Annotated in this window: 202 protein-coding genes, 2 tRNA genes, 3 rRNA genes and 8 pseudogenes (1 of these 215 only partly in view); 87 read left to right on the top strand and 128 right to left on the bottom strand. The window is 66.0% G+C overall.

Going from position 1 to position 230,025, the window contains the following annotated elements; genetic code table 11:
* Window positions 1-169: 169 nt before the first annotated feature.
* A complete protein-coding gene (locus B7P44_RS19630) occupies window positions 170-1,321 on the top strand; it encodes a porin (RefSeq protein ID WP_084907440.1) in 1,152 nt (383 codons plus the stop codon).
* A 165-nt stretch (window positions 1,322-1,486) separates the two neighbouring features.
* Here B7P44_RS19630 and B7P44_RS19625 read toward each other — a convergent pair whose 3' ends face one another.
* Together B7P44_RS19625 and B7P44_RS19620 are read right to left on the bottom strand one after the other, a co-directional pair.
* Entirely contained in the window at window positions 1,487-1,927 is a 441-nt protein-coding gene (locus tag B7P44_RS19625) for a GNAT family N-acetyltransferase (protein ID WP_084907438.1), read from the bottom strand.
* 69 nt (window positions 1,928-1,996) lie between these two features.
* Window positions 1,997-2,524: an Lrp/AsnC family transcriptional regulator gene (locus tag B7P44_RS19620; RefSeq protein ID WP_084907436.1), complete on the bottom strand. Its 528-nt coding sequence runs from the start codon at window positions 2,522-2,524 to the stop codon at window positions 1,997-1,999.
* 151 nt (window positions 2,525-2,675) lie between these two features.
* Here B7P44_RS19620 and mdeB point away from each other — a divergent pair, with 151 nt between their 5' ends.
* Window positions 2,676-5,402: an alpha-ketoglutarate dehydrogenase gene (gene mdeB / locus B7P44_RS19615; RefSeq protein WP_084907434.1), complete on the top strand. Its 2,727-nt coding sequence runs from the start codon at window positions 2,676-2,678 to the stop codon at window positions 5,400-5,402.
* Window positions 5,403-5,426: 24 nt separating this feature from the next.
* Here mdeB and B7P44_RS19610 read toward each other — a convergent pair whose 3' ends face one another.
* Together B7P44_RS19610 and B7P44_RS19605 are read right to left on the bottom strand one after the other, a co-directional pair.
* On the bottom strand, window positions 5,427-6,146 hold the full coding sequence (locus B7P44_RS19610; protein ID WP_084907432.1) for a haloacid dehalogenase type II: 720 nt from the start codon (window positions 6,144-6,146) through the stop codon (window positions 5,427-5,429).
* A gap of 168 nt (window positions 6,147-6,314) precedes the next feature.
* The gene (locus B7P44_RS19605; protein ID WP_084907430.1) at window positions 6,315-6,815 is read right to left on the bottom strand and encodes an Lrp/AsnC family transcriptional regulator; all 501 of its coding nucleotides are present in this window, start codon (window positions 6,813-6,815) and stop codon (window positions 6,315-6,317) included.
* 186 nt (window positions 6,816-7,001) lie between these two features.
* Here B7P44_RS19605 and B7P44_RS19600 point away from each other — a divergent pair, with 186 nt between their 5' ends.
* Window positions 7,002-8,018 (top strand): 1-aminocyclopropane-1-carboxylate deaminase, encoded by a 1,017-nt coding sequence (locus tag B7P44_RS19600; RefSeq protein ID WP_084907429.1) that lies wholly within the window; start codon window positions 7,002-7,004, stop codon window positions 8,016-8,018.
* 397 nt (window positions 8,019-8,415) lie between these two features.
* On the opposite strand, the gene B7P44_RS19595 is transcribed toward B7P44_RS19600, so the two are convergent.
* From B7P44_RS19595 to B7P44_RS37365, 7 genes and pseudogenes are all read right to left on the bottom strand, one after another.
* Window positions 8,416-8,628 (bottom strand): hypothetical protein, encoded by a 213-nt coding sequence (locus tag B7P44_RS19595; RefSeq protein WP_084907427.1) that lies wholly within the window; start codon window positions 8,626-8,628, stop codon window positions 8,416-8,418.
* A 137-nt stretch (window positions 8,629-8,765) separates the two neighbouring features.
* On the bottom strand, window positions 8,766-8,891 hold the full coding sequence (locus B7P44_RS37740; RefSeq protein WP_265341358.1) for a hypothetical protein: 126 nt from the start codon (window positions 8,889-8,891) through the stop codon (window positions 8,766-8,768).
* 64 nt (window positions 8,892-8,955) lie between these two features.
* Entirely contained in the window at window positions 8,956-9,630 is a 675-nt protein-coding gene (locus tag B7P44_RS19590) for a response regulator (RefSeq protein WP_084907425.1), read from the bottom strand.
* A 461-nt stretch (window positions 9,631-10,091) separates the two neighbouring features.
* Window positions 10,092-10,379 carry a hypothetical protein gene (locus B7P44_RS19585; RefSeq protein ID WP_133117850.1) on the bottom strand — a complete coding sequence of 96 codons (288 nt, stop codon included), beginning with the start codon at window positions 10,377-10,379 and terminating at the stop codon, window positions 10,092-10,094.
* Window positions 10,369-13,431, bottom strand: a complete 3,063-nt coding sequence (locus tag B7P44_RS19580; RefSeq protein WP_084909915.1) for an ATP-binding protein — start codon at window positions 13,429-13,431, stop codon at window positions 10,369-10,371. Before B7P44_RS19580 ends, B7P44_RS19585 begins: the two co-directional genes overlap by 11 nt.
* A gap of 392 nt (window positions 13,432-13,823) precedes the next feature.
* Window positions 13,824-14,012 (bottom strand): annotated as a pseudogene (locus tag B7P44_RS19575) (hypothetical protein); the annotation flags it as partial.
* Window positions 14,004-14,189 (bottom strand): annotated as a pseudogene (locus B7P44_RS37365) (sel1 repeat family protein); the annotation flags it as partial. The pseudogenes B7P44_RS19575 and B7P44_RS37365, both read right to left, overlap by 9 nt.
* 315 nt (window positions 14,190-14,504) lie before the next feature.
* Between B7P44_RS37365 and B7P44_RS19570 the strand changes: the two are divergent.
* From B7P44_RS19570 to B7P44_RS19550, 5 genes are all read left to right on the top strand, one after another.
* Window positions 14,505-15,380 (top strand): response regulator, encoded by an 876-nt coding sequence (locus B7P44_RS19570; protein WP_084907420.1) that lies wholly within the window; start codon window positions 14,505-14,507, stop codon window positions 15,378-15,380.
* Window positions 15,381-15,425: 45 nt separating this feature from the next.
* Window positions 15,426-15,926: a putative pterin-binding protein gene (locus B7P44_RS19565; RefSeq protein ID WP_084907417.1), complete on the top strand. Its 501-nt coding sequence runs from the start codon at window positions 15,426-15,428 to the stop codon at window positions 15,924-15,926.
* Window positions 15,923-17,731 carry a hybrid sensor histidine kinase/response regulator AtsR gene (gene atsR, locus B7P44_RS19560; RefSeq protein WP_084907415.1) on the top strand — a complete coding sequence of 603 codons (1,809 nt, stop codon included), beginning with the start codon at window positions 15,923-15,925 and terminating at the stop codon, window positions 17,729-17,731. Before B7P44_RS19565 ends, atsR begins: the two co-directional genes overlap by 4 nt.
* Before the next feature lie 126 nt (window positions 17,732-17,857).
* Complete coding sequence (locus B7P44_RS19555) at window positions 17,858-18,559, top strand: flavin reductase family protein (protein ID WP_084907413.1); 702 nt, start codon at window positions 17,858-17,860, stop codon at window positions 18,557-18,559.
* A gap of 45 nt (window positions 18,560-18,604) precedes the next feature.
* The gene (locus B7P44_RS19550) at window positions 18,605-18,937 is read left to right on the top strand and encodes a DUF2322 family protein (protein WP_084907411.1); all 333 of its coding nucleotides are present in this window, start codon (window positions 18,605-18,607) and stop codon (window positions 18,935-18,937) included.
* Window positions 18,938-19,013: 76 nt separating this feature from the next.
* Here the strand turns inward: B7P44_RS19550 and B7P44_RS19545 are convergent, their stop codons facing one another.
* The 4 genes from B7P44_RS19545 to B7P44_RS19530 all read right to left on the bottom strand — a co-directional run bounded on the left by B7P44_RS19545 (window position 19,014) and on the right by B7P44_RS19530 (window position 23,220).
* A complete protein-coding gene (locus B7P44_RS19545; RefSeq protein WP_084907408.1) occupies window positions 19,014-19,523 on the bottom strand; it encodes a P-loop NTPase family protein in 510 nt (169 codons plus the stop codon).
* A 76-nt stretch (window positions 19,524-19,599) separates the two neighbouring features.
* Window positions 19,600-20,577 (bottom strand): PDR/VanB family oxidoreductase, encoded by a 978-nt coding sequence (locus B7P44_RS19540; RefSeq protein WP_084907406.1) that lies wholly within the window; start codon window positions 20,575-20,577, stop codon window positions 19,600-19,602.
* A gap of 22 nt (window positions 20,578-20,599) precedes the next feature.
* Window positions 20,600-21,997, bottom strand: a complete 1,398-nt coding sequence (locus B7P44_RS19535) for an SLC13 family permease (RefSeq protein WP_084907404.1) — start codon at window positions 21,995-21,997, stop codon at window positions 20,600-20,602.
* Window positions 21,994-23,220, bottom strand: coding sequence for an aromatic ring-hydroxylating dioxygenase subunit alpha (locus B7P44_RS19530; RefSeq protein ID WP_084907402.1), 1,227 nt, complete (start codon window positions 23,218-23,220; stop codon window positions 21,994-21,996). Before B7P44_RS19530 ends, B7P44_RS19535 begins: the two co-directional genes overlap by 4 nt.
* Before the next feature lie 274 nt (window positions 23,221-23,494).
* Here B7P44_RS19530 and B7P44_RS19525 point away from each other — a divergent pair, with 274 nt between their 5' ends.
* Complete coding sequence (locus tag B7P44_RS19525) at window positions 23,495-24,055, top strand: SLOG cluster 4 domain-containing protein (protein WP_084907401.1); 561 nt, start codon at window positions 23,495-23,497, stop codon at window positions 24,053-24,055.
* A gap of 26 nt (window positions 24,056-24,081) precedes the next feature.
* On the opposite strand, the gene B7P44_RS19520 is transcribed toward B7P44_RS19525, so the two are convergent.
* The 6 genes from B7P44_RS19520 to B7P44_RS19495 form a co-directional block, all read right to left on the bottom strand.
* The gene (locus B7P44_RS19520; protein ID WP_084909914.1) at window positions 24,082-25,413 is read right to left on the bottom strand and encodes a hydantoinase/carbamoylase family amidase; all 1,332 of its coding nucleotides are present in this window, start codon (window positions 25,411-25,413) and stop codon (window positions 24,082-24,084) included.
* Complete coding sequence (locus B7P44_RS19515) at window positions 25,410-26,390, bottom strand: dihydroorotate dehydrogenase (protein WP_084907399.1); 981 nt, start codon at window positions 26,388-26,390, stop codon at window positions 25,410-25,412. The genes B7P44_RS19520 and B7P44_RS19515 overlap by 4 nt, the downstream gene beginning before the upstream one ends.
* A complete protein-coding gene (locus tag B7P44_RS19510) occupies window positions 26,383-27,243 on the bottom strand; it encodes a dihydroorotate dehydrogenase electron transfer subunit (RefSeq protein ID WP_084907397.1) in 861 nt (286 codons plus the stop codon). The genes B7P44_RS19515 and B7P44_RS19510 overlap by 8 nt, the downstream gene beginning before the upstream one ends.
* A gap of 39 nt (window positions 27,244-27,282) precedes the next feature.
* The gene (locus B7P44_RS19505; RefSeq protein WP_084907395.1) at window positions 27,283-28,530 is read right to left on the bottom strand and encodes an MFS transporter; all 1,248 of its coding nucleotides are present in this window, start codon (window positions 28,528-28,530) and stop codon (window positions 27,283-27,285) included.
* A gap of 110 nt (window positions 28,531-28,640) precedes the next feature.
* On the bottom strand, window positions 28,641-28,964 hold the full coding sequence (locus B7P44_RS19500) for a hypothetical protein (protein WP_084907393.1): 324 nt from the start codon (window positions 28,962-28,964) through the stop codon (window positions 28,641-28,643).
* Window positions 28,965-29,091: 127 nt separating this feature from the next.
* Window positions 29,092-30,165, bottom strand: coding sequence for a porin (locus B7P44_RS19495; protein WP_084907391.1), 1,074 nt, complete (start codon window positions 30,163-30,165; stop codon window positions 29,092-29,094).
* Between the two features lie 308 nt (window positions 30,166-30,473).
* On the opposite strand from B7P44_RS19495, the gene B7P44_RS19490 reads away from it, so the two are divergent.
* Window positions 30,474-31,388, top strand: a complete 915-nt coding sequence (locus B7P44_RS19490) for a helix-turn-helix domain-containing protein (RefSeq protein ID WP_084907389.1) — start codon at window positions 30,474-30,476, stop codon at window positions 31,386-31,388.
* A gap of 87 nt (window positions 31,389-31,475) precedes the next feature.
* Complete coding sequence (locus B7P44_RS19485; protein ID WP_084907387.1) at window positions 31,476-32,108, top strand: LysE family translocator; 633 nt, start codon at window positions 31,476-31,478, stop codon at window positions 32,106-32,108.
* Between the two features lie 36 nt (window positions 32,109-32,144).
* On the opposite strand, the gene B7P44_RS19480 is transcribed toward B7P44_RS19485, so the two are convergent.
* Entirely contained in the window at window positions 32,145-32,714 is a 570-nt protein-coding gene (locus tag B7P44_RS19480; RefSeq protein ID WP_084907385.1) for a hypothetical protein, read from the bottom strand.
* 104 nt (window positions 32,715-32,818) lie between these two features.
* Complete coding sequence (locus B7P44_RS19475) at window positions 32,819-33,277, bottom strand: Lrp/AsnC family transcriptional regulator (RefSeq protein ID WP_009691375.1); 459 nt, start codon at window positions 33,275-33,277, stop codon at window positions 32,819-32,821.
* Between the two features lie 125 nt (window positions 33,278-33,402).
* On the opposite strand from B7P44_RS19475, the gene B7P44_RS19470 reads away from it, so the two are divergent.
* Window positions 33,403-34,140, top strand: a complete 738-nt coding sequence (locus tag B7P44_RS19470) for an AzlC family ABC transporter permease (RefSeq protein WP_084907383.1) — start codon at window positions 33,403-33,405, stop codon at window positions 34,138-34,140.
* Complete coding sequence (locus tag B7P44_RS19465) at window positions 34,130-34,432, top strand: AzlD family protein (RefSeq protein ID WP_407924029.1); 303 nt, start codon at window positions 34,130-34,132, stop codon at window positions 34,430-34,432. The genes B7P44_RS19470 and B7P44_RS19465 overlap by 11 nt, the downstream gene beginning before the upstream one ends.
* 42 nt (window positions 34,433-34,474) lie before the next feature.
* Here the strand turns inward: B7P44_RS19465 and B7P44_RS19460 are convergent, their stop codons facing one another.
* From B7P44_RS19460 to B7P44_RS19435, 7 genes and pseudogenes are all read right to left on the bottom strand, one after another.
* The gene (locus B7P44_RS19460; protein WP_193834293.1) at window positions 34,475-35,218 is read right to left on the bottom strand and encodes an SDR family NAD(P)-dependent oxidoreductase; all 744 of its coding nucleotides are present in this window, start codon (window positions 35,216-35,218) and stop codon (window positions 34,475-34,477) included.
* Between the two features lie 40 nt (window positions 35,219-35,258).
* Window positions 35,259-35,732: a cupin domain-containing protein gene (locus B7P44_RS19455; RefSeq protein ID WP_084907379.1), complete on the bottom strand. Its 474-nt coding sequence runs from the start codon at window positions 35,730-35,732 to the stop codon at window positions 35,259-35,261.
* 64 nt (window positions 35,733-35,796) lie between these two features.
* A complete protein-coding gene (locus B7P44_RS19450) occupies window positions 35,797-36,417 on the bottom strand; it encodes a LysE family translocator (protein WP_084907378.1) in 621 nt (206 codons plus the stop codon).
* Between the two features lie 148 nt (window positions 36,418-36,565).
* Window positions 36,566-37,120 (bottom strand): hypothetical protein, encoded by a 555-nt coding sequence (locus B7P44_RS36475; RefSeq protein WP_133117849.1) that lies wholly within the window; start codon window positions 37,118-37,120, stop codon window positions 36,566-36,568.
* Window positions 37,121-37,446: 326 nt separating this feature from the next.
* On the bottom strand, window positions 37,447-38,799 hold the full coding sequence (locus tag B7P44_RS19445) for a pyridoxal phosphate-dependent decarboxylase family protein (RefSeq protein WP_084907376.1): 1,353 nt from the start codon (window positions 38,797-38,799) through the stop codon (window positions 37,447-37,449).
* Window positions 38,800-38,809: 10 nt separating this feature from the next.
* A complete protein-coding gene (locus tag B7P44_RS19440) occupies window positions 38,810-39,109 on the bottom strand; it encodes an ArsR/SmtB family transcription factor (protein ID WP_084907373.1) in 300 nt (99 codons plus the stop codon).
* Between the two features lie 99 nt (window positions 39,110-39,208).
* Window positions 39,209-39,493: pseudogene (locus B7P44_RS19435) on the bottom strand (class I SAM-dependent methyltransferase); the annotation flags it as partial.
* A gap of 163 nt (window positions 39,494-39,656) precedes the next feature.
* On the opposite strand from B7P44_RS19435, the gene B7P44_RS19430 reads away from it, so the two are divergent.
* Window positions 39,657-40,079 carry an NUDIX hydrolase gene (locus B7P44_RS19430; RefSeq protein WP_084907371.1) on the top strand — a complete coding sequence of 141 codons (423 nt, stop codon included), beginning with the start codon at window positions 39,657-39,659 and terminating at the stop codon, window positions 40,077-40,079.
* Between the two features lie 175 nt (window positions 40,080-40,254).
* Here the strand turns inward: B7P44_RS19430 and B7P44_RS19425 are convergent, their stop codons facing one another.
* The 5 genes from B7P44_RS19425 to B7P44_RS19405 form a co-directional block, all read right to left on the bottom strand.
* Window positions 40,255-41,556 carry a cytochrome c gene (locus B7P44_RS19425; RefSeq protein WP_231716784.1) on the bottom strand — a complete coding sequence of 434 codons (1,302 nt, stop codon included), beginning with the start codon at window positions 41,554-41,556 and terminating at the stop codon, window positions 40,255-40,257.
* Between the two features lie 24 nt (window positions 41,557-41,580).
* Complete coding sequence (locus B7P44_RS19420; protein ID WP_084907367.1) at window positions 41,581-43,890, bottom strand: xanthine dehydrogenase family protein molybdopterin-binding subunit; 2,310 nt, start codon at window positions 43,888-43,890, stop codon at window positions 41,581-41,583.
* Complete coding sequence (locus B7P44_RS19415) at window positions 43,887-44,369, bottom strand: (2Fe-2S)-binding protein (RefSeq protein WP_088511565.1); 483 nt, start codon at window positions 44,367-44,369, stop codon at window positions 43,887-43,889. The genes B7P44_RS19420 and B7P44_RS19415 overlap by 4 nt, the downstream gene beginning before the upstream one ends.
* Window positions 44,370-44,855: 486 nt before the next feature.
* Window positions 44,856-46,331 (bottom strand): MocR-like pyridoxine biosynthesis transcription factor PdxR, encoded by a 1,476-nt coding sequence (pdxR, locus tag B7P44_RS19410; protein ID WP_084907365.1) that lies wholly within the window; start codon window positions 46,329-46,331, stop codon window positions 44,856-44,858.
* A gap of 147 nt (window positions 46,332-46,478) precedes the next feature.
* Complete coding sequence (locus tag B7P44_RS19405; RefSeq protein WP_084909911.1) at window positions 46,479-47,531, bottom strand: RNA-guided endonuclease InsQ/TnpB family protein; 1,053 nt, start codon at window positions 47,529-47,531, stop codon at window positions 46,479-46,481.
* 89 nt (window positions 47,532-47,620) lie between these two features.
* On the opposite strand from B7P44_RS19405, the gene B7P44_RS19400 reads away from it, so the two are divergent.
* Window positions 47,621-48,097, top strand: coding sequence for a GNAT family N-acetyltransferase (locus tag B7P44_RS19400; protein WP_084907363.1), 477 nt, complete (start codon window positions 47,621-47,623; stop codon window positions 48,095-48,097).
* Window positions 48,098-48,121: 24 nt separating this feature from the next.
* On the opposite strand, the gene B7P44_RS19395 is transcribed toward B7P44_RS19400, so the two are convergent.
* From B7P44_RS19395 to B7P44_RS19390, 3 genes are all read right to left on the bottom strand, one after another.
* On the bottom strand, window positions 48,122-49,255 hold the full coding sequence (locus B7P44_RS19395) for a branched-chain amino acid ABC transporter substrate-binding protein (protein WP_084907361.1): 1,134 nt from the start codon (window positions 49,253-49,255) through the stop codon (window positions 48,122-48,124).
* Between the two features lie 67 nt (window positions 49,256-49,322).
* Window positions 49,323-49,451 (bottom strand): hypothetical protein, encoded by a 129-nt coding sequence (locus tag B7P44_RS37735; RefSeq protein ID WP_265341357.1) that lies wholly within the window; start codon window positions 49,449-49,451, stop codon window positions 49,323-49,325.
* A gap of 64 nt (window positions 49,452-49,515) precedes the next feature.
* Window positions 49,516-50,568 (bottom strand): histone deacetylase family protein, encoded by a 1,053-nt coding sequence (locus B7P44_RS19390; RefSeq protein ID WP_084907359.1) that lies wholly within the window; start codon window positions 50,566-50,568, stop codon window positions 49,516-49,518.
* Window positions 50,569-50,686: 118 nt separating this feature from the next.
* On the opposite strand from B7P44_RS19390, the gene B7P44_RS19385 reads away from it, so the two are divergent.
* From B7P44_RS19385 to dbpA, 5 genes are all read left to right on the top strand, one after another.
* A complete protein-coding gene (locus B7P44_RS19385; protein ID WP_084907357.1) occupies window positions 50,687-51,175 on the top strand; it encodes an Lrp/AsnC family transcriptional regulator in 489 nt (162 codons plus the stop codon).
* Window positions 51,176-51,222: 47 nt separating this feature from the next.
* Window positions 51,223-51,492, top strand: coding sequence for a hypothetical protein (locus B7P44_RS19380; protein ID WP_084907356.1), 270 nt, complete (start codon window positions 51,223-51,225; stop codon window positions 51,490-51,492).
* 507 nt (window positions 51,493-51,999) lie between these two features.
* Window positions 52,000-53,622, top strand: coding sequence for a malate dehydrogenase (quinone) (gene mqo / locus B7P44_RS19375; protein WP_231716783.1), 1,623 nt, complete (start codon window positions 52,000-52,002; stop codon window positions 53,620-53,622).
* A gap of 307 nt (window positions 53,623-53,929) precedes the next feature.
* Window positions 53,930-54,127, top strand: a complete 198-nt coding sequence (locus B7P44_RS19370) for a hypothetical protein (protein WP_010089753.1) — start codon at window positions 53,930-53,932, stop codon at window positions 54,125-54,127.
* 1 nt (window position 54,128) lies between these two features.
* Window positions 54,129-55,523 carry an ATP-dependent RNA helicase DbpA gene (gene dbpA / locus B7P44_RS19365; protein ID WP_084907352.1) on the top strand — a complete coding sequence of 465 codons (1,395 nt, stop codon included), beginning with the start codon at window positions 54,129-54,131 and terminating at the stop codon, window positions 55,521-55,523.
* Window positions 55,524-55,539: 16 nt separating this feature from the next.
* On the opposite strand, the gene B7P44_RS19360 is transcribed toward dbpA, so the two are convergent.
* Window positions 55,540-56,364: a phosphate/phosphite/phosphonate ABC transporter substrate-binding protein gene (locus B7P44_RS19360; RefSeq protein WP_084907350.1), complete on the bottom strand. Its 825-nt coding sequence runs from the start codon at window positions 56,362-56,364 to the stop codon at window positions 55,540-55,542.
* 97 nt (window positions 56,365-56,461) lie between these two features.
* Here B7P44_RS19360 and B7P44_RS19355 point away from each other — a divergent pair, with 97 nt between their 5' ends.
* The gene (locus tag B7P44_RS19355; protein ID WP_084907348.1) at window positions 56,462-57,484 is read left to right on the top strand and encodes a fatty acid desaturase; all 1,023 of its coding nucleotides are present in this window, start codon (window positions 56,462-56,464) and stop codon (window positions 57,482-57,484) included.
* A gap of 10 nt (window positions 57,485-57,494) precedes the next feature.
* Here B7P44_RS19355 and B7P44_RS19350 read toward each other — a convergent pair whose 3' ends face one another.
* Window positions 57,495-58,379, bottom strand: a complete 885-nt coding sequence (locus B7P44_RS19350; RefSeq protein WP_084907346.1) for an NmrA family NAD(P)-binding protein — start codon at window positions 58,377-58,379, stop codon at window positions 57,495-57,497.
* Between the two features lie 186 nt (window positions 58,380-58,565).
* On the opposite strand from B7P44_RS19350, the gene B7P44_RS19345 reads away from it, so the two are divergent.
* A complete protein-coding gene (locus B7P44_RS19345; protein WP_084907343.1) occupies window positions 58,566-59,774 on the top strand; it encodes an MFS transporter in 1,209 nt (402 codons plus the stop codon).
* A 63-nt stretch (window positions 59,775-59,837) separates the two neighbouring features.
* Window positions 59,838-60,203: a cupin domain-containing protein gene (locus tag B7P44_RS19340; RefSeq protein WP_205128721.1), complete on the top strand. Its 366-nt coding sequence runs from the start codon at window positions 59,838-59,840 to the stop codon at window positions 60,201-60,203.
* A gap of 9 nt (window positions 60,204-60,212) precedes the next feature.
* Here the strand turns inward: B7P44_RS19340 and B7P44_RS19335 are convergent, their stop codons facing one another.
* The gene (locus B7P44_RS19335; RefSeq protein ID WP_084907341.1) at window positions 60,213-61,100 is read right to left on the bottom strand and encodes a LysR substrate-binding domain-containing protein; all 888 of its coding nucleotides are present in this window, start codon (window positions 61,098-61,100) and stop codon (window positions 60,213-60,215) included.
* Window positions 61,101-61,197: 97 nt separating this feature from the next.
* Between B7P44_RS19335 and B7P44_RS19330 the strand changes: the two genes are divergently transcribed.
* A complete protein-coding gene (locus tag B7P44_RS19330; protein WP_084907339.1) occupies window positions 61,198-62,409 on the top strand; it encodes an MFS transporter in 1,212 nt (403 codons plus the stop codon).
* A 16-nt stretch (window positions 62,410-62,425) separates the two neighbouring features.
* Here B7P44_RS19330 and B7P44_RS19325 read toward each other — a convergent pair whose 3' ends face one another.
* From B7P44_RS19325 to B7P44_RS19315, 3 genes are all read right to left on the bottom strand, one after another.
* Window positions 62,426-63,355 (bottom strand): AraC family transcriptional regulator, encoded by a 930-nt coding sequence (locus B7P44_RS19325; protein WP_084907337.1) that lies wholly within the window; start codon window positions 63,353-63,355, stop codon window positions 62,426-62,428.
* A 100-nt stretch (window positions 63,356-63,455) separates the two neighbouring features.
* The gene (locus B7P44_RS36465; RefSeq protein WP_157721081.1) at window positions 63,456-63,791 is read right to left on the bottom strand and encodes a hypothetical protein; all 336 of its coding nucleotides are present in this window, start codon (window positions 63,789-63,791) and stop codon (window positions 63,456-63,458) included.
* Window positions 63,760-64,791: a GlxA family transcriptional regulator gene (locus B7P44_RS19315; RefSeq protein ID WP_084907333.1), complete on the bottom strand. Its 1,032-nt coding sequence runs from the start codon at window positions 64,789-64,791 to the stop codon at window positions 63,760-63,762. The genes B7P44_RS36465 and B7P44_RS19315 overlap by 32 nt, the downstream gene beginning before the upstream one ends.
* A 102-nt stretch (window positions 64,792-64,893) precedes the next feature.
* Between B7P44_RS19315 and B7P44_RS19310 the strand changes: the two genes are divergently transcribed.
* Window positions 64,894-65,418: a tautomerase family protein gene (locus tag B7P44_RS19310; RefSeq protein ID WP_084907331.1), complete on the top strand. Its 525-nt coding sequence runs from the start codon at window positions 64,894-64,896 to the stop codon at window positions 65,416-65,418.
* Between the two features lie 68 nt (window positions 65,419-65,486).
* Here B7P44_RS19310 and B7P44_RS19305 read toward each other — a convergent pair whose 3' ends face one another.
* On the bottom strand, window positions 65,487-65,963 hold the full coding sequence (locus B7P44_RS19305; protein ID WP_084907330.1) for a MerR family transcriptional regulator: 477 nt from the start codon (window positions 65,961-65,963) through the stop codon (window positions 65,487-65,489).
* 68 nt (window positions 65,964-66,031) lie between these two features.
* Between B7P44_RS19305 and B7P44_RS19300 the strand changes: the two genes are divergently transcribed.
* On the top strand, window positions 66,032-67,267 hold the full coding sequence (locus B7P44_RS19300; RefSeq protein ID WP_084907328.1) for an NADH:flavin oxidoreductase/NADH oxidase family protein: 1,236 nt from the start codon (window positions 66,032-66,034) through the stop codon (window positions 67,265-67,267).
* A 12-nt stretch (window positions 67,268-67,279) separates the two neighbouring features.
* On the opposite strand, the gene B7P44_RS19295 is transcribed toward B7P44_RS19300, so the two are convergent.
* From B7P44_RS19295 to B7P44_RS19285, 3 genes are all read right to left on the bottom strand, one after another.
* Entirely contained in the window at window positions 67,280-68,203 is a 924-nt protein-coding gene (locus B7P44_RS19295; protein WP_084907326.1) for a LysR family transcriptional regulator, read from the bottom strand.
* 46 nt (window positions 68,204-68,249) lie between these two features.
* A complete protein-coding gene (locus B7P44_RS19290; protein ID WP_084907324.1) occupies window positions 68,250-69,509 on the bottom strand; it encodes an MFS transporter in 1,260 nt (419 codons plus the stop codon).
* Window positions 69,510-69,616: 107 nt separating this feature from the next.
* Window positions 69,617-70,570: a LysR family transcriptional regulator gene (locus tag B7P44_RS19285; protein ID WP_084907322.1), complete on the bottom strand. Its 954-nt coding sequence runs from the start codon at window positions 70,568-70,570 to the stop codon at window positions 69,617-69,619.
* Between the two features lie 100 nt (window positions 70,571-70,670).
* On the opposite strand from B7P44_RS19285, the gene B7P44_RS19280 reads away from it, so the two are divergent.
* Window positions 70,671-72,029 carry an NAD(P)/FAD-dependent oxidoreductase gene (locus B7P44_RS19280; RefSeq protein WP_088511499.1) on the top strand — a complete coding sequence of 453 codons (1,359 nt, stop codon included), beginning with the start codon at window positions 70,671-70,673 and terminating at the stop codon, window positions 72,027-72,029.
* A 280-nt stretch (window positions 72,030-72,309) separates the two neighbouring features.
* Window positions 72,310-72,744: an HAD family hydrolase gene (locus B7P44_RS19275; RefSeq protein WP_084907320.1), complete on the top strand. Its 435-nt coding sequence runs from the start codon at window positions 72,310-72,312 to the stop codon at window positions 72,742-72,744.
* Window positions 72,745-72,769: 25 nt separating this feature from the next.
* Here B7P44_RS19275 and B7P44_RS19270 read toward each other — a convergent pair whose 3' ends face one another.
* Window positions 72,770-73,768 (bottom strand): NAD(P)H-quinone oxidoreductase, encoded by a 999-nt coding sequence (locus B7P44_RS19270; protein ID WP_084909908.1) that lies wholly within the window; start codon window positions 73,766-73,768, stop codon window positions 72,770-72,772.
* Window positions 73,769-73,956: 188 nt separating this feature from the next.
* Between B7P44_RS19270 and B7P44_RS19265 the strand changes: the two genes are divergently transcribed.
* Window positions 73,957-74,823, top strand: coding sequence for a LysR family transcriptional regulator (locus tag B7P44_RS19265; RefSeq protein ID WP_084909907.1), 867 nt, complete (start codon window positions 73,957-73,959; stop codon window positions 74,821-74,823).
* A gap of 27 nt (window positions 74,824-74,850) precedes the next feature.
* Here the strand turns inward: B7P44_RS19265 and B7P44_RS19260 are convergent, their stop codons facing one another.
* Window positions 74,851-75,234: a DUF4377 domain-containing protein gene (locus tag B7P44_RS19260; protein WP_084907318.1), complete on the bottom strand. Its 384-nt coding sequence runs from the start codon at window positions 75,232-75,234 to the stop codon at window positions 74,851-74,853.
* A 166-nt stretch (window positions 75,235-75,400) separates the two neighbouring features.
* Here B7P44_RS19260 and B7P44_RS19255 point away from each other — a divergent pair, with 166 nt between their 5' ends.
* The gene (locus B7P44_RS19255) at window positions 75,401-76,114 is read left to right on the top strand and encodes a hypothetical protein (RefSeq protein ID WP_133117848.1); all 714 of its coding nucleotides are present in this window, start codon (window positions 75,401-75,403) and stop codon (window positions 76,112-76,114) included.
* A gap of 60 nt (window positions 76,115-76,174) precedes the next feature.
* On the top strand, window positions 76,175-76,723 hold the full coding sequence (locus tag B7P44_RS36460; protein ID WP_133117847.1) for a hypothetical protein: 549 nt from the start codon (window positions 76,175-76,177) through the stop codon (window positions 76,721-76,723).
* A gap of 97 nt (window positions 76,724-76,820) precedes the next feature.
* Here the strand turns inward: B7P44_RS36460 and B7P44_RS19245 are convergent, their stop codons facing one another.
* Complete coding sequence (locus tag B7P44_RS19245; protein ID WP_084907312.1) at window positions 76,821-78,206, bottom strand: NCS2 family permease; 1,386 nt, start codon at window positions 78,204-78,206, stop codon at window positions 76,821-76,823.
* A 394-nt stretch (window positions 78,207-78,600) separates the two neighbouring features.
* Here B7P44_RS19245 and B7P44_RS19240 point away from each other — a divergent pair, with 394 nt between their 5' ends.
* Window positions 78,601-80,982 (top strand): DNA polymerase II, encoded by a 2,382-nt coding sequence (locus B7P44_RS19240; RefSeq protein ID WP_084907309.1) that lies wholly within the window; start codon window positions 78,601-78,603, stop codon window positions 80,980-80,982.
* 86 nt (window positions 80,983-81,068) lie between these two features.
* On the opposite strand, the pseudogene B7P44_RS19235 reads toward B7P44_RS19240, so the two are convergent.
* The 11 genes and pseudogenes from B7P44_RS19235 to B7P44_RS19205 all read right to left on the bottom strand — a co-directional run.
* Window positions 81,069-81,935: pseudogene (locus B7P44_RS19235) on the bottom strand (IS3 family transposase); the annotation flags it as partial.
* 199 nt (window positions 81,936-82,134) lie between these two features.
* Window positions 82,135-82,440: a hypothetical protein gene (locus B7P44_RS36455; RefSeq protein WP_133117845.1), complete on the bottom strand. Its 306-nt coding sequence runs from the start codon at window positions 82,438-82,440 to the stop codon at window positions 82,135-82,137.
* A gap of 304 nt (window positions 82,441-82,744) precedes the next feature.
* Window positions 82,745-83,698, bottom strand: coding sequence for an RHS repeat-associated core domain-containing protein (locus tag B7P44_RS19230; RefSeq protein ID WP_231716781.1), 954 nt, complete (start codon window positions 83,696-83,698; stop codon window positions 82,745-82,747).
* A 69-nt stretch (window positions 83,699-83,767) separates the two neighbouring features.
* Window positions 83,768-84,199 (bottom strand): hypothetical protein, encoded by a 432-nt coding sequence (locus B7P44_RS36450; protein ID WP_133117844.1) that lies wholly within the window; start codon window positions 84,197-84,199, stop codon window positions 83,768-83,770.
* A gap of 304 nt (window positions 84,200-84,503) precedes the next feature.
* Window positions 84,504-84,647: pseudogene (locus B7P44_RS37955) on the bottom strand (RHS repeat-associated core domain-containing protein); the annotation flags it as partial.
* Between the two features lie 251 nt (window positions 84,648-84,898).
* Window positions 84,899-85,297: a hypothetical protein gene (locus B7P44_RS36440; protein WP_133117843.1), complete on the bottom strand. Its 399-nt coding sequence runs from the start codon at window positions 85,295-85,297 to the stop codon at window positions 84,899-84,901.
* A complete protein-coding gene (locus B7P44_RS37355) occupies window positions 85,297-89,022 on the bottom strand; it encodes an RHS repeat-associated core domain-containing protein (RefSeq protein ID WP_407924041.1) in 3,726 nt (1,241 codons plus the stop codon). The genes B7P44_RS36440 and B7P44_RS37355 overlap by 1 nt, the downstream gene beginning before the upstream one ends.
* Entirely contained in the window at window positions 88,916-90,178 is a 1,263-nt protein-coding gene (locus B7P44_RS37535; protein ID WP_167389811.1) for a DUF6531 domain-containing protein, read from the bottom strand. Before B7P44_RS37535 ends, B7P44_RS37355 begins: the two co-directional genes overlap by 107 nt.
* Window positions 90,179-90,620: 442 nt before the next feature.
* Window positions 90,621-91,157 (bottom strand): hypothetical protein, encoded by a 537-nt coding sequence (locus tag B7P44_RS19215; RefSeq protein WP_084907305.1) that lies wholly within the window; start codon window positions 91,155-91,157, stop codon window positions 90,621-90,623.
* Between the two features lie 205 nt (window positions 91,158-91,362).
* Window positions 91,363-92,043, bottom strand: a complete 681-nt coding sequence (locus tag B7P44_RS19210) for an NrsF family protein (protein ID WP_084907303.1) — start codon at window positions 92,041-92,043, stop codon at window positions 91,363-91,365.
* The gene (locus B7P44_RS19205; RefSeq protein WP_084907301.1) at window positions 92,040-92,696 is read right to left on the bottom strand and encodes a sigma-70 family RNA polymerase sigma factor; all 657 of its coding nucleotides are present in this window, start codon (window positions 92,694-92,696) and stop codon (window positions 92,040-92,042) included. The genes B7P44_RS19210 and B7P44_RS19205 overlap by 4 nt, the downstream gene beginning before the upstream one ends.
* Before the next feature lie 125 nt (window positions 92,697-92,821).
* On the opposite strand from B7P44_RS19205, the gene B7P44_RS19200 reads away from it, so the two are divergent.
* Genes B7P44_RS19200 through B7P44_RS19180 form a run of 5 tightly spaced genes read left to right on the top strand, consistent with a single transcriptional unit; the run spans window position 92,822 to window position 95,583 of the window.
* Window positions 92,822-93,142, top strand: a complete 321-nt coding sequence (locus tag B7P44_RS19200) for a BufA1 family periplasmic bufferin-type metallophore (protein WP_084907299.1) — start codon at window positions 92,822-92,824, stop codon at window positions 93,140-93,142.
* Between the two features lie 14 nt (window positions 93,143-93,156).
* On the top strand, window positions 93,157-94,047 hold the full coding sequence (gene bufB / locus B7P44_RS19195) for an MNIO family bufferin maturase (protein WP_084907297.1): 891 nt from the start codon (window positions 93,157-93,159) through the stop codon (window positions 94,045-94,047).
* Window positions 94,019-94,828, top strand: coding sequence for an HvfC/BufC N-terminal domain-containing protein (locus tag B7P44_RS19190; protein ID WP_084907295.1), 810 nt, complete (start codon window positions 94,019-94,021; stop codon window positions 94,826-94,828). Before bufB ends, B7P44_RS19190 begins: the two co-directional genes overlap by 29 nt.
* The gene (locus tag B7P44_RS19185; RefSeq protein ID WP_084907293.1) at window positions 94,825-95,322 is read left to right on the top strand and encodes a DoxX family protein; all 498 of its coding nucleotides are present in this window, start codon (window positions 94,825-94,827) and stop codon (window positions 95,320-95,322) included. The genes B7P44_RS19190 and B7P44_RS19185 overlap by 4 nt, the downstream gene beginning before the upstream one ends.
* A 39-nt stretch (window positions 95,323-95,361) precedes the next feature.
* Window positions 95,362-95,583: a GDCCVxC domain-containing (seleno)protein gene (locus B7P44_RS19180; protein WP_084907291.1), complete on the top strand. Its 222-nt coding sequence runs from the start codon at window positions 95,362-95,364 to the stop codon at window positions 95,581-95,583.
* 58 nt (window positions 95,584-95,641) lie between these two features.
* Here B7P44_RS19180 and B7P44_RS19175 read toward each other — a convergent pair whose 3' ends face one another.
* The 4 genes from B7P44_RS19175 to B7P44_RS19160 form a co-directional block, all read right to left on the bottom strand.
* Complete coding sequence (locus B7P44_RS19175; RefSeq protein WP_084907289.1) at window positions 95,642-97,093, bottom strand: MFS transporter; 1,452 nt, start codon at window positions 97,091-97,093, stop codon at window positions 95,642-95,644.
* An 83-nt stretch (window positions 97,094-97,176) separates the two neighbouring features.
* Complete coding sequence (locus tag B7P44_RS19170; protein WP_084907287.1) at window positions 97,177-98,196, bottom strand: cyclase family protein; 1,020 nt, start codon at window positions 98,194-98,196, stop codon at window positions 97,177-97,179.
* Between the two features lie 70 nt (window positions 98,197-98,266).
* Window positions 98,267-99,547 carry a CaiB/BaiF CoA transferase family protein gene (locus B7P44_RS19165; RefSeq protein WP_084907285.1) on the bottom strand — a complete coding sequence of 427 codons (1,281 nt, stop codon included), beginning with the start codon at window positions 99,545-99,547 and terminating at the stop codon, window positions 98,267-98,269.
* A gap of 50 nt (window positions 99,548-99,597) precedes the next feature.
* Entirely contained in the window at window positions 99,598-100,362 is a 765-nt protein-coding gene (locus B7P44_RS19160) for an IclR family transcriptional regulator (RefSeq protein WP_084907283.1), read from the bottom strand.
* 233 nt (window positions 100,363-100,595) lie between these two features.
* Between B7P44_RS19160 and B7P44_RS19155 the strand changes: the two genes are divergently transcribed.
* The 3 genes from B7P44_RS19155 (at window position 100,596) to B7P44_RS19145 (ending at window position 104,269) form a co-directional block, all read left to right on the top strand.
* On the top strand, window positions 100,596-101,498 hold the full coding sequence (locus B7P44_RS19155; protein ID WP_084907281.1) for an HpcH/HpaI aldolase/citrate lyase family protein: 903 nt from the start codon (window positions 100,596-100,598) through the stop codon (window positions 101,496-101,498).
* 174 nt (window positions 101,499-101,672) lie between these two features.
* On the top strand, window positions 101,673-102,755 hold the full coding sequence (locus B7P44_RS19150) for a porin (protein ID WP_084907279.1): 1,083 nt from the start codon (window positions 101,673-101,675) through the stop codon (window positions 102,753-102,755).
* Window positions 102,756-102,799: 44 nt separating this feature from the next.
* A complete protein-coding gene (locus B7P44_RS19145; RefSeq protein WP_084907277.1) occupies window positions 102,800-104,269 on the top strand; it encodes an MmgE/PrpD family protein in 1,470 nt (489 codons plus the stop codon).
* A 4-nt stretch (window positions 104,270-104,273) separates the two neighbouring features.
* Here the strand turns inward: B7P44_RS19145 and B7P44_RS19140 are convergent, their stop codons facing one another.
* From B7P44_RS19140 to B7P44_RS19095, 10 genes are all read right to left on the bottom strand, one after another.
* Window positions 104,274-105,203: a LysR family transcriptional regulator gene (locus B7P44_RS19140; RefSeq protein ID WP_084909904.1), complete on the bottom strand. Its 930-nt coding sequence runs from the start codon at window positions 105,201-105,203 to the stop codon at window positions 104,274-104,276.
* A 288-nt stretch (window positions 105,204-105,491) separates the two neighbouring features.
* The gene (locus B7P44_RS19135; protein WP_084907275.1) at window positions 105,492-106,511 is read right to left on the bottom strand and encodes a cyclase family protein; all 1,020 of its coding nucleotides are present in this window, start codon (window positions 106,509-106,511) and stop codon (window positions 105,492-105,494) included.
* The gene (locus tag B7P44_RS19130) at window positions 106,508-107,992 is read right to left on the bottom strand and encodes an MmgE/PrpD family protein (RefSeq protein ID WP_084907273.1); all 1,485 of its coding nucleotides are present in this window, start codon (window positions 107,990-107,992) and stop codon (window positions 106,508-106,510) included. Before B7P44_RS19130 ends, B7P44_RS19135 begins: the two co-directional genes overlap by 4 nt.
* Window positions 107,989-108,861: an HpcH/HpaI aldolase/citrate lyase family protein gene (locus tag B7P44_RS19125; protein ID WP_084907271.1), complete on the bottom strand. Its 873-nt coding sequence runs from the start codon at window positions 108,859-108,861 to the stop codon at window positions 107,989-107,991. The genes B7P44_RS19130 and B7P44_RS19125 overlap by 4 nt, the downstream gene beginning before the upstream one ends.
* Window positions 108,858-110,108, bottom strand: coding sequence for a CaiB/BaiF CoA transferase family protein (locus B7P44_RS19120; protein WP_084907269.1), 1,251 nt, complete (start codon window positions 110,106-110,108; stop codon window positions 108,858-108,860). Before B7P44_RS19120 ends, B7P44_RS19125 begins: the two co-directional genes overlap by 4 nt.
* Window positions 110,109-110,198: 90 nt before the next feature.
* Window positions 110,199-111,362: a quinone oxidoreductase family protein gene (locus tag B7P44_RS19115; protein WP_167389810.1), complete on the bottom strand. Its 1,164-nt coding sequence runs from the start codon at window positions 111,360-111,362 to the stop codon at window positions 110,199-110,201.
* Window positions 111,363-111,420: 58 nt separating this feature from the next.
* On the bottom strand, window positions 111,421-112,008 hold the full coding sequence (locus B7P44_RS19110; protein WP_084907265.1) for a hydrolase: 588 nt from the start codon (window positions 112,006-112,008) through the stop codon (window positions 111,421-111,423).
* A 9-nt stretch (window positions 112,009-112,017) separates the two neighbouring features.
* Window positions 112,018-113,508 carry an MFS transporter gene (locus tag B7P44_RS19105; protein ID WP_084907263.1) on the bottom strand — a complete coding sequence of 497 codons (1,491 nt, stop codon included), beginning with the start codon at window positions 113,506-113,508 and terminating at the stop codon, window positions 112,018-112,020.
* Window positions 113,509-114,045: 537 nt separating this feature from the next.
* Entirely contained in the window at window positions 114,046-115,266 is a 1,221-nt protein-coding gene (gene thrS / locus B7P44_RS19100) for a threonine--tRNA ligase (protein WP_084907261.1), read from the bottom strand.
* 228 nt (window positions 115,267-115,494) lie between these two features.
* On the bottom strand, window positions 115,495-116,175 hold the full coding sequence (locus B7P44_RS19095; RefSeq protein WP_084907259.1) for a hypothetical protein: 681 nt from the start codon (window positions 116,173-116,175) through the stop codon (window positions 115,495-115,497).
* Window positions 116,176-116,555: 380 nt separating this feature from the next.
* Here B7P44_RS19095 and B7P44_RS19090 point away from each other — a divergent pair, with 380 nt between their 5' ends.
* The 5 genes from B7P44_RS19090 (at window position 116,556) to B7P44_RS19070 (ending at window position 120,530) form a co-directional block, all read left to right on the top strand.
* On the top strand, window positions 116,556-117,245 hold the full coding sequence (locus B7P44_RS19090) for a response regulator (RefSeq protein ID WP_084907257.1): 690 nt from the start codon (window positions 116,556-116,558) through the stop codon (window positions 117,243-117,245).
* Window positions 117,242-118,315, top strand: a complete 1,074-nt coding sequence (locus B7P44_RS19085; RefSeq protein WP_088511497.1) for an ATP-binding protein — start codon at window positions 117,242-117,244, stop codon at window positions 118,313-118,315. Before B7P44_RS19090 ends, B7P44_RS19085 begins: the two co-directional genes overlap by 4 nt.
* A gap of 92 nt (window positions 118,316-118,407) precedes the next feature.
* Window positions 118,408-119,670 carry a lipoprotein-releasing ABC transporter permease subunit gene (locus B7P44_RS19080; RefSeq protein WP_084907255.1) on the top strand — a complete coding sequence of 421 codons (1,263 nt, stop codon included), beginning with the start codon at window positions 118,408-118,410 and terminating at the stop codon, window positions 119,668-119,670.
* Window positions 119,671-119,763: 93 nt separating this feature from the next.
* The gene (locus tag B7P44_RS19075) at window positions 119,764-120,090 is read left to right on the top strand and encodes a thioredoxin family protein (RefSeq protein ID WP_084907253.1); all 327 of its coding nucleotides are present in this window, start codon (window positions 119,764-119,766) and stop codon (window positions 120,088-120,090) included.
* A 20-nt stretch (window positions 120,091-120,110) separates the two neighbouring features.
* Window positions 120,111-120,530, top strand: coding sequence for a secondary thiamine-phosphate synthase enzyme YjbQ (locus tag B7P44_RS19070; protein WP_084907251.1), 420 nt, complete (start codon window positions 120,111-120,113; stop codon window positions 120,528-120,530).
* Window positions 120,531-120,692: 162 nt separating this feature from the next.
* Here the strand turns inward: B7P44_RS19070 and B7P44_RS19065 are convergent, their stop codons facing one another.
* The 4 genes from B7P44_RS19065 to B7P44_RS19055 form a co-directional block, all read right to left on the bottom strand.
* Complete coding sequence (locus tag B7P44_RS19065) at window positions 120,693-121,049, bottom strand: hypothetical protein (protein ID WP_133117842.1); 357 nt, start codon at window positions 121,047-121,049, stop codon at window positions 120,693-120,695.
* 194 nt (window positions 121,050-121,243) lie between these two features.
* Complete coding sequence (locus tag B7P44_RS19060; protein ID WP_084907247.1) at window positions 121,244-122,425, bottom strand: hypothetical protein; 1,182 nt, start codon at window positions 122,423-122,425, stop codon at window positions 121,244-121,246.
* A gap of 157 nt (window positions 122,426-122,582) precedes the next feature.
* Complete coding sequence (locus B7P44_RS36435) at window positions 122,583-123,212, bottom strand: hypothetical protein (RefSeq protein WP_133117841.1); 630 nt, start codon at window positions 123,210-123,212, stop codon at window positions 122,583-122,585.
* A gap of 17 nt (window positions 123,213-123,229) precedes the next feature.
* A complete protein-coding gene (locus B7P44_RS19055; protein ID WP_084907245.1) occupies window positions 123,230-124,270 on the bottom strand; it encodes a hypothetical protein in 1,041 nt (346 codons plus the stop codon).
* 811 nt (window positions 124,271-125,081) lie between these two features.
* Here B7P44_RS19055 and trpS point away from each other — a divergent pair.
* The gene (gene trpS / locus B7P44_RS19050) at window positions 125,082-126,098 is read left to right on the top strand and encodes a tryptophan--tRNA ligase (protein ID WP_084909902.1); all 1,017 of its coding nucleotides are present in this window, start codon (window positions 125,082-125,084) and stop codon (window positions 126,096-126,098) included.
* A gap of 66 nt (window positions 126,099-126,164) precedes the next feature.
* Here the strand turns inward: trpS and B7P44_RS19045 are convergent, their stop codons facing one another.
* From B7P44_RS19045 to B7P44_RS19025, 5 genes are all read right to left on the bottom strand, one after another.
* Window positions 126,165-127,196, bottom strand: coding sequence for an AraC family transcriptional regulator (locus tag B7P44_RS19045; RefSeq protein ID WP_084907243.1), 1,032 nt, complete (start codon window positions 127,194-127,196; stop codon window positions 126,165-126,167).
* 90 nt (window positions 127,197-127,286) lie between these two features.
* Window positions 127,287-128,483 (bottom strand): porin, encoded by a 1,197-nt coding sequence (locus B7P44_RS19040; protein ID WP_084907241.1) that lies wholly within the window; start codon window positions 128,481-128,483, stop codon window positions 127,287-127,289.
* 131 nt (window positions 128,484-128,614) lie between these two features.
* The gene (locus B7P44_RS19035) at window positions 128,615-129,811 is read right to left on the bottom strand and encodes an MFS transporter (RefSeq protein ID WP_084907239.1); all 1,197 of its coding nucleotides are present in this window, start codon (window positions 129,809-129,811) and stop codon (window positions 128,615-128,617) included.
* A complete protein-coding gene (locus B7P44_RS19030) occupies window positions 129,808-131,148 on the bottom strand; it encodes a D-arabinono-1,4-lactone oxidase (RefSeq protein ID WP_084907237.1) in 1,341 nt (446 codons plus the stop codon). Before B7P44_RS19030 ends, B7P44_RS19035 begins: the two co-directional genes overlap by 4 nt.
* A 71-nt stretch (window positions 131,149-131,219) precedes the next feature.
* Entirely contained in the window at window positions 131,220-132,446 is a 1,227-nt protein-coding gene (locus B7P44_RS19025; protein WP_084907235.1) for an amino acid deaminase/aldolase, read from the bottom strand.
* Between the two features lie 428 nt (window positions 132,447-132,874).
* Here B7P44_RS19025 and plcR point away from each other — a divergent pair, with 428 nt between their 5' ends.
* Complete coding sequence (plcR, locus tag B7P44_RS19020; RefSeq protein WP_084909901.1) at window positions 132,875-133,588, top strand: phospholipase C accessory protein PlcR; 714 nt, start codon at window positions 132,875-132,877, stop codon at window positions 133,586-133,588.
* Between the two features lie 66 nt (window positions 133,589-133,654).
* Window positions 133,655-135,031 (top strand): pectin acetylesterase-family hydrolase, encoded by a 1,377-nt coding sequence (locus tag B7P44_RS19015; RefSeq protein ID WP_084907233.1) that lies wholly within the window; start codon window positions 133,655-133,657, stop codon window positions 135,029-135,031.
* 60 nt (window positions 135,032-135,091) lie between these two features.
* Here B7P44_RS19015 and B7P44_RS19010 read toward each other — a convergent pair whose 3' ends face one another.
* Together B7P44_RS19010 and B7P44_RS19005 are read right to left on the bottom strand one after the other, a co-directional pair.
* Window positions 135,092-135,586 carry a hypothetical protein gene (locus tag B7P44_RS19010; RefSeq protein WP_084909900.1) on the bottom strand — a complete coding sequence of 165 codons (495 nt, stop codon included), beginning with the start codon at window positions 135,584-135,586 and terminating at the stop codon, window positions 135,092-135,094.
* A gap of 20 nt (window positions 135,587-135,606) precedes the next feature.
* Complete coding sequence (locus tag B7P44_RS19005; protein WP_084907231.1) at window positions 135,607-136,344, bottom strand: NAD(P)H-dependent oxidoreductase; 738 nt, start codon at window positions 136,342-136,344, stop codon at window positions 135,607-135,609.
* Window positions 136,345-136,493: 149 nt separating this feature from the next.
* Between B7P44_RS19005 and B7P44_RS19000 the strand changes: the two genes are divergently transcribed.
* The 4 genes from B7P44_RS19000 to B7P44_RS18985 all read left to right on the top strand — a co-directional run bounded on the left by B7P44_RS19000 (window position 136,494) and on the right by B7P44_RS18985 (window position 141,714).
* Window positions 136,494-136,964, top strand: a complete 471-nt coding sequence (locus tag B7P44_RS19000; protein WP_084907229.1) for an RrF2 family transcriptional regulator — start codon at window positions 136,494-136,496, stop codon at window positions 136,962-136,964.
* 338 nt (window positions 136,965-137,302) lie between these two features.
* Window positions 137,303-137,923: a TetR/AcrR family transcriptional regulator gene (locus B7P44_RS18995; protein ID WP_162296923.1), complete on the top strand. Its 621-nt coding sequence runs from the start codon at window positions 137,303-137,305 to the stop codon at window positions 137,921-137,923.
* Window positions 137,924-137,991: 68 nt separating this feature from the next.
* Window positions 137,992-139,362 carry a flavin monoamine oxidase family protein gene (locus B7P44_RS18990; protein ID WP_084907225.1) on the top strand — a complete coding sequence of 457 codons (1,371 nt, stop codon included), beginning with the start codon at window positions 137,992-137,994 and terminating at the stop codon, window positions 139,360-139,362.
* Between the two features lie 189 nt (window positions 139,363-139,551).
* Entirely contained in the window at window positions 139,552-141,714 is a 2,163-nt protein-coding gene (locus B7P44_RS18985; protein WP_084907223.1) for a glycoside hydrolase family 15 protein, read from the top strand.
* 29 nt (window positions 141,715-141,743) lie between these two features.
* On the opposite strand, the gene B7P44_RS18980 is transcribed toward B7P44_RS18985, so the two are convergent.
* A complete protein-coding gene (locus tag B7P44_RS18980) occupies window positions 141,744-142,931 on the bottom strand; it encodes an adenylate/guanylate cyclase domain-containing protein (RefSeq protein WP_084909899.1) in 1,188 nt (395 codons plus the stop codon).
* A 16-nt stretch (window positions 142,932-142,947) separates the two neighbouring features.
* Complete coding sequence (locus B7P44_RS18975; protein ID WP_084909898.1) at window positions 142,948-144,540, bottom strand: PAS domain-containing hybrid sensor histidine kinase/response regulator; 1,593 nt, start codon at window positions 144,538-144,540, stop codon at window positions 142,948-142,950.
* A 944-nt stretch (window positions 144,541-145,484) separates the two neighbouring features.
* On the opposite strand from B7P44_RS18975, the gene B7P44_RS18970 reads away from it, so the two are divergent.
* Window positions 145,485-147,185 (top strand): M4 family metallopeptidase, encoded by a 1,701-nt coding sequence (locus B7P44_RS18970; RefSeq protein ID WP_084907221.1) that lies wholly within the window; start codon window positions 145,485-145,487, stop codon window positions 147,183-147,185.
* A gap of 108 nt (window positions 147,186-147,293) precedes the next feature.
* Here the strand turns inward: B7P44_RS18970 and B7P44_RS18965 are convergent, their stop codons facing one another.
* Window positions 147,294-148,547, bottom strand: coding sequence for a PucR family transcriptional regulator (locus B7P44_RS18965; RefSeq protein ID WP_084907219.1), 1,254 nt, complete (start codon window positions 148,545-148,547; stop codon window positions 147,294-147,296).
* 423 nt (window positions 148,548-148,970) lie between these two features.
* On the opposite strand from B7P44_RS18965, the gene B7P44_RS18960 reads away from it, so the two are divergent.
* Window positions 148,971-149,444 carry a MarR family winged helix-turn-helix transcriptional regulator gene (locus B7P44_RS18960; protein ID WP_084907216.1) on the top strand — a complete coding sequence of 158 codons (474 nt, stop codon included), beginning with the start codon at window positions 148,971-148,973 and terminating at the stop codon, window positions 149,442-149,444.
* A 157-nt stretch (window positions 149,445-149,601) separates the two neighbouring features.
* On the opposite strand, the gene B7P44_RS18955 is transcribed toward B7P44_RS18960, so the two are convergent.
* The 12 genes from B7P44_RS18955 to B7P44_RS18900 all read right to left on the bottom strand — a co-directional run bounded on the left by B7P44_RS18955 (window position 149,602) and on the right by B7P44_RS18900 (window position 162,341).
* Window positions 149,602-150,696 (bottom strand): IS5-like element ISButh5 family transposase, encoded by a 1,095-nt coding sequence (locus tag B7P44_RS18955; RefSeq protein ID WP_084907214.1) that lies wholly within the window; start codon window positions 150,694-150,696, stop codon window positions 149,602-149,604.
* 130 nt (window positions 150,697-150,826) lie between these two features.
* Complete coding sequence (locus B7P44_RS18950; RefSeq protein WP_084909897.1) at window positions 150,827-151,750, bottom strand: LysR family transcriptional regulator; 924 nt, start codon at window positions 151,748-151,750, stop codon at window positions 150,827-150,829.
* A gap of 119 nt (window positions 151,751-151,869) precedes the next feature.
* Window positions 151,870-152,571, bottom strand: coding sequence for a PqiC family protein (locus B7P44_RS18945; protein ID WP_407924040.1), 702 nt, complete (start codon window positions 152,569-152,571; stop codon window positions 151,870-151,872).
* Between the two features lie 8 nt (window positions 152,572-152,579).
* Window positions 152,580-154,202: a PqiB family protein gene (locus B7P44_RS18940; protein ID WP_084907210.1), complete on the bottom strand. Its 1,623-nt coding sequence runs from the start codon at window positions 154,200-154,202 to the stop codon at window positions 152,580-152,582.
* The gene (locus tag B7P44_RS18935) at window positions 154,195-154,824 is read right to left on the bottom strand and encodes a paraquat-inducible protein A (protein ID WP_084900765.1); all 630 of its coding nucleotides are present in this window, start codon (window positions 154,822-154,824) and stop codon (window positions 154,195-154,197) included. The genes B7P44_RS18940 and B7P44_RS18935 overlap by 8 nt, the downstream gene beginning before the upstream one ends.
* A complete protein-coding gene (locus B7P44_RS18930) occupies window positions 154,821-155,525 on the bottom strand; it encodes a paraquat-inducible protein A (RefSeq protein ID WP_407924027.1) in 705 nt (234 codons plus the stop codon). Before B7P44_RS18930 ends, B7P44_RS18935 begins: the two co-directional genes overlap by 4 nt.
* Window positions 155,526-155,531: 6 nt before the next feature.
* Window positions 155,532-155,936: a MarR family winged helix-turn-helix transcriptional regulator gene (locus B7P44_RS18925; RefSeq protein ID WP_231716779.1), complete on the bottom strand. Its 405-nt coding sequence runs from the start codon at window positions 155,934-155,936 to the stop codon at window positions 155,532-155,534.
* A 74-nt stretch (window positions 155,937-156,010) separates the two neighbouring features.
* Complete coding sequence (locus tag B7P44_RS18920; RefSeq protein ID WP_084907204.1) at window positions 156,011-157,495, bottom strand: MdtP family multidrug efflux transporter outer membrane subunit; 1,485 nt, start codon at window positions 157,493-157,495, stop codon at window positions 156,011-156,013.
* On the bottom strand, window positions 157,492-159,597 hold the full coding sequence (locus B7P44_RS18915) for an FUSC family protein (protein ID WP_084907202.1): 2,106 nt from the start codon (window positions 159,595-159,597) through the stop codon (window positions 157,492-157,494). The genes B7P44_RS18920 and B7P44_RS18915 overlap by 4 nt, the downstream gene beginning before the upstream one ends.
* Before the next feature lie 7 nt (window positions 159,598-159,604).
* The gene (gene mdtN / locus B7P44_RS18910) at window positions 159,605-160,660 is read right to left on the bottom strand and encodes a multidrug transporter subunit MdtN (RefSeq protein WP_084907200.1); all 1,056 of its coding nucleotides are present in this window, start codon (window positions 160,658-160,660) and stop codon (window positions 159,605-159,607) included.
* Between the two features lie 15 nt (window positions 160,661-160,675).
* The gene (locus B7P44_RS18905; protein ID WP_084909896.1) at window positions 160,676-160,945 is read right to left on the bottom strand and encodes a YtcA family lipoprotein; all 270 of its coding nucleotides are present in this window, start codon (window positions 160,943-160,945) and stop codon (window positions 160,676-160,678) included.
* A 313-nt stretch (window positions 160,946-161,258) separates the two neighbouring features.
* The gene (locus B7P44_RS18900; protein ID WP_084907198.1) at window positions 161,259-162,341 is read right to left on the bottom strand and encodes a porin; all 1,083 of its coding nucleotides are present in this window, start codon (window positions 162,339-162,341) and stop codon (window positions 161,259-161,261) included.
* 433 nt (window positions 162,342-162,774) lie between these two features.
* Between B7P44_RS18900 and B7P44_RS18895 the strand changes: the two genes are divergently transcribed.
* The 9 genes from B7P44_RS18895 to B7P44_RS18855 all read left to right on the top strand — a co-directional run bounded on the left by B7P44_RS18895 (window position 162,775) and on the right by B7P44_RS18855 (window position 174,072).
* A complete protein-coding gene (locus B7P44_RS18895) occupies window positions 162,775-163,980 on the top strand; it encodes an IS110-like element ISBma3 family transposase (RefSeq protein WP_133118027.1) in 1,206 nt (401 codons plus the stop codon).
* Window positions 163,981-164,074: 94 nt separating this feature from the next.
* Window positions 164,075-166,885, top strand: a complete 2,811-nt coding sequence (locus B7P44_RS18890) for a winged helix-turn-helix domain-containing protein (RefSeq protein WP_084907196.1) — start codon at window positions 164,075-164,077, stop codon at window positions 166,883-166,885.
* Window positions 166,886-166,912: 27 nt separating this feature from the next.
* Window positions 166,913-168,154, top strand: a complete 1,242-nt coding sequence (locus B7P44_RS18885; RefSeq protein ID WP_084907194.1) for a PucR family transcriptional regulator — start codon at window positions 166,913-166,915, stop codon at window positions 168,152-168,154.
* A gap of 282 nt (window positions 168,155-168,436) precedes the next feature.
* Window positions 168,437-168,799, top strand: coding sequence for a DUF3331 domain-containing protein (locus B7P44_RS18880; protein WP_231716778.1), 363 nt, complete (start codon window positions 168,437-168,439; stop codon window positions 168,797-168,799).
* Between the two features lie 111 nt (window positions 168,800-168,910).
* On the top strand, window positions 168,911-169,714 hold the full coding sequence (locus B7P44_RS18875) for an enoyl-CoA hydratase/isomerase family protein (protein ID WP_084907192.1): 804 nt from the start codon (window positions 168,911-168,913) through the stop codon (window positions 169,712-169,714).
* Window positions 169,715-169,804: 90 nt separating this feature from the next.
* On the top strand, window positions 169,805-171,037 hold the full coding sequence (locus tag B7P44_RS18870; protein ID WP_084907190.1) for a CaiB/BaiF CoA transferase family protein: 1,233 nt from the start codon (window positions 169,805-169,807) through the stop codon (window positions 171,035-171,037).
* 86 nt (window positions 171,038-171,123) lie between these two features.
* Window positions 171,124-171,879: an acetoacetate decarboxylase gene (locus B7P44_RS18865; protein WP_084907188.1), complete on the top strand. Its 756-nt coding sequence runs from the start codon at window positions 171,124-171,126 to the stop codon at window positions 171,877-171,879.
* A 23-nt stretch (window positions 171,880-171,902) separates the two neighbouring features.
* On the top strand, window positions 171,903-173,108 hold the full coding sequence (locus B7P44_RS18860) for an acyl-CoA dehydrogenase family protein (protein ID WP_084907186.1): 1,206 nt from the start codon (window positions 171,903-171,905) through the stop codon (window positions 173,106-173,108).
* 28 nt (window positions 173,109-173,136) lie between these two features.
* Window positions 173,137-174,072 (top strand): 3-hydroxyacyl-CoA dehydrogenase NAD-binding domain-containing protein, encoded by a 936-nt coding sequence (locus tag B7P44_RS18855; protein ID WP_084909894.1) that lies wholly within the window; start codon window positions 173,137-173,139, stop codon window positions 174,070-174,072.
* 86 nt (window positions 174,073-174,158) lie between these two features.
* Here B7P44_RS18855 and rrf read toward each other — a convergent pair.
* From rrf to B7P44_RS18815, 7 genes are all read right to left on the bottom strand, one after another.
* Window positions 174,159-174,271, bottom strand: a 5S ribosomal RNA gene (gene rrf, locus B7P44_RS18850).
* A gap of 116 nt (window positions 174,272-174,387) precedes the next feature.
* Window positions 174,388-177,269 (bottom strand): 23S ribosomal RNA (locus B7P44_RS18845).
* Window positions 177,270-177,606: 337 nt separating this feature from the next.
* Window positions 177,607-177,682: transfer RNA gene (locus B7P44_RS18840), tRNA-Ala, on the bottom strand.
* 37 nt (window positions 177,683-177,719) lie between these two features.
* A tRNA-Ile gene (locus tag B7P44_RS18835) sits at window positions 177,720-177,796 on the bottom strand.
* 63 nt (window positions 177,797-177,859) lie between these two features.
* Window positions 177,860-179,392 (bottom strand): 16S ribosomal RNA (locus B7P44_RS18830).
* The 16S, 23S and 5S rRNA genes sit together here with 2 tRNA genes alongside, the layout of an rRNA operon.
* Before the next feature lie 577 nt (window positions 179,393-179,969).
* Window positions 179,970-182,852, bottom strand: coding sequence for a bifunctional YncE family protein/alkaline phosphatase family protein (locus B7P44_RS18820; RefSeq protein WP_084907184.1), 2,883 nt, complete (start codon window positions 182,850-182,852; stop codon window positions 179,970-179,972).
* Between the two features lie 241 nt (window positions 182,853-183,093).
* Window positions 183,094-184,314 carry an alpha-hydroxy acid oxidase gene (locus B7P44_RS18815; RefSeq protein WP_084909893.1) on the bottom strand — a complete coding sequence of 407 codons (1,221 nt, stop codon included), beginning with the start codon at window positions 184,312-184,314 and terminating at the stop codon, window positions 183,094-183,096.
* 100 nt (window positions 184,315-184,414) lie between these two features.
* On the opposite strand from B7P44_RS18815, the gene B7P44_RS18810 reads away from it, so the two are divergent.
* On the top strand, window positions 184,415-185,302 hold the full coding sequence (locus tag B7P44_RS18810) for a LysR family transcriptional regulator (RefSeq protein ID WP_084907182.1): 888 nt from the start codon (window positions 184,415-184,417) through the stop codon (window positions 185,300-185,302).
* Window positions 185,303-185,344: 42 nt separating this feature from the next.
* Here B7P44_RS18810 and B7P44_RS18805 read toward each other — a convergent pair whose 3' ends face one another.
* From B7P44_RS18805 to B7P44_RS18795, 3 genes are all read right to left on the bottom strand, one after another.
* A complete protein-coding gene (locus B7P44_RS18805; RefSeq protein WP_084907180.1) occupies window positions 185,345-186,664 on the bottom strand; it encodes an MFS transporter in 1,320 nt (439 codons plus the stop codon).
* 309 nt (window positions 186,665-186,973) lie between these two features.
* Complete coding sequence (locus B7P44_RS18800) at window positions 186,974-191,596, bottom strand: two-partner secretion domain-containing protein (protein WP_162296948.1); 4,623 nt, start codon at window positions 191,594-191,596, stop codon at window positions 186,974-186,976.
* A 156-nt stretch (window positions 191,597-191,752) separates the two neighbouring features.
* A complete protein-coding gene (locus B7P44_RS18795; RefSeq protein WP_162296949.1) occupies window positions 191,753-193,243 on the bottom strand; it encodes a ShlB/FhaC/HecB family hemolysin secretion/activation protein in 1,491 nt (496 codons plus the stop codon).
* Between the two features lie 224 nt (window positions 193,244-193,467).
* On the opposite strand from B7P44_RS18795, the gene B7P44_RS18790 reads away from it, so the two are divergent.
* Entirely contained in the window at window positions 193,468-193,653 is a 186-nt protein-coding gene (locus tag B7P44_RS18790; RefSeq protein WP_084907174.1) for a hypothetical protein, read from the top strand.
* Window positions 193,654-194,207: 554 nt separating this feature from the next.
* Here the strand turns inward: B7P44_RS18790 and B7P44_RS18785 are convergent.
* The 5 genes from B7P44_RS18785 to B7P44_RS18765 all read right to left on the bottom strand — a co-directional run bounded on the left by B7P44_RS18785 (window position 194,208) and on the right by B7P44_RS18765 (window position 201,927).
* Window positions 194,208-194,522 carry an acyl carrier protein gene (locus B7P44_RS18785; RefSeq protein WP_157915384.1) on the bottom strand — a complete coding sequence of 105 codons (315 nt, stop codon included), beginning with the start codon at window positions 194,520-194,522 and terminating at the stop codon, window positions 194,208-194,210.
* Window positions 194,523-194,542: 20 nt separating this feature from the next.
* On the bottom strand, window positions 194,543-196,261 hold the full coding sequence (locus B7P44_RS18780) for a PhpK family radical SAM P-methyltransferase (RefSeq protein ID WP_084907170.1): 1,719 nt from the start codon (window positions 196,259-196,261) through the stop codon (window positions 194,543-194,545).
* A gap of 21 nt (window positions 196,262-196,282) precedes the next feature.
* On the bottom strand, window positions 196,283-199,540 hold the full coding sequence (locus B7P44_RS18775) for a non-ribosomal peptide synthetase (RefSeq protein WP_162296950.1): 3,258 nt from the start codon (window positions 199,538-199,540) through the stop codon (window positions 196,283-196,285).
* A 41-nt stretch (window positions 199,541-199,581) separates the two neighbouring features.
* A complete protein-coding gene (locus B7P44_RS18770) occupies window positions 199,582-201,219 on the bottom strand; it encodes an amino acid adenylation domain-containing protein (protein ID WP_157721080.1) in 1,638 nt (545 codons plus the stop codon).
* Window positions 201,220-201,459: 240 nt separating this feature from the next.
* Window positions 201,460-201,927 carry a DUF2087 domain-containing protein gene (locus B7P44_RS18765; protein ID WP_084907164.1) on the bottom strand — a complete coding sequence of 156 codons (468 nt, stop codon included), beginning with the start codon at window positions 201,925-201,927 and terminating at the stop codon, window positions 201,460-201,462.
* A gap of 455 nt (window positions 201,928-202,382) precedes the next feature.
* Between B7P44_RS18765 and B7P44_RS36425 the strand changes: the two genes are divergently transcribed.
* From B7P44_RS36425 to B7P44_RS18720, 10 genes and pseudogenes are all read left to right on the top strand, one after another.
* Entirely contained in the window at window positions 202,383-202,811 is a 429-nt protein-coding gene (locus tag B7P44_RS36425) for a hypothetical protein (protein WP_133118028.1), read from the top strand.
* Window positions 202,812-202,837: 26 nt separating this feature from the next.
* The gene (locus B7P44_RS18760) at window positions 202,838-203,035 is read left to right on the top strand and encodes an MbtH family protein (protein ID WP_088511495.1); all 198 of its coding nucleotides are present in this window, start codon (window positions 202,838-202,840) and stop codon (window positions 203,033-203,035) included.
* A gap of 193 nt (window positions 203,036-203,228) precedes the next feature.
* Window positions 203,229-204,464, top strand: a complete 1,236-nt coding sequence (locus tag B7P44_RS18755; protein ID WP_157721079.1) for an MFS transporter — start codon at window positions 203,229-203,231, stop codon at window positions 204,462-204,464.
* Window positions 204,410-209,098 (top strand): non-ribosomal peptide synthetase, encoded by a 4,689-nt coding sequence (locus tag B7P44_RS18750; protein ID WP_133118029.1) that lies wholly within the window; start codon window positions 204,410-204,412, stop codon window positions 209,096-209,098. The genes B7P44_RS18755 and B7P44_RS18750 overlap by 55 nt, the downstream gene beginning before the upstream one ends.
* Before the next feature lie 25 nt (window positions 209,099-209,123).
* Window positions 209,124-209,876: a hypothetical protein gene (locus tag B7P44_RS18745; RefSeq protein WP_157721078.1), complete on the top strand. Its 753-nt coding sequence runs from the start codon at window positions 209,124-209,126 to the stop codon at window positions 209,874-209,876.
* Window positions 209,877-209,954: 78 nt separating this feature from the next.
* Entirely contained in the window at window positions 209,955-210,719 is a 765-nt protein-coding gene (locus B7P44_RS18740) for a HalD/BesD family halogenase (protein ID WP_133118030.1), read from the top strand.
* A gap of 54 nt (window positions 210,720-210,773) precedes the next feature.
* Window positions 210,774-213,854 carry a non-ribosomal peptide synthetase gene (locus B7P44_RS18735; RefSeq protein WP_084907153.1) on the top strand — a complete coding sequence of 1,027 codons (3,081 nt, stop codon included), beginning with the start codon at window positions 210,774-210,776 and terminating at the stop codon, window positions 213,852-213,854.
* 212 nt (window positions 213,855-214,066) lie between these two features.
* Window positions 214,067-214,524 (top strand): annotated as a pseudogene (locus B7P44_RS37530) (DUF2384 domain-containing protein).
* A gap of 732 nt (window positions 214,525-215,256) precedes the next feature.
* Window positions 215,257-215,412 carry a hypothetical protein gene (locus B7P44_RS37160; RefSeq protein ID WP_205128720.1) on the top strand — a complete coding sequence of 52 codons (156 nt, stop codon included), beginning with the start codon at window positions 215,257-215,259 and terminating at the stop codon, window positions 215,410-215,412.
* 129 nt (window positions 215,413-215,541) lie between these two features.
* The gene (locus B7P44_RS18720) at window positions 215,542-215,790 is read left to right on the top strand and encodes a hypothetical protein (RefSeq protein ID WP_231716776.1); all 249 of its coding nucleotides are present in this window, start codon (window positions 215,542-215,544) and stop codon (window positions 215,788-215,790) included.
* 33 nt (window positions 215,791-215,823) lie between these two features.
* Here B7P44_RS18720 and B7P44_RS36420 read toward each other — a convergent pair whose 3' ends face one another.
* The 4 genes from B7P44_RS36420 to B7P44_RS18705 all read right to left on the bottom strand — a co-directional run bounded on the left by B7P44_RS36420 (window position 215,824) and on the right by B7P44_RS18705 (window position 217,865).
* Window positions 215,824-216,060 carry a hypothetical protein gene (locus tag B7P44_RS36420; RefSeq protein ID WP_133118031.1) on the bottom strand — a complete coding sequence of 79 codons (237 nt, stop codon included), beginning with the start codon at window positions 216,058-216,060 and terminating at the stop codon, window positions 215,824-215,826.
* Window positions 216,060-216,344, bottom strand: coding sequence for a hypothetical protein (locus B7P44_RS18715; protein ID WP_084907147.1), 285 nt, complete (start codon window positions 216,342-216,344; stop codon window positions 216,060-216,062). The genes B7P44_RS36420 and B7P44_RS18715 overlap by 1 nt, the downstream gene beginning before the upstream one ends.
* Before the next feature lie 482 nt (window positions 216,345-216,826).
* Window positions 216,827-217,093 carry a translation initiation factor IF-1 gene (infA, locus tag B7P44_RS18710; RefSeq protein ID WP_084907145.1) on the bottom strand — a complete coding sequence of 89 codons (267 nt, stop codon included), beginning with the start codon at window positions 217,091-217,093 and terminating at the stop codon, window positions 216,827-216,829.
* Between the two features lie 568 nt (window positions 217,094-217,661).
* Window positions 217,662-217,865 carry a cold-shock protein gene (locus tag B7P44_RS18705; protein ID WP_084907143.1) on the bottom strand — a complete coding sequence of 68 codons (204 nt, stop codon included), beginning with the start codon at window positions 217,863-217,865 and terminating at the stop codon, window positions 217,662-217,664.
* A gap of 722 nt (window positions 217,866-218,587) precedes the next feature.
* On the opposite strand from B7P44_RS18705, the gene B7P44_RS18700 reads away from it, so the two are divergent.
* From B7P44_RS18700 to rpsU, 3 genes are all read left to right on the top strand, one after another.
* Window positions 218,588-218,827: a hypothetical protein gene (locus tag B7P44_RS18700; protein ID WP_084907141.1), complete on the top strand. Its 240-nt coding sequence runs from the start codon at window positions 218,588-218,590 to the stop codon at window positions 218,825-218,827.
* Between the two features lie 69 nt (window positions 218,828-218,896).
* Complete coding sequence (locus B7P44_RS18695; protein ID WP_084907139.1) at window positions 218,897-219,136, top strand: hypothetical protein; 240 nt, start codon at window positions 218,897-218,899, stop codon at window positions 219,134-219,136.
* A 295-nt stretch (window positions 219,137-219,431) separates the two neighbouring features.
* A complete protein-coding gene (gene rpsU, locus B7P44_RS18690) occupies window positions 219,432-219,644 on the top strand; it encodes a 30S ribosomal protein S21 (protein WP_084907137.1) in 213 nt (70 codons plus the stop codon).
* A 441-nt stretch (window positions 219,645-220,085) separates the two neighbouring features.
* Here the strand turns inward: rpsU and B7P44_RS18685 are convergent, their stop codons facing one another.
* Both B7P44_RS18685 and B7P44_RS18680 read right to left on the bottom strand, forming a co-directional pair.
* The gene (locus B7P44_RS18685) at window positions 220,086-220,346 is read right to left on the bottom strand and encodes a transcriptional regulator (RefSeq protein WP_084909892.1); all 261 of its coding nucleotides are present in this window, start codon (window positions 220,344-220,346) and stop codon (window positions 220,086-220,088) included.
* A 163-nt stretch (window positions 220,347-220,509) separates the two neighbouring features.
* Entirely contained in the window at window positions 220,510-220,827 is a 318-nt protein-coding gene (locus B7P44_RS18680; RefSeq protein WP_084907135.1) for a hypothetical protein, read from the bottom strand.
* Window positions 220,828-221,383: 556 nt separating this feature from the next.
* Here B7P44_RS18680 and B7P44_RS18670 point away from each other — a divergent pair.
* The 8 genes and pseudogenes from B7P44_RS18670 to B7P44_RS18635 all read left to right on the top strand — a co-directional run bounded on the left by B7P44_RS18670 (window position 221,384) and on the right by B7P44_RS18635 (window position 224,252).
* The gene (locus B7P44_RS18670; RefSeq protein ID WP_084909891.1) at window positions 221,384-221,581 is read left to right on the top strand and encodes a hypothetical protein; all 198 of its coding nucleotides are present in this window, start codon (window positions 221,384-221,386) and stop codon (window positions 221,579-221,581) included.
* A 159-nt stretch (window positions 221,582-221,740) separates the two neighbouring features.
* Window positions 221,741-221,917, top strand: coding sequence for a hypothetical protein (locus tag B7P44_RS37520; protein ID WP_231716775.1), 177 nt, complete (start codon window positions 221,741-221,743; stop codon window positions 221,915-221,917).
* Window positions 221,914-222,192 (top strand): hypothetical protein, encoded by a 279-nt coding sequence (locus tag B7P44_RS18660; RefSeq protein ID WP_084907131.1) that lies wholly within the window; start codon window positions 221,914-221,916, stop codon window positions 222,190-222,192. The genes B7P44_RS37520 and B7P44_RS18660 overlap by 4 nt, the downstream gene beginning before the upstream one ends.
* Before the next feature lie 345 nt (window positions 222,193-222,537).
* Entirely contained in the window at window positions 222,538-222,825 is a 288-nt protein-coding gene (locus tag B7P44_RS18655) for a hypothetical protein (protein WP_084909890.1), read from the top strand.
* A 208-nt stretch (window positions 222,826-223,033) separates the two neighbouring features.
* Entirely contained in the window at window positions 223,034-223,318 is a 285-nt protein-coding gene (locus B7P44_RS18650; RefSeq protein WP_084907129.1) for a hypothetical protein, read from the top strand.
* Window positions 223,319-223,483: 165 nt separating this feature from the next.
* Window positions 223,484-223,721, top strand: a pseudogene (locus B7P44_RS18645) (transposase); the annotation flags it as partial.
* Window positions 223,722-223,836: 115 nt separating this feature from the next.
* Window positions 223,837-223,923 (top strand): annotated as a pseudogene (locus B7P44_RS36415) (Crp/Fnr family transcriptional regulator); the annotation flags it as partial.
* Between the two features lie 149 nt (window positions 223,924-224,072).
* Complete coding sequence (locus B7P44_RS18635) at window positions 224,073-224,252, top strand: hypothetical protein (protein ID WP_084907124.1); 180 nt, start codon at window positions 224,073-224,075, stop codon at window positions 224,250-224,252.
* Window positions 224,253-224,348: 96 nt separating this feature from the next.
* On the opposite strand, the gene B7P44_RS18630 is transcribed toward B7P44_RS18635, so the two are convergent.
* On the bottom strand, window positions 224,349-225,530 hold the full coding sequence (locus B7P44_RS18630; RefSeq protein ID WP_084907122.1) for a DesA family fatty acid desaturase: 1,182 nt from the start codon (window positions 225,528-225,530) through the stop codon (window positions 224,349-224,351).
* Window positions 225,531-225,638: 108 nt separating this feature from the next.
* Window positions 225,639-226,511: a slipin family protein gene (locus tag B7P44_RS18625; RefSeq protein WP_084909889.1), complete on the bottom strand. Its 873-nt coding sequence runs from the start codon at window positions 226,509-226,511 to the stop codon at window positions 225,639-225,641.
* 380 nt (window positions 226,512-226,891) lie between these two features.
* Between B7P44_RS18625 and B7P44_RS18620 the strand changes: the two genes are divergently transcribed.
* A complete protein-coding gene (locus B7P44_RS18620) occupies window positions 226,892-227,314 on the top strand; it encodes a type II toxin-antitoxin system HicB family antitoxin (RefSeq protein WP_084907120.1) in 423 nt (140 codons plus the stop codon).
* 195 nt (window positions 227,315-227,509) lie between these two features.
* Here B7P44_RS18620 and B7P44_RS18615 read toward each other — a convergent pair whose 3' ends face one another.
* The 3 genes from B7P44_RS18615 to B7P44_RS18600 form a co-directional block, all read right to left on the bottom strand.
* Window positions 227,510-227,719 (bottom strand): hypothetical protein, encoded by a 210-nt coding sequence (locus tag B7P44_RS18615; protein ID WP_231716774.1) that lies wholly within the window; start codon window positions 227,717-227,719, stop codon window positions 227,510-227,512.
* 241 nt (window positions 227,720-227,960) lie between these two features.
* Window positions 227,961-228,680, bottom strand: coding sequence for a Crp/Fnr family transcriptional regulator (locus tag B7P44_RS18610; protein WP_084907118.1), 720 nt, complete (start codon window positions 228,678-228,680; stop codon window positions 227,961-227,963).
* A gap of 568 nt (window positions 228,681-229,248) precedes the next feature.
* Window positions 229,249-230,025, bottom strand: the end of a protein-coding gene (locus tag B7P44_RS18600; RefSeq protein WP_084907116.1) for a SagB/ThcOx family dehydrogenase. Its footprint extends 825 nt past the window's final position; only the last 777 of its 1,602 coding nucleotides appear in the window; the start codon falls outside the window, past its right edge — the gene reads right to left on this strand; it ends in the stop codon at window positions 229,249-229,251.

Genomic DNA, 230,025 nt, shown 5'->3' with positions numbered 1-230,025 from the left:
TTACTCGCTTTGGGTTCCGCATCCGGTTGGCAAGAATGCGGGCAGTCATCGGAGAAGACGCGATCGCACGCCGCGCGCGGTGGCCCTGCATCGCCCCGGATGATGGGGCGCGCCTCTCGGGGCGCGTTCACGACTACCGACACAAGCTGGAAACCCCGGAGATCTCTCAATGAAAACGAAACTGACGGCGCTCACCGTGACGGCCGCCTTCGCGTCGCCCGTGTTCGCCCAAAGCAGCGTCACGCTATACGGCGTGATCGACGAGGGCCTCAACTACACGAACAACGTCGGCGCCGGCCACGTCTACGAGATGGCCAGCGGCTATGCGCAGGGCAGCCGCTGGGGCCTGAAGGGGAACGAGGATCTGGGCGGCGGCCTGAAGGCGCTGTTCCAGCTCGAGAACGGCTTCGACGTCAACACCGGCCGCCTGAACCAGGGCGGCCGGATGTTCGGCCGCCAGGCCTACGTCGGCCTGAGCCACGCCCGGTACGGCACGCTGACGCTCGGCCGGCAATACGACTCCGTCGTCGACTATCTCGCGCCGACGACGGCGAACGGCAACTGGGGCGGCTACCTGCTCGCGCATCCGTTCGACAACGACAACACCGACAACTCGTTCCGGCTCGACAACACGGTGAAGTACGCGAGCCCGAACTTCAACGGCTTCCAGTTCGGCGGCGCATACAGCTTCAGCAACGGCACGAACTTCGCGGACAACCGCGCGTACAGCTTCGGCGCGCAATACCAGAACGGCGGCCTGCTCGTCGGCGCGGCCTACCTGCAGGCGAACAATCCGGGCAACGGCTCGGCCGGCGCGATCACCGCGAACGACGCGAGCTACATCGCGGCGCGCATGCGCGTGTTCGGCGCGGGCGTCAACTACACGTTCGGGCCCGCGACCGTCGGCTTCGCGTACACGAATTCAAACTACAAGAACCCGACCGGCAACGGCTATCTCGGCACGCCGGGCGCGATCATCGCGCCGGGCACGACGGTCAGCGCGATCAAGTACCAGAACTTCGAGGTGAACGGCGCGTATCAGATCACGCCGGCGTTCATGGTCGGCGCGCAGTACGTGCTGTCGATCGAGAAATACGATTCGTCGGCCCGCAACGCGAAACCGAAGATCCATTCGGTCGGGCTGATGGCCGACTACAACCTGTCCAAGCGCACCGACGTCTATCTGCAGGCGGCGTATCAGCACATCGCCGGCGACAAGACGAACTCGATCCTCGACCAGGCGTTCATCCCCGGCACCGACGCGCCGTCGTCGACCGCGAACCAGGTCGCCGTGCGCCTCGCGCTGCGCCACAAGTTCTGAATCGGCAGGCGCTCCCGACTTCACGCGGCACCCGCGTCACGCTTGCGTGCCGGGGTGTCTTTGCCCGCCCGCGTGCGACAGCACGCGTCGGCGGGCTTTTTCCTTGACGAGCGCCCGGCACCGCGCATTCCGCCGGCCGCGCGCCGTCCTGCGTGTTTCGCGCATTCAGGCCGCCGAGCGCATCCGGATGTTCGCGAACGGCAAGCCGTCGTCGTCTTCGTCGCGCCGCGAGACTTCCTCGAAACCGAGCCGTTCATAGAACGCGCGGGCGCCGGGGTTGTCCGCATACACCTCCAGATCGAGCGCGCCCTTGAGCGTCAGCGCATGCGCGACCAGCGCGCGGCCGATGCCGCGGCCGTGCATCGCCGGGGCCACGAACAGGCCGCCGATCGACGTGTCGAGCAAGCCGATGAAGCCGGCCGGCGCGCCGCCGCACCACGCGACCCAGGTTTCCGCGTCGGGCAGATAGACGTTCTCGACGAGCGCCTGCTGCTCCCGCAGGCGCGCCTCGCCGAGGAACGGATGCGCGTGCATCGACGCGTCGAACCAGATGGCCGACAGCCGGTGCAGGTCGGATGGTGTGTAGGCGCGAATCAGGATTTCCATGTTTTCGTGATGTTTGATCGGTGTCTTGATCGGTGTCGAACCAGTGAAACGGACGATGCTCCGACGCGCTCAACTCCAGTCCGACGCCGCCTCGTCCGGATCGACGAGCGTCAGCCCCGCCGCCGGCAGCGGCAGCGCGGTCTTGTAGCGCACCTGCTTGAGCGCGAAGCTCGAGCGGATGTTCGACACGCCCGGAATCGTCGTCAGCCGCTCGATGATGAAGCGCTCGAGCGTGCGCATGTCGGGCATCACGACGCGCAGCAGGTAATCCGCATCGCCCGACATCAGGTAGCACTCCATCACCTCGGGCCGCTGCGAGATCGCCTCCTCGAAGCGTTGCAGCGCATCCTCGACCTGCTTCTCGAGGCTCACCTGGATGAACACGTTGATCCGCAGGCCGAGCGGCTCGGGGTCGAGCAGCGTCACCTGCTGCTTGAACAGGCCGAGCTTCTCCAGCGCGCGCACGCGGTTGAAGCACGGCGTCGCCGACAGGTTGACGGCGCGGGCCAGCTCCGCGTTCGTGATCCGCGCGTTCTGCTGGAGCTGGTTCAGGATGCCGATGTCGATGCGGTCGAGCCGCCGGGGATTCGCGCTCATGGTGGAAATATTCCGGATTCGTGGAGACACACGGAATATTTACACTATCGCGCTGCAAATTCCCAATGATTTCAGACGCCTATTTTGCAGGCCGGCGGGTAGCATGACTTCATTGATGCGCGCCCCGGAACCGGCGCGCGGGAGACCTGCGATGACGGATTTATCGAGCGGTATCGAGCAGACGAAACGCGCCGGCGGCACGCCCGCCGGCGTCGACACCGATCCCGAGGAAACCGCCGAGTGGCTCGACGCGCTCGACGCGGTGGTCTTCCACGTCGGCAAGGACCGCGCGCAGTTCCTGCTCGACCGGCTCGCCGGATACGCGCGGGAACGCGGGCTCGCGTCGGTGCGCACGCCCGTCACGCGCTACCTGAACACGATCCCGGCGCACGAAGAGCCGCGCTATCCGGGCGACCTCGCGCTCGAGGAGCGGCTGTCCGCCGCGCTGCGCTGGAACGCGCTCGCGATGGTCGTGCGCGCGAACCGCGCGTACGGCGAGCTCGGTGGCCACATCGCCAGCTATGCGTCGGCGTCCGACCTGTTCGAAGTCGGCTTCAACCATTTCTTCCGCGCGGCCGCGCCGGACGGCGGCGCCGGCGCGGGCGGCGACCTCGTCTATTTCCAGCCGCATTCGTCGCCGGGCGTCTATGCGCGCGCGTATCTCGAAGGGTTTCTCGCCGAGGATCATCTGAAGCACTACCGCCGCGAAATCGCCGGGCCGGGGCTGTGCTCGTATCCGCACCCGTGGCTGATGCCGGATTTCTGGCAGTTCCCGACCGGCTCGATGGGCATCGGCCCGATCAACGCGATCTACCAGGCGCGCTTCATGCGCTACCTGCAGCACCGCGGCCTGACGAACACCGACGGCCGCACGGTCTGGGGCTTCTTCGGCGACGGCGAGATGGACGAGCCCGAATCGCTCGGCGCGCTGTCGCTCGCCGCGCGCGAAGGGCTCGACAACCTCGTGTTCGTGATCAACTGCAACCTGCAGCGGCTCGACGGCCCGGTGCGCGGCAACGGCCGCGTGATCGACGAGCTCGAGGCGCTGTTCGCGGGCGCGGGCTGGAACGTGATCAAGGTGCTGTGGGGCTCCGACTGGGATCCGCTGTTCGCGCGCGACCACGCGGGCGCGCTCGCCCGCGCGTTCGCGGAAACGGTCGACGGCCAGTTCCAGACCTTCTCCGCGAACGACGGCGCGTACAACCGCGCGCGCTTCTTCAGCCGGAACCCGGCGCTCGCCGCGCTGGCCGAGCGGCTCACCGACGCGGAGATCGACCGCCTGCGCCGCGGCGGCCACGACGCGCGCAAGCTGCACGCCGCGTACGCGCGCGCGCTCGCGCATCGCGGCCAGCCGACCGTGATCCTCGCGAAGACGATGAAGGGCTTCGGGATGGGCGCGGCCGGCCAGGGCCGGATGACGACCCACCAGCAGAAGAAGCTCGACGTCGACGACCTGAAGGCGTTCCGCGACCGTTTCCGGCTGCCGCTGTCGGACGACGACGTCGAACGGCTCACGTTTTACAAACCCGCGGAAGACAGCCCGGAGATGCGCTACCTGCATGCACGCCGGGCTGCCCTGGGAGGCTATCTGCCCAGAAGGCGGAGAGCGGCATCGGCGGGGCTGACCGTCCCGCCGATGCCGGCCTGGGGTGCGTTCGCGCTGGACGCGGGCGGCCGCGAGATGTCGACGACGATGGCGCTCGTGCGCATCCTCGCCGCGCTGCTGAAGGATCGCGGCATCGGCTCGCGCGTCGTGCCGATCGTCGCCGACGAGGCGCGCACGTTCGGCATGGCCAACCTGTTCCGACAGGTCGGCATCTATTCGCCGCTCGGGCAGCGCTACGAGCCGGAGGATCTCGGCTCGATGCTCTACTACCGCGAGGACACGCGCGGGCAGATCCTCGAGGAAGGCATTTCGGAAGCCGGCGCGATCTCGTCGTGGATCGCCGCCGCGACGTCGTACAGCGTGCACGACCTGCCGATGCTGCCGTTCTACCTCTATTACTCGATGTTCGGCTTCCAGCGCATCGGCGACCTGATCTGGGCGGCGGCCGACCAGCGCTCGCGCGGCTTCCTGGTCGGCGCGACGTCGGGCCGCACGACGCTCGGCGGCGAAGGCCTGCAGCACCAGGACGGCAGCAGCCATCTCGCGGCGTCGGCGATTCCGAACTGCCGCGCGTACGATCCGGCGTTCGCGTACGAAGTCGCGACGATCGTCGACGAGGGCATGCGCGAGATGGTCGAACGGCAGCGCGACGTGTTCTATTACGTGACGGTGACCAACGAGAACTACGCGCAGCCGTCCGCGCCCGACGGCGATCCGCATGCGCTGCGCGAAGGGATTCTCAAGGGGATCCATCCGCTGTCGCCGGCGTCGCTGGACACCGCGCGCGTGCAGCTGCTCGGCGCGGGCGCGATTCTCGGCGAGGCGCTCGCCGCGCAGCGGATGCTGAAGGAAGACTGGGGCATCGACGCGGCCGTGTGGAGCGTGACGAGCTTCAGCGAATTGCAGCGCGACGGGATGGAAGCCGAACGCATTGCGCGGCTCGGCGGCACGGACGCGACGCCGTATGTCGCGGCGGCGCTCGGCGCATCGCGCGGGCCCGTGATCGCCGCGACCGACTACGTGCGCGCGGTGCCCGAGCTGATCCGGGCCTACGTGCCGCGCCGCTACGTCACGCTCGGCACCGACGGCTTCGGCCGCAGCGACACGCGCGAAGCATTGCGCGCGTTCTTCGAGGTCGATCGCGCGAACATCGCGATCGCCGCGTTGAAGGCGCTGGCGGATGACGGCGAAGTCGCCGTCGACGTGGTGCGCGCCGCGCGCGATCGCTACCGGAAGACGGCCCGCACCGACGACGCGCCGTGGCGGCGCTAGCGCCGTTCGCGCGCCCCGCCCTGCTCAACAGCCGAGCTGCGCGGCGAGATCGATGAAGTCGTGCGCGTTGATGTCGAAGCGGTCGTCGAAGGCCGTATCGACGTCGCCGCCCGGACCGAATTCGAGCGGCCGCGCGACGAACGCGGTTTTCATGCCGAGCGCGGCGGCGGCGATCAGGTCGTACTTGTGGCACGCGACCATCATCGCGTCGCCCGCCGCCACGCCGAGATAGCGCAATGCCATCCGGTAGGTGCGCGGGTCGGGCTTGAACGTCCCCGCCATCTCCGCCGCGAAGATCGCATCCCACGGCAGAGCGCCGTGCTTCGAGATGTTGACGACCGCGCTCACGTCGGCATTCGACAGCGTCGCCAGCTTGAACCTGCGCTTGAGCCGCTGCAGCCCTTCGACCGTGTCCGGCCACGGCGCGATCGTCTGCCACGCGAAATTGAGCGTCTCGCGCTCGTCGTCGGTGAAGAACGTCAGGCCCCACGCGTCGATCACCTCGTCGAGCGCGCGCCGGTAGATGCGGTCGACCGGCGACCACGGCCGCTCGCCCGCGAGGATCGCGTCGAGCGCGGGCCGGTACTTGCGCCGCCAGTCGTCGACGAAGCGCCCCCAATCGATGTCGCGCGCACGCGCGCCGGCGATCTCGCGAGCGGCCGCGCCGACCGTCGTGCGGAAATCCGTGGCCGTGCCTTGTACGTCGAAGATGAGTGCCTGAATGGCATGCATTGCAGTCTGCATCGGCGTCTCCGTCTGGATGCGGCCGCGCGGCGGTCCCGCGCACTGCGCCGCAACGAACGTCGAGCATAGCGCGCCGCCATGGGCGCGTCACGCCGCGCGCGTAGTGCGACCGTTCGGTACGGGTGCTCAGGCACCGCGCCAGACGCGCGAACGCCCGGCGACGGCGCGCTACACCGGCAACACGTGCGTCGACAGGATCTCCTTCAGCACCATGAAGCTGCGCACCTGCCGCACGCCCGGCAGATACAGCAACTGCTCCGCATGCAGCCGGTTGAAGCTCTCGCTGTCGCGCGTGCGCACCAGCATGAAGTAGTCGAACTCGCCGGTCACGACGTGGCATTCGACGCACCCCGACACCTTCTGCGCGGCCTTCTCGAACGCGGCGAACGCTTCCGGCGTCGAGCGGTCGAGCACGAAGCCGATCACGACCAGCATCCCCGCGCCGAGCGCCTTCGGCTCCAGCAGCGCGACGATCCCGCGGATCAACCCCATCTCCTTGAGCCGCTCGACGCGCCGCAGGCACGCCGGCGCGCTCAGCTTCACCTTTGCGGCGAGGCTCACGTTCGAGATCGACGCGTCCTGCTGAAGCTGCCGGAGGATCGCGCGGTCGATGCGATCGAGCACGGGCGCGGCGCCGGGCGCCGCCGCCGCTTTGCTGCCTAATTTCATTGCGTCTGTCTCCCTGTTCACGAACTCGAATTGCTTGTTCGACGATGAATTCATCATCAACTTAGGCCGACGTCATTTATTTCGCAAGCTCATTTCCCGCCCGGATGCCTATCATTTTTGCATCGGGACGCGGCATGCGCCGACGAACCGATTCCCGCACACGAGCCGCCTTCCCGGAGACATTCGATGAACCTGCAACGCTTCCCCCGTCACCCGCTGACCTTCGGCCCGACGCCGATCCAGCCGCTCGCGCGCCTGAGCGCGCACCTCGGCGGCAAGGTCGAGCTGTACGCGAAGCGCGAGGACTGCAACAGCGGCCTCGCGTTCGGCGGCAACAAGACCCGCAAGCTCGAATACCTGGTGCCGGACGCGCTCGCGCAGGGCTGCGACACGCTCGTGTCGATCGGCGGCATCCAGTCGAACCAGACGCGCCAGGTCGCGGCCGTCGCCGCGCATCTCGGGATGAAGTGCGTGCTCGTGCAGGAGAACTGGGTCAACTATTACGACGCCGTCTACGACCGCGTCGGCAACATCCAGATGTCGCGAATCATGGGCGCGGACGTGCGGCTCGTGCCGGACGGCTTCGACATCGGCATCCGCCCGAGCTGGGAAGACGCGCTGGAGAGCGTGCGGCGCGCGGGCGGCAAGCCCTACCCGATTCCGGCCGGCTGCTCGGAACATCCGCTCGGCGGGCTCGGCTTCGTCGGCTTCGCGGAGGAAGTCCGCGCGCAGGAAGCGCAGCTCGGCTTCAAGTTCGACTACATCGTCGTGTGCTCGGTGACGGGCAGCACGCAGGCCGGGATGGTCGTCGGCTTCGCGGCCGACGGACGCGCGGACCGCGTGATCGGCATCGATGCGTCCGCGACGCCGGAAAAGACGCATGCGCAGATCACGCGGATCGCGCGTCATACCGCCGAACTGGTGGACCTCGGGCGCGCCATCACGGAACAGGACGTGATCCTCGATACGCGCTACGGCGGCCCCGAGTACGGCTTGCCGAGCGAAGGCACGCTCGACGCGATCCGGCTGTGCGCGCGGCTCGAAGGCGTGCTGACCGACCCCGTCTACGAAGGCAAGTCGATGCACGGGATGATCGACAAGGTGCGGCTCGGCGAATTCGAACCGGGTTCGAAGGTGCTGTATGCGCACCTCGGCGGCGTGCCGGCGTTGAGCGCGTACAGCTTCATCTTTCGCGACGGCTGATGCTTGGGGTTCGTTCACGCTGACGCGAGATGCGGCGCGCGCGACCGCACGCATCGTATCTCGCGGCGATTCGACGCATCACGAATTCAGCGCCGTCTCGCTACAGACAGCGGCGCCACAGCATTCGGCGTGTATTGACCAATCAGATTGACTTTAATACACGTCCAAATTAAATCACCTCCCCGCTTATCGAAAATAACTACGGGTCGAGTCGATCCCACGCGTCGCCTCCGAATCACACACGCATCTGTCGATCTTTGACGGTATTTAAAAGATGCAATCCGCGCGGCGCGGGTAATCGGCCGAACAGGCAGGCAGCGTCCCATTCTCTCGCCATTGGCGACGAACCACGCGACCGACCGGCCGTCCGCGTCGTATAGCCGTCGTGCGTACCGCATCACATGACGTCCGACCGTGCACGGATCCATGTCACGAGCGACGGCCGCATCACCGCGAGATACGGGTCCTGCAGGCCGATCAGGTATCCGCCGGGCAGTTCCTGCTTGACCGGCGGCTGGATGGGCGTCCCCTTTGCATCGAGCAGACCGGGAACCCGCGCCAGATAACGGGAATACGAATCGGCTCGATGGTCCGGGCTGATGTCGGCCACCGCGAAAAGCGGCTCCCGGCCATCGTCGTAACGCCAGCTCGGCGCGCCATGCCCATCCGCAAATCGGCGAGCCCCTCCGGCGACACCTGCTGACCTCGGTCCCGGAGTCGCTCCATCCTGCTTCCGTAGTCGTCCAGCTAGAGCGTCGGCAGTTGCAGCCCGCCGTAGAACTGCGCCTCGCGCTGCAGAAACGCCGATCGCGCCTGCGAGAAGTAGTCCTGGACGTCGAGCCGCGCGACGAGTCTTTTCAGATTTGCGGGCATGTCGTGTCGTTGTCGTCGATCCCGTTCCGGGATGCATCGTTATCGGCCGGCCGTCGCGCCCGCGCTACGCCTTCGCCCGCTGCGCATCGTCGCCGTTCGCGTCCGGCAGCTTCCCTTCGTCGGCATAGCGGATCAGGTCCGCATCGCGGATGATGCCGAGCTTCTTCATCGCGCTCGACTTCTGCGAACTGATCGTCTGCTTGCTGCGATGGAGTTGGGCGGCGATCTCGCCGACCGTATAGCCGGCGCAATAGAGCCGGACCACCTCGATCTCGCGCGTGGTGAGCGGGCGCGTGGACGGCGACACTTCGCCGCCTTCCAGCAATTGCTTGATGAACGGCGACAGATAATTTGCGCCGACATAAGCGGCATGGACGGCGCCGACCAGATGCGAAATCGCGTCCGACTTGCTCAGGATGCAGCCGACGCCCTGTTTCCGGATCGCATGCAGCACGCTCGGATTGTCGATCATCGTGATCGTCACGAGGTGAAGCGCCGGATAGCGCCGCTGCAGAAACGACAGCAGCGACAGTCCGTCACCGTACTTGCCGCCCGGCATCACGTAATCCAGGACGAGCACGTCGCATGACTGCTCGTCGAGCACGGCCACCAGCTCCGTGGAATTCGGGACGGTGCCGATCAGCCGAATCGTGCTGCTTTCGGCGAGTGCCTGCGACATCCCGAGCGCGGACGAGGGATGATCGTCCGCCACCATCACTCGCACAATGAATTCATCCATGTTTCTGTTCTCCCCGATACGTCCGGCTTCACGGTCATGCTCCGAATCGCCGGACATCGACCGCATTTCGTTTCCCCGCCGACCAATTGCGCTCGGCAAGCCGAATAAAGCGTCGCATTATTTTAAGATAAGTGGCGAAAAAGACGTTTCTCGAATAGGGCCGCAGCAGCATTGCCTGCGCGTTCCGGTGCTTGCCATCAAACGCCGGGACTCGCAATGCGACGGCGCAACGCGCTGCGGGCCGGTCGTTCTCCGCCCGTGCCCGGGAAGCGCGACGGCCACGAACCGTCCTCGACGGCGGCCCGACTGCGTAACGGACGCGCGCCTGTGCGCGGTGCCGCGCGCCGAGTACGTTCGATGCGCCGGGATACCGACAGGCCGGACGCTCGCACGAACCGCTTCACCCCGTCGCGCGACGGGCCGTGCCAACCGGCTAACGTTTGATCGCGTGCTCTTCCGGATCACTCATCCCGGTCATCCGCCGCCTGTTGCCACTCGATGATGGCGCGCCGTTTCTGCGATGGCGACATGATCAGGAATTCGTTCATTCTCGTCAGAAAATCCCTCCTGGATTTCTCCGGTAGTGTTGCAAATCCGAGCAGTAGTCCGAACACCCTCTTCATGTAGCGCACGGCCTTCCCCTTTCCAGTCCTGTCAATCCAGTGCCGCACACCCAACGATGCGGCACGCCTGCCTGCCCTGTCTGGCACATTGATGTTTTCCCGTTCCCGATCGCCGTTACCGGCCATGCAATTCCGGCGCTTCCGTCGCGCACGGCACGTCCTGCATGCCGCCCCTTTCGTCCGGAGCGGCCATCCCCCGACGACGCGCGGCGCGCGCGAGCACGCCGCGCAGGTGAGCGAGCGTGACGGGCATCGTCAGGATCCGCTCGACGCCCGCGTCCGCATAGCGGCGCGCATCGTCCGGCGTCAGATGCGACGCGACGACCACCATGTCGCAATGCAGTGCGCGCGCATGCACGGCCTCGGCCAGCGCGCCGCCCGTCATGTCGGGAAGATCGGCGCCGAACAGCAGCACGTCCCAGGAGGTGTTCGCCAGCATGTCGAGCGCCACGCCGCCGAGCCGCGCCGTGCCGATCGCGCACCCCAGCACGTCGAGCTGCTCGCGCAGGATGGAACCGCCGAGCGACGCTTCGCCGACCACCAGCGCGCGCAACGCGCGGCCGCCTCGAGCGTCGCGCGGCCGTGCGGCGACACCGGCCGGCAGGAGCGGCGGCGCGCCGGTCGCGGCCGCCGCCAGCCGCATGGCCGCCCGCAGGCCGTTCAGCGAATAGCTCGACACGCGTATCGTCCTGCCGGCGACGTAGGGCTCGCGCGGTCCGTCCGGCGTGGCAAGCACGATCGGCGTCGCGCCGCGCAGGCTGTCGAGCTCCGCACGGGACCAGGCGTCGGAGTCGCCATACAGCACGACCGCGTGCGCGCGCGCCAGGCATCCGGCTGCGATCCCGCTCGGGCTGCGCAGCGCAACGACATCGAATCCCCACGCATCGAGATGCGGCAGCGCGAATTTCCGCCACGCGTCGTCGGCCGACACGAGGATCAGCGCGCGGCCGTCGAACGCGTCGCGCGGGCGATCCACGGCAATCTCCGCGCCCAGCGGCAGGCGCACGGTGAAGCAGCTGCCGGCGCCGGGCGTGCTCGCGACCGAGATCGAGCCGCCCATCGCGGCGACGAGCCGGTCGCACAGCGCAAGCCCGAGCCCCGAGCCGCCATAACGCCGCGTGATGGTCGCATCGACCTGCGAAAACGCCTTGAACAGCTTCTCCCGCTGCGCATCGTCAATCCCGATGCCCGTGTCCTCGATCTCGATCGCGAGTTCGGCCACGCCATGCCCGTTCCGGCCGGCCGACACCCGCGCGGTGACGCGCCCGTCGCTCGTGAACTTGATCGCGTTGCTCAGCAGGTTGCCGATCACCTGGGCCAGCCGGGTCGGATCGCCGCGCATGCGCTGCGCGCCGCTCGCGTCGATTTCCGCGAACAGCGGCAGCCCTTTCGCCTTGGCGACCGACGCGAAGGCGGCGAGCGTGCGTTCGACCACCGCGATCACGTCGAACTCGATCGACTCCACCGACATCGCGCCGGCCTCGATCTTCGAGAAGTCCAGTATGTCGCTGACGATCGCCAGCAAGCCTTCGGCCGACGTGCGCAGCGTCTGCACGCGGCCGTGCTGCGACGCGTCGAGCGCCGTGCGTTCGAGAAGTTCGAGATTGCCGAGGATCACGTTGAGCGGCGTGCGGATCTCGTGACTCATCGCCGCGAGGAACGACGACTTGGCCGCATTCGCCGAGTCCGCCGCCCGCACCGTCTCCTCCAGTTTCTGCACGAGCTGCCGCTTCGCCGTCACATCGACCGCCGCCGCGATCAGCACATCCTCGCCCTGGTACCGCGCGCCGCGCGCGATGACGTCCAGATGCAGCCACGCGTCGTCCGGCCCCTCCAGCGGCAGCACGGCCTGCATCGTCCCGTCGGGTGCGCCGCACGCGAGGAAGGCTTCGTACTGCGCGACGACCTGCGCGGACAGCGTCTGCCCCGCCCCGCCGCATCGCGCGATCATGTCCGTCAGCGCGCCGCTGGCGAGCATCAGCCTTCCGTCCGACCGGGAAATCAGGCCAAGGCCGATCGGCGCCATCTCGATCACGTTGCGGCACAGGCTCTCGCTGTCGAACACGCGCTGCGACCGCGCGTAGAGCGGCACGAGCGCGCGCCGGTAGAACCGCACGAGCAGCAGCCACATCACGGCGATCGCGACGAGCGTCGCGGCGGCCAGCGTGCCGGCCTGCACGGCGATGCCGGCCGCGATGTCGGCCCACGACAGCGCATAGGCGATCGTCCAGCCGGTCGACCCGAGCGCGCTGCGAAACACGACGAAGCCGTCGCGAAAGACCCGTTCGCCGTCCGCCTTGCCCGTTTGCGCGATGTCGAGCTGCAGCAGGCGTTCGGCCAGGCCGGGAACCGGCACGGCGGAGGGATCCATCGTGACGAGCCGGTGGTCCGCGGTCGTGATGAAGAACACGCCGTCCGGCGCACGCTCGGGCAGCCACGACAGCAGGTAGTCGGGTGCATATTCGGTCACGAGCACCGCGAACGGCTGACCGTCCGCGCGGGCCTCGGCGGCGATGCGGATGCGGGACTGCCCGGTTACCGGATTGACGTAAGGCGGCAGCCAGTGGACGCGCGGACGACCATCCGGCGATGCCGGCCGCGAATGCGGAAACTCGACCCGCAATGCCGCCATGACGCGGGCGCGCGCCTGCGGCGTGGCCAGCGCGGGGTTGTCGCGCGCGAGATGCGGGACGATGCCGAACAGGCCGGTGCGCATGCTGTAGTGATAGCCCTCCAGCAAGCGCCCGCGATTGATCGAACTGGCGGCGCAGATGCGCGACAGCAGGAAGGACAGCGCGAGATAGCGCGACACCTCCGCGCGCTGCCGCGTCTGCCCGGGCACGCCCACCACGAGCGACGGGTACGGCGTGATCGCGAGCTGCTGGTCGTTGCCGAAGAACCCGTTCACGACCTGGCCGGGCGCCGGCCCGAGCTCACGCCAGATCAGCTGCGTATTGGCGACGCCGTTGCGGAACGACGTCTCGCTCTCCTGGATCTGGTCGAGCGTTTCGTCGAGGCCGTTGACGAAATTGCGCCGCTCTCCCTCCAGATAGCCGTAGACGATCGATGCCATCCCGAGCCCGCAGGCGATCAGGATCAGGATCGTCACGACGATTCCGCCGCCGAACACCGAAATGCTCTGGTAGCGGCGAATGGACTGGAGCGTGCTGTAGGACATGGCACGGAGCGTCGGCGCGTCGACCACGGGAACGGAGCGGATTTCCGGCGCGGACGCGCGTCAAGGTTGGGACGCGTGGAGTGAAAGTGCTTCGATCATGCCAAACGGTGCGGCAAAAATCAGGTACGCCTGAACCATTTAGTACAAGTCCAATTGTTTCTTATGAGCTTTTTGAACTTGAACGAAAACTTGAACGAAATTTGGCCGCGCAATGGCGCGATTGCGCCCGGCCGATCAGGCTCGTATGGAAGCCGCAAGCGAGCGCCGCGGGAGAGAGGGATGAGCGAACGCGTGCCATACGCGCCCGCAATATATCGAGATAAAGACGGGGACCGTTCGCACGGGCGGTCGATGCCGCCCGTGCGAACGGACACGCAGGCCGGACGGCCGCGTCAGTTGACCTGCAGCTGGCCACCGCGGCCGAGGCCGCCCTTCACGTCCTGCGCCTTGTAGTTGCGCAGCGCGACGACCATCTTGTTGTACGCGTCGATGAACGCGACCACGGTCGCCTTGCCTTCCGGCATCGTCGAGAAGCCGGAGAGGCCGCCGCCCACGCCGCCGCCGAAGCCGGCCAGCGCGGCGATGCGCGGGTCCTCCCGATCGTCATCGCTCTCCTTTTTTTGGTAGGAGACCTGATCTTAAGGTCGATCGGAACATCCGCTTTCGTCGCAGATGCGCACCATGTTGTCGGCGGACGGGTTCAGCGCGCAGGCGGCCCGCAGCATCAGCAGCCCCGATGCGAGCAAACGGCGATACATTTTTACAGTCCTCAGGTCTTATTGGCGCCGCAATTCGAGCCATCACACCCCGTGGGCTCATACCCGGTCGGGCGCGCGGCGCGGTGGACATCCACCAGCGCCGGCGCTCGGCCCAAGGCTCTCTCAGGTTCCCTTCTTTGACTCGTTCGTCACGTTTTGTCGCGCTCTCCAAACATGACGCGACAAACAATAGTGACGTGGTGAGCAATAATAATGGAGAAAAATGGCATGTCAAGCCGATTCTTATTTTGAAGTTTGCATAGCGCGTCAGCTTTGCTATGCTTCGACGCGCAAACCACCGGAGACCATATCGAGATGACCAACAGCGAGCAGGCCAACGCCGACCTCATCACCGCCACCAAGGTGCGCGACCTCCTGACCCGCAACGGCATCCCGCCGCGCAGCCACAACACGACGATCGCGAACGTGCTCGGCCTCAGCTTTTCCGTCGTCACCCGCAAGATGAAAGGCCTGATCCCGTGGAACCTGTCGCAGTTGCGGGACATCGCGACGCACTTCGGCGTGCCGCCCGCGATCCTGCTCGACGACAAGGGCGCCCATGCGGGCGCCGCCCCCGAGATGCTCGACGCGACGCTCGTCATCGAAGCGCGGCGCTTCCGGTGCCGGGCCGCGATCTCGACGAAGGCGAGCAGCCAGGCCGAATCGGATTTCGTCGCGTTCCAGTCGCAAGGCGAATGGATCGTCATCGAACGTCAGCACGCGCATGAAGGCCGCACCTATCCCGTCGACGTGATCGAGCTTCGCTCGACCCAGCAGCAGGCGTACGCGGCGCGGATCGCCGTGGTCGACGATTCGCCGGACGTGGCCGAGACGGTATGCGAATACTTCATCGAAAAAGGCGTAAACGCGATCCCCTACTACGATGGCGCTTCATTCCGGAAAGCGCTGGAAGTCGAGGATTTCGACGGCTACATCCTCGACTGGATGCTCGGCGACCAGACCGCCGCCGATCTCGTGCGCAGCATCCGTTCGAGCGAAAATGGCGACGCGCCGATCTTCCTGCTGACGGGCAAGATCTCCACCGGCGAGGCGAGCGAGGACGAGATCGCGCGCGTGGTGTCGCACTTCAACGCGCGCTGCGAGGAGAAGCCGGTCCGCCTGCCGATCCTGTTCGCCGAGGTGGCGCGCGAGCTGAAGATCGTCCAGCCGTTCAACGCGCCCGCGGGTTGAACCCGGTCGAGCCCACCGCACATCGACAACAAGCGAGAGGAAACCATGCGCATTCCGAGAATCTGGTTGCAAGGCCTGCTGCTGGCCTGCCTGCTGGGCGCCGCCGCCGCGTCCTGGGCCGCGCCGTTCAAGTTCACCGTCGACGGCAACATCACGAAGTCGAATCAGCCGGGGAAAGTCGCGTACGTCTTTTCCGAACAGGCGCTGATGGCGCTGCCGCAGCACTCGATCACGACCTCGACGAGCTGGACGCCGGTGGCGACCTTCAGCGGCCCGCGCCTCGCCGACGTGCTGAAGATCGTCGGCGCGAAGGGCACGCAGCTCGAAATTCGCTGCATCGACGAATACACGTTCACGATCCCCGCGTCCGACGCCGACAAGTACGGCGTGATCCTCGCCCGCAAGATGAACGGCAAGGTGCTCGACAACGCCAGCTACGGGCCGCTGTGGATCATGTATCCGCGCGACCAGTTCGCGGATGAACTGAAGACGCCGCTCGGGGAAGCGAAGTTCGCGTGGCAGGTCATCGGCCTCACCGTGAAATGACCGCTAGGCGATGGAAGAAGCGCAAGATCATCGTCGTCCTCGGCTCCCTGTGGATCCTGGGCTTCGCCGCATGGGCGTTCCTGCTGCATGACCTGCTCGCGACGTCGGTCAACGAAGGCGTGCTCGAGGGCCCGCGCGAAGGGGTGTTCTGGACCGCCGCGCAATACCGGAACGCGTACAGCCGGTTCGACCGGCAGCTGATCCTCTACGCGACGCGCCAGGACGACGACTTCGACCGCGTCGAGACGCAGCTCGATGCGCTGTCGGCGTCGTTCGGCTTCCTGCAGCGGCCGTCCGAAGTGTCCGAGTACTGGCTGCGCATCCCGAAGGCGCGCGACGACATCGCGACGCTCGGTGAATTCATGGCCCGCCTGCAGCGCGAGGTGCCGGCGCTGCGCGACGCGCGCGGCGCGGCGCGGCGCATGGCGGCCGACGTCGACGCGTACTGGCCGAAAGTCAACGCCCTCGCCAACTACTTCCGCGCGATCGAGATGGCGCAGCGGGACTTCACGTTCCACCAGCTGAAGGAGAAGCAGCAGGCGATCCTGATCCTCGGCGTCATCCTGGGCGTCATCCTCGGCGCGCTATTCCTGCTGCTGTTCTACACGGTGCGCACGCGCGACGACCTGCTCGAGCGGCAGCAGGCCGCGCTCGTCGCGGAGAAGCAGGCGTCGGACCGCGCGTTCGAGATGGTCGAGGCGAAGAACGCGTTCCTCGGCATGGTCAGCCACGAGCTGCGCACGCCGCTGCAGGCGATCTGCGGGTCGATCGAGATCCTGCTCGCGCGGCCGCAGTCCGACGCGAACCTGAAGACGATCCGGCGGCTGCAGAACTCCGCGTCGTCGCTCGAAGCGCTGGTGAGGGACCTCACCGACTACATCAAGCTGCGCTCCACCCGGCGCCGCGCCGAACCGGAAATCGTCGGCATCGCGCCGCTCCTGGCCGACGCGCTGGAGCCGTTTCGCGAGCGGATCTCGGCCAAGCGCATCCACGCGTCGCATCGCGTCGATCCGCCCGGCCTGGCCGTGCGCTCGGATCGCCAGCTGCTGCAGCAGGTGCTGTCCAACCTGATCGAGAACTCGGTCAAGTACACGAACGGCGGCACGATCGACGTGAGCGCGACGCTGCTCGACGCGCCCGCCGGCCCGAAGCTGAAGATCGCCGTGCGCGACACCGGCGCCGGCATCGCGAAGCCGCATCTGTCGAAGATCTTCGAGCCGTTCTACCGCGCGAACGACGCGGCGGGCCTGCACGTGGACGGCATCGGCCTGGGCCTCGCCGTCGTGCGCCAGATCGTGACGACGCTGCGCGGGCACATCGACGTGCACAGCGTCGTCGGGGAAGGCAGCGAATTCGTCGTGACGCTGCCGGTCGAAGTGCCCGACAGCGGCGAGGCGGCAGGCGACGCGCCGGCGTCGCCGCACGCGACGACCCGGCGCGACCGCCGCGCGCTCGTCGTCGACGACAACGACAACGCGCGCGAAACGCTCGGCTCGATGCTGGCGGCGCTGGGCATCCACGCGGACCTGTGCGGCACCGGCAGCGAAGGCGTCGCGCGTTTCGCCGAGCGCCGCTACGACATCGTGCTGCTGGATCTCGAGCTGCCCGACCTGAACGGCGTCGAGGTCGCGAAGCGGATCCTCGCCGCGTCGCCGGCGGACGGCACGCGGCGCGCGGCGATCCTGGGCGTCAGCGCGTACGAATCGGCCGCGCTGGAGGCGCACAAGGCCGTCTTCGACGCGTTCCTGCCGAAGCCCGTGCACCTGGGCGAACTCGGCGCGCTGGTGGAGCAGCTGGTCGGGTAGCGGGTTTTCGTGCGGATGGCGGGCTTGCAGACGCTCGCCGCCGAATGACATCACAAGAAGCGGAGCGTCGACCGGCGGCGAACGGATCAGCATGAAGCCTGATCCCGTCACCCGAAGGCCCCGACCATGAACGCTCCGCATCGCATCTGCGAACCGAACATCCTCTACTTCGGCACGCCCGTCGTGCTGATCGGCACGCGCAACGACGACGGCACGGCCAACCTCGCGCCGATGTCGTCCGCCTTCTGGCTCGGCTGGCGCGGCGTGCTCGGCCTCGCGGCCAGTTCCCGGACCACGCAGAACCTGATCCGCACCGGCGAGTGCGTGCTGAACCTGCCGTCGGCGGCGCAGGCGGATGCGGTGGACCGCATCGCGCGCACGACGGGCGCCAGCCCGGTGCCGGCGTCCAAGCAGGCGCGCGGCTACGTGTACGAGCCCGACAAGTTCGGGCGGGCCGGGCTCACCGAAGCGGCGTCCGACACGGTGGCGGCGCCGCGCGCGCTCGAATGTCCGGTGCACCTGGAAGCCGTCGTGGCGGCCCGGCACGGTGTCGCCGAGGATTCCCCGGAAGGGCGCGGGCGCATCTGCGTGTTCGAGGTGCGGATTCAGCGCGTGCATGTGCATCCGGACCTGCTGATGGACGGCGATCCGGACCGCATCGATCCCGACAAGTGGTCGCCGCTGATCATGAGCTTCCAGAAGTTCTACGGGCTCGCGCCGCGGCAGGTTCGCGCGTCGCGGCTCGCGGAGATTCCCGAGCGCCTGTATCGCAGCCCGGACGTTGACCGCGCGCGAACGGCCGCCGACTCGCCGCAGCCGATCGGATAAGATACGGCCCGCGATGCCCTTTACCGAACCGACGGAGCGTTTCCAGTGATTCAACCGACCAGCGTATTCAAGGACAACCTCGCGCAACTGCCGTCCATCGACGGCATCGAGCGCATCGACCTCGTCGACGGCCACGGCGACGTGGTCGCGACCATCGAGAACAAGCCGGGCAAGCAGGGCTCGCTCGCGGTGTACCACTACCTGCAGCAGACGTTCGGCGCGCTGGACGCGAAGGCGGCCGAGCACGGCCTCGCGGTGTTCGCCGAACATACGGCCGATGCGCGCAACCGTCCGGGCGCGCATCCGAACGTCGACCACCTGCTCGCGATCGCGGCCGGCGGCGAGCCGCTGCGCATCGACGTCGTCGCGCGGGCCTGAGCGCGCGGGCGCGGCGGCATTTCCCACCCGCTTCGCCCGCTCGCCGGGATTGCCGCCATCGCCGCTGACCGGGCCATCACGCCTGTCGGGAATCGGCCAATGACGCAGCGAACGCCGTGACTTCGTCACGGCTCGACAGACACAAGCGATCGCGCCGGAACTCGTCGAAGATCCGCTCGTGCGCGGCGTACGCACTCGAGCCCTGACGGCTCCGATACGTCGCGGCCCATTGCAGCAGCGCCGCCAGCGACGCTTCGCTGCCGCCGCGCCGAATCCCGCGCTGCCGGATCGCGGCGACGCAATCGGCCGGCTCTACGCGCAACCAGACGAGCGCCGTCGCATCCGCGAGTATCCCTTCGACCAGCCAGCCGTAGATGCCTTCGATCACCCAGCGGTCACGCCCGGCCGCGCGCTTGACCAGGCGCATCGCGTCGTCGCGGTCCCGCGGCTGGTCGAAACCGCCGGGCAGCCAGTGAATCAGGTCGAGATCCACGAGCGTCGCCGCGTGCGACCGGGCGATGCGTTGCGCCAGCCAGCTCTTTCCCGAGCCGGAATTGCCGATGACGATCGTTCTGGTGAGATCCATGGGACGCTGGGCCGGAGGCGGACAGGAACGTCAGTCTAACCGGATGGCTAGGCCGGGCCGCCGCCCCCATGGCAACTCACAGATCCAGCACCAGCCGTTCGCCGCGGCATCGCGACACGCACGGCATCATGCAATCGTTGCGGGCCTTGTCCGCCGCGCTCAGGAACGCGTCCCGATGATCGGGCGTGCCGCCGAGCACGGTCGTCCGGCATGCGCCGCACACGCCCGCCTCGCACGACGTGGCGACCTCGATGCCGTGGTCGTACAGCACATCGGTGATCGACTGCTGCGGCGGCACGCGCAGCGTGCGCCGCGAGCGCGCGAGCTCGATCTCGAACCCGGCGGTCTCGCCCGCGCCGACCGTCTGGTCGGCGGCCGGCGCGGAAAAATGCTCGTGATGGAGCCGCGCGTCGCCGAGCGCCGGGCGCGCGATCGCATCGACGGCCGCCATGAACGGCGCCGGCCCGCAGAAATACAGATGCGAACGTGCATCCATCGCGCCGACGATCGCCGCGATCGCGTCGCCGGTCGCATCGGGCGTCAGCCCCGTGTGCACCGTCGCGACGTTCGCGAGCTGCGACGCGAGCGTCGCCCCGTACGCGGCCGCGTCGGCCGAACGCACGAAGTAGTGGAACGCGAGCGGCCGCCCCGCGCGCAACAGGCTGTGCGCCATCGCGAGCAACGGCGTCACGCCGATCCCGGCGGCGAGCAGCACCGCCGGGCTGTCGTCCGGCGCGAGCGGGAAGTAATTCAGCGGCGCGCCGATCCGCAGCACGTCGCCGACCCGGATCGCGTCGTGCACGTGCGCGGAGCCGCCGCGCGACGCCGGCTCGCGCTTGATCGCGATCTCGTACACGCCGTGCTCGATCGGGTCGTTGCACAGCGAGTACTTGCGCGTGAGCCCGTCGCGCAGATGCAGGTCGATATGCGCGCCGGCCTCGAACGCCGGCAGCGCGAGACCCGGCGCGTCGCTGACGAGCCGCAGCGAAATCACGTCGCACGCGACGCGCTCGCGCGCGATCACGCGCGCGGCAATCAGATCGTTGTCGATCATTGGAATCCCCGTTCAGGAAAACTCACAGCAGCCCGATCAGCCGCCACCACAACGCATTGACCGGAATCACGAACACCACGCCCAGCAGCGCCGTCGCGACGCAATATCGGAGCGCCGCGCGCCGGTCCAGCTGCGCGAGCGCGTTGCCGAACACGATCGGCGGCGACTGGTACGGCAGGACCGTGGTCGCATAGCCCATCACCTGCGCGAGCAGGCCCGCCTTCAGATGCAGCCCCTGCGCGAGCAAGCGCGACACGATCGGCACGTACAGCGCCGGTTCCGCGTTCGATGTGACCGCGAAACAGACGACGATCGACAGCGCGGTCAGCGCGAAGTACGCGAGCATCGGGCTGTCGCGCAGCGCGTCGAGCGCGAGCGTGTCCGGCACGCGCATGTCGAGATGGTTGACGAGCGCGGTCAGCCCGATGATCGCCGCGATGAACCACAGCAGGTCCATCTTCAGCGTCGCGGTGAAGCGCTCGAGCTGCGCGGGCGGCGACGTGGCGAAGTAGACGAGCGTGAAGCCGAGCCCGACCCAGCCGGGCGCGATGTGATGCACGGCGTCGGTGAACCACAGCGCGAGCGTGATCGCGAGCAGCACGATCGCGTGCCATTCGCGGCGGCCGAGCGCGACGCGCGCCGCCGGAATCTCGACTTCGCCGACCGTATCCGCGAACAGCCAGTAGGACGCGAGCACCAGCACCGCGCCGCGCACGACCACGCCGGCCGGAAAGAACAGCAGCAGATACTCGGAGAAGCGCAGGTGCAGCCCGTGCGACTGCTCGAGAATCCCCGCCATGATCACGTTCGGCAGGTTCGCGGGCAGCACCGCGGCGGCCAGTTCGTACGAGCCGACGATCACGAGCAGCAGGATGCCGCGCCGCCCGTTCGCGTGCGCGCCGAGCTTCACGACGTCGCAGTAGCCGAGCGCGATCGGGATCAGGATCGCGATCCGCCCGAACGTCGACGGCATCACGAGCGACAGCAGGAAGCTCAGGATCGCGAACGCGAGCAGCGCCTTCAGGTACGAGCCGCCGATCCGGCGCGCGAGCGCGATGCCGATCCGTTCGCTCAGGCCGCTCTCCTTCAGCGCGAAGCCGATCGCCGCGCCGCTGAACACGAGCCAGAACGCGCTGGACCCGAAGCCCGAGAAGATCTCGGCGGTCGGCACCGACGTGCAGGTCGCCGCGAGGAAGAAGAACAGCAGCGACACCCAGAGGCTCGCGACCGCGCCCGTCGCCCACAGCACGATGCAGGTGAACACGATCGCGACGATCCGCGCGTCGCCGGCCGACAGCGCGCCGCGCGCGCCGAGCGCGGCGACGGTCGCGAGCCCCGCCGCGAGCAGCGCGGCCGTGACGCGGCCGCCCGTCAGCATGCCGGCCGCGCGGCCCGGCCCGCCGATCGCACCGCCGCTCAAGCGCGCATCACCGGCGAGTTCGCCGGGATCTCGTATTCGACGTGCGACTCGTCGAAGATGTCGCCGAATTCACGCTGCTGGCGGAACGTCGGGTCCGGCGCGCAGCTCATCGGCAGATAGCCGCCCATCCATTCGCGCAGGTCGGTCACGTCCGGCGCGCCGCCGTACACGTTCGCGACCGGCCGCTCGCCGCGCGCGACCGCGTCGATCTGCTCCTGCAGCATCTGGCGGAACATCACGATCCCGCGATCGGACGCGCCGAGGTTCTCGCGCGAACGATCGAAGATCGGGCCCTGCGTCTCCACCGCCATCGCATCCTGGCTCATGAACGTGTCCATCAGGTAGCGGCCCGATGCGTCGGTGCGCGCCGGCTGCCGGACGATCTTCGGCGCCGCGTCCGCTTGCGGCTGCGCGCCGTCGGCGTTCGGCGTGAACGACACCCAGACGATCCGCGTCGTCGTATCGTCGACCGGCACGCGCCAGTGCATCTCGGTCATGATGCGGAGCATGTTCGGGAACACCATCAGGTTGCCCCAGCCGCGGCCCTCGCCTTCGTATTCCCAGCTCTTCACGATCCCCCAGTCGAAGCGCTGGAAGCCGAACCGCTTGAACGGCTTGCCGAACCCGGACGCGTCGCGCATGCCGAGATGCTCGAAGTATTTCGAATGCGTGTAGTACGTGTGCGTGACGTCGACCGCGTTTTCCTGCACCTGGAACCAGTTGCACGCGAGGTCGTCCTGCACCTCGAAATGGCGGACGCCGTCGTTGCGCACGAGGATGTCCCAGTTCGGGAACGCGGGCTTCTGTTCCGCCGGCCCCATGTACGCGAAGATCAGCCCGCCGCATTCGTGCGTCGCATAGCTGTCGATCAGCTTCTTGCACATGCGGCTCGCCTTCGCCGATTCGAACGGCCGCTCCACGCATTCGCCGGCCGCGTTGTACTGCCAGCCGTGATACGCGCAGCGGATCGTCTCCTCCTCGACGAAGCCGTACAGCAGCGACGCGCCGCGATGCGGGCAGCGCTCCTGCACGAGCAGCACGCCGCCGTTGCCGGTGCGCGCGAGCACCAGGTCCTCGCCGAGGATCCGCACGCGTTTCGTCTGGCCGGCTTCAGCCAGCTCCGACGAATAACCGACCGGATGCCAGTAGCGGCGCAGCAACTCGCCGCACGGCGTGCCCGGCCCCACGCGGGTCAGCAGTTCGTTGGTGGCGTGGTCAAGCATGAATACACCTCTCTCTCAGGTTGTAGCGGGCTGTAGCGCCCCGGAGACGTCTGCGTACCGGCGAACCCTCGAGCCGCGATACGTCCGTCGATAAATCTATTTTTTTAGACTAAATAAAGTGAAGGAAAAATGCAAGGCGGGAAAATCCACAATTTTCACGCCTTCGTCGGTGCCTCATTACCGGAAATCGGCCGATGTGTATAATTAAAAAGACGGACGGCACGCACGATCGCTGGGATCGGCGCGCCTCGCGTCGGCCAACCAGGAGGACAAGATGGCGATCATTGGCGTGATGGGCTCGGGCAAGAACGAATGGCCGGAGTTGGCGACGCCGCTCGGAACGTGGATCGCCGCGCAAGGATTCGACCTGCTGACCGGCGCCGGCCGCGGCGTGATGCTGTCGGTCGCGCGCGCGTACGCGAGCACGCCGGGGCGTCGCGGCCGCTCGATCGGCATCGTGCCGAGCGAAACGCATCCGCTGTTCGGTTTCGTGCCGATCGCCGGCTATCCGAATCCGTTCATCGACCTGTCCATCGTCACGCCGCTGCCGCGCAAGGAAGCCGACGCGCCTGACGACGCGTTGAGCCGCAACTACGTGAACGTGCTGACGAGCGACGTCGTCGTCGCGCTGCCGGGGAGCAAGGGCACGCTCGACGAGATCCGCCTCGCGACGCGCTTCGCGAAACCGCTGATCTGCGTGGGCCCCGCGGGCGCGTTCGACGGCGTCGCGGCCGGCACGCGCATCGTGTCGGCGCTCGACGACGTCTACGCGTTCGTGCTCGCGCAGGTGAGCCGCGCGGAGGGAGACGCAGGCGCGAACGTCCCGCCTGCGTGAGCGGCAGCACGTCGCCGTAGCGCCGCTCACAGCCGCTCGATCGTGTCGGCGAGCACGCGCACGCCCAGCATGAAATCGTCGATCGCCATCGCCTCGTGCGGGTTGTGCGACCCGTGCTCGTTGCGCACGAACAGCATCCCGCTCGGCACGCCCGCGTTCGCGAACAGCGCCGCGTCGTGGCCCGCGCCGCTCGGCAGCGTCGCGAACGGCACGTCGAGCCGCGCGCACGCGTCGGCGAGCGCGGTGCGCAGGGCGGCGTCCATGCGCGCCGGCGCGCTCGCCAGCCGCCGATCGAAATCGAACCGCACGCCGCGCTCGCGCGCGATCGAATTGCATTCGGCGAGCAACAGCTCATGGAAGACGTCGAGCGTCTCCGTGCTCTCGCTGCGCGCCTCGAAGCTGAAATGCACCTGGCCGGGAATCCGCGAAATCGAATGCTCGTCCTGGTCGGTCGACACGATGCCGGTCGTCACGACGAGATCGATGTCGCGTTCGAGCAGCCGGCGCCAGTGCTCGTCGAGCCGCGTGATCAGCTCGGCGACGGCGAAGATCGCGTCGTGCCGCAGGTTGCGCGGCACCGCGCCGGAGTGGCCGGCCTCGCCGATGCAGCTGATGGAGTTGTGCCGCACATTGCCGCGAATGCCGGACACGACCGCGACCGGCAGCCCGCGCGCGACCATCACGGGCCCCTGTTCGATGTGGAGCTCCAGGTATGCATGGGCGCGCCGCACGTCGAACAGCGGCTTGCCCGCTCGCACCGCGTCGACGTCGACGCCCGCCGCCGCCATGCAGTCGGCGAGCGACTGGCCGGTGCTGCGATGCTTCATCGCGAGATCGTCCGGCTTCAGCCGGCCGAACAGCGCGCTCGATCCCATATAGGCCTTGCCGAACCACGCGCTCTCTTCGCCGCGCAGCGCGATCACGTTCAGCGGGCGTGGCGACGCCCGGCCGGCGCGCCGTTGCGCGACGAGGCACAGCAGCCCCGCGACGATGCCCGCGAGCCCATCGTAGTTGCCGCCGTGCGGCACCGAGTCGAGATGCGAGCCGACCCAGATCGCGCTCGCCTGCGGATCCGCGTCGGGCAGGCTGAAGACCAGGTTGGCCGCGCGGTCGGTGCGCACCGCGATGCCCTCGCGTTCCGCGTGCGCCGCGAGCCGCTGCGCGGCCGCCGTTTCGCTCGCGCCGTAGCTCTCGCGCGTGACGCCCGCGCCGTCGGCCGACAGCGTGCGGATCTCGTCGAACCACTGCTCGGCGAGCGCCGTCAGTTCGGCAAGCGGCAGCGCCGCCGGGTCGGGCGTCGCGAACCCACGAGCGTCGCCGTCCGCCGGCGCGCCCGGCCAGTCTGCATGCCCGTTCATTGCGTCTCCGCCAGCGTGCCGCCCGCGCGCGCCGGCGCCGCGCAAAAGCGCCGCCAGCGCTCGCCCAGGTCCGCGTCGAGCCTGACCTGCCCGGTCAGCGACGCGATCGCGCCGATGCCCTCGTCCGCGCAAAACTGCGCGAGCCCGTCGATGATCGTGCGCATCACGCCCGGATCGCGGAACGACGCGGTGCCCACCTGCACCGCGCTCGCGCCGGCGAGCAGAAACTCGACGGCGTCGGCGGCACTGCGGATCCCGCCGCAGCCGATCACCGGAATCGACACGGCGCGGTAGCACTGGTGGACGAGCCGCAGCGCGATCGGCTTGATCGACGGCCCGGACAGGCCGCCCATCACGTTGCCGAGCGACGGCCGGCGCGTGCGCACGTCGATCGACATGCCGAGCACCGTGTTGCCCATCACGACCGCATCGGCGCCCGCGTCCTCGGCCGCTTTCGCGATCGTCGCGATGTTGCCCGCGTTCGGCGTCAGCTTCACCCACAGCGGATGCCCGGTGCGCCGACGGATCGCGTCGACGACCTGCCGGGTCGTGCCCGCGTCCATCCCGAACGCCATGCCGTCCGCCTCGAGATTCGGGCATGAGATGTTCGCCTCGATCGCCGCGACGTCCGGCCGCGACAGCGCCGCGCACGCGCTCGCGAACGCGTCCGCCGTATCGGCGGACACCGACGCGACGACCGGCGTGCCGTAACCGGTGTACGCGGGCAGCACGTGTTCAAGGTAATCGTCGATTCCGCGGCTCGGAATGCCGATCGAATTCAGCATGCCGTCGCCCGCGTCGGCGACGCGCGGCGTCGGGTTGCCCGGGCGGCTGACGGGCGACACGCTCTTGATCACGAGCGCGCCGAGCCCGCTCAGGTCGAGCGCGTCGCGATACTCGATCGCGAAACAGCCGGAGGCCGGCATCACGGGATTGCGCAGGCGCAGTTCGCCCACGCGTACGGTCAGGTCAGCCAAACTCCACCTCCGCCACCACGTCGCGAATCGCGAACACCGGGCCCTCGCGGCACACGCGCCGGAATGCGCGGGTTTCGCCGTCGTCGAACATCCGCACGCACGACAGGCACACGCCCATCCCGCACGCCATCCGCTGCTCGAGCGCGACCTCGCCGCGCATCGACGGATGGTCGGCAAGCACGCGCTGCAGCAGCGCGAGCAGCCGTTGCGAGCCGCACGTGTAGACCGCGTCCGGCCGATCGCGCGCGATCACGTCGCGCAGCAGCGCGTCCACGTTCGCGACCGCCGACGTGCCGTCGCTGTCGAACACCGCATGCACGTCGGCCGGCGCGCCGCGCAGGAATTCCGCGGTCATCAGGTCGTCCGGCGTGCGCGCCGACATCACGACCGTCAGCGCAATGCCCGCCCGTGCCGCCCGCTGCACGAGCGGCGCCATCGTCGCGAGACCGACGCCGCGCGCGACGAGCAGCAGCCGCCGCGCGCCGGGGTCGAGCGTGAACGGGGTCCCGAGCGGCCCGACGATCGGCAGCCGGTCGCCCGCGCCGAGCTGCGCGAGCGCGCGCGTGCCTTCGCCGGTCACGTTGTACAGGAACTCGATTTCGCCGGCGTCGGGGCCGACACCGTACACGCTCATCGGGCGCGGCAGGAACGGGCGGTACAGATCGCCGACGGGGCAGACCAGCTGATAGAACTGGCCGGCCTGCGTGACGCGCGCGAGCGGCGCGTCGGCTCGCACGCGCAGGTAGCGATAGCGCCGGTTCACCGCCCGGTGCTCGACCACGTCGCACGTGTGCGTGGCGACGCCGGCCGCCCACGGCTGCGCGCAGTCGCGCGCCGCATCGATCACGTCCATCGTTTTCTCCTCGTTGCGGTTGGCCGGACGGCGCGCGCGTCAGTCGAGCGCGCGGTCCTTCAGTTCCGGAATCAGCGTGACCGTGACGATCATGTCGAGCATGTACAGCGCGGCCAGCATCGCGATCGCGATCTGGAACGAGTAGCGCGCGGCAAGCGCGCCGACGACGAGCGGCCCGAGGCCGCCGATCGCGCGGCCGACGTTCCACAGCACGTTCTGCGCGGTCGCGCGGACCGCGGTCGGGTACGCCTCGGACATCAGCGTGCCGTAGCCGCCGACCATGCCGTTCACGAACATGCCCATCAGCGCGCCGCCCCACAGCATCGTGGCCGGGTCCGTCAGCTGCGAATACGCGAACACCATCGCCACCGAGCCGACCTGGTACAGCAGGAACGTCGGCTTGCGGCCGATCCGGTCGGCCAGGTGCCCGAACACCCAGACGCCGGCCATCATCCCGAGCACGGTCACCGCGGTCCACAGCCCGGATTTCGTCAGCGAGAAGCCGAGCTGCTTCGACAGGAACGTCGGCATCCAGATCATGATCCCGTAGTAGCCGAAGTTCTGGACCGCGCACAGCACGACGATGCCGATGCTCGTGCGGGTCGTGCGCGCATCGGCGAACAGCAGGCGGAAGCGCGCGCCCGTGCGCGCCGGCTGCTTGCTGCGGACGAACACTTCCGGCTCGTGCAGCTTGTTGCGCAGCACCCAGGCGACGATCGCGGGCAGCACGCCGATCGCGAACATGCCGCGCCAGCCGACGCTCTGCAGCAGCAGCGGCGTCAGCAGCGACGCCGCGAGCACGCCGCTCTGCCAGCCGAGCGCCACGTACGACGACACGCGCGCACGCTTGCTGGCCGGCCACGCTTCGGCCGCGAGCGCCATGCCGATGCCGAATTCGCCGCCGAGGCCGATGCCGGCGATGGTCCGGTATGCGAGCAGGTCCCAGAAGCCCTGCGCGAACGCGCACAGCCCGGTGAACACCGCGAACAGCAGGATCGTCCAGGTCAGCACGCGCACGCGGCCGTAGCGATCGCTGAGCGCGCCGAAGATCACGCCGCCCGCGACCGCGCCGACGAGCGTCCACGTGACGAGCGCCCCCGCCTGCTGCGCGCCGAGCTGCAGCGACGCCGAAATCGCCGGCAGCATGAAGCCGAGGATCAGCAGGTCGAAGCCGTCCATCGCATAGCCGATGGCCGAGCCGGCCAGCACTTTCCACGCGTAGCGCGACACCCGCTCGGGCGGTTCGCCGGCGGGCGCGGCCGCGGCGGATCGAAGGTTCGCTTCCATGATTGTCCGTATCGTGAGGAGGGGGATATCGATGCCGGCGATCCGCATCGCGGCCGTCTGTCGTTTTTTTTAGACAAGCGGCCCGGGCGGATCGGCGCCGGCGCCGTGCTTCAGACGACCAGTTCCTTCGACACCTGCGCGGCGAAACCGTTGAGCGCCGCGAGCAGCGCGTCGTCCGAGCGCAGGCTCGCGTCGCTCAGCCGCCGCGCATGCTCGCGCAGCCCGGCGAGAAACGCCTGCACCGTCTCCGTGCAGACCGCCACGCCCTCCTGCCGCTCGGCGAACGTCGCGGCCGCCTGCGCGAGCAGCACCAGCGCAGCCGATTCGCGCCCGTGCGGCGCCGCCGCGTCCCGGCAGCGCGTGGCGAACCGGTGAATGTCGGAAAAGCCGACGATGTCCTGTGCCAGCCACTGCGTGGCGTCCAAAAGGTTCATGCTCTCCTCCTCGTCTAAATATTTAGACTACTCGCATCAAAAATGGAATGCAAGCGTCCGATGTATCGGGGTATACCGGGAAACTGCGCGGGAAACCGCGCGCGAAGCCTCGCATTGCGCGCCTTCGTCAGAAACGCGTGCGCAGGCCCGCGCCGTACGTGATGCCGGTCGACAGCCCGCCGACGTGATCGACCTTGATCGCCGAATAGAGGTCGGTGCGCTTCGACAGCGGATAGTCGTAGCCGAGCGCGCCGGTGCTGCGATGCTCGCCGTCGGCGAGCGACCTGCTCGAATGCGTGTACGCATAGCTTGCCAGCAGCGCGCCGGTGCCAATCGGCACGCTGACGCCCGCCTGCACCGTATCGCCGTGGAAATTGCCGCGCTGCGCGCGGCTCGCGACGTTCATGTACTGCGCGAACAGCTTCACGACCCGCCAGTCGTACGACGCGCCGACCTGCACCGTGCGCTGGCTCGACAGGCCGGGTGCCGCGGCGAGCGCGCCGCCGAGATCGCCGGGCGTCGCGCTGAAATTCACGTACTGGAAGACCGCGGCGGCCGCGAACGCCCCCCGCGCGTAGTTCGCGTTGACGCTCCATTTCTTCGCGCCGTTGCGGCCGGCCGTATTGCCGAGCGCATACAGCAGCCCCGCATTGAATCCGCCGAACGTCGGGCTCGTATAGGCGAGCGCGTTGTTCCACGCCGAATCGCCGACCACGCCCTCGGCGCCCACGCCTTTGAACGTGTGGAAGATCATCGGCGAGAACGTGTACGAATTGAACAGCGGATTGAACTGGATCGTCGCGAGATACAGCGGCGTCGTGATGCGGCCGGCGCGAAGCTGGCCGAACCGCGTCTGCAGTCCTATGTACGCGTTGCGCGAAAACGGGCTGTCGCCGCCGTAGCGGCCGTATGCGCCGCTTTGCGGCTGGAAGTAGCTCTCGAGCACGAAGACGGCCTTGTTGCCGTTGCCGAGATCCTCGGTGCCGCCGATACCCCAGAACGACGTCGTCATCCCGCCGCCCGACTGCACGACCGCCGTGCGGCCGCCGGGAGCTTTCATCGCGCCGACGAAAGCGTCGGCGACGCCGTACAGCGTCACGCTCGACTGCGCGTGCGCGAGCGGCGCGACGCACAGCGCGCTTGCCGCGCCGGCCATCAGGAATCCTGCCCGGTATCGGGTCAGCGGGGTCCGTGGGGTCATGTTTTCTCCTCCCGGCGCAATGGGCCGGTACGTGGGAATGGTTGGAAAGTGCGATGTCGCCATCGCCGACAGCGTCTGCGCCTTCGCCGACTGTCCAAATATTTAGACGATGCGCACCCGCGTGGACACGAGCCGGTTGCCGGTCGCTGCCGCGCACAAGACGACCGCAAGCCGCGGGTGTGCGTGCATCCGCCGTCGTCTACGTTAAAATACCCGATACAAAAAAATAGACAAACATCGGTCGTCGCGGCGCCTTCGCGCAACACGGTGTCTGTCGATTTTTTTCACCTGCCACCCAGGGGTACCCCATGTCCACAGCCGGATCCCGAAAAACGCGCCTGCGTGGCGCGCGCTTCGACTTCAACAGCATTGGCGAGCGCTTGCGTGCGTACCGGATGGCCGCCGAGTTGCGCAGCGAGGATGTCGCCGAGCGCCTGAACATCTCGCGCGCGGCGGTCTATAAGCTCGAACGCGGCGAGATCGTGAAGATCGATACGCTCGAGCGGCTCGCCGCGCTGTTCGGCGTGTCGCTCGCGAACCTGATGGGCGTCGAGGTCGAGTATCACGATTCGGCGATCAGCTACTTCGAGCGCATGCGCCAGCTCGAAAGCCGCTCGCAGCGGATCGTCGCGCATTTCGATCCGTTCTCGTTCCTGCTGACGTCCGACGATTACGAAGGCTGGCTGCGCCAGATGCTCGAGGAAAGCATCCCGCCGTCGCTGACCGATGCCGCGTGGCGGCAGACGCAGTCGAAAGTGATGGCGATCCTCGCGGACCGGAAAGCCGCGTTCCGGCGCGCCCCGCTGAACGTGACGAGCCTGATCGGGCTGCGCCAGATCGAGCAGTTCCTGCACCACGGCCTGGTCGGCCGCCTCGGGCTGCCGCCCGGCGTGCAGCTCGAGCGGAAGCTCGCCGCGCGCCGCGAGGTGATGCGGATCGTCGGAATGCTCGAGGACGATGCCAAGGGCGTGCGGATCGGGATCGTCAGCGACAACCTGCCGAACGAGACCTTCCAGATCTTCGAGGACGACGACAGCGCGCATATCGCGGTGTCGCCGTTCCGGCTCGGCGAGCTGCCGAACATCCGCACCGGCATCGCGACGATCACCACGTCAGCCGACGCCGTCGCGATGTACCGGAAGATGATCGACCGGCTGTGGACGGATTCCACGAAAGGGGCCGACGGGGCCAAGCTGCTCGTCGACCTGCTCGACCGCGTGTAGCGCCACGTCGATCGCGCGGTTGACCGGCATCGCGCGCGTTCCTACACTGTTCTTCCTTTTGCGCCGAACCGGTACAAAGGAACGCCCATGATCGACTTCTCCACGCTCGCGCTGTTCTCCGGCGCGTGTCTCGCGCTGACCGCCACGCCCGGCCCCGACATGCTGCTGATCGCGTCGCGCAGCGTCAGCCAGGGCCGGCGCGCCGGGTTCGCGACGCTGGCGGGCATCCAGGCCGGCACCTACTGCCACGCGCTGGCCGCCGCGCTCGGCCTGTCGCAGTTGTTCCTGGCCGTGCCGATCGCGTACGACGCCGTGCGCTTCGCCGGCGCCGCGTACCTGCTCTATCTCGCGTGGAAGACGTTCCGCTCGGACGCGACGTCGCTGACGCCGGACGCGTCGGCCCCGCGCCGCCCCACCACGACGATCTTTCGCCAGGGCCTGACGACGAACCTCCTCAACCCGAAGATGGCGCTGTTCGTGCTGGCGCTGTTCCCGCAATTCATCCGGCCGGAGAACGGCACGATCGCCGTGCAGATTCTCGTGCTCGCGACCGTGCTCAACCTGATCGGCCTCGTGGTCAACGGCGCGGTCATCGTGTCCGCGAGCCGGCTGAGCCGCCGGATCGGCGCGCGCCGGCGTCCGTCGAAGCTGCCGCAGTACCTGCTCGGCACCGTGTTCGTCGGGCTCGCCGCGCGGCTCGCGGCCGCCGGGCGGAGCTGACCCGCGCGTCGCATCCACGTCGCGCCGGCCGCCAATTCATCGGTTCGCGCCCAGCGAAACGCGCAGCGCCTCCATCAGCCGCGTGTAGTGCGCGCGCACTTCGGCGCCGTCCACGACGTTCGCGATCGCGAACCGCCCGTACCACGCCGGGTTCCACGCGTACGCGCCATGCTTCGTGCGATCGCCGTTCGGCGCCTCGATGAGCGAACGGATTCGCGCATCCTGGCCCGCGCCCGTGTGCGTCTCGAACAGCGCATGGATGTACGTGTGGTACGCGTCGTACACGTCGTCGCCGAACAGGTAGCGGTAGATATGGAACGTGCGGTCCAGCTCGCGCTTGGCCCGGATCACGTCGTCCGGCGAAATGTCCTTCCAGTGGCCGACCCACGTGTAGAAGCACAGCAGCTGGTTGAGCAGCGGCGCGACCGCGTCGTAGAGCGCGAGCCGTTTCTCGATCAGCTTCTGGTTGGTCCACTGCACGAGTTCCAGCCGCTTGAGCCGGCGCGCGACGAGCCAACCGAGGCAGGCCACCGACAGCGGCGTCAGCACGCCGAGCACGAGCTTGACGATTTCCAGCGAATTCCACGGATTGTTGAGTGGCGGCATGAAGGGCTCGACAAGAAGTAGCGCATCTGTCCCGACGCATGACCTGGCGCGCGGCGAAGCGGCTTGGCCCGCCAGTTTATCCGGCGATTGTCACCGGTGCGGCGCTACGTCGGCAGCGCCGACGTGAGCTTGACCTTCTGCATCGGAATGTCGGTCTTCACGCTCAGCACGCCCGGAATGCGCGTCAGGTATTCCATCTGGAAACGCCGGTAGTCGTCGATGTCGGCCGCGACGACGCGCAGCAGGAAATCGCAGTCGCCCGCCATCAGATGGCACTCGACGACTTCCGGCATCTGCTGGACGGCGTCGGCGAAGCGGTTCACGGATTCCGCGTCCTGCCCCTTCAGCCACACGCGCGTGAAGATCGTCAGCCCCTTGCCGACCTTCGCGGGGTTCAGCACGGCCACGTATTTCTCGATCACGCCCGCTTCCTCGAGCAGCCGCACGCGCCGCAGGCACGGCGACGGCGAGAGCCCGACCTCGTGCGCGAGCTCCACGTTCTGCATGCGGCCGTCGCGCTGGAGCGCGCTCAGAATCCGCCGGTCGATGGCATCAAGCTTCATTTGGCATCCGATTCCAAAAAATCCGCGTATCGCGCGTTCGATGCCAAATTCTCCGAAAGAACTGGCCACAACGCAACCCGATTCGAGTCAAAAAAGCAGACAATCCGTCTCCCGAAGGAGGTGTGATGAGCAGTAGTGTTTCAACGTCGACCGGGCTGCGCCAGCAGTCCGCGTTCTTGCTGGAGATGGGCCGCGGCCTGCGTGCGTCGCTGCCCATGATGCTGGGTTTCGTTCCGTTTGCGCTGGTGCTGGGCGCGCAGGCCGCCCAGAAGGGCCTGAGCCTGCTCGAAGTGCCGATGCTGACCGGCCTCAATTTCGGCGGCGGCTCCGAATTCGCGGCAATCCGGCTGTGGACCTCGCCGCCGCACATCGCGCTGATCGTCGCGATGTCGTTCCTGGTGAACTCGCGGCACATCCTGATGGGCGCCGCGTTCGCGCCGTACATCCGGCGCCTGCCGCGCAGGCGCGCGTTCGCGGCGCTGTTCTTCATGTGCGACGAGAGCTGGGCGATGTCGCTCGCCGACGCGCGGCACCGCTCGGCCGACCACATCAGCGTCCCGTATTACGCGGGCGTGGCCGCCGGCCTCTACATGACATGGCTGTCGATGACGACGCTCGGCGCCGCGCTCGGGCCGACGATCGGCGACGTCGAGCGGTACGGCTTCGACATGGCGTTCACGGCGGTTTTCCTGGTGCTGCTCAGGGGCATGTGGAAAGGCGTGCGCGCGAGCCGGCCGTGGTTCGTCAGCCTCGTCGTCGCGGCCGTCACGCACCTGGCCGTCCCGGGCGCGTGGTACGTCGCGGCCGGCGCGTGCGCAGGGCTGATCGCTGCCGTGCTGTGGGAGCCGCGCGATGCTGCCTGATTTCCACACCGTCGCGACCATCGTGCTGATGGCGTCGACGACATACCTGTCGCGCATCCTCGGCTACGTATTGCTGCGCAACCGCACGCTCAGCCCGCGCATGACGGCGGTCATGGAGAACGTGCCCGGCTGCGTGCTGATCTCGGTGATCGCGCCGGCCTTCGTGTCGAGCCGGCCCGCGGACCTGCTCGCGCTGGCCGTCACGCTGCTGGCCGCGACCCGCCTGTCGATCCTGCCGACCGTGACGATCGGCATCGTGTCGGCCGGCGTGCTGCGGCATTTGCTCGGCTAGGCGGACGCGGCGCGCCGCCCGGCATCTTGCGGCCTTCAATCCCTACGTCAGGTTCAACCCGCCGTCGAGCAGCACGATTTCGCCGGTGACATAGTCCGATGCGGCCAGCATCGCGACCGTCTGCGCGACGTCGTCCGGCTGCGCCGCGCGGCGCATCGGCGCGTGCTCGCGCCAGCGCTGCCGCGCATCCGTCCAGCCGGCGGTCAGCGGCGTGTCGACGAGGCCCGGCGCGACCGCATTGACGCGAATGTCCGGCGCCAGCGACAGCGCGAGCAGGCGCGTCATGTGGTTGAGCGCCGCCTTCGTCGCCGCATACGGAATCGACGCGCCCTTCGGCCGCACGCCCGCATGCGAGCTGACGTTCACGACGCAACCGGGCCGGCCGCGCGACGCGGCTTCGCGCAGCGCCGCCTGCGCTTCGGCGACCAGCCGGAACGGCGCGATCACGTTGACTTCATGCAGTTCCTGCCAGATCGCCGGCGTGGCCGCGGCAAGGTCGTCGTGCGGAATCACGCGGCTGATCCCCGCGTTGTTGACCAGCAGGTCGAGCCTGCCCCACACGGCGAGCGCGTCGCGGACCAGCCGCACCCGCTCGGCGTCGTCGGCCAGATCGGCCTGCACGTACGCCGCCGCGCCCAGCGCGCGCGCCATCGCCAGCCCCGTTTCGACGGAGCGTCGCGAATGCAGGATCACCGCGTAGCCGTCCGCCGACAGCCGCCGCGCGATCGCTGCGCCGATGCCCGACGTCGAGCCGGTAACGAGCGCGACAGGCCGCGCGTCGTTCATGGCCGTGACCGGATCGCGAATGTCGTAGACAACCTCGGCGTCATGCCTGTTCCTCGTCATCGGGCAGATCGATCATCGCCTCGCGCTTCCCGGCCCAGAACATGCGCTTGCCGCTTCTCGGGTAATCGCACACGTCGTGCTCGAGTCGCTGCCCGCAGACGAAAATCACCAGCGGCTCGTCACCGGTGTTCACCAGCGTATGCGCGTCGCCGCCGCGTGCGAAGCCGAGGAAATCGCCCGCGCCGACCACGTGGTCCTGCTCGCCGATCGTCGCCGTCCCGCTCCCGGACAGCACGTAGACGAATTCATCTTCGTACCAGTGCCGGTGATATTCGGCGGACGCGTGTCCGGGCATCAGCGTGATCAGGTGCACGCCGAGCTGCGTGAGCCCGGTCAGGTCGCCGATCGATTTCCGCAGGCGCACCGCGTTGCCGTTCAGCGAATGGACCGCGCGCTCCGGCTCCATGTTCGCGATATCGGCGGCTTTCAGCAGTTCACGGGGTTGTGTGGACATGGTTGTTCTCGCAACGAGGCCTGCAACGTTTCGGGGGGAGGGGGCGGCAGATGCCGACAACGCATCAGCGCATGAACTGCCGGATGCCGAGCGCGACGATCAGCGCGCCGCAGACGCGGTCGACCCAGCGTTTCGCGCGTCGATACATGGACGCGATCGCGTCATGCGACAGCACGAGCGCGACGAATCCGTACCAGCAGGCGGCGGTGACGCCGACGGTCGCCAGCATCGCGAAGAACGTCGCGGAAGACACATGGGCCGGCGCGGCCGACGAGAACACCGCCGCATAGAAAGCGATCGATTTGGGATTCGCCAGGTTGGTCGCGACGCCGTGCAGGAACGCCGGACGCAGCCCGGCGGACCCGCCCGCCGCGCCCGCGCGGGGCTGCCCGGGCGCGCCCGACGCCGCGATGAGCCGCAGCCCGAACCAGACGAGATAGGCGGCGCCGGCGATGCGCACGAGCGTCGCGAGCCACGGAAACACCGCGAATACGAAGCCGATGCCGAGGATCGCGCAGCCCGCCCAGAACAGGTTGACCATCACGATGCCCGCGACGAGCGCGAGCGACTCGGCGCGCGCGCCGGACGCGGCGCGATGCGCGACCGCGACGAAGTTCGGGCCGGGTATCACGACGCCGGCGACATAGACGGAAAACACCGCCGCAACGGCGGACGAGTCGATCATGCGGGACCTTCGGGCAAGGAGGAACGGATTGTGACGGTTCAGCGTGCCCGCTATTTTGCGATATTTCGGAACGATCCGCTGGCCCGGATGCTTCCGCGCCATTCCGTCGCTTGCCGAAGGTCGGTTGCCATTTGTTGCCGTTTATGAATCAAAGCGGCGGAGCAATCGTCAGCGTGGTGCCTCCGCTTACACTTGTGATGCCGCTGCCTGCGCATGCAGTGAGAAAATCAGGCTGGCTCAGGGACGTGAGCGTGCTGACGCCAACGGCGGATTGACCCTTGAATAATCCCGCGGAAATGTTACCCGTTTGCGTAATGACGAAATTCCCGTTGATTGCGCTGCTCGTGGCGGTATAGCTGAACGTACTGGACTGCCCGTTCGACCAGCGGATGATTTTTGTCGCGGGTCCTCCGCCGAGCAACATCTGACACGATAAATCGGCAACACCTTGAGCGCTCTCGGTGGCCGAGTTGATTCCGGAGACACCCACCACGAGGCACGGCGACAGGCTTGCCGTGTCCGTCACGACAAGGTTCCGCTGGGTATTGGTCAATGCCGGATTGAATGACAACGTCTCGCTTCCGGTACAAATGACGGTTTGCGCGCCTGCCTGTTCGGAAAAACCGGTCAAGGCAACCAGCAGGAATACCGATGCGAACAGTGTTTTGATTGACGAGCGGCCACAATTTTTTAGCGTCTTCATCACCACCTCCTGACTTTCTTTAAATACTCCGTTAGCGCAGTGAAATATGAGTCATTCGCGCGTAAACGAGACTAGCAGCGGGTCGGAGGCGGGCAAATAATTTATTGTTATGACGATTTTAATTGACACCAGTTCCGATAGATATTCATTAACCCCACGAAAATATAATCCATAGAATTAAACCGGGATATCAACTATTGCGAATTGCGCGAGGCTTTGATTAATAACGAGACTGTGCGTATTGGCGAAACTCCGAAGGCCGGCGTCGGCCGATCCGCAATGCGGCGGACGGACGTTCGCGCCCGCCCGCCATGCACCCGCCCGACTTACGCCGCGTGACGCTTGTACAGCCCGGCGAGCAAGTCGACGAGCCGGTCGACGTGTGCTTCCTCAGTGCGCCACGACGACACGCTGATCCGGAACGCCGGCCGCCCCTGCCACACGGTCGGGCCGAACCACACGTCGCCCGAAGCCTGCGCGGCCTCGCGGATCGCGACGGTCTGCGCGTCCGACTCGGCGCGCACCAGCACCTGGTTGAGCACGACGCGGTTCAGCACGTCGTAGCCGGCCGCTCGCAGGCCCGTCGCAACGCGCGACGCCAGCGCGCAATGCCGGTCGATCATCGCGGCCACGCCGTCGCGGCCGAGCGAGCGTAACGCGGCCCAGATCGGGATGCCGCGCGCCCGTCGCGAGAACTCGAGGTTGAGGTTCATCTGCGCGTCCCGTTCGGCGCTCGAATACGCGGCGGCGGCGTTCATCGCAACGGCGAGCGCGTCGGCGTCCCGGCAGATCACCATCGCGCCGTCGTACGGCGTGTTGAGCCACTTGTGACCGTCGGTCGTCCAACTGTCCGCGCCGTCGATGCCGTCGGTCAGCGCCGCCTTCGACGACGCGCGCGCCCACAGGCCGAACGCGCCGTCGACGTGCACCCATGCGCCCGCCGCCTTCGCGCGCGGAATCAGCGCGGCGAACGGGTCGAATTCGCCGGTGTTCACTTCGCCGGCCTGCATGCAGAAGATCGTCAGGTCGTCGAGCGGCGGCAGGCGATCGGGGTCGATGCGCCCGTGCGCGTCCACCGGCGCGACGACGATGCGCTTCATCCCGAAGCCGAGCACCCGCAGCGCCTTCTTGACCGTGATGTGCGCGAGCGCCGAAATCACCACCTTGACCTCGGGCGCGCCGATCAGGCCGTCGCCTTCGAAGTCCCACCCCTTGCGCGCGAGCAGCGCGCGCCGCGCGGCGGCGATCGCGACGAGCGTGCACGCGGTCGCGCTGGTGCCGAAGCCGACCGCGCTGTCGCGCGGCAGATCGAGCGCGTCGACGACCCAGCGCGCCGCCTGCCGTTCGATCGTCGCGGCCACCGGCGAATTGTCGAACGACGACGCGCACTGGTCCCACGCGAGCATCAGGCGCTCGGCCGCCGAGGCGGCCGGCAGCGCGGCGCCGATCACGAAGCCGAAATAGTTCGGGCCGTTCGACACGACGGTCGCGGGCGAACCGGCGCCGTCGAGCAGCCGGAGCACGTCGTCGGCCGGCTTGCCGTGTTCCGGCAGCGGCTCGTCGAAGGCGGCCAGATTGGCCAGCGCGGCGGCATCCGGAAACACGCGGCGCGTGTCCACCGACGCCAGATAGGCGTGCGCGCGTCGATCCGCGTCCGCCTGCAGGTCAAGTTCATCCATGTGGGTTCTCTCAGAGTTGCGACAGATCGCGGCTCAGCCGCTTCAGCTCGGCGTCGATCCGCTTGTAATAGGTGAATTTTCCGAGCCGGGTCGCACGCACCAGGCCGGCATCCGCGAGGATCTGCATGTGGCGGGTGGTCGTCGCCGGCGCGATGCCGAGCTTCTCGGTGATAAACGTGCAGCACACGCCGACCTTTTCAATGTCGGCGTGCACCTGCGGCGGGAAATGCCTGCTCGGGTTCTTCAGCCAGCGCATGACGGCGAGCCGGCTTTCATTGGCAAGGGCGCTGATGCGGGTCACGTCGTCCACGGATGCTCGATCGGTTGCGTTGAACGTTTTGAATATTAGCTAAATGACGAAACGTATGCAATCGACGATGGGCGAAGTGACATGTGCATCCGGCAGGCGCTAGCCCAGCGGCCCCGCCTTGATCCACAGGAACAGCGGCACGCGCGACCACTGCTTCAACGTGTCCGTATCCGCACGATCCGGCAGCGGCTCGCGCAGCGACACGATCGCCAGCCCCGCCGCTTCCATCGCGTCCATGTACGCGTGCAGCGGCAGCGACCAGCCGGCGAAACGCATCGACAGTCCGTCGCGCGATTCCACGCCGTCGAAATGCTCGCGGCCGAGGTAGCTGCCGTCGACGACAAACGGCGCATCGGCTTGCGGGCCGGCGAAACGGCCGCGATCGTGCGGATCATCGAGTTGCGCATCGTAAACCGTGCGCCGGGCGGCGATTCTTTCTTTTCGGTAACGGATCCGGCGCCGTCATTTCGCCACCACGCGACGCCAAGCCATGTCATGATTGCCGCTGTCGTCCATCGCAGTCCGCATCAATCGCCCCGCAGCAATCATGAGTTTCCGCCCCGACGCCGCCGCCATCATCCGGGAACGCGCGACCATCGTGTGCCGGCAAGGCACGCGCATCCTGCTCGTCGCGCGCAGGCCGTCCCGCTGGTCGTTGCCGGGCGGCATGGTCAAGCGCCGCGAATCGCCACAGGCGGCCGCGCATCGCGAATTGTGGGAGGAAACGGGACTGGCAGACCTGCCGGTTGCCTACGCGTTCCAGTTCGGCGGACTGGCGAAGCTGCACCACGTGTTCGTCACCGACGTCGCGCCCGACGTCATGCCCCGGGCGCGCAACGAGATCGCGCATTGCAGCTGGTTCGAGCCGTCCGCCGTCTCGTTGCTGCCGACGAGCGTGTCGACGCAGACCATCGTCGAACTGGTGAGCAGCCACTCGTTCGCGCGTCTGGCGCACGTCGCGGCCTTCTGACCGCCCCGTCGGCACGTCACGCGCGACGCCCGCCGCGGCGTCGCGAACCTCGATCACATCGAACCCGCACCGTCCGTGCGCGCGATGTCACGCGCGCATCACGTTTCCGTCACGATTTCGTCACGCGATGCGAGCCGGCCCGACCGCCGGCGGCGCCCGTTGCGCCGCGCGGCCGTCATCGCACCGGGCGCGTCGCTGCCCGCACCGCGCCGACCACCTGCTCGAGCCCCGGCCATGCCGGACGTCCGGCGAGATCCGTGCGCAGGTAGTTCAGCAAGTCGGCGATCTGCCGGTCGTTCAGGTTGTGACGAAACGCCGGCATGTAGCCGAGCTCGCCCGCGGCCGGCTTGCCGATGCCGTCCAGCACGATCCGGATCGCATTGTCGGGTCGCGCATCGTGCAGGTTGCTGTTGAGCGCGAGCGACGGCCGCACCCCGTACAGCGTCGGTCCGCCCGCCTGCGCATGACATGCCATGCACGCGCCCGCGAACAAGCGCGCGCCCGGTGCAGCAGCCGTCTCGATCGCGACGCGGGACGGTTCCGGGCGAACCGTCGGCGCGGATTCGCCCGCGTGCGGCGGGAGCGAGACCAGGTAAGCCGCCATCGCACGCAGATCCGCGTCGGACTGCGTCGACAACCCCTCCGCAACCACCGGCGCCATCGGGCCGGCTGCAACGCCGTGACGCGCAGTGAAGCCGTGACGCATGAATTCGGCCAGCTCGCCGGCGGTCCACGGCGTCGGCGCGCGCGACGCGCCCGTCAGCGCGGGCGCGATCCAGCCTTCGGCCTCGCCGCCGCCGAGATGACGCGCGCCGCCGAGTTCCGCATAAGCGAGGTTGCGCGGCGAATGGCATGCGCCGCAGTGCCCGAGGCCCTCGACCAGGTAGCGGCCGCGGTTCCATTCCGCGCCGGCCGTGGCGTCGTCCGGCACCGGTCCCGTCCGCAGGAACAGCAGGTTCCATCCCGCGATGCCCGGCCGGATGTTGAACGGGAACGCCAGCCGGGTGGGCGGCGGCGCATTGCGCACCGGCGGCTGCGTCATCAGGTACGCATACAGCGCGCGCAGATCGTCGTCGGTGATGCGGGTGAACGCCGTGTACGGAAACGCCGGATACAGGTAGCGGCCGGTGCGGTCGACGCCGTGGCGCATCGCGCGCCGGAACGCGTCGAACGACCACGCGCCGATGCCGGTGTCGCGATCGGGCGTGATGTTGGTGCTGTAGATCGTCCCGAACGGGCTCTGCATCGGCAGCCCGCCCGCATTGCGCGGGCCGTCCGCGCGCGTGTGGCACACCGCGCAATCGCCGAGCGCCGCAAGTGTCGCGCCGCGCGCGACCTGCGCGGCGTCGAAGCTGCCCGCATCGACGCGGTCGACGGGCGGGATTGCCGGTTGCCATGCGAGCGCCAGCGCAACGCCGGCAAGCGCGGCCACGCCCAGCGCGCTCCAGCCGGCGATTTTCTTCCAGTTCTTCATCATCGAGTCTCGTCGTGGTCCGGCGGGTCAGGCCGCCGGCGCGCCGGCATGGGCTTCGCGCAGCGCGCGCAGCACGCGCGCCGGCGTGAACGGCACCTCGCGCAGGCGCACGCCGGTCGCGTCGAACACCGCGTTCGCGATCGCGGCGGCGCTCGGCACCGACGCCGATTCGCCCGCGCCCATCGGCGGCGCATTGGGATGGTCGAGCAGCAGCGCGTCGATCTCGGGCAATTCGTCGAAGCGCAGGATCGGATAGGCGCCCCATTCGAGCGACGTCGTGCCCGCGCCGTCGAACGACACGGCCTCCTTCAGCACGCGGCTGACCGACTGGATCACGTTGCCGTGCACCTGATGCCGCACGCCGTCCGGATTGATCATCTGCCCGCAGTCGTGCGCGACGGTCACCTTCTTCACGCGGATCAGGCCGGTCGAGCGATCGACGTCGACGTCGCACACCCACGCCGCCCACGCGGCGCCGAAGCCGGGAAACTTGCTGTGGAAGTAGCGCGCGTAGGCGACGCCGCGGCCGCTCGCCACGCGCTGCCCGGATGGCGCGGCCACGCGGTGCGCGGAACCGTCGACCCATCCCGCGCGCGCCTTCAGCGCCGCCAGCAGCGCGATCGCGCGCGGGTCCTTCAGGTAGCGCAACCGGTAGGCGATCGGGTCCACGCCCGCGCGATACGCGGCCTCGTCGATCCAGCATTCGTGCGCGAACACGTTCGGCAACGCGGAAACGCCGCGCAGCCACGACGCGCGCACGAGCGGCGCGGCGTCCTCCGCGGTCACGCGCATCGCCGGATACGCGTACTGCGGAATCGCGGTGCGATCGCCCATCTGCGCGACGACCGGCTCGTTCGGCGCCACGCCCGTCAGCACGAGCGGCAGCGTCGTCGCGCCGTTGGACGGATAGCAGGTGCGCAGCTCGTACGCGGCGACACCGTGCGACGCGTCGAGCGCGCCGCGCACGCGGATCAGCTGCGCGGTGCCCTTCGGCTCCCAGCCCGCCTCCTGCTCCCGCATCAGCTGCACCCGCACCGGCCGGCCGACCGCGCGCGACAGCAGCGCGGCATCGGCACTCACGTCGTCCGCGCAATTGCGCCCGTAGCAGCCGGACGCCTCCATCCGGATCACGTTCACCTGCGCGGCGGGCCGCTCGAGCAGGCGCGCGAGGTCCTTGCGCAGTTCGTGCGGGTTCTGCGTGCCCGACCACACCTCGACACGCCCGGCGGCGACGTCGGCCACCGCGCACGACGGGCCGATCGACGCGTGCATCTGGAACGGCCATACGTAGTCCGCGTCGATCCGCTGCGCGCCGCCGGCCAGCGCCTGCTCGAAGCCGGCCGAGTCGCACAGCGGCCGCGGCTTCGAAGGATGCGCGGCGAGCACGTCGCGCAGCCGGTCCGGCGCGAGGTCCGGCAGCGCGTGCCATTCGCGCCATTGCACCTTCAGCGCGCGCATCGCGGCGATCGCCTGTTCCTCGCGCTGCGCGACCACCCCGACGAAATCGCGGATCACCACCACGGCGACGAGGCCGGGCAGATGCGCGACCGACGCCCGGTCGACCGACACCAGGCTGCGGCCGAGCGGCGCGCTGCTGTCCGCGCCCGGGTACGGCGGGCGGATCACCCGGCCGTGCAGCATGCCCGGCACGCGCACGTCGTGCACGTAGGTCGGCGCCCCGGTCGCCTTGGCCGGGATGTCGACACGCGGCACGCTCGCACCGACGTAGCGGCGACGCGCCGGTGCATCGGTTGCCGCGGCGTCGACCGCCGCGTCATCATGCGCGAGCGGCACGTGCAGGTCAGCGCCGCGCACCAGTTCACCGTAGCCGACGCGTTGTGCGGCGCGCCCGCGCGGGTATGCGCCGCCGTCGACCAGCCGGATCGCGTCGGCGGACACCGCGAAGCGCCGTGCGGCGCGCTGCGCGAGCAGCATGCGCACCTGCGCGGCCGCGCGGCGCAACGGCACCGAGGTCACCTGGATCGTCGCGCTCGCGATCGTCGGCCCCTGGTCCGGCGTGCGCGCGGTATCGCCGAGCACCATCGTCACGCGCCCGATCGGCACGCACAGCTCGTCGGCGACGATCTGCGCAAGCGCCGTGCGCACGCCGGTGCCGAGGTCGACGTGGCCGTTGAACGCGGTCACCGCGCCGTCGGCAGAGATCGCGATGAAGCTGTCGACGCGATCGGGCGCGGGCCCTGTCGCCACCGTCGCATCCGCAGTCGGTCGCGCGGCGTCGCTCGCCGACGCGCGCAGCGACACCGGCAGCGCGACGCTCACCATCAGCAGGCCGCCCGCCTGCAACAGGCGGCGGCGGGTTGCATCGAATCCGTTCATCGCGCGCGCTCCTTCAGCAATGCCTGCGCGCGCTCGGCGGCGGCCAGGATCTCGACGTGCGTGCCGCAGCGGCACAGGTTGTACGCGAGCTCACGCACGATGTCGTCGCGGCTCGCATCGGGATCGCGTTCGAACAGCGCGACGAGCGTCATGATCATCCCGTTCGCGCAGTAGCCGCACTGCATCGCCTGCCGGTCGACGAACGCCTGCTGGACCGGATGCCGCGCGCCATCGCGCGACAGCCCTTCGAGCGTCGTGACCGCCTTGCCGCGCACGCCGTCAACGGGAATCGTGCAGGAACGCGCGGCGACGCCGTCGATCAGCACCGTGCACGCGCCGCATTCGCCGAGGCCGCACCCGTACTTCGGGCCGTTCAGCGCAAGGTCGTTGCGCAGCACGTAGAGAAGCGGCGCCGCGCCGTCCGCGAGGTCGAGCTGCACCTCGCGGCCGTTGATTCGAATTTCGATGGACGATGACATCAGCACACCTGCATGGGGTTCTGTTCTGCTTCTGTTCAAGGAAAAGCCGGCCGCTCGGGCGGCGGAGCGGCGGACGCTTCGACTGCGGCCGTCAGGCGCGTGACCGTGCCGTTCGCCTGTCGGCAACGTGCGTGGTCCATGACAGCGGCGCCGGATTATTCCACGGCGCTGCCGCACGTCTCGGCGTGACCGGCCGGCTCGCCGCGCGTGGAACGCAATCGCTTATGGGATGCGCGTCGCGAACTGGCGTGATGACGGTCGAGTGCACCAAACGCGCCGGACGGCCCCGGCCGATCGTCGCAAACGCGCGCCGCGGCACGGCTGCAGGCGGCCTCCGGGGCGATCCCGCGATCGCCTGCAACGTTCCGCGTACACCCCTGCCCGCCGGCCCGGCCAACGTGCCGGACGACGCGGCGCCGCGCCGGATCACCCGACCAGAAAGGTTATAGATCGTTACGACGCCGGGCGCGAGCGCGGCCGGTATCGTCAACCCGCCGCCGCGAGCGCGATCATGTCGCCGATCCGCCGCGCGAGCCGGTCCATCTGCGCGGCCGGCACGCCGCCGTACCCGAGCACGAGGCCGTTGTAGCCCTGCTCCGTTCCCGGCAGGCAGAACGACGACAGCGGACGCAGGATCAGCCCGTGCCGCTGCGCGACGCGGCTGAGCGCGACATCCGCCACCGGCACGTCGAGCCGCGCGGACAGGTGCATGCCGCCGGCCCCGCCCGACACCGTCAACTGCGCGCGCAAGTGCCGCTCGAGCGCCTCCTGCAGCGCGGCGCGCCGCTCGTCGTACAGCCTGCGCATGCGCCGCAGGTGGCGCGTGAAGTGCCCGGCCTCGATGAAGTTCGCCAGCGCCCGCTGCTCGACCGCGCGCCCGTGCAGCATCAGCGCGCCGGCCGTCTCGCGCAGCGCGCGCGCGAGCGCCGGCGGCGCGACCAGGAAGCCGATCCGCAGCGCCGGAAACATCACCTTGCTGAAGGTGCCGAGATAGACGACCGGCGCGTCGTCGGCGAGGCCCTGCACCGCGGCGAGCGGCGCGCCGTGATGCCGGAACTCGCTGTCGTAGTCGTCCTCGACGATCCACGCGCCGGCCGCACGCGCCTGCTCGACGAGCGCGAGCCGCCGCTCGAGGCTCATCACCGAGCCGAGCGGATACTGGTGCGACGGCGTGATGTAGATCAGCTTCGGCGGGCGATCGCGCCAGTCCTCCGCGCGCGGCGCCAGCCCGTCGGCGTCGACGCCGATCGGCGCGACGCGCAGGTCCGCCGCCAGGAACGCATTGCGCGCGCCGTGGTAGCCGGGGTTCTCGATCCATGCGGTGTCGCCGGCGTCGGCCAGCGCGCGGGCGCACAGGTCCAGCCCGTTCTGCGTGCCGTCCGTGACGACGATCTGATCCGCGTCGCAGCGCACCCCGCGCGATACGCGCAGGTAGCCGGCGATCGCGTCGCGCAGCGTCGCGTCGCCCGCCGCGGACTGGTAGCCGAGCTGCACGGGCCCGGCCTCGCGCCAGGCACGCTCGATGCAGCGCCGCCATTGCGCGAGCGGGAATTCGTCGAGCGCGGGCGTGCCGGGCACGAACGGCAGCGATTCGTCGATGCCGTCGGCCGCGCGCGCGACGTGCGCGACGCGCCGCGACAACAGCACGGCATCGCCGCACGCGCCGGCCGTGTCGACCGGCGCACGACGCAGCCCCATGCGCGCGACCACCGTGCCCTGTCGCGTGCCGATCACGAAGCCTTCCGCGGCCAGCCGTTCATACGCGTACAGCACGGAATTGCGGGCGATGCCGAGTTCGTCCGCCAGCGTTCGCGACGGCGCGAGGCGCGCGCCTTCCGCGATCCTGCCGTCGAGAATCGCGGTGCGCAGGCACGCGTACAGCCGATGCTGCTGCGACATTCGCGCGGGGCCGGGCCGCCCGCCTTCGCGTTCGAACATCGACAGCAAGACGCCGTAGTCCATCGTGGCTCCAGGAATGGTGTTAGACATGGGTCTATACATGGTGCCACGAATTTTCTATCGTAAACGCCTGCGCCGTTTCCGGTCACGCCGGCGAAGGCGACATTTTCACGCTAACGAGAGGTCGATACACTTGACGTCCTCCGCCGCCTAAAGGCGGCGGATTCCCACCACTGGCGATGCACGTCCGCATCGGAGAATGTTCAACGCAGCGTTGGTATCTCGATCATGCACGACACCACAGCCACTGCAGGTCCACTCTCTTATTCGCAGTCCCGCGATACCTTTCGGCCGCGTCGTGCTGTCTTTCGACCCGCACGCCGAACAGGACTGGGTCGAACCGCTTTCGTCCACTTCCTCGAACGTCGCTCCGTGCGCCATCGCCTTGTAACGGAGCTTGTCCCGGAAGGACGACCAGGCTGCGTCGTAGACGCTCTTCGCCATCCTGGTTCTGGCGAGTTTCACGGCCGACACGTTGCCGACCGCGATGTAATCGAAGCGCCGCACCAGATCGAGCGCGAGCTTGTGCTGGAAATCGGCGCGGGCGTTGGCCACCTTGGCGTGCAGCTTCGCGATATGCCGCTTGTGCTTGCGCGCCCGCTGCGCCGTCGCCAGCTTGTCGGCCGCACGCCGGCCGAACCGGTCATGGGGAACCTTCTCGCCGGTCGAAAGTGTGGCGAAGTCTTTCAGGCCGAGATCGATGCCGACGCCGGAACGGATCGGGCGCGCCGGAACATCGGGCCTCTCGATCACGATGTTCAGGAACCAGTTGCCGCGCGCATCCTGCGCGAAGTTGGTGCCGTCCTTGATCTTGCCGTCGGGAAGCGGTCGGCTGTTGAACACCCGGAAGGTGTGGCCGGCAAAGCGAAACGCGTCGCCCTCGCGTTTCAGGTCACGGCCCTTCAACGGCACCCAGCCGAGCGACTTCCTGCCGCGATAGCGCAAGTACGGGCGGCGGTGCTGGCTGCGCGATTTCGCGTACTGCTCGCACGTTGCGTTGACAGTGCCGGAGTGGATGCCGAGTTCCTTGCTGCTGCCAGTCGTCAGCACGTTCAGGTCGAAACCCGTCGGCCACTTTTTGCCCCACTTGAGCGCATGCTTCTGCGTGTCATTGCAGAAGTTCCACACGTAGTTCACCGCTCGGCTCTGCTTGTTAAGGAGTCCGTTGAGCGACTTCACGCGGTAGCGGTAGACAAGGATCATGCCGACCATCCTAACCGGTGGAAGAAGCTGCCTGTCAAGAGCACACCTTTCCTCCCGGCCATACATGGCGGGGTTTCTCGGAGCAACAGATGAACACTACCGATACGAGCCTGACCGTACGCCCCGTCCGGGAGGACGACTACGACCGCTGGCTGCCCCTGTGGGATGGCTACAACCGCTTCTATGGCCGCTTCGGCGAAACGGCGCTGCCGGTCGAAGTCACGAAGCTCACGTGGTCCCGCTTCTTCGACGGCTACGAGCCCGTGCATGCGCTGGTCGCGGAACGCGACGGCGCGCTCGTCGGGCTCGTGCATTTCCTGTATCACCGCAGCACGACGCTGATCGGCCCGACCTGCTACCTGCAGGACCTGTTCACGGTCGACCGCGAGCGCGGCAAGGGCGTCGGGCGCGCGCTGGTCGAGGCCGTGTATGCGGCCGCGAGCAGCGCGCGGGCGGAACGCGTCTACTGGCAGACGCATGAGACGAACCACACCGCGATGCGGCTCTACGACACCGTCGCGGAAAAGTCCGGCTTCGTGATCTACCGGAAGGTGATCGCCCGGTAGGCGGCGCGAAGCCGGCCTGTCGCGTCACATCCGGACGATGTCGAGCAGCACCTTCCTCCCGGCCTGGTACGAGTACACGGAGATCGCGCCATGCTTCAGGTCGCCTTGCGGCGTGAAGCTGGTCTCGCCGATCACGCCGCGATAGTCGGTGGCCGGCATCGCGGCCAGCACCTTCGCGGCCGACGTCGAGTTCGCGCGCTTCATCGCGTCGACGATGATGTACACGGCGTCGTACGAGAACGGCGCATAGACCTGCAGCGGCTGGTGGAAGCGCGCTTCGTAGCGCTTCGCGAACGCCGCGCCGCCCGGCATCTTCTCGAGCGCGATGCCGGCTTCGGAGCACACGACGTTGTCGGACGCGGCGCCCGCGAGCTTCGGCAGGTCCGTCGAGCAGACGCCGTCGCCGCCGAGGATCTTCGCGCGCAGGCCGAGCTGGCGCGCCTGCTTCGCGAGCGGGCCGCCCGTCGCGTCCATGCCGCCGTACATCACCGCGTCGGGATTCTCGCCCTTGATCTTCGTGAGGATCGCGCGGAAATCGATCGCCTTGTCGTTCGTCGCGTCGCGCGACACGACCTTCAGGCCGGCCGCCTTCGCCGCCTTCTCGAACTCGGTCGCAAGCCCCTGCCCGTAGGCGGTCGCATCGTCGATCACGGCGACGGTCCTGATGCCCATGCGCTTCGCCGCATAGGCGGCGAGCGCCGGCCCCTGCTGCGCGTCGGTCGCGACGACCCGGTACGTCGTCTTGAAGCCCTGCTGCGTGTACATCGGGTTGGTCGCCGCCTGCGAGATCTGCACGATGCCGCCGTCGCGGTACACGCGCGACGCCGGGATCGACGTGCCGGAGTTGTGATGGCCGACGACGCCCGCCACCTTGTCGTCGACGAGCCGCTGCGCGACCTGCGTCGCGGTGCGCGGATCGCCCGCGTCGTCCTGCGGATCGAGCTGCAGCGTCACCTTCTTGCCGTCGATCACGAGCCCTTTCGCGTTGATCTCCTCGACGGCCAGCCGCGCGCCGTTCTCGCTGTCCTTGCCGAGGTGCGCGATCGCGCCGGTCAGCGGCGCCACGTGGCCGATGCGCACGATGTCGTCCGCGTGCGCGGACAGCGCGCAGGTCAGCGCCGCTGCTGCGGCCAATGCCTTCTTGTGATGTCGAATCATGTCTGTCTCCGTTGTTGTTCGGTCCGACGCAAGGCGCCGGGACACGTTGTCGTCTCGTTGCGAATCGTCAATGCCGAAGGGCCGCGAGCATCGCGCGCTCCTCGCGGCCGAGCGCGACGCCGAACAGGTTCTTCGGATCGCGCGGCGTCGGAATGAGGTCGAGCTCGCGCGCCGCCGCGTTCGGATATCGCGTCATGCTTGTTGCTCCTTTGATTGCGGCAGCCTGCGGGGCCGCCGCCGAACCGGTCCGCGCGGCGCGCTCACGCGCGGCCTTCGAATCCCAGCAGCACGTTGACCGCGTTGACGCCGATCTCGTCGACCATGTAGCCGCCTTCCATCACGAACAGCGTCGGCAGGTTCAGGCGCGCAAGCATCTCGCCGATGCGCAGGTAGTCCTGCGTGCGCAGGCGGAAGTGGCTGATCGGGTCGTGCTCGAACGTGTCGACGCCGAGCGACACGACGAGCACGTCGGGCGCATGCGCCGCGATCGCCGTCGTCGCGCAACCGAGCGCTGCGTCGTAAGCGCTCCACTGCGTGCCCTTCGGCAGCGGCAGGTTCAGGTTGTAGCCCTCGCCGTCGCCCGTGCCGCGCTCGTCCGCATAGCCGGAGAAGTACGGGTACGACACCGACGGCTCGCCGTGGATCGACACGAACAGCACGTCCGACCGGTCGTAGAAGATGTCCTGCGTGCCGTTGCCGTGATGGAAGTCGACATCGAGCACCGCGACGCGCGACGCGCCGCGCGCGATGCAGTGCTGGGCCGCGATCGCCGCGTTGTTCAGGTAGCAGTAGCCGCCCATGTATTCGCGGCCCGCGTGGTGTCCGGGCGGGCGGCACAGCGCGAACGCCGCGCGCGCGCCGGGCGTTCCGAGCGTTCCGTTAGACAGCACGTCGGCGCCCGTCAGCGCCGAGTTCGCGGCGGCGCTCACCGCGCCCCACGTGCCGGCGTTGATCGGCGAGCCCGCGTCCATCGCATAGAAGCCGAGCTGGCCGTCGATGAACGCGGGCGGCGTCGCGGCAGCGGGCATCGCGCGCACCGGCCACACGAGCGGCAGCGCCTGGCAGGTCTTGCCGGTCGCACGCCATGCGTCCCAGGCGCCGGCGAGGAACTCGACGTAGCGGCGGCTGTGCGCGCCGGCGTAGCTCGCGCGGTCGAACGGCTTCGGCGCGATCACGTCGCCGAGGCCGCTGGCCCGGACTTGCGCGAGCACGGTCTCGGCGCGAAGCGGGTTCTCGAACGAATCGGTGATCGCGCCGTCCTTCAATTCGACGCCGCGATGCAGTTGATGATCGCTGCTGTAGATCGTGAGCATGATTGACCGTTGCGGTGAGGGGGTGAGCAACAGTTTATTGACGGCACACGGCAATAGCTTTGCTTTTCGCTTGCGCCTTTCGTACACTTTTGAGAAAACCGCCTACGGAATCTCGAAAATGAGCAAAAATCGCGCTTCAGCTGAACTGGACGGCGTCGACCGCGCGATGCTCCGTCTGCTGCAGGAGGACGGCGCGCTGTCGAACGCGACGCTCGGCGAACGGCTGTCGCTGAGCGTCACGCCGTGCTGGCGGCGGCGCAAGCGGCTCGAGGACGAAGGCGTGATCACCGGCTACCAGGCCAATCTCGACCGGCGCGCGCTCGGCATGAACGTGTTCGCGTTCGTTCACGTCACGTTCAACATGCACTCGGACAAGGATTCCGATCACTTCGAGAACGTGATGCGGCGTCACGACGAAGTGCTGTCGTGCCACAAGATCACGGGCGCGGCCGACTACATCCTGCAGGTCGTCGCGACGGATCTCGACGCGTATGCGGAATTCGTCGAACACGTGCTAAGGAAGCAGGCCGGCGTCTCGTCGATCCAGTCGAGCCTCGCGCTGCGCGAGGTGAAGTTCTCGTCGCGCGTGCCGGTGCCGGAGGAGTGAGCGTCGGCATCGCTACCCCCTATCTCCATTTCACGGAGCACTACCCCATGAAGCGTTTCATCCCGTCAGTCTCGCTGGCCGCTGCCACCGTGTTCGCATTGAGCGCATGCGCTGCACAACCGGCTCCGCCTGCGCAATCGTCCACGCCGATCGTCGGCGGCGACCGCGACGCGCACGGCTGCATCGGCTCGGCCGGCTATGCCTGGTGCGAACAGACCAAGCAGTGCGAGCGGCCGTGGGAGCTCGCGAAGCAGAAGGGCTTCGCGAATTCGGCGGAGGGGTTCGCGCAATTTTGCGGAGGTGGTTCGGGCAAGTAAGCGGCTTGCGCATCCGTACCTGAATGCGGCTGGAACATCGGCCGCGACGCCCTCCCCGTCACGTCGAATCCCCACCTGCCCGAGCCCCCGTTCCGGAAACCCGGACGCACGAAAAACCCCACAGAAACAAGGACATTTTCCGCGTGCGACACGGCAATCGAGTTCGGTTATATTACGCGCCCCTTGCCACCCCGCCCCCGGCGAAAGCGTCGCGTGCGGCCCTTTTCGAAGCAGCCTGAAACCCCAACCGCTCAGGCTTGCCGCAAGGGCCTTGGCGCATTGCGCGCCCACTCGATGCAGGTGATTGCGTGCCTGCCGCAAGTCGCTCCGAAGGTGCCCTTCGCGTCGGCTTCGCGTGCGCAAATGCAACGTCCGCCCGCGTCAATCCGGAATCCCGGATTTGCGATCCGGATATCCGGATGCGTGTGTCGCCCCGGCCGGACGGCGTGGCAAACCGGTGCATTCAAGTTGAAAAAGGGATCTGCTGTGATCAAAACGTTACGGGTAATGCTGTCAGGGCTCGCGCTGTGCGTAGCCGCGTCGTCCGCGCATGCGGCGGACACGAAGAAGGTCGACGTCCTGCTGGTGGGCGGCGGCATCATGAGCTCGACGCTCGGCGTCTGGCTGCACGAGCTGCAGCCGGACTGGTCGATGATGATGGTCGAGCGTCTCGACGGCGTCGCGCAGGAAAGTTCGAACGGCTGGAACAACGCAGGCACCGGCCACTCCGCGCTCGCCGAGCTCAACTACACGCCGGAAAAGGCGGACGGCAAGATCGACATCTCGAAGGCGATCCAGATCAACGAGTCGTTCCAGATCTCGCGCCAGTTCTGGGCATGGCAAGTGAAGCAGGGCGTGCTGAAGAACCCGCGCTCATTCATCAATTCGACGCCGCACATGAGCTTCGTGTGGGGCGACGACAACGTCCGCTACCTGAAGAAGCGCTACGAGGCGCTGCAGGCAAGCCCGCTGTTCCGCGGGATGCAGTACTCGGAAGACTACGACCAGATCAAGCAGTGGGTGCCGCTGATGATGGAAGGCCGCGACCGCAAGCAGAAGGTCGCCGCCACCTGGACGCCGATCGGCACCGACGTGAACTTCGGCGAGATCACCCGCCAGTTCGTCGGCTACCTGCAGCGCCAGCCGAACTTCTCGCTGTCGCTGTCGAGCGAAGTGCGCGAGATCAAGCGCAACGCCGACGGCACGTGGCACGTGTCGTGGGTCAAGCTGCGCTCGAACGAAGCGCCGCAGGACGTCGACGCGAAGTTCGTGTTCATCGGCGCGGGCGGCGGCGCGCTGCACCTGCTGCAGGCGTCGGGCATTCCGGAAGCGAAGGACTACGGCGCATTCCCGGTCGGCGGCTCGTTCCTCGTGACGGACAACCCGGAAGTCGTGAAGCAGCATCTCGCGAAGGCATACGGCAAGGCGTCGGTCGGCTCGCCGCCGATGTCGGTGCCGCACCTCGACACGCGGATCATCGACGGCAAGAAGATCATCCTGTTCGGACCGTTCGCGACGTTCTCGACCAAGTTCCTGAAGAACGGCTCGTACTTCGACCTGCTGACCAGCACCAACACGCATAACGTGATGCCGATGATGCGCGTCGGCGTCGACGAATTCCCGCTCGTCGAATACCTGGCCGGCCAGCTGATGCTGTCCGACGACGACCGCTTCAACGCGCTGAAGGAATACTTCCCGAACGCGAAGAAGGAAGACTGGCGCCTGTGGCAGGCCGGCCAGCGCGTGCAGATCATCAAGCGCGACCCGGTGAAGGGCGGCGTGCTGAAGCTCGGCACCGAGATCGTCAGCGCGCAGGACGGCAGCATCGCGGGCCTGCTCGGCGCATCGCCGGGCGCGTCGACCGCCGCGCCGATCATGCTGAGCCTGCTCGAGAAGGTGTTCAAGGACAAGGTCGCGACGCCCGCATGGCAGCAGAAGATCCGCCAGATCGTGCCGAGCTACGGCACGAAGCTGAACGGCAACCCGGCGAAGGTCGCTGAAGAGTGGGCCTACACGAGCGACGTGCTGCAGCTGTCGCCGCCGCCGAAGATCGACATGACCGCGCCGGCGCGCCCGACGCCGGACGCCCCGGCGCGGCCCGCGAAAGCCGCAAACGACATGGCGCTCTGATGCGCTGAGCGGCAACGCGTGATTCGAACGGCCATCCGCGAGGATGGCCGTTTTTACGTGCGCGGGCCGCGCCTTCTGCCGCCTCGCCTCGCGCGCGTTCGCGGCACGCGCCGTATCCGCTAGAATTGCGCCACGCGCGTTTCTGCGATCGCGCCCCCGATCCATCATCCACCCCGACGAACCATCACGCGAACGGCCGCACCGCGCCCCGCCCTTTCACGCGGGCGTCGCGCGCCACGACCGCGCAATACCGGCGCCCTCACCCGACACGCCGGGGCGCCCAACCGAATTCAGCTGGAGAATGACCGTGTTTACCTGCCGAAACCAGAGCTGCGGCACGCAGTGGGAAGAATCCGACGTCGTCATCAAGGACGAAGGCCAGGGGCTGCTGTTCCGCTGCCCGCTGTGCGGCGCACGCAACTATCTCGAGCGCTTCGAAGCCGAAGACGGCACCGTCGTCTACGAACAGATGGAAGGCCGCCCTTACCTCGGAGACCTGTCCTGACATGAGCCAACCGACCGCCACGCCGTTCAGCACGCTGCCGCTGACGCCCGCCACACTCGCCAATCTCACGCAGCTCGGCTATGCCGACATGACGCCGATCCAGGCCGCGAGCCTGCCGATCGCGCTCGCGGGCCACGACCTCATCGCGCAGGCGAAGACCGGCAGCGGCAAGACCGCCGCGTTCTCGCTCGCGCTGCTGGCGCGCCTCGACGCGCGCCGCTTCGACGTGCAGGCGATGGTGCTGTGCCCGACGCGCGAACTCGCCGACCAGGTCGCGCAGGAAGTGCGCCGCCTCGCGCGCGCCGAGGAAAACGTGAAGGTGCTGACGCTGTGCGGCGGCACGCCGATGCGTCCGCAGACGCAGAGCCTCGAACACGGCGCGCACATCGTCGTCGGCACGCCGGGGCGCATCATGGACCACCTCGACCGCGGCACCCTCTCGCTCGACGCGCTGAACACGCTCGTGCTCGACGAGGCGGACCGGATGCTCGACATGGGCTTCTTCGACGACATCGCGAAGGTCGCGCGGCAATGCCCGCCGACGCGCCAGACGCTGCTGTTCTCCGCCACGTACCCGGACGGCATCGCAAAGCTGAGCCAGCAGTTCCTGCGCAATCCGAAGGAAGTGAAGCTCGCGGAGCGGCACGACGACAGCAAGATCCGCCAGCGCTTCTACGAAGTGACCGAGGACGAGCGGCTGCATGCGGTCGGCCTGCTGCTGAACCACTATCGCCCGGTCAGCACGATCGCGTTCTGCAACACGAAGCAGCAATGCCGCGACCTGCTCGACGTGCTGCACGCGCAGGGTTTCCACGCGCTCGCGCTGCACGGCGAGCTCGAGCAGCGCGAACGCGACCAGGTGCTGATCCAGTTCGCGAACCGCAGCTGCTCGGTGCTCGTCGCGACCGACGTCGCCGCGCGCGGCCTCGACATCGCGCAGCTCGAAGCGGTGATCAACGTCGACGTGACGCCCGATCCCGAAGTGCACGTGCACCGCATCGGCCGCACGGGCCGCGCGGACCAGGACGGCTGGGCGCTGAGCCTCGCGAGCATGGACGAGATGGGCCGCGTCGGCGGCATCGAGCAGGCGCTGAAGCGCGAAGTCGAATGGCATCCGCTCGCCGAGCTGAAGGCCGACGCCAACGAACCGCTGCTGCCGCCGATGGAAACGCTGCAGATCCTCGGCGGCCGCAAGGACAAGATCCGTCCGGGCGACGTGCTGGGCGCGCTGACGGGCGACGCGGGCTACAGCGGCGCGCAGATCGGCAAGATCAACGTGACCGAGTTCTCGACGTACGTCGCGGTCGAGCGCGGCATCGCGCGCGATGCGCTGCGCAAGCTCAATGCCGGCAAGATCAAGGGCAAGCGGGTGAAAGTCCGGCTGATGGACGAGTGACGCCCGGCGCGCGGCTTCAACCCAGCGCCGGGTAGCCGAGCGCCGCGGCTTCGGCCGCGAACCGCTCGATCACGGCGTAGTCATCCGGAGCGAGCCGCGCGAACCCGCGCAACCGGAGCACGCGCGCGCGTTCGGCATCGGCCGCCACTGCGCGATCGAGCGCGTCGCGCAGCATCGCCGCCTGCGCTTCGCCGAGCGCGCGCGACGCGATCAGCGGCAGGCCCGGCGCCGGCGCGCTCATGCCGATCGCGCGCACGTCGCGCAGCAGGCCGGGCAGCGCGTCGCGCACGTAGGCGAACGTCACGCAATCGATCGCCGCGCAATCCGCTTCATCCTCACCCAGCGCGCGCAGCACGTTCAGATGCGAACCGAACCGTGCCGCCGACGCGAAGAAACGCCCGTCGCGCGCATGCGGCGCGACCGCATGCCGGAACGCGTTCATTCCGCTGTGCGAATCGTCGCCGTTATAGGCGGCACGCAGGCCGCGGCACGCGGCGAGCGTCGTCGCGCCGCCCGCATGCGCGCGCGCCGACACGACGAGCACGCTGCGATAGTCCGCGCCTTCACAGCCTTCCACATCGAATGCGGGCGTGGCGATCAGGCGCACCGCATCGCCGAGCCCGAGCATCCGGTACGGATACCCGCAGGTCTGCGACAGCAGCAGGTCGTCGCGGCGCCAGAAGGACAGCAGCTCGCCGAACGGTTCGTCGCGCAGCGTGACGCCAGCCGGCCCGCCCGCGTGCGCAAAGGCGTCGAGCGCATCACGCAGCAGCGCGCGCCACAGCACGGCGTGGCGCGGCGTCACGTTGTACATCGGCAGTCCGGCGATCCAGCGGCTCATGCGCGCATTCTACGCAGGATCGCGGGTCCGGGCGTCCGAGATAAGCAAATGCAAATTCATTGATTGGGCGGCCGGCTTCGCCTGATTAAAGTGAGGCATGGCCGAATACTTCGACGTCGATCACGCGCGCGCGATCGCGGCGCTCGACGCCCGCTTCACCGCGCGCACCGAGTGGCCGACCTGGTTGCTGATTGCCGTCATCTACGGCGGCTGGCTGGGCGTGCTGCTGCTCGTGCGCGCTGGCGCGTTGCCGCTCGCCGCCGCGACGCCGCCGCTGATCCTGCTGTGCGCGTGGCACCTGTCGCTGCAGCATGAACTGCTGCACGGCCATCCGACGCGCTCGGCGCGCGTGAACGCACTGCTCGGCTATCCGCCGCTGTCGGTCTGGTATCCGTACACGCTGTATCGCGACACGCATCTCGACCATCATCGCGACGAAGACCTCACCGTGCCCGGCGTCGACCCGGAAACGAACTACCTGTCGCCCCGGCAATGGACGGCGCTGCCGCGCTGGCGCCGCGCGCTATGGGTCGCGCGCAAGACCTTCGCCGGGCGGCTCGTCGTCGGTCCGCCGGCGAGCGTCGCCGCGATGTTCGCCGCATCGTTCGCCGCGTTCCGGCGCGGCGACCTGCGCTATCTGCCGATGTGGGCCGCGCACGTCGCGTGCGTCGTCGCGCTGCTCGCGTGGCTGCAACTCGCGATCGGCGTGCCGTGGTGGTATTACCTGCTCGCGGTCACGTGGCCCGCGCACGCGCTCGCGATGATCCGCTCGCTGTACGAGCATCGCGCCGCCCGCGATCCGAAAGCGCGCATCGCGATCAACGAGGCCGGCTTCGCGATGCGGCTCCTGTACCTGAACAACAACTACCACCTCGTGCATCACGACCTGCCGAAGCTGCCGTGGTACGACCTGCCGCGCGCGTACCGGATGCGGCGCGACGCGTATGCCGACAAGTGCGGCGGCTTCGTGATCCGCGGCGGCTACCGGGCATTGCTGACGCGCTACGCGTGGCGGCCGACCGATGCGCCGGTGCATCCGTTCCCGGCAGGCACGGCGTCGCTGTCTGGCGGCGGCGTGCGCGTCGCGGTCGTCGACGGGCATCTTCAGATCAGTACCTGACGAGCATCGCTCAGCGCGTCGCGCTTGCCACCAGCGCCGCGAGCGCATCGCCCGGCTCGGTCCCGCCGAAGCGCCGTTCGGTCGCGTCGTGCTCGACGTCGATCAGCCCGGCGTTGTGCACGTCGTAGAGATCGGTGATCAGGCGCGCATGACGCTCGCCGAGGCCCGCGCGCAGCAGCGTCGCGGTCCACGCGTCGCGCGGCAGCTCGCGCGCGACGATCGACCGGCCGGCCGCCTGGCCGAGCGCCTCCGCGATGTCGCACGCGCTGACGCGTCGCGGCCCTTCAACGCTGACGACGCGCGGCCCGCCGGCATCTGCGTCGTCGAGCAGCAACTCCGCCGCCACGACGCCGACGTCCGGCGCCGACACCGCCGGAAACGCCTTGTCGACCGGATGGTGCAGGCTCGGCAGGACGCCCGTCGCAAGCGCGGCCGGCATCACCCTCGCCCAGTTCTGCAGGTGCTCCGCGGAACGCAGCAGCGTCAGGCGCGTGGCGATCGGCTTCATCCGTTCCTCGAGGTCATGGAACAGGCTCGTGATGCCGGTGTCGATGTCCAGCTCCGCGCCGTAGTCCGACAGCGCCAGCAGCACCGGCGGCGGGTTCGCGGCGAGCGCCGCGGTCGCGACGTCGATCGTCCGGCGCATCGTCGTTGCGGGATCGGCGTCGGCGGTCGGCACCGGGCACAGCATCTGCACGCCGTGCGCGCCGTCGAGCGCCGCGGCAACCGACCGCTCGTCGGTCAGGTCGGCGAGCACGACGTCGCAGCCGATGCGCGCGAGCCGCTCGCGATGACGCGCGTCGCGCACGACCGCGCGCACGGGATGGCCTGCGTGGCGCAGCGCCGTGGCGGTGGCATGGCCGACGTTGCCTGATGCGCCGAAGATCACGAACACGATTCGCTCCTGTTGGGGGGATGTGCGCCGATTATCGGCACGCGCGGTCGCGCCGGCGCGCACGCACGGATGAAACGAGCACGGAAGGATGACGGCGTCGGCGCGCCGTTGAAAACCGCTCGCTGTTCATTTCCGTTGCATCCGTGATTAAATGATCCGCTTCCGACCCGCAGCACAAAAACAACGATGAGCGAACTGACAGACGGCCACTCTCTCGGCACACCGCACGCGGGCGACGCATCCAAGCGCCGCCGCTCGCTATGGGCCGCGTGCGGCGCGCACGCGGTGCACGACGGGCTGACCGACGTCATCTACGTGCTGCTGCCGATCTGGCAAGCGCAATTCGGCATCAACTACGCACAGGTCGGCCTGCTGCGCGGCGCCTATTCCGGCATGATGGCCGGCTTCCAGTTGCTCGCGAGCCGCGCCGCCGGCCGCTGGGGACGCAAGCGCCTGCTGGTCGGCGGCACCGCGCTCGCCGGCCTCGCGTACCTAGTCGCCGGCCAGGCCGGCGGGCTCGCGGCGCTGCTGATCGCGCTCGTGCTGGGCGGGCTCGGCGCGAGCACGCAGCACCCGCTCGCGTCGTCGATGGTCACCGAGGCGTACGAGCCCGGCGGCGGCGTCAAGGAAGCGCTGTCGCAATACAACTTCTCCGGCGACATCGGCAAGACGCTGATCCCCGGCCTGATCGGCCTGCTGCTGACGGTCGTGACGTGGCGCACCAGCGCGACGCTGATCGGCCTGCTCGGCATGGTGTCGGCGGTGCTGATGGCGTGGCTGATTCCGTCGCAGCACGCGGCGCGCGCCGCGCGCAAGCCAGCGCCCGGCGCGGCGGCAAGCGGCGGCTCGCCCGCCGGCCTGCGGGCGCTGCTCGCCACCGGCACCCTCGACAGCGCGGTGCGGATGGGGTTTCTCACGTTCCTGCCGTTCCTGCTGAAGAGCAAGGGCGCCGGCACCGCCGGCATCGGCCTCGCGCTGACGCTGCTGTTCGTCGGCGGCGCGTTCGGCAAGCTGTTCTGCGGTTATCTGGGCGCGCGCATCGGCATGATGAGGACGGTGTGGCTGACCGAGTCCGCGACGTCGTTGCTGATCCTGCTCGCGGTGTTCGCGCCGCTCGCCGCGATGATGGCGATGCTGCCGCTGCTCGGGCTTGCGCTGAACGGCACGTCGTCGGTGCTGTACGGCGCCGTGCCGGAACTGGCGGGCGCGGGCCGGCGCGACCAGGCGTTCGCGCTGTTCTATACCGGCACCATCGGCGGCGGCGCGCTGGCGCCCGTGGTGTTCGGGCGGTTGGGCGACATCGCCGGCGTTCCCGCCGCGCTGATCGCGCTGGCGGCGCTTCTGCTGCTGACGCTGCCGTTGTCGTGGTACGTGCAGAAGGGGCTCGAGCGCTGAATTGCGCGTCGTGCCGGGTGGTTTCAGCAGGGCAATCGAATCCGATTACGACTGGAGTGTCTGATGACCGAAGCAATCTCCGCTGTATCGCACGAGACCTCGGAACACTATGTCTGGGGGACCGTTTGCGACGGGTGGCACCTGCTGAAGCAATCCGACCTGAGCGTCATTCAGGAGCGCGTTCCGGCCGGCGCCGGCGAAGTGGCGCACTTTCATACCCATGCGCGGCAGTTCTTCTTCGTCCTCTCCGGGACGGCCACCCTCCAGTTCGACGGCCGCTCGGTGACGTTCGGCGCGGGGCAAGGCGTGCACGTGCCGCCCGGCGTCAAGCACCGGTTTGCCAATACGTCCACGGAAGAAGTCGTGTTCCTGGTCATTTCCTCGCCGCCGACGGCCGGCGATCGAACCAACCTCGACGCGCTGTCCTGACGCGGCTGTTCACGCGAGCGCTTTCGCCAGCGCGACGAACCGCTCGACGCAGGCCGAAGCAAACGGCTCGCGCCACAGGACGGTCTGTTCGAGCACCGGCGCGCCGGCCAGCGGCACGTAGGCGACGCCCGGGCGCTGCAATGCCGACGTGAAGCCTGGCACGATCGCGACGCCGCGCTCCGCGGCCACCAGCGACACCAGCGTCGTGATCTGCGAAGCGGTCGGGCCCATGCGCGGTGCAATGCCGGCCTGCTCGCACAGATCGTCCAGCGCCGCGTTCAACGCGGAACCGTATCCGGGCGGATACGTGACGAAGGGCTCCGCCGCGAGGTCGGCGAACGCGATCGTCGCGTTGCCCGCGTGCGCGCTCTGGGCGGGCACCGCGGCGACGAGCGGCTCGCGCGCGACGACGAGGGACCGGAGGCGCGCATCGGGCGCCGTCGCCGCGGACCAGCCGAACCCGATGTCCATCGCGCCGTCGGCGATCTGCTGGCGCTGGCCGGCGGTCGATACTTCCCGGAACGCCAGCTCCACGTCCGGCATGCCGCGGCCCGCATCGCGGACGAGTGTCGAAAATGCGTCGGACATCGGAATCGAACTCGCATAGCCGATCACGATGCGGCCGGCGATGCCCTGCGCCATCTTGCGCGCGGTCGCTTCCGCGTCGCCGACCGCCTGCATCACGCTGCGCGCCTGTTCGAGAAACAGCGCGCCTTCCGGCGTGAGACGGACCGCGCGCGTCGACCGCTCGAACAGCCGCACGCCGAGCTCGGCTTCGAGGGCGGCGATGTGGCGCGTCAACGGCGGCTGCGCGATGTGCAGGCGCAGCGCCGCGCGCCCGAAATGCAACTCGTCCGCGACGGTCACGAAATAGCGAAGGCGGCGCAGGTCGAGCATTCTTGTCTTTCCGGTATCAATGACGGTGAAAACTGTATTGGCGCGCGCGTGGCCCGATCGTCAGACTTCTCACGTGAACCAGACAGGGCGTCCATCCGTGAACCACCGCATCGTCCGAACCGCCTTCTTCCTGTGCGGATTCGCAGCCTTTCTCGATCTCTATGCAACGCAGGGCATCCTGCGCGAACTCGCCGCCGCGTTCGGCGTGAGCGCGGAGCGCGCGGGCCAGGGCGTCAGCGCGACCACGCTGGCCGTCGCCATTATCGCTCCGTTCGCCGGCGCGCTGGCCGCGCGCTTCGAGCGCCGCACCGTGATCGCCTGCGCCGCGACGGCGGTCGCGCTGCCGGTGGCGTGGTCCGCGCACGCGGCGAGCTTTCCGTCGTTTCTCGCCGCGCGGTTTGCCGCGGGCGTGCTGGTGCCGTTCATCTTCGCGATCTCGATCGCGGCCATCGGCGAGACCTTCGGCCGCGCCGAAGCGACGGAGGTCAGCGCGCTGTTCGTCGCCGGCACGACGCTCGGCGGCTTCGCGGGCCGCTTCGTCACCAACGTCTTCACGTCCGCATTCGGCTGGCGTCATGCGCTCGACATCGTCGCCGTGCTGTGTCTCGCGACCGGCGTCGCGATCCATGCGTGCCTGCCGGCGTCGCGCGGCGCGCGTCCGGACGATGCCGCCGGACCGTCGCGATGGCAGCTCGTCACGCGCGGGCCGCTGCTCGCGTCGTTCGCGATCGGCGCGTGCGTGCTCGCGTCGCAGGTCGCCACGTTCACGTTCGTCGGCCTGCGCCTCGCGCGTGCGCCGTTCGGTTTCGATACGGCCGCGATCGGCGCGATCTACGCGGTGTTTCTCGTCGCGGTCGTCGTCACGCCGCTCGCGGGACGCGTCGCCGCGCGTCGCGGGCCGCGCGATCCTGCACTCGCGGCCGCGGGGCTCGCGATCGTCGGCGCGATGCTGACGCTGTCGGCCCGCCTCCCGGTGATCCTGACCGGTCTCGTGCTCAGCTCGACCGCGGTGTTCGTCGAGCAGGCGGCGGCCAATGCGTTCATATCGCAGCGCGCGCCGGACGCGCGATCGACGGCGATCGGCCTCTACCTGTCCTTCTATTATTTCGGCGGCAGCCTCGGCTCGATCCTGCCGGTGCCCGGCTGGCATCGCTGGGGCTGGGCGGGCTGCGTCGCGTTCATCGCCGGCGCGCAGGCGATCGTCGCGGTGCTGGTATTTTTCGGCTGGCGGGCGACGTCCGCCGGCGGCGCGGCAAACCCGGCCGCCGGATTCACGGAGCGGACCGACGCAGGACAACAGGCCGGCTAGCGATCCGCGCGCGGATTCAGTACGGGGCGGATCGTTCGTCGCCGACGCTGCCGGCGACGCGCGACGCGACCTGCGCCGTCGCTGCCGCCGAGCGGGCGATCTCGCGCGGCGTCGCGCCGAGCAGGCGGTTCATCCAGTTCGCCATGTGGCTCTGGTGCGCGAATCCCGCTTCGAGCGCGACCTGGCTGATGCTGAGCCGGCCTTCGAGCAGCAGCGCCTTCGCGCGCTCGACGCGGCGCTGCACGACGTACTGATGCACGGGCATGCCGAGCGTCTCGCGAAACAGCACCTTGAAATGCGGCACGCTGATCGCCACCAGCGCGGCGAGTTCGGACAGCGTCAGCCGCCGCTCGAGGTTGCCCTCGATGTAGTCGATCACGCGCGCGGCGGCCGTCGGCGCGAGCGCGTGCCGCCTGCCGCGCAACGCCGGCGCGGCGTCGACGAGCCGCGCGACCAGCGCCGTGCACAGGCTTTCGGCGTAGAGCGGATCCGATGCGTCGTCCGCTTCCAGCTCGGCGGACAGCGCCCACGCGATGTGCTGCAGGCGCGGGTCGCGCACCTGCATGCGCCGGCGGATCTGCGCCTGCGACGGCTTGAGTTCGAGCTGGTCGAAGGTCGCGCGCACGAACGCGTCGCTGATCGAGATGCGCAGGATCCGGCAGTCGCCGTCGTCGGTCCACTGGCCGGGCAGCCCGGCCGGGATCACGTCGGCGTCGCCGTGCGCCTGGATGCGCGCGGACCGGCTCCCGTCGCACACGCAGTGCGCGCGCACCGGCGCGCCGACATGCACGCCGACCCGGTGATAGTCGGCCGCCGGAATCCGGTGGGTGCCCGCGCGAATGCCCAGCAGCGCCGCGCCGAAGCCTTGCCAGCCGCGTTCGGCGCTGGAACGCAGGATGACCGGCACGCCGGGGTCCGGGTGCGCGGCCGGAGTTGCATCGCTCATCGCATCGTCTCGTCAAGTCGCGAATCGAATGCGCATTGTGACGCCGATTCGGCCGGCGCGCTTGCCGCCGGCCGCGCGTCGTGCGACGACGCGAAAACGATCATCCGATTCTGTTCGCGCGATCCTTGCATGCGCGCGGGCGCGCGATCGGCTCGCTACGATCGGGGCATTCGACCCTTGCGGAGACCGTCATGCAATCCTGCTGTTCGCGGCGAACGGCGTTCGCCGGCCCGCTGCCGCCCGAGTCGCCGCGGAAAGAACCGCGAAACGGTTCCCGGGCCGTCCGCTCGGCATTCGCCGCAGCCGGCGCATTCGCGCTCGGCATCGTCGGGTGGCGATGGTTCGAGTCGTTGCTGAATTCGATCCCGGACAGCAACGACGACTTCGGGATCGGTTGAGGTGCGTTACCGCCTCGCCGGACGATCGACGGCATCATCCGCCGCGCCGGGTTCCAGCGATTGCGCGAACCGGCGCTGGTACTCGCGCGGCGACAGCCCCGTCTTGCGCTTGAACAGCTGCCGGAACGTGCTGAGATCGACATAGCCGACCTGCTCGCCGATCGCATCGAGGCTGACGTTGCCCGCCTCCAGCAAGCGCTTGGCGACCTCGACGCGCAGCGTCTGCAGATACCCCAGCGGCGCATCGCCCACCGCCTGCCGGAACCGCCGGTTGAGCGTCCGCTCGCTGACGGCCAGCTCGGCGGCGAGGTCGGCCAGCCGGAACCGTTGCCGCAGCGTCGCCTCCATCCGGCGCTGCGCCCGCGCGACGAGCGGGTCGGTATGCCCGTGGTCGTCGAGCAGCGTCGCGTACGACGCCTGCGATGCGCGATTGACGTCGATCAGCAGCAGCTTCGCGACGCGCGCCGCCAGCAGCGGATCGGCGAGCCGTTCGACGACGCGCAGCGCCAGGTTGAGATACGACGTCACCGCGCCGCTGCACACGATGCCGGCCTGCTCCGTCAGGACTTCATGCGCGCGCAGTTCGACCTTCGGGTAGCGCCGCAGGAAATCCGTCGCCCTCGCCCAGTGGGTCGTCGCAATCCGGCCGTCGAGCAGCCCGGCCTCGGCCAGCAGATAGCTGCCGGTGCAATAGGACGCGAGCAGCGCGCCGGCCTGATGCTGGCGGCGCAGCGCGGACGACAGCGCGCGCACCTGGTCGGCGCGGGCGAGGAACGTGTCCATGTCGGCGACGAACGGCGCGGTCACGAGGATCGCGTCGGCGCGCTTGCGGGCGTCGATGCGCCCGTCCACCGCGATGGCCTGGCCGGAGGCGGCGCGCACCGGGAGACCGTCGAGCGACTCGACGCGCCAGACGAGCTCCCGCGACGACTTAAGGTCGCCCGCGCCCAGGCTGTTCGCGGCGTTGAACACGTCGATCGGGCCGGCGACGCCGGACGCCAGGATCCCGTCGTAGACCCAGATGCGGACGATGGCCATGCTGTCTGAATTCCCTTGGAGAATGGCGATCCTGCCACTCGCCGCGACGCGGCGCAAGCGCGATGATGGCCTCGTCCCAACCACTGACGAAGGACCATCGACATGCCTATGATCGACGCACTGATTCCGCAGGACGCGTTGACGCCCGAAGCCGAGGCGCGCCTGCTCAAGGAGATGACGGACATCCTGCTGCGGGCCGAAGGCTTCGAGCCGGACAACGCGAACGCGCAAAGCGTGTCCGTGCTCTTCCTGCACCGCCCCGCCGCCACGTTCGTGGGCGGTGTGCCGTCGACGCGGCCGCGCTACCGGATCGTGCCGACGGTGCCGGAAGGGCAATACACGGACGCCGCTCGGGAAACGCTCGTCAGGGAGATCACCGCGGCCGTCGTGCGCGCCGAAGGCGGCACGCACGAGGACGTCGCGCCGCGCGTATGGGTCTTTCCGATGGAGATGCCGGATGGCCAGTGGGGCTCGCGCGGCACGATCCGCCGGCTCCCCGACATCCAGGCGTTCATCGCCGGCGAGCACGAACGGCAGACGGGCGCGGAACGGCTCGCACGGCGGCGGCGCGACAAGGCGCGCGCGGTGCTGGCAAGCGCCGTTGACACGATCGACCGGATCAACTGACCCGCGCCGCCGAAAAGCGATCGCACGGAACCGCGTCGGCCATCGCCGCGCGACCCGGGCGCAACGCGCTACAGATTGCCGGCCGCTTTCCTGCGCCCGCCGAAATCGGGCGAAGGCGCCGGCCGCCGGGCGCGCCGGCCCTTCGCGGCCGCCGCCGGCGCTTCCGCCTGCAACGCTTCCACCTTGAGACACCGCCCGGCCTCCCACTCGGCCTGGAGCGTGTCGCGGATCCGCTGCAGCTCCCCGCGCTGCCCGTCCAGCTTCGCGCGCAGCGCGTCGATCTCGCGCAACCGTTCGTCGATGCGCACGAGCAGGCCCTCCTTCGCGAACGCGTCCATGTCCTCGGCGACGCCGCGCATTTCGTCCAGCGAGAAGCCGAGCCGCTGCGCGAGCTGGATCTGCCGCAGCCGCTCCGCCGCGGCCTCGTCGTAGATCCGGTAGCCGTTCGCGCCGCGGCCGGCCGGCGGCAGCAGGCCGCTCTGTTCGTAGAAGCGGATGGCGGACGTCGTCATGCCGGTCCGTGCGGCCAATTCCCCGATTTTCATAGTGCTTGACCTTCAAGTCGACTTGAAACCTAGTATAGGCCGATCACGCGTACCGAACAGGTCTTCCCATGACGACATCGCTCTTTACCCCGCTGACGCTGCCCAACGGCGCCACCCTGCCCAACCGCATCGCGAAGGCCGCGATGGAGGAAAACATGGCCGACCCGGGCCAGTTGCCCGGCAAAGCGCTGCAGCGCCTGTACGCCGCGTGGGGCGCGGGCGGCGCAGGCCTGCTGATCACCGGCAACGTGATGATCGATGGACGCGCGCTGACCGGCCCGGGCGGCGTCGTGCTGGAGCGCAACACGCCGCTCGAGCCGTTCCGCGCGTGGACGGCCGCGGCGCGCCGGCACGGCGCGCGCGTGTGGATGCAGATCAACCATCCCGGGCGACAGGTGCTGGCGGCGATGGGCCGCGACGGCTGGGCGCCGTCCGCCGTGCCGGTCGACCTCGGCCGGCACAGCAAGCTGATCGCGACGCCGCGCGAGATGACCGAAGCCGAGATCCACGAGGTGATCGAGCGCTTCGCCGACACCGCGGCGGCGGCCGAGGCGGCCGGCTTCGACGGCGTGCAGATCCATGCGGCGCACGGCTACCTGATCTCGCAGTTCCTGTCGCCGCTGACCAACCGGCGCCAGGACGACTGGGGCGGCTCGCCGGAAAACCGCGCGCGGCTGCTGATGTCGGTCGTGCGCGCAGTGCGCGCGCGAGTCGGCGCCGCGTTCAGCGTCGCGGTCAAGCTCAATTCCGCGGACTTCCAGCGCGGCGGGTTTTCCGAGGACGACGCGAAGCAGATCGTGCTGCAGCTCAACGAACTGCCGGTCGATCTCGTCGAACTGTCCGGCGGCAGCTACGAAAGCCCGGCGATGCAGGGCCGCACCGCGGACGGCCGCACGCTCGCGCGCGAAGCCTATTTCCTCTCGTTCGCGCGCGACATCGCCGCGGTCGCCCGGATGCCGGTGATGACGACCGGCGGCATTCGCCGGCAACCCGTTGCGCAAGCCGTGCTTGAGCAAGGCGTCGCGGTGGTCGGCATGGCGACCGCGCTGGCGTCCGTCCCGGACCTGCCGCAGCGCTGGCGCGACGGTCAGGTGATCGACGCGCCCGCCGTGCACGTCCGGTGGCGCGACAAGGCCGCCGCCGGGCTGGCCACGATGGCGCTCGTCAAGCGCAGCCTGCGCGCGATCGGGGCGGGACAGAAACCGCGGCGTCGTTACTCGCCGGTCCTGAGCCTCGTGCTCGACCAGCTCCGCACGCGCAGGCTGACGCAGCGGTATCGCCAGTGGAACCCCGCGGGCGCCTGACGCGGCGCGCGCTCAAGCTTCGCGCAACCGCGCCGCGTCCGCCGCGAACGCCGGATGCAGATGCACTTCCAGGATCTTCATCACGGCCTGCGTTTTCGCCGAAACCGACCGCGCGACCGGATACAGCGCGTGCAGCTCGAAGCCCGGCACCGTATGACCGGGCAGCAGCTCGACGAGCCGCCCGCTCGCCAGTGCGTCGCCGCACACCGGTTCCTGCAGCACGCCGATGCCCGCGCCGCCGACCAGCATCTCGTAGGCGGGCCGCCAATGGCTCGTGCTGACGACGATATCGATCGGCGTCGGCCGCGGCGCGTCCGACGCGCGCGCGAGCCGCAGCTGACCGTCGGCGAACAGTCCCGCCACGCGGATGAACGGATGCGCGGCGAGATCGGCCGGCTGCGCCGGCCGGCCGTGCGCGTCGACATACGCGCGCGCCGCGACCAGCACGCGGCGCACGTGGCCGAGCCGGCGCGCGACGAAGTTGCCGGTCCCGAGCTCGCCGAGCCGCAGCGAAATGTCCACGCCCTCGGTCACCGGGTCGGTGACGGCGTCGTTCAGCACGAGATCGATCTGCAGCTTCGGATGCCGTTCGCGGATGGCCGCCAGCACGCCGGGCAGCACGACCTCGCCGATCCCGTGCGGCGCGGCGATCCGGATGCACCCGCGCACGGCGTCGTCGCCGGGCGTCACCGCGGCCTGCGCTTCGTCCGCCGCGTCGAGGACGACCTTGCTCTTCTGGTAGAACAGCGCGCCTTCGTCCGTGCACGACACCGCGCGCGTGCTGCGCAGGAGCAGCCGGACCCCGAGATGCCGTTCGAGCCGCTCGATGCGATCGCTGACGGCGGGCTGGCCGAGGCCGAGATCCCGCGCGGCGCGCGACAGGTTGCCGCGCTCGACCACCCGCACGAAGATGCGCATCGCGGACAGCAAATCCATAGGTTCCCCGGTAGTGGCAGTGAACGGCACGCGCCGTGTCCGCGCACTATACGCGTTGCACGCCGGCCCGCACCGGCGGCGCGCCCCAGCGTCGGCCGTACGCCGTCATCACCGCGAAGCTCAGCACGAAGCTCAGGCCGCCCGCCGTCAGCAGGCCGAGCTCGCCCAGCACGGGCAGCAGGTTGGTCAGGAAGCCCGTCACGACCCACGCGATCGCCATCACCGAGCCCGCGACGCCGAGCGCCCAGCCCTGGCGGTCCTCGGGGACGGCGTCCGAGTACGCGGTGTACATCGTCGTATAGGCGACCATGTCGAAGCAGCCGACCACCATCCCGAGCGCCCACAGCGCGCCTTCATGCGGGAACAGCGCCGACAGCAGCTGGCCCACACCGGCGACGAGCAGCCCCGTCCTCGCGATCTCGACGACGCCCCACACCTTCAGCATCAGCCGCACGACGACCACGAGCCCGAACACGAAGCTCAGGCCGATCAGGCCGCTGAACAGGCCGAGCTGCGCGCTCGTGTACTGGAAGCGCGTCTGCAGCGCAAGCATGATGGTCTGCAGATACAGCCCGTAGCCCACCTGCATCAGGAAGAACACGACCGACAGGCACGCGACGCGGCCGTGCGCACCGGCCTCGCAGATGATCCGCACCGGCAGCAGCAGGTCGATGCGCGCGCCGCCGGCCGGCGCGACGGCGTCGCGATAGCAGCGCGCCGTCCACAGCCCGCAGGCGACGCCGAGCGCGGCGACCAGCAGGAACGGCGTGCCGTAGTTGAAGAACGGCGCGATCGTGCGGTCCGACGTCAGGCCGCCGAGCACCGGGCCGACGATCACGCCCGCGCTGAACGCGACGGACATGATGCTCATGTTGTACGCCTTGTTCTCCGGCGTGCTGAGATCGGCGATCGCTGCCTGCGCGATGCCCTGGCAGCCGGCCATCAGGCCGGTGAGACCGCGCCCGGCCAGCAGCAGCGCGATGCTCGGCAGCAGCGCGCCGAGCGCCATCAGCAGGTAGCCGAACGCGAGGCCGAACACGCACAGCAGCATGATCCGGCGGCGGCCGTAGCGGTCGGACAGCTCGCCCATCAGCGACGAGCCGAAGAACATGAAGAACGGATAGACGCCGTACCCGAGCCCCAGGTAGAAGTTGCGCAGGTGCGCCGGCGTGTCGGCGCCGATCACGCCCGAGCGCGGATCGGAAAAGATCGCCGCCATGATCGGGTACACGAGCCCGAACCCCATCGCGTCGATCGCGATCGCGAGCAGGCACGGACCCAACAGTTTCAGGTTCAGCTTGGACATGTGTGGCCTCGGCAGTAACGGAATCGTCACGGTAGCCGGCGGCCGTGCGCGCGAGTAGGGACGTCGCGGCGATTTCAGTCATCGGAAAAACCGATGAGCGGCGCTCCTTACTTGCGGCGCCGCTCGTGGGGCGCCACCGTCGCGCCGTCGATGACGGGCGCGCCCTGCTTGATCAGGAAATCGCGGAACAGCCCGTTCACCTGCGAGATCCGCCGGTCGGCCAGCGTCACCACGACCCATTCGCGCTCGATCGGGTTGCCGGGAAACGGCAGCTGGCCCAGCAGGCCCGTGCGCAATTCGAGCGCGCACGCATGCAGCGACAGGAATGCGACGCCGAGCCCGGCCTCGGCCATCTGCTTGATCGCCTCGTTGCTCGACAGTTCGGAGCCCACATGAAACTTGAACCCCGACGACTTGAACAGGCTCTCCACGGTGGTCCGGGTGCCGGCGCCGCGCTCGCGCACCAGCAGGTGCGCCGATTCGAGATCCTTCAGCGACACGCGCTTGCGCTGCATCAGCGGATGTCCCGGCGCCGCGACGAACACCATCGGATGCTTCGCGAACTCGACGGCGTGGGTGCGCAGCTCCTTCGGCGGGCTCCCCATCACCGCGAGATCGATTTCATGGGTGGCGAGCATGCGGATGATGTCGTCGCGGTTGCCGACCTTGAAATACGTCTTCACGTGCGGCCGCGTCGCCGTGAACTTGACGAGCAACGGCGGAATCAGGTACTCGGCCGTCGTGATCGCGCCGATCCGCAGCGTGCCGCCGAGCTCGCCGGTCAGCGCCGCCACTTCGTCGCCCGCCTCGCTCCACAGATGCAGGATCTCGCGCGCATAACGCGCGACGATCTCGCCCGCCGCGGTCAGCTGCACGCCGCGCCCCACCCGCTGCAGCAGCGCCGCGCCGACCGACTCCTCCAGCAGCCGGACCTGCAGCGACACGGCCGGCTGCGTCAGGTTCAGTTCCTGCGCGGCGCGCGACACGCTGCCCAGCCGCGCGATCATGTCCAGCGCCTTCAGCTGCCGGAACGTCGCGGTCTTTCCTATAAGTGAATACATATGGGTCGGCGATAAACATTAAATTGTCTGAGCGGATGCCGAACTATATCGTCGTATCTCGAAATCTGTCATCCGTATCGACAACAACGAGGAGCCTCTCATGGCCATGCCCCTCTTCCCCCCAGCAACGGATCGCGCGACGCGCGTTCCACGCATCGTGATCGTCGGCGGCGGCGCCGGCGGCCTGCAACTGGCGACGCGCCTCGGCGACGCCGTCGGGCGGCGCGGCCTGGCGGACATCGTGCTCGTCGATCGTTCTCCGACGCATTTCTGGAAGCCGCTGCTGCACGAGGCGGCCTCCGGGCATCGCGACCCGGCGAGCCACACGATCGAATACGCGGCGCAAGCGAAGCGGCACGGCTTCCAGTTCGTTCAGGGCGAGCTGCAGCGCGTGGACCGGGTGCGGCGCGTCGCGACGATCGGCGCCGTGCTCGACGGCGACGGCTCGGAAATCCTGCCGCCGCGGGACGTGCACTACGACGATCTGGTGCTCGCGGTCGGCAGCGTGACGAACTTCTTCAACGTGCCGGGCGCGTCCCGCCATGCGCTCCCGCTCGAAAACGTCGAGCAGGCCGAGGATTTTCGCCGCAAGTTCCTCGCCGCGTGCGCGAAGGCCAACCATCTCGCGGAACGGCAGCCGGACCGGCGCGCGCCGCCCGTCTGCATCAACGTGATCGGCGCAGGCGCGACCGGCGTGGAGCTCGCCGCCGCGCTCACGCATGCGGTCGATCAGCTCGCGGCCTATCGCTTCAAGGCGCTGAGCCCGGATCGCGACGTCCGCATCCGCCTGATCGAAGGCGGCCCGCGCGTGCTGCCGGTGCTCGACGAACGCCTCTCCGCACGCATGCACGCGCAGCTCCGCGAGTTGCACGTCGACGTGCTGACGAGCACGCGCGTCGCGGAAGTCGGACTGGACGCGATCGTGACCGCGACCGGCGAACGGCTCGCAAGCGACATCACGATCTGGGCCGCCGGCGTGGCCGGCCCCGCAATGCTGCGGACGATTGGCGACATCGCGCTCAACAATGCGAACCAGGTGATCGTGACCGACACGCTGCAAACGCCGGACGATCCGCACGTGTTCGCGTTCGGCGATTGCGCGGCCTGCCCGTCCGCGGGCGCGCACGGCTTCCTGCCGCCGCGCGCGCAGGTCGCGCACCAGCAGGCCGTGTACCTGAGCCACGCATTCGCGCGACGGCTGTCCGGCAAGCCGGTGGCCGGCTTCACGTTCCGCGACGCCGGCACCGTCGTGTCGCTCGGCCAGGCCGGCGCGGTCTATCAGGCGGAGCTCGGCATGCGCTCGCGCTCGCTGATCGTCGACGGTCTCGCCGCGTCCGGCCTGTACCGTTTTCTCTATCGCAAGCACCTGTTCAGCGTGCACGGCGTGACGCGCGCGTTGCTTCAAGCGTTCGGCCATTGGCTGCAGCGTCGCAACCAGCCGTCGATCAAGCTGCATTGAATCGACGGCAGCCATGAGAAGTGCACCGGTTCTGTGCGAACCGATGCACTTTTCGTGTGCGCGGCACGCACTGCGAATGAAGCAATGCCGCATATCGTTGCAAGCCGTGTCGGCAATACGTCAGGACGCCGATACGCACGCGAAATCGCAAAATCGAGATATCAGTCGAACCTTATGAGTCGAACAAAAAGATTAATTGGTTTTGTGTTCCGTTTCGACGATAAGGTCGTGGCATTCCCGTCAGCGAGCGGACCATCACGTCTCTCAAAAGGAAACACCCGTGGTCATCGAAGCCATCGTCACCAGACTCGACGCAGCGTTTGAACAAATCGAAGCGACCCCCGACTCGCGCGAATCGCAGCAGCAGCGCGAGACCATCCTGCAGTGGCTCGATCAGGCTTCGGCGGAAGGCTATCGCCTGGGCCTCGTGACGACCTTGCCGGCGGCGCGGTTCAGCGCGCTGTTCGAAGGGCAGTTCGGCACGGCGAGCCTCGACCGCTTCTCGGTCGTCGTCGCGGATGCCGGCCAGCCGTCCATCGACGCGAGCCAGCATCCGTACGACGTCGCGCTGCAGGCGCTCGGCGTGCCGCGGGAATGTGCGGCGGCGGTCGCCAGCAGCGAGCACGAGCGCCGGGAGGCCGAAATCTACGGCATGTCCCGCTGCGTGCGGATCGCCGACGTCGCGCGCTCGACCGCGCCGCTCGGCCACTGCTGAGCGCACGCGCGAGCGGCGCGGCCGTTTACGCGGCGCGCGCCGCCGCGGTCGTCAGCACGACCTTGCCGATGTGCGCGCTCGACTCCATCAACGCGTGGGCGGCGTGCGCATCGTCGAGATCGAAGGTCCGGTCGATCAGCGGCTTCACCACGCCGCTACGGATGTGCGGCCACACCGCCCGTTCGAGATCCTCGATCAGCGCCGCCTTTTCCTCCGGTGAGCGTGAACGCAGCGTCGAGCCAAGGTGCGTGATGCGCTTCGTCAGCATCGGGAACAGGTCGAGCGACTGCGCCGGCCCCTTGATCACGCCGATCTGCACGATGCGGCCGTTCATCGCGGCCACCGCGTAATTCCGCGCGACGTAATCGCCGGCGACGATATCGACGATCACGTCGACGCCGCGCCCATTCGTCGCGCGCATCGCTGCGTCGACGAAATCCTCGTTCCGGTAATTGACCGCGACGTCGGCGCCGAGCGCGCGGCTCGCGTCGCGCTGCGCGTCGGAACTGACTGTCGTGATGATCGTCGACGCGCCGAACGCCTTCGCGAGCATCGTTGCCGTGGTACCGATGCCGGACGCGCCGCCGTGAATCAGCACGCTGTCGCCCGCCGCGAACCGGCCGCGCTGGAACATGTTCAGCCACACCGTCAGGAAGGTCTCGGGCAGCGCGGCCGCTTCGACCATCGACAGGCCGTCGGGAATCGCCAGCGCATTGCTTTCGTGCGCCACCGCGTACTCCGCATAGCCGCCGCCCGTGATCAGCGCGCAGACGCGTTCGCCGATCGCTAACCGGGTCACGTCGCGCCCGACGGCGACGATCTCGCCCGCGATTTCGAGGCCAGGAATGTCCGACGCGCCCGGCGGCGGATCGTACAACCCCTTGCGCTGCAGCAGGTCGGGGCCGTTCACGCCGGCCGCGTGCACGCGGATCAGCACTTCGTCGGCGGCCGGCGCAGGCACCGGCCGCTGCACGGGCGCCAGCACGTCGGGCGCGCCCGGCTGCGTGATCTCGATCGCGGTCATCGCCGCGGGAAGGGCTTGCGTTACGTTCGACACGACTTCACCTTTTTCGAAAGTCCGGATGCGCGGCGGATTCGATCCACACGCCGAATCGCCGCATCGGTTGAAAAAAGTGTAGTGACGCGCCGCGCGCTTGACACGCAGCGAATTGCCGATCGTATGATGCAAATTTGCATCACGCCGGGGGCGACATGAACTGGGACGACGCGCGCATTTTCGTCGCGCTTCATCGGGAACGGACCTTGCGCGCCGCCGCGCGCGCGCTCGATATCGACCAGGCGACGGTCGGCCGCCGGCTCGCCGCGCTCGAGCACGCGCTCGGCGCGACGCTGTTCCTGCGCACGTCGAACGGCTATGAATTGACGCCGGTCGGCAGGATCGCGATCCGCGCGGCCGAAGCGATGGAACAGTCCGCGCACGACCTCGTGCGCCACACGCAAGGCGTCGACAAGCGCCTGGCCGGCGAAGTGAAGCTGTCGACCACGGACGCGCTCGCGCAGGAATACGTGATGCCGGCGATCGCGCGGCTGCATGCGACGCATCCGGACGTGTCGGTGCTGCTCGACACGACGACGCAGGTGCTCAATCTCGCGAAGCGCGAAGCCGACATCGCGATCCGGACCGTCAAGCCGCGCAACCCGGACCTGCTCGCGCGCCGGCTCGCGAGCTGGGAAGTCGGGCTGTTCGCGTCACCCGACTATGTGCGGCGCCACGGCGAACCGGTGCCGGGCGAGCGGTTCGCCGGGCACGATCTGGTCGTCTACCAGCCGCATTTCGCGAAGGCGCGCGCGCCGTCGTTCATCGGGGAACCGCTGACGGACGGCCGCATCGTCGCGCGGCTCAACACGAACCTGACGCTGCGCGCGGCGCTGAAGGCCGGCCTCGGCCTCTGCGAGCTACCGGTGCCGATGGCCGAACGCGACGGCCTCGTGCGCGTCTGGCCCGATCGCTCGAACGATGCGCAATACGAAATCTGGCTCGTCACGCATCAGGACCTGCGGCACACCGCGCGCATCCGCGTGACGATCGACGCGATCGTCACCGCGTTCGGCGGATAGCCGCACATGCAACGACACCCGTGCGCGTCACTCGCTCGCCGGGGTGCGCGACACGACGCGCTTCAGCACCCAGCGGATCGACGAGCCGTCGGCCGGCGGCTGCGCGACCTTGTATTCGTCGATCTCGAGTTCGTAACGGAAGCCCGGCTTGAAGTCGAAGCCTTCGATGCCCGCGTACCACAGGCTCCACGCGCTGTCGGGCCGGTCGCGCACCTGCAGGCATTCCATCGGCGCGACGCCGACGCAGCGTTTTGTTTGCGGCGCGACGTAGACGGTTTTCGTGACCGGCCGGCCGTCCGCCGGCCGCGCCGCGGATGCCTGCACGTTGCCTGCGCTGGTTTCACACGCGGCGAGCCCTGCCACACCGGCCAGCGCCGCCGTCAACGCCAATCCGCGAAAAATTCGATTCATTCGAGCCTCGACTCTGCAGTTTGAAAGGCCTTCTGACTGCGCGCCCGCGCGCAGGTTCCAGGCCGGCCAGGCGCGAGAGAATGTGCAAATGCAACTGTCGTAAAATTGGCCGGTCGGGAAATCTCAACATGTTGAATCCCGGCCTCCAAACAAATGAAGGACGCGCATGGGATTCGGATTCGGAAAACGCAGCGAATCATCAAGCAATTCGACGATCGACATGGCGAAAAGCCAGCGGTCGCGAGCCAATGACAACTTCACCACTGACCTTGCGCTACGTCGCGCATTTGCGGTTTTCGAGTGCTGTGCAACGTACGGCACCTACGTCGACCTCAACGATGTCGATACCGGGTGGAACTATCTGCGGGAAGAAGGTCTGGTTTCAACCGATCTGGACGCCACCTGGAAAGAAGTGGAACGCATCCTGAATACCTATTCCAGCGCCGGTGTGCTTGCCAAATCGGACAAGGAGCGTGCCCGTCGCCTGATGGAGGTCATCGAGGACCAGCTTGATACCGTACAGGGCAAGGTGGAAGGCATGGTGGATGCCGTCGTCGCACTCAATGTCGCCCGGCTCAAATACCCTTCGAAGAACTGGATCGTCGATGGCATCTTGGCTGCTGCGTTCGGCGTGCTTGCCGGGGCGATCGTGGGTACCGTGGCCGGCCAGCTGGCGGACAATACGCCGGCCGTTGCGAATGTCGTCTTCGGTCTGGTGATAATCGGTTCGGTTCTCGTGGCGCGTTATCGCCACCAAAAGAGAATCGTTGCAGCCGACGCGAAAATTGCGCATGCGCGAGCCGAGCTTGATCGCATGGTGCTTCGAAACCTGTCGCCTTCCGCTTATCCGCCACCGATGACGGCTGCGGGCGCTACGTAAGTTTGATAGGCACCGGGATTCCCAAATCTCTCAAGCCTCGAATATTCAGCCCATCCATCCATGCCAAGAAAAAAAATCATCCCGCTGTTGCTGGTGCTGTGCGGCGCAGCGAGTTCGCTCACGGCCTGCAACGACCATTCGGCAACACCATCTCATGCCGCCGCTTATCACGCTGGAACGGCGCAGCCGGAGTCATCGACACCCCCGTCGCCTCGCGCCCTTTCAGTCGATACGCTTTCGCTCGACGACGGTGAAAATGAGCTGAACGGCTGCACGACCGAATTGACGCGTGAGGGGGCGCCAGAGTCGGCTGGGCCCGTCTTCCGTGATAGTAGCTCGGACACCGAAGGAACCGGCTTCATTCGGATTGATGGCACGCTCACCCGAGTGCATTTGACCGCAAGCAAGGTGGATGAGTCGAGCGCCGAGGGTGTGCTCCGGTACACCCATGTGTTCGAAGATACGTCGCACACCACTCGGGTGATCGAGACGCTCAGGAATGGCGCCACGAATGAGCAAGCCGATTCGACCGAACAAACCGGTTTCCTGACAGTCACCCACAGGGGCGCGACCCAAACCCTGCGTGTCAAGGGCGGCACGGCATGTTAGGTAAACGCCATGATCAAGCGAACCGGATGGCGGAGGAGATGCGCTCCACTCACTCCGCTACCGCGATCTCGCCTGCGACCATGCGCGCAACCAAACGTCAGATCGCCCACCCCCCAAGATAGAACACGACAAGCACCGCCGCGATACTCACCGTCCCGACATTGAGTTTCCGAACCTCCCCGCTCGCAACCCGCCCGATCACAAGCGTCGAGAACCCGAGCATGATCCCCGTCACGATGTTCGCGGTCAGCACGATGAAGACCGCGCACACGAGCCCCGACATCGCGTCGACCATGTCGTCCATGTGCAGCTTGCTCACGCTGCCGAGCATCAGCAGGCCGACATACATCAGCGCGGGCGCGGTCGCATACGACGGCACCAGCGCCGCGATCGGCGAGAAGAACATCACGACCAGGAACAGCAGCCCGACCACCGCGGCCGCAAGGCCCGTCTTCGCGCCGGCGGCCACGCCGACGCTCGATTCGATGTAGGCCGCCGCCGGCGCGCCGCCAAGGAAGCCGGAGAAGATCGAGCTCACCGAGTCCGCGGTCAGCGCGCGGCCGCCGTTGATGATGCGGCCCTTCTCGTCGAGCAGGCCGGCCTGCCCCGCGACCGCGCGGATCGTGCCGGTCGCGTCGAACACGGCGGTCATCACGAGCGCCAGCACGCTCGGCAGCACCGCGAGCGACAGCGCGCCCTTGATGTCCATCGCGCCGATCAGCGACGCGTGGCCCGGCGCGCTCAGCGACGGCAGCGCGAACACGCCGCGGTACTTCACGGCCGGATCGAACGCGAGGCCGAACGCCGAGATCGCGATCACGACGAGCAGGATCCCGCCCGGCACGCGACGCTTTTCCAGCCCGAAGATCGCGGCGAGCCCGATCACCGACATGATCACCGGCAGCGCGGTAATGTGGCCGAGCGACACCGGCAGGCCGGCGCCCGGGTTCTTGACGACGAGGCCGACGTCGTTCGACGCGATCAGCAGCAGGAACAGGCCGATGCCGATCCCCGTGCCGTGCGCGACGCCCGCGGGCAGGTTGCGCAGGATCCACGAGCGCACGCCGGTGACGGAAATGCCGGTGAACACGAGCCCCATCAGGAACACCGCGCCGAGCGCGACCGCCGGCTGCAGGCCCTTGCCGAGCACGAGGCCGAACGCGGTAAAGGCGGTGAGCGAGATCGCGCAGCCGATCGCGATCGGCAGCTTCGCCCACAGGCCCATCAGCAGCGAGCCGAACGCCGTCGTCAGGCACACGGCGACGAACACGGCGCTCGCGTCGAAGCCGGCCTTGCCGAACATGCCGGGCACGACGAACACCGAATAGACCATCGCCAGGAAGGTGGTGATGCCCGCGACGATTTCGCGGCGCCGCGTGCTGCCGCGCGCCGAAATCCCGAAGTATCGGTCGATGGCGCCGTTCGCGCCGAACTCCGCTTGCGCGCCGACGCCGGCGGCCGGCTGCACCGGGGTATCACTCATGAGCTTGCTCCTTTATCAGCATGCTGAAACGGTCGCCTTGGGCCGTCGTCAGGTTTGTCTCGTATCTAATAGGTTTGGTCGGCAACGTCGCAGGGTTGTCCCCTGTCGTCCGCACTTTGCCGTAGCGAAGGGTAGGCGAACAGAACATCACGTCCTATCGGGCGACGAGCATGCGGCGCATGTCGAAGCGCTTATATCGGCGTGACAGCGGGCTTCGCCGCCGCCGACCCGCGTGTATACGCCTAGTCCGGTTCCGTTAAGAGGACTATTTGAATGCGGGATCGACGGGGCGGATTCGGACCGGGGAAGCCGAAAATCTTACGATTCGCATACGGCGGACCGGCACCCCGCTTGCTAAAATCCGCCGCCTGGGCACCAACGACGAGCGCGCGTTTTGACGGAATTCGAGCAGGGATTCATCCTCACCCGCCACTGGCGTGACACCGCAACCGGCGTCGAAATCGAGTTCTGGCTGGCCACCGAACGCGGTCCGCGCCAGGTGCGGCTGCGCCCGCAGGAAGCCGTCGCGTTCATCCCGGCCGAACAGCAGGCGCCGGCCGCGCGCGTGCTGGCCGGCGAAACCGGTGCCGAGCTTCGCCCGCTCGCGCTGCGCGACTTCCGGCAGCGCCCGGTCGTCGGCCTCTACTGCCGCCGCTATCGCCATCTGGCGGGACTCCAGAAGCGGCTGGCCCAGGCCGGCGTCGACGTCTACGAAGCGGACGTGCTGCCGCCCGAGCGCTACATGATGGAGCGGTTCATCACCGCGCCGGTCCGGTTCCGCGGCGTGCCGGCCGGCGACGGCGCGCTGGCCGACGGCGAGCTGAAGGCCGCGGCCGACTATCGGCCCGCACTGCGCTGCGTGTCGCTCGACATCGAGACCAGCGCGCACGGCGAACTCTATTCGATCGCGCTGGAAGGCTGCGGGCAACGGCAGGTGTTCATGCTCGGTCCGCCCAACGGCGACGCGGGCGACGCCCGCGACCTCGACTTCCGCTTCGACTACTGCGACGACCGGCCCGCGCTGCTCGCGCGGCTGAACGACTGGTTCGCGCAGCACGACCCGGACGTGATCATCGGCTGGAACCTGATCCAGTTCGACCTGCGCGTGCTGCACGCGCACGCCGAGCAGTATCGCGTGCCGCTGCGGCTCGGCCGCGGCGGCGGCGTGCTCGACTGGCGCGCGCACAGCCAGCAGCCGGACCATTTCTTCGCCGCGGCGGCCGGAAGACTGCTGATCGACGGCATCGACGCGCTGAAATCCGCCACCTGGAGCTTCCCGTCGTTCAGCCTCGAATACGTCGCGCAGTCGCTGCTCGGCGAAGGCAAGGCGATCGACAACCCGTATCAGCGGATGGACGAAATCCAGCGCCGCTTCGATCACAACAAGCCCGCGCTCGCGCGCTACAACCTGAAGGATTGCGAGCTCGTCACGCGCATCTTCGAGAAGGCGGACCTGCTGTCGTTCATGCTCGAACGCGCGACCGTCACGGGCCTCGCGGCGGACCGCACCGGCGGCTCGGTCGCGGCCTTCACGCACCTGTACATGCCGCGCATGCACCGGCTCGGCTACGTCGCGCCGAACCTCGGCGACGTGACCGGGCAGACGAGCCCCGGCGGCTTCGTGATGGATTCGCGGCCGGGCCTCTACGATTCGGTGCTCGTGCTCGACTACAAGAGCCTGTATCCGTCGATCATCCGCACGTTCCTGATCGATCCGGTCGGGCTGATCGAAGGCCTCGCGCAGCCCGGCGACGACGCGTCCGTGCCCGGCTTCCTCGGCGCGCGCTTCTCGCGCACGCAGCATTGCCTGCCCGACATCGTGCGGCGGGTGTGGGAAGGCCGCGACGTCGCGAAGCGCCGGCGCAACGCGCCGCTGTCGCAGGCGCTGAAGATCATCATGAACGCGTTCTACGGCGTGCTCGGCTCCGCCGGCTGCCGGTTCTTCGATCCGCGGCTCGCGTCGTCGATCACGATGCGCGGCCACGAGATCATGCACCGCACGCGCGCGCTGATCGAATCTCAGGGTTACGAAGTAATCTACGGCGACACCGATTCGACGTTCGTCTGGCTCGGGCAGGCGCACGACGACGACGCGGCCGCGCGCACCGGACGCGCGATCGTCGAGCACGTGAATCGCTGGTGGACCGCGCACCTGCGCGAGCACTTCGGGCTGGAGAGCGCGCTGGAATTGCAGTACGAGCGGCACTACCGCCGCTTCCTGATGCCGACCGTGCGCGGCGCGGAGGAAGGCAGCAAGAAGCGCTACGCCGGCCTCGCGGTCGCGCCGGACGGCGGCGAGGACGTCGTGTTCAAGGGCCTCGAGACGGTGCGTACCGACTGGACGCCGCTCGCGCAGCAGTTCCAGCGGGAACTGTACCGGCTCGTGTTCAGGCGGGAGCCGTATCAGGACTTCATCCGCGACTACGTCCGCCGTACGCTGGCCGGCGAGCTCGACGAACTGCTGGTCTATCGCAAGCGCGTGCGCCGACCGCTGCGCGAGTACCAGCGCAACGTGCCGCCGCATGTGCGCGCGGCGCGCATGGCCGACGCGTTCAACGACGCGCACGGCCGGCCGCTGCAATACCAGCGCGGCGGCTGGATCAGCTATGTGATGACGACGGCCGGCCCCGAGCCGCTCGAAACGATGCGCTCGCCGATCGACTATGCGTTCTACCTGAGCCGCCAGCTGCAGCCGGTCGCCGATGCGATCCTGCCGTTCCTGCGCGACGATTTCGAATCGGTGATCTCGGGGCAGGGACGGTTGTTTCCGGGTTAGGCGTCTCAAGTCGGTTCGGTCGTCGTGACCGAACCAGAATCGCGCCGCGCGGACTTGCCCCTGCATGACCAGACACGTGGTCACGCTTAGGTTGGAGAATTTGCTTGCTGGCGAAACTCGCGTGGCGAGCGGTATTTCAGGGCGCTGTGTGGATGCGACTCGTTGTAGTGGTCGAATGCAATGGCCAAGTTTTGCAGCGCCGTTCTGGCATCCGGTTTGGGCATCCAAGAAACGTAATCGCGCTTCATCGTTTTGACGAAGCTCTCGGCCATCCCGTTGCTCTGCGGACTTCTCACGGGTGTCGTGACCGGCATCAAGCCGATTTGCTGCGAGAACGTCAGCGCCTCGTCGGCAATGTAGCAGGAGCCGTTGTCGCTTAGCCACTCGATTTCGCCATCGGTTTGCAGCGCGCCGTGGAAACGGTTTTCGACAGCCTGAAGCATCACGTCGCGCACCATGTCGCCGGTGTAGCCGCCCGTGGTCGCAGCCCAGCTCATGGCTTCCCGGTCACAGCAGTCCAGTGCGAAGACGACGCGCAAAGGGGCACCGTCGTCGCAGCGGAATTCGAAACCGTCCGAGCACCAGCGCACGTTGCTTCTGTCCACCGCAACCTTGCCATCGTGCCGACGCGTAGAGGGGGCATGACGAGCGCTGCGTTCGAGCAGCAGACCGTGGCGACGCATGACGCGATACACCCGTTTCGCATTGACGCGAGGTTGGCCCAGCGCGTCCCGGCTTCGCCTCAGCAGCGCCCAGGCACGCCGGTAGCCGTACGTTGGCAGGTCGGCAACCAACTCTTGAAGGTCGGCGAGGAGCGGCATGTCATCCAGAACGGGCGTCTTGCGCCGGTCGCCCCATTCAGCGGGGCGCTTCGATTTGACCGTGAGATTCGAGCGCGACACACCCAGGACTTCACAGACCGTCTTCAACGGTCGTCCCCCGGCAGCCCTTGCGCAACAAGGTAGCTGGGCATTGCACGACCGTTGGCCCGAGCAGATCAAATAGCAGGTCGTACACACATCGAACTCGTCGGCCTCAATCCTGGCGACCACGTCTACCTCTCCTCCAATCACATCTCTCGCCAGATCACCATCACACCAGATTCATGCCTACCCCGATAACACGAAGGGCCGCAACTACGGCCCTTGGCGCTTAACATTTCACTCGAAAGCTCACATCGCTTCCCATGATCTGCAAGTCTTCAATTTCAAGTCGGCCCTCTTGCGGAAGTGGGCCAACCAAATAAAAGCCAAGTTCAGTGATTTCACGCTCTAGTCTATCTATCTCTACAAGAAGCTGATTGTTTGCGGCTTGCTCAAATTCCATGAAGAGTTGTTCATACGAGCGAAAATTCGAGCCAGGGGCAAAGTTGCCAAGCATGAGCCCCCCCTCCGAAGAAGTTACCGTGACCTCGCCCGCCAAATTTCCGCTGTAGTCGTTTAAATGGAATTTCATCATCGTGGGCACCCCGTGGTTTTCCCAAGTGCTTCAGACAATCGATCGAGGTTTTCATCGCTGAAGCCGTCGGCACCACTAGGATGAATGATTCGAGCGTGGTTTGGAAATTTATTAGTCGGATCCTCAATAACATCGAACCCCGCTCCTCGGATGGCATCTGCCGTACCTGATGCGACAGTTTCAGTTGCCTTCAGCAAGCCCGTGGCCTTCGGAAAGGCATTCCTCATCTGTTGAGCTGCAGCGCAGGGACAGCAGCCATGCAGGACAGAGATTCCAGGAGGATTGAGCTTCCTTTCTGGCTCTTTCAAATGGAGGTTATCGACCGAGTTACCCCCACAATCCGATTGATCTTCGTGGGCCCAGGAAGAGGCTTGCCCGTCAACCCTAACGCATCGACCCAAGTTATAGGGTTAGGTGCGTACAGGAATACGTTCAGCCCGCCATGCAGTCCGATCGGATCCTTCGAGATGAACCTGCCGCTGCCCGGATCATAGTACCGATACCGGTTATAGTGCAGCCCCGTCTCTTCGTCATGGTACTGCCCCTGGAACCGGATCGGATTCCCCGCTTCATGCCGTTCCGGCTGCGCCTGCCAAACGGTCTTCTCCCCGCGCCACGCCCGGTACCGGCCGAGCCACACCACCTTCCCCGACTCGTCCAGCAGTTCCTGCGGCGTCCCCAGATGATCGTTCTGGTAAAACAGCGTCGCATGCCGCGTCTTCGCCGGCACCTGCACGAACCGGCCATCCGTCCCCGTCGTAATGAACGCCGCCTCCACCAGCATCTCGTCCAGCCGCGCCAGCGGCACGAACGTGCCGGGTTCGTGCAGGTAGAGCGACGCCCCTTGCCACTGATGCCGCTCGCTTAGCGTGTGCATTCGCTGCGCCACCGGCAGCGAATACGCATCGTCCGGATCCTCGCGTACGATTTGGACCGGGCGGAAGGTCAACGGCTCATATTCGCCCGGCTGCCGCGGCGGCAAGTGGAAGCGCTCTTCCATCAGCAGCACGTCGCCGTCCCACGTGAATACCGTCCGGTCGATGCTGCCGTCCGGCCGTCCCACCTCCTTCAGTGTGCGCCGCCCGAACGCGTCATATTCGAAGCGCACCTGCAATGCCGGCCGCACGGTGCCCGGGATGAACGCGGTGCCGTCCTGCGTCCGCTCGAGCCGGTCGATCTCGTTCGCCGCCGGCGGTTTCGCGTAGCGATCCGCCCGCTTCAGCCGGTTCGCCGCATCGTATGCATACAGCCACGTCACGCCGTGTGCATCACGGTCATAGCGGGCGATTGCCTGTTACCGCCGAACGAACGGAATTCCGCATTTATATTATTCAGCCCCCTCATCGGGAAGTTTTCTTGCCTCGTCAACGATAGCATCAATATTTTCGGAAAGAAAACTGCAAAATCTTTCCAGCCAGACATCGCATGCTGCACGAGAAGAAGGCCAATCTGAAAATTTCTCCGTTAACTTCGGTCCATCCAAAATAATACGCCCAGAATTTTCACAAACATCTGAATCAATATTTATGAAATCATCAGAAACATCGACAGAAACAGTAATCGCTATTTCCCCTCCATTTTTATGCCTCAACATGCTCAAATATGCAAATAAAATAAAATTTTCTGTCCCATAAGCTCCCACAAGGATTTTCATCTCATTCACGCGGCAGTTGATATCCCCCTTCAATTTCTCCAGGACATCAATTACAGGATTTAATAGAAATACAACATCCTCACATACACTTCGTATTGCGGTCATTTTTTCACAACTCCCACAACAGCATTTTCGAGCTCTTTTGTCAACGGATGATCTCCCCCTTCTGCTCTGCTTTGAATCCAGCCAGCCATCTGCGAGGGATCTTTTGGCTTGATCGAAACGTGCCCTGTTTTTTGTTATCACAAATAGCACACAATAGATTTAATTTTGACGTATCAATAACGACACGCTTACCTGGCACAGGCTTAACGTTGGCAGACAATCCCGTCACGTCCTGCGTACGGGGAGTCAAATTTACTGGAGTTCGACTACCCCCGCGATAAATTACTCCGAGGTCTTCGCCTTCCAGTCCAAGAGGATCAATCCAGCTTACCGGATTCGGCGCGTACTGGAACGCATTGATCCCGCCTTGCAGCCCAATCGGATCCTTCGATATGAACCGCCCGGCGTTCGGATCATAGTACCGATGCCGGTTATAGTGCAGCCCCGTCTACTTGCCGCTACGGACAACCCTTCAGTTGTCGCAATCGCTTGGGGCGATGCACGCCGCATTCGTCGTCGTAGCAGTATCGCGCGGCGAATGACACGTCGTTGAGCCTTGTGTGACAAGGCCTCTCGACATCGAGCGACGGTTGACCAGAACAGATCGGATAGCAAATCGTACACACATCGAACTCTTCGGCTTCAAACCCATTGAGCACAAACTGTTATAACGACAGCTTCGAACGCGGCTACTTCCATCTACGATCCCAATCGCTCTTTTGCTGCCTCTGCTACCGACTCGTCCTGATCAACGGCAAGACGAGCCAATATATCTCCCGGAACTTTCGGATTAAGAGCTATTCTTTTTCGAACAGCCGATTCAGGATCCAGCGACAACCTTTCAAATATGTCTCGACTTATCCTTCTTTTCATTGCAACGTCACACCGCGCCATCCAATCGTTGCTTTCCGACAAACGATCCAAAACGCTCATGGAAATCGTATTGTTAAAGGCTACGCTCCGTGAAAGCTCCGGGTATTTTTCCAAGACCGAAAACCACACATTATCAGACGCCTCCCATTGAGTTTTTGAAAACTCGGCATCGTCATCACTTTCTGCATATCTCTTGAATTCTTCTGCGGTTTGAATTTTCATCATCACTCACCCTTGGCATCTCGGCACTTCATGTCCTTCATCGACATTACTTTTCCCGTCTCGCCTTTGTGCTTCCCCATAAAGTCACCATAGACGTCCGCATCGCGGAAATGAACAAGATTGCCACCCTGCTCTTCCATAACTTTCCATGCAGAACCTCCGTGCCCCTCCGTGTCGGCGGACCACCATTGCTTCGTCTTGGGATCGCGAAAATACTTTGCCCGCGTTCCGTTCAGCATCGCCTCACAAATTCGGTCGTAGCGGGTTACTTCCCACTCTTTCCTGCAAGGACATTTGGAGTTCTGATTTGGCTTGTTCGATGTGGGTTTCCTTCCCGCTCCGCCACTTGACGTGCGTGCCAACCCAAGCGGATCAATCCACTCCAACGGATTTGGCGCGTATTGATAGACGTTGATGCCACCTTGCAGTCCGATCGGGTCCTTGCTGACGAACCGCCCGCTGCCCGGATCATAGTACCGATGCCGGTTGTAATGCAGCCCCGTCTCTTCGTCATGGTACTGCCCCTGGAACCGGATCGGATTCCCCGCTTCATTGCGTTCCGGCTGCGGCTGCCAAACGGTCTTCTCTCCACCCCACGCCCTGTACCGGCCGAGCCAGATGACTTTCCCTGACTCGTCCAGCAGTTCCTGCGGCGTCCCCAGGTGATCGTTCTGATAGAACAGCGTCGCATGCCGCGTCTTCGCCGGCACCTGCACGAACCGGCCATCCGTCCCCGTCGCAATGAACGCCGCCTCCACCAGCGTCTCGTCCAGCCGCGCCAGCGGCACGAACGTGCCAGGTTCGTGCAGGTAGAGCGACGCCCCTTGCCACTGATGCCGCTCGCTCAGCGTATGTATTCGCTGCGCCACCGGCAGCGAATACGCATCGTCCGGATCCTCGCGCACGATCTGCACCGGCCGGAAGGTCAACGGCTCATATTCGCCCGGCTGCCGCGGCGGCAAGTGGAAGCGCTCCTCCATCAGCAGCACGTCGCCGTCCCACGTGAACACCGTCCGGTCAATGCTGCCGTCCGGCCGTCCCACCTCCTTCAGCGTGCGCCGCCCGAACGCGTCATATTCGAAGCGCACCTGCAATGCCGGCCGCACCGTACCCGGGATGAACGCGGTGCCGTCCTGCGTCCGCTCGAGCCGGTCGATCTCGTTTGCCGCCGGCGGTTTCGTGTAGCGATCGGCCCGCTTCAGCCGGTTCGCCGCATCGTATGCGTACAGCCACGTCACGCCGCCCGGCTCGGTTTTGCGGATCAGGTTGCCGTGTGTGTCATGGTCGTAGCGGGTGCGGTTCAACTCCCTCAACACGTTGCCCACGCACTTCGGCAGCGCCTGCTCCCACGCGTTCAGCTGGCCGGCTTCGTCTGCCATCCGCGTGCGCCGCGCGATCTGCTCGGGCGTCATCCGCTCGCCCGGATGCGCGTCCTGCCACACCCGATCCTGCGCGATGATGCGCTGGTGCCGCCGGCTCATCTCCTCGCGCGTTTCCTCGGTCGGGCGCGGCGTCAGCTGCTCCGGGTCCACCGGATTGCCGGCCGGATCGAACGCAAAGACTTCCTTCAGGTCCGGCGTCGCCGCCTTCAGCAACCGCCCCACCGGGTCGTACGCGTAGTCCGTCGCCCCGCGCGTGCGATCCTCGATGCGCGTCAGTTGGCCCGCCGCGTCGTACCGGTACTGTCGCGCGGCGATCCAGTCCGTCGGCAGCGCGTGTGCATCGCGGCGCACGATCATCCGCCGCAGCCGCCCGGCCGGGTCGTATTCACGGGTCTGCTCGAAACTGCGGTGACGTCGAACAGTTTCGCGATGCAGCTTGTCGCGCTCGAAGTCGACCAGCGGCTGGCCGTCCAGCAGCACCCCGTGCACATGGCCCGAGCCATAGCGCAGCCAGTCGATCGTGCGCGTATTCGGTAGCTGCGTGCGGATCCGGTTGCCGAGCGCGTCGTATTCGTGCCGCGTCACCGCCGTGTAGGCGACACCCGTGTCCGGGCCGTGGGTCTGCGCTTCGGCGATCAGGTTGTCGGCATCGTCGTAGTGCAGCCGGACCGTGCTGTTGGTGCCCTGCGCGGTCGTCAGCCGGCCGCGCGCGTCGTAATAGAAGTGCTCGGCAACCCGGCTACGGCCAGCCGGTCCGTCGATCTCGCGCCGCGTGAGCCGCCCGAGCGGGTCACGCGTGTAGGTCGTGTCGACGTCGCCTTGCTGCGAACCGGCCAGCCGGCCTGCCTCGTCCCACCGGTAGCGGGTCGTGCCGCCGTCGAAGTCCGTCTGCTCGATCAGTTGCCCCAGCGGGTCGTAGCGGAACCGGGTCTGCTCCTCGTTCTCGTTGGTCAGCGTGGTCAGCCGCCACTGCCGGTCGTACGCATAGGTCAGTTGCCGTCCCGCCGCATCCTTACGCCAGGTCGGCTGCCGGCGGGCGTTGAACGCATACTCCGTCAGCTGGCCCGCGCCGTCCCGGTAGGTGCGCAGGTTGCCTTCGCCGTCCCACGTGAAGCGCTCCTCGCCCCCGTCCGGATGCGTGACGCTGACGACCTGCCCCCGCGTGTCGCAGCGGTATATCGTCGCGTGGCCCTCGGCATCGGTAAGGCGCGACAGGTGGCCGCGCTCGTCGTAGCCGTAGCGTGTCGCGTGGCCGGAACAGTCGGTCGACTCGACGAGCCGTCCCGCGTTGTCGTGGCGGAAGCGCTTCACGCCGCCTTTCGGGTCGGTCAGCGACAGCAGGCGGCCGTTGCCGCTCCATGTGTAGCGCGTGGTCCGGCCGGCGGCGTCCGTCGCCGAGACCGGCCGGCCGAGCGGATCGTATTCGGTCTGCGTGACACGGCCATCCGGCGCCGTGACCTGGATCGGCAAGCCGTCCGCGTTGTACTCGGTGCGCGTCGTGTTGCCGAGCGCGTCCGTTTCGGCGGTGAGGCGCCCCTGCGCGTCGTAGTCGAAGCGCTGCGTGTGCCCCAATGCGTTTTGGGTGCCGACGAGACGGTGGTGTGCGTCCCATTCGAATCCGTCCGTGGTCCCGTCCGCATATGCGACCAGCACGATCCGGTTGTGATAGTCGTAGCGATGGATCGTCGCGTGGCCGTCCGCATCGGTGACCTTCGTGTACCAGTGCTCGCGGTGGTACTCGAAATGCATCTCGTCCTGAATGTGCTGCCCGTCGTCGCCGAGCCAGGTGCGCACGCACTGCGCGTCGGCCGGCGCGGGCAGGCCGGCGCGCTTGCCCGGCCAGTCCCACGCCAGATTCGCGGCGTTGCCGTTGAGGTCCGTGTAGCGTGTGAGCAGGTGCTGCTGGTACGCGTACGTGCGCCGGAATCCCAGCATGTCGACGTGGCTGGTCAGGTCGCCTGCCGCGTCGTAGGTGTAGCGCGCGAGCGCTTCCCGGGCGAGGCCTGGCACGCCCGTGCGGTAGATCGCCACGACTCGTCCGTCGACGTATTCGAGGCGGATCGCGTTCTCCGCACCGTCGCTGAGCGTGGCGAGTTCGCCGGCTGCGTTGTACGAGAAGGTCAGGCCGAGGCCGTCGCGGCCCTGGCGGGCGATGAGGCGATAGCGCGCATGCGTCACCATGCCATGCCGTTCGTAATCCTCTCGACTGCCGTCGGGATAGGCCAGTTGAATGTGCCGATTATCCGGGCGCGTGACGGCGAATTGCTCGGCCGGCACCTCGACCGATTCGCCGATCTCCACCGGCGGCAGCGGCACCGCGCGGTTGTCGGGATCGAAGAACGTCAGGACACCGTCCCGTTCTTCGAGCGACAGGTGATATGGGCTGCTCCAGCGCGCCGAGCGCACTCGCGTCGTACGCCTCGAGGCTCGACCGGTAGCGCCGCGTCCACACGATCGGTGCGATCCCGTCGAGCACGAAGTCCGTCTGCTCGAGGTTCTCGTCGCCCATCGCGTAGTTGACCGGCTTCGCGCTCGCAGTGGGCGGGCACCCGCAGCCGTCCTTCGCCGGCAGGTTGCTCGGCTGCGCGCCCTTCTGTGTCGAATCGCGATGCGCGCCGCGCTTCTTGTGCGGCGCCAGCATCGTGCCCGGGGTGGCCTGCGCGACATGCGACGGCACCTTGCGCGCGCGCCGCGCCTTGATCTCCGCGGTGATCTGCGCGGCCATGAACAGCAGGCTGCCGGCCTGCGCCACGTCGCCGAACGCCGCGTCGAGCATCGGCCCCGTGTTGCGGTCGAATTCGTCGAGCCACGCGACGATCGCGTCGCGCTGACCGGACAGCTTGAGCAACTGATCGATGCCGTGCAGCGCAATTTCCTCGGTCGACGGCACCCAGGACAGGAATCCGCGGTTCTTTTTGATGCGCCCCATCTGCTCCGCAGCCGAGACCGGATTGATCACGAAGCGCCGCACCGTCCGCGACGCGTCGCGCACACCCTTGACGATGTCGTCCTTCCATTGCTTCAGGTGCGCATCCAGATCGGCCATGAACGCGATCACGTCGCCGCCGGCCGTGGCCCAGAACAGCTCGACCAGCGCCGCCGCGCCCGCGCCCTTGGCAAACGCGAGCAGCACCTCCTTGACGACCGCGCGGGCCGGCCGGGTCGCATTGCCCGCGGCGGGCACGACCCCGATCGCGTCGATCGCGAGGATGCTCCAGCTGAGGACCTTCTTCGCGCCGCCCGGCTCGCTGCAGATCCGGTAGATGTCGACGCCGACGTCGTAGAGCGACATCGCGTTGCCGACGACCGGAATCATGTACAGGCACTGGACGAAAATCTCGAGGCCGTGGTTCGTGGCCGATTCGGCGCGGGCTGCGACCACCTTCGGTGATGTCGCGGGCGCGGGAACCGGGCTGACGATCACGCGCCGGGCTTCGGCGTTCTGCTGGAGGGCTTTGGGGATCGGGCGCCGCGGGGCGGGAAGGGTCTCAGGGCCGGCCATGTGTTGTCCTGTTCTCTCAGCATTCGATTTGTTTTGCGGAAGCTGACTGGATAACGGATGGCCGAACGCACGTCCAGCAAACGGCAACGGTTGACAACAATGTTCGTGAACGAACTTGCGTGGGGCCGCGAAAACCTGCGACGGGTGTTTAGTACAAGCGCTTTTCTCGTGGCTGGAAGCGTGTACTGAAATAACCGTTTGCCGTTTGCGTAAAGAGACTGATGAACTTCGATGAGAAAAGGGGGGGCAGCGTAGTCGAGGTTATGGAAGCTCGACCACATTCGGCAGCCGAAAGACATCCGGAATTTCGTATGCGAAGCGCCACTGCTTCCGAATCGCGATACGCGCCACACGCATTCATCCCCCTAACTCACTGCGTAGACGGCAAAACGGCCCGGCCCTGCATCGAAGCAGGACCGGGCCGTCGTCAGGCGGAAGCCGATTACTGCGCGGTGCCCTGCGCCGCAACCGAGCCCTTCACGCCGACCGATGCGCCGCCTTGCGCCGCGGTCGCCGCGCCGTCGAGCGCTTCGCCGGCCTTGGCCTTCGCGTTGCCGGCGACATCGCCCGCCGTCGTCATCGCGCCTTGCGCATGCTGCTTCGCCGAGCCCGCGACATGCTTCACGTGCGCCTTCGCCGAATGCGCGGCCGACGTGGCGGCGTCCTTTGCCGAGCCGGCTGCCGAACCCACTGCGTGGGTCGCGCCGTTGACCGCATCACCTGCTGCCACGCCGGCGCCGCCGACCGTCTTGCCGACGCTGTTGAGCGCGCCGCCGACGAGGTTGCCCGCGCCCGAACCCGCTGCATTCGCGCCGGCGCCAGCCTGCGCATTCGCGCCGACGCCGAGAACCGGCGTCTGCACCTGCAGGCCGGCACCAGCCGAACCCTGTGCGCCCGTCTGGGCCGTCTGCGCGAAAGCGGCCGAGGTAGCCATAGCCGTCAGCGCAGCGCCGAGCAGAACCGTACGAAGCTTGTTCATGTTTCTTCTCCCCAAGGACATTGTCGGTGCGGCCGCATCCGTGCGGACCGTCACGCTCCTCGCCGCACCGTGCGGCAGGTGAGAGCTACTGTAGCGGGCGTTGGCTGCGCTGCCAGCGGTTTTCGCCAACTTGTTACGCTCGTTGCAAATGCTGACGAATGGCTCACAGTGTTTAACAGTTGCGCGCTTGTAAAGCCGGATCGGCTCATGCATCGCCGCCCGGCACGCTCGCCGGCGGCGCCGCCCACTCGAACAGGCGGCGGGCGAAGCGGGCGCCCCCTGCCAGCAGGATCACCGTCAAGCCGAAGTGCCACGCGAGGATCATGACCGTCGCATCGAGCGGATGAAACACGGACAGCGCCGCCGCCGTCATCGCCGACACCGCGAGCGCGCCCGCCAGCGCCGCCGGCAGCGGCGCGAGGGTCGCGACGTGGCGCAGCATCACGATCAGCGCCAGTCCGAGCGGCACGCCGACCAGCACGAGCGTCGCGAAACAGCGCGCCGTCTCGCCGAGCGACACGCCGTCCGGCCCGATGGCGACCCAGTTCGTCAGGCAGCCGTAGCCGATCGCCGAGATCCACACCAGCAGCGCCGGCACCGGCAACCACAACCAGCGCATCGACCGCCCGGGCACGCTCGCGACGAACGCCGCGAGCGCCGCTAGCACGCCCGTCGCCACGGCGGCGCCGACGCTCGTGACGAACCCGGGATCGTGCAGCTTCGACGCCAGGTCCGGCCTCGCACCGTGCGCGAGCGCGACGCACGCGACCAGCAGCGCCGCAAACAACAGCCAGCCGGCCGCGCGCCGGAACGGACTGCGCAACACGCGCACGGCCGCCCCGTCGGCGACCAGCGACTCGATCAGTTCGGTTGTCGAGCGCTTCATTGGCCGCTCCCGTCGTCGTTTCCCAGCAGCTTGCGCAGCGTCTTGATCCCGCGATGCACGGCGACCTTCAGCGCCGCGACGCTCATCCCGGTGGCTAGCGCCGCCTCCTTGAGGGACATCTCCTCGAGTTTCAGCAGCCGCACGGCATCGCGCTGCCCGGGCGGCAGTTGCGCGAGCATCGCGCGCAGCACCTGTGCGTCAGCCGCTTCTTCCATAAGATTCGCTCCGTCGCCGGACAAGGTTTCGTGCTCGGGGTCGAGCGGCGTCTCGCGCGCGAGCGCGCGCCCCTGGCGGCGCAACGCATCGACGATCCGGCGGCTCGCGATCGCGACCAGCCACGGCCCGAACGGCCGCTCGGGCGAATACGTGCCGCGCGCCTGGTGCAGCGACACCAGGATCTCCTGCACCACGTCGTCGACCGTATCGGGACCGACGCCGTGCCGCGCGGCGAGCCGCCGGAGGTAAGGCGTCACGCTTTCGAGCAGGCGGCGGTATGCGGCCCGGTCCCCGGCCTGCGCGTGCGCCATCAGCGCCGACCAGTCGGGTGAACCGTCGGCGCGCGCCAGCGTGACGTCGGCGGCGTCCTCGCGTTGAACCGGCGCCGGCTGCACCAGCCGGACGCGGCGTCTTCGACGGTCATGCGGATCTGACATGGCTACGCTCCGTGCCGCAGGCGACGGTCCGGAAAATGCCGCCGGCGCTGCGTAACCTTTTGTCGCGCGGGAACGAATTTTCTGACAAGGTCGCGCACCGGCGATCCCCCTCTGGAGACGTCACCATGAACCCGTCCGTTTCGACCCTTGCCTCGCTGTCGGCCGCCGTCGGACTCGCGCTCGCGATGCAGGCCGCGCCCGCGCAGGCCCAAGCGATGAAGGACATGAGCAACGCGCCGCAGGTCGTCAAAGACAACATGGCCAGAATGGCACAAAACCACCTCGAGAAATGCTACGGCGTCAACGCCGTGGCGAAGAACGATTGCGCCGAAGGCGCGCACTCGTGCGCCGGCCAGTCCACGCAGGCGCGCGACCCGAAATCCTTCGTGCTGCTGCCGGCCGGCGACTGCGGCAAGATCGCCGGCGGGAAGCTCAAGGCCGGCTGATCAACCGCCCGATCATGCGCGCGGTCGAGACCCGATTTCACGCTGCCGCCGGCCAGGTGCCGGCGCGGGCCGGGGTGGGCCTGCGCTTCCGCCATCACCGCGACGCGCTGGAGCGGCCGCCGGTCGGTACGTGGTTCGAGGTCCACACCGAGAACTACATGGGCGGCGGCAGCACGCCGCGCTGCCTGGACGCGATCCGCCGCGACCATCCGCTGTCGCTGCATGGCGTGGGCCTGTCGCTCGGCAGCGCGGACGGGCTCGACGCCGCCCACCTGGCCCGCGTGTGCACCGCGGTGCGCCGCTTCGAACCTGGCCTCGTGTCGGAGCATCTGTCGTGGAGCGCGATCGGCGGCAGCTACCTGGCCGACCTGCTGCCGCTGCCGATGACCGAAGAGGCGCTCGCGCTGGTGTGCCGGCACGTCGACCAGGTCCAGACCGCGCTCGGCCGCCGCATCCTCGTCGAGAATCCGTCCACCTACCTGCGCTACGTCCATTCGACGATTCCCGAGTGGACGTTTCTCGCGGAGCTCGCGCAACGCACCGGCTGCGGGCTGCTGTGCGACGTCAACAACATCTACGTGAGCGCGTCGAATCACGGCTGGAATCCGCAGACCTATCTCGACGCGCTGCCGCCCTCGGCGATCGGCGAAATTCACCTGGCCGGACACCGTGTCGCGCAGATCGACGGCGGTCACACGCTGCGCATCGACGATCACGGCTCGCGCGTCGCGCCCGCGGTCTGGGCGCTGTACCGCGACGCGCTGCGCCGCTTCGGCCCGGTGCCGACGCTCATCGAATGGGATACCGACGTGCCGCCGCTGGACGTGCTGCTCCAGGAGGCCGAGATCGCGGAAACGATGCTGGAGGAGGTTCGACATGACCGCCGATGCGCCCTCGCTGGCTGAGCTGCAGCACGCGATCCGGCGGAGCCTGACCGGCGCCGGCGACGACGCGTCGGCGTGGGTGGCGTCCGACGGGCTGGCTTCGCCCGCGCGCCTGTCGATCCATCGCAATACGGCGACCGGCGTGCTCGTGAACGCGCTGCGGCTGGCCTTTCCGGCGTTCGCACGTCTGGTGGGCGAAGACTGCTTCGAAGGCGCCGCGCGGCGCTTCATCGCCGCGACGCCGCCGGACAGCGCGTGGCTCGACGCCTACGGCGCGGCCTTCCCGGCATGCCTCGCCGGGTTGCCGGAGATCGCGTCGACGCCGTACCTCGTCGACGTCGCGCGGCTCGAATGGCAGGTCGACGTCATCCTGCACGCGCCCGATGCCGCCCCGCTCGCGCTCGCCGGTCTCGCGTCGCTCGACGATGACGCGCTCGGCGCGTTGCGCCTGCGGCCGCATCCGGCCGTGGCGCTGCTGGCGTGCGACGGCCCCGCCGACGCGATCTGGCGTGCCGTGCTCGAACAGGACGACGCCGCGTTGTCGCGCATCGATCCGGACAGCGGCCCCGTGCGCCTGCTCGTGCAGCGCACCGAACACGGCATCGAGATGCCGCGGCTGACCGGCGGCGAATGGTCGATCGCCGCGGCGCTCCTGACCGGCGAACCGATTCGCGACGCACTGTCCCGCGCGCCGGACGTCGACGGCCCCGCATGGCTGGCCGTGCTGCTCGCGCGCGGCTGCTTCACCGACGTCGGGCCGGCGCACGAACGCCGGTCGCTCGCAGAAGGACCGTCATCATGACCCGTCCCGCCCGAACCGGACACATCGGCATGCCGTTGCGCGTCGTGCTGTCGCGCGCGATCCGGTGGCTCGATCGCGTGCCATACTGGCTGCTCGCGATCCCGCTGCGGCTCGCGGTCGCCACGATCTTCTGGAATTCGGCGATGACGAAGCTCGCGGACTGGAACGCCGCGCTGGCGCTGTTTCACGACGAGTATCGGCTCCCGCTGCTGCCGCCGGATATCGCCGCCTACGTGGCCGTGTCGATCGAACTCGGCACCCCTGTGCTGCTCGTGCTGGGGCTCGGCGTGCGGCCGGTCGCGCTGGTGCTGCTGGGGATGACCACCGTCATCGAGATTTTCGTGTATCCGCTCGCGTGGCCGACGCACCTGCAGTGGGCGGCGATGCTGCTCATCCTGCTGTGCCGCGGCGGCGGCGTCCTGTCGCTCGACGAGCTGATCCGCCGGCGCTCGCCGTGGTCATGGCCGCCGAACGTGCGAGATACGGACCGTTGACGCCGAACGCGTGCCGGTATGTCTGCCTGAACGACCATCATGAGCGAACTCAATTTGGAATCCGTACTGACCTGCCCCCGCTGCGGATTCGCGCGGCGGGAAACGATGCCGGTCGACGCGTGCCAGTTCTTCTACGAATGCCAGGGCTGCAAGGCGCTGCTGACGCCGAAGCCGGGCGACTGCTGCGTGTTCTGCTCGTACGGCTCCGTGTGCTGCCCGTCGAGGCAGCGTGCCGCAGGCGATCCGTGCGCCGGCTGCTGACTCCTGTCGCGAGACCGCGCGGACGCCCGGGACGAGACGCCCGCGCAGTCTCCGCGCCTCACGACCGCCGCGTCGGCAGCACGTCCAGCCGCGCGGTTGCTGCCTCGCCCGCCGCGGCGTCTGCGCCGCCGTCCGAAATCTCGTCGAGCGCGCGGTTGTTGGTCCTCGGCCCGAACGCGCCGATCGACAGCATCACGATCAGCATGCTGCCGCCGATCAGCACGAACACCGCGGACACCCCGGCGCGCTCGAGCAGCAGCGCGACGATGAAACTGCTCGCGATTCCCGTCAGGCGGCCGATCGAATGCACGAAGCCGAGCGCGCGCCCGCGAATCTCGGTCGGAAACACTTCCGACTGGTACGCGGTGCCGTTGCTCGCGAGCACCGTGTTGGACAGCGTGACGAGCAGCCCGAACGCGATCACAAACGGCGCCTGCGCCGACATCGCGAACGCGGTGCCGAACAGCGCGACGCCGAACGCCGACGCGACGATCAGCCACTTGCGCTCGATCCGGTCGGCGAGCAGGCCGGCGACGAACGGCGACACCGGATACGCGAACGCGATCACGAACGCATACCCGAGGCTCTTCGTGACGCTCGCGCCCTGCGCGGCGAGCAGCGTCGGCAGCCACTGGCTGAAGCCGAAGAAGCCGATGCTCAGGAATGCATTGAACGCGATCAGCATCGCCGTGCGGCCGCGATGCCGCGCATCCCACATCGACGGCGCACGCTGCGCGGCCGGCGCTACGACGGCCGGTAGCCGGACCGCGGGCAGCGGCCGGCCGGATTCCCGCTCGACCGCCTGCTCGAGCCGCTGCAGCACGGCTTCGGCCTCGGACTCGCGGCCGGCGCGGGCGAGCCAGCGCGGCGACTCCGGCAACCGCGACTGCAGCCACCAGACGACGACCGCGCCGCTGCCGCCGAGCAGTACGACCCAGCGCCACCCGGACATCCCGAGCGGATCGCGCGGCACCCACAGCCACGACACCAGCGCGAGCACCGGCATCGCGAGGTAACCGACCGCGAAGCACAGCGCGAACGCGCGGCCGCGCACCGCCTTCGGCACCAGCTCGGTCAGGAACGCGCCGATCGTGATCAGCTCCGCGCCGATGCCGCAGCCCGCGATGAAGCGGCACACGAGAATGCCGAGCGCATGCGTCTGCACGCACATCGCGAGGCTCGCCGCCGTATAGAGCAGCAGCGCGCCGGTGAACAGCGCGCGCCGCCCGAAGCGATCCGCGAGGCGCGACACGAACATCTCGCCGACGAACAGCCCGGCGAACGTCGCCGCGCCGAGCGCGCCCTGGTCCGACATGCCGAGCACGCCGTGCGAGCCCGCGTGAAAGATGCCGTCGCGGATCAGCCCCGGCGGCAGGTAGGTCATCTGGAACAGGTCGTAGACCTCGAAAAACCCGCCGACGCTCAGGAACAGCACGAGCGTCCAGATGCTGGCCGTCGCGGGCAGGCGGTCGATGCGCGCGGCGATCGACGCCGCATGGGAATGGGACATGGCGTTTCCTCGATGATCCGCCCGCGCGGCCTGCGCGAAGCGGCGGACAGGGCGCCGGCGCGGGGTGCGCGCGGCGCCGGCGTTCACACGGTGGCGACCGGATTGACCGGCGACCCGACGAGCCCGCGCAGGTGCAGCGGCGGCGCGGTCAGCAGGAAGCGGTTGCGCCGGTGCGCGCGCAGCCAGTCGGCGAGCGGCGTCAGGTGCCACAGCTCGCCGAGATGGATGCCGAGCTTGAACAGGCACAGCTCGTGCAACGGCATCAGCGCGCCGGGCCGCTCGCGCGCCGATGGATGGCGCGGGCGCTCCTCGACCGCGTGGTTGTCCGCTGCGAGCGCGGCGAGCCCCGATGCGTCGATCCATTCGAGCAGGCGCGGGTCGTGGCCGTCGAGCACGCAGCACACGTCCGGCGCGCCGGGCTCGCCGCGCGCGTCGGCGTCGAGCAGGCGATCGGCGAAGCCCGTATGCACGCACACGATGTCGCCGCGCTCGACGACCACGTCGTCCGCGCGCAGCACCGCCATCCATTCCGCGTAGCCGATCTTGCGCCGCTCGTCGCCGAAGTGGCGGCGCAGGTCGACCAGCACGCCGCGCCCCTGCACGCCCGTCTGCGCCATCACCTCGATGCCGAGCGCCTTCGCGCCGCCCATCGACGCGCCGGCTTCGGGCACGTGGATGTGCTCGTCCATCCGGTAGCCGTTGTAGAACACGCGGGCTCGCTCACCGTCGCCCGCCGGATCGAACAGCGAGCCGACGTGCGACAGCGCATCCCATTGCGTCGAGAACTGCGAGTGCATGCAGAACGAATCGTCGCAAACCACGTCGGTTGCGTTGGCAACCTGTTCGTCCGCGCGATAGCCGAAGTAAGGCTTGTCGCCGAGCAATGCCGGCATGATCGCCGGCGGCCGGCGCCGCGCGTTCAGCCCGCCGCCGCGCGGCACATCGAGCGGCAGGCTCAGCGAAAACACGCGTCCTTCGCGCACCTCCGCGACGCCGCGCAGCACCGCGTCGGCCGTCAGCCAGTTCAGGCGCCCTTTCTGGTCGTCCGGGCCGAAATCCCCCCAGTTCGAGCCGGGCGGCCGGTGGGTCCAGCGTGGCTTCATGGTGTCTCCTCCATGTAATGTCCAGGGTGCGGCGGCCGGCGCGCGGCCGTCCTTCGCGGCCGCGTCGCGCCTACCGCGCGCGGATCACGCCCAGCCCGGCGAGCCGCTCGTATTCGCATTCGCCGAGCAGCGGCAGCAGGATCTCGCGATTGTTCTCGCCGAGCGCGGGCGCCGGCCGGCGGAACGTGCCGGGCGTGGCCGACAGGCGCGGCGTGATGTTGTGCATCGGCAGGCTGCCGACGTCGTCGTCCGGCAGCTCGACGAGCGCCTCGCGCTCGATCACGTAGCGATCCTGAACGATCTGCGCGATATCCTGGATCGGCCCGACCGTCACGCCCGCGTCCTCGAAGAATGCGAGATTGGCGTCGAGATCGCGCGCGGCGATGAACTCGCCGACGATCGCGTCGAGCGCGTCCGCGTGCTGCACGCGCTGCACGTTGGTCGCGTAGCGGGGATCGTCGATCAGGTCCGCGCGGCCGATCGCGCGGAACAGCCGCTCGGCCATCGCCTGCGTCGAACTCGACAGGCACAGCCACTTGCCGTCGCGGGTGCGATACGCGTTGCGGGGCGCGGTGTTCGACGAGCGGCTGCCGGTGCGCGCCTTGATCTCGCCGGTCATCACGTAGTTCGCGGCGGCCGGCCCGAGAATCGACAGCAGCGGCTCGAACAACGACACGTCGATCACCTGCCCCGCCGCGCCGTGCGCGTCGCGCGCATGCAGCGCGACCAGCACGGCGATCGCGCCGGACAGCCCGGCCGTCATGTCGCCGAGGAACATCGGCGGCAGCACCGGCTCGCGATCGGCGAACCCGTTGATCGCCGCGAACCCCGCGTACCCTTCGGCGAGCGTGCCGAAGCCCGGCTTGTGGCGGTACGGCCCCGTCTGCCCCCAGCCGGAGATTCGCGCGATCACCAGCTCCGGCCGGATCGCGAGCAGGTCGTCCGGGCCGAGCCCCATCTTCTCGGCGACGCCGGGCTTGAAGCTCTCGACGAACACGTCCGCGTCGCGCACCAGCCGGCGGACGATGTCGATCCCCTCGGGCGCTCGCAGGTCGACGCACACGCTGCGCTTGTTGCGCCCGTACACCTTCCAGTTCGTGCTGATCCCGCCCGCGCCGACCGCGCGCAGCGTATCGCCGCGCTCGCTCTCGACCTTCACGACGTCCGCGCCGAAATCGGCTAGCTGCACGCTCAGCATGTTGCCCGCCATCAGGCGCGACAGGTCGACGACGCGCACGCCCGCGAGCGGCCCCTGCGCGCCGGCGTCGAACGGTTTCGGGTGGATCGGGCCGGTGGACGCGCGACGGCGCGCGCCGGCCGCGTGAGCGGCCTGCGGGTCGGGAACGAACATGCTTGTCTCCTGGTTGGTGTGTGTCGTTCGATGCGAACTGCGGGACGGCGCTACTCGAGCAGCGCGCCGAGCTGGTCGGCCGCGCGGAACGCCGCGCCCGCGGCGGGCAGATCGCCGCCCAGCACATGCGTCAGCTCGGCGGCAGCGGCCTGCACGCGCGGCAGGTAGTCGGCCAGCACCTTCTTGTTGAAGCGATAGCGCGGCACGCCGAGCGAGATCGCGCCGCTCAGCACGCGGCCGACGCCGAACGCCGGGCACGCGATCGCCGCGCTTTCCGGGTCGCGCTCGGCGATCGACACCGCGTAGCCCTGCTCGGCCGTCTTCTCGTAGTCGCCGCCGCGCGTGCCGCTGAACGCGAGCAGCACGCGCCCGGCCGCGCCGACGTCGAGCGGGAAGCGGTCGCCCTCGCGCAGATGCGTGCGCACCGAGCGCTGCGCCTGGATGCGGAACAGGCACACGCGCTGGTCGCCTTCGCGCACGTAGAACGCGGCTGTTTCGCCGGTTTCCGCCGACAGCTTCGACAGGATCGGCATCACGTACTCGCGCAGCTGGAACGACTCGCGGTACATCATCCCGAGCTGGAACACGGCGGGCCCCAGCACGTAGCGCCCGTCCGGCAGGCGCTTGATGAAGCGGAACTGCTCGAGCGATTCGAACATCCGCAACAGCGTGCTCATGTTGAGCCCCGTCTCCTCGCTGACCTGCGCGAGCATCAGCCCGCCGGGCGCGTTGCCGAACGCCAGCAGCGCGGTCAGCGCGCGGTTGACCGCGGCCACGCCGCCCTCTGCCGGATTGCTTGTCTCCACCTTGCTCATGTCCACCTCGTGCGATGCCGGGCGATACGTGCCGCGTCGCGGCGACCGGCATCTGAAAAAATGAAAGTCACTTTCATTATACGCATAACGTCGATCACATCAACATGAATCCGCGCCGCTTCATTCGTTCATCATCGCGCAACATTCCTTGAAACTAGGCGTTAACGATAATCTTGACGAATGCGGCCATCCATCACAAAAATGAAAGCGACTTTCATTTTTTGAGACCCCCGATGAATTCGTCGTCCCAACCCGTCTGGCGCTCGCTGCTGTACGTCCCGGCCCATGTCCCCCGTTTCGTCGCATCGGCCGCCGCGAGCGACGCCGATGCGTTGATCCTCGATCTCGAGGACAGCGTCCCGCCCGCGTGCAAGGCGGCCGCCCGCGACGGGCTGGCCGACGCCGTGCCGGCGCTGCGCGCGCCCGGCCGCGACGTGCTGGTGCGCGCCAACGGCCCGCTCGACCTGCTGGTGCCCGACCTGCGCGCGGCCGTCCGGGCCGGCGCGGACGGCGTCGTGCTGCCGAAGGTGCGCGGCGGCTCGCATGTCGAGGCGATCGACGAGCTGCTGGCCGCGCTCGAGGAGGAAACCGGCGCGCCGCCCGGCGGCACGCGGATCGTCGCGATCGTCGAGACCCCGCGCGCGTTCCAGGCGATGGACCGGATCGCGCGGGCGTCGCCGCGCGTCGTCGCGATGATGCTCGGCGGCGGCGACTTCGCGCTGAACTGCGAAAGCGGCGCGAGCGCCGACGTGCTGCGCGTGCCGAAGCAGTTGCTGATCATCGCCGCGCGCGCGGCCGGCATCCTGCCGCTCGGCCTGATCGGCGGCCTCGACGAGCTGCGCGATCTCGACGCGTTCGAGCGCATCGCGCGCGCGTCCGCCGAGCTCGGCTATGCGGGCGCGACCTGCATCCACCCGCTGCAGGTCGGCGCGCTGAACCGCGCGTTCCGGCCCGACGACGACGCGGTGCGCGACGCGCGCGCGCTGCTGGCCGCCTACGACGACGCGCGCGCGAACGGGCGCGGCGCGCTGCGCATCGACGGCCGGATGATCGACGCGCCCGGCGTCGCCCGCGCGAAGCGCGTGCTCGCGCGTCACGCGGCCGTGCAGGCGCGCGCCGGCGCCGCGCCCCGGTGATGCGCGCGCCGCCCTTCATCGCCGCGCTTCGTTCCTGCGCAGGCGCGTGCGTCCCGCCGCGACGCCGCCCGTTCGCCGCCCGGCCCGGATAGCGCCGTCCCGCGGCACCGCCGCGCCGCTCGACCGGCGCGGCGCAGCAATCAAACCAATAACGACCCACGAAGGAGACAAGCCATGGGCAAGCGGATGTCCGCGCTGTGCGGACTGGGCCTCGTATCGGCCGGCGCCTGCGCGCAGAGCACGATCACGCTGTATGGCGTGGCCGACATCTATACGGAATTCCTCACCCACCAGGCCGCGCCCGGCGACAAGTCGTCGGCGTCGCTCGTGCGGATGGCCTCGGGCGGCAAGAGCGGTTCGCGCTGGGGCCTGAAGGGCGTCGAGGAACTCGGCGGCGGCTGGCAGGCCGCGTTCCGGCTCGAAAGCGGCATCAACCTGAACAACGGCACCGGCACCGGCGCGGGCGGCTTCGACCGCTCCGCGTGGGTCGGGCTGCAGCACGCGCGCTGGGGCGCGCTGCGGCTCGGCCACCAGTACTCGACGCTGTTCGACATCATGGAGCCCTATTCGCCGACGGGCGCGTACTCGACGCTGTACGAGCCGGCCGGCGCGATCGTCGGCGTCAATTTCCGCGAGAACAACGTCGCCAAGTACCTCGCGAAGATCGGCTCGCTGACGCTGGAGACGCACTATGCGTTCGGCGGCACGCCCGGCGCGTTCCAGTCGAACGCCGCGTACGGCGCCGGCTTCGACTATGCCGGCGGCGTCTTCTCGTTCGCCGCCGCGTTCGACAACGTCAACACGCCGCAGCCGGGCGGCTTCGCGCATTTCCGCCGCTACGCCGCCGCCGCGATCGTGTCCGTCGACCGCGCGCAGTTGCTGGCCGGCGTCACGCACGGCCAAAGCGGCGTCGCCGCGCCGTCGGTCGTGACGCGCTACACGTTCTGGTGGGCCGGCGTGCGCTACGCGATCACCCCGTTCCTGCAGGCGGTCGGCGCGTTCTATTACGAGGACATCCGCGCGCAGAATCCGCCGAACGCGCAGACGCCCGCGCCACACCCGGCCAACCCGCAGCAGGTCACGCTGCAGCTGAACTACTTCCTGTCCAAGACCGTCACGCTGTACCTGGCGAGCGGCTACGCGCGCCGCGCCGCGCTCGACTTCGACAACTACAACTACAACTTTCTCCACTACACGCTGGCCGCCGACCGCGCCAGCAGCGCGGGCGCAGCGCTCGGCCTGCGCAAGCTGTTCTGACCTCGCCTGTCCCCCAGTTTCGGAACCTTCGGAGCCCTCGCACCATGAACCGCCGCCACTTCCTTGCCACGCTGACCGGCGCCGCGCTCGCGCTGCCGCTCGCCCGCGCCCGCGCCGGCGCGCTGCCGGCCGCCGGCGCCACCGCCGGCCGCCCGGATCTCGCGCAACAGCTCGCCGACTACGCGGCCGGGCTGCAGTACCGCGACCTCGACGCCGCGACGATCGAGACGATCAAGGCGCACCTGATCGACGCGCTCGGCTGCGCGATCGCCGCGCACGACGAACGTCCGGTGCTCATCGCGCGCGACGCGGCGCTCGCGTCGCCGGGCGGCGTGTCGACGATCGTCGGCACAAACCGGCGCACGAGCCCCGATCTCGCTGCGTTCGCGACCGGCGCCGCGCTGCGCTACTACGATTTCAACGACGCGTACGCCGGCAAGGAGACCGGCCATCCGAGCGACAACATGTCCGCATGCCTCGCCGTCGCCGAAGCGCAGCATGCGAGCGGCCGCGACCTGATCCTGTCGATCGCGATCGCGTACGAGATCGCGTGCCGGCTGATGGACGCCGCCGCGATCAGCCCGCGCGGCTGGGACCACACCTGCTACAGCCTGCCCGCCGTCGCGCTCGCCGCGGGCAAGCTGATGCGCATGCCCGCGCCGCAACTGGTGCAGGCGGTGAACCTGTCGATCAACGGCCATCTCGCGCTGAACCAGACGCGCGTCCAGCAGCTGTCGAACTGGAAGGCGCTCGCCGACGCGGACGCGGCGCGCAACGCGGTGTTCTCGACGCAGCTCGCGCGCGCCGGGCTGACCGGCCCCGCGCCGATCTTCGAAGGCATGGCGGGATTCTTTCCGCAGGTGTCCGGGCCGTTCGCCGTCGACACGCGCGAATTCGGCGGGCGCGGCGGCGCGTTCCGGATCGGCAAGTGCTTCGTGAAGTTCTATCCCGCGCAAGGGCTCACGCAAACCGCGATTCCGGCCGCGCTCGACGTCGCCGCGCAGGTCGGCGACCTGCACCGCATCCGGCGCATCGAGATCCACACGACCGAGGTCGGCTACGTGACGGCCGGCCGCGACCGGGAAAAATGGGCGCCGTCGACCCACGAGACCGCCGATCACAGCCTGCCGTACATCGTCGCGCGCGCGATGCTCGACGGCGACATCACGACCGAGAGCTACCGGCACGACGCGCTGCGCGATCCAGCGCTGCGCGCGCTGATCGAGCGGATCACGGTGCGCGAGGACCCGGCGCTGACCGCCCGCTACCCGGCGCAGGCGCCGAACCGGGTGACGGCCGAGTGCGAAGACGGCACGACCTGCACGAAGCAGGTGGACGACCTGCCCGGCTCGCCGACGCGGCCGATGCGGCGCGACGACTACGAGGCGAAGTTCACGAAGAACTGCCGGCGGCACTGGAGCGCGACGCAGATCCGGGCGGCGCTCGATTACCTGTGGCGGCTCGACGAACAAGCCGACGTCGCAACGCTGCCGCCGCTGCTCGTCGTCGGCTGACGCCCTAAGCCTCCGCCGCGACGCCGTGCCGCTCGAGCGCTTCCGCGACCTGGACGATGCGCCCGCGCAGCCATGCGTGCGCGTTGCTGCCGTCGTAGCGGCGGTGCCAGTACAGCGACCACGCGACGGGCTCCATCGCGAGCGGCAGCTCGCGGATCACGAGCCGCGCATCGTCGAGGCTCAGCGCATGCCGCTCCGACATGATCACCGCGTACGGCAGCGCGTCGAGCATGTTCGGCACGACGAGCCAGTGCGGCACGTTGAGCACGATGCGCCGCGTGCAGTTCATGTTCGCGAGCAGGTTGTCGATCAAGCTGTGGTCGACCGGGTTGATCGTCACGTTGAGGAAGTCGAGCGCGAGAAACCGTTCGAGCGTCAGCGGCTTGCCCGCGTCCGGATGGCTGCGGCTCATCACGCAGACCATCCGGTCGTGAAACACCGTTTGCGACGACAGCGTGCCCGAATGTTCGAGGCCCGCGCTGATCGCCATGTCGAGCAGCCCCGATTCGAGCGCGTCGGCGGTCTTGCCGGCGCTCATGTGCACGATGTCCATGCCGATATTCGGGCCGGTCAGCCTCATGCAGCGCAGCAGGGCCGGCAGTAAAAGCAATTCAGTGAGATCCGACATGCGCACCGTAAAATGGCGCTCGGACGTAAAAGGGTTGAATTGATAATCCGACTCAAATAATTCCTCGATTTGTTGCATGATCTGTCGAACCGGCATGGCCAGCGCCTGCGCGCGCGGCGTCAATTCCATGCCGACCGCGGTGCGCGCCAGGATCTCGTCCTTGAACACGAACCGCAGGCGCGCCAGCGCGTTGCTGACGGCCGGCTGCGTGAGGCCGACCTTCTGGCCGGCCCGCGTGACCTGTTTTTCCGTCAGCAGCGCATCGAGTATGACCAGCAGGTTCAGATCGATCGAACGTAGATTCATGTTTGCGACCATCCACTAAACAGGTTAATCACCGCCTCCGATTACGATATTCCGCAAACGGAGCAATCCCCTGATATTTAGTGCAATGCACAAGAATAGTCCAATCTTGACGCGTCGATATTTTTTAGATAAAGGACGATATTAGTTAGGTTTTTAAATTAAATTTCCCGTTTCGCAGCGATTCTTCCGAATACCTTGCCAATCGGCAATTGAATCCGCGCTTTGCGCAAGCCGGTTGCGCTGCAAAAAAAGTGCGGGCGGCCACCGCCACAGCCGCCGCCCGCAGGCTCAAACAGTCGCGACAGGATTCGCCGGCGCGCCGACCAGGCCGCGGATGTGCAACGGCGGCGCGGTCAGCAGAAACCGGTTCCGGCGGTGCGCATGCAGCCAGTTCGCGAGCGGCGTCAGGTGCCACAGCTCGCCGAGGTGAATGCCGAGCTTGAACAGGCACAGTTCGTGCAGCGGCATCAGTGCGCCCGGTTGCGCGAGCGACTGCGTATGCTGCGGGCGCTCCTCGATCGCGTGGTTGTCGGCCACGAGCGCGGCGAGCCCCGATTCGTCGATCCATCGCAGCAGCCGCGCATCGCTGCTGTCCAGCACGCACGCGCTCGCGACCGTCGCCGGCGATCCGCCGTCGTCGTTCAGCAGCAGATCCGCGAAGCCGGTGTGAAGGCAGACAATGTCGCCGCGCTCCACCTGCACGCGGTCCGCCTCCATCACCTGCATCAACTGCGCGAAGCCGACCTTCGTGCGCGCGTCGCCGAAATGACGCCGCAGGTCGATCAGCACGCCGCGCCCCTGCACGCCCGTCTGCGCCATCACCTCGATGCCGAGCGCGCGCGCGCCGCCCGTCGCGTCGCCTTCCTGCGGCACCCGCAGATGCTCGCCCATCCGGAAGCCGTTGTAGAACACGATTTCAGGCACGCCGTCGTCGTCCGCGTCGAACAGGCCGCCCACGTGCGACAGGCCGTCCCATTGCGTCGAGAACTGCGAGTGCATGCAAAACGCATCGTCGCAGACCACATCGGTTGCGTTCGCAACCTGTTCGTCGGCGCGGTAGCCGAAGTACGGCTTGTCGCCCAGCAGCGCCGGCATGACCGCCGGCGGCCGGCGCCGCGCGTTCAGCCCGCCGCCGCGCGGCACGTCCAGCGGCAGGCTCAGCGAGAACGACAGCCCTTCGCGGACCTCGGCGACGCCCTGCCGCACCTTGTCCGGCGTCAGCCAGTTCAGCCGCCCTTTCTGATCGTCCGGACCGAAATCGCCCCAGTTCGAGCCGGGCGGCCGCTTTTTCCAGCGGAGTGCATTCAAGATCGGTTTCCTCCTTCAGCGCCCGACGTCAGCGCCGCGAGCGCGTCGAGCGGCGCGTCATCGGCGAGCGCCTGCACCGCGTCGCGCAGCGCGAGCGCGCGCGCCATGCCGAGTTTCGAACTCGCCGCCAGCACGAACTTCGCGGTGAGCTCCTGCTCGGTCAGCGGCCGCGAATTCGTGCCCTTGCTCGACTCGATCCGCGCCTCGCGCACCTGCCCGTCGCGCAGCTCGACGCGCAGCACGGCCGGCAGGAAATTCGGGAAGCGCGCGTCGCACCACGGATCGGCCACGCAGCGCACCTTCGCGGCCAGCGCGCGCCGTGCGGGGTCCTGCGCAAGCGCATCGTCGAAATCGTCGAACCAGACGCCGAGCCCGCCGCCGCCGAGCAGTGCCGCCGCGACCGTGTACGGCCCCGAGAACGCCGCCGCATAGCCGTTCGGCGGATTGGCCTTCAGCTCCGCCGGCTCGCTGATCGTGCGCAGCGTCGACGTCGCGACCCGCAGTTCGGCCGACACCACGTCGTCCGCCGTCACGCCTTCCGCCTTCAGCTGCAGCGCCGCGTCGATGCCCGGATGCGTGAAGTGGTTGCACGGATACGGCTTGAAGATGATCCGGCTCGTCTCCCACTCGTCGCCCAGGTCGCGCAGCACCGCGTCGACGTCGGCGAGGTCGCCGCACCACGCGTGGAAGAAGCCGAAGCGGCCTTCGAGCGCGGTCGGCGGCGCGGTCACGCCCGCGCCCGCCAGTTCCGCCGCGCTGACGCCCGCGTGCGCCGCCCAGCCGCAGTGGATCCGCTTCACCGAGCCGCCGGTGCGGTTCGCCTCGAGCAGGCCCGCGCCCATGCTCGCGGCAATGCCGAGCGCCGCCGCGATCTGCGCGGCGTCGAGCCCGAGCAGCATCGCCGCCGCCGCCGCCGCGCCGACCGTGCCGCAGATGGACGTCGCGTGCTGGCCGCGCTCGAAGAACACCGAATTGCCGAGCCGCGCGTTGTACGCGGCGACGCCGAGCCGGATGCACACCTCGGTGCCGACCGTGATCGCATCGAGCAGCGCCGCGCCCGATGCGCCGCTGGCCTGTGCCGCGGCGAGCGCGGCCGGGATCACGGACGCGCTCGGATGCAGCACCGACAGCATGTGCGAATCGTCGAAGTCCATCGCATGCGCGAGCGTGCCGTTGACGAGCGCGGCGCTCGCGGCCGGCAGCCGGTCGGGCGCGCCGATCACGCTCGCCGGGCCGGTGCCGGCCCAGCGCCGCGCGACCTGCAGCACCGACTGCGCGACCGGTTCGTCGTGCGCGATCAGGCTGTTGCCGACCACGTCGAGCACGCGCGCGGCGGCTTCGACGCGCAGCCGGCGATCGAGCCCTTCGGCGCGCACCGCCGCCGCGAAGCGGCCGAGCGCGCCGACGATGCCGTCGGGCGGCGCGGGCCGGTTTGTCGCGGCCGCGGCCGCCGGGGCAGAAAGCGTCTCGGGTGTGCTCATGCCAGTGCTCCACTGAGTCGAAGATTGTTCGCGAGCGCAAGCGTCACGCGCGCGTTGGCGATCAGCGGCGGCGCGACCACGCGGCCGTCCGGCAGCACGAACACCGACGACGCCGAGGCCTGGCCCGCCGCCGCATCGACCGCCTCGAGCACGCGCTCGGCCGCGCGGATCTCGTCCTCCGACGGCGTGAACACTTCGTTGATCACCGGTAGCTGCGACGGATGGATCGCGAAGCGGCCGAGAAAGCCCATCGATTTCGCGCGCAGCGTCGATTCCTTCAGCCCGTCGAGATCGGGCAGCGTGTGATAGACGGTCTGGATCGGCCCGTTCAGCCCCGCCGCGCGCGACACGACCACGCAACGCGCGCGGCACACTTCGAGCGTGAAGTTGTCGACGCCGATCTGCAGGTCCGCGCGCAGATCGCTCTCGCCGAGCCCGATCCGCTCGAGCCGCGGCGATGCGGTCGCAAGCTGGTACGCGGTCTCGACGCCGTACGCCGATTCGATGAGGATCTGGATCCCCGCGTCGCAGCCGAGCGCATCGAGCCAGCCCGCGACCTCCTGGATCTGTTGCGGCAGGTCGCATTTCGGCAGGCGCAGCGCCTGCAGCGCCGGCTGCGCGATCGCCTCGACGTCGTCGCGGCACCATGGGCTGCCGATCGGATTGATCCGCACGTACGTCGGCTTCGGCGGACCTTCCGCGAGCATCGCGGCGGCCGCCTGGCGTGCCTCGGCCTTGTGGCTGGCCGGCACGGCATCCTCAAGGTCGAGCACGATGGCATCGGCTTCGCTTGCATAGGCCTTCTCCACCACCTGCGCCTTGTGCGCGGGCACGTAAAGGTAACTGCGGTAAGTTGCGCTGGTTTTCATAGAATGCCTCGCTCGGTCAAATCGGCGATCTCGCGCCGCTCCAGTCCCAATGCGCCGAATACTTCGTCGTTGTGCGTGCCGCGCGCAGGTCCCCCCCAGCGGATCGCGCCGGGCGTGTCGGACAGCCGGAACGGCACGTTGTGCGTGCGGAACGCGCCGAGCTCCGCGTCGGGCACCGACACGACCGAGCCGAGCGCCGCGTACTGCGGATCGCGCAGCACGTCCGCGACGTCGTAGATCGGCGCGACCGCCGCCTGCGCGCGCTCGAATTCGGCGATCACCTCGTCACGCGTGCGCTGCCCGATCCAGCCGCCGACCGCCGCATCCAGCTCGTCCGCATGCTTCGCGCGCTCGGCGCCGTTCGCGAACCACGGTTCGTCGATCAGGTCCGCGCGGCCGACGAGACGCATCACGCGCTCCGCGATGCTGTGCGCCGACGTCGACAGCGCGACCCACTTGCCGTCCGACGTGCGGTAGACGCCGCGCGGCGAATTGTTCGGCGATCGGTTGCCGGTGCGCTCGGGCACCCGGCCCGTCTGGTCGTAGCTCGCGACCTGCGCGCCCATCGCGGCGAGCATCGTCTCGATGATCGCGAGATCGACGACCTGGCCGCGCCCGGTGCGCTCGCGCGCCTTCAGCGCGGTCATGATCGCGAACGCGGCGGTCAGCCCCGCGACCGTGTCCGCGAGCGGGAACGACGGCAACAGCGGCGGCCCGCCCGCCTCGCCGGTAATCGACGCAAGCCCGCTCATCGCCTCGGCCAGCGTGCCGAAGCCAGGGCGGCTCGCATACGGGCCGAACTGGCCGAAGCCCGTCACCCGCACGAGCACGAGCCGCGGGTTGATCGCGGACAGCGCGTCGTAGCCGAGCCCCCAGCGTTCGAGCGTGCCGGGCCGGAAATTCTCGACGACCACGTCCGCCTGCGCGGCCAGCTCGCGAAAGATCCGCTGGCCGTCGGCCGTGCCGAGATTCAGCGTGACCGCCCGTTTGTTGCGCGCGAGCACCTTCCACCACAACGGCACGTCGTCGCGGCGCGCGCCGTACTTGCGCGCCGGATCGCCGTCCGGATGCTCGACCTTGATCACGTCGGCGCCGTAGTCCGCGAGCATCGTCGCCGCGAGCGGGCCCGCGAACAGCGTCGCGGCATCGATCACGCGAATGCCGTCGAGCGGCGCCGGTTTTGAGACGTCCGACGCCGCGCCGGCGTCGACGTCCCCGATTTCCACAGAGGCCATGCCGTTCTCCATTCAGATGGATTGCACGGCGCGCCGCGCACCGACATCGTCTGCATGACTAATCGTCGTGCGGCGATGCGGGCGCGGCGCGCGACCTGCTACTCAGACCGCGTTGATCCGGTAGATCGGGAAGTACGTCTGGATCTTCCCGTTCAGGTAGTCGGACGCGAGCTTCGGCACCTCGTCGAAATCGAAGATCTCGGTCGGCTCCTGGCCGATCCAGCCGCTCGTTTCCTGGAAGTCGCGGATCGTGATGCTGTCGTCATAGCGCCACGCATGCGTGTGAATGTGCAGGCGGCGGTTGATGCATTCCGTCGCGCGCAGGTTCCACAGACGCATCCCGGTCTTCCAGCCGACCGTCGTGACGATGCCGGTGCGGCCGACCACGCGCATGGTCGCGCGATACAGCGCGCCGCCCAGGTTGTCGAGGAAGATCGCGACGCCGCGGCCGCCGCTCAGTTCGGCGATCGTCTCCGCGAACACGCGCTCCGACTCGCGATAGCTCGCCTGGTACTCCGGATCGGTCTTGTAGCGCTCGTCGTCATACGCGAGATTCGGAAACTTGCGGCGATCCACCGGCGTGATGCCGAGCTTCGCGAGCTCCTCCAGGCGCCGGTCGTTGCTCGCCGTCATCGCGACGCGAAAGCCCTCGCGCTTCGCGAGCTGCAGCTCGGCGAGCGTCGTGCCGCCGCCCCAGCCGAACACCAGGTAGTCGGCCGGGTCGACGTCCGGCAGCTGCGAGCGCCAGCACGCCGACGCCACCTTCCAGTTGTCCCACGCGGTGAAGTAGCGGCCGTACGTCGCCCATTGCAGCAGCGAATGGCGGCTGTCCGTCGGCACCGCCACCAGGTTGTCGGCGCGCATCTTGGTCCGCTGCGCCATCACGCCGATCGTGCCCGGCGCGTCATACGCGTAGACGAGTTCGGCGAACCCGTATTCGTCGCGCTTGCCGAACGGCATCACCATGCAGATCTCGCCTTCCTTCAGCGCCTTCACGCCGCTGCCGCGCTCGACGATGCGCACCAGCGCACCGTTGCCGAGCACGATCTTGTCCTCGCGGCGCTGCCGGCAGATGTCCACCGGATTGCGCGACAGCGCGTGGTCGAGGTTCGCTTCCCACGAGCCGTACAGCGGCTCGACCAGCACCTCGTCGGCTTCCAGATCGGAGAATTCGAAGGTTTCGCGACGCAGCTCGCCCGCGACGGGCGCCTGCTTCCTGCTCGGTTCCGGTCCTGCGTAGAGAACCCATGCATCGGTCTTGATCATCGTCATGCCTCGGTAAATGACTCTGTATGAATGGTGCACGCCGAACACGCCGCTTCGTTCAGCGCGAATACGCCTGCTCCAGTGCCGCCTCCACGTCGGCCGCCGCGGCGACCTGCCCGAGCTTCGGGAAGATCTGCGTCAGCGCGAAGGTCTGCGCGTCGGCGGACGACGTGCTGACCGCGTCGCTGACCACGACGACGTTGTAGTTGTTCTCGTATGCCTGGCGCGCCGTCGATTCGACGCCGATGTTGGTTGCGATCCCGGTCAGCACGATGTCGGTGATGCCGCGCCGGCGCAGTTGCACGTCGAGATCGGTGCCGGTGAACGCGCCCCACTGATGCTTCGTCACGACGATGTCGGACGGCTGCACGCCGAGCGCCGGCGCGAACGCGCTCCACTCGGGATCAAGGTTCGGCGGCGCCGACGGCGCATCCGTCTTGACCTTGAGCGCAACGCCGCCGTCCGGCTGGTAGCTCGTGTGCACGTAGATGACGGGGAGCTGCAGTGCACGAAACGCGGTCGCGAGCTCGACCGTCTTCGCCACGACCTGCGCGCCGGTGTAGGGCACGACCGGCAGCGACACGATGCCGTTCTGCAGATCGATTGCGACCAGGGCGACCGTGCGATTGAGTGTCGGAATGGACATGTAAGAACCTCACTTCTGTTGGGGGATGGAAGAAGCGGCGGCATCCAGGTGCCGGCTCGATGCTGCGTTGAGCAGCAGCAGCACGCTGATGACCGCCAGGACGATGGCCAGCTCGCGCAGGCCGCGATCGCTCGCCGGATGGCCGAGGGCCAGCCCGACGAGCGCAAACGACAGGCTGCCGCCGACATACTGCGCGGTGCGGTACAGCCCCGAGGCCGTGCCGATCCGGTCGTGCGGCGCGCTCTGGTAGAGCGCCGCCTGATTGCCGAGATTGTTGAAGCCGTTCGGCACGCCGAACACGATCGACAGCAGCACGATCGACCAGACCGGCATCGCGCTGGAGAGGAGACTCATCACGACGCTGCCGACGCACAGCATCGCGGAGCCGATGATCAGCACCGGCCGCGAGCCGTGACGGTGCGCGACGCGGGTCGCGAGCATCGTCGCCACCGTGCCGACTCCGGCGACCGGCAGCATCACGAGGCCGGCGTCGGCGGCGGACAGGCGCTTGGCCTCCTGCAGCCACATCGGCAGCGCATAGAAGATCGCGTAGAACACCGCGTAGGTGCCGACGCAGCGCAGGTACGTGCTCGTGAGCGCACGGTTCTCGCTCAGCATGCGGATATCGATCAGCGGCGTCGCGGCCTGCCGCTCGCGCCGCACCAGCAGCGGGCACAGGACCAGCGTCGCGACGAGCAGTCGCCAGTCGGGCCCGCGCGACACCGACTGCAGGAACAGCAGCAGGCTCGCGAGCGTCAGGATGAACAGCGCGACGCCCGGCAGGTCCAGCTCCTTCAGCGTGCGGCGTTCGTGCGCGCCGTGCTGCGCGGCGTCGGCCGGGACCCACAGCCACGCCAGCGCGAAGGCCAGCAGCACGATCGGCACGTTGATCCAGAAGATCGCGCGCCAGCCGGCGAACTGCACGAGCGCGCCGCCGAGCGGCGGCCCGAACGCGACGGCCACCTGCGCCGCGACCGAGATCGCTCCGAGGCCGCCCGTCGGCGTCGCGCCGTTCGCGTGCCGCTGCGACCATGTGCGGATCATTGCCATGCCGGCCGGATACGCGGCGGATGTGCCGATGCCGAGCGCGACGCGCGACGCGATCAGCCACCCGAGCGACGGCGCGAACGGCGCGAGCGCGGACGCGATCAGTACGATCGCGAGGCCGATGCAGAAGATCCGCTTCGCGCCGAAGCGATCGGCGAGCCGCCCCATCGTCGGCTGGCCGACGGCCGTCGCAAGATAGAGGCCCGACACGAGCCACATCGTGTCGATGCGTTCATGCGCGGCGCCCTGCGGCGCGAACGCCTGCTGGATGCTGACGAGCGCGACCGCGATCATCGACGAGTTCAGCGCGTTGAGCAGCGTGCCGAGCACGATCGGGCCCACCAGCCTGGCTGGCAGGCGCAGGCCCGCCGCGCGCGCATTCCCGCCGCCGTGCGGCGAGCCGCCGGCAGTCGAGGATGTTGCTTGCGCAGGTCGATCGGAAGTCGTTTTCATGGCGTCGTCGAGTGGAGGATTCGCATCGCTCGATCAAATTCGAACGTGCGTTCACCTTACCGGCACGATCGCCGCGGATGAAATGGATTGTTGCGATGCACACATTCGTCGCTTGAATGCAGATCGCGCGCAACGCGGCGGGGCCGGATACGCTTAGGCGCATCGAGCGACATCGGGCAACGCCGCGCCGGGCTTGCCCGCTGGACGGGAGCGACGAAATGCCGAGGATCGCTCGCGCAACATTCGGCATGTCGTACGCGCGGTCGCCGCAAGCGCCGGATGACAGTTTTTTGCGGCAGCGCGATGCGGAATCAGAGGGTGGACTCTAGCTTCACCGTATCCGTTCATGCCGCCGGCGGGCGCGACGGCGAACCGCCGCGCCAAACACGCCGCGCCCTTCCGGCGAACGCGCTCCCGGACTCTGTCCGTGCAGCGAGTTCACCGGGATGGGACGGCGGCTCGACGACCTCAATTTAAATAGACATACTTATTAATTAGATTGCTTTTTGGTGTCGAGACGCCGACCGGCCAGCGACGTCAGGCCCGCATGCGAAGCGCGCGCGAACGCGACGGCGTGCCTACCTGCTTTTCCAGATACGCAAGCGCGTCATCGATCGACAACGCATGCTGTTCGCCGTTCTTCAGTCTCAGCGACACCGCGCCGGCTTGCGCTTCCTTCGGTCCGGCTACCGCGACGATCGGCGCAGCCAGTTCGCGCGCGTCGAAGATCTTGCGCGGCAGGCGTTCCGGGCGGAAGTCGCGCAATACGCGGCAACCGATATTTTCGAACGCAAGCGCCGCACTGTCCGCAAACGGACGTTCTTTATCGCCGATGTTGGCCACGACGATCTGGTCGGGAGCCAGCCACGTCGGCAGCCATCCCTCATAGTGCTCGAGCAGGATGCCGATGAAGCGCTCGAGGCTCCCGAGCACCGCGTGATGCAGCATGACCGGCGTCGCCTTCGCGCCGCTCTCCGACGCATACGTCGCGCCGAGCCGCTCCGGCAATACGAAATCGAGCTGGATCGTGCCGCACTGCCACTTGCGTCCCTCGCGGTCGAGCAGATGGAATTCGAGCTTGGGCCCGTAAAACGCCCCTTCTCCCTGCAGTATCTCGAAGTGCAGGCCGGCCGACCGCGCGGCCAGCGCCAGCATCGATTCGGAGCGGTCCCACAGCGCGTCGTCGCCGGCGCGCACCGCCGGCCTCGTCGACAACGCGACATCGAAACGGTCGAACCCGAAATCCGCGTAGATCGTCTTCAGCAGGTGGCAGAACCGCGCGACCTCGGCTTCGACCTGTTCCTCCATGCAGAGCACGTGGGCGTCGTCCTGCGTGAACGCCCGGGCCCGCATCAGGCCGTGCAGCGCGCCGGACGGCTCGGCCCGGTGCACCGCGCCGAACTCCGAATAGCGGACAGGCAAGTCGCGATACGAGCGCGACCCGCGCTTGAATACCTGCACATGGCACGGGCAGCTCATCGGCTTGAGACAGAACGGCTGTCCGTCGCTGTCGAGCGAGAACATGTTCCTGCCGAATTTCTCCCAGTGGCCGCTTTGCTCCCAGAGCGCGCGCGACGCGATCTGCGGTGTGCGCACTTCCGCGAACCCGGCCTGCCTCATCCGTTCGCGAATGTAGTCCTCGACGACGCGATAAAGCACCATCCCGCGCGGATGCCAGAAGACGGCGCCGGGGCTTTCGTCCTGCTGGTGAAACAAATCGAGCTTGTTGCCGAGCACGCGGTGATCGAATGCATCCATCCTGTTCTCCATTCACGTTGATGCCGACGAAAACGGAGCATGAAAAAAGCCCCGTCGTCTCCGGCGGGGCTTTGGGGTGATCTGACGCACCGATCTACGACGCGCGACCTCCTCCACGCCCGCCATATGCGGTCGCGGTGGTGGTGGTCGTGGTCGTGACGAAAAATGCGTTCATGCGAGCAATCTAGCTACGCGACTATCCGTTGTCAACCAGCACCTTCTTCGGATTCAGGGCTCGCGCCCGATCCGGTCGATGTCCGGCTTGAACCGAAGCACCGTGTATTCCAGCGCCGATACGCTCGACCACCCGGCCGGGCCCTGAACGACGATCGCGCGGACCGCGCCTTTCCGGTCGAATTTCAGCGTCGTTCCGGTTGCATCGTTGCGCAACGCGTCGAGCTCTTCGATGCGCGCCACCGCGAGTTTGCGCACCGCCCCGCAGACATAGACCGGAAGAAACGCCAATGCGATGAGCATCGAGAACGCGTCCTTGATCATCGTGTCGAGCAGGATGTGGCCGTACAGCGCGAGCGACACCGACGTCGCATGGACGAAGATCGCCATCACGGTCGCGCCGGCGCCGAGCGACGAGAATCGTTCGGCGGCCTGCTTCGTGCGTGCTCTCATCACGGCTCTCGTCGTGGGGGACGACACCAGAATTTCCCGCTTCGCGCCGTAATACCCCGCGATGCCGAGGAACAGCGTCATGGCGGTGCTCAAGAGCAGCGCCCAGCCGATCTGCTCGAACATGACGAGCACGAAGAGCAGCACGAAAATGCCGGCCAGCGGATACAGCAGGAGCTTGAAATCGTAGCCGTCCTCGCCATGCCCCCGGACCCACCGTTTCACCAGCGTGTTTTCCCAGAACCGGCTCGCTTCGTGCAGCGGGATCTCCTGACTATTCGACACTCTTTCACCTGTGGGGTCTGGCGCCGCCGCTTTCATTTTCCTGACGCGAGTCGCGGCTCGATGCGTACCGACACGATACGCTCGGCTTTTTCCATTCGGATTGCAAACCAATATCCTTCATCGCCGCTGACGTTCCGGCGCCATTGGCTCATCGCGCCCCTCGATGCGCCGGCCGGCGCCGATCATCGCGCGCAGCGGTGTAGCGATCGTGCAAGGATTGTGAATATTCGATGGAGACGTTTGCACTTTCGCGGATTTTCGCATCGAATCAGCCGGCAGTATTGAGAGAAAATGGAGATTCTATGGCTGGCATTGTTTCGAGCCCTACGCCACGCCAACATTGCATCACACTCCTGTTAGGCCACACGCCAGCTGAACTGATGAATGCGCTGATACTGATTGCTGAAGACGAGCCGGAAATTGCGGAAATCCTCGACGCATACCTGACTCGCGAGGGATTTCGCACCTACCGGGTCGGCAACGGGCAAGCCGCACTCGACGTGCAGCCGCTGCTGAAGCCCGACCTGATCCTGCTCGACATCAAGATGCCGGAGAAGGACGGCTGGGAGGTGCTCATCGAGCTGCGCCGCCGCGGCAATACGCCGGTCGTCATCATTACGGCGCTCGATCAGGACATCGACCGGCTGCAGGGCTTGCGCATCGGCGCGGACGACTACATCGCCAAGCCGTTCAATCCCGTCGAGGTGGTCGCACGCATCCGCGCGGTGTTGCGGCGCTCCGGCACGTCGCTGTCAGGGGGCGTGATGCGGGTCGGCAACCTCGAGGTCGACACCGAGAGCTATCTGGCCAAGGTCCGGTCGGACGCCGGAGAAAACCAGGTGTCGCTGACGCTGACCGAGTTCCGGCTGCTCGCCCACATGGCGCGATCGCCCAACCGCGTCTTCACGCGCAGCGAACTGGTCGATGCGTGCCTCGCCGGCAGCGGCGCGCTGGAGCGCACCGTCGACAGCCACATCAGCCGGCTGCGCAAGAAACTCGAATGCGCCGGCGCGCCCGGCATGCCCGAGGTGATGCGCGGCGTCGGCTACCGGCTGCAGAGAATCCAGTGAACACACGCAGCAAGCTGAGCCGGCAGATCGTGCTGTCGATGGGACTGGTCTCGGTCGCCACGACGCTGATCATTTTCGTCGGCCTGTTCGTCATCTACGGGTTGATGTTCACTTTTTCGCCGCCCGCGCAGGAGCGCCTCATCGATGCGCTCATCCCGCACGCGGCCGATTACCTGATCTTCGGCATCCTGCTGCTGACGGGACTGATCGCCGCGGTCGTGATGGCGACCCGGCTGGCCCGGCGCATTCTCAAGCCGCTCAACTCGCTCGCGGAGAGCGCGCGCAGCATCGCCGCGGGCGACCTGGACGCCCGCGCGATTCCCGGTGACCGCTCGCTCGGCGAGACGGCGCTCCTGGTCGACGACTTCAACGCGATGGCGATCCGGCTGCAGGGCATGACCTCCGAGATGACGGCCTGGAACGCGGCGATCGTCCATGAGCTGCGCACCCCGCTCACAATCCTCAGGGGCAGGCTGCAGGGCCTGCGGGACAAGGTGTTCGAGCCGGACGAATCGCTGTTCCGCGGCCTGCTGAATCAGGTCGAAGGCTTGTCCCGGCTCGTCGACGACCTGCACATCGTCACGCTGCAGGACATCGGGCGCCTCGACATGAACATCCAGCCGACCGACATCGCGCTCGAAGTCCGGAGCGCCGTCGATTCGGTCAGCGACGCGCTGCACGACGCCGGCTTTGCCGTCGAAATGGCCGCCACCGCGATCGTCGTGCCATGCGACGGCGCGCGCATCAGGCAGGCGCTGCTCGCGCTGCTCGACAACGCGCGCCGCTACGCGGTGCCCGGCAAGCTGCGCATCGAGGTCGCGCTACAGGGGGCGAGCGTCGTCCTTCGCGTGGAAGACGAAGGCCCCGGCCTCAGCCCCGAATTCGCGCGACATGCGTTCGAGCCCTTTACGCGCGCGGACGTGTCGCGTTCCCGCAAATTCGGCGGCTCAGGTCTCGGCCTGTCGGTCGTCCGCGCGATCGCCCAGGCTCACCACGGCCATGCGCGGTATGTCACGTCGCGCGCCGGTGGGTCCATCTTCGAGCTGGACATTCCGCGTCGCAAAGCGTGACCCGCGCGGGCGAGCATGGTCCGGCCGCGTCGCGAGGATGACGTTCGAATAAAGTGCTCCCCTTGACGAACCGCTCTTCCAGAGGAAAGTGCTTGAAACTCCCGTATGAATGGCAGATCGGGTTGCGGTACACCCGCGCCGGCAAACGCACGAGCGGCACGACCGGCAACGGCTTCATTTCGTTCATCGCCGTCGCGTCGATGTCCGGCATCGCGCTCGGCGTGGCCGCGCTGATCATCGTGCTGTCCGTGATGAACGGGTTCAGGAGCGAGGTGCGGGACCGCATGCTAGCCGTGCTCGCGCACATCGAGATCTTCTCGCCGACCGGCGCGATGCCGGACTGGAAACTGACTGCCGACGAATCGCTGCGCAATCCGTCGGTCAGGAGCGCGGCGCCGTATGTCGAGGCGCAGGCGCTGCTCACGCACGGCGGCAAGGTCACCGGCGTCGCGTTGCGCGGCATCGACCCGCGGCTCGAGCCGCAGGTGTCCGACATTGCGAAAGACATGAAGAGCGGCCGCCTCGACGCGCTTGCGCCGGGCGAGCTCGGCATCGTGCTCGGCGCCGCGCTCGCGTCCACCCTGCAGGTGCAGGTCGGCGACCGGCTGACGTTCTTCGCGCCCGGCAGCGCCGCGCAGATGCGCAACCTGCTGCCGCAATTCAGGCAATTCAAGGTGGTCGGCACGTTCGAGTCCGGCCATTACCAGTACGACAGCACGCTCGCGTTCATCCACATCGGCGATGCGCAGACGCTGTTCCATGTCGCAGCGCCGACCGGCGTGCGGCTGCGCATCGACGACATGGAGCGCGCGCCGGAGATCGCGCTGCAGCTTGCACGCTCGCTGTCCGGCGATCTCTACATCCGCGACTGGACCCGGCAGAACCGCACGTGGTTCGTCGCCGAGCAGTTGCAGAAGCGCATGCTGTTCGTGATCCTGCTGCTGATCGTCGCGGTCGCGGCGTTCAATCTCGTCTCGTCGCTCGTGATGACGGTCACGCAGAAACAGGCCGACATCGCGATCCTGCGCACGCTCGGCGCCCAGCCCGGCTCGATCATGAGGATCTTTGCGATCCAGGGAATGACGATCGGCCTGGTCGGGACGATGACGGGCGTGGTGATCGGTTGTGCGATCGCAGCGAGCATTCCCTGGCTGCTGCCCGCGATCGAGCAGATGCTCGGGATCCACTTTCTGACGCCGTCCGTCTATTTCCTCGACAAGCTGCCGTCGAAGCTCGTCGTGACCGACGTGATCGAAGTCGGCGCCATTGCGTTCCTGCTGTCGGCGCTCGCGACGCTCTATCCGAGCTGGCACAGCGCGCGGGTCCGGCCTGCCGACGCGTTGCGCTACGAGTGAGCGCGGCCTCTACGCCGCCTGCGGCCTTTTCCGCTACAGTAATCGCACGGGCCGCGAATGCGGCCGCACTCTCTTCAAGCACATGGGGCCGTGATGCAATCACCACAAGCCTATAGCGCGGACGCGCCCACCCGCGCGGAAGTCGACGCGCTCGCCGGCGCGACCGTCATCGAGTTCGGTGCGAACTGGTGCGGGATCTGCCAGGGCGCGCAGCCCGCGATTCGCGACTCGTTTTCGGCGCACCCCGCGGTTCGGCACCTGAAAATCGAAGACGGTCCTGGCCGTCCGCTCGGACGCTCATTCGGCGTCAAGCTCTGGCCGACGCTGGTTTTCCTGCGCAACGGCGTCGAGGTCGCGCGCGTCGTTCGCCCCGCCGACGCGCGGCAGATCGAAGCCGACGGCTTCGCCGCGCTGGCCTGAGCACATCGCATGCATTCACCATGAAACAGGCCATTCAACACGTTATCGTCGACGCGCGCGGACGCGGCCTCATCGAGTTCACGTCGCAGGTGTGCGCGTTCGTCGACCAGCAGTCGATCCGCACCGGCCTGCTCACCGTGTTCTGCCGGCACACGTCCGCTTCGCTGCTGATCCAGGAGAATGCGGATCCGTCGGTGCAGCGCGATCTGGAACGCTACTTCGCGGCGCTCGCGCCCGAAGATAGCTCGCGCTACGAGCACGACACCGAAGGCCCCGACGACATGCCCGCGCATTTGCGCACGGCGCTCACGCAGGTGCAACTGTCGATTCCTGTGGAGCATGGACGGATGGTGCTCGGGACGTGGCAAGGGATTTACCTGTTCGAGCATCGGCGTGCCGCGCATCAGCGGGATATCGTGCTGCATTTGGTTGGGGAGTGAGGGGGGGTCGCTGCGGTAGTCGACGTGAGATGCCGTGAATCGGGGCCGGCGACCGGTTGAATCCGCAACCCGTTTCGGCCTTTCGACTCATCGCGACTGCAAAGACAGGTTTCTCTTGATCGAGGCCGTTGGCGCAGGGCCACGCGTCTCGCGCGTGACGATCTAGCGGCCGAAGAATGGAACTGCAGTGAACATCCACATTCCAATCAGAATCAACCACTCAATGGCGAACATTGCTTGGTCATATGCGTTGCGAGGTGCTGAGCGCCTCGCATAAACGATGTAAATCAACGTAAAGAGTGGCGTCACGACCCACGTGGCAACGGTGAATCCGAGGAATTCCATCGTGCCGGGGGCGAAGATTCCGCTGTGAAATCCGCCGACCTCCTCATACCAGTACGCGAAGCCGATCCACGGAAGCCACAATCCGATGAGGGTAGCAATGGCGAGTTTGATCGCACCAGGTGACGGTCCAGAGTCGGCGTTTTCGGGATCTTGTGATCGGGTCGTGGGTGTCATTGGTTCGCTAGGTGAGGACTCGGCAAGGAGAAACTCATTCCTCATTGAGCGCTTCTTCCCTAACAGCCCGACTACCTGTCAGATCGAGTTCCGGCTAATACACCTTAACCAATCGACCACGAACTGACCAGCGACCCACGGCGGTCGTACTTTCGATCGAAGTACACGAGAATCAAAACGAAGCCTGGGGGCAGCTACGCCCCGACGGAGATGACCACCCCCCTCTTCGTGGCCTCTGAAAGGTACCGAAACGGGCTGCTTTCTTCACGCTCACGGGCCTTTGCGATCGATGCAATACTGTGGACGACAAATCCTAGCGTCAGCCCGCCGCCCATCGCTAGCAGCGGATGTGTCACCGACCATCCAATACTGGTTGCTGCGGCTGCAGTTATTCCGCCTGGGCCAGTGAATTTCTCCACAGCTTTGTTCATGACCTCGGCAATCCCTTTGGCGCTCGCCTCAAGGCCAAATATCTGGCGCGCCACGGCGCTCAAATTTGCTCTGTCTCCTTCCCAGCGCCTGATTGCCGCATCGGCCAGTGCGTGCAATCTTGCCTCAAGATTCTTTTCATTCGTCATGGTAGGTACGGTCGACGCCATTTTGTACAGTTCGGCCTTCAGGTTGCTCAGGGCCTCTCGTTCATCGGCAAGAGCGATCAGATTTTCGGCGCTGAGCTTGGACACATCGCAATGAAAGTGCGCGATGACCTCCAAAACGGCGGTATCGCTTAATTGCTCATGTTGACCTGATACCTTGCCTCTCACGATGGCGTCGTAGACAGCGGTGGCGGTGTCCATCGCGATACATTGATTGAGCTTCCGACTCGGTGCATCGTCGGAATTTGCGACGATATCGAAGCCTTCATCTCGGGCGCACGCAACTGCAATCGTACCGAGCACTGCCTCGCCAATGCGGGGGTGCATCTGGACGTAGTTTGGGTGGTCAATGATGTCTGGCGGCGGCGTCCACGCCAACCCATTGCTGCGGAGGAACTCGGCGAGTTCATAGCTGGCTCTGCCAATATGCATCTGAAACCCTAATGGGTCCGCGCTGGTCGCCGCCTTGCTTGCGTCCTCCCCAAACCTCGCCAGGTATCCGTCACGATCTGAAGCCAAGTCGGCCGCCATCTCCGACAGCAGACGCTGCTGTGCGGCCTTTGCGAGAGGTGTAGACAGGTCCGCCCGCCTTAACAGAGGCTTCGGACCAGTACTCAAAGCAACCACTAGATCCCCGTCATTGGGCGTGTAATCATCCGCGATCATACGAGCCATGCCCGGGAACACCAACAGCGTCCTCTTCAGCCAGTCTTCATCCCGAATGTGCACGTATGGATAGTAGAGAGCGTCGCGATCTTCCAACGGAGCTATGTTCTGCATTTCCTTCTCCAGTCCAACGGGGACGTGAACTTGTCGCTCATTTGCAGCCCGACCGTGAGTTGTTGGCGGCCCGCGCAGTGCTGGCGAAAGTAGTTGTCCGCATTCCGACGCGCTAGGTCCAGTCAATATCTCGCCACACAAGCCCGGGATTCCAGTCTTAGCGTGGCGAATTCGATTGTGTGCACGAGAGCTTCTCGGTCTCGAACACCCTCACGCAGTTGGGGTCATCTACACAAAACGCCTTGACGAACACACCTCGGCCACATTTGCACCTCAACTCACTTGCGCTAAGATTCGCGGTCCAGTGGCCGCTCGCCGTAACGGCGGCCACTGTGTGCGCAGTTTGAGCGCTACGGCAATGGACGGTTATGTCAATTTGCTTGCAATTGACAGCAGTGCCGCTTACCTGGATGGATGTTGGTTCGGACCCGATACCGGTCACTTCGGTGATCTGGATTTCACATCGCCGCGGTCTCGGCCCAGGTTCTTGAGCGTCAGCGACAAAAAGCCGGACACAGACATATCCTTCACATCCGACTTCTACGATGGCGTGGTCAGTATAAATCGGCTGGCCCTTGTCATCCCTGCCTTGGGCCTGCACGATGTAGCATCCGGGAGGAATGCTATCGGCCCAATGGCCGTGAGGTGCTTGAAGATTGGCATAATCTTTACTGGACCAGTGGTACACGTTGCCGTTCGCATCGAGGACATTCACGAACCATTCACGATCATCGACATAACAGGGATCGCCCGGCTTCGCTATCCAGACATCAAGTATGGCGGCCATATTGATCGCTCCTTCACTCAGATTCCGCCCCAGCGTACGGAAGACGTATCATCGTTCATGTGATCACCCTTGTCGGTCTGCCAATCGAGTCCGACAAATGTGTCAATCTTTATGAGCCCGAGGCCTGTCGGAATTCCACTGATCGCGATTTCGTCGACGGTGAAGACGCTGTATTCCTCATCAATTCCGCCTTTCTCAAATCCTCCATCGCTGTAGAGCGTCACCTTGGTATCTTTTACTCCGATAAGCAGTAGGGCACTGGCATCGTCCTCGAAGGACAGCCCCTCGCCGTCGAGATTCGGGGTATTGCCAACACTGAAGTAAATGGTCGGTATAGTTCCGATCAGGGTTGCTGCGTATCCCAAGGTGTCCAAGAACACGCTACCGACGTCGAGCACTGACTTTACTGTTTTGAGTAACCCCATCAAACGGTTCAGTGCCGCTACCACTTCGCCAAGCTCTCGCAGTGGGGATGACGCACGTACCATTACGAAGAGCGAGCCGGGATTGTCCCCATCGTAGGCTGCAAAGTTGGCATGCTTCCCGAGGAGCAGAAGAGCCGGAATCTGGATCGCCGGCATATCAATCGGAACGGTTATGGTCTTGGACTCGCTCACGCCCTCAACTGTCACAGTCAAGTTAACGTCGATTTGGTAATGAGAAGGTTCCGTCGCGGAAGTATCTTCGCCCACGGGCGGTTTGAGCAGGAAAGCAACGTTGAGTGGATCGCTCGGCACGCTGGCAACCGCAATCGGTGGCGTTGCGGTGAAATCCGTAGTCGCCACCGGCATCCCATCCTTCTTTACCTGATACGTCACCTTGAGTGTGACGGGATCAACCAGCGTGTTGAGGACGCCGGTGATCGTACCAGTTAGGCTGCTTGGGAGGGCTCCGACTAGCGCCCCGGACAGAGTCACCCCATTGAGTGTCGTGGTTGTCGGTAGTGAGGAACTGAAACCGGGCAGCACGCTGATCTGGACAGGTTTGCCTGGTTGGGCATCATCGGCATCGGTAACGACGCGGGTCAAATCGAGAATCTGCGTGGCCAAGTTAGCCATCTGAGCCTCTCTTTATCGCTTAGAGTCCAATCGGGACGCCTTTTCCCCCAGCGATATTGGTAAAGCAGTTTTGGCGCCGCTGCCACTCGGGCCCAACTGTGCCACGTAGGTGGTGCGTTCTGTAACACGAACATCTAGCGATTCACATTAGCCGACGAATCTCATTCGATCTGTTTGATATCGAACAAACAACCAAAGCGCCTCGATTGCGGCGGATGTCAACCGGCCGAGCTACTGTCATTCACAAAATAAAGTTGCCTCGCGGACTTTCGACGTTGCTGGGGTTTGCTCGGGGCGCGGCGCGAGGCGATACTGAGCAAATAGTCTGGCCTTCCAGGGGCATGCGTGGTGAATGAGCGTCTGCTCTTTGAAAGCATCAGCCGTTTGAATGTCTGGTAGGACAGGAAGGCGATTGGCTGTTTATGGCCGACTCCAGCCGGTCGCCGTCTCAAACAGATGCGTCTACCTACGCTAGCCACGTTTGAATTGTGCAAACGAGCGACGAAGGGTGCTATGGAGCAATCTCCCATTTTTGCAGTAGGCCAAACCCCACCTCTGGTTCGCGGCACTCCGCGACGATCGACCAGCATGTCCGCGTCCAAGCCCTCACCCGACACTCCCCGCACCACCGCGCTATACTCCCCCCATGGATACGAACCCGACCACCCCGAACCTGCATCGTTGGTGGCCCGCCTAAAACCGGCGGCCCGTTTCCCCACGCATATCGCAAACGTGATGCCGCCAGTCTTGGCGGCATTTTCGTTTCAGCGCGCTGATGGCTGGTGGCGTCAAAACCATGAGGCTCCAGTCCATGACACACGCAAACCAGCCCACCATCCTGACCGGCGACCGGACCACCGGCCCGCTTCACCTCGGCCACTACATCGGCTCACTGCGCACCCGCGTCCGGCTTCAACATGAAGCACGGCAGTTCCTGCTCCTCGCTGACACCCAGGCGTTGACCGACAACGTCGGCCGGCATCAGAGAGTGACCGAAAACGTCGTCGAAGTCGCGCTCGACTATCTTGCGGTGGGCATCGACCCAACGAAGTCGACCATCGCCATCCAGTCGCAGGTGCACGAACTGGCGGAGCTGTCGCAGTACCTGCTCAACCTCGTGACGGTCGCGCGCCTCGAGCGCAACCCCACGATCAAGGAGGAAATCCGCCTGCGCGGGTTCGAGCGCGACATCCCGGCGGGCTTCCTGACCTATCCGGTCAGTCAGGCGGCCGATATCACCGCATTCAAGGCGACGCACGTGCCGGTGGGCGACGACCAGCTGCCGATGATCGAGCAGACCAACGAACTGGTGCGCCGCTTCAACAACACCGTCGACCGGCCGGTGCTGGTCGAATGCGAGGCGTTGCTGTCGCCGGTCACGCGCTTGCCCGGCATCGACGGCAAAGCCAAGATGAGCAAATCCCTCGGGAACGCGATCGCGTTGGGCGCCACGCCGGATGAAATCACGAAGGCGGTCAACAACATGTACACGGACCCGTACCACTTGCGCGTCAGCGACCCGGGCCAGGTGGAAGGCAACGTCGTGTTCGCGTTTCTCGATGCGTTCGAGCCGGACGCGCAGAAAGTGGACGAACTCAAATCCCACTATCGTCGAGGCGGCCTCGGCGACAGCGTGGTCAAGCGGGTGCTGAACGAGCGGCTCCAGTCGCTGATTGAACCGATTCGCACACGCCGTCGCGAGCTGGAGAGCGACCGGGCCGAGGTGCTGGCGATCCTGCATCGCGGCACGATGCGCGCACGGGAGGTGGCCGGCGCGACACTGTCCGAGGTCAAGCGCGCGCTGGGCTTGAACTACTTCCAGGGCTGAACAGCTGTTTTCGGCTGAACTGACCGGCGACGTGAGGGTACTGATTGACGCTTGTGACCGCGCCCTTTATCCGTCGATCTTGATCACGTCCGCCCCTTCCCGCGGACCATGCCCGGTCCACCGCTTGAACGCGCGGCGAAAGTTATGCGAGTCGCTGTACCCGACTTCATGCGCGACATCCTCGATCGACAGCCGCGGATTGTTGAGCAGCTTGAACGCGCGCTTCTTGCGAATCGTGTCGATCACGATCTGATACGACACGCCCTGATCGGCCAGACGCCGCCGAAGCGTGCGCTCGCTCATGCACAGCTGCGAGGCGATCGCGGACAGCGCAGGCGCACACCGCAAGTCGCGTCGCACGATCCGCTCGATCGATTCGAGGAAGTCGGTGCCTTCGGGCTCGCCCGGCAGCGCCGTCTGCAGGAATTCGAGCGCCTGGCGATGAGCCAGCGGATCGTGGGTCGCGATCGCCCGATCGCCCCACGCGGCATCGAACGCGAACAGGTTGTGCTCCTGCTCGAACCGGACCGGGCACTGGAACACGCGCATATAGTGCACCGCGTAGTCGGGCCGCGGGTAGCTGAGATCGACGGCCTTGGGCTGGAACGCGCTGCCGGCAAGCGAGCGCCCGATCTTCAGGAAACTGCCGAACGCTTCCTCGACGAGGAACGCCTCGATGTCGGACTCGAGGAAGACGTTGGTCGCGCAGATCGACAGCGTCCGGGCGTCCGCCGTCATGTCGAAATGCATCAGCGGGCCGGTGTGCCGCTGCAGCCGCATGCCCACTGCGATCGCATCCTTGACGGTGGGGCTCGTGAGCATCGCGTAGCCGACCAGGCCGATCGACGCGATCGTCTCGCTCATGCCGAGTTCGAGGCCGAGCGCGCGCGCCGGCGCCATCTCGAGCGCACGCCGGATCATCGCGCCCGCCTGGCGCAACGAGATCCGGCACGACGGATTGGAGAGGTCCGCAACATCGAAGCCGAGCCCGAGGCACAGCCGTGTGGGATCGATGCCCAGTTCCCTGCTTGTCTCCGCCAGGCACCGCAGCAAATGAACCGGCAGATTCGCCGTCGTATAGCGGGCTGTCTCGTCCATGGATGCTCCATGTCTTTTTTCCACGGATTGTACATGTCCCGCCCTGCCGGGGCGCCTCCTCCGCCGCCGGCCGCTCCCCGTCGGTTCCGCTCAGAAGTAATGGCGCAGGCCGACCGTCGCGCCGAGCTGGGTGGTGCTGGTGCTCGGCGCCTGTCCGTTGATGCCGACGAGCTGCGCGCCGACGAGGCCGCCGCGGTAGATCGCGTAGTCGACTTCCGCGCAGAGCATGTCGCGCTTCGACAGGCTGTAGCCGGCGATCACCTGGAACTGCCGCGCGCGGCCGTCGAAGTCCGCCGAGTAGCCGGATTGCGTGGTCCACCACGCGTTGACGGCCGCGGTCAACGTCGGCGTGATCCGATAGGACAGCCCGGCAAGCACCATCTTGCGCCGGCGGAATCCGCCGGGCACGTTCGGATCGGCCACCTGCGCCGGCGAGATGATGCCGAGCCCCGCGAGATCGGACGGGCTGAACGGGCCGTTCGCGAACGACGTGAAGTCGTTGTCGCGCGCATTCTCGATGTAGCCGGCGTTGAAGGTCGCGTCGCCGATCGTCAGCGACCCGCCGCCCGAATAGATGTCGAATTTCGCATGGGTGACGTCGTCCCAGCTGCGCATGAACGATGCGCCGAGCGTGAACGGCCCCTTGTCCGGCGCATACGCGACGGCAGCTCCCAGTTGGCTGCCGAGCACGCCGCTGCCCGCGCGCCCGCCCGGCGCGTATTGCGCGAGCAGGTACAAGGCGCCGCGCTGCGCGCCATACTGGATCATGTTGCTGGTGCGGGCGGCCGCCAGCATCGTCTGTTCCGGCTTGAACAGGTTGAAGTACGGGTCCTGCTGGCCCGCCCACAGGTTCGATCCGTAGGACAGCGATACGCTCTCGAACGGGACGTTGTACTGGCGGCCGAGCGTCAGCTGACCGAGCGTCGACGACGTCAGCCCCACATACGCGACCTGGAAGAAGTTGACCGAGCCCGCCGGCACGATGCTGCCGCTGTTCGGCCCGAAGTGGCTCTCCACGTTGAACTGCGCCGATAGGCCGCCGCCGAAGTCCTCATTGCCCTTGAGGCCCCAGTAGCTTTCGGTCAGGCCGCCGCCGTCCGCCATCGAGACCTTGCGGCCCGTCGACGCCGGCGTGCCGTCGGGCGCATAAGACACGCCATGCGTTTCATAGCGGATGCCCGCGTCGAGCACGCCATAGAGCGTGATGCTGCTTTGCGCGTGCGCGGCGGCGCAAGCCAGGACCATCATCGCGCTGCACGCTGCGCGAAGGTTTTCGTGACGAATCATTCTGCGCTCCGAACGGAAGACGGGGCCGGCGATATCGCGCCGTCGCGGTCGAATGTAGGAAGCCAAATTTGCGCGGAACAAGGCCGCGGCGGCCATTTTCGTGGTGCGTGGCGGCCAGCGTGGCGCGCGGTTCAGCGCGACGGATGACCGACACCGCCGTGCGCGCCCACGGGCGCCGCGCGGCGCAGCGCGAGCCGGACGAACGGCGCGGCGGCCAGCACGGCGGCGCCCAACACGTGCGCGACGCGCGCGCCGCCGTAGCGGTCGAGCAGCGCGCCGGACAGCGCGGTGCCGATGCCCGCCGCGAAGAACGTGACCACCAGGGTGCGCGCGACGAGCGAGCCGTCAGGATCGACGTCGGACAGCATGCCGGTCAGGAACGGCACGATGACGAAGAACGCGCTGTTCAGCAGCAGCTGGCTCAAGAAATACGCGCCGCCGCCCGTCGAACCGAAGAACCATTCGATCGACGCGATCACCGCGAGCTGCGCGGCCCAGATGATCGAGACGCGATGCCGGCGGCAGGCAGGATGCGCGGGGATCGCCGCGCCGACGAAGCCGAGCAGCGACGACACCGACAGCAGCACGCCGATCGTCGGCGGCGACAGCCCGGCGCGTGCGCCGACGAACCCGGCGATCGCCCACTGCGACGCCTGCACGCCGTAGACCAGCGCCGTCACGACCCAGATCGCGACGATCGGGCGCCACGGCAGGCTGCCGTCGCGCGTGCGCGCCTGGGCCGGCTGCGCCGCAAACGCATCGATGCCGCGGATCGCGGGCGCGAGCACGGCCAGCACACCCGCCAGCAGCACGAAGATCCAGCGCCCGAGCCACGCGGCCGGCAGCGCCGACACAAACACGAGGATGCCGCCGTTGATGCCGCCCGCGAGCAGGTTGATTTGCCCCCAGAGGCGATCCGTCGACGCGCGTTGTGATACGCCGGACGCGACGACGACGAACAGCATGCCCTCGAACAAGCCCGTCAGCCCGCGCGCCGCGCCGGCCGACACGATGCCGGGCGCGACGGCGCTGAGCGCCTGGCCTGCGATCGCACCGAGCGCGCCCGCCAGCGTGAACGGGCGGGCCGCGCGCGCGATCCGGCGCGGCAGCAGCGCGCAACTGATCGCGATGCCGAGGATCTCGACGCTGACGAGCGCGGTCGCGGCGCCGTCGTCGAGCCGGAAGCGCGTCATCACCGCCGCGACGAGAAACGGCGACAGGATCAGCCCATTGGTCGCCGCCGCGAACGCAAGCGCGAGGCGGACGACGGCGCCGCCCGACGGATCGGGGCGCGACGGGCCGGCGGAATCCAGAACGGTTGAGCTCATCGGTTCTCCAGATAAACAGCGGCCGGTCCATCACGATGGGCGCGCCGCCCGCTCATGCCGAACAGCCCGCGCAAGTACGGCGTCAGGAAGCGCCCCTGCGGATCCATGCGCTCGCGCAGCGCGAGGAAGTCGTCCCAGCGCGGATAGCGCGCCGCGAGATCGGCGGCGCCCAGCGAATGCACCTTGCCCCAGTGCGGCCGCCCGCCATGATTCAGGCAGATCGCCTGCACGCCCGCGAAGTACGTGTCGAACGGCATGCCGCGATACTGGTGCACCGAGATGCGCACGCTGTCGCGTCCGTAGTCGGGGCTCAGCCAGATGTCGTCGCCGCGCACCCAGCGGTATTCGATCGGGAACATCAGCGGGAAGGTCTTGCGAGCGACGAACGCGCGGATTTCCCGCAGTGCGTCGGCGCCGCGCTCGGCGGGCACCGCCCATTCCATTTCGTTGAAGCGGACCCGGCGCACCGTCGACAGCATCGCGTGACTCGCGTTCACCTGCCGGCCGGCCGAGACGGTCGACGCGCACAGCCGGCTCAGCGACGGACACAGCGCCGGCACGCGCCGGCCGAGCCCGCACAGCGCGCCGAACACCGTGTTCTCGAGGAACGCTTCGGCGGCGCGGCCGGCCCAGTGCGCAGTGTCGATCGCTTCGCTGGTCACGTCCCACGCCTTCGTCAGCACAGTGTCCGTGTGCGGAAACCAGTAGAACTCGAACGAGCGGTGCCGGTCGATCAGCGCGTCCGCCTGCGCGAGGCAATCGTCGAGGTTCATTCCGCCGCGTTCCAGACGCAGCTGGAACGACGGCACGAGACGCAGGCCGATCTCGGTCAGCACGCCGAGCATGCCGAGCCCGATCCGGCCGCCTGCGAACAGCTCCGGATTCGTGTCGGCCGACGCGCGGATTTCCGAGCCGTCCGCGCGCATGAACGTGAGGCTCTCGATCTGCGTCGACAGGTTGCCGAGCGTGATGCCCGTGCCGTGCGTGCCGGTGCTGGTCGCGCCGGCGATCGACTGCACGTTGATGTCGCCGAGATTCTCCATCGCGAGGCCGTGCGCGGCGAGCGCGGGGCCGAGCGTCCACAGCCGCGTGCCCGCGTGCACCCGCGCGACGCGCCGCGCCTGGTCGACGTCGATCACGCCCTGCATCCGGTCGAGCGACAGGATCACGTCGTCGGTCTGCACGAGCGGCGCAAACGAATGGCCGGCGCCCGCCGCCCGCACGGTCGAGCCGGAAGCCGCCGCGTCGCGCAACACGGCCGCCAGCGCGTCGCGCGTCGCGGGTGTCGAAACGGTTGCCTTAGGACTGCATACGTACCCGGACCAGTTGCGCCACATGAAGGTTTCCTTGTCGGTTGCGTGTTGACGACATGCCGCACGGCGGCGACCAGAACGGGCCGCGCCGCCCGCTAGAAAAAGCTCTTGCCTTCGCCCCGGTAGGTAAGCGCCTCGCCGGCCACGCGGCCATCGCGGATCAGCAGCAGCGTGTTGAAGCGCTCGCACAGCTCGCCCGCCTTCGCGTGCCGGAACAGGATCGGCTCGCCGATCGCGGGAGCGACGCCGGCCGGAACGCGCACGGGGGTCTGCACCTCGCCCGCGCCTTCGTTGCCGATCAGCGTGCAGCCGGCCGGCAGCCACGGCTGCGGCAGCCGGCTCCGGCCGGCCGGGCCGGACGCGACGTAGCCGCCGCCCGAGCACGTGACGATGCCGGGCTGCGGCATGCGGGCGACCGGCAACGCGAAGCCGGCGGCGGGCTGCGCGCGGAACGCGGCGTAATGGTCGAACAGCGCCGGCGCGTAGAGACCGGAGCCGGCCGCCAGCTCGGTGACCGACGGATCGCCGCGCGTGCTTTCGAAGCTGCCGGTGCCGCCGCCGTTGACGAAGCGCAGCGCATGGCCGGCCGCCGCGAGCGCCTCGACGACCGCCTGGCGCCGCGCGTTGATCTCCCGCGTGGAGCTCCGCTTCAGGTAGCGCAGCAGCGCGTTGCGCGCGGCGCTGCCCGGCACCGCATCCGACACCCCGGCGATCTGCCCCTCGTAGCCCATCAGGCCCGCGAGCCGCACGCCCTGCCGCCCGGCGATGTCGTCCGCGAGCGCAACCGCGCCGGCAACGTCGCGCACCGGCGACCGGTACATGCCGAAGTACAGGCCCGGAAAGACCGACGACATGTCGAGATCGATCGCGAGCGGAAACACGACGCCTTCGTTGCGCGCGAAACGGTCGATGCGCTCGACCTGCGCGGCGTCGTCGACCATCAGGGTGATCGCACGATGCTGCCGCAGTTGCGCGGCGACCGCGCGCAAATCCGCGGGCTCGACCGTCGGATACGCGACGACGATGTCATCGAAGCCGTCGTCCGCGAGCCACGCCGCTTCGGCGGCCGAGTAGCACAGCAGTCCCCGCATGAACGGGCCGGCGGCCAGCACGGTGCGGATCAGCGCACGCGAACGCAGCGACTTGGTCGCGAGTCGGATCGGCAGGCCGCCGGCCCGGCGCTTCAGGTCCGCGAGATTGGCCTCGACGTGCTCGAGGTCGACGAACGCCGCCGGCAGGGCGCGGCCCGCGAGCGCATCGCGGTAATACGGGTAATCGTGCGCGGCGGGTAATGCCCGGCGCGGCGTGTCTGCACGGCTCATCGACCTGGCTCGGATAAGGGGAAGGCACTCTGCGCATCGACGGTCGATGCGCCCGGGAAGTCAGCATAGGGCCAACCGTGAAGCGGCCCAAGCGCGCAGCGGGTCGTTCGATGGGTCCGATCCGGCCAATCGCATCGCCCGCACACCTGCACGATCGGCCCTCCAAACGCGGCTGGACCGCCGCTTGCTTGGCATGGCGACGCACGCGAACCGCCGCGCCGCGTCGTGCGCCGCGCGGGCGTGGCGCGCGTTGTCGCGCCGCAGCGTGAGCGACGTACGGCCCGTTCGCGCGGATCGAATCGGCACGCCCGGCCGGCGTCCGTCTAGTGGATGGGTTCTAGTGCCGCTTTTGACGGCAAGCGGGTTTCGACCTAGAACCCATTCGCGATGCCCCGACGGAGAGCGGCATGAAACCTCAGCGAAACGGCGTGAACAAGCACCGGACACTCTGGCGACGCGCCGGCGCGGTTGCAACAATCGCCGCCGCCGTTGCGATCTGGCGATACGAGTCACCGACTCAGGCCGCCGCCGCGTCACCTCCGACCTCGGGCGCGGCCGTGCAAGCAGCGCAGGCCACATCCACCGGCACGGCCGCTCCGGCCTCGGTCGCGCCCGGGCCGGCGGAACGCCGTCTCGATCTCGACGCGCTGCGCCGCAGCCTCGCGGGCCGTCCGGATGCGGACGCAGAGTTGCAGCGCATCGTCGCGTTCGCCCGCTTTCGCGACGAAATCGCGGCGTACGGCAACGGCCGCAACCGCTTGCCGCCGGCCGAACTCGCCGAGTTGGCGCGCCGGATTCTCGACGAACTGCCCGAGCACGTCGCACGCAACGAGATCGTGCCGGTGCAGGCGGAAGCGCTCAGCGTCGCGCTGCTGACGGATGCGAACGCCGATCCCGCGACGCGCGGCGCGGCCATCCAGTCGATGCACCAGCAATGGGACGCGTATGCGCGGCAGACCGTCGGTCCGTCTCCGGCGCAGGATCCGCGTTACCAGGACTACGCGCGACAGAGCCGCGACATCGTCCTGCAAGTGCAGGCGAGCGTGCCCGATCCCGCCCAGCAACAGGCCGTCATCGCGCAGCGGTTGCAGGCGCTGCGCGTTCAGCTGTTCGACGGCGCTTCATCGCCCGGCGCGCACTGAACGCCGGACGCCTGACGCCGCGCCGGGACGCGGCGACCACGTCGCATTCATCGAAATGGAGGGGGCATGTTCACAGCGAACCATCTGCGCAGGCTCGCGCTCGCGGGCCTGTTGGGCTGCGCGGCGCTCAACGGCCATGCGGCCGGCACGACGATACCGGATCCGTCGATTCCCTATTATTCGTGGTACGAAGTGACGTTGCCGGAAAGCAGCGGCGCGTCGTGCGGCAATGGCACGCCGATGCGCTTCTACATCAACCGCGCGCAGTCGGACAACCTGCTGTACATGATGCAGCCGGGCGGCGCGTGCTGGAACTACGGCACCTGCACGCAGACGGCGACCGGCGCGGAGACCGGCCTCGGCAGCTTCAACCCGGACGGCATCCCGCACAACTACATGAACGGCACCGTGAACCAGACGCTGGTGTCGTCGTTCCTGTCGCCGCTGATGACGCGGATGGACCTCGCGCACATTCTCGTCGGCGAGCCGAAGGTGGAGACGCAGGAGTGGACGCAGGTGTTCGTGCCGTACTGCACCGGCGACATCCACATGGGCAGCGCGGTGCGCAACTACACGTCGCCGACGGGGGACTGGCGAATCCAGCATTTCAGCGGCCTGAAGAACATCCAGGCCGTCGCGCAATGGCTCGTCGCGCACGGCTTCGGCAAGCCCGGCCGGCTGCTGGTGTACGGCACGAGCGCGGGCGGCTACGGCACGCTCGGCAACTACGCGACGCTGCGCAACACGCTGCAGCCGCAGCAGAACAGCTCGCTGCTCAACGACGCCGGCACGGTGTTCAATACGCCGTTCAACGCCGACCCGGCGGCCTATCCGTCAGTCGGCCTGTACAGCAGGGTGCGCGACGAATGGGGGATGACGGGCCCGGACGGGCTGATCACGGTGAACAGCCAGCTGACCCGCAACTTCGATCCCGGCAATCTCGGCAGTGCGTATGCGGCATTGGCGACGACCTTTCCGCACGACCGCTTCGGCTATTCCACGTATCAGCGCGACAAGATCGAGGCGGCCTACCATTACCGCGCGTTCGTGCCGGCGGTGATCGCGGCGCCCGACGACGCGACCAAGGACGCGCTGTCGCTCGCGATGTTCGACCAGGAACTCGCGCGGCTGAAGGGCACGCTGGATCCATTGCCGAACTTCGGCTACTTCATGCCGTGGGCGCGCAACGACTTCATCCAGAATCACCAGGTCACCGTGGTCAGCTTTACGGGATCGGGGATTCACGAGAACGGCATCGACGCGGATGTCGGAACCTTCGTCGCCGACCTGCTCAACCAGAAGGAGCCGGCCGACGCGCCGGTGATGAAGGCTTTCCGCACCCAGCAATGGTCGGATTTCACGCTCTCGACGTTTCTCTCGTGGATCGACAGCCTGTTGAACCTGACCGGCGAGGCCGGGCCGATTTCGGGGCACAGGGCCTGACCGTGCGGACCTGTATCGGAGCGGCCCGGAGGACCGCCGATTCATCAAACCCGATGAGGCTCACGCCGTTGCGGCAGGCCGGGCCTCTTCATACTGGCGAAGAAACGCATCGAGACGGTGCGTCACTTCGGCATAACGCCCGTCCAGCGCAAGTCGCATCATGTCGACTTGCAACGCCTCCTGATCGACCATGTAGTCGAGGAAGAGGTGAGCCTTTGCGGGACCGATGCGACGCAGATTGCGCAGTTCGTCCAGATACGGAACGGTCTGCGCGTACACGAATTTCAGCAAGGACGTGAGCAGAAGTCTGGGTACCGAGCCGACCACCCATGCCTTGCCCCGGGTCCACCATCCCGGGGCGGCATCCAGCCCCCAAGTCTCGGCCGCCGCTCGGTAACGAGGCACATTGAACTGCTCCAGCTTCAGGTAGGCCTCCCAGAACGGCAGACGCGCATCGCCGTCAAGACGTCTCGCCACACGTGCGATCGCCCGCAGCGCGAAAGCACGGTTGGCCAGCTCGTATCGAAAGCCCTTGATGAATGCGTCGGTCGGCATCCCGGTCGTTACCTCGCCGTTCAATACGCGTCCCCTTTCGGATAAAGCCGCGCGTCGAAATCATCGAGCGACGGGAACGACAGGGTCCGGCGCGTGCGCCAGTTCGCCACCTCATGCCGGAACCGCGTCAGGATTGCTTTGCGCTCGTCGTCGGTGATGTACGGGATGTGATAGCCGAAGAACGGCTCCAGCACGTCGAAACCCACATAGGCAAGGCTGCCGCGCAGCAGGTGGGACAACATGCCCTCGATCTCCCCGTGCACCGCATCCTTGCCGAACATGTGCGGACGCCCGCCGAGCGTTGTCGTGACCCAGACGCGCTTGCCCTTGAGCCCGCCACGATCGTAGAAGCGCATGCCGCCATAGAACGTTCCCGACAGGAATACCCGGTCGATCCAGCCTTTCAGGATCGCCGGCACCGAGAACCAGAAGATCGGGAAGTTGAGGATGACGAGATCCGCCCACAACACGTTGTCGACCTCTTCCTCGATGTCGGCCGACAACGTCCCGTTGCTGCGACCGGCTCGCTGCTCCTTCGCATAGACGAGATAGTCGGGATCGTCGCGGGTCCCGAAATCGGACGGGCCGGCAACTGGATTGAATGATTTCGCATAAAGGTCAGAGGTGCGAACCTCATCACCCGCCTGCGTCAAAACCTCCTGCGCCGCGCAGAACATCGACGACGTGAACGATCGAGGCTCCGGGTGAGCGTGAACCACAAGCACACGACGCCGTTCGCCATTTTCCGGTACTGACATGCTGCTCCCTCACGAATGTTATAGTCACGTTAACATTTGAAGATAGCGTAGTGACTCGTGCTCCGCGCGTCAAGCCGCTTTTCTCGAGAGCTGCAGATCGCGATATAAACTCCGTATCGCACACTCCGCCCCAGCCACAGGAACCCGCGTTGAAATCGACCAAATTCGTCACGGCGTGCTACATCATGTCGTTCGTCGGCGCGCATCACCCGCGCCAGCTCGCTACCGCGACCATCGCAAAATGGGTCGACACCCATGCGGCGCGTGTGCGCCAGATCGTCTCGTTGCTGGTCAAGGCCGGCTTGCTCGAATCGTCGCGCGGCGGCGGCGGCGGCGTACGGCTCGCCCGGCGTGCCGATACGATCACGCTGCTGGATATCTACGACGCGGTCGGGGAAAGCGAGATGTTCCAGTTTTCGATCGAGAACCCGTTCTCGGAATGGGCCGACCATTGCAACGTTCACGGTGTGCTGGAGGGCATGCGCGACTCGGTCGAGCGTCTTTCGAGGCTCGAGTTCGGCAAAGTGATGCTGAGCGACGTATTCGTGCCGTGGAGTGAAGCAGGCTCGACGGATACCAAGACTGTTCCCGCAAAGAAGCGCGCCACCGCACGGACCTGATCCCGCACGCAACATCCAGTCTCTTCACCCTCTGCACGTTCACACTGCGTCGTCGGGAAACCGGATTCGACACCAGCCGCCATCGCCATGATGGCGGCTGCCCCGCATGATTTCTATGTCATTTGACCTAGAAAATTTATACGGCGGGGAAGAATCGCCTCGCAACTTGGGTTAACCCTCGCTTTTTTACGGATTTCGTGCCGGCCACCAAAACCTGGGCAACCAGCATCTTGCAAAATCAGGTCACTCGACCTATAACGTCATCTTTCATGAATTGAACGCGGCGTTTCGATCGCAGGCGAAGCAGCGCTCGCATCTGCCGGCGCATGGAGGAGATCGTGAATCTGGAAGGTGGTGACAACGGACGCGCCGTGACGGAGCGCGGACGCAATACGGTGAGCCGCATCATGGCAAGCGCGTTCGAGATTTTTCTCGCGGAGGGCTACGGCGGGCTGAGCATGCGGAAGGTGGCATCGAAGGCCGGATTGGCGCTGTCGAACCTGCAGCACTACTTCCCGACGCGCGAAGCGCTCTTTGGCGCGATCATCACGACCACCATCGAAGCGTATTCGGACACCTACGACGGTGTCAGGACCGACGAGACCCTGTCGCCTGAAGCGCGACTGGAAAAAGTGGTCCGCTTGTTGATCGAGGACGGCAAGCAACCCAGGACCCAATGTCTCTTCGTCAATTTCTGGGCGCTTGCCCAGACGCAGGAATTCGCGCGAAAGAGCCTGGAAGAGGGCTATCAATTTCAACGCAACGTGATCGCACGGTTTGTGGCCGACGTGAATCCCGGCCTGTCGCCGAGCGCACTGGCGCGCCGAGCCGCGCTGATCACCGCGCAGATCGAGGGACTACTGGTGCTGATTCCGCAGCGCAATCGATTCCCGTCGGATATCAGGGGAATCGAGGACGATGCGGTGAAAGCCATTCTGGCGGTTGCGGCCTTGCCCTGAATCACGCGCGGTCACTGCCCCTCTGTTGACGGCGGGGCAACACTGCCGGACACGAGGAGACGGAAGACATGCAGAGCAACACGAGCCCGCGCAATTCGACGCCGGACGTGATCGTGGTCGGCGCGGGACTGGCAGGCCTGAAGGCGGCCCTTGAATTGAAGGATGCCGGAAAGCGTGTGCTGGTGCTCGAGGCGCGCGACCGGGTCGGCGGCCGCGCGATGTCCGGCGAGGTCGGCGGCCACGCCGTCGATTTCGGCGGGCAGTGGGTAGGGCCGCAGCAGACACTGTTGCGGGCTCAGGCGCAAGCGCTCGGCGTCCGCGTGCATGCGCAATACACCGAAGGCGCCAGCCTCGTGAGTTTCAAGGGCAAAGTCCATCCGTATACGTCCAGCATTCCGAAGCTTCCTGTGCTGTCTACGCTGGCGCTCGGTCTCGTCGTCCATCGCTGGAAGCGCGACATGCAGATGCTGCCGGCGGGTGCCCCCTGGTCGGCGACACGCGCCCGCGAGTGGGACGCGCTGTCGCTCGAAACATGGATCGACAAGCATGTGCGGACCGCCACCGCGCGTGACTTCACCCGCATTCTGGCCGGCGCGATCCTTTGCGCCGACACGTTGCACGTCTCGTACCTGTTCTTCCTGGAGTGCCTTCGGCAAGGGCAAGGGCTGGAGGTCATGATCGGCACGCAGGGCGGTGCGCAGCAGGACAAGTTCCTCGGCGGCGCATGGCAGATACCGCGGCGCATGGCTGACAGGCTGGGTGGATGCATCCTGCTCGACTCGCCCGCGCGAGCGATCGAACAGGATGCCGATGGTGTTCGCGTGATCTGCCCGCAGGGCGCCTATGCCGCCAGGCGCGTGATCGTGACCGCGCCGCCGGCGCTTGCGTCCCGCATTCACTACAGTCCTCCGCTGCCGGTCAAGCGTGCCGCGTTGCTGCAGCGCATGCCGATGGGCTCCGTCATCAAGGTGCATGTTGCCTATCGGGCGCCGTTCTGGCGGCGCCGAGGGCTGAACGGCGCCGTCGTGAGTACCGACCGTCATTTTGGGCTCGTCTTCGATCAGTCGCCTGACGACGAAAGCCTCGGCGCGCTGGTCGGCCTGATAGAAGGGAACCACGCGATGGCGTTGAGCGCCGCCGGCAAGGAAGCGCGTCGCGAGCAGGTCATATCGGACCTGGTGCATTACTTCGGCGACGACGCCCGTCAGCCGCTGGACTATGTCGACCACGACTGGACGGCGGATGAATGGGCCCAGGGCGGCTACGCGGCGCATATGCCGCCGGGCGTGCTGACGTCTTTCGGCGACAGCATCCGCGAGCCGGTCGGACATATTCATTGGGCCGGCACCGAAACGGCAACCGAGTGGATGGGCTACTTCGAAGGCGCGCTGCAATCGGGCATTCGCGCGGCCGAAGAGGTGGTTCAGACCTTGCGGTAGTGTGTGCCCCATCGAGCCGCTGGCGTGCCGAGTCGCAAACACCATCCGTGATAGCGGCGCAAAGGTGCGCACGTCATGGAAAAAACGCAGTGACTGAATGGACGGCCTCCGCTAGCGTGTCACCACGCCGATAGAGAACGGTTCGCGCGATGACGTAGTGCGACTACGTCGCCTGAAGGGGACGATCTCATGAATTCCAAGCATCCCGCTGCCGCATCGCCAGCCGCGCTCGCCGGAACCTCCTCCGCGCAAGCCCAAGGCGTCGCGCCCGGCGCCCCGGGCGCGACAGGCACTTGGAATCCGGCGAACAAGCACGGCTTCGGAACGTCGACGACGATCGAAAGCAAGGTCTGGTTCACGCTCGGAAGCGCCGGCCTCGACGAGATCTACTACCCGCGTCTCGACACGCCGAGCGTTCGCGGCCTGCAGTTCGTGGTCTCGGACGGCACGACCTTCGCAGCACGCGTCGCCGACCATGCGACGCACGAGACGACGCTGACCGAAGCGGACGGCCTCGCCTACCGTCAGGTCGACGTCGACCACGCCGGCCGCTTCCGACTGACGAAGACGTACGCAACGGACCCGGCGCGTCCGGTGGTGCTCGTCGACGTCACGTTCGAATCGCTCGACGGACAGCCCTATCAGGTCTATGCGCTGCTGAATCCGGCACCCGGCAATGCGCTGATGAACACGACGGGAGAGACGAACGGCGCGACGCTGACCGCGCGCAACGGCAACGTCGCGACCGCGTTCGCGTCGAATCCGCCCTTTACCCGCGTGTCGAACGGCTATGCCGGCGCCAGCGACGGCTGGCAGGACATCGGCCGGCACTTTCGCATGACCCGGACCTATGCGTGCGCGCCGCAAGGCAATGTCGTGCAGACCGGCCAGACGCCGCTCGACGGCGTGACGCGCACGCACGTCACGCTCGCGATCGGGTTCGGCGACGACGCCGCGCAGGCGACCCGCGACGCACAGTGCACGCTGGCCGACGGATTCGCGTCGACGGCCCGCCGGTATGCCGAAGGCTGGCATCGCTACCTGCGGACACTCAAGCCGGCGCCGGCAAGCGCGGCCGCTCACCTCCGCCTGTACAACGCGGCCGTGATGATCCTCGCCGCGCATGAGGACAAGACCTGGCGCGGCGCGTTCGCCGCTTCGCCGTCGATGCCCTGGGCGTTCGGCACCGCGCTCGACCAACCGTCCGGGCCCTACCATCTCGTGTGGGCGCGGGACCTCTACCAGATTGCGACCGCGCTGATCGCCGCGGGCGATCGCAGCGCCGCCGAGCGCGCGCTGGACTGGCTGCTCGCGACGCAGCAGAAAGCCGACGGCGCTTTCCCGCAGAACTCGCAGGTCGACGGCACGCCGTACTGGGGCGGCCTGCAGATGGACGAAGTGTCGTTCCCGATCGTGCTGGCCTGGCAACTGCGGCGCTTCGACAGGCCGACGTACGTGAATCACATCCGGAAGGCAGCCGATTTCATCGTCGCGACCGGGCCGTACACGCCGGCGGAGCGCTGGGAGAATCAGGGCGGCTATTCGCCGGCTGCCATCGCGGCCCAGATCGCCGGCCTCGTCGCCGCGGCGGATATCGCACGCCGCAACGGCGATGCGGCGTCAGCCGCCGCCTACGCGGCCACGGCGGACGACTGGCAGCGCAACGTGGAGTCATGGACGGCAACCCGGACCGGCCCGTACTCGCGCGCGCCGTACTACCTGCGATTGACCAAGGACCGGCAGCCCGATGCCGCCACGCCGTACCACATCGGCGACAGCGGTCCGGACGACATCGACCAGCGCGCGGTGGTCGACCCGAGCTTTCTCGATCTCGTCAGGCTCGGCGTGAAGCCGGCCGACGATCCGGTGATCCTGAACAGCCTCGCGGTGGTCGACGCGCACCTGGGTGTGACCACGCCGAACGGCATGTTCTGGCATCGCTACACCTTCGACGGCTATGGCGAGCAGCGCGACGGCAGCGCATGGCGCATGGGCCTCCCGGCCGGCAGTCAAATGACGATCGGGCGCGCGTGGCCGATCTTCGCGGGCGAGCGCGGCGAATACGAGCTGGCTGCAAATCAGCCCGATCTCGCGCGCACGCGCCTCGACGCGATGGCGGCCAGCACGAACGACGGGCTGATGCTGCCGGAGCAGGTCTGGGATCGGCACGCGCCGTCGGGGCTGCCCGGTTTCGCCGCCGGCACAGGCACGACGTCGGCGACGCCGCTCGCGTGGACCGAGGCCCAGTTCGTGCGCCTTGCGTGGTCGATCGACTGCGGTGCACCCGTGGCGTTGCCGTCCATCGTCGCGAGCCGGTATGCCGGCCCGTGCAACGGGGACGGCGACGACTGACCGCTCGGCAGCGGCCGGAATACCCTGCTTCAACTCGCCGCTGCGCCGGCCCTGCCGACCAGGAACCACGTGCGCAACTCGCCCATGCCCTTCGCCGCGATCGTGCCGCGTGCCTCGCAGACGAACGGCTCGCCCAGCCGCTCGCGCGTGGCTTCCGTCAACTGCACGCGCCCTGCCACGCCTTGCGACTCCATCCTGCTCGCGAGGTTGACGGCCATCCCCCACAAGTCGTAGATGAACTTGCGCTTGCCGATCACGCCGGCCACGACCTCTCCGCTGTTGATGCCGATGCGCAATTGCAGGTTGCAGCGCCTGAGCGCGTTGAAGCGGGCCAGCGCATCGATCATGTCGAGCGCCATATGCGCGGCCCGCTCCGCGTGGTCGGCCACCGGGAACGGCAGCCCCGCGGCCGCCATGTACGCGTCGCCGATGGTCTTGATCTTCTCGAGGCCGCGCGCGTCGGCGATGAGGTCGAACTCGGTGAAGATCTCGTTGAGCATCTCGACGAGCTGCTCGGGGCGCATGCCCGCCGAAAAGCCGGTGAAGTCGACGATATCCGCGAACAACACCGACACCTCCGGAAACCGGTCTGCGATCACTTCCGGGAAACTGTCGGCGAGGTCGTCGAGATGGGCCTTCAGGCGCTCGGCGATCGGAGAAGGCAGCATGTTGAGCAGCAGCCGCTCGGAGACCTTCTGCTCGGCGACGACCTTCGCGTACAGGCCCTTCAGCTCGTCGCTCTGTTCACGAATCCGCTCGCGGCTCGCCTCCACTTCCCGCACCTTCTGTTCGAGCGCCTTGCCGTAGTCGCGCAACGCCCGATGCAGCAGGCGAACTTCCAGCATGTTGCGGACCCGCATCAGCACTTCGGCCAGATCGAACGGCTTGCTGATGAAGTCCTTCGCGCCGGCCTGCAATGCGCGCAATTTGTGGGCCGGCTGCGCGGTGATCACGATGACAGGCAGATAGCTGTCCGCCTCGAGCGCCTTCAGGCTCTCCATCACCTGAAAGCCATCGATGCCGGGCATCTGGAGATCGAGCAGGATCAGGTCGTAGCCGTTCCGGCGGTGCAGCTCGCACACCGCGGAGGCATCCATCGTCGACGCGACGTGTGCGTAGCCCGCCCGATGCAGGATCTGCTCGAGCAGCAGGATATTGGCCTCCAGATCGTCGACGACCAGGATCCTGGCGTCGAGGATGGCAGACGAATCGATCATGGTGCGCAGCCCCGCATCATCGCTTTCCTTCCGCAAACGCAATCGCCTCGGCCAGCGCATGCATGAACGGCTCGATCCGGATCGGCTTCGTCAGATAGCGGAAGAAGCCCGCCTTCAGGCCCTGGTCGATGTCGCGCGGCATGGCATTCGAACTGAGCGCCACGACCGGAATCGCCGCCGTTTCAGGATGGCTGAGCAACAGGCCCAGCGCGTCGATGCCGCTGATGTCGGGCAGGTTGATGTCCATCAGGATCACCTGCGGCAGCGCGCTGCGCGCCAGCGCCACACCGAGTTGCCCGGTCGCCGCGCTGAGCATGCGCAGGTCCGCGCGCCGCGCGAGCAGTTGCTCCACAAGCGCCCGGTTGGCCGGATTGTCCTCGATGTAGAGCACGGTATGCGCGGGCAGCTCGGCGGGCGTCTCCGCGGTCGTGTGTCCGGCCGGCGTGGCGGGCTGTGCGCCGACCCGCGCGGCGGCTTCCGGAGCTGCCGCCGCATCGAGCTCGATCCAGAACACGCTTCCCTTCCCGACGGTGCTGTCGGCGCCGATGGCGCCGCCCATCAGTTCCGTCAGACGTTTCGCGACGACCAGGCCGATGCCCGTGCCCTCCTCGGCGCCGGCATCCTGCCCCAGGCGATTGAACGGCTGGAACAACTGGCCCAGTTGCTCCGGCGACAAGCCCAGGCCGGTGTCGCGCACACTGACGCGAATCCGGCCCGGCACGCGCAGGTCGCAATCGACGTCGACCGCGCCTGACGGGCGGTTGTATTTGATCGCGTTCGACAGCAGGTTGAGCAGGATCTGCTTGACGCGCGTCCGGTCCGCGCGGACATGGCAGCGCGGCTCGACATCGGGAAAGCTCACACGAATGCCTCGTTGCCGCGCCTGCGGCTCGATCATCGATTCGCATTCGCGCAATGCATCGCGCAACGACACGGGTTCGGGCGAAATCGCGACTTGCCCGGATTCGATTTTCGCCAGGTCGAGCACGTCGTTGATCAGCTCGAGCAGATGCCATCCCGCCCGCAGGATCTGGTCGATGCTCGCCTGCTGCGACGGCGTCGGCGGCGGCGAATCGGACGCCATGAGCTGCGCGAAGCCCAGGATCGCATTGAGCGGGCTGCGCAGCTCGTGGCTCATGCTGGACAGGAAATCGGACTTCGCGCGGTTCGCGCGCTCCGCGGCGGCTCTCGCCTGCTTCAGGTCTTCGATGTCGGTCTCGGTGCCGAACCACTTGACGATCTTTCCATCGCGATCCCGGAACGGCAACGCGCGACATAGAAACCATCGATAAGCGCCGTCGGAAGCCCGTCTCAGCCGATATTCGATTTCGAACTCGACGCCGCTCTGGATCGCGCGCGTCCACGTATCGATCGCGAGCTGCAAATCGTCCGGGTGCAGGAAAGATTCCCAGCCCTGCGCCTGGGCCTGCTCGAGGGTGACGCCGCCATAGCTGAGCCCCCGGCAGTTCATGTAGTCGACCCAGCCGTCCGGATCGGCCGTCCACACGATATGGGGGATCGCATCCGCGAGTGACCTGAAGCTCCGCTCCCCCTCGACGGCTTCAACCTGTTGAGGAGGAAATTGAGCAGATGAATGACCACGGCGCATTCGCATGATCTTTTCCCGGACGAGCATGGACGCCCTTTCAGTTTAGGCATGGGCGAACCGGAAGGGGAACGCCGGCAGAGAAACCGGCGCCCGATGCCGACGACCATCCAGTCGTTTAAGATCACGAATCAATTTCGTGCTTTGATTAACTTCGACGCGGTGCGAGCATTATCGCGATTGCTTCGCTTCAAAGATCGCCTACCCAATAGAACTGTCAGGAGACGGCGAACCTGCTAATTCCTAGAATTCGATTCGGGCGAGCCGCGCATCCAATCGCCAGCATCACAAAAGCAACGCTTGGCCACGGCACCCTTTTTTCATTCATCTTTTGATCAAAGGAATAACGCGGACTTTCCGTTGCATTGGCTAGCCGGGCCACTTGCCGGCTGGCAGCTTGCCGCCTCTCCCCGCGCACGGCGCGGGACCTCGTGTGTCTCCGCGGATACTGCCTCGGTATTCGCCTCTGGCGACCATCGCGTCATGCGGTGGTCGCCTTTTTTGCGCGCCATCGCACGCCGCACCATTTCATCCTTCCATACGATGCGGCGCTCCGCATACCGGCCTGTACGCCGGACATCCAGCGCTCATCCGACCACACAGGCCGCCGAAGTCGACGTGCGCACGTCATGAGCCCGCCGAATATTCATATTGCCGCCATCAATAATCAAATCGAATAGCCAACGAAATAAAACACGACCAACATCACCTGCCTGCCCACATACCACAAATTTCACCCATCCGCATCGCACAGCATCATTTCATATTTCTCACCAATACCTGACACGGTTCAGGCAGACACAATCAAAAGTTAATTTATTTGCAATTATCTTGTAAATATTAATTTGACCTCCTAGCATGGCTTTGCAGTTCACAGTACCTCTCTTGCTTAGTGGTTGCATTCAATAAACTTTCAATAATTACGCATTCATTATCTGGAGGATTACATGAAGAAACTGTCTTGCCTGCTGTCGGTCGCCGCAATTTCCCTCGCCAGCTTCAGCGCATTTGCGCAAGCCGGTGACCAGCAGGCCACAGTCGACCGGGCGCTGCAGTTGATCCAGCAGAACCCGTCCAGCTTCAACCTAGCCGCCGGCAGTGCCGCGCGCACGCTCAAGTTCGCGAAGGCGGGCGCACCGACGGAAGGCGATCAGTTCCAGGTGCGTGACGTGATCGTCGACCCCGACGGCACCGAGCACGTGCGCTTCGACCGCTTCTACTCGGGCCTGCGCGTGATCGGCGGCGACGTCGTCGTTCACTCGAGCCAGGGGCAACTGAAACAGGCGAGCGTGACCCAGTCCGTGCCGATCAACCTTGCCGGCAAGATCGGCAAGGTCGGCGACCGCTTCGTGGTGCGCAACGCGCCCGACGTCGGTGCGGCCGTGGCCCGGCGCGCCGCGTCCGCGCGCTTCGGCGCACAGGTGCGCCGCGTCGAGGAGCCGGAGCTCGTCGTGTTCGCACGCGACACCGCGCCGACGCTGGCCTATGCGGTGCGTGTGTACGGCAAGGCGACCGACGCGCACACCGAAGCCGTGCTCTACTACGTCGACGCACGCACGGGCGCCGTCGTGGATGCGCAGGACCTGATCATGACCGCCGCCTCCGCCGCCACCGGCACCGGCCGTTCGCTGTACTACGGCAACCTGCCGCTGACGACCGACCAGCTCGGCACGAACTCGTACCGGATGCTCGATCCGACCCGCGGCGGCGGCTCGGTCTACGACGGCCGCGGCCTGTCCTCGGATGATGTCCCGCAGGCCACTGACTTGCCGATCTTCACCAGCAGCACGAACGTGTGGGGCAACAACGCGACCACCGACCGGCAGACCGTCGCAGCCGACATCGATTATGGTCTCGCGCTCACTTGGGACTACTACAGGAGCACGCACAACCGCAACGGCATCTTCAACGACGGCCAGGGCGTGAAGAGCTTCGCCCACGTGGTGTTCAACACCGGCAGCGGCACGACCGGCGCGAACGCGGCCTGGCTGGGAGACACGCGCATGATGGTGTACGGTGACGGCGAACCTGGCACCCGCCTGCCGAACCCCGTCGTGTCGATCGACGTGGCCGGGCACGAGATGAGCCACGGCGTGACCCAGGCCACCGCGGGCCTGAACTATTCGGGCGACGCGGGCGGTCTCAACGAATCGACGTCCGACATCTTCGGCACGCTCGTCAAGTACTACGCGAACAACCCGAACGATCCGGGCAACTACGTGATCGGCGCGCGCGTGATCAACGGTGGCCTGCGCAAGATGTACAAGCAGGATCTCGACGGGCGGTCGTACAGCTGCTATCCGTCCGGCGGCTTCTCGTGGTGGAATCCGCGCCACGATCCGCACTTCTCGTCGGGCGTCGGCAACCGCTTCTTCTACCTGCTGTCGGAAGGCCCGGTGGTGCCGGCAACCGACTCCGCACTGTCGAAGAGCCAGCTGGTCTGCAACGGCGACACCAGCTTCAGTGGGCTCGGGCGCGACAAGGCCGGCAAGATCTGGTACCGGACGCTGACGGTGTACCTGACCGCCGGCTCCAGCTACCCGAACGCGCGGCGCGCGTCGATCCAGGCGGCGAACGACCTGTACGGCGCGAATTCGGTTGAGAGCGCAACGGTTGCGCGCGCATGGAGTGCCGCGGGCGTGAACTGACGGCAGCGCGCGCGTGCGTCGGCGGCTCGACGCACGCGCGGCCGAACGTCGAGCTGTGGATCAGCCGCCTGTGATGACAGGCGGCTGCTCGATGAACACTACGCCGGCTCACCTGCTCCGTTCGCCGGTCCCCTGGAGTTTCAACGCGATTTCCAGCTTCGCAACCCACGCCGCGTGATCGAGCTTGGCGCCCAGGATGTTTTCAATCCGCTCGAGGCGGTGATCCAGCGTGTTCGGATGAACGCCGAGCGCCGCGGCGGTCACTTTCCGGCGCTGCATATTGGCAAAGAAGGTCTCGAGCGTCAGTATCAGGTCCTGCTCGCCGGACAATTCCTGCGTCAGCGACAGCAGGTAATTGTGCGCACTGTCATGGCTGCGAATGCACTCGCCGACGACGATGTCCGAGAACCGGTGCAACGGGCCGTCGCCGCCACGGTGCTTGCCGACATCCAGTGCCCGGATCGCCTCGTCGGCCGACGTCGCCCATCCTTTCGCGCCGGAGCCCGACAGCCCCATGCCGATCCCGCCGATTCCGCCCGCGCCGCCGAGCAGCGCCGTCATGCATGCGTCGACGCGCCGGTCGCTCGCGCTCGCCGATTCGCCCGGATTGCATGGCGCCCAGATGACGAGGCAATCGCGATGCCATACGTCGACCAGGTCATCCTTCTGGCACGCCAGGTGCCGTGCCACCGACAGCACGATGCGGTCGAGTTCGCGGTCCGATCGCATCGCACCGCGCTCGAGCCGCTCGCATTCGATCGCCAGCGCAATTCTCGGCGACGCGTGGTCCAGGCCCAGCGCCTGGATCGTCTTGCGGAACCCCTCTTCATCCGTGGCGTGACTGAAGACGATCTCGTGCAGCTGATAACGCAGCGACTCGCGCCATCGCGCCTGCTGATATTGCTCATCGAGGTAAGCCTGCGAGATCAGCTGCACCATGTAATCGAAATATTCCATCAGATACGGTGACAGCACGAACAGCAGTTCGTCGCGCAACGCGTCGTGCTCGCTGCCGAGCTCCGCGCAGACGCGCCATAACTCGCGCGGACCGACCCAGAAGCTCCGCAGCAACGAAGACAACGGTATGCCCTGGTGAACCCGCCGGCGCCCGAATTCCTGCAGGCCCTCCAGGTCGTCGGACGACGGAAACTTCCCCGTGGACACGGATTCGAACCACAACCGCTGCGACACCTCGATCGAATCCATGATGTCTTTCCGCATCGCGGGCGTCAGGCCGTCGTAGCCGCCGATTCGGGTCAGCGCCGCATACGTGCGCGCGACGACGTCCGACGGATCCGCCGCCAGCGCCCTCACTTTGTCGCGCATCAGCGCCGACGTGACGGGCACATCGACGGGCGTCATGGTCGATTCAGCCCTTCTGTTTTTCGCAGCCATCAGCCGTTCTCATCAATTTGATCCTGCGCTCCGGCGGGAGCGATCGCCTGGGGATTGTGAAAAGCCACATCGCCGGCCACACCATTTCCCATTTCGCGCGTCCCGACGCTCGGATAACGTTGTCGACATCGGCACGCAGGCGGACCGCGTCCTTGCCCGCCGCGGCAGCGGGCGCGACTGGTCGCGTGCACCAGTCCGGACGCCCCCTCTTGCGCGCCGGCAAACGTCAGTTTTGCCGGGTATGGCACGCTTGCCTGGCGCCGGTCATTTTTTCAGATTTTGGTGCCGTGGTCACGGCCAGGGACGGCGACACGAACGGCAAGCACCGCGTTGTCGCCACGACAGCCCCCTTCTCCGCCGGGGCAAACCACGAATCGGAGCAGCGGCGTCATGGACAACGCAGCCTCATTGAACCACCACAACGCAGAAACACGGCAAGCCGGCGACGGGCTGGGCTACCTGCTGAAACGAACCCAGAGCGTGATGTGTCGCGCGATCTCGCGACGCACCGAGGCCGAACTGGGCGTGACGGACACCCAGGCGCGCATTCTGTTCCTGCTCGCGACTCAATCCGCCCGCACGGCGGCCGATCTTGCGCGGCAATGCGAGGTGGACGCCAGTTCCATCACACGATTGATCGACCGGATGGAGCAACACGACCTGCTGGAGCGCATGCGTTGCGACGAAGACCGCCGCATCGTCAGGCTCCACATCACCCCATTGGGGCAGGCGGTCGCCGCCCGGATTCCGGCGATCGTCTCGGACGTTTCCGACGCGCTGCTGTCGAGGTTCGACGCCGACGAGATCCATTCGCTCGAGCGCCTGCTCGGCCGCATCGTCGAAAACGGAACGCGTCACGCTTAGCAGGCTGTTGAAAAGCGCCTCGTTTTGACGGCCGGGGCACTATTTAAAAGGGTTTCGTATGCGATTGGCTGCTGAGTTGCGGATAAATCGTCCCGGCTGCCCCGCTGGCGAGCGGGCTAGCCGACGCGTTGCCGCGCGACGGCCACGCTTGGCCGGCTCATCGCATTGCCCCTTGTGGCACCGCCGTCAGTATTCGGGCCATTCGAGTCAGGTTGCTCGCCAGCATCGTCAGTTTGAAGTGCTGGTCGACTCGCTTGATGCCGCGATACACGGTCTGTCGAATCCGGCCGACGGTCTTGCCCCAGCCGAAGTGCTCCTCGATGCGTTTGCGAATGACTTGGCTGATGCCATAGCCGACGTGCCGCGACGTGCGCCCGTCGATCGCGCTGCCGCCTTGATGCGCGTCGTTGCGCGCGACATGCGGCGTCACCTTGCGCGCACGACAGTCCCGCACAAAGTCGCGCATGTCGTAACCCTTGTCGGCGCCGAGCGTCTTGGCGTGACGGCCCGGCACGCAATCGAGCAGGCGCAACGCGCTGGCGCGTTCGCCAAAGCCATCGGCATGGCTCACCACAGCACCCACTACCAAGCCCGAGCGGTTCTCCATCAGGATGTGCCCCTGGTAACACAGGATGGACGGCGTGCCTTTGCTCTTCCTAAACAGCCGCGCGTCCGAATCGGTGCTCGACTCGTGAGTCTCGTTGCTGCGTCGCTTGCCCTTCCAGTCGGTGTCGACATTGCGGCCACCGCCGGCCGGCGGATCGTCCGAACCGTCCTTGGGCCGGAAGCTCTTGTGGCTGGCCCATGCCTGGATCAGCGTGCCATCGACCGAGAAGTGTTCTCTGGACAGCAGCCCTTGCTTGTCGGCCAGGCTCATGACTTCAGTAAAGAACGCTTCGACCACTTCGTGCTCGAGCAGACGATCGCGGTTCTTCGAGAACACCGAGTGATCCCAGACGGCGTCTTCGATGGCGAGGCCGACGAACCAGCGGAACAGCAGGTTGTATCGCATCTGCTCCATCAGCATGCGCTCGCTGCGCACCGAATAAAACACTTGCAGCAGCAACGCACGCAGCAGCTTCTCAGGCGCAATCGAGGCCCGGCCGCTGTCTGCATAGATCGTGCTGAACAGCCCGTTGAGCCGCTTCAGCGCTTGATTGACCAGCAGCCGAAGCGGCCGCAACGGGTGATCAGCCGGCACGAAGTCTTCCAGCTTCACCGTCGTGAACAGCGGTTCTTGCATCTCGTCCATTCCGCGCATCGCTCTCGTTTGCCCAAGATCATGAACACGATATCTCTAACGCACCGCCCGCAGCGCCCGTTTACACCGTATCCAATTTCAACAGCCTGTTAGGGCCGGCTCACGCGATCGCGTACCCCGGCTATCGAACGATCTGCTCGTCGGCACGCAGCAATGCGGGAAACGCGTCCTCGATGAAGTCGATCCAGGTTCGAATCCTGTCGTCGCGATGGCGTTGCGGCGGATAGAGCGCGTAGACGTTCGTGACCGACGCGCGGTAATCCGGCATGACCCGGACATATTCGCCATTGCGAAGCCCCGTGGCCGCCAGACCGATCGGCAGAACCCCGATACCCATGCCTTCGCGAATGCCGACTGCCAGGGTTTCGGCGACGTTGACCTGAAACGCCGGACGCACCGGCACCGCCGTCTCCGTACCGTCGGGCCCGGCAAGCACCCACTCGTCCGGCCGCAGCCCCGGCCCCGTGACGCCCAGGCAAACGTGGCTGGCCAGGTCCTGCGGCAGCTGGGGCGCACCATGCGTTTCGATGTATCCGCGCGATGCGCAAACAATGCCGAATAGCTGCCCGAGACATCGCGACGCCAGGCCCGGTTCGGGCACGTTCCGGTGCAGCGCCAGCGCGGTGCCGGCGCCTTCGCCGAACAGATCCGGCATCCCGTTCGTCAAGGTGAGCTCGACCCGCACGTCGGGATAGCGTTGCCGATAGCGAGCGATCAGGGACATGACGTAACGCTGCCCCAGCACCGGCGAAGCATGGACCTTCAGTTTTCCGGCGGGATGAACGCCACCGCCCGCGGCTTCGGCTTCCGCTTCGTCCACGCAATCGAGGATCTGCTTGCAGCGCGTCATGTAACGCTCGCCGACGGGCGTGAGCAGCACGCGGCGCGTCGAGCGCTCCAGCAGGCGTGCACGCAACGACGCCTCCAGCGCGGAAACGGTGCGAGAGGCCGACGTGACCGAAAACTTCCAGCGCCGAGCCGCCTCGGTGAATCCGCCCGCCTCTGCAACCCGAATGAAAATCCGCATCGCTCGCAGCGTGTCGATGCTTTTTTTCCTCGGCCCGTCACGGCCGGCTTCCGCGACGAAGGCATCTGCATCACTATCGCAGAGGTCGGGCTCCGATTCGACGACAGGCCCGCGACACAAGTCCGACGGACGCATCGTCATTGATTTCGGCACGGCCACGCCGGCGCCTGCGATTTGCCGGACGATAGGCCGGTTCCCGCCAGCCGGCTCGGCGAAGCCGTTGCCGCACCGGGCGCATGCGTTTCTTCCATCGCCCGCACGCCCGCTGCGATCCGCCCGGCCAGCACGGCGATTGCCCGTCGATGGCCCGCCACGAGCGCGTCGTAGCCGTCGGCGACCGGCTCCGCGACGCTCGTGCGGCAGGTCATCACAACCTGCGTGCCGACCGCGCGCACGCTCCACACCGCGTCGATCGCCGCACGCTTGGCCGGCCACGACTCGAAGCGCTGCACGTTGACGCTGACGCGGTACACCGGCACGCCGGCCGGATACGCGGAGTTCGCGACGTCGATCGTGCCGAGCTGCGCGGCGAGATCGTCGGACAGCGCGCGGCGGATCTCGTCGGCGGGCGGCGACGCCCAGCGCTCCTGCTCGAGCACGTCGACCTGCGCGGCGTTCTTCTGCACGACGAGCTGGCTCTTCGCGACCTGCTCGGGCTCGCCGATGGACGGCACCTCGATCAGGAACGGCGGGTTGGCCGGCGCCGTGCGCACCGCGAGCGCCGCGTCGGCGGGGGTGAGCGTATAGAATCGCGCGGGCGGCGAACTGCACGCGGCGAGTGTCAGCGCGGCGGCAATCGCGCAAACAGCAGACGCGGCGCCTCGGACGCGGCGTGGCAAGCGTACGATCATTTCCTGTCTCCGGGTTTGCCTTGCAGCAACGCTTCGGGATGCCGTTCGAGATAGTCGGCGAGCGCGTTCAGCGATTGCAGCGTGCGCGTGAGTTCCTTCAGCGCGCCGCGCACGTCGGACTGCAGCGGCGAATCCTGCTGCAGCGTTGCTTCCGCGGTCACAAAGGTCTGCTTCGCGGCCGACAGCGTGTCGCGCGCCTCGGGCGCGACCTGCGTGTCGAGCTGCCTGAACAGCTTGTCGGCGTTCGCAAGCGTGCTGTTCAGGTTCGCGCCGATCTGGTCGAACGGCACCTTGTCGAGCTTCTTCGCGATGTCGGCCACCTGAAGCTGCAGTTCGTCGAGCGTGTTCGGCACGGTCGGCAGCTCCAGGAGCGGCTTCGTGATATCGATCGACTCCGCCCGCGCCTGCGGGAAGAAATCGAGCGCGACGTACGACTGACCGGTCAGCAGGTTCCCCGTCCGCAGTTGGCCGCGCAACCCATAACCGGATACCAGCCGCTTCAGGATCAGCCGGCGTGCGGCGTCGCCCTGGTAGCCGACCGCATCCTGGAAACGCTTGCCGAGGCGATCCGGATAGAGGTTCATCGTCACCGGCATCGTGAAGTTCTTCGCCTTCGGGTCGTAGTCGATGCCGATGCTCGTGACTTCGCCGAGCACGATGCCGCGGAAGTCGACCGGCGCGCCGACCGCGAGCCCGCGTAGCGACTGGTTGAAGTTCATCACGACCTGCACCAGTTCGCCGTCCGGCTCGCGCATCGCATCGGCCTCGTCGGACGCGAGGTGGAACGTCGTGTCGTTCGGCGCGCTCGTGCCGCTGCTCTGGCCGGGCGGCGCCTGGAACGCGATGCCGCCGAGGATCACGGTCGCGAGCGACTGCGTGTTCAGCTTGAAGCCGCTCGAGTCGAGCCGCAGGTCGACGCCGCTCGCCTGCCACCAGCGCGAATTCATGCCGACGTACTGGTCGTACGGCGCGTTGACGAACACGTTGAAGGTCACGCCCGTGCCGTCCTTGTCGAGCGCGAAGCCGACCACCTGGCCGACCTGCACGCGCCGGTAGTAGACCGGCGAGCCGATGTCGACGGAGCCGAGCGACGCGCCGCGCAGCACGTACTGCGTGCCTTTCTGGTCGGCCGTGACGGCCGGCGGCGTCTCGAGGCCGGTGAAGCTGGTGTGGGCGTCATGCGAGCGGCCGATGTCGACGCCGATATACGCGCCCGACAGCAGCGTGCCGAGCCCCGACACGCCAGTCGCGCCGATCCGAGGACGCACGACCCAGAAGCGCGAGCCCTTGACCGCGAAGTTCTCGGCTTCCTTCTTGAGCTGCACGTCGACCAGCACGCGCGCCAGGTCCTTCGACAGCGAGATCGTCTTGACCATGCCGATCTCGACGTCCTTGTACTTGACCTGGGTCTTGCCGGGCTCGAGGCCCTCGGCACTGTGGAAGCTGATCGTGATTTCCGGGCCGCGCTCGCGCACGGACTTGATCACGAGGCCGATGCCGATCAGCGCGGCGATCAGCGGCACGAGCCAGACGAGCGACGGCAGCCAGCCGCTTTTCGACGAGATCGCCGGATCGGGCGGCCGGGGCTGGTCGTGCTGCGGGCCTTGCGGACTATTCATGGTGTTTCCCTGAGGTTTCGACAGGATCCCAGATCAGGCGGGGATCGAACTGCATCGACGCGAGCATCGTGAGGATCACGACCGAGCCGAACGCAAGCGCGCCGGGGCCGGCCGTGATGGTGGCGAGCGATCGGAAGTGGACGAGCGCGACGGTGAGCGTCACGACGAAGATGTCGAGCATCGACCAGCGGCCGATGCGCTCGACGATCCGGAACAGGCGCGTGCGCTGCATCGGCCGCCACGACGAGCGGCGCTGCGCGCTGATCACGAGGATCAGCAGCACGCCGAGCTTGAGCATCGGCACGAGGATGCTGGCGACGAACACGACGACGGCGAGCGGCCAGTCGCCCGATACCCAGAACAGGACCACGCCGCTCATGATCGTGTCCTCCTGCGAGCCGACGAGCGACGCGGTGCGCATGATCGGCAGCAGGTTTGCCGGTATGTAGAGGATCGCGGCGGCGATCAGCAGCGCCCAGGTGCGCGCGATGCTGTTCGGCGTGCGGAAGTGGAGCGCGCCGCCGCAGCGTGCGCAATGCGCATGCGCGTGGCCGAGCGGCTGCACGAGCCCGCACGTGTGGCAGCTGGCGAGGCCCTCGCGGGCGGCGGTCGGCGTGGTCATCGGCGCGCCTCCGACGATGCCGCGTCGCTGCGGTCGCGCGACGGCGCGCGCCCGGCGCGCAGGTCGTCGGCGATGTCCCACAGCATCTGCGGATCGAACATCAGCACGACGGCGATCATCAGCGTCAGCGCGGCGAACGCGAACAGCGCGGCTTCCGGCACGACGCGCGCGAGCGTGACCATCTTGACGATGGTCACGACGATGCCGAGCATGAACACCTCGATCATCCCCCACGGGCGCACCAGCTGGATCGCGCGCAGCACGACGTTGAACCCGGGCGGCACGTGTCCGCGCTGCATCGGGAACAGCAGGTACAGCAGCGCGGCCATCTCGACGAGCGGAAACAGCACGGTCGAGCAGAACACCATCACGGCGACGAGCGCCATATCCTGACGCCACAGCGATTCGATCGCGCCGAGCAGCGTCGTCTGCACGCGGTTGCCGTTCACGTCCATCTCGAGGATCGGGAATGCCTGCGCGATCACGAACGTGATCAGCCCTGCGAGCGCGAGCGCGCAGATCCGCTCGAGCTGGGCCGAGCTGCTGCGGTAGAGCACCGCGTTGCAGCGCGGGCAATGCGCGACGTCGCGGCCGCCAGGACGCGGCTTGTGCAACAGCGCGTCGCATTCGTGACAGGCAATCAGGACGGGTTTCGACACGTGACGTAAATTGATCCAGGTGTTTCGGGAAGGGCTCGGCATCGCGCGTCAACCCGGATGCCTGTCGATTTCTCCGATAATCCGATAGAGGAACCGCTTGAGAAACGCCCGCTCTTGCGCGGACAGTCGATTCAGGACGGCATCCCTGGCTTCCGCCAGCACCGAAGGGATGCGCTCCGCGAGCGCCAGGCCAGCCGGCGTCAGCGCAAGATCCAGCGCGCGGCGATCGTCGCCATTACGGCGGCGCACGACCAGCGCCCGGTTCTCGAGGTCATCCACCAGACGCGAAATGCGGCCTGTGCCACACCCCAGCGATCCTGCGAGTTCCTGACATGACACCGTCTCGCTGCGCGCGAGGTGAACGAGCGCACTGCCGTGGGAAAACGGAATCCCGAGCGCCGTCAACGTTCGCTGATTGAACAGCCGCTTGACCGAGACATAGACGCCCAGCATCGAACGAACGCCGTCTATCTCGAGTGAGCCATCGCGGCAAACTGGTGGAGAAAGCCTGTCGGACATGTTCCGCGCTACCGGGGATTCAGCGTGACCGGCGCTTCCGCCCGATAACCGCCGCCCAGCGCCTTCGCCAGCGCGATGTCCTGACTGATCCGTCGCCCGTCGATATCCAGCAGCACGATGCGTTCGACGAGCACCGCCTGTTTCGCCTCCACGGCGGAAAGCCGGCTCGCCAGTCCGGTTCGGTAGTGAGCATCGGCGCTGTCCTGCGCAAACTTCACCGCCTGGATCTTCTCCGTCTGCAGCTTTGCTTCGGCGTCGAGATCCTGTAGCTGGCTGCCGGTCATTGCGACGTCGCGCACCGCGTTCAATACCGCCTGGTCGTACTGCAGAATCAACAGGTCGCTCGCGGTACGCGCGCCGCCGAGATTCGCGTTGAGCCGGCCGCCGTCGAAAATCGGCAAGGTCAGGCCCGGAACCAGATTGATCTGCTGGCTCGCATGCGTGAACAGGTCGGCCAGATGCAGCGCGTTGACGCCGAAGAACGCCTTGATGTCGAAGCTCGGATAGAACGCGGCCTTGGCCGCGTCGATCTGGTCGAACGACGCTTCGACATACCAGCGCATCGCCTGCAGATCCGGCCGTCGGGCCAGGAATTCGTACGAGAGCGCGGTCGGCAACGAAGACGGCGGCGACGGCAGCGGCACGGGTCGGATGTCGCCCAGTTCGTCGGAGCGCGCGCCGATCAGCGCACGCAACGATTCACGCAACTGCGTGATGCGCCCTCGCGCGGCCACGATCTGCCGCTCCGTCGCCAGTTGTTGGGCGCGCGCCGTTTCGGTCTGCGTCCGCGGCTCCAGACCACGCTCCGCGCGCGTGGCATGCGCATCGACCGAGATGGTCGCGATAGCGTGCAGCTGCTCCAGCATGTCGATCAGTCGATAGGTAGTCTGGATACCGTAATAAAGCTGCGCAACGTCCGATGCAATCTCCAGCTCGACGGCCGAGATCTCGACCGCACGCGCATTCCGCACGCCCAGCGCCGCGGCCACCTGCGCGCGCTCCTTGCCCCAGATATCGACATCGAGACTCGCGCCGAGGCCGACGACGCCCTCCGTATACCAGGGCCCCGTCGCCCCCAGCAGCGGCTGATTGCCGGAATACGCCCCCAGGAAGCCGTTGCCCGACACGCGCTCACGGTCCACCGAGCCGAGCGCGGACACCTGCAGGTTCGTGCCGGCATTCACGAGATCGACATGGGCCTTGGCCTGGGCGACGCGCGTGCGCGCGATCGCCATCGTCGGCGAATCGCCGAGCGCGCGCTCGACCAGCGCGTCGAGCTGCGGATCGGCGTAGCGGGTCCACCAGCGTGCCGATGGCCAGCCGTCGTTCGCGAGATGGATGTCGTCGGCCAGGCGGATGCGCTCGGGATCGAATGCCGGCGCCGGCTTGGTATCGTGGCGAATCCACGCACAGGCGGACAGGCCGCACAGCAGGACCGCCACGGCGACACGGCGCAGCGATGAAGAGGAAAATCGGTTCAACGAAACGGTCATGCTTGCGAAGCTCGCGAGGAAAATGCGGGGCTGACGGAATCCTCGGCCCAGGCGGGCAGGATCGCTATCTGGTTTGCCAGGTTCCCGGCCCGGGTCAACAATCGCTCGCAGGCGGCTCGCAGGAGATCGGTCGGTTGCGCCGACAGGTCGGTCGCGCAGCATGCCGACAACGCATCCAATGCAGCGCGAGGCGGCGCATCGACCGTCAGCGGGTGTTCGGCCAGCCCGCGTGCGTAGCCGTCCAGCGACGCAGCCAGCGCCTGTTGAAACGCGATCGCGGCGGCCTCGGTCCGATCGGGCACGCGCAGTGACCGCCGTTCCGCGCCGAACGCGTCGGTGGCCAACAGGATTTCCCTGGCGTGGGCCAGCAAGGTCTGCATGCGCATGGTCCAGCCTTCGTGCTGCCCTTCGGCCATCTGCCAACCCGGCTCCAGTGCGACGCGCGCGGCCATCGCCTCGCAATCGGCCAGCTCGCTCCAAAGACCGGCAGGCACCGGGCCTGTCGCACCCGGACGCAGGTGTGCGCCGATCCGGCGCAGCAGCCCCGCCACGCGCTGGCGCAGGGCCTCGCCCTCGGCCTCGGGCCACAGGAACGCGTGGACGACCGCCGACACCGCGACGCCGAGCAGGATGCCGACCATCCGGTCGCGAATCTCGGTCAGGTTGGTGGTCGGACCGAATTGCTCCAGCAACGCCAGCGCAAACGTAAACATGATCTGGATGCCGGCGTAGCTGATGCGCTCGGACCCTGCGGCCACCCACGCGCCGAGTGCAATGACGGGCAACGCCATCAGCAGCAGGCCGACGATCCCGTCGAGATGCGGCACGACCCACACGACCATCGCGAGCGCCAGCACGCTGCCGACTGCCGCGCCGCCGATCCGCAGCGCGGCGCGCTGCGCGGTGGCGCCCAGGCTTGGTTGAGCGACGATCAGGCAGCTCAGCATCATCGTATGGATGCCTTGCCAATCGGTTGCGATATAGAAGACATAGCTGAACAGGGCCGCCATCAGCGTCTTCAGCGCGAACTGCGCATAGACCGGATTGCCGAACGCATCGGGCACCAGCAGGCGGCCCTTTTCCGCCGGCGATTCGGCATCCGGCGGTGCGGCGGATCGATCCGCGAATGCCAGCAGCGCGTCGCGCATCTCCGCCAGCGCGCCGGGCAATCCGCCGGCCGTCAGTTCGGCCAGTGCCCGGGGCGCGACGTATGGTGTGCTGGTCCTGATCGCGTCGCCGAGGCTGCGGCATGCGTCGCGCAGCGCGGGAATCACGTCGGCGGCCAATCCGGTTACGGCGGCCACGGCGGCCGGCAGGTGGCCGGTGGCCGCGTACAGACGCGAGACCGTCGCCACGCGCGCCAGGTGCAGCGCCTGGTTCTTGCGATAGGCCGCATCTCGCATCGTTGCGAAGCGAAGCAGCTTCTGGAGCGTCAACGCGGCCACCTGGACTGCGCGCGCGCCCGGCACACCGGCGGCCGGCGTGCCGTGCTCGAGCCCCGCCAAAGACGCGTCGATCGCGTCCAGTTGCCCGCACATCGCGGCTTCGAGCTGGCGCACGGGTTCGGCGGGCAGGAACAGCGTATTGATCACGAGCGTCAGCGCGATCGCATAGTTGACCGCGACCCACACCCACAACACCGCGCGCACCAGCAGTTCGGCCTGGTCGGTCTGGTCGACGAAGGTCTGCACGTAGATGACGATCAGGCCGACGATGAAGAACACGACGCCGATCTTGGCCACCCGCATCAGGTAGACGCTGATAAAGAACAGCGCACTGGCCAGCAGGATCCGCAGCAGCGGATAGTCGTAGGTCAGCTTCAGCACCAGGATCGCGCTGGCCACCGCCGCGGTCGAGCCGATGATGAACAGCGTGCCGATCAGGCGCGTCACGACGACGTTGGCCTGCGTCACGTAGAACACGACGATCAGCGACAGGGCCAGCAGCGGCACCTGCAGCGCCATCGACGTGACGATCACGAGCGCGCTGGTCAGCACGCAGCGCAGCGTCACGTTCATGCGCCCCGGATACGGACGGATTTCGCCGCCCACGAAGCGGGCGAGCCGTTGCAGACGGTCCGGCAGGGAATGTTCCGCGTCCATGTCTTGCTCAGCGGGATGCATCGTGCGCGTGGCCGTCGCGGCGCAGCGTGGCGACCGCCGACGTGCCGACCCGGAACAGCGCCGGGTCCGGGTTCTGCACCGCGATCTTGACCGGGAAGCGCTGCGACACGTGCACCCAGTTGATGCTGCGCTGCACCCGCGGCAACCCTTCCAGCACCACGCCGCCGTCGTCGGGGAGCACGCCGTAGCTGATCGAATCGACCGTGCCCTCGAACCGCTTGCCGGTGTCGCTCATCAGGTAGACGGTGGCCGGAATCCCCGCGCGCACGCCCTTCAGATCGGTTTCGCGGAAATTCGCGACCACATACCAGTGACGGGTATCGATCAACGTGAACACCGGCTTGAGCGCGGATGCGAACTGCCCCACCGTCGTGCGCAACGCCGCGACGCGCCCGTCGAACGGCGCACGCACCTCGGTAAACTCGAGATTCAATTCAGCGATCGCGATCTGCGCGCTGACTTCGGCACGCTGCGCAACCAGCGCATCCACGCCGCTCACCGCCGCCGACGCCTGCTGGGCCTGCAGCATCGCGGCATTCAATTCCGCTTGGGCCGCGCGTTGCGCGGTGCGGGCCCGGTCCACGTCTTCCGCCGACGTATAGCCGTGCGAGAGCAGCGGCTCGAGACGACGCAGCGTATCGGTCGCCTGATTCGCCTGCGCGCGCGAGCGCTCGACCGCCGCCTTCACGGATTGCGCGTTGTACTGCTGCGCATTGACCGAGCGCTGCGTGAGGGCGATCTGCTTGTCGAGCGTATCGAGCCGTGCCCGCGCCTGGTTCAGCGCATCCTGGTAAGGCCGCGGATCGATCCGGAACAGCAGGTCGCCCCGCTTGACCGGCTGGTTGTCGCGCACCGGCATCTCGACGATGCGCCCGTTGACTTCCGGCACCACGTTGATCGTGTCGGCATAGACGTACGCATCGTCGGTACTCGGCGTGCGATCGATGCGCCACAGGACGACGCCGAGCACCACCAGTGCGGCAACGACGATGAGCAACGCGGGAAGTGACTTTTTGCGCGAGGCGCTGGAGGCGTCGGACATATGCGGTACGCGTGATCAGTGGGGGAAGAAGAACAGCCAGAACGCCATCGCGAGCAGCGCGCAAAGCGCCGGGTAGCTGATCGCGAGCGGCGCGAGCCACGCGCGCTTGCCGCGCTTGCCCAGCACGACATGAACGATGACGGTGCCCAGCACGCCGAAGACGATGCAGAACAACCAGTCCGGAAACGCGGCGCCGAACACGGCGAGCGACGGCGCGGGCGCACAGCCGCCCAGCGACAGGCTTGCCGCGAGCGAGACGGCTTTCAGGGTGGTGGATGAACGCATCAGCAAGGTACGCACGGCAGCGGGCAATGGAGGCATGATCGAATGCCGCAAGGTTGACTCGATGATTGAATGGGCACGACGGAACCAGGCCCGGGCGGACCGCCGCGTGCCTGTCGCGAAAGCCGGACGCCGATGCGGCCCCGGCTGGAAGAACGGAGGACTGTTAACAGATCCCGCGCGACTCGACTTTTGATGGTAAGCGCGCCGCGAGGGCAAGAGAATTGGAATAACTAACAACGCAATTGTGGGTACTCACAATGCAGTTGGTCGGAGCGCGCCGAGCGCCGCTGCGACGCGCGGCGCGCTCCCGGGCCTAGAACGTATGGCGGATGCCGAGCACGGCGCCCACGGTCGTGCCCGCACCCTCGTACAATGCGCCGTTGATCGACAGCCCGGTGTCCATCCGGCCGTGGTTGTGGACGAGTGCGGCCTGTCCGTAAATCGTCGTGGCCTTCGACAGGAAATACCGCAAGCCGATCGCGGTCAGGAGCGAGTGATTGCCCGTATCGTTGCCGTCGCTCGTGTACCAGGCGCCGGCGTCGAGGTCGATCGCAGGCGTCATCTGGTAGCTTGCTCCGCCTCCGACCACCCGGTTGTCGAACGATCCGCTCACCTTGAAGAGCGCGTAGGACGCCTTGACGGTCACCTTGCCGAAATCGTACGCGGCGCCGATCGAACGGCCGGTAAACGGCACGGTGCTCGGAATCGGCGTCGCGGCCGTGCCGCCTGCGTTGCCGCTGTAGAGCGCCGCCGTGACGAGCAGGCCGCCCAGTTGATATTTCAGGCTGCCCGAATACTGTCGGCCCGACTGGAAATCGCCGGCCTTGCCGCCGAGGCCGAGCATCGCGCTGCCCTGGAAACCCGCGATCACCGGGCTCGTATAGGACACGGCATTCTGATTGAACAGCCCCGTGACCAGCACGTTGTCGACATAGATGACCGCGCCGCTGCCGAAATACGCGATGTCGCGCGGGTCGGTCGCGATCTGGGAGAGCACGAACGGCGAGTATTGAAGGCCGGCCTTGAACGATCCGAAGCCGCCGCTCAACCCGATCCATGCCTGACGCCCGAACAGGTTGCCGTTCGAATTGCCGAACCCGCCGCTCGGGACATCGATGCCGCTCTCGAGGACGAAGGTCGCCTTCAGCCCGCCCCCGAGATCCTCGACCCCTCTCATGCCGAATCGCGATGCCGACGCGGCGCCGTCGACCATCGCGAACTTGTGGCCGTCATTCGCGCCGGTCTTCGTGTTCAACGACTTGTTCGTGTACAGCAGTGCCGCATCGACCACGCCATACAACGTGACGCTGCTCTGAGCGTGAACCAGTCCGGGCGCCGTACCCAGCGACGCCGCGACAGAAAGACCAAGTGCTCGCAGACACGTTGACGATTTCATCCATCTCCTCCAGTCAAGATCATTGTTTTTGATTCACGCCCCCATCCGCGCCGGGTCATCGCAGGAGACGCCCCGGCCCGGATCGTCCCCCACAATTTCGGGAACATTCGCATGCGAGGCCAGATTACGAGCCGGCGCACCGGCGTGCGCGCGACCGAAGGGGAGGGTCGGCCCGGGCCGCCGGGGGGGTGGAAGACGGGCACCCCGTTACTATCTTCACGCCCCGATAATCGGGGTTTTGGCCAGCCAGGCCCGGCATGATTCCCGCCCCCAGTCGCAGTCATGATCCGGGGGGTGTTGTCACCGGGCCTGGTGGGTGGCTGGTGATCGCTGATAGGGGTTTGGCCGGGATATCCCGACGCCGTCCGTAACGTGGATGCCGAGACTTGCCACCGTTGTTGCAGGCCAATCCGTTCACTCTGCATAAACCGCGATGCAAGAAACCCAACAACATGACGTCGTCGATGTCTTCATTGGCGTCGACGTCGGTAAAGGCCAGCATCACGCCGTCGCGCTCGATCGGAACGGCAAGCGTCTGTACAACAAGGCGCTACCCAACGACGAGGTCAAGCTGCGAGCCCTCATCACCGAGCTCAAGACTCACGGTCGACTGCTGTTCGTCGTCGATCAGCCTTCTACCATCGGTGCGCTTCCTGTAGCCGTCGCCCGCGCCGAAGGCGTGCTCGTCGCCTATCTGCCCGGACTGGCCATGCGCCGCATCGCTGATCTGCACGCCGGCGAAGCCAAGACCGATGCCCGCGACGCCGCGATCATTGCCGAAGCCGCTCGCTCGATGCCGCATACGCTGCGCTCGCTTCGATTGGCCGACGAGCAGCTCGCCGAGCTCACCATGCTGTGTGGCTTCGACGATGATCTCGCCGCCCAGGTCACTCAAACCAGCAACCGCATTCGCGGCTTGCTCACCCAGATCCATCCCGCTCTCGAACGTGTTCTCGGACCACGCCTCGACCATCCAGCGGTGCTCGATCTGCTTGAGCGCTACCCGTCGCCCGCCGCGCTTGCCGCCACCAGCGAGAAAACGCTCGCCAATCGCCTCACCAAGCTCGCGCCGCGCATGGGCAAAGGCTTGGCGGCTGAGATCGTCCAGGCACTGAGCGAACAGGCCGTGACCGTACCCGGCACGCAAGCCGCCACCATCGTCATGCCCCGTTTAGCCCAGCAGCTTGCGGCCTTGCGTAAGCAACGCGACGAGATCGCTGCCGAAGTTGAGCGACTGGTGCTTGCTCACCCTCTTTGGCCGGTCCTGACTAGCATGCCGGGAGTCGGCGTCAGGACCGCCGCCAGACTCCTGACCGAAGTCGCTCACAAAGCCTTTGCTTCGGCTGCCCACCTGGCGGCCTACGCTGGCCTTGCCCCGGTCACCCGACGCTCTGGCTCATCCATCCGCGGTGAGCATCCGTCCAGGCGCGGCAACAAGGTGCTCAAGCGCGCCTTGTTCCTATCCGCCTTCGCAGCCTTGCGAGACCCCGTCTCGCGGGCTTACTACGCCCGCAAGATCCAGCAGGGCAAGCGCCACAACCAAGCGCTCATCGCGCTGGCACGGCGACGCTGTGACGTCCTGTTCGCCATGCTGCGCGACGGCACCATTTACCAACCCAAGTCAGCCCCTAACGCTTGACGAAGGACATAGGGGCACCCCCCCGTGGGAAAACCCTCATCGCCCGGACCGGGGCGCGGATTATGATGAGGCGGCATCTTCCAGGTATATCGCAATGAATCGACCGACCGATCCCGATGAACAACGCTGGGATCTCTCACTCATACAAACGAAAATGGCGCCGCCGCGCCCGCCACGGTGCCGCGTGACGCGGCGGCCGCTGCTGAAGAAGCTGGCGGCGGCGGCCCAGCACACGGTCACCCTGATCATCGCGCCGGCGGGGTTCGGGAAAACTACGATGTTGTCCGAATGGTGCGAAGTGCTACGCACCCGGCACCAGCTCGTCGCATGGCTCAGCCTGGACAGCGACGACGACGATCCCGATCAATTCGGCGCTTATCTGGTCGCCGCACTGAGCCGCGGCACAGGCGGGGTCGGGCAGCACGCCGAACGGCTGCTGTGCAAGGATCCGCTGACCCCGGGCAGAACCGTCGTCTCGGTCCTGCTCAACGAGATCGCCACCTGCGGCAAGAAGGTCTTTCTGGTCCTCGACGATTTCGACCGCCTCGCGTCCGCCCCGGTGCGCGCGGCGGTGTCCCGCCTGTTGCGCTACGCGCCCGACAACTTCCATGTGCTGCTCGGCGCGCGCAGCGAGCCCAGGCTGGCGCTCGCCGCATTCCAGGCACAGGGCCAGCTCCTGCGGATCGACGAGTCGGATCTGCGCTTTTCCGCCGATGACGCGCAGGCGTTCTTCGCGCGCGCGGGGACCGCCACGCTCGACCGCCCCGCCGTCGAACTGCTCCACGATGCAACCGAAGGATGGATAGCAGGCCTGCAACTGGCATCGCTGTCGCTGCAGGATGCAACGGACGCCGCCAAGGTCGCCCGCGATCTTGCCGGCAACCGGTTCGGCATCGACGCCTATCTCGACGACGCGGTGCTGGCGCGGCTTCCGCCGGCCGTCCATCAATTCCTGCTTCGCACGTCGATTCTCGATCGGATGAGCCCCGGACTGTGCGACGCCGTCATGGGCGCCGGGGCGCGCAGTTGGGAAAAGCTCGACTGGCTGGAAAGCCACAACCTTTTTACGCGCGCGCTCGACGACGAGCGGCAATGGTTCCGGTATCACGCGCTGATGTCCGACGCACTCAGGCGACGCGCCGCGCGGCAACTGGCCGACGAGCTGCCGAAGCTGCACCGTCGCGCCAGCCAGTGGCTCGCAACCGAGCGCCAATGGCCGGAGGCCGTGCGACATGCGCTGGCTGCCGGCGACGCGCAGCAGGCCGCGACCTGGGTCGAGCACTGCGCGATGGCGCTGATCGATCGCAGCGACGTGAGCATGTTGTTGAGCCTGATCGGCAAGCTGCCCCGTCATCTGGTGGAATCGAGCGTGCGGCTGCGGCTGGTCAACGCATTGGCCCTCGCTTTCCTGATGCACACGCCGGAGGCCGGCAGCATGCTGCAGTCGGTGAAAGCCGAACTCGCACGCCCCGCCGTCGATGGCGCTCAGGCCTCAAGCCAAAACGACGCGATGCTGCAGATCGAGGCGATTGCGGTGGCCGCTGCGCTCTACGGCTTTCGCGACGACAGCTACCGGTCGCTCGACCTCGGTCGTGAAGCGGCCGCTTCGCCGCTGCCCGTCTCCGCATGGGTCCGGCGGATCGGCGAAGCCGCGCAGATCTTCGGCTTGACGTACGACGGCCGCTTCGACGAGGTCGAGCAGATCAGACGCGAGAATGCCATCGCGCCGGCCGGCGATCACGAGCCCCTCTACACGGGCGTCTACCGCGAATGCATGTTCGGACTGAATGTCCTGGTCAATGGGCGCTTGCCGGAGGCGGCCGTGCGGTTCGAGTCGGCCCTCGCCTTCGCGGAAGCGAACGTTTGCCGCCACTCCGCCGCGGCGGCGGTCCCGGCAGGCTACCTAGCCGCGGTCTGCTACGAGCGGAACGATCTGGCCCGCGCCCGGCAACTCATCAACGACCGATCGGCCATCACCGCGCAAGCGTGTCCACTCGGGTCGCTGTCGAGCTACTGCCGCACCGCGGCGCGGCTGCACGCGAGACATGGCGATATCGCATCGGCCCTGCTCAGCCTGGAACAAGGAACGGAAATTGCCGCCGCCCGGCACTGGCTGCGCCTGCGTGCGTCGTGCGACGCCGACATCGTGCGCTTGTGCCTGCAACGCGGCTGGCTCGATCGCGCCAAGGAAACCGCCGACGGGCTGGCGGCACTCATGCCCGAGCAGCCTCCGACGCGGATGGGCACTTTCCTCGAGACATGGGCGAGCTGGTGCGAGGTGCAGGCGCGGCTCGACATCGCAACGGGCCAGCCCGACCGGGCCGCCGAACGGCTTGACGACCTGAGGCACACGTTCGCCCGCGCCGGGATGAAATACCTCGAGGCACGGACATCGCTGTTGCGCGCACTGGCGCTCGAGCAGGCAAACGCGCACGAAGCGGCGTCCGCGGCACTGGAAGACGCGCTGCGTTACGCGCAGTCGAACGGCATGATCAGCAGTTTCGTCGACGAAGGCGAGCCGTCGCTGCGCCTGCTGACGAGATGGGCCAGCGACATGCCCGATTGCGCGGGCATCCAGCGGGCCTTCGTCGACCGGCTGCTCGCCGCGTTCGACCCGCAGCGCATGCCGGCAGGCGACGACGATCCGCGCGCCGCGCGGCATCTTCTCAGCACGCGTGAGATCGAGATCCTCAACCATATCGCCCATGGCCTGTCGAACAAGGAAATCGGACGGGCGTTGCGTGTCGCCCCCGAGACCATCAAATGGCATTTGAAGAACATCTTCGAGAAACTCAAGGTCGGGTCGCGGTTCGAGGCGGTCCAGAGCGGGCTGGGCGTGACGCCGGTCGAGCGCGGCGATGCAAAGGAATCCGATGCGATTTCGTGTCAACCTCGGTCGACGTAAAGTCAGTTAGCGCCAGGAGCAAATAACGTGACGGCCCAAGTTCCTGAAATATCCCCGGCCTTGCGCGAGTGGACCGAAAGCGTGGTCCTGAATCACGCGGGCGTCATCGATCGGGTGTGCAAGGCGGTCATGAGCGTGAAGCCGTATGCCGATCTCGATTCGCCCACCAGGCTGGATATCCGCCATTCGATCGCGTTATCTTCGCGGCTCTGGCTCGACACGCTGTTGTCAGGCAAGCTGCCGTCGGATGAGGCGCTCGAAAGCTTCCGGGAATACGGTCGCCGGCGGGTCTACCAGAGCGTTCCCCTCGACGCGCTGCTGCGTGCGTTTCGACTGGGATCCCGCGAGCTCTGGTGCTGCTATATCGAGCTCGACGAGCAATACGCCGGCCTGCGCGATGAGCTCCTGTTTCGGGTGTCGCCGCATTTGATGGAGTTTTTCGACACCCTGGCGCAAGTCATTTCCCAGACTTACCTGGAAGAACAATACAAACAGGCTCGCTGGCGAGAATCGCTGCGCTATCAGTTGCACAGCATCATCTTCAATTTTCCCGAAGACGCCGACGGTTTCTCCAAGACCACAGCCGCGCTGCGCCTCGACAGCGCCGTTCCGCGCATCGCGCTGGCGATCGATGTCGATTCGATCGACAGCAACTCCCCCACCTTCAAGACCGAAATCGACCGAATCGTCGCAGCAACGGCCCGATGCGTCAGACTGCCTGTCGACGCGCTCTTCGACATCTGGTTTGGCGGGCGATTGCTCGTGTGGCTCCCCATCCAGCTCGGCGACCTGATCGGCATGAGCGATCGCCAGGTGGGCAAGCAGATCACGTCCGTCGCGGATACCGTACCGGAAGTCAGCGCGATCGGCGTCGGGCTGCCGGGCGAAGGCGCGCCAGGCTGGGCCGTGTCCGCGGACGAGGCAAGCCGTGCGCTCGGTTTCGGCCGGGGCCGGGCCGACCAGGCGCGCGTGCGCCTCTATTCCGAGATCGCGCTCGAAGAAAGCGTGCGCGGCACCAAACGCGTGCTGGGCTATCTGGTCTCTCTGGTGGAACGGCTTGCCAGCGAACCCGATTTGCTCGAAACGCTCCGAACCTACTTCGATCAACTGCAGCGACGCAAGGCGACCGCCAGCGTGCTCGGCATCCATCCCAACACCCTCAACTACCGGCTGGAGCGAATCGAAAACATCCTCGGCGCGCGGCTCGACGACGCCGGCTGGATCTCGAAGCTCGACATGGCCATCAAGCTGCGCGGCCCGCACAAGTAAGCGCAGCCCGCCCCTTCTCGTCCGAACCAGGAGACAGCCGCAGGGCTTGCGCCACTGCGGCTGTTTCTTCGCGCCCGTTTCCGACACGGTAATTCGCGGTCGATCACCGACCCCGACCGTTTTGGAAAAATAGCTAATCGCGTTGTGTGTTGTGACATATGCGCTAGATCGGCGTCACCTTAAGATGGTTCGTAACCGGTACCGCTAAGTTGAACTTACGTCAATGTAAGGGGAGGTATCAAGTTGGGAATCAGTACGCCGAATTGTCCGATATGGACGCACATGGTGGACATGCTCGACGGCGACGGACAGCATGCAGGCCAACGCCGGCTGCCCGGGTCGACCGCCGGACGGAGCGCCCCCTCTAACGACTGTTCAGCAGTCCGTTCTGTCAGGGTTCTGGAACGGCTGAGCCACTCGACGATCAGTGTTTCATGGCAAGACCCGACCGCATGCCGATACGAGGATCAGATCTGGAAGGTCGCGATCGCGCGACGCCCCGGCATCTGTGCGCTGACGCACGCCGCCATCGAAGTGGGCGATCTTGTCTATCGACCGGTTCGCATCCGGCATTCGAACCCGGTCAATTTGAATTTTCTGATTCTCGCCGCGGTCGTGGAGGGCGTTCCGGTGCTCGATGCCTGAGACGGCAGCCCCCTCGGCATCTTGCCCGCCGCTACCGGCCGGCGTGCACCCGCGTTGCTCGAGCCGCCTGTCTTGAACGGGCACCAGTCACCTGTCTGAAAAGTCGATCCGATGCCACACGATTCCTCTGCCCCTACCTTCGACACCATCCTCTACGAAAAGCGCAATGCGATCGCCTATCTGACGCTGAACCGCCCCGAGGTGATGAATGCGCTGAGCCAGCAGGCGATCGCGGAGTTGCGTGCAGCGTTCGAAGATGCACGGGACGACCCGCACGTTCGCGGGGTCATCCTGACCGGCGCAGGCCATCGGGCCTTCATCGCCGGCGCGGACATCAATGAATTGGCCACCGCGACGCCGCTCGAAGCGGAACAGCGGACCCGTACCGGCCAGGCGCTGCTCGATCTCGTCGAGCGGCTCGGCAAACCGGTCATCGCCGCCGTGAACGGCCTGGCGCTCGGCGGTGGATGCGAGACGGCGCTGGCCTGCACGATCCGGCTGGCGAGTCCGGGCGCGAAGTTCGGACAACCTGAAATCAAGCTTGGCCTCATTCCCGGCTTCGGCGGCACGCAACGGCTCCCGCGCCTCGTCGGCAAAGGGGTCGCGTTGCAGCTCATCCTGACCGGCGAGATGGTTTCGGCCGACGACGCGTATCGGATCGGCCTCGTGAATGAAGTCGTCGCAGCCGATGCGCTGATCGGTCGAGCCGAAGCCATCCTGGCGCAAATTGCCGCGAACGGGCCGCTGGCCGTCGCCTATGCGATCGACGCCGTCAACCTCGGACTCAACGCGGCCTTGCCGGAAGGACTGGCGCTGGAAGGAAAGCTCTTTGCGCTATGCGCCGCGACCGACGACAAGAAGGAAGGCACCACCGCCTTTCTCGAGAAGCGCCCGCCGCAGTTCGTGGGGCGCTGACAGGCCGCGGCCTCTCCGCCCAAGCTTGCCGTTCGAAACCATTCCCGCCTGCGTCGCGTGAATACCCAACCTTGAATTCGGAACACTTCGATGATTGACGGACAACACGTATTTTCAGGTCTCAAGGTGCTCGATCTCGCGAGCTACATTGCCGGTCCGGCTGCCACGACGATTCTTGCCGACTTCGGCGCCGACGTCATCAAGATCGAGCCGCCGGGTACCGGCGACGTCTATCGCTTCTTCTCGAGCATTCCGCCGAATCCCGTCGCCGCCACGAACTACGCGTGGCAACTGACGAATCGCAATAAACGCAGCATCGCCCTCGATCTGAAGGCGAGCGACGCGCGGGAAGTCCTGACGCGCCTCGTCGAGTGGGCGGATGTCGTGGTCGTCAATTTTCCGCCGCGCGTGCGCGAGACCTTGGGGGTAACCTACGAGGCCCTCTCGCCGCTCAATCCGAGGTTGATCTACGCCGACATCACCGGATACGGCTCCGCGGGACCCGACGCCAACACGCCGGGTTTCGACGTCACGGCCTACTGGGCAAGGTCCGGTCTGATGGAGGTCACCCACGATGCCGGCAGTCCGCCGACGCTGCCCATTCCCGGAATCGGCGACCACGCCACGGCGACGACGCTGTATGCCGCGATCGTCACCGCGCTCTACGCACGCACGACGACCGGCAAAGGCAGCCACGTGACGACCTCCCTGATCGCAAACGGTATCTGGGCCGCAGCGGCCTGGGTCGAGGGCGGGCTCAACGGCGGCAAGTTTTTCCCTCAGCACGATCGGAAAAATCCGCCCAACGCGCTGCTCAATCCTTACCGGACGGCGGACGGGCGCTGGTTTCTGCTGGTCGCGGCCCAGCACAAGGAGTGGCCCGGCTTTGTTCGCGCCATCGACATGCCCGAGTTGCTGGAAGACCCGCGCTTTGCCGACGACGCGCAGCGCATCACGCATTCGGCCGCGCTGGTCGAGATTCTCGATCCGCTATTCGCCAGCCAGCCGCTGGCGTTCTGGAAACAGGCCTTCACGGCCGAAAGAGTGATTTTCGGCGTGGTGCAGATTGCCGAGGAAATCATTCACGATCCTCAGCTGGAAACCAACGGCATCGTCGTGCCGCTCGACGTGCCGGGCAGGCCCGCCACGCGCACGGTCAGCAATCCGGTTCAGATTGTCGGCCAGCAGAAGGTCAAGCCCGGCGCCGCGCCGCAACTCGGCGAACACGGAACCGACATCCTGAAAGAAATGGGCTTCGACGATGCGGAAATCACCCGCCTTCAGAACGCAGGAGTTGTCGCTCGCTTCGACAGCGGGACCTGAAGCCTAACGTGTCGAGCGGCTCGAACGAGCCGCTCCGGCCACCATCCAGCGGCCGGCCACGGCCTGCCGCACACCCGGAGCCATTCATGACTGAAGACGAAATCCGCACCCGCGCGTACGCCATGCCGATCTGCAGCCCGGCCTATCCCAAGCCGCCGTTCCGGTTCGTCGATCGCGAATTCATCATCGTGACCTATCGCACCGATCCGCAAGCGCTTGCCCGCGTCGTGCCCGCGCCGTTGCTTCCCTCCGAGCCGGTCGTCAAATACGAATTCATCAAGATGCCGGATTCGAGCGGACTCGGCTCCTATACGGAATCGGGTCAAGTGATTCCAGTGTCGTTCAACGGCGCAGCCGGCGGCTTCACCCACGCCATGTACCTCGACAGCGAAGCCGGCATCGCCTCCGGCCGCGAATTGCTTGGTTTTCCTAAAGTACTGGCGCAACCGAAGCTCGAAGTTCGAAACGATGCGCTGGTGGGCACGCTCGACTACAACGGCGTGCGCGTCGCGACCGCGACGATGGCCTACAAGTACGAGCCGCTCGATCTCGCCGCCGTCAGGAAAACGCTCGAGGCGCCAGGCTTCCTGCTGAAAATCCTGCCGCATGTCGACGGGTCGGCCCGGGTCTGCGAACTGGTCAAGTATCACGTGACCGACGTCGCGGTCAAAGGCGCGTGGACCGGACCGGCCTCCCTGGAGCTGCATCCTCATTGTTTCGCGCCAGTCGCCACACTGCCGGTGCTCGAGGTCCTGTCGGCCATCCATATCCTGACCGACCTGACCATCGGTCACGCGGAAGTCGTGCACGACTATCTGCGCGCCCCCGCGAACGCTTCCTGATCCATTCTCCTGCGGAAATCATCATGACTGCCAGCGCAAGACCACCCCGCCCGCTTCCTGCTCCGAACAGCGATTTCTATTCGATTCACGCATTCCTGAGCGATTCCGAACAAGCGCTGCTCAAGCGGGTGCGTGCGTTCATGGAGGAGCGGGTTGCTCCCGTCATCAACACATACTGGGCCGAGGACGCATTTCCGTTCGAGCTGATTCCCGGGATCCGCGAACTCGGCATCGCCGGAATCGGGTTTGAAGGTTATGGCTGCCCCGGCGGCAGCACGCTGCTCGATGGCTTCATCGCAATGGAACTGGCACGCGTCGACTCGTCCATCGCGACTTTCTACGGCGTCCATAGCGGGCTGGCGATGGGATCGATCTATCTCGGCGGTTCGGAGGAGCAGAAGCAGAAATGGCTGCCCCCGATGGCGCGCCTGGAAAAAATCGGTTGCTTCGGGTTGACCGAACCGCTGGTCGGGTCGGGCGCCGGCGGAGGCCTGCTGACCATCGCCAAGCGGGAAGGCGACACGTGGATCCTCAACGGCCAGAAGCGCTGGATCGGTAATTCGCCCTGGTGCGACTTGTCGATCATCTGGGCGCGCGATGTCGACGACAACCAGGTCAAGGGTTTTATCGTCGAGAACAAGACCACCCCGGGATTCTCGGTCGAAAAAATCGAGCACAAGATCGCGCTGCGAGTCGTGCAGAACGGCGTGATCACGCTCGACAACTGCCGGGTGCCCGAGGAGAACCGCCTCCAGGGCGACCTGTCCTTTCGCGATACCGCGCGAGTGCTGCGGCTGACCCGTCAATACGTCGCGTGGGAATCAGTCGGCTGCAGCATGGGCGCCTACGAACATGCGCTGCGCTATGCGCAGACGCGTGAGCAGTTCGGCAAGCCGATCGCGTCGTTCCAGATGGTTCAGGATCTCCTCGCCAGGATGCTCGGCAATATCACGGCATCGCAATGCATGGTCGTCCGGCTGGCCGAATTGCAGGACCAGGGCAAGTTGCTGGACGAACATGCGTCACTGGCCAAGGCGTTCTGCACGACACGCATGCGCGAGACCGTCGCCTGGGCGCGGGAGGTGTTCGGCGGCAATGGGATCGTGCTCGACTACAACGTCGCGCGCTTCTTTGCCGACGCCGAAGCGCTCTATTCCTACGAAGGTACGCGTGAAATGAATGCCCTGATCGTCGGCAAGGCGGTCAGCGGCTTCAGTGCCTTTGTCTGATCCCACTCCACCTGAAGGATTGTTCGTCATGGGAAAAGATATCAACCGAATCGCCATCATCGGCACCGGTGTCATCGGCGCAAGCTGGGCCGCCTTGTTTCTGGCCAGAGGCCTGGACGTCGTTGCGACGGACATCGCACCGGATGCCGGACCGAAGCTCGAAGCGTTCATCGACTCGGCATGGCCTGCGCTTGAACGGCTGGGACTCGCGCCGAGGGCCTCGCGTGCAAGGCTGCAGTTCACGGCCAATCTCGACGATGCGGTGGCCTGCAGCGATTTCGTCCAGGAGAACGGGCCTGAACGGCTCGATTTCAAGAAGGCACTCTACCAGCATCTCGACGCCATCCTGGCGCCTGAAACGATCATCGCTTCGAGCTCGTCAGGCCTGACCATGAGCGAGATCCAGTCGGCGTGCGAGCGCCATCCCGAGCGTTGCGTCATCGGGCATCCGTTCAATCCACCGCACCTGATACCGCTCGTGGAAATAGTCGGTGGCGCGCAAACCTCGGAAGAAACGATCGAACGCGCGACGGCCTTCTATCGCGGCTTGGGAAAACGGACCGTTCGCCTGCACAAGGAAGTCCCCGGGCACGTGGCCAATCGCCTGCAAGCGGCGCTCTACCGGGAGATCGTGCATCTGATTTCGGAAGGGGTCGTCAGCGTAGCCGATGCGGATACGGCGGTTTGCTGGGGGCCGGGCCTGCGCTGGGGCGGCATGGGGCCCAATCTGCTGTTTCATCTGGGCGGCGGCGAGGGCGGCATCGAACATTTCTTCGAGCAGTTCACCGGGCCGCTGACGGCGTGGTGGCATGTTCTCGGGACGCCCGAGCTGACCCCGGAAGTTCGCGCCACCATCATCCAGGGTGTACACGACGAACTGCAATCCCGGTCCGTGAACGAGCTTGCCGCACATCGCGACGAGCTGCTGCTCGGACTCCTTTCCCTTCGCCAAGGAGAGAGGTGATTTGTGCACGGGCCGATCCCGTGACATTTCTGGCGCTGGAAATGCAAAAACCCCCGCCGGATGGGCGGGGGTTTCTGACTAAGGGAGCCTGACGATTACCTACTTTCACACGGGAATCCGCACTATCATCGGCGTAGAGTCGTTTCACGGTCCTGTTCGGGATGGGAAGGGGTGGGACCGACTCGCTATGGTCATCAGGCAAAGAGGGTTGTCGCGCGGCTTCGCAGCGCGACCAATCTTGGAAGAAGCAGTAATCTTGGGTTGTGCGTATCGGCACATCGCGGTCATTCAACCGCTGTAAAACAGACTTGTTATAGGATCAAGCCTTACGGGCAATTAGTATCAGTTAGCTGAACGCATTACTGCGCTTACACACCTGACCTATCAACGTCCTGGTCTCGAACGACCCTTCAAGGGGATCTAGTCCCCAGGGATATCTCATCTTAAGGCGAGTTTCCCGCTTAGATGCTTTCAGCGGTTATCTCTTCCGAACATAGCTACCCGGCGATGCCACTGGCGTGACAACCGGTACACCAGAGGTTCGTCCACTCCGGTCCTCTCGTACTAGGAGCAGCCCCCTTCAAATATCCAACGCCCACGGCAGATAGGGACCAAACTGTCTCACGACGTTTTAAACCCAGCTCACGTACCTCTTTAAATGGCGAACAGCCATACCCTTGGGACCGGCTACAGCCCCAGGATGAGATGAGCCGACATCGAGGTGCCAAACACCGCCGTCGATATGAACTCTTGGGCGGTATCAGCCTGTTATCCCCAGAGTACCTTTTATCCGTTGAGCGATGGCCCTTCCATACAGAACCACCGGATCACTATGACCTGCTTTCGCACCTGCTCGACTTGTCGGTCTCGCAGTTAAGCACGCTTATGCCATTGCACTATCAGCACGATTTCCGACCGTACCTAGCGTACCTTCGTACTCCTCCGTTACGCTTTGGGAGGAGACCGCCCCAGTCAAACTGCCTACCATGCACTGTCCCCGACCCGGATCACGGGCCAAGGTTAGAACCTCAAACAAACCAGGGTGGTATTTCAAGGACGGCTCCACCGAAACTAGCGTTCCGGTTTCATAGCCTCCCACCTATCCTACACAGATCGGTTCAAAGTCCAATGCAAAGCTACAGTAAAGGTTCATGGGGTCTTTCCGTCTAGCCGCGGGTAGATTGCATCATCACAAACACTTCAACTTCGCTGAGTCTCGGGAGGAGACAGTGTGGCCATCGTTACGCCATTCGTGCAGGTCGGAACTTACCCGACAAGGAATTTCGCTACCTTAGGACCGTTATAGTTACGGCCGCCGTTTACCGGGACTTCAATCAAGAGCTTGCACCCCATCATTTAATCTTCCGGCACCGGGCAGGCGTCACACCCTATACGTCCACTTTCGTGTTTGCAGAGTGCTGTGTTTTTATTAAACAGTCGCAGCCACCAGTTTATTGCAACCCCTTCACCCTCCTGGCGCAGGCCAGTCAAGCTACAAGGGCGTACCTTATCCCGAAGTTACGGTACCAATTTGCCGAGTTCCTTCTCCCGAGTTCTCTCAAGCGCCTTAGAATACTCATCTCGCCCACCTGTGTCGGTTTGCGGTACGGTCATCGTTAGACTGAAGCTTAGAGGCTTTTCTTGGAACCACTTCCAATTGCTTCGCTCCCTAAGGAGCTCGCGCCACACCCTTGAATCCTGCGCCCGGATTTGCCTAAGCGCCTTCTCCAATGCAGCGACCGGGACTTCCAACACCCGGACAACCTTCCGCGATCCGTCCCCCCATCGCATCTAACAATGGTGCAGGAATATTGACCTGCTTCCCATCAGCTACGCATTTCTGCCTCGCCTTAGGGGCCGACTCACCCTACGCCGATGAACGTTGCGTAGGAAACCTTGGGCTTACGGCGAGGGGGCCTTTCACCCCCTTTATCGCTACTCATGTCAGCATTCGCACTTCCGATACCTCCAGCACCCTTTACAAGGCACCTTCGCAGGCTTACGGAACGCTCTCCTACCATGCGTGCTAAGCACGCATCCGCAGCTTCGGTATATAGCTTAGCCCCGTTACATCTTCCGCGCAGGACGACTCGATCAGTGAGCTATTACGCTTTCTTTAAAGGGTGGCTGCTTCTAAGCCAACCTCCTGACTGTTTTAGCCTTCCCACTTCGTTTCCCACTTAGCTATATTTGGGGACCTTAGCTGGCGGTCTGGGTTGTTTCCCTCTTGACACCGGACGTTAGCACCCGATGTCTGTCTCCCGTGATTGCACTCTTCGGTATTCGGAGTTTGCTATGGCGGGGTAATCTGCAATAGACCCCCCAACCATGACAGTGCTCTACCCCCGAAGGTGAGACACGAGGCACTACCTAAATAGTTTTCGGAGAGAACCAGCTATTTCCAAGTTTGTTTAGCCTTTCACCCCTATCCACAGCTCATCCCCTAACTTTTCAACGTTAGTGGGTTCGGACCTCCAGTACGTGTTACCGCACCTTCATCCTGGCCATGGATAGATCACTTGGTTTCGGGTCTACGCCCAGCAACTGAACGCCCTATTCGGACTCGCTTTCGCTACGCCTGCCCTATACGGTTAAGCTTGCTACTGAACGTAAGTCGCTGACCCATTATACAAAAGGTACGCCGTCACCCCTTACGAGGCTCCGACTGTTTGTATGCATGCGGTTTCAGGATCTATTTCACTCCCCTCCCGGGGTTCTTTTCGCCTTTCCCTCACGGTACTGGTTCACTATCGGTCGATCACGAGTATTTAGCCTTGGAGGATGGTCCCCCCATCTTCAGACAGGATTTCACGTGTCCCGCCCTACTTGTCGTACACTTAGTTCTTTCATACTGTTTTCGCCTACAGGGCTATCACCTGCTATGGCCGCACTTTCCAGAGCGTTCGGCTAACAATACAAATAAAGAGTACAAGGCTCATCCCATTTCGCTCGCCACTACTTTGGGAATCTCGGTTGATTTCTTTTCCTGCGGTTACTTAGATGTTTCAGTTCACCGCGTTCGCTTCACTAGACCTATGTATTCAGTCTAGGATGACCCAAAAGGGCCGGGTTTCCCCATTCGGACATCTACGGATCAAAGCTCGTTTGCCAGCTCCCCGTAGCTTTTCGCAGGCTACCGCGTCCTTCATCGCCTGTGATCGCCAAGGCATCCACCACATGCACTTGTTCGCTTGACCCTATAACGAGTCTGTCTTGCGACGACTGTTACAGGTTGAGTTCTCGCGTTGTGCCGTATTCCAATTGATGTCGGTCCAGCGTTAGCGCTTTAGCGCTTACGCTGGCCCCACTCCCGAAGGGAGTAGACCCGAATCATCTTGAGATACATCGATACAATCACAACCCGGATAGTTTCCACGTCCATCTCAAAGACGCTTCCGCTATCCAAATTACTTACTTCTTCCAGATTGTTAAAGAACGACAGCCGATATGGTGTTACTCATATCACTCTGACTGGCTCAATCGCCAATGACAAAGACTCGAACAATCATCATTCGAATGTTTGTCATTGAAGATTGGTGGAGGCAGACGGGATCGAACCGACGACCCCCTGCTTGCAAAGCAGGTGCTCTCCCAGCTGAGCTATGCCCCCATGTACAGAGACTTCCCCAGGTTTCCACGTCAGACAATGGTGGGTCTGGTTGGATTCGAACCAACGACCCCCGCCTTATCAAGACGGTGCTCTAACCGACTGAGCTACAGACCCCTGAGTCTGTCTTGATTTACAGCCGATAAGCGTGAGCGCTCAACTTGTGCGAGATAGCTCTAGAAAGGAGGTGATCCAGCCGCACCTTCCGATACGGCTACCTTGTTACGACTTCACCCCAGTCATGAATCCTACCGTGGTGACCGTCCTCCTTGCGGTTAGACTAGCCACTTCTGGTAAAACCCACTCCCATGGTGTGACGGGCGGTGTGTACAAGACCCGGGAACGTATTCACCGCGGCATGCTGATCCGCGATTACTAGCGATTCCAGCTTCATGCACTCGAGTTGCAGAGTGCAATCCGGACTACGATCGGTTTTCTGGGATTAGCTCCCCCTCGCGGGTTGGCGACCCTCTGTTCCGACCATTGTATGACGTGTGAAGCCCTACCCATAAGGGCCATGAGGACTTGACGTCATCCCCACCTTCCTCCGGTTTGTCACCGGCAGTCTCCTTAGAGTGCTCTTGCGTAGCAACTAAGGACAAGGGTTGCGCTCGTTGCGGGACTTAACCCAACATCTCACGACACGAGCTGACGACAGCCATGCAGCACCTGTGCGCCGGTTCTCTTTCGAGCACTCCCGAATCTCTTCGGGATTCCGACCATGTCAAGGGTAGGTAAGGTTTTTCGCGTTGCATCGAATTAATCCACATCATCCACCGCTTGTGCGGGTCCCCGTCAATTCCTTTGAGTTTTAATCTTGCGACCGTACTCCCCAGGCGGTCAACTTCACGCGTTAGCTACGTTACTAAGGAAATGAATCCCCAACAACTAGTTGACATCGTTTAGGGCGTGGACTACCAGGGTATCTAATCCTGTTTGCTCCCCACGCTTTCGTGCATGAGCGTCAGTATTGGCCCAGGGGGCTGCCTTCGCCATCGGTATTCCTCCACATCTCTACGCATTTCACTGCTACACGTGGAATTCTACCCCCCTCTGCCATACTCTAGCCTGCCAGTCACCAATGCAGTTCCCAGGTTGAGCCCGGGGATTTCACATCGGTCTTAGCAAACCGCCTGCGCACGCTTTACGCCCAGTAATTCCGATTAACGCTCGCACCCTACGTATTACCGCGGCTGCTGGCACGTAGTTAGCCGGTGCTTATTCTTCCGGTACCGTCATCCCCCGACCATATTAGGATCAAGGATTTCTTTCCGGACAAAAGTGCTTTACAACCCGAAGGCCTTCTTCACACACGCGGCATTGCTGGATCAGGGTTTCCCCCATTGTCCAAAATTCCCCACTGCTGCCTCCCGTAGGAGTCTGGGCCGTGTCTCAGTCCCAGTGTGGCTGGTCGTCCTCTCAGACCAGCTACTGATCGTCGCCTTGGTAGGCCTTTACCCCACCAACTAGCTAATCAGCCATCGGCCAACCCTATAGCGCGAGGCCCGAAGGTCCCCCGCTTTCATCCGTAGATCGTATGCGGTATTAATCCGGCTTTCGCCGGGCTATCCCCCACTACAGGACATGTTCCGATGTATTACTCACCCGTTCGCCACTCGCCACCAGGTGCAAGCACCCGTGCTGCCGTTCGACTTGCATGTGTAAGGCATGCCGCCAGCGTTCAATCTGAGCCAGGATCAAACTCTTCAGTTCAAACCTGTTACTGTTTTCGGTTCCGTAGAACCGGTCGCTCACTCAAAGCTGACAGGAATATGAATTGCTTCATAAACCTGACTTACTTTAGTGTGAGACTCTTGATACTTTTGCTAATCCGATCCAAGGATCGGCTCGCTGTCATCAAGCGCCCACACTTATCGGCTGTTAATTTTTAAAGAGCATTTCTGCGAGAAGTACCGCTTTCTCGGCAGCGCTGCGTTGTCAGCAGCAGAGAAACGAGATTATGAACTCTGTTTCGCAGTTCGTCAACAACTTTTTTTACTACATCGTTGCGACTGCGGGGTTCATCTTCCTCGGCGACCCCGGCGCCTGAACCCAGACACCCGAACCGCTTCGCTTCCCCTCTTCCGCGCCGCGTTGCCGTTAGCGCGAAAGAGGCGTGATTCTAGGCACGTCCCGCGCCAAGCGCAAGGGGTTTCGTGAAATAAATTCAAAAGCCCCCGTGCGCTGCCGCGCACGGGGGCTTTTGCGTTGATGAACCCGGCGTCGCAGCACGCGTAGCCGGTTTGCATTCTTCTATATATAGAAGGAGAACGCGTGGCCGCTCAAACGATCAGTCGTCGTCGCGGCTCGCCACCTTCTGCGTGCGGCCCTTGAGCTTCGGATACGGCTTCGGGCCCATCATGCCCTTCCACAGCACGCGGTTGAACTGATCCGCCGGCACCTCGTCGGCATCGTCGAAGTTGAACTTCGCGGTCACCTTCGCCCAGTACGCCGCATCATGTTTCGGCGTGACATCCGACCCGGCCGCATATTGCACGCTCGCGTCCGCCCCCTGGGCCAGCTGCAGCCCGGTGGTCTTCAGCACCGTCGATGCAACGGCCGTGTAGTTCCACGAAGCCGGACCGTGCACGTCGAACACGTCGGTCATCGGGCGCTGGTACGCGGTGTTCAGGTTCATGTGCTGCGTGCCGAGCACGTCCTCGATCGTGCGCAGCGCGTTGACCTGGCTGTAACGCGTCCGGACCACCGCGCCCTGCTTCACGTACGGCCCGATGATGTATGCGGGCCCGCGGTGCGAATCCACGTGATCGGGACCGTCCTGCACGTCGTCCTCGGTCACGACGATCAGCGTGTCGTTCGCATACGGGCTCTTCGCAACGGCCTCGACGAGCCGGCCGACTGCCAGATCGTTGTCCGCTTGCTGCGTTTCCGGCGTGTTCACGCCGGCGAACGCCGTGCCGAACGCCCCCATGTGATCGTGGGACAAACGCACCAGCGACAGCGTAGGCAGGTTGCCGCCCGCGACGTACTGGTCGAACTCGTGCTTCCACTCATTGAGACGCCACTGATCCGGGTAGGTCTGGTCGAAGCCGCGGAAGAATACGTCGGTCATCGATGCGAGCCTCGGATCGAGCGCGGCGGCCTGGACGACGCCTGCCGCGCGCGGATCCATGATCGGGTTCGCGGCCGTGCCGATGCTGCCGATGTTGTTCACGAGGAAACCGTAGTTGCGGACCGTGCCGCCGGCTGCGAGCACCGCGTCGAAGATGTAGCCTTGCTGGCGGCCGAACGGCGCATCGGACGACGCGTGATTGCCGGTGCCGGGCAGCAGGTTCGCCGCGCCGCCCGGAAGGCCGGCGGCGGCATTGCTGTAGTTCGTGGTGCCGGCCGGGCCCGCCGCCGCGTCGCGTTGCTGCACCGTCTCCCAATTCACCGGCACGTTGCGGTTCGAGCCCTCGCTCTCATAGGAGAGGCCACGGTTGACCGCTGCGTAGTTGATCTGCTGGGTAATCGTCTCGGTGTTGGTGACACGCCCCTGGAGCGCCCACGACCAGCCGTCCATACTGCCGTCGCCCGGGTTCATGAAGTTGTCGAGCGTCACGAACTGGCTCGCCAGGCGATGGAAGTTCGGCGTGATGCCCCGGCCGAACTGGGCCAGCCTCGGATCGCCGTTGGCGCCGTTGCCGATGTCGCCGAGCACCTGGTCGAACGTGCGGTTTTCCTTGACGACGTAGATCACGTGCTTGATGTGACGGCGCAGGAAACCCATCACTTCGCGATCCTGGTCGTTGTCCTCCGGACGATAGAAGTTGTTGCGCGCGGCCTGCTGCGTCAGCTGCGGCAACTCGCTGGCCGCCGGCACCGGCGCGCTCACGAGCGACGCGCGCTCGAGCTGGAACTGGTACTCGTTCGACGCGCGCGACGCGGCGGCCTGCGCCGGGGTCGCGCCGAACAGATGGTCCGGATTCGGGCCGGTCGCACTCTTGCCGTTGACCACGTACATCCACGTACCGTCGGCGCTGAACGTCACGTCATGCGGCTCGAACGCGGTCGGGATCAGCCCGGTGACACGGTATGCGCGCGGGCCGACGAGCGGGATGACGGCGATCTCGTTCGCGCCGGCGTTGGTCGCGTAAAGCGTGCGGCCGTCGCGCGACAGCGTGACCGAGTACGTCGCCGCACCGGTGTGCGCCTGGCCATGCGCCAGCACGCCCGCCGGCGCACGCGCGTCGATCCGGGTCACGACCGCATTGCTGTTCGTATCGATCACCGCGACCTGGTCGGCGTTGTCCTGCGCGACGAACAGCATCGATTGCGACGCGTCGAGCGTCATGCCGAGCGCGCTGCCGTCCAGCTTGATGCGCTTGATCAGGCGGCCGTGGGACGGCGACGAAATATCGATCGCGACGATCTCGCGATCGCGATCCGACGACACGTACGCGACACCGTTGCCCTTGACGACCACCGCGAACGGAAAGGTGCCGCCGGCGTCGCCGCTCCGGCCTTCGTTACCGGAGAAGAACGGACGCAGGTCGTGCTCGTAACGCACGCTGTTGGTCGCGGTATCGATCACGCTGATCGAATCGTTGTAATTGTTCGCGACGACGAGCGTCTTGCCGTCGGACGACAGCGCGAGACCGGCCGCGTTCGGCTGGACGCGAATGCCGACGCCCTTGCCGTTGTGGCCGAGCGCAATCGTGCTCGACAGCGCCCATGCGCCGCCTTGTCGGGCGTAGACGTAAACCGCGTCGTCGCTGCCGCCCGTCGCGTAAAGCTTGCCGCCGTCGTGCGAGAAGACCAGGCCGACGAACGCGTTGGTCTGCTGGAGCACCTGCTTCAGCGCCGGGCGGGTCTTGTTCGCGCCCGACACGTCGTACAGGAAGATGTATTGCGTCGAGTTCGCGGTGTCGACCGTGCCGTCCGGACGGTACAGCGAATTCTGTCCGGCGGTGATGATCGCGAGCGTCTTGCCGTCCGGGCTCAGTTGCGAGCGCACCGCTTCGCCCGCGACGAAATGCGGGTAGGCCGGCAGGCCCGGATTCAGAAACTGCTGGACCGCGCCGCGCACGGCCAGCGGCGTGACGAACTGACCGCTCGGCACGCGAGCGGCATCCGTGGCGCTGAACCCGTCGGCGCGAGCGTGTGACGCAAGAAGCACGGCGGACATGACGGCTCCGAGCCGGAGCACGCGCTTGACGTTGCAGTGTTTCATAGGATTCCTCATGACATTGGAAGGACGGGTGTCGTCTGACAGGACCGACATGATCGTGGCGTCGTCAGACCGTGTCGCACTGCGGCGAGGGTCCGTGCCGATCAATCGAAGGTGTCGCGTCGGCGCCCCGGCATTACATTCCCGCCCAATGTCAAGCGGATGACCGGTCCGATTCCGGACCAGCCTATTACAACTGGTTACAGCAAAGACTTTTCCGTGACAGCGATGACAGCGCCGCCGGTCAGCGCTTGCGGACCAGAATTTCGGATGTGAGCTCGCCGCAGCCGTTTGCGCCCACCATCGCCATGTCGCGATCGATTTCTTCCTGCAGCAGCCGGATCGCATGCGTCACGCCCGACTCACCCGCGACGGCGGCCGCATAATTGAACGGGCGTCCCACGAACACCATGCGCGCGCCGAGCGCCAGTGCCTTGAGCACGTCCGCCCCCCGCCGAAAACCGCTGTCGACCATCACCGGATACTCGCTCCCCACGGCGTGCACCACGTCCCGCAGGATCCGCATCGGCGACGCAGCGCCGTCCAGCTGGCGGCCGCCATGATTGGACAGAATGATCCCGTCCGCGCCCGCCTCGCGCGCGGTGACGGCATCCTCGACACTCAGGATGCCCTTGATGACCAGCTCGCCCTTCCATTGCTGCCGGATGCGCGCCAGGTGTTCCCAGTTGAGGTGGTCGCGCGCGGAGAAATCCCGCAGCACGTTGGCGGAGAGGATCGGCGCGCCGCGCGTCGCGAAGGAATTCTCGAAGTGGGGCATGCCGTGTGCGGCCAGCGTCCGTGCGAAGGTGCCCAGCAGCCATCGCGGCCGTGTCAGACCATCCCAGCAAAGGCGCAGGCTGGGGCGCAGCGGCGTCGAGAAGCCCGCACGGACGTTGTTTTCCCGGTTGGCCGACACGGGGATGTCCACGGTGATCACCAGCGTCCGGTAGCCGGCGCGCGCAATGCGCTCGAGCAGCGCGCTGATGCGGGCATGATCGCCCGGAATGTACGCCTGGAACCACGTTCCCGGCGCAGCCGCGGCAACGTCTTCCAACGGAATGAGCGATGAGCCGCTCATGATGGAGAGAATCCCGGCCGCCTGCGCCGCGCGTGCCAGCACGATGTCGCCCCGATACGTCGACAGCGCATTGATGCCCATCGGCGCGATGCCGAAAGGCGACGCAAATCGCTGACCGAACAATTCAACCGTCTGTTGCCGCCGGGAAACGTCACGCAGTACGCGCGTCAGCAACCCGTATTCCTCGAACACCGCACGGTTGTCGTCCAGCGTGCGGTTGTCTTCCGCGGCACCGCTGACGTAACCGAAGATCGGACGCGGCAAGATCCGCCGCGCGCGGGCCTCGAAGTCGTGCAGGCTCAGCATGTTCCGCAACGCACGGGGCGGTACGCCGGCGCTGGCCGCAGGTTGGCGCGCTTCCGCGATTCGAGAGGTAACGGTGGTCATCAATGAGTTTCCCTGAAACGACGCTGCCATTCTAGGTAGCCGCACCATCGAATAAAAGCGATAATGTTCAAACGAAATCGTTCGAAAAAAGTGAAATACCTTGGCGACTCCGACTTTCAAGCAGCTGGATGCGTTTTACTGGGCGGCGACCTCCGCGAATTTCGCAACCGCGGCGCAGCGGCTCAACCTGTCCATTTCCTCGTTGTCCAAGCGGATCAACGAACTGGAGCAGGCCACGGGGCGCGTGCTGTTCGACCGCAGCGGCCATCGGGCCGTGTTGACGGAGGATGGCGAGACGTTGCTGCCCGCCGCGATCCGGGTGCTGGAATCCGTGGCTGCGTTGCAGGATGCGTTCGCGCAGGACAAGGGATTGACCGGTCGCCTGAGCTTCGGCGTGGGCGAGCTGTCCGCTTTGACCTGGCTGCCGCGATTCGTGGCAGCCGTCCAGAAATTGCATCCGCAATTGAGGCTGGAGCCGTACGTCGACGTCGGCGCCGTGCTCGAAGCCAAGGTCGATGCAGGCGAGCTCGACTTCGCGGTGATCGCGGGTCGTTCGTCGCGCGGCAGCATCCTGTCGCAGCAGGTGACGGAGGCCCGGTTTGCATGGATGGCGTCGGAGCAACTGGTCGGCGGCGCACGCACGTTGACGCCCGCGTTGCTGGAGCAGCACCCGCTCGTCACGTTGCCCGCCGGCGCCGGCACGACGCACGTGCTGGACGAGTGGTTGCTGGCGACCGGCGTCAATCATGCGCGCCGAATCACGTGCAACAACTGGAGCGCGCTGGCGGGCATGATGCGCGAAGGTGTCGGCATCGGCTTCCTGCCTGCCGATTGGGCCGCCGCGCACATGGACGCGGCGCTGGTGCGATTGACGAGCAAGCCCGCTTTGTCGCCGCTTCCCTATGCGTTTCAGTGGCGGCGCGGCGACATGCGCGCACTGATTCCAGCGATGCTGGCGCTGGTGCGGCAGTACGCGGATTTTCGCTAGTCCAGCCAGCGCGTTGCTGCGCCGGGCGCCCGGTCGTGGCGCTCAATCCTGATCGATGCAGGATACTTTCTTCGGATCGGGCATCCACAAATAGCACAGCAGCGACACCAGCACGCATGCGGACACATACCAGAAGAACCAGCTTTCGTGCCCGATGCTCTTGGTCCACAGGGCGATGTACTCGGCCGTGCCGCCGAACAGCGACACCGTGATGGCATAGGGCAACCCCACGCCCAGCGCGCGGATGCCGACCGGAAACAGTTCGGCCTTGGCCACCGCGCTGACGGACGAATACAGGCTGACGATCAACAGCGCAGCCAATATCAGCATGAGCGCGCCGCCGATGCTCTGAACCTTGGTCAGCTCGTGGAAGATCGGCACGGTGCATACCGTTCCCAGTACGCCGAAGGCGATCAGCAACGGGCGGCGGCCGATCCGGTCCGACAAGCTGCCGAACACCGGCTGCAGCAACACGAACACAATCAGGCTGACCACCGACACCATGGAAGCGTCGGCCTTGCTCATCCCCGCGCTATTGACCAGAAACTTCTGCATGTACGTCGTGTACGCGTAGAACGCGACCGTGCCACCGAGCGTCAGGCCGGCGACGATCAGGCATTCGCGCTTGTGCTTGAACAATGCCGCCAGGGACGGCGGCGGGCGCTTGTGCTTGCGGGCCAGTTCGAACGATTCGGTTTCTTCCATGTTCCGGCGCAACAGGATTGCCGCGCAGGACGCCAGGGCCCCGATGAGGAACGGGATGCGCCAGCCCCAGCTTTCCAGCTGCTCGGCGGTCAGGAAGAACTGCTGCAGCACCACGAGCACGGCCATCGCCAGCAACTGACCGAGCGAGAGCGTCGCGAACAGAAAGCTGGAGTAGAAGCCGCGGTTCGTCTTGTCGGCCATTTCGCTCAGGTAAGTGGCCGAACTGGCGTATTCGCCGCCGAGGCTCAACCCCTGCACGAGACGCGCGGTCACCAACAGAATGGGCGCCGCCAGGCCAATGCTGTTGTAGCCCGGCGTCAGGCCGATGATCAACGAGCCCGCGCACATCGCCAGCACCGAAACGAGCAAGGCCGCCTTGCGCCCCTTGCGGTCGGCATACAGGCCGACCAGCCAGCCGCCGATCGGACGCATGACGAAGCCGACGGCAAAGATGGCCGCGGTATTGAGCAACTGGACCGTCTGGCTGCCGCTCGGGAAGAAGACCTTGGCGAAATACAGCGAAAAGGCCGAATACACGTACCAGTCGTAATACTCGATGAGGTTCCCCACCGAGCCGCTGAAAATGGAGCGAAGGTGCGCGAATGTCCCGGTCTGCCGGACGCCGGCGGTAGGTGCGAGGGGGCTGGCTTTGGGCACGTCTAGTCTCCGTTTCGGTTATTTCAATTGCGCGCGTGGGCGGCCGAAGACGGCGTGCAATTGGGTGCCGTGAGAGTAAACGGAGGCACTGAGCCACGAAAAGCGAAAAAAATTGAACGAATTTGTTCGCCAAAGTGAAATCCCGCGGGCGGATTCACGGGCGCTCAAGCCGAATTCGCTTCGCGAAGGCTGACGAAAGCGGTGCATCAAGATGCGTTGGCTGCCGTCTTCTTCGATCCAGTCGCGCCCGCAAAAAAAAACGCCTGGGGCTGCCCGCCCCAGGCGATCGAGCCAACCAGGATCAGACGGTTACTTCAGGCCGACTGAGGCATTGATCTCGGTGTCTTTCGCACTCACGTTGACGTTGCCGTTGATCGGCCACTGAAACGGATTGCCATTGGCAGAGGATCCCGACACCGGCGCACCCGGCAATGCAGATGCTGCCCCGCTGAAATCGACGCGGTATGCGGAATCGCGGTAGCCCGTGGTCGTGACCGCTGCCCCGCCAAAGCCGGCGCCACCGTCGCTGCTCACGTTCGCGGCATTGATCGTCACTTGCCCGCCGCCCGCCGTCACGTTCATCTGCCCGGCGTGAACGGTGCTGACCTGGGTGCTCGCCGTGTTGTCGAGCGTCAGCGCCACGTTGCCCTTCGGGTTGAGCGCCGCGGCGCCGTCCTTGGCCACTGCATTGCCGATTGTCTTGATGGCGTCGGCTGCCGTCGTCTGGCCGGCGGGAATCGGAACGTCGTTCGCGCTCGCCGCGAAACTGAAGCGGAACGTGTCCTTCCGATTCTGAGCGGACGACACCGACACGTTGCCGCCGGCTTGCCCGTTCAGCACGCCGGCCTGCAGGTTGGTCTGCAGCGTGATGTCCTGCCCGGCGGCGAGATTGACGGTCCCGGCGTTGATCTGCCCAACTTGATACGTCGTGCTGTTCTCGCCGTCGACGCCAACTTGCGCATTGGCGCCGAGGTTGACCAGCCGCTTGTCGTTCGAGCCAGCCGTCCCGCCGCCACCAACGTTCCAGTTCGCCTTATGCGTCTCGCCCTTGGCGGCGATGACGGACACGTTGCCGGACTGGTTGCGGATGGTCAGGTTGTCGGCCTTGATGCTGGCGCCGACGACTGCAAGGTCATGGTCCCGGCTGTCGCCGATCAGGCTCACGTTGCCGGCCACGATACTGCCGCCATGCGCTTGCGACGCGCTTTCGCTGACCACGTTCACGCCGGCGCCGAGCGTCCCGCCGCCGATCGACGCGCCACCGGCACCCGGAAGCAGGGTGACCGAAACATTGCCCTTCGTACCGATGCCGAAGGCGTCATGGTGGTCGTAGCCGGCATCGAATGCGACCTTGGCCGCCTGCATCGTGACGTTATCGCCCTTGAGCGTTGCGCCTTGCACCACCGCCGAGTTGCCCGCCGAAATGGCAATGCTTTTGCCGGAAACGCCGGCGGCCACGGCCTGGCTATCCCGCGCGTTTTGATAGTTCACGCCGCCATTGACGGAAAACGACGACGGCACGATCACGCCGGCAGCCGGAACGGCGGTCGCGCCCAGGCTGCCGCCGGCCGATACGCCCGCCTGGACTTGCCATTGGCGATTGCTGGCCTGCGCAACGGTGACGTCCTGCCCCGCGGCCAGCGTCACGTGATCGGCAGCCGCGATGTTCATCGCCGACGACAGCGTGTTGTCCGCCTGAATCGTCACGTTTTGCGCGTTGATATTGCCGAGTACCGCCTGCGCGTTGCCGGTCTGCTGATACTGGTACGCGCCATTGGCGCTCGCCTGCACGGTGAAGTCCTGGAACGTGACCGTGCTCGCGCTCACCTTGGCGCCCGCGCTGCCCGTCCGGACGGTCGTGACCTGCGAATTTTCAGCGGCATTGCCCGCATACGTGCCGGCGTGGATGTTGACGTCACCCGCGGCGGCATATTGCGTGCCGACGTCCGTCACGCTGCGGCTTCCATTCACGTTGATCTGCCCGCCGGAGAGCTTGCTGACAACGGCCGTGGTGTTGACGGCAGTCGAGGCAGCGCCCTGGCCGTCGACTCCCAGCTCGGCGGTCAACGGTGCAGAAAGCATCGCGTTTGCTGCGAACGCGACCTTGCCGTCGCCGCTGACGACCGTGCGGGTCGTCGTGTTCGCTGCCGCGTCGTTGACGACGTCGCGCGCGGTCAGGCTGATCGTGCCGGGCGTGGTCACCACGGTGCCCGTGTTCCGCAACGTCTGATCGGCCCGCATCGCGACATTGCCGGATGCCTGAACAGTCGACACGATCGCCTGATGCGCTTCGTTGCGGGCATGGGTCTGCTGCGTGCCGGCCTGGGCGCCGATGCCAACCTGACCGACACCGATCTTGCCGATGCCGTCGACGAAGCTGGCGATGCTGCTGGTGTCGACGTTCGTGAGCTGGCCGCTCACATACACGCCAGCCCCGGTGACGTTGGTGTCGTCGAAATTGCTGGTCACCTTGCTGTCACCGGCCCCGACGCTCACGTTCTGTCCGGCCAGCTTGACGTCGCCGGCGGTAGCCGAAATCCGGCTGCCCTTGAGGTCGATCGCCGTATCGCCCTGAAGCGTCACCGTGCCGCCGCTCAGCGTGCTGGCGGTCGCCACGCCGCTGCCTTGGCCGACGGTGTGCGTCACGCCCTGCAGCCCGATTCCCGCGGTCACGTTCAGCGTGGTTCCCGACGTGCTGTGCTGAACGTTCGGCACGGTACCGAGCGTGAAATCCTGCGTCGTGGTCGACGTCTGCGCATCGGCAATGTCGCTGCGAATCGTGCCGGCGGCATGGACGTTCAAGGCGCCGCCCGCAGTGACGCTGCTGCCCGTCAACGAGATGTCCTTCGCGCTGTTCACCTGAATGGCGCCTTGCGAGGCGATCGCCGATGCGACCGTGGTGTCGCTGTCGCGCTGCGACGTATGGCTCTTGTCGGTGATATTGAATGCGGTGCCGTGCCGGTCGTTCTGCAACGTCTCCGTGTGGTTGGACACATGCCCGATGCTGACGCCGCCGTTGGCGGACGCCAGTTGCACGCCGCTGCTGCCGCTCAGCGTGCTGCCCACGACGTTCACGCCGCCGTCGCCTTGCACGGACACGTTCCGGGCGTTGATCGCGCTCCCGTGTTGCGTCGTGGCGGTTGTCCGCGTGCCATGCGTCTCGCCGCCGCCAATCCCGCCCCAGTACACGAAGTTCTGTTGCTGGCTCTGCTCGTTCTGGCTGGATTGCGCGCCGATGGTCGTCGTTCCGTGGCTCGCAATCGCAACCTGCGCCGCATCGACTTGCGCGCCGAGCAGGCTCACGTCCGCCGCGCTGCCGATACTGACGTTGTTGCCGGCCTGAATGGTGGTGCCGTGGTAAGTCTGCTCCGTGCCGGACGTCACCTGCTGACCGGTCTTGAGCGCGGCGGTTTCATTGACGTAGCGGTTGGCCGTCACGGTCCCATTCCGGGCGACGGTACCACCGAGCGTCACGCCCTGGCTGCCGTCGACGGCGACCGATCCGCCGGCCGCGATCGCGGCGGCGTTCACGCTCACCGCGCCGCGCGTCGCATGGATGCCGATGTCCCGATCCGCATGCCAGTCGTTGCCGTACAGCGTTTGCGCCTGCTGGTCCTGCCGGGTCGAGTTGCTCCAGAATATTTTGCCTTGCTTGTCGGTGCTTGAAGCAGTACGGGTCGTCACGGTACTGTCGAGCGCGACGCTGCCCGCCGTCACGTTCACGTTGCGCGCATCGATCTGCACGGCATTCAGGCTGGCCTTGCCGGCCGCGTTCAGGCTGACGTCGCCGCCGTGGATTTGCGTCGCCGCGAACGTTTCGGTGTGGCTGGCGCCCGATGTCGCGTGGGTTCCACTGAACCATGAACCGCTGGAACTCGGCGCGGTCGTGGCGTCGACGCCCTGCACCTGCCCTTGCATCGCGAGATTGTTCGCCGCAACCGCAATCTGCGGCGCGTCGATCTGGCTGGCGGTGATGGACACATTCCCGGCCGCCTGCATGTCGATGCCCTGACCGGCGTCCAGATTGGCATGAACGCTGGTGCTTGCCTGCGGGTCACTGTTGTAGATGCGAATCGTGCCCGCCGAGATGCTGCCGACGACGGAACCGTCGAGCACCGGAACCGAAGAGGCGGCCGCCTTCTCGTTCGCGGTCAGGTCGTGTCTCCCGAGCCCCGCGTAGTCGACTTGCTGGCGGCCTGCGATGACATTGACGCTGTCGCTGGCCTGAAGGTTGCCGTTGACGTCGACTTTTGGCGCAATCAGGTCCAGCACGGCCGCGCCGGACACGTTGCCGGACACGGCGAGGCCGTTGTTGCCGCCGTTGGCGCCGACCGCAAAGCCGGCGAGGCTTCCGTTCGCCAGCTCGGGCGTGCCGACCACGAGCGATGCACGCGGGGTGTTGATGAAACCGCATCCCGAGCAGGTGATGCCGTTCGGGTTGGCGAGCACATAGTCCGCCGCCATCCCGAAGACTTCCTGCTTGCCCAGCAGCAGCGACGGATTCTTGCTGACCACTTCGTTCAGGATGACCTTGGCCGCCTGCCCCTGCAGTTGCGCGTTTGCGGCCAATTGCCCCGCGAGTTGCGACTGTCCGGCAACCGTCGAATTGTTGAGCACCGCACCCTGGGTGCCGACGTTGAATTTGTTGTACTGATTGAGCGACAGTCCGCCGGCGTTCGGTGCCGCGATGTTGACAACGTCTACGCCGTTATGTTGGCTGACGCCCGTATTCCCGACCGGCACGATATTCTGCGCGTGGGCCGCGTTCATGCTCCATATGGCCAGCCCTACAAGGACGGACAGCTTTCCGGATGCAGACAGTCTGCATGATTTCATCGGGTGCTCAGACATAGGTTCCCCCCCAGTGATCAAAAGCAACAGTTGGTCTTCAAGCTTCTCCGGCGACGTGAAGCCGCCGTTCGTCTCCGTCATGCCACGACAGCTCGATGCCGCTGCTGCCCCTCTGCAATCCGCCGGTCTTGCGCCGGCTGGTTTCGATCTTTCGATGCGCGCTCGACATGCCCGGGCGCGACGCAGGCGCATTCACGCCGGGAATCGGGTCTCTGCGCGGGCGGCACGCGCCGTCGGTTAAAAGCGTGCAACGACCTGGGCCATGAATTCGGTATCCCAAGCATCGCCACTGAATTGCGCAAACGTCCTGCCCTTGCTGAATGCGAGGTCGGCCGACCAGGGTTTCCGGTCGAACGCGACGCCGAGCGTGCCGCTGACGGCGCCCCGCCACTGCCCGCCATGCTGGCGAACGCGGCCCGCGTCGAGGCCGAGGTACGGGCTGAACATCCCGCTTGCGACATGCTGCGGGCTCGAAACGGTCTGCCGCAGATAGAACCCGTAATCGCCGGTCAGGTAGGTATTGCGAAAGCCGCGTATGCTGCCGCGATCCGTGATGCCCATCTGTTCGATCGGCGGCAAGTTGTCCGCGCTGTATTGCGCGGCCAGCACATGGTCGAAGCGGAGGGTCTGCCGGTACGCCTGATACGCGTGCGACCATGACAACGAGGTCGTCGTCTTCCTGAACTGCGAGACCGGCAGGCCGCTTCCGGGAGCATCCTTGTCCGCGCCGAGCCAGCTCAGCCCCTGCTTGTATTCCAGGTTCGCGCCGAGCACGTTGCGGCCCACAAGCGCCGTGTGATTGAGACCGGCGGCGAGCGTCGTGAGGGACGCGCTCTGAATGGCCAGCGTGCTGCCCATGAAGCGGCTCTCCACGACCACGCGCGTCAGTTGCCCATACGCGGAGCTGATATGCGCGCCGTCGCGGGAGAACACATACTCGCCGCGCAGCCCCGCGAACCATGAATTGCCGTCGAGCCGAACCGTATGGATGACCAGCGATGCGAGCGTGCGATAGACCGACGCGCCACCCAGCGCCGAGAATGTCCAGTGGCCGAACGGAATGCTGTAGAGCGCGCCCGCGCTGCGGCTGTAACGAGACGGATCGGTGTGAAGCGTGCTGGTTGCATTGAACGCGAGGCTGTCCGCGAGGCCGGTCGGATTGGACACGCTGAATTGGGCAACGGCCTGCGCGCGGCCCGTACTGCCGGGACCGAAGTTGTTCCAGCCGATCGAGCCATGCACCGCCCCGGCGGGAACGTCCGTCAGCGCAATGACGACATCCCCGTTGCGATCGGGGTACACGTCCATCGTCACGTGATGGCCGGGGAGCCGGTTGGCCTGCTCGAGGCCCTGATCGAGATCGTGCACGTTGACCGGCTCCCCGATCAGGCCCGGGAACAAGCTCGCCGTATTCAAGGACGTGGCGTTGCGTATCGCCGCGACCCTGGCCGGCCTGACCGTCCATGTCAGCGTCCGGCCGACGTGGCTCGAGTCCAGGTTGATGCGGAAATAGCCCTGTTGCAGGAACATCGCGGTAATCAGGCGAGTCAGCTCGCCGAGCCTCTGCGCGGTCACGCAACCTGCGGGCAGCGCGTCCAGCAGCGTTTGCTTCTGTCCGGCGCTCAGCAAGTCGAGCCCCTTCAGCTCGACGGATTGCCATTGCAGGCACGTCGTGCCAAGGTCGGTTGCCGCAGCCGGATTCGCATCGGCCGGCACGGCCTGTTGCAAGGATCTCCGGCGCGATTCCTGCTGCTCAGCCTGCCAGAGATCCTGCAGGTCCTGCATCTGCTGGCGGGGCGTCTGGGCCCCATCGGGTATCGGCGCGGCCGCAGCCTTGCCGCGCGGAACCATGCACAGGAGAACGACGATGCCGATCGCAGCACAAATGGTCGCTTGATGAATTCTTGGGCAATCGCGCATGTTTTTTCTGCATTCGCGATAGTGTGCGTGCGATGGCAACCTACTTCGCGCAATCAACGAATCGAAACCGTGACGAGGTGCGCGTTACGCTTGACATGGGTATCGCGACATCCGTTTTTCTGAAAATTTATGTCATCGGAATCATCGTGATGACCATCATCCAATTGACACATTATCGGCAGCGATTCTCAGCATCTTTAGCCGCCGAGGAAATTTAGAACTTAAAGCCTAGATTTAGCGGCGCGGGAAATGCTTCGCCAAGATTAATCAATGCAATTTCCATTCGATGTCGGCGAGCGATCGAATGTGTCGCAAGCGGTCGATTCATCGACGAATCGATATTCCATGGACAACGATTAAGCGTTGCACAAAAGTGCCATGGATAAGTGCGAGTCCCGATCTTGCAAAGCGCGGAATCGAATGTAGTAAGTAGTATTTGCTTTCCGGATGCCGGGGCCGCTTGCTTCGGACGCCGTGCGAGCGTCCCCGCTACGTCCAGCGCGATCTCGATGAACGCGCACGAAGCAGCCGTCTGGCAGGCGCCCTTGCGCTGCATGAGGACCACCGTTCTTTGCAGCGGTAACGGACATGGGCGAACGTCACGAACGCCGATCGGTTCGACCTGACGTAATCTGGAACGCGCCCCCCGCCGCGACCTGTCGCGGCGGAGCCATTCACCCTTGCAGGCCGCTAGGACAAGTCCCGGCGAACCGCGCAACGGATGACGACGGCAAGGATGCGTGCACGCGACAAAGCGGTTTCGTCTGCTTCATCACGTCACGCTGCCGCCACCACACCGGCCTGACGGCGCCGCGTTGCCGACCTCCGCCGCCGGGCCCGCGAGATGTCGCGCGACCGCGCACACGGTTCGATGCTGATAGAGATCGACGATCGACAACGCGATATCCTGCGCGCGCGCGGCGACCACGACGCGCAGTGCGGTCAGGGACTGCATGCCGTAGGTCTTGAACAGATCTTCACGGCTCGATATCTCCGCACGCTTCAGCACGCCGGAGGCGATGCACAGCAGCGCGTTCTCGATCCGTTCCACCGCCGCAGCGGCAGCGTGGCTTTCCAGGCTCGTCATCATCCGGCTCCGAATCAGGCTCACCGCACCAGAATGGGCAGTACCTTCTGCCGCGCCGGCTCCGCACGCGGTTTCGGCACGGGCATCAGCGTGCGAGGCTGCGCCAGATAGCGGCGGCGCGCCGCCACCGCGATGTCGCGCAACGTGTCCATCACGTAGTCGCGCGCGGCGCAATCCTGAGGCGGCTGGAGCTTCATGCCGACCAGCTCGTTGAAGCCGCGCACAAACGCGGTCACGTCGTCGCGCGCGAAGCCGTGGCGCATCAGATAGTAGATGCTCCAGTCCTCAAAGCCGTTTTGCGGACACCAGACCGAATTCCGGATCTGCAGAAACATCTGCTCGATCAGTGCGCTGGCTTCATGGTTGTCCATGGTCGGGTGCCGCCACTCGAAGCCGCCGCCAACCACGCCGAGCTGCTCGCGGTCGCGCCAGACCGGCGTTGCCGGATCCAGATAGAACAGTTGCGCCCGATAAAACGTCGGCGCATGGGTCTCGATGAATTCCATGGTTTCGAACACCGAGTCGCGAGTTTCCCCGGGGAAACCGATGATGAACGAACCGTAGGTGGTGATGCCGACCTCGCGGAACTTGTCGATCGCCGCGCCGTAGTGCTTCTTGCGAGCCGCCTTGTTCATCAGCTCGAGGATCCGGTCGCAGCCGGATTCGATGCCGAGGAACACGCCTTCGCAACCGGACTCGGCCATCAGTTCGATCGTCTCGGCGTCGCCGTGGTCCGAGCGGTAGAAGGAGTTCCAGCGGAAGCCATAGCCTCGCTCGATCATCAGGCGCAGGATCGACTTGAAGCGGCCTTTGGGCACGTTGAACGTATCGTCGAGGAAGGTCAGCGTCGAGACCGTGCCGAGATTGGCGATCGCGTCGAGCTCCCGCTCCACGTGCCCGATATCGGTGTACACGTAACTGCCCGCCCGTTGGGGGAATCCGCAGAAGTTGCAGGAGAACGGACAGGATTTCGCCGTCCTCAACGACACGAACCGGCCGATCGCCTCCGGGCCGAACAGCGTGTAATCGATCGGCTCGTCATGAAGCTCGTTGCGCTCGGTCTCCAACGGATGGAAGTCGAACCCGTCGCCGGTCGCCACGACGATGTTCGGAATGCCGTCCAGGCTTTCGCCAGCCTTCAGCCTTTCCAGCACCTTCGCGAGCGTCGATTCGCCCTCGGAGCTGATCACGTAGATGTCGCCGCCGATGAAGTCGAACGTCAGCGCCATCTCATCCTGCGTCAATACCTTGTGCTGGCTCGAGATATAGGGACCGCCGATGATGAAGGGCGCATCGATGCCGATCGAGCGCAGGAACTCGACGATCTCGATGATCGGCTGCGGCGATACGTAGACCGTGGTCGTGATCACGACGCTCCGGAAACGCTTCCCCTTGAAACGTTCGGCGAGCTCGTCCCGCTCGCGATGGAACAGGCTGACGTAGTCGAACGAATAGCCGCGCCGGTGCAGGAACGAGCCGAGATAGAGCACGACCGGCCAGACGAAGTCGCAATTCTCGTAGGGCGTGTCGGGCGGCAGGCCCGCCTCCGTCATCAGGTGATTGATCAGGTCAAGGCAGCGCATCGGCTTGCCGTCGACCTCGGTGAACGTCAGGTTCAGGTCGCGGAACGCGCCCGTGTCTTCGCCGGTGCCGCGCATCATGTCCACGAACTCTGAGAAATCCGGGTCGTGAAAGCCGATGATCAGGCAATCCAGGGTCGATTCGTCGAGATGGGTCATGAGTGTCGGTCCACGAAGTGGTCAGGTGCGCTGCGCGCGCGTGAGCGGAGAGAGCCTCGGACGATTGCCGGCCGCAGTCGACTGCTTCAGGCGGTCGACAACCTGGGCAAGACCTTCGGCCGTGGGTTGCTGGTAGAAATCCTTGATCGACACCTGGACGCCGTGCGCTTGCCGGATGCGCGACAGGACCTGCAGCGCGAGCAGTGAATGGCCGCCCGCCTTGAAGAAGTTCTCGCCGGGCGCCAGCTCGCCACGCTTGAGCAGCGTGGAGAACATGCCCGTGATTTCGCCGACGATGCCGCTTTCCGACGCGCGCGGCCGGTCCGCCGCATCGCCCTTCGCCCAATCGATCGCCTCGACCAGCTTCGCCACGTCGGTCTTGCCGCTCGGCTTGACCGGAAAGGTCCCGCTGATCTCGATGCGTTGCGGGACCAGATAGGCCGGCAGCTTCGCGGCGAGGAACTGGCGCAGCGCCTCCACCTGCAGTTCGTGGCCGTGCTCGGCCATCACGAATACCGCCAGCGTCGGATCGCCGTTCGGCGCGACGGCTACCGCGGCCACCGCCGCTTGCGCATGCGGGAACTGCGCGAGACAGCGCTCGATCTCGCCGAGTTCGATGCGAAAACCGCGGAACTTGATCTGATTGTCGGCCCGGCCCCGATGCAGCAGCGTGCCGTCCGGCAGCCACATCGCGAGATCGCCGGTACGATAAAGACGCTGCCCCGGCGTGGTCGCATGCGGATTCGGGACGAAGCGCTCGGCGGTCGCCGCCGGCGCATCGAAATAGCCGCGCGCGAGGTTCGCGCCGGCAATATAGAGCTCGCCGACGGCGCCCGCCGGCAGGAGCGCGAGATCGTCGTCCAGCACGTAGGCCGACAGATTGCCGAGCGGCCGGCCGAGATAGCCATCGCGATGCGCGAGGCGAACCGGCGACGTCGCGCTCCCGTATTGCACGCCTGCCGCGATCACGGTGGCCTCCGTCGGCCCGTAGGTAATCAGCAGCGAAACCTCGCCGTCGCGGTTGACCCGGTCCCAGCTGATCAGCTGATTGGCCCGGATCAGTTCACCGCCGATCACGACCTGGCGGACCGGCGCCGGAATCTGGCGGTTGCGCGCGACCAGCAGATCCAGCCAGACGTTCCAGTAGCCCGCGGTGAAATCGAGAAAGGTCAGCTGGTGCGACACGATCAGGCGCTCCAGCGTGTCGATCGGCACGGGGCGTTCCGGATGGATCACGAGCGTGGCCCCGGTCAGCAGCGGCGCGAAGATCTCCTCGACCGAGCCGTCGAACGCAAAGCTCGAGAACAGCATGCAGCGATCGTCAGCGCGCAGGCCGCTGATCTCGCGAAACGAGTGAACGTGGTTCGACACGCTGGCCCAGGCGATCGCGACAGCCTTCGGATGACCGGTCGACCCCGACGTGTACATCAGGTAAGCCAGCTGGCCGGCATGGCCGCCCGGCGCGGCATGAGGCCGGCCGGCCGCCGCGAAGCCCGCGACGTCGCGATCGAGCGCCGCGCACGGCAACCCGGATCCGGAAACGCGGCAGAGGAAGCGCGACTGCGCGAGCACGAACGACAGGCGCGCATGGTCGATCAGGTAATCGCGCCGCATCGGCGGATCTTCCGGATCGAGCGCGACATAGGCCGCACCGGCCTTCAGGATCCCGAACATGCCGACGATCATGTCGAACGATGCCTCGACGCACAGGCCGACCCGCATTTCCGGACCGACGCCCTGCGCCCGCAGATAGGCCGCCACGTCGTTCGTGAGCCGGTCCAGTTCCGCATAGGACAGCTGCTGGTCACCGAACACGAGCGCCGTCTTGTCGGGATAGACGCTCGCGATCGCATCGAATGACGCCGCGAACCCCGCCTCCAGGTCAAAGTCGCGGCCGGTGGCGTTCCAGTCGCGCAGCAACTGCGCCCGCTCGGACGCGTCGACCAGCGGCGCGCCCGACACCCGCGCGGCCGGTTCGGCAACGAACGCGCCGAGGAGCGTGCGGAACCGGGCCACGAAGCGCCGGATCGCATCGCGGTCGAACATGCCGGCCCGGTATTCGAAGCAGCATGCGAGCCGGCCGTCGTCGGTCGGCCATGCGTCGAGCAGCAGCTCGAATTGCGCGATGACGGGGCAGATATCGAGGGGCTCGCTGCTCAGGCCCGCGAACGCGAGCGACGCGCGCGCGCCCGGATGATAGTTCACGCAGCAACGGAACAGCGGATGGCTGTCGGCGCTGCGTGCCGGATTGAGTTCGCTGACGACCTGCTGGAACGGCACGTCCTGATTCGTATAGGCGTCGAACAGCCGGTCGCGCGTCTGCCGCACGAGATCCTCGAAACTCGGTTCTTCGCCGAGCCGAATCCGCAACACCAGACTATTGACGAGCAGGCCGATCATCGATTCGCTGTCGGCCAGCTGGCGGCCGGACACCAGAAACCCCAGCGCAATATCCCGCTCGTGGGCGTAGCGGCCCAGGATCGCCGCGAACGTCGCGATCAGGATCGCGGCCGGCGGCGCGTGCAGGCGCTGCGCCAGTTCGTCCATCGCCTCGCGAGCACGCGCGTCCAGCATGCAATGCTCGCGCGCGCCGCGGTAATCGTCGCGCGCCGTCACCGGGCGGGTGTCGGTCGGCAGCATGACCGGCGCCGCCGCGTCGGCCAGACTGCCGCGCCAGTGTTCGAGCTGGCGCCGGATCTCCGGCGCGGCCTCCGGTCGGCCCAGCCACGCCGCATACTCGGGGAACTGCATGCGCGGGGCGGACAGTTCCCCGACGTCGCCGCCGCGCATCAGGATGCCGTAGAGCGCGTTCATCTCCTGGATCAGCACGTCGGTCGACCATTCATCGAACACGGTGTGGTGCAACGCGAACATCAACGCGTAATCGTCCGGCGCAGTCTTCGCGACCGTCATGCGCACGAGCGGCCCGTGTTCGAGATCGAACGGTTCGAAGCTGACCGCTTCCGCCAGGCGTTCAAGCTCGTTCGCGGCAACCGTGGCGTCCCGTGCCGACAGGTCGACCACGCGGATGGCGGGCGGCAGCGTCTCGTGCACGATCTGCGACAGGCCGTCCGGCCGGGACGCGAAGACGGTGCGCAGACTGTCGTGGCGGGCAACCAGCGCGCGGAACGCGGCCGCCAGCGCGTCGCAGTCGAGCGCGCCACGCACGCGAAACGCGAACGGGCAGTTGTACAGGTAACGGCCGGCGCTCGCTTGATGCAGGAGCCACAGGCCTTCCTGCTGCGCGGTGGCGGGATAGCTGAATGTGGATGAGGGCATCGACGCTTCTTCGGGGTTCGGGTTGCGAATGGGGAAATTCGTCATCTCGCCGGCGCCGGAACCGCTTCCGGTTCCGCAAGCGCCGCGGCGGCGAGACGCTGAAGGCTCAGGTAGTCGACCTTTCCATTGACGTTGACGGGAAACGGCGCCAGCGCCATCACCACGTGCGGCACCATGTAGGCCGGAAGCTCGAGCGCGCACCGCCGGGCCAGCTCGTCGCGGTCGATGTCGAGCCGGGCACAGAACGCCACCAGTTCCGCCTCCTGCCCGACGCCGCCGCGCGCGGCCACCACGGCGACCTGCTGGTCCGGCAACAGGCGGCGCAAGGTCGCTTCGATCTCCTGCAACTCGATGCGAAAGCCGCGCACTTTCACCTGATGATCCGCGCGTCCATGGAATACGTAGCCGTGATGCGGGCTGCGGCTGACGAGATCGCCGGTGCGATACCAGCGCCGGTCCGCGATCGCGGGATCGGCGACGAAACGGCCGGCCGATTCGCCCGATGCGCCCGCTTCGCCCCAGTACCGCTCGACGACCTGCGGGCCCGCCAGCAGCAGTTCGCCGATCGGGCGATCGGGCTCGCCCGCCGTGTCGATGCGCGCGAGCACCGTATCGAACGGCTCGCCGATCGGCACCCACTCGCCTGGCGGCGGCGCGGCGGGGTCGAACGTATACGACGTGGCGAACACCGTGGCCTCGGTGGGGCCATAGAGGTTGACGATCCGGGCGTCCGGCGCGGCGTCATGCCAGAAGCGCGCCAAGCCTGTCGGCAGCGCCTCGCCGCAGAACAGCGCGAGGCGCAACGTCGGCATGCGCCCGCTGGACAGCGCGGCGAGTTGCTGCACGTATGCGCCCAGCGTCGGCACGGAACTCCATACGGTCAGCCCGTGGCGCCGAACGAAGGCGGCCGGATCGAGCAGGTCCACCTGCGATGGCAGGTACAGGCAAGCCCCCGCATCCCAGCACGGAAAGATCTCGCCCACCGAGAAATCGAAGCTGAGTTCCGCGAAATGGGTGAGTCGGTCGTCGCCGTGCAACGCGAGCACCGGACGCAGGCCAGCCAGCAGCGCGAGCACGTTCGCGTGCTTGACCGGTACGCCCTTGGGCGCGCCGGTGCTGCCGGAGGTGAACATCAGGTAGGCAAGCTCGCAGGTGTGCGCGGCCGCCGGGCGGACCGGCGCGCCGTCGGCGGGCCGGACGGCGCGCAGCCGGACGTTCGCCGGATGCGCGACGGCGGCGTCGGACGACGCGTTCAGCATGAAGACCGTGACGTCGGCGGCCACCTCGACCAGCCAGCCGGCGATCGCCGGAAACGACGCCGCGTCGACGACGAAGGTCGACAGGCGCGCCGATTCCACAATCTTGCGGATGCGCTCGGGCGGATGGCCCGGATTGAGGGGCACGTACACGTTGCCGCTCGCCATGATCGCCAGCATCGCCGCGTAAGCGTCTGCCGCCTTGGCGCAGAGCAGGCCGATGGAGCGGTGCGCGTCGAACAGCCCCGCGTCCAGCAACGCATCGCGCACGCCGGCCTTTCGCGCGGCCAGCGCCGCATAGCTGATCACGCGTTCCTCGACATGCAGCGCGGGGCGATCGGGGTGCGCGGCGGCGCGCGCATCGAACAGCGCGTCGAGCTGCGGAGGATGCGACAGCGGGAGGTCGGTCGGATGACTAGGCATCGCGCCGCATCCGGGCGGAACCGGGCATCCGGACTTCGTACGCGGGATTCCGGTCCGGCGCGCGCCCCGGGCGCGCGCGGGCCGCGCTCGCCCGGACGGCGGACTGCGCATCCGGATCCAGCCGGGCGGCTCGTTCAGTCGGCATGACTGGCCTCATTGGTCCCTCCTCGATGTATCGCGATCGTGGATCCGGCGTCGCGGCCGCGGGTCACGCATGGCCGCGAACGCCACGGTCGGCGGCTAGTCCGCGGTTGCGCTCTTGCGCGCGTGGGCCGCCATCCGCTCGGTGCGCAGCGCTTCGTGGCGAGCGCGGGCGTCGGCCACGAAACGCTCGATGTCGACCGCCTCCAGCGCGGCGACATGCGCTTGCGCGCCATGGCCGGCCGGCAGCGCCTGTCGCTCGTAGCTTCGTCCGAAGCCGTCGCGTTGCCAGTAGCGCAGATCGATCAGCGTACGCCTCAGCTCGACGTGGTCGATGCGCAGCATCGAGCCGGTGTCGCTCAACCAGCGGATGAGTGCCTGATTGACGGCCGCTTCATCGAGCGGCGTATCGGCCGGAATCGCGAGCGACGCCAGCGCGAGCATCGTGGCCATGTCGCCCGGCGACATGTTGCCGAGCATGACGCCCCGCTTGGAAAGGAGTTTTTCGACTATCGCCAGGGTGTCGGACCGCCCCGGCATTGCGTGTGCGTTGGCCGATTCGTTCATGCGAAATAGACGGAAGTGAGGCAATGATCACGCTGCAACCGGACGCGACGCCGCGCCCGGACGAGATTCCCTACCGCGTCGACCGCGGTCCTTCTGCATTTGCATTACCGGGTTCGGCACGCTTGGCACCACCCGTTGTCGCCACGACATCGAAGCGCGGGCGAACTCAATGGAGCAGCGCGCTTTTTTCACGCCGCACTTCACGCACCGGATATTACCGGCCGTGCGGCTGCCTGTCACATTCGTGAAAAATCACGAATACCGACCCAGCCGAACACCCCGAATCCCTGCCCAGGCAAAGCGCCAGCACAAGCAATCCACGCCGAAAGCGGAGCAAAGACTTCTGTTGAAAGTTAATCAACCGCGCCCGAAGAGGATACTGCAACTTCACTCGACCAATGTTTAGAGTATTTGCACTAAAGCCATAACCCCCATTTCGACGCGGACACCAAATCTTGAGATCACAACCACAACACATTGAAATACAAAGATTAAATTTGATACCACGCAAATCTCTCGACGTATGCCCCTACAATGGGGGACACAAAAAACCACCACGCTCACGCCATCAAAAAAAGTTTGACGGATTATTTTTCTACGTGGTAGCTTTGGCACCGATAGCGCTTTCGCGCATCCCGCATAATCAAGTCTCCGTCGATTACACCGCATTGCCGCGTAATTTGCCGGGGCGGCTTGATTATTCAAGTAATAATGACGAACACGTCACTTCAGTATCCGGCGGCAATTGCCCGTCATTTGAATATGTCATTAGCCTGAGCGCCGCTTGCCTCCTGAGCGGCGATGTTTTAGTGCCGTTCGCCTGCCCACGACCTGGCTCGGCGGGCCAGGGAAGCGTTGGGGTGCCAGACGTGATTGCGACGTGACGGATGAGGATCTGGAGGGTTGCGCTGTGAATTACATCGTTGTGCTCAACAATGAAGAACAGTATTCAATCTGGCCCGAAGGAAAGGCGCTGCCCGCCGGCTGGCACGCGAGCGGTTTCGCGGGCGCTCGGGAAGCCTGCCTGAGTCACATCAAGGACGTGTGGACCGACATGCGTCCGAAAAGCCTGCGGCTCGCGATGGAGCAACAACGCGCGAGCGACTGACCCGCCACGGGCCATGCATGCCGGGGGGCTCGCCGGCGGCAACGATGCCGTTCGACGAGCGGACGCAGCAGGCCCCCCGTCGAATCAATCCACGCGCGGCGGGCTCGTCGTCGCCGCACCGGGCCAGCGCCCATGCGGCCGCCTCGCTTCACGCATGGTCGGCGCCTTCCGTACTTGCCGGGAATCTCGTTCAATGAAGAAGAAGCTGGGAAAGGCGTTCGGCTTTTTGTGGATGGCCCACGGCACATCCGCGATCGGCAGCCAGATTTCGCAGATCGTCATTCCGCTGTTCGCGGTTCAGAACCTGCATTTTTCCGCGATCGAGCTCGGCTTGCTGTTGTCCCTCGAAGGGTTTCCCACGGTGCTGTTCGGTCTCGTCTCCGGCGTGCTGGTGGACCGGATGCCGCGCCGCAAGCTGCTGATCGCATGCGACTTCGCGCGCTTCCTGATCTTGCTGCTCGTGCCCGTGCTCTACTGGCTCGGCCTGCTGCACGCCGCGGCGCTGTACTTGATCGCCTTCGCCGTCTCCTCATTGACCGTGTTCTTCGACACCGCGTTCTGGGCCTACGTGCCGACCGTGATCGACAAGGACGAACTGTCGACAGGCAACAGCCGGCTCGCGATGGTGCAGTCGGTCGCGGAAACCGTCGGCCCCGGCTTCGCCGGCTCGATCATGTCGTTGATCGGCGCGCCGGGCGCGATCCTGCTGGACGCGGTGTCATACCTGTGGTCGTTCGTCATGATCTGCCTGGTTCGGCATGAACCCGAAAAGGAGCGGATCCGGCCCGCCGACGAGCATTTCTTCATCGCGTTGAAGAACGGCCTCGCGTTCGTGCTGACGAACCGTTTGCTGGTGCTGATCGCGCTGGGCGGCGTGATCTGGCATATCGCCTACTTCGCGCTGCTGCCGGGCCTCTACCTGTGGCTGCAACGGGATATTGGCGCGTCGGCGGCCGAGATCGGCTTCGTGCTGAGCGCGCTCGGCATCGGCGCGCTCGTCAGCGCGCCGCTGACCTCTGCCCTGCGACGCCTGATCGGCTCCCTGCCCACGCTGGCGCTCACGCAGCTGATCGCCGTCGCGTCGATTCTGGCGATCCCGCTCGCGAAATCGTCCGCGCCGGCGGACCTGATCGTCGCGGGACTCGCGCTTGCCGTGATGGGCGGCAGTTCGACGATCGCGTCGATCATGCAGATGACGCTGCGCCAGGAAGTCACGCCGGAATCGTTGCTCGGCCGCATGACCTCGGCCATCCGCCTGATCGTCTGGGGCTCGATACCCGTCGGATCGCTGCTGGGCGGCGCACTGTTCGGCACGATGGCCTACGCGCCCGCGTTCTACCTGGTGGGCGCCGCCGGCGTCGGCGCGACCCTGCTGTGGGGCGCCGCGCTGTTCTGGCGTCCGATCAACCTGCATTACTCGACCGATTAAGTCGCCGGCGGCGCTCACCCATGAAAACGACCGATCTGTTTCCGTGTGCGTATGGGCAGGAAGGGCTGTATTTCCTCGACCGGATCGCCGCCGCCGCCGCGCTGTACACGGTGCCGTACACGCTCGAATTCGCCGCGGATATCGATCGCGGCGCGCTGGCCGCGGCGCTCGACGGCCTGGTCGCGCGCCACGACGCGCTGCGGGCGAGCTTCGTCGAGATCGACGGCCAGGTCCATCAGCGCATCGGCGACGCCGCGCGCTGCGAGCTCGATTGGCAGGACCTGGCAGATCTCGATGACGACGTGCGCGCGGCGACGGTCGACACGCTGTCGCAACGTTTCGCGGCGCGCGGCTTCGATCTCGCGCGCGGCCCCCTGATCCGGGCCATGCTGGTGCGCCTGGCTCGCGAGCGCCATCTGCTGCTGCTCGGCATCCACCACATCGTGTTCGACGGATGGTCTGCACAGGTGCTCGCGCAAGAACTCGACACGCTCTACCAGGCATGCCGGCGCGGCGGGACACCCGACCTGCCCGATCCGCCCGCGCAGTACCGCGAGTTCGCGCAGTGGCAGCGCGAGCGCTACGCGCACCACGAGATGGCGGACGACCTCGCCTACTGGCAGGCCGCGTTGCGCGGCGCGCCCACCGTGCTGAACCTGCCGTTCGACCGGCCGCGCGCCGCCGTCCGGCGCTACGCGGGCGACCTCGTCCGCGCGAATCTGCCGCCCGACGCGGCGGCCGGTTTCGCCGCCCTGCTCGACGCACTCGGCACCACGCCGTTCGTGCTGTTCGCCACGCTCGCGAACGTGCTGCTTCATCGCCTCAGCGGCGAGCGCGACCTATGCGTGGGCTATCCGGTCGCCGGGCGCCATCACGTCGAGTTCGAGGACACGATCGGCCTGTTCACGAACATGCTGGTGCTGCGCAGCCGCGTCGACGAGGCAACGACGTTCCGGATGGCGGTCGAGCGCACGCAGCAACAGGTGCTCGACGCCTTCGATCACGCCGCCATGCCGTTCGATCGGCTGGTCGAGGTGCTGGAGCCGGCGCGTTCGCTCGGATGGCATCCGCTGTTCCAGGTCTGCGTGACCCACGAAGCCGACGACCAGGGCTGGGTGCTCGACGGCGTGCGTGCGCGCGACGCCCACATCCCGACGCACACGGCGAAGTTCGACTTGCTGCTCGCGATCGAACAGGACACCGACCAGCAATGGCGCCTGAAGGCCGAGTACAGCACCGAGCTGTTCGAGCGCACCACGATCGACCGGATGCTGGCGCAACTGATGCGCCTGGTGGCCAGCGCCGCCGGAGATCCCGACCAGCCGATCGGCCGCCTGCGCCTGCTGGACGACGCCACGCTCGACTGGCTGATGCGGATGGGAACCGGGCCGACCCCGGCGCTGCCGTCCGCGTCGATCGCCACGCTGTTCGAGGCGCAGGCCGCGCGCACGCCCGAGCACGCGGCGCTCGTCCACGGCGCGCACGAGCTGACGTATGACGCGCTGAATGCGCTGGCCAACCGGCTTGCGTGGCGGCTGAAGGCGCTCCACGTCGGCCCCGAGACGCCGGTCGGGCTCCTCACCGGGCGCGGCTTCAACATGGTGGTCGGCATTCTCGGCATCCTGAAGGCGGGCGGCTGCTATGTCCCGCTCGATTCCAACTATCAGGCCGAACGCCTGAACCACCTGCTGCACAACTCGGGCATCGCCATCGTCGTCCGTGAGCCGCAGTTCCGCACGGCGCTGCTCGATGCCGCGAGCGGGCTGACGTTCGTCGAGCTCGCCCCCGTGGCGCCCGACCCGGCGGCCTGCTCCGACGAATCCGCGAACCCGCCACGCCTCGAGACGCCCGCTCAGCTCGCGTACATCATGTACACATCCGGCTCCACCGGTCGTCCGAAGGGCGTGGCGATCGATCATCGCGCGATCGCCCGGCTCGTGCTCGACAATCCGTTCCTGCCGTTCGAGCGCGGCCTGACCATCCCGCAGCTCGCGAGCGCGTCGTTCGACCCGTCCACGCTCGAAATCTGGGGCGCGCTGCTGCATGGCGGCACGGTGGCGCTGGTCGAGAATCACCTGATGCTCGACCCGGCCGAATTCAGTGCCTTCCTGCAGCGCCACCGGATCCGGGCGATCAACTTCGCCAGCACGCTGCTTTCGCGGCTGTCGCACGAAATGCCCGGCATGTTCGTCGATGTCGAGCACATCCTCTTCGGCGGCGATCGCGCGGACGCGGCCGCCCTGCTGCGCTTGCGCGAGACAGGCGTGCGCGCCGAGCTGATCAATGGCTACGGGCCGACCGAAGTCACCACGCTGAGCTGCACGCACGTGGTCCGCGACGAGGACTTGCGCGACGGCGACGTGCCGATCGGGCGGCCGTTCGCGAACACCTGCGCGCACATTCTCGACGAGGACATGCAACCGGTCCCGGTCGGCGTGCCGGGCGAGCTGTACCTGGGCGGCGCCGGTCTCGCCAGGGGGTATTACCGCCAGCCGGATCTGACGGCGGAACGGTTCGTGCCGAATCCCTTCGCCGGCGCGCCCGGCAGCCGCCTGTACCGTACCGGCGACATCTGCGTGCGGGATGCGCGCGGCGACATCCGCTACAAGGGCCGACGCGACGGGCAGGTCAAGATCGACGGCTTTCGCGTCGAGTTCGGCGAGGTGCTGGCGGAACTGCTCAAGCACCCGGACGTCAACGAAGCGGTCGTCGACGTCGAACTGGACGGGCTCGGACAGAAACGCCTCGTCGCGTATGTCGTGCTCGAGCGCGACGGCCCGGAGCCGTCGGTCCGGGCGATCCGGCAATGGATGAGCGACAGGTTGCCGGCCTACCTGTCGCCGAAGCGCATCTACGCGGTGCCGGGCATTCCGTTGACGTCGCACGGCAAGCCGGATCTCGCCGCGCTGCGCGCACACGCTCATGAGCCGGGCCGTACGCCCGAGCCGCAGGGCGGCGCGGCAACCGGTCTGTCCGCGCAGTTCTTCGCGCTCACGCGCGCGCTGCTCAACGTCGACGCGCTGGCCACCGACGAGAGTTTCTACGTCAATGGCGGCAGTTCGTTGAGTGCGATCCGCCTCGCCGCGCGCTGTGCGCGGGAGCTCGGCCACAAGCTGCCGTTCGCCGTGCTGCTGGGCAATGCGTCGCTGGCGGAGTGCGCGGAAGCGCTCGAGCCCGTCGCCGCGGAAACGCCGAGGCCGCGCGGCGACGCGCACCGGGAACCCGCGACCGAGCCGCTCAGCGCGCCGCAGCTCGGCCTGTACTTCATCGACAAGGCAACCACCGGCAACTCGTCCTACGCAATCCGGTACGTCCTCGAATTCGATGGCGTCGTCGATCCCGCACCGCTCGGCGCGGCATTCGACCTGCTGATCGAACGTCACGAGGCGTTGCGAACCACGTTCATCGAAACCGGCGCGCAGGTCCACCAGCACATTGGCGCGGCCGAGCCGTTCGAACTGGGTTGGCTGGATCTCTCGACGCTCGACGCCGCCGCGCGCGATGCCGCGTTGCATGACGCAACGCGCGATTTCGCGGTGCGGCCCTTCGATCTCGCACGCGGGCCGCTGCTCCAGGCGACGCTCGTGCGGATGGCGCAAGAACGTCACCTGCTGCTGTTCGGCATTCACCATATCGTGGTCGACGGCTGGTCCGCCCAGATCATGGCGCGCGAGCTGGACATGCTCTATCGCGCGTTCAGGCACGGGCGGGCGCCGGTCCTGCCGGACACGCCCGGCCAGTATCGCGAGTTCGTGAGATGGCAACGCGACGTCTACGCGCACGGCGACCTGCCGGGCGATCTCGCGTATTGGCGCGACACGCTGCGCGGCGCGCCGGCCTTGCTGAACCTGCCGCTCGACCGGCCGCGACCGCCGGTGCGAAGCCACACCGGCGGCGTTGCGCGGATCGCGCTGTCGCCCGATGCGACGGCAGCGTTTGCGGCGCAGGTCAAGGCCCTGCAAACGACGCCGTTCGTATTGTTCGCGACCGCCGTGAGCGCGCTGCTGCACCGGATCAGCAGCGAACGCGACATCTGCATCGGCTACCCGGTCGCCGGCCGCGGCCGTCCCGAGTTCGAGAATACGCTCGGCCTGTTCGCGAACCTGCTGGTGTTGCGCACCCGTTTCGACGAACAGGCCACGTTCCGCGACGCCGTCGCGCACACGCGGCAACGCGTGCACGACGCGCTCGATCACGCACATCTGCCGTTCGACCGGCTGGTCGAGGCGCTCGAACCCGCGCGTTCGCTCGGGTGGCATCCGCTGTTCCAGGTGTGCGTGACCCATGAAACGGACGAACGGATGTGGGAACTGGATGGCATCCGTGCGCGCGAAATCGAACTTCCCGCGCAGACCGCCAAGTTCGACCTGTCGTTTGCGCTGTGCGACGGCCCCGACGGCATGACGATCTCCGTGGAATACGCGGCCGACCTCTTTCTCGAGCATTCCGCGCGCGGCTTCCTCGACAGCCTCGTCGCCTTGCTCGCGGCGATGCATGCCGATCCGGATCGCACGGTCCTGCAAGCGCTCGACGTCCAGTCGTTCCGCAAGCCCAGGACCGGCTTGCGTTCGGCGCGCAACGCAGGCGCCGCGCCAGCGCCGGCCGAACGGGTTTCGGCCGGCACCCGTGAGTGACACGATCTTCGAACAGGGAGTTTGCATGGACATCGGAAGCGGCATGGCACCCGGCACGCGTGATCCCCGGCAGGACGATCGCACCTGGTTTGAATTGATGCGTGGCTATGTCGCGCGCCTGTCGCTTCACGGATGCCGCGAATTCAAGACCGGCCTCGATCAGTTGCGCTTCACGCAGCAGGTGGCGGAGCGGATCGAGGACATCGACGCCAAGGTGCGCCGCGCCTGCGGCTGGGGCGTGCGAGCCGTCGACGGATTGCTGCCGAGCGACGAGTTCTATCCGATGCTCCAGCGTCGGATATTCCCCATCGCCCATGAACTCAGGCAGCCCGAGGAGCTGGAGTTCTCCGTGCTGCCGGATCTGTTCCACGATTCGCTCGGCCATCTGCCCTTGTTGACCAGCCCTGTCTATAGCGGCTTCCTGGATGCGTACTCCGGGGTCGCGCTGAAGTTCCTCGACAATCCGCAGGCGCTGCGGCTTCTCGGGCGGTTGTACTGGTATGCGATCGAGACCGGCCTGGTGATGGAGCATGGCCGGCTCAAGATCCTCGGCGCGGCCATCGCCACCTCGGCCGCCGAATGCGACGCGGTATACAGCGGCCGGATCCGGGTCGCGCCATTCGATTTCGCGCGAGTCTTCGCGTCCGACTACGACACCTTCAAGCTGCAGAAGCAATACTTCGTGCTCGATTCCTTCGCGATGCTCGCCGATCTCGGAGCGAGGATCGAAGACGCGCTGACCGAATGCCTGTCGGACGCCAGCATCGCGGCCAGCTGAAGCCGCGCGTCGCGTCGCCGGCCGCCGCTGGCGGGACGCACGACGCGCACCGAACAACCTCGTCGCGTGCGAGCAGATATGGACAATCAATCCCTGTTTGACTGGCTGGTCAGCAATCCGGTGGCCAGCCCTTATCGAGACCCGGTCAATATCGAGGCATTGGCGGCGGACTTCGGTTCGCGGGGATACGTGAAGTTGCCGGGCTTCTTCACCTCGGCCGCGTTTGCGTTCATCCAGGGCGAGGTCGCGCGAATCCAGGCCGCCAGCACGCGGCGCGAGTTCACGATGCCCGGATACAACACCCCGCGCCGGCTGTCCGTCATCGGCGGTGACCGCATCGTCGACGAATCGCTGCCGCTGGCGCTGCTGTACGGCAACAGCGAACTGCGCGCGGCGCTCGGGCGCATCGCGCGCGGCCAGGTGTGCTTCGTCCGCCATCAGGCGGAATTCATGGTCGCGAACTATCTCGAATCGGTTCACGACACGCACGGCTGGCATCTCGACGATCCGCAATTCGCGCTGGTCGTCATCCTCGAGTCGCCGCGTCGCGACGAGGGCGGCAATGTCGAATTCATCCGCAACTGGCGCGAATTCTGTGCCGATCAACGGCTCGACGCCGACACGGACATCGAAGCCGGCGTCGCGCTGGCGGGCGCGCACGGTCGCATTGAAGTCGAGCACCACGTCGCGGGCGACTGCTACCTGCTGGACGCCGGCGCATGCCTGCATCGCGTGACGCCGATCGCGTCCGACGCGCGGCGCAGCGTGCTGAATCTCGCCTACGACGGCGGCCTCGAACGCGAGTACGGGCGAACCGCCGACATCCTGTACGGCGTCGCCTGAACGCCCGGTCTCGCCCGCCGGGCGGACCTTCAACCTGCCTGCTCGGTGCCCATCATGAACGACGAAGCGCTGACCGTCAGCGAACGATTCCGGGACGTCGCGCGCGCCCGCCCCGATGCGCCGGCGCTCGCGTACGGCACGACCACCCTCAGCTACGGCGGACTGGACGCGCAAAGCGACCGGCTCGCCGCGCGCCTGATCCGCGCCGGCATCGCGCCGGACGACCGGGTCGGCGTCGTCATCGAGGACAGGCCGAAAGCCGTGATCTCGATGCTCGCCGCGATGAAATGCGGAGCAGCCTACGTTCCGCTGGATCTTGGCTATCCGCCCGCGCGCCTGCTGGAGCTGGTTCGCGAAGCCGGCCTGGGCGCGATCGTCGCGCCGCGCGATGCGCTCGAACGCGCCGAATCGCTCGGCCGGGCCGGCGGCGCGCCGATCGTCGTCATCGACGACGACGCGGCGCTCGCCGACGCCGCCCCCGTCGCGCCGATGCCGAAGGTTCATCCCGACACGCTGGCCTACGTCATCTACACGTCCGGTTCGACCGGCCAACCCAAGGGCGTGATGATTTCGCACCGCAGCGTGATGCGCCTGTTCCACGAGACCGCGCCGAGCTTCGAGTTTTCCGAGGACGACGCATGGCCGCTGCTGCATACCATCGCGTTCGATTTCTCGGTGTGGGAGATCTGGGGCGCGCTGCTGTACGGCGGCTTGCTGGCGATTCCGGCGGAACGTGACATCCGCGACCCGGCCGCGCTGTGCGACTTCATCGCGAGCGCGAACATCACCGTGCTCAACCAGACGCCGTCGTCCTTCTACCGGCTGTGCGCCTATCTGGAGCAGTATCCCGACGCATTTCGCCGGCTGGCGACGCTCAAGCTGATCATCTTCGGCGGCGAGCGGCTGGATTTCCGGCAACTGGCGCGCTGGTACGCGCTGGCCGGCCCGGCGGGCCCGGTCGTCGTCAACATGTACGGCATCACCGAGACGACCGTGCACGTGACCTTGCATCCGGTCGACCCCGACACGGAGCTGGAGGCCAGCGAGAGCCTGATCGGCGACCCGATTCCCGACCTGCGGATGTACATCCTCGACGAGCATGGCGCACCCGTGCCGCCAGGCGTCGTCGGTGAACTGTTCGTCAGCGGGCCGGGGCTCGCGCGCGGCTATCACGCGCGAGCCGACCTGACCGCCGATGCGTTCGTGCCCTGCCCGTTCGCCGGGCGCCCCGGCGAACGCATGTATCGCACCGGCGATCTGGCGCGCTATTTGCCCGACGGCCGGGTTGCCTACGTGTCGAGAAAGAACGGCTACCTGAAGCTGCGCGGCTTTCGCGTGTCGCTCGGCGAGATCGAATCGACCCTGCGCGCGTGCGACGGCGTGCAGGACGCCTATGTGTCGGCGCGCGCCGTCGACGGCGTGGACGTGCTCGACGCCTACGTGATGCCGGACGGCCGCGCCACGCTGACGATCGCGGACCTGCGCGCGCAATTCGGGCGCAGGCTGCCGGGTTTCTGCATGCCGCAGCATTTCTACGTGATCGACTCGGTCGCGCTGACGCGCAACGGCAAGGTCGATTTCGACACGATGCGGGCGCGCTCCGTCGCGCTGTCGGCGCGTCGCGACACGGCCATGTCCGACAACGAGGCGGCGCTGCTGTCGATCTGGCGAACCGTGCTGGGCAGCCCGCACGCATCGATCGACACCGATTTCTTCGAAGCCGGCGGCGACTCGATCCGGGCCGTCGATCTCGCGCTCGCGATGGCGCGCGCCGGGTGGCGTGTCGGCGTGCAGGACATCTTCGTGCACGGCAACGTCGCGAACCTCGCGGCAGCGTGCAAGCGCGCCGATCCGCCCGCCGCCGCGCCGGCCGCCCGCGGCAGCGCGAGCGCGTCGGACATGCAGACCATCATGCTGAACGCCTACGACGAGAATCTCGCCCACCGCAACGGCGTCTATCACGTCGTTCAATCGTTCGACGTGCACGATCCTCATGCGGAGATCGACGTCGACGCGCTGCGACGCTGCCTGGTCGAGACCTTGTCGGAACAGCCGGTGTTCAGCGCCGTGTTCGCCCGGCGCGACGGCGGGATCGTCAGGACGCGCGCGAGCCGGCCCAGGCTGGCCGTCACCGTCTCGCCCGCCGGCCACGCGCGGCCGGCGACGGGTGCGGGCGGACAGGCGGTGACGGTCATCAATCCGTTCGACGCGGAAAGTCCGCTGCTGTATGCCAGCCTGACGCGCGTGTCGCCGCGGCGCGCCCGCGTGACGCTCGAGACGCATCACGCGGTCGACGACGGCTGGGGGCAGCAGCGGCTGCTCGCCGACGCGCTCGACCGCTATGGGCAGCCGCCACGCCCGACCACGTCGCGGCCGGATCCGTTCGATGCTTACGTGCTGGCGCAGCAGGACATGAGCCGCTCGACGCGCGCGCGCGCGTTCTGGGCCGACTACGCGATCAATCCCGGCTTCCTGCGCGCGCCCGGCAGGCGGGCGGCGCGAATCGGCGAAACGGACGGCGCGATCGACGCGCGCACCGTCGACGCGCTGTACCGGCTGTGCCAGGGGTTGCGCGTGCAGACCAAGGCGGCCTTTTTTGTGGCCGCGTGCCGGGCGATCGCGGCGCTCGAAGGCGATCGACACGTCACGTTCGGCGCGGTGACGAACGGCCGGACGGCCGACATCGACGGATCGCTGGAATCCGCAGGGCTGTACTGGAACATCCTGCCGTTCTCGATGCGGGTGGATCCGGCGGCGGAGGTCGAGCAGGATCTGGTGGACGTGCATCGTGAATTGAACACGGTCGCGGATTTCTCGCTTTACCCGCTGTCGCGCATCCTGCATGCGCACGGCGGACGCGATTTCCGCTACTCGATGAACTTCACCAATTTCGATGGCGTGCAACGGCCGGGGCGGCTGGAATCGTCGAACTGGGAAGGTCAGGATCGCTTTCACTATCCCGTCAACCTGGCCATTGGCGTCGATCGGTCCGACGGGGTCAACCACATCCGCATCGTCGCGGATGACGATGTCCTCTCACGTGACGGGCGTTCCCGGTTGATCGGGTACTTGCTCGACGAGCTGGAGCGGATCGCGCGCCGCACGACGGCCGCGGCCACGGCCTGCCCGGGATAAATTGAGACTGCGGGCATCTTTTCTGATGACAACCGCATGGCACCCGTCTCAGAAAAAGTGTCCTCGGGCACGGGAATTCTCCGAAAAGTCGTCCCTTGGGAAGGTTGCCCATCTACGTCGCGTATCCCGGCAGAATTTGGCGACGAACGCCACCTCAGAGATGCGCGCAAGCACCTGATGGGACGCAAATCGTGTGCACCGAGTAACCTGCTATGGACCCAGATGTCGCCCGCGGCTCAGCGCCGCCAAGCAGTTTCGATCAATTCATGGCGTCCTTGCGAGACCCGGATAGCACCACGCCAATCATTTCGGCTCGCCGGTTTGCTATTGCCTTCATATCGATATGCTGACGCTCGCACGGCTGGCCCACGTACATCGCAATACGGTGAGCCGCCTGGCGGGCTCCGAAAGTGTGCAGCAGTTCCTTCGGGACGCGCTTCGGATCATCCGAGCGGCTACCGGTATCTCCGGCGATGTTCAGAGGACGCTCTTCTGATATCGCAGTGAACCGTTGCCGGCCTTTGATTACAAGACTGCCGAGCAGTTCGTGTCAGAAGGGCGCATCGAAGACCTGCTGCGTTACGTCACATCGCTCGATGCAGGGCTTACCGGATTGGACGTGGTTCCGTGGTATGTTCCCGCCCCACCTCTTCAAATGCCCGCTTGGTGAGCGGGTATTTTCTTTTTCGCTCCCATTCGTCCGTATGTCCGCGCGAAAGTGTGTACTTCGCACCCGCTCGCACACAACGAACGGTAGTTTGCGGACCTCAACATCGGGTGTAGCGCACAATTGGGACGGCGTCGCGAACGGCGTCTGTATCGGGCAGGTATGCATGCTGCGCTGCCGGGCTCGCCGCCTTGGCTTCGAGCGCTTCACGCATCGAGTACAGTTTCCATGATCATTTGGTGTGTGGGCCGCGTGACGGTCAGGCCTCGCCGCGACTCGTACGTCAACAGGATTTCCGCCTCGACGCCTGACGCATGGTGGCAGATATCTCGGATTCGACCGAGCATGCGCCCCTATCACCCGGGCGACCTGAGGAAAGCGATTCGTCTGGGTGTCGGTGGCGTCTACGCGATCGGATGGCGCCTGTTGGCCCGGCGGCTGATCAACCGCAGCCTGTCGTCAGACGCATGAGCGCGCGTTTGCCGACATCCTGGTGCCGAGACAGCAGCGGTTCGCTTTCCGACGCGACTCTTTTCCAGTCTATGACCTGCTTAATCGCTTGCGAACCAGATCCTTGGATATGGGGCGCTACCGATCAGGTGGAGGTCGGGCGTACCTTCCCCAGGATCGTGTATGTGGAGGTGGTTCGGCCGCGCGGCGTGGCGCAGGACTTGAGAATCCTTCCCCCAAGACGCCTAGAATTCAGTCATGGCTGCATTCCACAAGGAGGCTGTCATGACTCAGTCGATGATTGGTTGGGTGGTTGGTTTCGTGGTGGTCGCGGTGGTTGCAGTCGCGTTGGCGCGCCGTTACCGGAGCGAACATCCGAGTATGGAAGTCGTTCAGTGGTTGGATTCCCATCACTTGGGGTGGATGCACCGCAAACATTGAAATCTCCGCGCTGGCGGCGATAACCCCGCCTTACCGAAGTTTACCGGGGATCAAACGCACAGATGCAGGCCGTGCGGGTGAAGTCGACTATGTCGTTGTCTCACCCGGGGTCTTGGCAAGGAAGGCATCGTGGATGATGAAGTGTGTACAACCCATACGCACGTGGCGCGCCTTCGCGTGATGAAGACCGTGTCTGGGCGCTATCGCGGAATCGTCCACTTGCACCACATTGGAGAGGATCCAGGCTCATCTGAGCAATACGATACCGAAGGGGATTTTGCGACGGACGTGGAAGCGCGTGACGCCGCTCGAGCGCTCGCGCGCACTTTGCTCGAAGAACAAGTCCAGGGGCACGAAAAGACGCAAGGAATCGATTGAACCTGCCTCGGCCGGCTTGGTCCGGCTTGGTCGTTACGCAGCGTCGATTGGCAACACGACGTCCATCGGCGCGTAGCGCGGCAGTTGCACAATGCGGCCGCTCGTCCGTTGATCTGCCTTGAGAGCACTGGACAGAAAGGAATGTTGGTGTTTCGACGCGAGTTTTCCGTTGACCGGCAGCATGGCGTCGGCTTGCGCAATTTCAGTTCGGGACGCGCGTCTCCGATTGTCGCGCGCTCCCATGCATTGCTGCACAACAGAGATCCACATCAAAGTACTGCGTCGAGCATCCAATGTTCGCCTCGGTTCTGGTCGATGATGTCTTCTGCATAACGTTGCGAAGCCCGGCGTGCGTCACCGGCACTGGCAAACGGCGAACCGTCGACAAGCTTGAAGGTCTGGCTCCGGGTCAGCGTGGTGGCAGTGCCGCGAAGGCAAACCTTGACCGCCGCGTCGAAACCGGCTTCGTAATTGTGCGTACGGCCAGCGCCTGCTTGAAAGTGAGGGTAAATCAACGGATATATTTCGAATCCGCGATAGATATGCATACTCATGATGAACTCCTGGTGATTGATAGCAGCGAATTGCGTAGGCGAGCGCAATCAATCCTGTATCGGCGCTACATACCGCGACAGGTAAGGGCAAAGGGATTAAACAAGGCGCGCGGACGGGGCGCGACGCAACAAAATGGCAGGGGGTACGGCGCGCGGTCGAGAGGATTGGTCGGTTGGCGACTGCGCTTTGATGCATCGATCATACGCGCGTTGCTCGGCACGTGTCCAACGCTTGCTTTCTGCGACCAACACACTTCCGACGCGTGTCAGCGCCATGTAGCGTCGATCGAATACTTCGGCGATGATCCAGCGAATTCCCTGCACGGACGCTGGCTTTATGTCACGACGGAGGCTCGATGTGCCGCCGTCGGCAAGGTTGTCCGCTGCGATTGGCAAAGCGGCGTTAAGTGCTTCGCCGCGTGAATGCGTCAAGATGGGTTGCTGCCGCCCGTACGCGAGTGGCGGCTCGCCACTCGAACAGGTTAGCGTCGAGCGAATCGGTTTCGAGGCGAACTGGGCGAAGCCCGTTCGTCTTTGTGTCGGAAATTGATACGCCCTTTGGTCAGGTCATAGACCGACAGTTCCAGCCTGACCCGATCGCCAGCGAGAATGCGGATGCGATGTTTGCGCATGCGGCCCGATGCGTACGCTGCAACGACCGCGCCATTTTCCAGGGTAACGCGAAACCTGCTGTCCGGAAGCACCTCATCCACTACGCCGTCCAGTTCCAGCAATTCTTCCTTTGCCAAATCAATTTCTCCAATCAATGTGACGCGCCGCAATCGCAGCGGCGTGCGGATCTCCGGTCCCCAGCACGGAGAGCGGTTTCAGTGCAAATGTCGGAAACGCCCATGCATGGAGGCGCGTACCAACGCGACATGCGGGCCGCACCTCGTCCGGGCGCTAACGTGCCGTGTTATCGCTTCTCGGTGGAGCGCTTCTTTCCGCTCGATTTGGCGGGCGCAGAGGGTGCCTTGGGTGGCACCCAGTTCAGTGCCGCGCCGAGCACCGGCAAATCCTTGGAGCGCCGTGGTCTCGTGAGTGATTTCTTGTTACGCAACTGACTCATGGTCGAAGTTACCTCTGTATGCGTCGATCGCGAACTCACGATGAATGAGCGTCCGATCGTTCGCCGCCGGATGCGCGGCATCCCGCCACTTTCTTCCTTGTGGTGTACGTTCGCACTTATCCGCGAGGGTCGTCTTGAGGCGAAACGGTAGCCGCAGCAGGACTAGGAGCGCCTGCTGCGGATGCGAAAGCCCCCCGACCGATCACTGCGTGGCCGATCCCGCAAGAAGGACCGGCGAATGATGTGGATTACTGAGGAATGATGTTCGAGGCCTGCAGCCCCTTGGGCCCGCTCTTCGTCTCGTAGCTGACCTTTTGACCTTCAGCCAGCGTCTTGAAGCCATCGCCGCGAATCTCCGAGAAATGCGCAAACAGATCGTCGCCGCCGCTGTCAGGCGTGATAAAGCCAAAACCCTTGTTGTCGTTGAACCACTTGACGGTACCGGTATCCATGGAAATTCTCCTGATATTGAACGAATGTATGCACCCCGATAGGGATGCACGAAAAAGGATCAAGGAGGGAGAGGACAACGAATACCGCGTTCCGCGGTCAGTGATGAGCAGCAATCGCGCTTCTTGAAGGCTTCGGATACCCACCCTACGCTGGGCCCAACACCCTGTCAAGCTGTTTCGGTCAGCGCATTTCGGGTGGCCGCGCAAGAACATGCCGCGATCGGCGAGGCTCGCCCCGGCTGTACGCCCTTGGCTTCCTGGCTTTGAGTTGCTTCGAATTTCTAAGTGAATTTTCGACGCTTCCATCAGGGCACCATCCTCTCGCGTATCGGAGATTGTTCACACTTGGCTGAGCCGGCCCGCCCTGCACCCAATCAGTGCAGCACGCCACGCGGCAGTTCTCGCGGAACTTTCGCTGTACAAGTTCGCCAATGGGCGTAAGATGCATGTGTTGACTGACTCGCTACCGATTCCCGCGCTACTCAAGGCGCCCCCCCCGAACGTGATCGGGCCTCTCATCGAAACCGCGCAATGCGGACGAGCGCAACGCGTATCGACTGCGTATGCGAAGCGCCTGATCGATGCGTGTCTACGGGACATGAGCGTACTGGATAACGCGTCCTGATCTCCTCCTCGGTCCATCCTGCTTCTGCGTCCGCGGCACCGCCACAGACTCAAACACGCCTGGCGCATGGCGCGCCGGCAACGTCGGGAGGCTGGATATGAACAGGAAAGACCTCTTGAAATGGATTCGACACGATGGTTCTGGTGTCATCGAGGAGTTCCTGCCGTTTGACGCTCGCGCCGAGCTGGACGGCGTAATTCGCGATCGTCGCCATGAAATCGATGAGGACGCGTTCCTGATGTTTTTCTCGATCCGCGCGTTGTTGCGCAAAGGCGGGATGGCGAGCTGCGAATCGGACCAGGAAGCAGGCCAGATCATGGCACTCCTCAAGCTTTGACGTTCCTGCTTGCGACGAAATGCTTCGCGGTGGCCACTAGCCCCCGCAGCGACTGAAGGAGGAACACAAATGCAGCTCGATTCAACCCGATTCCATATCGACCCGACACCGCGCAGGGCCGACGGCGAATACATGGCGCATGCGCGGATCAGCATCAATCGCGCAGACGGCAGTGAGTGTGACGTTCAACTGAGCGGAGATCTGGCTGGCTTCGACGTGCGCGAGGATGCGATTGCCTTTGCGAAAAACTGGGCGCTCGAATGGCTCGACGCGCATGTGGCCGATGATCTCCCAGCGTTGATGAATTGAACTTCGGGTGGCACGCCAACCGCCCAGCAATTTGGGAGCCGCAGGGGAAGAGTGTACGTGAAGCGCTCAATATTACATTCGCCATCCTAAACACCATAAGGAACCAGGATGGCGACCTCCGCCAGCCCTACCGCTCAGACCTGCGCCATTTCCACAGCGGGTGCAACCTTTCTCGACGGAATGAAGCCAGGCACGCCGTCGTTAATTTCCAGTTGATCCATCGTGCCAATGGTGATCGGTGAATGCGCTTGGTTTGCATTTGTCGCCACCGTCCGGATCGCAACCAGGGTCGAAATTGACTACCGTAATACTGAAACCGAATGAGCCTGTGGAAGTCGCACTGCGCCGCTTTAGACGTTCCATTGAGAACACGGGCCTGTTGAAGGAGTTGCGTGCGCGCATGGCATATGAGAAGCCGACGGCGACCCGAAAGCGAAGGAAAGCGGCGGCCGCGACGAGATTGCGCAAGCAGATACGTCGCTCGCTGCCGCCTAAGAAGATGTACTGATTGTACCGACATCGAATATGTCCGACGTCGCCCTGCAACGTCGGACATCGTCAGCCTGTCTGGAAAGACGCCTGGCCTCAGACAAAGGCAGCAAGCACACCCTAAAATGGGCTCGTCACCACGTGTAGTACGGTGATCATGCTGCAGTGGTCCGCGTCTGTCTCGGCGCCTTCCCTCCTCAAGCTGCGCCCAGCGTTTCCGTCAACACTTTTACGAACTGGCTGCCCTCCGGCATGGCCCGGTCGACACAGCGGTCAGTTAGTTCTCGACAAGTCGGCCGTTGACGACGGCCGCCGCACTGTTGGTGCCGGTGATGACGCAGGCCGGCGCCCTCCGTGATGTTCAGAACAGCCGACGTGACGGATCCCCCGGTCGAGACCACCCTCTGCAAGCAAACGGTCGCGAACTTCCTCCCGAGTGCGGCGCGTCGCGTCGGGATATTCATTTCAGTCTATCGAAGGCACCCGCTTCAAGATCTTTCCTGAAATGCTGTAGCCAGTCGCTTTCGTCGCCGATCACGTATTCCTTCGTAATCTGCGTCGAGAACCTGGTTATGGTGACATAGCCTTGTAGACCGAGGTTCTCGTCACCCTTCGGGTCGGTCGTATCCGTTTCCTGCAGATCGAAGTCGCCCTCTGCCAAACCGCGGCGCTCCAGGGTCGCCAGAAAGTCTCTGTGTTCATCCGGTTCGATCAGCCGCATATCCGGCCCCCTCGTGTTCAGCGCAGTTGTCGCGGGGCTCGATGTCACGGGGGCCGACGGCACCCGTTCAAGCGTTGGAATCATGCGCACCGAACCCATGCGGAATACTTCACGATCCCCCAAATACGGAGCTACCAGGAAGCAAGCGTCATTGCCTGCAGCTTTATCGTCTGGGGCCTTTCATGCTTTCCGACTCCATGGCCGCATTCCGCTCCTCACTCGCCTCGATCGGTTCCATCGCTTCGTCAACCGACGCCGTTGCGCGCTCAGCGGCCGCTTTCGTTTCGTCTTCCGGGGAGTCGGCATCGCTGTTGCCGTCACCCGGTGGTAGCAGCATGTCCTTGAGCATCGCGCTCAGCTCCGGCGTGTCCCACGGCAGGCCACGCCTGGTTCGGTCCTTTATGTAGTGCCTCACTTCCGCGTCCTGCTCCGCGGTTAGCGGCAGCCCCTGGAAGGTGCTTTGGGGGTCAGAGTCTGTCATCACTGTCTCCTCCTGCTATAGCGTCTTCAGTGTAGTCCCATTGCGACCATGAGAGCCGTGACCGCAGCGCTCATTCGTCGGATCAAATTTCATACGTCGCTGCAGCGGGCAACAGGCGGCCATCAGCTGTCGTTGGTTGCCTACGTCACCATGACACTCGATCGGCCGATTCCCTCAGAACGGAGTTTCAGCCGTCTCAGATATTCGATGTCGCCGTTCGTGATCGACTATTCATAAAGGACTGCCAATGGATATGGCGAGGCGCTCAAACGATATTGGAGCAAGGCTGATCAGCGATGGCCCATGGCAGCAACTGGCCGACGCAGTTCACGGGATGCATCGGCGATGCGAGCGATGACATGGCGCAGGTAGGCCTTAACCGATCCATATGCGCGTAGCATGTCGACGTCAACGGAACGGGACACCAGGTCGAGCCGCTATTGGCCGGTTTCGGCTTGTGGCCACGGGCGCACCAGACAGCGAACATCGAGCGCGCGACCGAGTAGGGGGCGAAAGCCGCCGATCGACTATGCTGAAAGCACACAAGGAGTCGACTATGACGCCACATGACGTGATGACGACCTTCGAGCGGATGAACGCAGAGGGAAAGGCGGCCGCCGATCTGGACCATGCGTGTGCCGGGTTCGCCGGCTGGTTGGCGGAGGCATGGAGTCGATTGAGTGAGGATGAGATCGCACTGCTGACGTCAATCGGCGCTACGCTGTATCGCGAGGGGTATGCCAGGCGGTACTAGGCAGGTTCGGGGGCTAGAGCGAATATATGGGCGGGGCGGACCGAAAGGGCGTATAAAGTCCGAATGACTATCCCCTCCGTTACCGCCGAGTCGGTCCTTGGTCTGTTCCGGCTAATTGCCGGGAGGGAGGAGCGCCGGACTTCTGGCGAGTCAGCAAGGATGGCGGCGCTCCTGACGCTTGCCGAGCAGCTTGCACGCAACCATCAGGCAATGACAGAAGATAGTTGGGATGCAGCCGTCCGTGTTGGCGGCCTGCTGTTGCGAGCGGAAATGATCAACAACGACGCTGACACGGTGGCGCTTGAGCTGCTAAGCCGGCTGCGGCGGCGGAAATGAAAAACCTCGTTCGGGCGGAGATGGAGACATCGAACCCGAAACGCGCCATCATCACATACGACGTGGGCGGTCGGCAGATTGAAACCTGTACGATATCGCGTGATGCGGTCGAGCAGTTGCGCCGCGATGCATTCGTCATGCCGCGGACGCTTGCTGACTTCGGCGGGGCGCTCGATGATGAGTTTGCACGCAAGCTCGGCAGAGCGGCGCTGCTGCTACTGGCAACGGCACAGCCGGAGCTTGAGACACACATTGCGGTTACGAAGGATCAGTGATTCGCGCGAATCGCCCCGCATTGACCGGCGGCCCATATGCAAAATTGCTACAGCGCGGGGCGGGAGGCCTGCTGGACAAGACTCCCGCTCGTCATTCCCTCCCCTGGCCTCCGGGATGAGCAACGGTCCCCGGCATAATGGTTTAGACGAGATCGCTGCGTACAGAGGAGGAGGAACGAGGCCGATAGCCGTCGTCATGTACGGGCAGCAATCCGCTTTGCAGACCTCGTGATCGCGATACGCGCGAGGGCACCTTCGGTCAATTCAATTCTGGTAACAGTCTCTGCCCCGCCCTACGGTGCTCGTTCGAGGGTATAGTGAGTCGTCCCCTGTGGAGTGACCAACATGTCGACACACCTGCTTCTTCTCTACAAGGGGTACGAACTTCATCCCCTCGTCTTCGCCCGCACATTCAGTCGCTTTGACGGACATTCCCGTTACGCCGAAGGGTATGACATTGCGGTACGGATATGTCGCCCGGGCGCGATAGCAACCTCCACCGCGAGCCGTGTTTTCAGGCTGGACCAATCGAATGCATTCTCCGACTTCGGTATGGCAAGGCGTGCCGCCCGGCAGCAGGGAATGGACATCGTCGACGGAAAGGTGAGCGGAGCTTCGGTCATCGACATGTGAAAACGCTGCTGGCGTCTGGCATCAGCTGATTTGTTCGGGCTGCGAGTTGCTCTCTCGTTGATGGCCGATTTGACCGTCGTTGTTTCAGAAAAATGGTACAGGCGGAGAGTATCCTTCGGCACATTTCTTCGTTCGGTCAAACGCAGCGGTCGGCCACCGCGACGCGAGAAGCTGAACGCACGCATTCTTCCTCACTGGTATCGCCACCATGCAAAGTGATCGCAATGCGATTCCGTACTACCTCGTTTTGCGCACTGACTATCCGCCGTATGTTCTGAACGCTGACCGCCACGTCCTGCGCCGCGAGGCAAGCCTTCTCCTGCGAGCGTTCGCGAGAGCCCGCGGCGCGCCGACCTCGATCGCGGACGACGCATGGAGCGACTTTTCCGGCTCCGAATCCATTTCGCTCCTCGAGCGCATGGAGATGCGGGCCTACGCACTGGTTCGCGGGGCCGAAAGCGAACATCAACTCCGGTTACTGGCCGCTCTCTGACTGCACCACCGTGCACATTCCTTGCGGACCGCGAGCTCAGCAGCTTATTCGAAACGAGGTCTATTTGCGAAGGCGTTCAGTCCGACAAATCGTCGATGGCGGCGTGCCTGCAGGTACGTACATCTTCGATCGTTCAACCAGGGCGGGCATGGTTATGGCAGCCTCATGCTGAGCGGTAAATTCAACCGCTCTAGTCACGCCCCTCGTGAACACCTGCTGAGAAGTATCGATCACTTTCTGGATCCGCGCGATCTGCGCCACCATCTCGCGCCGTTCTACAGCCCGATGGGTTGGCCATCGGCCGATCCAGAGCTCATGATCCTCATGATTGATTGTGGGCTACTGCTTCGGGATCCGGTCCGAGCGTCGTCTATGCGTCGTAGCGCAGCAGGCTTTTGGGTGGCCGCTCAACATTTGGAAGCAGCCTTTGAGCGCAGCACCGCTTGACCGACCGAAACGGGTCGGCAACGACCACTGGAATTGCTTGTCGACGTCACCGTGAGTGTCGAGGTGCTGGCCGGCGTGGGCTCGAAAAGCGCGTGTGCGAATGCTATGACCTGGTCAAACGCGAATTCGACCGCCTGCTTCCTGATTTGAAACGGCTCGAGCAGCCACTGCACGGCAACGTACCGACTTCCCCTTCCCACGCGCCCATCCTGTGCCCAACACCCGTGCATCTGACCGCGATCCTGTTCGAGCGATCTGACTCGATGCGGCCCCTCGCTACGCGAGCACACCTCACTTCGGAGGATCTATGAAATATTATCCAAGCACGTTACCTGATCGGCGCGATCAGGCGACCCGAGAAAAGGAGCGCGACGATCTGGCCCGAGCCGATATCGAACGGGACGAAAAGCGTACCCGCGACTACGCCGGCATCAATTCCAATGCGAGCAAGTGGCGCTATTCAGATTCCGACCGTCTGGTGAAGTAGTGGCGCAGCGTTGCTCCCGACGCCGCCAGAGGGTGGCGCTCGCCCCTCGCGTTGTTGCGCGCCGATCCCGCATGGCGCGTCGCGGACGTTCCGGGATCAGGTATACCGCCGCAGGCGTATCGAAAAATCGGCGATCGCGGTGACATCGCTTTGCTCCGCGTAGCGGCACCAATTTTGCAAGTGGACCAGCAATTGCTCGCGCGATGCGTGTGACCACGCCCATAGCTCGAGCAAAGCCTCATACATATCCACGTACACGCGTATTCGCCGGCTGGCATTGCGGCTCGTCAGCGCCTGCAGGTCGGGCTTGTCCCGATAGCCCCAGGCCTGGCGCAGCCACCGTTTCATAGCAAGCGCGAACGCGCGCTTGTCGTCGCGGCTCATGTCCTTGATGCGGCGCAGCTCCCACCGGCAGGCGCGCTCGAACATGCGCGCATAGGCGGCCATGACTTCATGTCGGTCGCGGATGATCGCTTGCAGCGTCGCGTCGTCGACCACAGCCTTGTTCGGGAACAGGCGCGGCTTCGTTGCTACCCGCCGAATGGTCGCCAATCTCAATGCTGCCAGCAGGCGAATGTACAGCCAGCCGATGTCGAACTCGAACCATCGGTTCGACAGCCTGGCGGACGTCACGTACGCGTGGTGATTGTTATGCAACTCTTCTCCGCCGATCAGGATGCCCAGCGGAAAGATGTTGGTGCTCGCATCGGACGTGGCGAAATTCCGATAACCGCTGAAGTGGCCGCAACCATTGACCACGCCGCCGGCCCAGAACGGAATCCACATCATCTGGATCGCCCACGCCGACACGCCGGGTAGCCCGAACAGCCCGACGTCGATCACAGCCAGCAGCCCAACGCCGAGATTCGGATAGCGAGCGTAGACGTGGCGTTCGAGCCAGTCGTCTGGCGTGCCCAACCCATATCTGCGTAGCGTTTCCTCGTTCCGCGCTTCGGCTCGATACAGTTCCGCGCCGCGGAGCAGCACGGTCGCGAAGCCCCGGATTCGCGGGCTGTGCGGATCTTCCCCGGTCTCGTCCCTGGCGTGATGCTTGCGATGCACCGCGACCCACTGCGTGGTCAGCATACCGGTCGTCAACCACAGCCAGAACCGGAAGAAGTGGCTGACGCCCGGGTGCAAATCCAGCGCCCGGTGCGCCTGACAGCGGTGCAGGTACACCGTCACGCTGATGATGGTGACATGCGTGAGCGCGAGCACGACCCAGACAAGCTGCCACCAGGACAGTCTCAGCTCACCGTTCAGAAGAAATGCCGACATGACGGTCGCACTCCGAGTCACCTTCGTATCGCGCGGGCTTCGTCGTGGCGGCGAGTGCGCCTTCCGATTCGCATCGAATGCCACGAGCGACACGCACTATCTGCGTGGCTATGCCGCTGTCTTGAGCGTCAGCGGCGATGTCGACTCCGTCACGTCATGCCCGGCAATTGCCAACGCCAGAACAGGGTTCAAGCTGTCCACCATCGAACTCGGAATCAGGATCGTGGCCCCGCGCTCCTTTGTCGTTTCATAGATGATGTTCATTGCCCGCAATTGAAGTGCGGCCGGATGATTTTCATAGACTCGCGAAGCTTCGACGAATTTCGCCGCCACCTCGGCCTCCGCGGAACCGAGTATCACGCGCGCCTGCTTCTCGCGTTCGGCTTGCGCCTGCCGTGACATCGAATCCTGCAGCGCGACGGGGATCGCTACGTCCCGGGTTTCCACGGACCGTACCGTGATACCCCAATCTGCGGTTTTTCTGCCGATCTCATCTGCCAGGTGTGCATCGGCAGCTTTTCGATCAGAGAGCAGCGTGGCCAGCATCGATGAACCAATCATCTCCCGCAGCGAGGTTTGCGCGACGCGATCGATGGCCTGCCGGTAATCAGTGATGGCGAGTGCCGCTTTCTGCGCGTCGTGTACATGCCAGAAAATGATGGCGTCGACGTTGACCGGCACCGTATCTCTGGTAAGGGCCTCCTGTGCGTTGAACGCAGTCGTTTGAATACGCTCGTCGATCACCGCGACAACGTTGTCCAGTATCGGGATAATCATAAAAAAACCGGCACCCTTGACGCTCTGCAGTTTCCCGACGCGCAGGATCACGAACTTCTCCCAGACATTGGCCACTTTCACGGAGAGTGCGATAAGAACGGCGACGATGAAGAGGGGTAACGCGAGATACGGATTGGCCAAGGTGCCGACGGCCAGCGCCGCTAACAAAAAGGCGGTGGAAAGAAATAGTGTGACGGGATTCATGGTGGTGCTCCATTCCGTGATGCCGACTTCGGGCAAGAGTCACGAAGCACTACACATACTCGCCCGGTTGCCTCTGGCGCCCAGGCATCGGAGGTTTGGGCGCTGATCGTGAACATGCACCGGATTGCGATGCAAATCTGTACGGTGACGTACCCGGATAGGGCTACGGAGCGGCCGCGGTTGTGAGTGATGCGCAAAACTGGCGGCATCGAATCCCGAAGGGAGGCGCTCTCGCGCTCGTCGCGCCGATTTTCGGCAAGTCGGGATGCGGAACGTACCTGCATGAGGACGGATCCGTCGAGATCGTTCTCTAGCGTACCGACACACCCAGCCCCGGGAAGAACAATGATAGATGTCACGCAGGAATCTCGGAGCTGATCGTGGAATACCCCATTTTTATCACCCGACAGGGAGGCTCACGCTATCGCGGATGGTTGCCGGATTTTCCCGGCGTGGACGTGGAGGGCAACTCGTACAGCGAGTTGGCAGACGCCGCAAACGACCGGGTCAATGAACTGTATGACCATTGCGCGCGCCTCGTTCCGTCCCCTACAACGGACATGGCGGCATTGCAGGCGTCGTGCATCGACGACGGCGAGGGAATCTGGAGGTTCATCGATATTGCCCGGCCGACATCGTGTTCGGTGCTGGTCTTGCTATGCCTCCCTAAGCAACTCGTCGAAAAGATCGATGCAGTGGCGAAATCGCGCCATATAAGCCGCGAAGCGTTGGTGGCTGAGTGTACGGAAGGAATTGGCGTACCAGCGTTGCGGTCCTCCTGCCGCGAACTTGTCTTGGCGTAGCTGCCGAACGCGACTCAGCGGATTCATCTGCCCGGGTTGCGTCGCTTCACTGATGCGGGAAAGCTTTGCATGCGCCGTTTGTCGTAACGAGCGACGTGCCAAAGTAAAAAGCCGGCGCTTGGCCGGCTTCGAGTTCCGCCTTGCTGGGGCGGCTCCACGTTCTGTTTGAGAGCGCGGAGTTTTGCTACGCCTACGTTATAGGTTCGACAGAAAACCCATGCCCAGACGTTTCCTTGCATCGGAAATACGTTGCTTGGGTGTGACGGCTTTCCACGAACGGGCATGGCTTCCCTGCCGCTCCGGGTGAACCACGGGCATTCCATCGTCGGTCGCGCGTGCCTCCGCCTGCTCTTGTTGCCCGTCCTTCGCATTTTTTTCCCGTTTCGGGTAATCGTTCATCAACATGCTCCCTCCACAACCCCAGTTTCGTCATTGCTTGGCTCGCGCCGCCCGAGTCGAGATAAAACTGCGCAAGCGATACGGTTCGCGACGGCCCACTTCGATCACGGCGTTTCCATCTCGATGAAGTCTGCGGCCGATCTGCAGTCTGTGCGTCATGTCTCACCATGCGCCTGCGGGCTTTGACAGTCGGTACGCTGCCGTACGGACCGGATGGCATGGATACGCGCTGGCCTCTGTGCCGGCTCTAAAGGCGCTTCAAATCAGGGAGCAAGCGGTCGAATTCTCGCCTGACCACGCCGTAGCATTCACACACGCGCATTTCGAGCCCGGAGCGATCCAATACCTCGATGTGCCCATAGTTGTACCGGATCAACCCGGCATCCTGAAGTTTCAGCGCGGCTTCCGTCACGCCCGACCGGCGGACACCGAGCATGTTGGCGATCAGCTCCTGCGTCATTTTCAGTTCGCTCGATGGCAGGCGATCGAGGCTGAGCAGGAGCCATCGACAGAGTTGCTGATCGATCGAGTGATGCCGATTGCATACGGCCGTCTGCGCCATCTGAGTGATGAGCGCCTGGGTGTAGCGTAGCAACAGCCGCTGCATCGAGCCACCTCGACGGAACTCGTCTTTCAGGATGCGTGCATCGAGTCGGTAAGCGTGTCCTGCGCTTTGGACGATCGCGCGGCTCGGGGTTGTTTCGCCCCCCATGAATAGCGCGATGCCGATCAACCCGTCGTTGCCGACGATGGCAATTTCGGCTGACGAACCGTCTTCCATCACGTACAACAGCGACACGATGGACGTCGTCGGAAAATAGACGTGACTGAGAGCACCACCCGACTCGTACAGCACCTTCCCCAACGGCATGTCAACCAACGCGAGCTGCTGAGAAATATGCGCCAGATCATCTGCCGGTAATGCTGCTAGCAGATGGTTTTCGATCATGGACGGCTGACCCGACATACGTGACTCCTCCAGTGGCTGCGGCGTCTACCTAAGACGACCCAACGACGCGAAGAGTCATCGGCTTAAGACTCGAACTAGCGAAGCAGACGTTGCGCGAGGATCTTGGCGTCTTCGAGCGCGAGACCGTACTGCTCTCGATCGGTGTCAGTCTGGTATGGCGGATCATCGTTCGGTCCCTCAGTGTCGCGGCGCCGATACACTTAGCCTCGGTACAAACCACACGCAGATTCCATCACACGAATGCGTGCGAAGTGTGTTTTGGTACTGAATGTGAGATCGTCCATGATGACTTTCTGCGTGTGCTCAATCATCCTAGCACTCTGGGTGAAATGGAACGGATGCGGTCGAATCCGGACAGATCGACGGGAAGCTGGCAAGGACGACCCAGCGACATCGGACCAATATGCCCGTCGCTCACTACGCACGGGTCATGGTGATCGCTTCCGCGGCGTTCATCGCATCGACATGACGCGCGATCGGGAACATGACGACTACGTGCGATGTTCGGGCAGCGAGCGATCCTTGCGGATATTCCCTCGCCAAGATCGATGCGTGGGCTTTCGCATCAGGGCTGAATTTCGTACGGCGGAAACGCCGACAGGCGTGGATCGTCCACCGCGCCACCGACGGTGAAGTGATACAGGGATTGCCAGACATGATCCTTCACTCCAAGCAATGCGTGCATTTCATCATCGAAAAAACAGCCAATCCCCGTCGCGCACACGCCGGCGGCTTCTGCTTCGAGATAAAGCGCTTGGCCAAGCATGCCGCATTCCCAGAACAGATGGCGATAACGCCATGGTTGCTTCAACGCGATTTCGAATCTCGCGATCATTCCAAGCGCAAAGCAGGAATCAGCACCGATATCCTGGTGGCAGCAAATCAACTTTGCCGCCGCGCGCAAATCGTAAGGCAGTAGAAGATAGAGCGGCAGATGGTCCGGCCCGATCTTTTGCCACAGCCATTCTGGACGCAGAGATCGCTTGAGATCCGGCAGTGCACCCGGCGTTCTTACGAGCATATACAGGCCCGGCTCCAGGCCGTCGACGCGGTGCACCAATAGCGCCGCGTGTACTGTGGCAGGAGACGTCAGCGCATTCCACGGCGGCGTGTCGGGATGTGTCAGCAGGCACGCCAGCATGCTGAAAAAAGCCGCGTCGCTGATGCGCGTTGTGCCATCGAAATTCACGGCGCTGCGACGCTGTCTGGCGATTCGGGCGAAGCTGAGATCGAGGGTTGGCATCGCCGGCGCTGAACACTGCTCCGGATTCGGTGGCGAGGGTGGTTCGCGAGTATGGGTCTTGTGTGTGGCGCGATGAATCGAATCGATGTCCGGCCACGC

This window comes from Burkholderia ubonensis subsp. mesacidophila, from assembly GCF_002097715.1.
Classification (GTDB): domain Bacteria; phylum Pseudomonadota; class Gammaproteobacteria; order Burkholderiales; family Burkholderiaceae; genus Burkholderia; species Burkholderia mesacidophila.
This window is presented reverse-complemented; position numbering and strand designations above follow the sequence as displayed.

Excerpts from the sequence above, each read along its gene's own strand:
- B7P44_RS18765 (WP_084907164.1), bottom strand. The coding sequence starts at position 201,927 with ATGAACGAATCGGCCAACGCACACGCAATGCCGGGGCGGTCCGACACC.
- B7P44_RS18785 (WP_157915384.1), bottom strand. The coding sequence starts at position 194,522 with ATGACGAGCCTGGAAAGCCACGCTGCCGCTGCGGCGGTGGAACGGATC.
- B7P44_RS36450 (WP_133117844.1), bottom strand. The coding sequence starts at position 84,199 with ATGACCGCAATACGAAGTGTATGTGAGGATGTTGTATTTCTATTAAAT.
- B7P44_RS19355 (WP_084907348.1), top strand. The coding sequence starts at position 56,462 with ATGGCCGAATACTTCGACGTCGATCACGCGCGCGCGATCGCGGCGCTC.
- B7P44_RS19565 (WP_084907417.1), top strand. The coding sequence starts at position 15,426 with ATGCGCATTCCGAGAATCTGGTTGCAAGGCCTGCTGCTGGCCTGCCTG.
- B7P44_RS37735 (WP_265341357.1), bottom strand. The coding sequence starts at position 49,451 with ATGACGCGATATCCGAACGCGGCGGCGCGCGAGCTCGACCTCATTCCG.
- B7P44_RS19105 (WP_084907263.1), bottom strand. The coding sequence starts at position 113,508 with ATGAAAACGACTTCCGATCGACCTGCGCAAGCAACATCCTCGACTGCC.
- B7P44_RS19115 (WP_167389810.1), bottom strand. The coding sequence starts at position 111,362 with ATGATCAAGACCGATGCATGGGTTCTCTACGCAGGACCGGAACCGAGC.
- B7P44_RS18800 (WP_162296948.1), bottom strand. The coding sequence starts at position 191,596 with ATGACGGAGACGAACGGCGGCTTCACGTCGCCGGAGAAGCTTGAAGAC.
- B7P44_RS19500 (WP_084907393.1), bottom strand. The coding sequence starts at position 28,964 with ATGAACCTTTTGGACGCCACGCAGTGGCTGGCACAGGACATCGTCGGC.
- B7P44_RS19325 (WP_084907337.1), bottom strand. The coding sequence starts at position 63,355 with ATGAGCGATGCAACTCCGGCCGCGCACCCGGACCCCGGCGTGCCGGTC.
- B7P44_RS19590 (WP_084907425.1), bottom strand. The coding sequence starts at position 9,630 with ATGGATGAATTCATTGTGCGAGTGATGGTGGCGGACGATCATCCCTCG.
- mdeB (WP_084907434.1), top strand. The coding sequence starts at position 2,676 with ATGACGGATTTATCGAGCGGTATCGAGCAGACGAAACGCGCCGGCGGC.
- B7P44_RS18630 (WP_084907122.1), bottom strand. The coding sequence starts at position 225,530 with ATGTCGGCATTTCTTCTGAACGGTGAGCTGAGACTGTCCTGGTGGCAG.
- B7P44_RS19335 (WP_084907341.1), bottom strand. The coding sequence starts at position 61,100 with ATGCTCGACCTGCGCCGCCTTCGCTATTTCGTGACCGTCGCGGACGAG.
- B7P44_RS19015 (WP_084907233.1), top strand. The coding sequence starts at position 133,655 with ATGTTCACAGCGAACCATCTGCGCAGGCTCGCGCTCGCGGGCCTGTTG.
- B7P44_RS19145 (WP_084907277.1), top strand. The coding sequence starts at position 102,800 with ATGAACCGCCGCCACTTCCTTGCCACGCTGACCGGCGCCGCGCTCGCG.
- B7P44_RS18700 (WP_084907141.1), top strand. The coding sequence starts at position 218,588 with ATGAACAGGAAAGACCTCTTGAAATGGATTCGACACGATGGTTCTGGT.
- B7P44_RS18955 (WP_084907214.1), bottom strand. The coding sequence starts at position 150,696 with ATGGACGAGATGCAAGAACCGCTGTTCACGACGGTGAAGCTGGAAGAC.
- B7P44_RS18855 (WP_084909894.1), top strand. The coding sequence starts at position 173,137 with ATGGGAAAAGATATCAACCGAATCGCCATCATCGGCACCGGTGTCATC.
- B7P44_RS19485 (WP_084907387.1), top strand. The coding sequence starts at position 31,476 with ATGATCGACTTCTCCACGCTCGCGCTGTTCTCCGGCGCGTGTCTCGCG.
- B7P44_RS19110 (WP_084907265.1), bottom strand. The coding sequence starts at position 112,008 with ATGTCCATTCCGACACTCAATCGCACGGTCGCCCTGGTCGCAATCGAT.
- B7P44_RS19340 (WP_205128721.1), top strand. The coding sequence starts at position 59,838 with ATGACCGAAGCAATCTCCGCTGTATCGCACGAGACCTCGGAACACTAT.
- B7P44_RS19545 (WP_084907408.1), bottom strand. The coding sequence starts at position 19,523 with ATGGATCTCACCAGAACGATCGTCATCGGCAATTCCGGCTCGGGAAAG.
- B7P44_RS19215 (WP_084907305.1), bottom strand. The coding sequence starts at position 91,157 with ATGAACAAGCTTCGTACGGTTCTGCTCGGCGCTGCGCTGACGGCTATG.
- B7P44_RS36435 (WP_133117841.1), bottom strand. The coding sequence starts at position 123,212 with ATGGCCGCCATACTTGATGTCTGGATAGCGAAGCCGGGCGATCCCTGT.
- B7P44_RS19125 (WP_084907271.1), bottom strand. The coding sequence starts at position 108,861 with ATGAAAACCAGCGCAACTTACCGCAGTTACCTTTACGTGCCCGCGCAC.
- B7P44_RS19295 (WP_084907326.1), bottom strand. The coding sequence starts at position 68,203 with ATGGATTTGCTGTCCGCGATGCGCATCTTCGTGCGGGTGGTCGAGCGC.
- B7P44_RS18625 (WP_084909889.1), bottom strand. The coding sequence starts at position 226,511 with ATGAATCCCGTCACACTATTTCTTTCCACCGCCTTTTTGTTAGCGGCG.
- B7P44_RS19405 (WP_084909911.1), bottom strand. The coding sequence starts at position 47,531 with ATGATCCTTGTCTACCGCTACCGCGTGAAGTCGCTCAACGGACTCCTT.
- B7P44_RS19385 (WP_084907357.1), top strand. The coding sequence starts at position 50,687 with ATGAGCAAAAATCGCGCTTCAGCTGAACTGGACGGCGTCGACCGCGCG.
- B7P44_RS18650 (WP_084907129.1), top strand. The coding sequence starts at position 223,034 with ATGCAAAGTGATCGCAATGCGATTCCGTACTACCTCGTTTTGCGCACT.
- B7P44_RS19035 (WP_084907239.1), bottom strand. The coding sequence starts at position 129,811 with ATGAGCTCAACCGTTCTGGATTCCGCCGGCCCGTCGCGCCCCGATCCG.
- B7P44_RS18915 (WP_084907202.1), bottom strand. The coding sequence starts at position 159,597 with ATGGACGCGGAACATTCCCTGCCGGACCGTCTGCAACGGCTCGCCCGC.
- B7P44_RS19185 (WP_084907293.1), top strand. The coding sequence starts at position 94,825 with ATGACCCGTCCCGCCCGAACCGGACACATCGGCATGCCGTTGCGCGTC.
- B7P44_RS18820 (WP_084907184.1), bottom strand. The coding sequence starts at position 182,852 with ATGAAACACTGCAACGTCAAGCGCGTGCTCCGGCTCGGAGCCGTCATG.
- B7P44_RS19425 (WP_231716784.1), bottom strand. The coding sequence starts at position 41,556 with ATGATGAAGAACTGGAAGAAAATCGCCGGCTGGAGCGCGCTGGGCGTG.
- B7P44_RS19190 (WP_084907295.1), top strand. The coding sequence starts at position 94,019 with ATGACCGCCGATGCGCCCTCGCTGGCTGAGCTGCAGCACGCGATCCGG.
- B7P44_RS19520 (WP_084909914.1), bottom strand. The coding sequence starts at position 25,413 with ATGAACGGGCATGCAGACTGGCCGGGCGCGCCGGCGGACGGCGACGCT.
- B7P44_RS18900 (WP_084907198.1), bottom strand. The coding sequence starts at position 162,341 with ATGAAATCGTCAACGTGTCTGCGAGCACTTGGTCTTTCTGTCGCGGCG.
- B7P44_RS19415 (WP_088511565.1), bottom strand. The coding sequence starts at position 44,369 with ATGTCATCGTCCATCGAAATTCGAATCAACGGCCGCGAGGTGCAGCTC.
- trpS (WP_084909902.1), top strand. The coding sequence starts at position 125,082 with ATGACACACGCAAACCAGCCCACCATCCTGACCGGCGACCGGACCACC.
- B7P44_RS36460 (WP_133117847.1), top strand. The coding sequence starts at position 76,175 with ATGCCAAGAAAAAAAATCATCCCGCTGTTGCTGGTGCTGTGCGGCGCA.
- B7P44_RS19570 (WP_084907420.1), top strand. The coding sequence starts at position 14,505 with ATGACCAACAGCGAGCAGGCCAACGCCGACCTCATCACCGCCACCAAG.
- B7P44_RS19580 (WP_084909915.1), bottom strand. The coding sequence starts at position 13,431 with ATGTCCTACAGCACGCTCCAGTCCATTCGCCGCTACCAGAGCATTTCG.
- B7P44_RS18975 (WP_084909898.1), bottom strand. The coding sequence starts at position 144,540 with ATGCGCCGTGGTCATTCATCTGCTCAATTTCCTCCTCAACAGGTTGAA.
- B7P44_RS19310 (WP_084907331.1), top strand. The coding sequence starts at position 64,894 with ATGCCTATGATCGACGCACTGATTCCGCAGGACGCGTTGACGCCCGAA.
- B7P44_RS19200 (WP_084907299.1), top strand. The coding sequence starts at position 92,822 with ATGAACCCGTCCGTTTCGACCCTTGCCTCGCTGTCGGCCGCCGTCGGA.
- B7P44_RS37160 (WP_205128720.1), top strand. The coding sequence starts at position 215,257 with ATGACTCAGTCGATGATTGGTTGGGTGGTTGGTTTCGTGGTGGTCGCG.
- B7P44_RS19555 (WP_084907413.1), top strand. The coding sequence starts at position 17,858 with ATGAACGCTCCGCATCGCATCTGCGAACCGAACATCCTCTACTTCGGC.
- B7P44_RS19210 (WP_084907303.1), bottom strand. The coding sequence starts at position 92,043 with ATGAAGCGCTCGACAACCGAACTGATCGAGTCGCTGGTCGCCGACGGG.
- B7P44_RS19260 (WP_084907318.1), bottom strand. The coding sequence starts at position 75,234 with ATGAATCGAATTTTTCGCGGATTGGCGTTGACGGCGGCGCTGGCCGGT.
- B7P44_RS19540 (WP_084907406.1), bottom strand. The coding sequence starts at position 20,577 with ATGATCGACAACGATCTGATTGCCGCGCGCGTGATCGCGCGCGAGCGC.
- B7P44_RS19620 (WP_084907436.1), bottom strand. The coding sequence starts at position 2,524 with ATGAGCGCGAATCCCCGGCGGCTCGACCGCATCGACATCGGCATCCTG.
- B7P44_RS36455 (WP_133117845.1), bottom strand. The coding sequence starts at position 82,440 with ATGATGAAATTCCATTTAAACGACTACAGCGGAAATTTGGCGGGCGAG.
- B7P44_RS18715 (WP_084907147.1), bottom strand. The coding sequence starts at position 216,344 with ATGAGTATGCATATCTATCGCGGATTCGAAATATATCCGTTGATTTAC.
- B7P44_RS18770 (WP_157721080.1), bottom strand. The coding sequence starts at position 201,219 with ATGCCTAGTCATCCGACCGACCTCCCGCTGTCGCATCCTCCGCAGCTC.
- pdxR (WP_084907365.1), bottom strand. The coding sequence starts at position 46,331 with ATGGACTACGGCGTCTTGCTGTCGATGTTCGAACGCGAAGGCGGGCGG.
- B7P44_RS18895 (WP_133118027.1), top strand. The coding sequence starts at position 162,775 with ATGCAAGAAACCCAACAACATGACGTCGTCGATGTCTTCATTGGCGTC.
- B7P44_RS19075 (WP_084907253.1), top strand. The coding sequence starts at position 119,764 with ATGCAATCACCACAAGCCTATAGCGCGGACGCGCCCACCCGCGCGGAA.
- B7P44_RS19465 (WP_407924029.1), top strand. The coding sequence starts at position 34,130 with ATGCTGCCTGATTTCCACACCGTCGCGACCATCGTGCTGATGGCGTCG.
- B7P44_RS37520 (WP_231716775.1), top strand. The coding sequence starts at position 221,741 with ATGGCGGCGCTCCTGACGCTTGCCGAGCAGCTTGCACGCAACCATCAG.
- B7P44_RS18865 (WP_084907188.1), top strand. The coding sequence starts at position 171,124 with ATGACTGAAGACGAAATCCGCACCCGCGCGTACGCCATGCCGATCTGC.
- B7P44_RS19180 (WP_084907291.1), top strand. The coding sequence starts at position 95,362 with ATGAGCGAACTCAATTTGGAATCCGTACTGACCTGCCCCCGCTGCGGA.
- B7P44_RS19445 (WP_084907376.1), bottom strand. The coding sequence starts at position 38,799 with ATGGATGAACTTGACCTGCAGGCGGACGCGGATCGACGCGCGCACGCC.
- B7P44_RS19585 (WP_133117850.1), bottom strand. The coding sequence starts at position 10,379 with ATGGCCGGTAACGGCGATCGGGAACGGGAAAACATCAATGTGCCAGAC.
- B7P44_RS19165 (WP_084907285.1), bottom strand. The coding sequence starts at position 99,547 with ATGTTCGTTCCCGACCCGCAGGCCGCTCACGCGGCCGGCGCGCGCCGT.
- B7P44_RS18940 (WP_084907210.1), bottom strand. The coding sequence starts at position 154,202 with ATGAATAGTCCGCAAGGCCCGCAGCACGACCAGCCCCGGCCGCCCGAT.
- B7P44_RS18680 (WP_084907135.1), bottom strand. The coding sequence starts at position 220,827 with ATGACAGACTCTGACCCCCAAAGCACCTTCCAGGGGCTGCCGCTAACC.
- B7P44_RS18705 (WP_084907143.1), bottom strand. The coding sequence starts at position 217,865 with ATGGATACCGGTACCGTCAAGTGGTTCAACGACAACAAGGGTTTTGGC.
- B7P44_RS19010 (WP_084909900.1), bottom strand. The coding sequence starts at position 135,586 with ATGCCGACCGACGCATTCATCAAGGGCTTTCGATACGAGCTGGCCAAC.
- B7P44_RS18905 (WP_084909896.1), bottom strand. The coding sequence starts at position 160,945 with ATGCGTTCATCCACCACCCTGAAAGCCGTCTCGCTCGCGGCAAGCCTG.
- B7P44_RS19475 (WP_009691375.1), bottom strand. The coding sequence starts at position 33,277 with ATGAAGCTTGATGCCATCGACCGGCGGATTCTGAGCGCGCTCCAGCGC.
- B7P44_RS19060 (WP_084907247.1), bottom strand. The coding sequence starts at position 122,425 with ATGCAGAACATAGCTCCGTTGGAAGATCGCGACGCTCTCTACTATCCA.
- B7P44_RS37740 (WP_265341358.1), bottom strand. The coding sequence starts at position 8,891 with ATGCCCGCAAATCTGAAAAGACTCGTCGCGCGGCTCGACGTCCAGGAC.
- B7P44_RS18920 (WP_084907204.1), bottom strand. The coding sequence starts at position 157,495 with ATGACCGTTTCGTTGAACCGATTTTCCTCTTCATCGCTGCGCCGTGTC.
- B7P44_RS19315 (WP_084907333.1), bottom strand. The coding sequence starts at position 64,791 with ATGGCCATCGTCCGCATCTGGGTCTACGACGGGATCCTGGCGTCCGGC.
- B7P44_RS18990 (WP_084907225.1), top strand. The coding sequence starts at position 137,992 with ATGCAGAGCAACACGAGCCCGCGCAATTCGACGCCGGACGTGATCGTG.
- B7P44_RS19530 (WP_084907402.1), bottom strand. The coding sequence starts at position 23,220 with ATGCTTGACCACGCCACCAACGAACTGCTGACCCGCGTGGGGCCGGGC.
- B7P44_RS18775 (WP_162296950.1), bottom strand. The coding sequence starts at position 199,540 with ATGCCCTCATCCACATTCAGCTATCCCGCCACCGCGCAGCAGGAAGGC.
- B7P44_RS19245 (WP_084907312.1), bottom strand. The coding sequence starts at position 78,206 with ATGAGTGATACCCCGGTGCAGCCGGCCGCCGGCGTCGGCGCGCAAGCG.
- B7P44_RS18970 (WP_084907221.1), top strand. The coding sequence starts at position 145,485 with ATGAAGAAACTGTCTTGCCTGCTGTCGGTCGCCGCAATTTCCCTCGCC.
- B7P44_RS18980 (WP_084909899.1), bottom strand. The coding sequence starts at position 142,931 with ATGATCGATTCGTCTGCCATCCTCGACGCCAGGATCCTGGTCGTCGAC.
- B7P44_RS19490 (WP_084907389.1), top strand. The coding sequence starts at position 30,474 with ATGTCCACAGCCGGATCCCGAAAAACGCGCCTGCGTGGCGCGCGCTTC.
- B7P44_RS36440 (WP_133117843.1), bottom strand. The coding sequence starts at position 85,297 with ATGATGAAAATTCAAACCGCAGAAGAATTCAAGAGATATGCAGAAAGT.
- bufB (WP_084907297.1), top strand. The coding sequence starts at position 93,157 with ATGCGCGCGGTCGAGACCCGATTTCACGCTGCCGCCGGCCAGGTGCCG.
- B7P44_RS19265 (WP_084909907.1), top strand. The coding sequence starts at position 73,957 with ATGAACTGGGACGACGCGCGCATTTTCGTCGCGCTTCATCGGGAACGG.
- B7P44_RS19625 (WP_084907438.1), bottom strand. The coding sequence starts at position 1,927 with ATGGAAATCCTGATTCGCGCCTACACACCATCCGACCTGCACCGGCTG.
- B7P44_RS18965 (WP_084907219.1), bottom strand. The coding sequence starts at position 148,547 with ATGACGCCCGTCGATGTGCCCGTCACGTCGGCGCTGATGCGCGACAAA.
- B7P44_RS19400 (WP_084907363.1), top strand. The coding sequence starts at position 47,621 with ATGAACACTACCGATACGAGCCTGACCGTACGCCCCGTCCGGGAGGAC.
- B7P44_RS19345 (WP_084907343.1), top strand. The coding sequence starts at position 58,566 with ATGAGCGAACTGACAGACGGCCACTCTCTCGGCACACCGCACGCGGGC.
- B7P44_RS18635 (WP_084907124.1), top strand. The coding sequence starts at position 224,073 with ATGAAATATTATCCAAGCACGTTACCTGATCGGCGCGATCAGGCGACC.
- B7P44_RS36475 (WP_133117849.1), bottom strand. The coding sequence starts at position 37,120 with ATGAAGACGCTAAAAAATTGTGGCCGCTCGTCAATCAAAACACTGTTC.
- B7P44_RS18740 (WP_133118030.1), top strand. The coding sequence starts at position 209,955 with ATGGACAATCAATCCCTGTTTGACTGGCTGGTCAGCAATCCGGTGGCC.
- B7P44_RS19360 (WP_084907350.1), bottom strand. The coding sequence starts at position 56,364 with ATGAGCCGCTGGATCGCCGGACTGCCGATGTACAACGTGACGCCGCGC.
- B7P44_RS19305 (WP_084907330.1), bottom strand. The coding sequence starts at position 65,963 with ATGAAAATCGGGGAATTGGCCGCACGGACCGGCATGACGACGTCCGCC.
- mqo (WP_231716783.1), top strand. The coding sequence starts at position 52,000 with ATGCTGTCAGGGCTCGCGCTGTGCGTAGCCGCGTCGTCCGCGCATGCG.
- B7P44_RS19130 (WP_084907273.1), bottom strand. The coding sequence starts at position 107,992 with ATGAGCACACCCGAGACGCTTTCTGCCCCGGCGGCCGCGGCCGCGACA.
- B7P44_RS19390 (WP_084907359.1), bottom strand. The coding sequence starts at position 50,568 with ATGCTCACGATCTACAGCAGCGATCATCAACTGCATCGCGGCGTCGAA.
- B7P44_RS18655 (WP_084909890.1), top strand. The coding sequence starts at position 222,538 with ATGTCGACACACCTGCTTCTTCTCTACAAGGGGTACGAACTTCATCCC.
- B7P44_RS18935 (WP_084900765.1), bottom strand. The coding sequence starts at position 154,824 with ATGACCACGCCGACCGCCGCCCGCGAGGGCCTCGCCAGCTGCCACACG.
- B7P44_RS19525 (WP_084907401.1), top strand. The coding sequence starts at position 23,495 with ATGGCGATCATTGGCGTGATGGGCTCGGGCAAGAACGAATGGCCGGAG.
- B7P44_RS19460 (WP_193834293.1), bottom strand. The coding sequence starts at position 35,218 with ATGAACGACGCGCGGCCTGTCGCGCTCGTTACCGGCTCGACGTCGGGC.
- B7P44_RS18660 (WP_084907131.1), top strand. The coding sequence starts at position 221,914 with ATGAAAAACCTCGTTCGGGCGGAGATGGAGACATCGAACCCGAAACGC.
- B7P44_RS19455 (WP_084907379.1), bottom strand. The coding sequence starts at position 35,732 with ATGTCCACACAACCCCGTGAACTGCTGAAAGCCGCCGATATCGCGAAC.
- B7P44_RS18815 (WP_084909893.1), bottom strand. The coding sequence starts at position 184,314 with ATGACCACCGTTACCTCTCGAATCGCGGAAGCGCGCCAACCTGCGGCC.
- B7P44_RS19140 (WP_084909904.1), bottom strand. The coding sequence starts at position 105,203 with ATGAATCTACGTTCGATCGATCTGAACCTGCTGGTCATACTCGATGCG.
- B7P44_RS19170 (WP_084907287.1), bottom strand. The coding sequence starts at position 98,196 with ATGAAGCCACGCTGGACCCACCGGCCGCCCGGCTCGAACTGGGGGGAT.
- B7P44_RS19005 (WP_084907231.1), bottom strand. The coding sequence starts at position 136,344 with ATGTCAGTACCGGAAAATGGCGAACGGCGTCGTGTGCTTGTGGTTCAC.
- B7P44_RS19395 (WP_084907361.1), bottom strand. The coding sequence starts at position 49,255 with ATGATTCGACATCACAAGAAGGCATTGGCCGCAGCAGCGGCGCTGACC.
- B7P44_RS18695 (WP_084907139.1), top strand. The coding sequence starts at position 218,897 with ATGCAGCTCGATTCAACCCGATTCCATATCGACCCGACACCGCGCAGG.
- B7P44_RS36465 (WP_157721081.1), bottom strand. The coding sequence starts at position 63,791 with ATGATGCCGTCGATCGTCCGGCGAGGCGGTAACGCACCTCAACCGATC.
- B7P44_RS19470 (WP_084907383.1), top strand. The coding sequence starts at position 33,403 with ATGAGCAGTAGTGTTTCAACGTCGACCGGGCTGCGCCAGCAGTCCGCG.
- mdtN (WP_084907200.1), bottom strand. The coding sequence starts at position 160,660 with ATGTCCGACGCCTCCAGCGCCTCGCGCAAAAAGTCACTTCCCGCGTTG.
- B7P44_RS19430 (WP_084907371.1), top strand. The coding sequence starts at position 39,657 with ATGAGTTTCCGCCCCGACGCCGCCGCCATCATCCGGGAACGCGCGACC.
- thrS (WP_084907261.1), bottom strand. The coding sequence starts at position 115,266 with ATGGATGCATTCGATCACCGCGTGCTCGGCAACAAGCTCGATTTGTTT.
- B7P44_RS18745 (WP_157721078.1), top strand. The coding sequence starts at position 209,124 with ATGGACATCGGAAGCGGCATGGCACCCGGCACGCGTGATCCCCGGCAG.
- B7P44_RS18870 (WP_084907190.1), top strand. The coding sequence starts at position 169,805 with ATGATTGACGGACAACACGTATTTTCAGGTCTCAAGGTGCTCGATCTC.
- B7P44_RS18985 (WP_084907223.1), top strand. The coding sequence starts at position 139,552 with ATGAATTCCAAGCATCCCGCTGCCGCATCGCCAGCCGCGCTCGCCGGA.
- B7P44_RS19040 (WP_084907241.1), bottom strand. The coding sequence starts at position 128,483 with ATGATTCGTCACGAAAACCTTCGCGCAGCGTGCAGCGCGATGATGGTC.
- B7P44_RS18780 (WP_084907170.1), bottom strand. The coding sequence starts at position 196,261 with ATGACCCATCTCGACGAATCGACCCTGGATTGCCTGATCATCGGCTTT.
- B7P44_RS19630 (WP_084907440.1), top strand. The coding sequence starts at position 170 with ATGAAAACGAAACTGACGGCGCTCACCGTGACGGCCGCCTTCGCGTCG.
- B7P44_RS19495 (WP_084907391.1), bottom strand. The coding sequence starts at position 30,165 with ATGACCCCACGGACCCCGCTGACCCGATACCGGGCAGGATTCCTGATG.
- B7P44_RS19255 (WP_133117848.1), top strand. The coding sequence starts at position 75,401 with ATGGGATTCGGATTCGGAAAACGCAGCGAATCATCAAGCAATTCGACG.
- dbpA (WP_084907352.1), top strand. The coding sequence starts at position 54,129 with ATGAGCCAACCGACCGCCACGCCGTTCAGCACGCTGCCGCTGACGCCC.
- B7P44_RS18670 (WP_084909891.1), top strand. The coding sequence starts at position 221,384 with ATGACGCCACATGACGTGATGACGACCTTCGAGCGGATGAACGCAGAG.
- B7P44_RS19120 (WP_084907269.1), bottom strand. The coding sequence starts at position 110,108 with ATGGAGAACGGCATGGCCTCTGTGGAAATCGGGGACGTCGACGCCGGC.
- B7P44_RS18755 (WP_157721079.1), top strand. The coding sequence starts at position 203,229 with ATGAAGAAGAAGCTGGGAAAGGCGTTCGGCTTTTTGTGGATGGCCCAC.
- B7P44_RS19175 (WP_084907289.1), bottom strand. The coding sequence starts at position 97,093 with ATGTCCCATTCCCATGCGGCGTCGATCGCCGCGCGCATCGACCGCCTG.
- B7P44_RS18930 (WP_407924027.1), bottom strand. The coding sequence starts at position 155,525 with ATGCCGAGCCCTTCCCGAAACACCTGGATCAATTTACGTCACGTGTCG.
- B7P44_RS19280 (WP_088511499.1), top strand. The coding sequence starts at position 70,671 with ATGGCCATGCCCCTCTTCCCCCCAGCAACGGATCGCGCGACGCGCGTT.
- B7P44_RS36420 (WP_133118031.1), bottom strand. The coding sequence starts at position 216,060 with ATGTGGATCTCTGTTGTGCAGCAATGCATGGGAGCGCGCGACAATCGG.
- B7P44_RS19045 (WP_084907243.1), bottom strand. The coding sequence starts at position 127,196 with ATGGACGAGACAGCCCGCTATACGACGGCGAATCTGCCGGTTCATTTG.
- B7P44_RS18880 (WP_231716778.1), top strand. The coding sequence starts at position 168,437 with ATGGTGGACATGCTCGACGGCGACGGACAGCATGCAGGCCAACGCCGG.
- B7P44_RS18890 (WP_084907196.1), top strand. The coding sequence starts at position 164,075 with ATGAATCGACCGACCGATCCCGATGAACAACGCTGGGATCTCTCACTC.
- B7P44_RS19070 (WP_084907251.1), top strand. The coding sequence starts at position 120,111 with ATGAAACAGGCCATTCAACACGTTATCGTCGACGCGCGCGGACGCGGC.
- B7P44_RS19025 (WP_084907235.1), bottom strand. The coding sequence starts at position 132,446 with ATGAGCCGTGCAGACACGCCGCGCCGGGCATTACCCGCCGCGCACGAT.
- B7P44_RS19150 (WP_084907279.1), top strand. The coding sequence starts at position 101,673 with ATGGGCAAGCGGATGTCCGCGCTGTGCGGACTGGGCCTCGTATCGGCC.
- B7P44_RS19450 (WP_084907378.1), bottom strand. The coding sequence starts at position 36,417 with ATGATCGACTCGTCCGCCGTTGCGGCGGTGTTTTCCGTCTATGTCGCC.
- B7P44_RS37535 (WP_167389811.1), bottom strand. The coding sequence starts at position 90,178 with ATGGCCGGCCCTGAGACCCTTCCCGCCCCGCGGCGCCCGATCCCCAAA.
- B7P44_RS19055 (WP_084907245.1), bottom strand. The coding sequence starts at position 124,270 with ATGGCTAACTTGGCCACGCAGATTCTCGATTTGACCCGCGTCGTTACC.
- B7P44_RS19480 (WP_084907385.1), bottom strand. The coding sequence starts at position 32,714 with ATGCCGCCACTCAACAATCCGTGGAATTCGCTGGAAATCGTCAAGCTC.
- B7P44_RS19270 (WP_084909908.1), bottom strand. The coding sequence starts at position 73,768 with ATGACCGCGATCGAGATCACGCAGCCGGGCGCGCCCGACGTGCTGGCG.
- B7P44_RS19610 (WP_084907432.1), bottom strand. The coding sequence starts at position 6,146 with ATGCAGACTGCAATGCATGCCATTCAGGCACTCATCTTCGACGTACAA.
- B7P44_RS18610 (WP_084907118.1), bottom strand. The coding sequence starts at position 228,680 with ATGTCGGGTCAGCCGTCCATGATCGAAAACCATCTGCTAGCAGCATTA.
- B7P44_RS19290 (WP_084907324.1), bottom strand. The coding sequence starts at position 69,509 with ATGTCCAAGCTGAACCTGAAACTGTTGGGTCCGTGCCTGCTCGCGATC.
- B7P44_RS18860 (WP_084907186.1), top strand. The coding sequence starts at position 171,903 with ATGACTGCCAGCGCAAGACCACCCCGCCCGCTTCCTGCTCCGAACAGC.
- B7P44_RS19380 (WP_084907356.1), top strand. The coding sequence starts at position 51,223 with ATGAAGCGTTTCATCCCGTCAGTCTCGCTGGCCGCTGCCACCGTGTTC.
- B7P44_RS19605 (WP_084907430.1), bottom strand. The coding sequence starts at position 6,815 with ATGAAATTAGGCAGCAAAGCGGCGGCGGCGCCCGGCGCCGCGCCCGTG.
- B7P44_RS19420 (WP_084907367.1), bottom strand. The coding sequence starts at position 43,890 with ATGAACGGATTCGATGCAACCCGCCGCCGCCTGTTGCAGGCGGGCGGC.
- B7P44_RS19510 (WP_084907397.1), bottom strand. The coding sequence starts at position 27,243 with ATGGACGTGATCGATGCGGCGCGCGACTGCGCGCAGCCGTGGGCGGCC.
- B7P44_RS19155 (WP_084907281.1), top strand. The coding sequence starts at position 100,596 with ATGAATTCGTCGTCCCAACCCGTCTGGCGCTCGCTGCTGTACGTCCCG.
- B7P44_RS18960 (WP_084907216.1), top strand. The coding sequence starts at position 148,971 with ATGGACAACGCAGCCTCATTGAACCACCACAACGCAGAAACACGGCAA.
- B7P44_RS18685 (WP_084909892.1), bottom strand. The coding sequence starts at position 220,346 with ATGCGGCTGATCGAACCGGATGAACACAGAGACTTTCTGGCGACCCTG.
- B7P44_RS19030 (WP_084907237.1), bottom strand. The coding sequence starts at position 131,148 with ATGTGGCGCAACTGGTCCGGGTACGTATGCAGTCCTAAGGCAACCGTT.
- B7P44_RS18615 (WP_231716774.1), bottom strand. The coding sequence starts at position 227,719 with ATGTTGATGAACGATTACCCGAAACGGGAAAAAAATGCGAAGGACGGG.
- B7P44_RS19505 (WP_084907395.1), bottom strand. The coding sequence starts at position 28,530 with ATGGAAGCGAACCTTCGATCCGCCGCGGCCGCGCCCGCCGGCGAACCG.
- B7P44_RS19300 (WP_084907328.1), top strand. The coding sequence starts at position 66,032 with ATGACGACATCGCTCTTTACCCCGCTGACGCTGCCCAACGGCGCCACC.
- B7P44_RS19065 (WP_133117842.1), bottom strand. The coding sequence starts at position 121,049 with ATGACACCCACGACCCGATCACAAGATCCCGAAAACGCCGACTCTGGA.
- B7P44_RS18735 (WP_084907153.1), top strand. The coding sequence starts at position 210,774 with ATGAACGACGAAGCGCTGACCGTCAGCGAACGATTCCGGGACGTCGCG.
- B7P44_RS19205 (WP_084907301.1), bottom strand. The coding sequence starts at position 92,696 with ATGTCAGATCCGCATGACCGTCGAAGACGCCGCGTCCGGCTGGTGCAG.
- B7P44_RS18925 (WP_231716779.1), bottom strand. The coding sequence starts at position 155,936 with ATGCTGGGCGTCTATGTCTCGGTCAAGCGGCTGTTCAATCAGCGAACG.
- B7P44_RS18790 (WP_084907174.1), top strand. The coding sequence starts at position 193,468 with ATGGCAACCTACTTCGCGCAATCAACGAATCGAAACCGTGACGAGGTG.
- B7P44_RS19090 (WP_084907257.1), top strand. The coding sequence starts at position 116,556 with ATGAATGCGCTGATACTGATTGCTGAAGACGAGCCGGAAATTGCGGAA.
- B7P44_RS18875 (WP_084907192.1), top strand. The coding sequence starts at position 168,911 with ATGCCACACGATTCCTCTGCCCCTACCTTCGACACCATCCTCTACGAA.
- B7P44_RS19160 (WP_084907283.1), bottom strand. The coding sequence starts at position 100,362 with ATGAGCAAGGTGGAGACAAGCAATCCGGCAGAGGGCGGCGTGGCCGCG.
- atsR (WP_084907415.1), top strand. The coding sequence starts at position 15,923 with ATGACCGCTAGGCGATGGAAGAAGCGCAAGATCATCGTCGTCCTCGGC.
- B7P44_RS19285 (WP_084907322.1), bottom strand. The coding sequence starts at position 70,570 with ATGTATTCACTTATAGGAAAGACCGCGACGTTCCGGCAGCTGAAGGCG.
- B7P44_RS19600 (WP_084907429.1), top strand. The coding sequence starts at position 7,002 with ATGAACCTGCAACGCTTCCCCCGTCACCCGCTGACCTTCGGCCCGACG.